General features: G+C 36.9%; 210 protein-coding genes, 4 tRNA genes and 1 riboswitch (1 of these 215 cut by a window edge). Of the genes, 173 read left to right on the forward strand and 41 right to left on the reverse strand.

Features of this window, described 5'->3' with window-relative positions; translation table 11 throughout:
- Positions 1-319: 319 nt before the first annotated feature.
- The 12 genes from dnaA (at position 320) to CLO1100_RS00060 (ending at position 10,389) form a co-directional block, all read left to right on the forward strand.
- Complete coding sequence (gene dnaA / locus CLO1100_RS00005; protein ID WP_014311705.1) at positions 320-1,642, forward strand: chromosomal replication initiator protein DnaA; 1,323 nt, start codon at positions 320-322, stop codon at positions 1,640-1,642.
- 247 nt (positions 1,643-1,889) lie between these two features.
- Entirely contained in the window at positions 1,890-2,990 is a 1,101-nt protein-coding gene (gene dnaN, locus CLO1100_RS00010) for a DNA polymerase III subunit beta (protein WP_014311706.1), read from the forward strand.
- 26 nt (positions 2,991-3,016) lie between these two features.
- On the forward strand, positions 3,017-3,232 hold the full coding sequence (locus tag CLO1100_RS00015) for an RNA-binding S4 domain-containing protein (protein WP_014311707.1): 216 nt from the start codon (positions 3,017-3,019) through the stop codon (positions 3,230-3,232).
- A gap of 13 nt (positions 3,233-3,245) precedes the next feature.
- A complete protein-coding gene (recF, locus tag CLO1100_RS00020; protein ID WP_014311708.1) occupies positions 3,246-4,364 on the forward strand; it encodes a DNA replication/repair protein RecF in 1,119 nt (372 codons plus the stop codon).
- Between the two features lie 67 nt (positions 4,365-4,431).
- On the forward strand, positions 4,432-4,701 hold the full coding sequence (locus tag CLO1100_RS00025; protein ID WP_004619018.1) for an extracellular matrix/biofilm biosynthesis regulator RemA family protein: 270 nt from the start codon (positions 4,432-4,434) through the stop codon (positions 4,699-4,701).
- Between the two features lie 31 nt (positions 4,702-4,732).
- On the forward strand, positions 4,733-6,661 hold the full coding sequence (gene gyrB, locus CLO1100_RS00030; protein ID WP_014311709.1) for a DNA topoisomerase (ATP-hydrolyzing) subunit B: 1,929 nt from the start codon (positions 4,733-4,735) through the stop codon (positions 6,659-6,661).
- A gap of 267 nt (positions 6,662-6,928) precedes the next feature.
- Positions 6,929-7,702, forward strand: coding sequence for an AAA family ATPase (locus tag CLO1100_RS00035; RefSeq protein WP_014311710.1), 774 nt, complete (start codon positions 6,929-6,931; stop codon positions 7,700-7,702).
- A 5-nt stretch (positions 7,703-7,707) separates the two neighbouring features.
- Positions 7,708-8,553, forward strand: coding sequence for a ParB/RepB/Spo0J family partition protein (locus tag CLO1100_RS00040; RefSeq protein ID WP_014311711.1), 846 nt, complete (start codon positions 7,708-7,710; stop codon positions 8,551-8,553).
- Between the two features lie 163 nt (positions 8,554-8,716).
- Positions 8,717-9,247: a DUF4446 family protein gene (locus CLO1100_RS00045; protein ID WP_014311712.1), complete on the forward strand. Its 531-nt coding sequence runs from the start codon at positions 8,717-8,719 to the stop codon at positions 9,245-9,247.
- A 44-nt stretch (positions 9,248-9,291) separates the two neighbouring features.
- Positions 9,292-10,053, forward strand: a complete 762-nt coding sequence (locus CLO1100_RS00050; protein WP_014311713.1) for a hypothetical protein — start codon at positions 9,292-9,294, stop codon at positions 10,051-10,053.
- 113 nt (positions 10,054-10,166) lie between these two features.
- Positions 10,167-10,257, forward strand: a tRNA-Ser gene (locus CLO1100_RS00055).
- Between the two features lie 40 nt (positions 10,258-10,297).
- A tRNA-Ser gene (locus tag CLO1100_RS00060) sits at positions 10,298-10,389 on the forward strand.
- Positions 10,390-10,712: 323 nt separating this feature from the next.
- Here CLO1100_RS00060 and pssA read toward each other — a convergent pair.
- Positions 10,713-11,252, reverse strand: a complete 540-nt coding sequence (pssA, locus tag CLO1100_RS00065; RefSeq protein ID WP_014311714.1) for a CDP-diacylglycerol--serine O-phosphatidyltransferase — start codon at positions 11,250-11,252, stop codon at positions 10,713-10,715.
- Between the two features lie 229 nt (positions 11,253-11,481).
- Here pssA and CLO1100_RS00070 point away from each other — a divergent pair, with 229 nt between their 5' ends.
- The 7 genes from CLO1100_RS00070 (at position 11,482) to CLO1100_RS00100 (ending at position 19,665) form a co-directional block, all read left to right on the forward strand.
- Positions 11,482-12,120, forward strand: a complete 639-nt coding sequence (locus tag CLO1100_RS00070) for an HAD-IA family hydrolase (protein WP_014311715.1) — start codon at positions 11,482-11,484, stop codon at positions 12,118-12,120.
- 56 nt (positions 12,121-12,176) lie between these two features.
- Positions 12,177-12,722, forward strand: a complete 546-nt coding sequence (locus CLO1100_RS00075) for a hypothetical protein (RefSeq protein WP_242836643.1) — start codon at positions 12,177-12,179, stop codon at positions 12,720-12,722.
- A 79-nt stretch (positions 12,723-12,801) separates the two neighbouring features.
- Positions 12,802-13,056 carry a DUF2508 family protein gene (locus CLO1100_RS00080; protein WP_014311717.1) on the forward strand — a complete coding sequence of 85 codons (255 nt, stop codon included), beginning with the start codon at positions 12,802-12,804 and terminating at the stop codon, positions 13,054-13,056.
- 128 nt (positions 13,057-13,184) lie between these two features.
- Positions 13,185-13,376 (forward strand): pro-sigmaK processing inhibitor BofA family protein, encoded by a 192-nt coding sequence (locus tag CLO1100_RS00085; RefSeq protein ID WP_014311718.1) that lies wholly within the window; start codon positions 13,185-13,187, stop codon positions 13,374-13,376.
- A 275-nt stretch (positions 13,377-13,651) separates the two neighbouring features.
- Positions 13,652-17,203, forward strand: a complete 3,552-nt coding sequence (gene nifJ / locus CLO1100_RS00090) for a pyruvate:ferredoxin (flavodoxin) oxidoreductase (protein WP_014311719.1) — start codon at positions 13,652-13,654, stop codon at positions 17,201-17,203.
- 125 nt (positions 17,204-17,328) lie between these two features.
- Positions 17,329-18,537, forward strand: a complete 1,209-nt coding sequence (locus CLO1100_RS00095) for a glycosyltransferase family 39 protein (RefSeq protein WP_014311720.1) — start codon at positions 17,329-17,331, stop codon at positions 18,535-18,537.
- A gap of 144 nt (positions 18,538-18,681) precedes the next feature.
- On the forward strand, positions 18,682-19,665 hold the full coding sequence (locus tag CLO1100_RS00100; protein WP_014311721.1) for a CotS family spore coat protein: 984 nt from the start codon (positions 18,682-18,684) through the stop codon (positions 19,663-19,665).
- A gap of 612 nt (positions 19,666-20,277) precedes the next feature.
- Here the strand turns inward: CLO1100_RS00100 and CLO1100_RS00105 are convergent.
- Positions 20,278-21,948 carry a formate--tetrahydrofolate ligase gene (locus CLO1100_RS00105; protein WP_014311722.1) on the reverse strand — a complete coding sequence of 557 codons (1,671 nt, stop codon included), beginning with the start codon at positions 21,946-21,948 and terminating at the stop codon, positions 20,278-20,280.
- A 266-nt stretch (positions 21,949-22,214) separates the two neighbouring features.
- Between CLO1100_RS00105 and CLO1100_RS00110 the strand changes: the two genes are divergently transcribed.
- From CLO1100_RS00110 to CLO1100_RS00180, 15 genes are all read left to right on the forward strand, one after another.
- On the forward strand, positions 22,215-22,460 hold the full coding sequence (locus CLO1100_RS00110) for a sporulation peptidase YabG (protein WP_014311723.1): 246 nt from the start codon (positions 22,215-22,217) through the stop codon (positions 22,458-22,460).
- Between the two features lie 118 nt (positions 22,461-22,578).
- Positions 22,579-22,845 (forward strand): Veg family protein, encoded by a 267-nt coding sequence (locus CLO1100_RS00115; RefSeq protein ID WP_014311724.1) that lies wholly within the window; start codon positions 22,579-22,581, stop codon positions 22,843-22,845.
- Between the two features lie 267 nt (positions 22,846-23,112).
- The gene (locus CLO1100_RS00120) at positions 23,113-24,681 is read left to right on the forward strand and encodes an SPOCS domain-containing protein (RefSeq protein ID WP_014311725.1); all 1,569 of its coding nucleotides are present in this window, start codon (positions 23,113-23,115) and stop codon (positions 24,679-24,681) included.
- Positions 24,682-24,884: 203 nt separating this feature from the next.
- On the forward strand, positions 24,885-25,736 hold the full coding sequence (gene ispE, locus CLO1100_RS00125; RefSeq protein WP_014311726.1) for a 4-(cytidine 5'-diphospho)-2-C-methyl-D-erythritol kinase: 852 nt from the start codon (positions 24,885-24,887) through the stop codon (positions 25,734-25,736).
- Between the two features lie 17 nt (positions 25,737-25,753).
- Positions 25,754-26,440, forward strand: a complete 687-nt coding sequence (locus tag CLO1100_RS00130) for a GntR family transcriptional regulator (protein WP_014311727.1) — start codon at positions 25,754-25,756, stop codon at positions 26,438-26,440.
- An 88-nt stretch (positions 26,441-26,528) separates the two neighbouring features.
- A complete protein-coding gene (locus CLO1100_RS00135) occupies positions 26,529-28,130 on the forward strand; it encodes an ATP-binding protein (RefSeq protein ID WP_014311728.1) in 1,602 nt (533 codons plus the stop codon).
- Between the two features lie 147 nt (positions 28,131-28,277).
- Positions 28,278-29,009: a PspA/IM30 family protein gene (locus tag CLO1100_RS00140; protein WP_014311729.1), complete on the forward strand. Its 732-nt coding sequence runs from the start codon at positions 28,278-28,280 to the stop codon at positions 29,007-29,009.
- A 23-nt stretch (positions 29,010-29,032) separates the two neighbouring features.
- Positions 29,033-29,527 carry a GNAT family N-acetyltransferase gene (locus tag CLO1100_RS00145; RefSeq protein WP_014311730.1) on the forward strand — a complete coding sequence of 165 codons (495 nt, stop codon included), beginning with the start codon at positions 29,033-29,035 and terminating at the stop codon, positions 29,525-29,527.
- A 30-nt stretch (positions 29,528-29,557) separates the two neighbouring features.
- Complete coding sequence (locus tag CLO1100_RS00150) at positions 29,558-30,385, forward strand: hypothetical protein (protein ID WP_014311731.1); 828 nt, start codon at positions 29,558-29,560, stop codon at positions 30,383-30,385.
- 73 nt (positions 30,386-30,458) lie between these two features.
- A complete protein-coding gene (locus CLO1100_RS00155; RefSeq protein WP_014311732.1) occupies positions 30,459-32,036 on the forward strand; it encodes a FapA family protein in 1,578 nt (525 codons plus the stop codon).
- Between the two features lie 47 nt (positions 32,037-32,083).
- A complete protein-coding gene (locus tag CLO1100_RS00160) occupies positions 32,084-34,009 on the forward strand; it encodes a GAF domain-containing protein (protein ID WP_014311733.1) in 1,926 nt (641 codons plus the stop codon).
- 13 nt (positions 34,010-34,022) lie between these two features.
- The gene (gene acpS / locus CLO1100_RS00165) at positions 34,023-34,427 is read left to right on the forward strand and encodes a holo-ACP synthase (RefSeq protein ID WP_014311734.1); all 405 of its coding nucleotides are present in this window, start codon (positions 34,023-34,025) and stop codon (positions 34,425-34,427) included.
- Positions 34,428-34,456: 29 nt separating this feature from the next.
- Positions 34,457-35,596 carry a DNA repair exonuclease gene (locus tag CLO1100_RS00170; protein WP_014311735.1) on the forward strand — a complete coding sequence of 380 codons (1,140 nt, stop codon included), beginning with the start codon at positions 34,457-34,459 and terminating at the stop codon, positions 35,594-35,596.
- Between the two features lie 21 nt (positions 35,597-35,617).
- On the forward strand, positions 35,618-37,612 hold the full coding sequence (locus tag CLO1100_RS00175; RefSeq protein ID WP_014311736.1) for an AAA family ATPase: 1,995 nt from the start codon (positions 35,618-35,620) through the stop codon (positions 37,610-37,612).
- Positions 37,613-37,662: 50 nt separating this feature from the next.
- Positions 37,663-38,589: an SH3 domain-containing C40 family peptidase gene (locus tag CLO1100_RS00180; protein ID WP_014311737.1), complete on the forward strand. Its 927-nt coding sequence runs from the start codon at positions 37,663-37,665 to the stop codon at positions 38,587-38,589.
- A 5-nt stretch (positions 38,590-38,594) separates the two neighbouring features.
- Here the strand turns inward: CLO1100_RS00180 and CLO1100_RS00185 are convergent, their stop codons facing one another.
- Positions 38,595-39,707 carry a glycosyltransferase gene (locus CLO1100_RS00185; RefSeq protein WP_014311738.1) on the reverse strand — a complete coding sequence of 371 codons (1,113 nt, stop codon included), beginning with the start codon at positions 39,705-39,707 and terminating at the stop codon, positions 38,595-38,597.
- 187 nt (positions 39,708-39,894) lie between these two features.
- Here CLO1100_RS00185 and sleB point away from each other — a divergent pair, with 187 nt between their 5' ends.
- From sleB to CLO1100_RS00225, 9 genes are all read left to right on the forward strand, one after another.
- Positions 39,895-40,590: a spore cortex-lytic enzyme gene (sleB, locus tag CLO1100_RS00190; protein ID WP_014311739.1), complete on the forward strand. Its 696-nt coding sequence runs from the start codon at positions 39,895-39,897 to the stop codon at positions 40,588-40,590.
- Positions 40,591-40,605: 15 nt separating this feature from the next.
- Positions 40,606-41,997, forward strand: a complete 1,392-nt coding sequence (gene ypeB, locus CLO1100_RS00195; RefSeq protein ID WP_014311740.1) for a germination protein YpeB — start codon at positions 40,606-40,608, stop codon at positions 41,995-41,997.
- A gap of 180 nt (positions 41,998-42,177) precedes the next feature.
- A complete protein-coding gene (locus CLO1100_RS00200) occupies positions 42,178-42,600 on the forward strand; it encodes a MarR family transcriptional regulator (protein ID WP_242836645.1) in 423 nt (140 codons plus the stop codon).
- An 88-nt stretch (positions 42,601-42,688) separates the two neighbouring features.
- The gene (locus tag CLO1100_RS00205) at positions 42,689-43,222 is read left to right on the forward strand and encodes a hypothetical protein (RefSeq protein ID WP_014311742.1); all 534 of its coding nucleotides are present in this window, start codon (positions 42,689-42,691) and stop codon (positions 43,220-43,222) included.
- 67 nt (positions 43,223-43,289) lie between these two features.
- Positions 43,290-43,745: a peptide deformylase gene (gene def / locus CLO1100_RS00210; protein ID WP_014311743.1), complete on the forward strand. Its 456-nt coding sequence runs from the start codon at positions 43,290-43,292 to the stop codon at positions 43,743-43,745.
- 8 nt (positions 43,746-43,753) lie between these two features.
- Entirely contained in the window at positions 43,754-44,422 is a 669-nt protein-coding gene (locus CLO1100_RS00215) for a class I SAM-dependent methyltransferase (protein ID WP_014311744.1), read from the forward strand.
- A gap of 21 nt (positions 44,423-44,443) precedes the next feature.
- On the forward strand, positions 44,444-44,614 hold the full coding sequence (locus tag CLO1100_RS20560) for a hypothetical protein (RefSeq protein ID WP_014311745.1): 171 nt from the start codon (positions 44,444-44,446) through the stop codon (positions 44,612-44,614).
- A gap of 89 nt (positions 44,615-44,703) precedes the next feature.
- Positions 44,704-45,717 carry an S-layer homology domain-containing protein gene (locus tag CLO1100_RS00220; protein WP_014311746.1) on the forward strand — a complete coding sequence of 338 codons (1,014 nt, stop codon included), beginning with the start codon at positions 44,704-44,706 and terminating at the stop codon, positions 45,715-45,717.
- 171 nt (positions 45,718-45,888) lie between these two features.
- A complete protein-coding gene (locus tag CLO1100_RS00225; RefSeq protein WP_014311747.1) occupies positions 45,889-46,905 on the forward strand; it encodes a type II CAAX endopeptidase family protein in 1,017 nt (338 codons plus the stop codon).
- Between the two features lie 35 nt (positions 46,906-46,940).
- Here the strand turns inward: CLO1100_RS00225 and CLO1100_RS00230 are convergent, their stop codons facing one another.
- Positions 46,941-47,951, reverse strand: a complete 1,011-nt coding sequence (locus CLO1100_RS00230) for an ATP-binding protein (RefSeq protein WP_014311748.1) — start codon at positions 47,949-47,951, stop codon at positions 46,941-46,943.
- Positions 47,952-47,984: 33 nt separating this feature from the next.
- Positions 47,985-48,971: a DnaD domain protein gene (locus CLO1100_RS00235; protein WP_014311749.1), complete on the reverse strand. Its 987-nt coding sequence runs from the start codon at positions 48,969-48,971 to the stop codon at positions 47,985-47,987.
- Positions 48,972-49,501: 530 nt separating this feature from the next.
- Between CLO1100_RS00235 and CLO1100_RS00240 the strand changes: the two genes are divergently transcribed.
- Together CLO1100_RS00240 and CLO1100_RS00245 are read left to right on the forward strand one after the other, a co-directional pair.
- Entirely contained in the window at positions 49,502-51,178 is a 1,677-nt protein-coding gene (locus CLO1100_RS00240) for an ammonium transporter (protein ID WP_014311750.1), read from the forward strand.
- A gap of 237 nt (positions 51,179-51,415) precedes the next feature.
- Positions 51,416-51,931, forward strand: a complete 516-nt coding sequence (locus CLO1100_RS00245; RefSeq protein WP_014311751.1) for a ferritin — start codon at positions 51,416-51,418, stop codon at positions 51,929-51,931.
- Between the two features lie 67 nt (positions 51,932-51,998).
- Here the strand turns inward: CLO1100_RS00245 and CLO1100_RS00250 are convergent, their stop codons facing one another.
- The 7 genes from CLO1100_RS00250 to CLO1100_RS00280 form a co-directional block, all read right to left on the reverse strand.
- Positions 51,999-53,612, reverse strand: coding sequence for a peptide ABC transporter substrate-binding protein (locus tag CLO1100_RS00250; protein ID WP_014311752.1), 1,614 nt, complete (start codon positions 53,610-53,612; stop codon positions 51,999-52,001).
- Positions 53,613-53,806: 194 nt separating this feature from the next.
- Positions 53,807-54,805 (reverse strand): ABC transporter ATP-binding protein, encoded by a 999-nt coding sequence (locus CLO1100_RS00255; protein ID WP_014311753.1) that lies wholly within the window; start codon positions 54,803-54,805, stop codon positions 53,807-53,809.
- Positions 54,795-55,805: an ABC transporter ATP-binding protein gene (locus CLO1100_RS00260; RefSeq protein WP_014311754.1), complete on the reverse strand. Its 1,011-nt coding sequence runs from the start codon at positions 55,803-55,805 to the stop codon at positions 54,795-54,797. Before CLO1100_RS00260 ends, CLO1100_RS00255 begins: the two co-directional genes overlap by 11 nt.
- Positions 55,806-55,923: 118 nt before the next feature.
- Positions 55,924-56,919, reverse strand: a complete 996-nt coding sequence (locus tag CLO1100_RS00265; protein ID WP_014311755.1) for an ABC transporter permease subunit — start codon at positions 56,917-56,919, stop codon at positions 55,924-55,926.
- A 16-nt stretch (positions 56,920-56,935) separates the two neighbouring features.
- The gene (locus tag CLO1100_RS00270; RefSeq protein ID WP_014311756.1) at positions 56,936-57,859 is read right to left on the reverse strand and encodes an ABC transporter permease; all 924 of its coding nucleotides are present in this window, start codon (positions 57,857-57,859) and stop codon (positions 56,936-56,938) included.
- A gap of 566 nt (positions 57,860-58,425) precedes the next feature.
- Complete coding sequence (locus CLO1100_RS00275) at positions 58,426-60,153, reverse strand: methyl-accepting chemotaxis protein (protein ID WP_014311757.1); 1,728 nt, start codon at positions 60,151-60,153, stop codon at positions 58,426-58,428.
- Positions 60,154-60,469: 316 nt separating this feature from the next.
- A tRNA-Arg gene (locus CLO1100_RS00280) sits at positions 60,470-60,546 on the reverse strand.
- A gap of 214 nt (positions 60,547-60,760) precedes the next feature.
- On the opposite strand from CLO1100_RS00280, the gene CLO1100_RS00285 reads away from it, so the two are divergent.
- Genes CLO1100_RS00285 through CLO1100_RS00295 form a run of 3 tightly spaced genes read left to right on the forward strand, consistent with a single transcriptional unit; the run spans position 60,761 to position 66,016 of the window.
- On the forward strand, positions 60,761-61,687 hold the full coding sequence (locus CLO1100_RS00285; protein WP_014311758.1) for a diacylglycerol kinase family protein: 927 nt from the start codon (positions 60,761-60,763) through the stop codon (positions 61,685-61,687).
- A 16-nt stretch (positions 61,688-61,703) separates the two neighbouring features.
- Complete coding sequence (locus CLO1100_RS00290) at positions 61,704-62,870, forward strand: exonuclease SbcCD subunit D (RefSeq protein ID WP_014311759.1); 1,167 nt, start codon at positions 61,704-61,706, stop codon at positions 62,868-62,870.
- Positions 62,867-66,016, forward strand: a complete 3,150-nt coding sequence (locus tag CLO1100_RS00295) for an AAA family ATPase (RefSeq protein WP_014311760.1) — start codon at positions 62,867-62,869, stop codon at positions 66,014-66,016. Before CLO1100_RS00290 ends, CLO1100_RS00295 begins: the two co-directional genes overlap by 4 nt.
- Before the next feature lie 30 nt (positions 66,017-66,046).
- Here CLO1100_RS00295 and glgB read toward each other — a convergent pair whose 3' ends face one another.
- The 5 genes from glgB to CLO1100_RS00320 form a co-directional block, all read right to left on the reverse strand.
- A complete protein-coding gene (gene glgB / locus CLO1100_RS00300; protein ID WP_014311761.1) occupies positions 66,047-68,275 on the reverse strand; it encodes a 1,4-alpha-glucan branching protein GlgB in 2,229 nt (742 codons plus the stop codon).
- Between the two features lie 111 nt (positions 68,276-68,386).
- Positions 68,387-69,445: a substrate-binding domain-containing protein gene (locus CLO1100_RS00305; RefSeq protein WP_014311762.1), complete on the reverse strand. Its 1,059-nt coding sequence runs from the start codon at positions 69,443-69,445 to the stop codon at positions 68,387-68,389.
- Between the two features lie 189 nt (positions 69,446-69,634).
- Positions 69,635-70,189: a DUF3793 family protein gene (locus CLO1100_RS00310; protein WP_014311763.1), complete on the reverse strand. Its 555-nt coding sequence runs from the start codon at positions 70,187-70,189 to the stop codon at positions 69,635-69,637.
- 52 nt (positions 70,190-70,241) lie between these two features.
- Positions 70,242-70,673, reverse strand: a complete 432-nt coding sequence (locus CLO1100_RS00315) for a flavodoxin (protein WP_014311764.1) — start codon at positions 70,671-70,673, stop codon at positions 70,242-70,244.
- A gap of 35 nt (positions 70,674-70,708) precedes the next feature.
- The gene (locus CLO1100_RS00320; RefSeq protein WP_014311765.1) at positions 70,709-71,017 is read right to left on the reverse strand and encodes a DUF2325 domain-containing protein; all 309 of its coding nucleotides are present in this window, start codon (positions 71,015-71,017) and stop codon (positions 70,709-70,711) included.
- A 251-nt stretch (positions 71,018-71,268) separates the two neighbouring features.
- On the opposite strand from CLO1100_RS00320, the gene rpsF reads away from it, so the two are divergent.
- The 3 genes from rpsF (at position 71,269) to rpsR (ending at position 72,374) form a co-directional block, all read left to right on the forward strand.
- A complete protein-coding gene (gene rpsF, locus CLO1100_RS00325; protein ID WP_014311766.1) occupies positions 71,269-71,553 on the forward strand; it encodes a 30S ribosomal protein S6 in 285 nt (94 codons plus the stop codon).
- An 11-nt stretch (positions 71,554-71,564) separates the two neighbouring features.
- On the forward strand, positions 71,565-71,993 hold the full coding sequence (locus CLO1100_RS00330; RefSeq protein WP_014311767.1) for a single-stranded DNA-binding protein: 429 nt from the start codon (positions 71,565-71,567) through the stop codon (positions 71,991-71,993).
- An 87-nt stretch (positions 71,994-72,080) separates the two neighbouring features.
- Entirely contained in the window at positions 72,081-72,374 is a 294-nt protein-coding gene (gene rpsR / locus CLO1100_RS00335) for a 30S ribosomal protein S18 (RefSeq protein ID WP_004619077.1), read from the forward strand.
- A 96-nt stretch (positions 72,375-72,470) separates the two neighbouring features.
- Here rpsR and CLO1100_RS00340 read toward each other — a convergent pair whose 3' ends face one another.
- Entirely contained in the window at positions 72,471-73,157 is a 687-nt protein-coding gene (locus tag CLO1100_RS00340; protein ID WP_014311768.1) for a response regulator transcription factor, read from the reverse strand.
- Between the two features lie 165 nt (positions 73,158-73,322).
- Here CLO1100_RS00340 and CLO1100_RS00345 point away from each other — a divergent pair, with 165 nt between their 5' ends.
- The gene (locus CLO1100_RS00345; protein ID WP_014311769.1) at positions 73,323-74,837 is read left to right on the forward strand and encodes a carbohydrate-binding domain-containing protein; all 1,515 of its coding nucleotides are present in this window, start codon (positions 73,323-73,325) and stop codon (positions 74,835-74,837) included.
- Positions 74,838-74,934: 97 nt separating this feature from the next.
- On the opposite strand, the gene CLO1100_RS00350 is transcribed toward CLO1100_RS00345, so the two are convergent.
- Positions 74,935-75,612, reverse strand: a complete 678-nt coding sequence (locus tag CLO1100_RS00350) for a DUF2461 domain-containing protein (RefSeq protein WP_014311770.1) — start codon at positions 75,610-75,612, stop codon at positions 74,935-74,937.
- 201 nt (positions 75,613-75,813) lie between these two features.
- Between CLO1100_RS00350 and CLO1100_RS00355 the strand changes: the two genes are divergently transcribed.
- The 30 genes from CLO1100_RS00355 to CLO1100_RS00500 all read left to right on the forward strand — a co-directional run bounded on the left by CLO1100_RS00355 (position 75,814) and on the right by CLO1100_RS00500 (position 106,553).
- Positions 75,814-76,134, forward strand: coding sequence for a DUF2007 domain-containing protein (locus CLO1100_RS00355; RefSeq protein ID WP_014311771.1), 321 nt, complete (start codon positions 75,814-75,816; stop codon positions 76,132-76,134).
- A 108-nt stretch (positions 76,135-76,242) separates the two neighbouring features.
- A complete protein-coding gene (gene pheA / locus CLO1100_RS00360; protein WP_014311772.1) occupies positions 76,243-77,079 on the forward strand; it encodes a prephenate dehydratase in 837 nt (278 codons plus the stop codon).
- 99 nt (positions 77,080-77,178) lie between these two features.
- A complete protein-coding gene (locus tag CLO1100_RS00365) occupies positions 77,179-77,523 on the forward strand; it encodes a MazG-like family protein (protein WP_014311773.1) in 345 nt (114 codons plus the stop codon).
- Between the two features lie 15 nt (positions 77,524-77,538).
- The gene (locus CLO1100_RS00370; RefSeq protein WP_014311774.1) at positions 77,539-79,542 is read left to right on the forward strand and encodes a DHH family phosphoesterase; all 2,004 of its coding nucleotides are present in this window, start codon (positions 77,539-77,541) and stop codon (positions 79,540-79,542) included.
- 27 nt (positions 79,543-79,569) lie between these two features.
- Positions 79,570-80,016, forward strand: coding sequence for a 50S ribosomal protein L9 (gene rplI, locus CLO1100_RS00375; RefSeq protein ID WP_014311775.1), 447 nt, complete (start codon positions 79,570-79,572; stop codon positions 80,014-80,016).
- Between the two features lie 42 nt (positions 80,017-80,058).
- Positions 80,059-81,399 (forward strand): replicative DNA helicase, encoded by a 1,341-nt coding sequence (gene dnaB / locus CLO1100_RS00380; protein ID WP_014311776.1) that lies wholly within the window; start codon positions 80,059-80,061, stop codon positions 81,397-81,399.
- Positions 81,400-81,420: 21 nt separating this feature from the next.
- On the forward strand, positions 81,421-82,842 hold the full coding sequence (gene tilS / locus CLO1100_RS00385; RefSeq protein WP_014311777.1) for a tRNA lysidine(34) synthetase TilS: 1,422 nt from the start codon (positions 81,421-81,423) through the stop codon (positions 82,840-82,842).
- A 36-nt stretch (positions 82,843-82,878) separates the two neighbouring features.
- Complete coding sequence (gene hpt, locus CLO1100_RS00390; protein WP_014311778.1) at positions 82,879-83,418, forward strand: hypoxanthine phosphoribosyltransferase; 540 nt, start codon at positions 82,879-82,881, stop codon at positions 83,416-83,418.
- 243 nt (positions 83,419-83,661) lie between these two features.
- Complete coding sequence (gene ftsH, locus CLO1100_RS00395) at positions 83,662-85,521, forward strand: ATP-dependent zinc metalloprotease FtsH (protein ID WP_014311779.1); 1,860 nt, start codon at positions 83,662-83,664, stop codon at positions 85,519-85,521.
- Positions 85,522-85,607: 86 nt separating this feature from the next.
- Positions 85,608-86,000, forward strand: coding sequence for a thioesterase family protein (locus CLO1100_RS00400; protein WP_014311781.1), 393 nt, complete (start codon positions 85,608-85,610; stop codon positions 85,998-86,000).
- A 67-nt stretch (positions 86,001-86,067) separates the two neighbouring features.
- Positions 86,068-86,169, forward strand: a riboswitch (SAM riboswitch).
- Positions 86,170-86,272: 103 nt separating this feature from the next.
- Positions 86,273-87,463 carry a methionine adenosyltransferase gene (gene metK / locus CLO1100_RS00405; protein ID WP_014311782.1) on the forward strand — a complete coding sequence of 397 codons (1,191 nt, stop codon included), beginning with the start codon at positions 86,273-86,275 and terminating at the stop codon, positions 87,461-87,463.
- Positions 87,464-87,616: 153 nt separating this feature from the next.
- Complete coding sequence (locus tag CLO1100_RS00410; RefSeq protein ID WP_014311783.1) at positions 87,617-87,955, forward strand: hypothetical protein; 339 nt, start codon at positions 87,617-87,619, stop codon at positions 87,953-87,955.
- 117 nt (positions 87,956-88,072) lie between these two features.
- The gene (locus tag CLO1100_RS00415; RefSeq protein ID WP_014311784.1) at positions 88,073-90,472 is read left to right on the forward strand and encodes an AAA family ATPase; all 2,400 of its coding nucleotides are present in this window, start codon (positions 88,073-88,075) and stop codon (positions 90,470-90,472) included.
- A 172-nt stretch (positions 90,473-90,644) separates the two neighbouring features.
- Positions 90,645-91,247 (forward strand): ComF family protein, encoded by a 603-nt coding sequence (locus CLO1100_RS00420; RefSeq protein ID WP_242836648.1) that lies wholly within the window; start codon positions 90,645-90,647, stop codon positions 91,245-91,247.
- Positions 91,248-91,298: 51 nt separating this feature from the next.
- Complete coding sequence (locus CLO1100_RS00425) at positions 91,299-91,712, forward strand: MerR family transcriptional regulator (RefSeq protein WP_014311786.1); 414 nt, start codon at positions 91,299-91,301, stop codon at positions 91,710-91,712.
- A 185-nt stretch (positions 91,713-91,897) separates the two neighbouring features.
- Positions 91,898-92,185: a flagellar biosynthesis anti-sigma factor FlgM gene (locus tag CLO1100_RS00430; protein WP_014311787.1), complete on the forward strand. Its 288-nt coding sequence runs from the start codon at positions 91,898-91,900 to the stop codon at positions 92,183-92,185.
- A gap of 45 nt (positions 92,186-92,230) precedes the next feature.
- The gene (locus CLO1100_RS00435; RefSeq protein ID WP_014311788.1) at positions 92,231-92,731 is read left to right on the forward strand and encodes a flagellar protein FlgN; all 501 of its coding nucleotides are present in this window, start codon (positions 92,231-92,233) and stop codon (positions 92,729-92,731) included.
- Between the two features lie 33 nt (positions 92,732-92,764).
- On the forward strand, positions 92,765-94,888 hold the full coding sequence (flgK, locus tag CLO1100_RS00440; RefSeq protein WP_014311789.1) for a flagellar hook-associated protein FlgK: 2,124 nt from the start codon (positions 92,765-92,767) through the stop codon (positions 94,886-94,888).
- A 31-nt stretch (positions 94,889-94,919) separates the two neighbouring features.
- Positions 94,920-96,554 carry a flagellar hook-associated protein FlgK gene (flgK, locus tag CLO1100_RS00445; RefSeq protein ID WP_014311790.1) on the forward strand — a complete coding sequence of 545 codons (1,635 nt, stop codon included), beginning with the start codon at positions 94,920-94,922 and terminating at the stop codon, positions 96,552-96,554.
- A gap of 3 nt (positions 96,555-96,557) precedes the next feature.
- Positions 96,558-97,487 carry a flagellar hook-associated protein FlgL gene (flgL, locus tag CLO1100_RS00450; protein WP_014311791.1) on the forward strand — a complete coding sequence of 310 codons (930 nt, stop codon included), beginning with the start codon at positions 96,558-96,560 and terminating at the stop codon, positions 97,485-97,487.
- Positions 97,488-97,520: 33 nt separating this feature from the next.
- Positions 97,521-98,102, forward strand: a complete 582-nt coding sequence (locus CLO1100_RS00455; protein WP_014311792.1) for a DUF6470 family protein — start codon at positions 97,521-97,523, stop codon at positions 98,100-98,102.
- Positions 98,103-98,185: 83 nt separating this feature from the next.
- Entirely contained in the window at positions 98,186-98,632 is a 447-nt protein-coding gene (gene fliW, locus CLO1100_RS00460) for a flagellar assembly protein FliW (protein WP_014311793.1), read from the forward strand.
- A 1-nt stretch (position 98,633) separates the two neighbouring features.
- Positions 98,634-98,852, forward strand: coding sequence for a carbon storage regulator CsrA (gene csrA / locus CLO1100_RS00465; RefSeq protein WP_014311794.1), 219 nt, complete (start codon positions 98,634-98,636; stop codon positions 98,850-98,852).
- Between the two features lie 182 nt (positions 98,853-99,034).
- Positions 99,035-99,859: a flagellin gene (locus CLO1100_RS00470; protein ID WP_014311795.1), complete on the forward strand. Its 825-nt coding sequence runs from the start codon at positions 99,035-99,037 to the stop codon at positions 99,857-99,859.
- A 97-nt stretch (positions 99,860-99,956) separates the two neighbouring features.
- Positions 99,957-101,201, forward strand: coding sequence for a flagellin lysine-N-methylase (gene fliB, locus CLO1100_RS00475; protein WP_014311796.1), 1,245 nt, complete (start codon positions 99,957-99,959; stop codon positions 101,199-101,201).
- Between the two features lie 96 nt (positions 101,202-101,297).
- Complete coding sequence (locus CLO1100_RS00480) at positions 101,298-101,687, forward strand: flagellar protein FlaG (protein WP_014311797.1); 390 nt, start codon at positions 101,298-101,300, stop codon at positions 101,685-101,687.
- Positions 101,688-101,691: 4 nt separating this feature from the next.
- Entirely contained in the window at positions 101,692-104,040 is a 2,349-nt protein-coding gene (fliD, locus tag CLO1100_RS00485; RefSeq protein ID WP_014311798.1) for a flagellar filament capping protein FliD, read from the forward strand.
- Positions 104,041-104,071: 31 nt separating this feature from the next.
- Positions 104,072-104,476, forward strand: coding sequence for a flagellar export chaperone FliS (gene fliS / locus CLO1100_RS00490; protein WP_014311799.1), 405 nt, complete (start codon positions 104,072-104,074; stop codon positions 104,474-104,476).
- 87 nt (positions 104,477-104,563) lie between these two features.
- Positions 104,564-105,046 (forward strand): flagellar protein FlgN, encoded by a 483-nt coding sequence (locus tag CLO1100_RS00495; protein WP_014311800.1) that lies wholly within the window; start codon positions 104,564-104,566, stop codon positions 105,044-105,046.
- A 172-nt stretch (positions 105,047-105,218) separates the two neighbouring features.
- Positions 105,219-106,553 carry a kelch repeat-containing protein gene (locus CLO1100_RS00500; RefSeq protein WP_014311801.1) on the forward strand — a complete coding sequence of 445 codons (1,335 nt, stop codon included), beginning with the start codon at positions 105,219-105,221 and terminating at the stop codon, positions 106,551-106,553.
- Positions 106,554-106,645: 92 nt separating this feature from the next.
- Here the strand turns inward: CLO1100_RS00500 and CLO1100_RS00505 are convergent, their stop codons facing one another.
- On the reverse strand, positions 106,646-107,623 hold the full coding sequence (locus CLO1100_RS00505) for an alpha/beta fold hydrolase (RefSeq protein WP_014311802.1): 978 nt from the start codon (positions 107,621-107,623) through the stop codon (positions 106,646-106,648).
- Between the two features lie 174 nt (positions 107,624-107,797).
- Here CLO1100_RS00505 and CLO1100_RS00510 point away from each other — a divergent pair, with 174 nt between their 5' ends.
- The 12 genes from CLO1100_RS00510 to CLO1100_RS00550 all read left to right on the forward strand — a co-directional run bounded on the left by CLO1100_RS00510 (position 107,798) and on the right by CLO1100_RS00550 (position 117,181).
- Positions 107,798-108,688 carry a radical SAM protein gene (locus CLO1100_RS00510; RefSeq protein WP_014311803.1) on the forward strand — a complete coding sequence of 297 codons (891 nt, stop codon included), beginning with the start codon at positions 107,798-107,800 and terminating at the stop codon, positions 108,686-108,688.
- A gap of 131 nt (positions 108,689-108,819) precedes the next feature.
- Positions 108,820-110,379, forward strand: coding sequence for a serine/threonine-protein kinase (locus CLO1100_RS19920; protein ID WP_148265054.1), 1,560 nt, complete (start codon positions 108,820-108,822; stop codon positions 110,377-110,379).
- A 5-nt stretch (positions 110,380-110,384) separates the two neighbouring features.
- Positions 110,385-111,041, forward strand: coding sequence for an SAF domain-containing protein (locus CLO1100_RS00520; protein ID WP_014311805.1), 657 nt, complete (start codon positions 110,385-110,387; stop codon positions 111,039-111,041).
- A complete protein-coding gene (locus CLO1100_RS00525) occupies positions 111,041-111,847 on the forward strand; it encodes a hypothetical protein (RefSeq protein ID WP_014311806.1) in 807 nt (268 codons plus the stop codon). The genes CLO1100_RS00520 and CLO1100_RS00525 overlap by 1 nt, the downstream gene beginning before the upstream one ends.
- A gap of 34 nt (positions 111,848-111,881) precedes the next feature.
- A complete protein-coding gene (locus CLO1100_RS00530) occupies positions 111,882-113,429 on the forward strand; it encodes an ATPase, T2SS/T4P/T4SS family (protein WP_014311807.1) in 1,548 nt (515 codons plus the stop codon).
- A complete protein-coding gene (locus CLO1100_RS00535; protein ID WP_014311808.1) occupies positions 113,426-114,385 on the forward strand; it encodes a hypothetical protein in 960 nt (319 codons plus the stop codon). The genes CLO1100_RS00530 and CLO1100_RS00535 overlap by 4 nt, the downstream gene beginning before the upstream one ends.
- A 26-nt stretch (positions 114,386-114,411) precedes the next feature.
- Positions 114,412-115,527 (forward strand): hypothetical protein, encoded by a 1,116-nt coding sequence (locus CLO1100_RS00540; RefSeq protein WP_014311809.1) that lies wholly within the window; start codon positions 114,412-114,414, stop codon positions 115,525-115,527.
- Between the two features lie 11 nt (positions 115,528-115,538).
- Positions 115,539-115,697: a hypothetical protein gene (locus CLO1100_RS20565; protein WP_014311810.1), complete on the forward strand. Its 159-nt coding sequence runs from the start codon at positions 115,539-115,541 to the stop codon at positions 115,695-115,697.
- Between the two features lie 23 nt (positions 115,698-115,720).
- Positions 115,721-115,888, forward strand: a complete 168-nt coding sequence (locus CLO1100_RS20570) for a hypothetical protein (protein ID WP_014311811.1) — start codon at positions 115,721-115,723, stop codon at positions 115,886-115,888.
- Between the two features lie 12 nt (positions 115,889-115,900).
- Positions 115,901-116,053, forward strand: coding sequence for a hypothetical protein (locus tag CLO1100_RS20575; protein ID WP_014311812.1), 153 nt, complete (start codon positions 115,901-115,903; stop codon positions 116,051-116,053).
- 23 nt (positions 116,054-116,076) lie between these two features.
- Positions 116,077-116,523, forward strand: a complete 447-nt coding sequence (locus CLO1100_RS00545; protein WP_014311813.1) for a hypothetical protein — start codon at positions 116,077-116,079, stop codon at positions 116,521-116,523.
- Positions 116,453-117,181, forward strand: a complete 729-nt coding sequence (locus CLO1100_RS00550; RefSeq protein ID WP_242836650.1) for a hypothetical protein — start codon at positions 116,453-116,455, stop codon at positions 117,179-117,181. Before CLO1100_RS00545 ends, CLO1100_RS00550 begins: the two co-directional genes overlap by 71 nt.
- A 5-nt stretch (positions 117,182-117,186) precedes the next feature.
- On the opposite strand, the gene CLO1100_RS00555 is transcribed toward CLO1100_RS00550, so the two are convergent.
- Both CLO1100_RS00555 and CLO1100_RS00560 read right to left on the reverse strand, forming a co-directional pair.
- Complete coding sequence (locus tag CLO1100_RS00555) at positions 117,187-117,615, reverse strand: MarR family transcriptional regulator (protein WP_014311815.1); 429 nt, start codon at positions 117,613-117,615, stop codon at positions 117,187-117,189.
- Positions 117,616-117,720: 105 nt separating this feature from the next.
- Entirely contained in the window at positions 117,721-118,260 is a 540-nt protein-coding gene (locus CLO1100_RS00560) for a glutathione peroxidase (RefSeq protein ID WP_014311816.1), read from the reverse strand.
- 165 nt (positions 118,261-118,425) lie between these two features.
- Here CLO1100_RS00560 and CLO1100_RS00565 point away from each other — a divergent pair, with 165 nt between their 5' ends.
- From CLO1100_RS00565 to leuB, 7 genes are all read left to right on the forward strand, one after another.
- Positions 118,426-119,295, forward strand: a complete 870-nt coding sequence (locus tag CLO1100_RS00565) for a radical SAM/SPASM domain-containing protein (protein WP_014311817.1) — start codon at positions 118,426-118,428, stop codon at positions 119,293-119,295.
- A gap of 95 nt (positions 119,296-119,390) precedes the next feature.
- A complete protein-coding gene (locus CLO1100_RS00570; RefSeq protein ID WP_014311818.1) occupies positions 119,391-121,322 on the forward strand; it encodes an ABC-F family ATP-binding cassette domain-containing protein in 1,932 nt (643 codons plus the stop codon).
- Between the two features lie 25 nt (positions 121,323-121,347).
- Positions 121,348-122,661 carry a DEAD/DEAH box helicase gene (locus CLO1100_RS00575; RefSeq protein ID WP_014311819.1) on the forward strand — a complete coding sequence of 438 codons (1,314 nt, stop codon included), beginning with the start codon at positions 121,348-121,350 and terminating at the stop codon, positions 122,659-122,661.
- 54 nt (positions 122,662-122,715) lie between these two features.
- The gene (locus tag CLO1100_RS00580) at positions 122,716-123,618 is read left to right on the forward strand and encodes an AraC family transcriptional regulator (RefSeq protein ID WP_014311820.1); all 903 of its coding nucleotides are present in this window, start codon (positions 122,716-122,718) and stop codon (positions 123,616-123,618) included.
- A gap of 143 nt (positions 123,619-123,761) precedes the next feature.
- Positions 123,762-125,021 (forward strand): 3-isopropylmalate dehydratase large subunit, encoded by a 1,260-nt coding sequence (gene leuC, locus CLO1100_RS00585; protein WP_014311821.1) that lies wholly within the window; start codon positions 123,762-123,764, stop codon positions 125,019-125,021.
- A gap of 77 nt (positions 125,022-125,098) precedes the next feature.
- Positions 125,099-125,587, forward strand: a complete 489-nt coding sequence (gene leuD / locus CLO1100_RS00590) for a 3-isopropylmalate dehydratase small subunit (RefSeq protein ID WP_014311822.1) — start codon at positions 125,099-125,101, stop codon at positions 125,585-125,587.
- A 27-nt stretch (positions 125,588-125,614) separates the two neighbouring features.
- Complete coding sequence (leuB, locus tag CLO1100_RS00595; protein WP_014311823.1) at positions 125,615-126,685, forward strand: 3-isopropylmalate dehydrogenase; 1,071 nt, start codon at positions 125,615-125,617, stop codon at positions 126,683-126,685.
- Between the two features lie 74 nt (positions 126,686-126,759).
- On the opposite strand, the gene CLO1100_RS00600 is transcribed toward leuB, so the two are convergent.
- Positions 126,760-127,305, reverse strand: coding sequence for a cysteine hydrolase family protein (locus CLO1100_RS00600; RefSeq protein ID WP_014311824.1), 546 nt, complete (start codon positions 127,303-127,305; stop codon positions 126,760-126,762).
- 156 nt (positions 127,306-127,461) lie between these two features.
- Here CLO1100_RS00600 and CLO1100_RS20580 point away from each other — a divergent pair, with 156 nt between their 5' ends.
- Positions 127,462-127,614: a hypothetical protein gene (locus CLO1100_RS20580; RefSeq protein ID WP_187288901.1), complete on the forward strand. Its 153-nt coding sequence runs from the start codon at positions 127,462-127,464 to the stop codon at positions 127,612-127,614.
- A 216-nt stretch (positions 127,615-127,830) separates the two neighbouring features.
- Here the strand turns inward: CLO1100_RS20580 and CLO1100_RS00610 are convergent, their stop codons facing one another.
- A complete protein-coding gene (locus CLO1100_RS00610; protein ID WP_014311825.1) occupies positions 127,831-128,829 on the reverse strand; it encodes a M15 family metallopeptidase in 999 nt (332 codons plus the stop codon).
- Positions 128,830-128,999: 170 nt separating this feature from the next.
- On the opposite strand from CLO1100_RS00610, the gene CLO1100_RS00615 reads away from it, so the two are divergent.
- The 14 genes from CLO1100_RS00615 to CLO1100_RS00680 all read left to right on the forward strand — a co-directional run bounded on the left by CLO1100_RS00615 (position 129,000) and on the right by CLO1100_RS00680 (position 146,493).
- Positions 129,000-129,266 carry a hypothetical protein gene (locus tag CLO1100_RS00615; RefSeq protein WP_014311826.1) on the forward strand — a complete coding sequence of 89 codons (267 nt, stop codon included), beginning with the start codon at positions 129,000-129,002 and terminating at the stop codon, positions 129,264-129,266.
- Positions 129,267-129,306: 40 nt separating this feature from the next.
- Complete coding sequence (locus tag CLO1100_RS00620) at positions 129,307-130,131, forward strand: cyanophycinase (protein ID WP_014311827.1); 825 nt, start codon at positions 129,307-129,309, stop codon at positions 130,129-130,131.
- 36 nt (positions 130,132-130,167) lie between these two features.
- Complete coding sequence (gene cphA, locus CLO1100_RS00625; RefSeq protein ID WP_014311828.1) at positions 130,168-132,849, forward strand: cyanophycin synthetase; 2,682 nt, start codon at positions 130,168-130,170, stop codon at positions 132,847-132,849.
- Between the two features lie 173 nt (positions 132,850-133,022).
- Positions 133,023-133,649: a hypothetical protein gene (locus CLO1100_RS00630; protein ID WP_014311829.1), complete on the forward strand. Its 627-nt coding sequence runs from the start codon at positions 133,023-133,025 to the stop codon at positions 133,647-133,649.
- 13 nt (positions 133,650-133,662) lie between these two features.
- Positions 133,663-134,643 (forward strand): biotin--[acetyl-CoA-carboxylase] ligase, encoded by a 981-nt coding sequence (locus tag CLO1100_RS00635; RefSeq protein WP_014311830.1) that lies wholly within the window; start codon positions 133,663-133,665, stop codon positions 134,641-134,643.
- 33 nt (positions 134,644-134,676) lie between these two features.
- The gene (locus CLO1100_RS00640; protein ID WP_014311831.1) at positions 134,677-135,168 is read left to right on the forward strand and encodes a hypothetical protein; all 492 of its coding nucleotides are present in this window, start codon (positions 134,677-134,679) and stop codon (positions 135,166-135,168) included.
- Positions 135,169-135,189: 21 nt separating this feature from the next.
- Entirely contained in the window at positions 135,190-135,957 is a 768-nt protein-coding gene (locus CLO1100_RS00645; protein WP_014311832.1) for a type III pantothenate kinase, read from the forward strand.
- A gap of 232 nt (positions 135,958-136,189) precedes the next feature.
- Complete coding sequence (locus CLO1100_RS00650; protein ID WP_014311833.1) at positions 136,190-137,122, forward strand: L-lactate dehydrogenase; 933 nt, start codon at positions 136,190-136,192, stop codon at positions 137,120-137,122.
- Positions 137,123-137,311: 189 nt separating this feature from the next.
- The gene (locus CLO1100_RS00655) at positions 137,312-138,487 is read left to right on the forward strand and encodes a malic enzyme-like NAD(P)-binding protein (RefSeq protein ID WP_014311834.1); all 1,176 of its coding nucleotides are present in this window, start codon (positions 137,312-137,314) and stop codon (positions 138,485-138,487) included.
- 348 nt (positions 138,488-138,835) lie between these two features.
- Positions 138,836-140,449, forward strand: a complete 1,614-nt coding sequence (locus CLO1100_RS00660; RefSeq protein WP_014311835.1) for a mannitol dehydrogenase family protein — start codon at positions 138,836-138,838, stop codon at positions 140,447-140,449.
- 26 nt (positions 140,450-140,475) lie between these two features.
- Positions 140,476-141,558 carry a mannonate dehydratase gene (gene uxuA / locus CLO1100_RS00665; protein ID WP_014311836.1) on the forward strand — a complete coding sequence of 361 codons (1,083 nt, stop codon included), beginning with the start codon at positions 140,476-140,478 and terminating at the stop codon, positions 141,556-141,558.
- Position 141,559: 1 nt separating this feature from the next.
- Positions 141,560-143,650 (forward strand): alpha-glucuronidase family glycosyl hydrolase, encoded by a 2,091-nt coding sequence (locus CLO1100_RS00670; RefSeq protein ID WP_014311837.1) that lies wholly within the window; start codon positions 141,560-141,562, stop codon positions 143,648-143,650.
- A 261-nt stretch (positions 143,651-143,911) separates the two neighbouring features.
- A complete protein-coding gene (locus CLO1100_RS00675) occupies positions 143,912-145,249 on the forward strand; it encodes a TldD/PmbA family protein (protein ID WP_014311838.1) in 1,338 nt (445 codons plus the stop codon).
- A 14-nt stretch (positions 145,250-145,263) separates the two neighbouring features.
- Entirely contained in the window at positions 145,264-146,493 is a 1,230-nt protein-coding gene (locus tag CLO1100_RS00680) for a metallopeptidase TldD-related protein (protein WP_014311839.1), read from the forward strand.
- A gap of 125 nt (positions 146,494-146,618) precedes the next feature.
- On the opposite strand, the gene CLO1100_RS00685 is transcribed toward CLO1100_RS00680, so the two are convergent.
- Positions 146,619-148,904 (reverse strand): helix-turn-helix domain-containing protein, encoded by a 2,286-nt coding sequence (locus tag CLO1100_RS00685; protein WP_014311840.1) that lies wholly within the window; start codon positions 148,902-148,904, stop codon positions 146,619-146,621.
- A 410-nt stretch (positions 148,905-149,314) separates the two neighbouring features.
- On the opposite strand from CLO1100_RS00685, the gene CLO1100_RS00690 reads away from it, so the two are divergent.
- The 26 genes from CLO1100_RS00690 (at position 149,315) to rsmI (ending at position 180,927) form a co-directional block, all read left to right on the forward strand.
- Entirely contained in the window at positions 149,315-150,271 is a 957-nt protein-coding gene (locus tag CLO1100_RS00690) for an ABC transporter permease subunit (protein WP_014311841.1), read from the forward strand.
- 19 nt (positions 150,272-150,290) lie between these two features.
- The gene (locus CLO1100_RS00695; protein WP_014311842.1) at positions 150,291-151,163 is read left to right on the forward strand and encodes a carbohydrate ABC transporter permease; all 873 of its coding nucleotides are present in this window, start codon (positions 150,291-150,293) and stop codon (positions 151,161-151,163) included.
- 62 nt (positions 151,164-151,225) lie between these two features.
- Complete coding sequence (locus tag CLO1100_RS00700) at positions 151,226-152,818, forward strand: extracellular solute-binding protein (RefSeq protein WP_014311843.1); 1,593 nt, start codon at positions 151,226-151,228, stop codon at positions 152,816-152,818.
- 147 nt (positions 152,819-152,965) lie between these two features.
- Complete coding sequence (locus tag CLO1100_RS00705) at positions 152,966-154,756, forward strand: histidine kinase (RefSeq protein ID WP_014311844.1); 1,791 nt, start codon at positions 152,966-152,968, stop codon at positions 154,754-154,756.
- Entirely contained in the window at positions 154,743-156,347 is a 1,605-nt protein-coding gene (locus CLO1100_RS00710) for a response regulator (RefSeq protein WP_014311845.1), read from the forward strand. The genes CLO1100_RS00705 and CLO1100_RS00710 overlap by 14 nt, the downstream gene beginning before the upstream one ends.
- Before the next feature lie 110 nt (positions 156,348-156,457).
- Positions 156,458-157,780 carry an extracellular solute-binding protein gene (locus CLO1100_RS00715; RefSeq protein ID WP_014311846.1) on the forward strand — a complete coding sequence of 441 codons (1,323 nt, stop codon included), beginning with the start codon at positions 156,458-156,460 and terminating at the stop codon, positions 157,778-157,780.
- A gap of 90 nt (positions 157,781-157,870) precedes the next feature.
- A complete protein-coding gene (locus CLO1100_RS00720) occupies positions 157,871-158,755 on the forward strand; it encodes a sugar ABC transporter permease (protein ID WP_014311847.1) in 885 nt (294 codons plus the stop codon).
- 14 nt (positions 158,756-158,769) lie between these two features.
- Positions 158,770-159,624, forward strand: coding sequence for a carbohydrate ABC transporter permease (locus CLO1100_RS00725; protein ID WP_014311848.1), 855 nt, complete (start codon positions 158,770-158,772; stop codon positions 159,622-159,624).
- A gap of 83 nt (positions 159,625-159,707) precedes the next feature.
- Complete coding sequence (locus CLO1100_RS00730) at positions 159,708-160,508, forward strand: polysaccharide deacetylase family protein (protein WP_014311849.1); 801 nt, start codon at positions 159,708-159,710, stop codon at positions 160,506-160,508.
- A 69-nt stretch (positions 160,509-160,577) separates the two neighbouring features.
- Positions 160,578-162,155 (forward strand): response regulator, encoded by a 1,578-nt coding sequence (locus tag CLO1100_RS00735; protein ID WP_014311850.1) that lies wholly within the window; start codon positions 160,578-160,580, stop codon positions 162,153-162,155.
- Positions 162,156-162,173: 18 nt separating this feature from the next.
- Positions 162,174-163,955 carry a histidine kinase gene (locus CLO1100_RS00740; RefSeq protein ID WP_014311851.1) on the forward strand — a complete coding sequence of 594 codons (1,782 nt, stop codon included), beginning with the start codon at positions 162,174-162,176 and terminating at the stop codon, positions 163,953-163,955.
- A 70-nt stretch (positions 163,956-164,025) separates the two neighbouring features.
- A complete protein-coding gene (locus CLO1100_RS00745; protein WP_014311852.1) occupies positions 164,026-165,603 on the forward strand; it encodes a response regulator in 1,578 nt (525 codons plus the stop codon).
- Between the two features lie 126 nt (positions 165,604-165,729).
- Positions 165,730-167,436 (forward strand): ABC transporter substrate-binding protein, encoded by a 1,707-nt coding sequence (locus tag CLO1100_RS00750; RefSeq protein WP_014311853.1) that lies wholly within the window; start codon positions 165,730-165,732, stop codon positions 167,434-167,436.
- A gap of 86 nt (positions 167,437-167,522) precedes the next feature.
- A complete protein-coding gene (locus tag CLO1100_RS00755) occupies positions 167,523-168,494 on the forward strand; it encodes an ABC transporter permease subunit (protein ID WP_014311854.1) in 972 nt (323 codons plus the stop codon).
- A gap of 9 nt (positions 168,495-168,503) precedes the next feature.
- Positions 168,504-169,418, forward strand: a complete 915-nt coding sequence (locus CLO1100_RS00760) for a carbohydrate ABC transporter permease (protein ID WP_014311855.1) — start codon at positions 168,504-168,506, stop codon at positions 169,416-169,418.
- Positions 169,419-169,445: 27 nt separating this feature from the next.
- The gene (locus CLO1100_RS00765; protein ID WP_014311856.1) at positions 169,446-170,684 is read left to right on the forward strand and encodes an endo-1,4-beta-xylanase; all 1,239 of its coding nucleotides are present in this window, start codon (positions 169,446-169,448) and stop codon (positions 170,682-170,684) included.
- A gap of 235 nt (positions 170,685-170,919) precedes the next feature.
- Positions 170,920-173,976, forward strand: a complete 3,057-nt coding sequence (locus CLO1100_RS00770) for a glycoside hydrolase family 2 TIM barrel-domain containing protein (protein WP_014311857.1) — start codon at positions 170,920-170,922, stop codon at positions 173,974-173,976.
- 122 nt (positions 173,977-174,098) lie between these two features.
- Complete coding sequence (locus CLO1100_RS00775) at positions 174,099-175,556, forward strand: aminotransferase class I/II-fold pyridoxal phosphate-dependent enzyme (protein WP_014311858.1); 1,458 nt, start codon at positions 174,099-174,101, stop codon at positions 175,554-175,556.
- Positions 175,557-175,608: 52 nt separating this feature from the next.
- Complete coding sequence (gene tmk, locus CLO1100_RS00780; RefSeq protein WP_014311859.1) at positions 175,609-176,229, forward strand: dTMP kinase; 621 nt, start codon at positions 175,609-175,611, stop codon at positions 176,227-176,229.
- Between the two features lie 31 nt (positions 176,230-176,260).
- The gene (locus CLO1100_RS00785) at positions 176,261-176,590 is read left to right on the forward strand and encodes a cyclic-di-AMP receptor (protein ID WP_014311860.1); all 330 of its coding nucleotides are present in this window, start codon (positions 176,261-176,263) and stop codon (positions 176,588-176,590) included.
- A gap of 16 nt (positions 176,591-176,606) precedes the next feature.
- Positions 176,607-177,074, forward strand: coding sequence for a YaaR family protein (locus tag CLO1100_RS00790; protein WP_014311861.1), 468 nt, complete (start codon positions 176,607-176,609; stop codon positions 177,072-177,074).
- A gap of 15 nt (positions 177,075-177,089) precedes the next feature.
- Entirely contained in the window at positions 177,090-178,058 is a 969-nt protein-coding gene (gene holB, locus CLO1100_RS00795) for a DNA polymerase III subunit delta' (protein ID WP_014311862.1), read from the forward strand.
- 33 nt (positions 178,059-178,091) lie between these two features.
- Complete coding sequence (locus CLO1100_RS00800; protein WP_014311863.1) at positions 178,092-178,967, forward strand: stage 0 sporulation family protein; 876 nt, start codon at positions 178,092-178,094, stop codon at positions 178,965-178,967.
- Positions 178,968-179,075: 108 nt separating this feature from the next.
- Positions 179,076-179,246, forward strand: a complete 171-nt coding sequence (locus tag CLO1100_RS00805; RefSeq protein ID WP_014311864.1) for a 4Fe-4S binding protein — start codon at positions 179,076-179,078, stop codon at positions 179,244-179,246.
- Positions 179,247-179,330: 84 nt separating this feature from the next.
- On the forward strand, positions 179,331-180,095 hold the full coding sequence (locus CLO1100_RS00810; RefSeq protein WP_014311865.1) for a tRNA1(Val) (adenine(37)-N6)-methyltransferase: 765 nt from the start codon (positions 179,331-179,333) through the stop codon (positions 180,093-180,095).
- Entirely contained in the window at positions 180,079-180,927 is an 849-nt protein-coding gene (gene rsmI, locus CLO1100_RS00815; RefSeq protein WP_014311866.1) for a 16S rRNA (cytidine(1402)-2'-O)-methyltransferase, read from the forward strand. Before CLO1100_RS00810 ends, rsmI begins: the two co-directional genes overlap by 17 nt.
- Before the next feature lie 62 nt (positions 180,928-180,989).
- On the opposite strand, the gene CLO1100_RS00820 is transcribed toward rsmI, so the two are convergent.
- Positions 180,990-181,235, reverse strand: coding sequence for an AbrB/MazE/SpoVT family DNA-binding domain-containing protein (locus tag CLO1100_RS00820; protein WP_276187207.1), 246 nt, complete (start codon positions 181,233-181,235; stop codon positions 180,990-180,992).
- A gap of 364 nt (positions 181,236-181,599) precedes the next feature.
- Here CLO1100_RS00820 and CLO1100_RS00825 point away from each other — a divergent pair, with 364 nt between their 5' ends.
- Complete coding sequence (locus tag CLO1100_RS00825) at positions 181,600-182,187, forward strand: nucleoside recognition domain-containing protein (protein WP_014311867.1); 588 nt, start codon at positions 181,600-181,602, stop codon at positions 182,185-182,187.
- A 16-nt stretch (positions 182,188-182,203) separates the two neighbouring features.
- Positions 182,204-182,734, forward strand: a complete 531-nt coding sequence (locus CLO1100_RS00830) for a spore maturation protein (protein ID WP_014311868.1) — start codon at positions 182,204-182,206, stop codon at positions 182,732-182,734.
- On the opposite strand, the gene CLO1100_RS00835 is transcribed toward CLO1100_RS00830, so the two are convergent.
- Complete coding sequence (locus CLO1100_RS00835; protein ID WP_014311869.1) at positions 182,731-183,789, reverse strand: DUF2600 family protein; 1,059 nt, start codon at positions 183,787-183,789, stop codon at positions 182,731-182,733. The genes CLO1100_RS00830 and CLO1100_RS00835 overlap by 4 nt on opposite strands.
- Positions 183,790-184,019: 230 nt before the next feature.
- Between CLO1100_RS00835 and CLO1100_RS00840 the strand changes: the two genes are divergently transcribed.
- The 14 genes from CLO1100_RS00840 to CLO1100_RS00905 all read left to right on the forward strand — a co-directional run bounded on the left by CLO1100_RS00840 (position 184,020) and on the right by CLO1100_RS00905 (position 198,474).
- Positions 184,020-184,787, forward strand: coding sequence for a TatD family hydrolase (locus tag CLO1100_RS00840; protein WP_014311870.1), 768 nt, complete (start codon positions 184,020-184,022; stop codon positions 184,785-184,787).
- Positions 184,788-184,840: 53 nt separating this feature from the next.
- Positions 184,841-185,536, forward strand: a complete 696-nt coding sequence (locus CLO1100_RS00845; RefSeq protein ID WP_014311871.1) for a hypothetical protein — start codon at positions 184,841-184,843, stop codon at positions 185,534-185,536.
- A 239-nt stretch (positions 185,537-185,775) separates the two neighbouring features.
- The gene (locus CLO1100_RS00850) at positions 185,776-186,846 is read left to right on the forward strand and encodes a 3D domain-containing protein (RefSeq protein WP_014311872.1); all 1,071 of its coding nucleotides are present in this window, start codon (positions 185,776-185,778) and stop codon (positions 186,844-186,846) included.
- A gap of 194 nt (positions 186,847-187,040) precedes the next feature.
- Positions 187,041-187,898, forward strand: a complete 858-nt coding sequence (gene rsmA / locus CLO1100_RS00855) for a 16S rRNA (adenine(1518)-N(6)/adenine(1519)-N(6))-dimethyltransferase RsmA (protein ID WP_014311873.1) — start codon at positions 187,041-187,043, stop codon at positions 187,896-187,898.
- A gap of 107 nt (positions 187,899-188,005) precedes the next feature.
- Positions 188,006-189,367, forward strand: coding sequence for a hypothetical protein (locus CLO1100_RS00860; RefSeq protein ID WP_014311874.1), 1,362 nt, complete (start codon positions 188,006-188,008; stop codon positions 189,365-189,367).
- Between the two features lie 74 nt (positions 189,368-189,441).
- Positions 189,442-189,840, forward strand: coding sequence for a bacteriohemerythrin (locus tag CLO1100_RS00865; RefSeq protein WP_014311875.1), 399 nt, complete (start codon positions 189,442-189,444; stop codon positions 189,838-189,840).
- 133 nt (positions 189,841-189,973) lie between these two features.
- A complete protein-coding gene (gene zapA, locus CLO1100_RS00870; RefSeq protein ID WP_014311876.1) occupies positions 189,974-190,411 on the forward strand; it encodes a cell division protein ZapA in 438 nt (145 codons plus the stop codon).
- 142 nt (positions 190,412-190,553) lie between these two features.
- Complete coding sequence (locus CLO1100_RS00875; protein WP_014311877.1) at positions 190,554-191,432, forward strand: peptidase; 879 nt, start codon at positions 190,554-190,556, stop codon at positions 191,430-191,432.
- Positions 191,433-191,469: 37 nt separating this feature from the next.
- Complete coding sequence (locus tag CLO1100_RS00880) at positions 191,470-193,977, forward strand: U32 family peptidase (RefSeq protein WP_014311878.1); 2,508 nt, start codon at positions 191,470-191,472, stop codon at positions 193,975-193,977.
- Between the two features lie 59 nt (positions 193,978-194,036).
- Positions 194,037-194,540 (forward strand): dUTP diphosphatase, encoded by a 504-nt coding sequence (dut, locus tag CLO1100_RS00885; protein ID WP_014311879.1) that lies wholly within the window; start codon positions 194,037-194,039, stop codon positions 194,538-194,540.
- A gap of 31 nt (positions 194,541-194,571) precedes the next feature.
- Complete coding sequence (gene hflX / locus CLO1100_RS00890; RefSeq protein ID WP_041700339.1) at positions 194,572-196,362, forward strand: GTPase HflX; 1,791 nt, start codon at positions 194,572-194,574, stop codon at positions 196,360-196,362.
- A gap of 76 nt (positions 196,363-196,438) precedes the next feature.
- A complete protein-coding gene (locus tag CLO1100_RS00895) occupies positions 196,439-196,852 on the forward strand; it encodes an NUDIX hydrolase (RefSeq protein ID WP_014311881.1) in 414 nt (137 codons plus the stop codon).
- A gap of 138 nt (positions 196,853-196,990) precedes the next feature.
- Complete coding sequence (locus tag CLO1100_RS00900) at positions 196,991-197,641, forward strand: YigZ family protein (RefSeq protein ID WP_014311882.1); 651 nt, start codon at positions 196,991-196,993, stop codon at positions 197,639-197,641.
- 92 nt (positions 197,642-197,733) lie between these two features.
- Positions 197,734-198,474 (forward strand): YebC/PmpR family DNA-binding transcriptional regulator, encoded by a 741-nt coding sequence (locus CLO1100_RS00905; RefSeq protein WP_014311883.1) that lies wholly within the window; start codon positions 197,734-197,736, stop codon positions 198,472-198,474.
- Between the two features lie 63 nt (positions 198,475-198,537).
- Here the strand turns inward: CLO1100_RS00905 and CLO1100_RS00910 are convergent, their stop codons facing one another.
- On the reverse strand, positions 198,538-199,434 hold the full coding sequence (locus CLO1100_RS00910) for a DUF4846 domain-containing protein (protein ID WP_014311884.1): 897 nt from the start codon (positions 199,432-199,434) through the stop codon (positions 198,538-198,540).
- 142 nt (positions 199,435-199,576) lie between these two features.
- Between CLO1100_RS00910 and CLO1100_RS00915 the strand changes: the two genes are divergently transcribed.
- On the forward strand, positions 199,577-200,926 hold the full coding sequence (locus CLO1100_RS00915) for an effector binding domain-containing protein (RefSeq protein ID WP_014311885.1): 1,350 nt from the start codon (positions 199,577-199,579) through the stop codon (positions 200,924-200,926).
- 117 nt (positions 200,927-201,043) lie between these two features.
- Positions 201,044-201,916, forward strand: a complete 873-nt coding sequence (locus tag CLO1100_RS00920; protein WP_014311886.1) for a GyrI-like domain-containing protein — start codon at positions 201,044-201,046, stop codon at positions 201,914-201,916.
- A gap of 13 nt (positions 201,917-201,929) precedes the next feature.
- Here the strand turns inward: CLO1100_RS00920 and CLO1100_RS00925 are convergent, their stop codons facing one another.
- Complete coding sequence (locus tag CLO1100_RS00925) at positions 201,930-202,226, reverse strand: hypothetical protein (protein WP_014311887.1); 297 nt, start codon at positions 202,224-202,226, stop codon at positions 201,930-201,932.
- Between the two features lie 261 nt (positions 202,227-202,487).
- Positions 202,488-203,351, reverse strand: a complete 864-nt coding sequence (locus CLO1100_RS00930; RefSeq protein WP_014311888.1) for an AraC family transcriptional regulator — start codon at positions 203,349-203,351, stop codon at positions 202,488-202,490.
- Positions 203,352-203,474: 123 nt separating this feature from the next.
- Between CLO1100_RS00930 and CLO1100_RS00935 the strand changes: the two genes are divergently transcribed.
- Genes CLO1100_RS00935 through CLO1100_RS00950 form a run of 4 tightly spaced genes read left to right on the forward strand, consistent with a single transcriptional unit; the run spans position 203,475 to position 205,838 of the window.
- Complete coding sequence (locus CLO1100_RS00935; RefSeq protein ID WP_014311889.1) at positions 203,475-204,785, forward strand: alpha-galactosidase; 1,311 nt, start codon at positions 203,475-203,477, stop codon at positions 204,783-204,785.
- Between the two features lie 12 nt (positions 204,786-204,797).
- Positions 204,798-205,211, forward strand: a complete 414-nt coding sequence (locus tag CLO1100_RS00940; RefSeq protein ID WP_014311890.1) for a hypothetical protein — start codon at positions 204,798-204,800, stop codon at positions 205,209-205,211.
- A gap of 12 nt (positions 205,212-205,223) precedes the next feature.
- Positions 205,224-205,592, forward strand: coding sequence for a hypothetical protein (locus CLO1100_RS00945; protein WP_014311891.1), 369 nt, complete (start codon positions 205,224-205,226; stop codon positions 205,590-205,592).
- Between the two features lie 3 nt (positions 205,593-205,595).
- Positions 205,596-205,838: a DUF3788 family protein gene (locus CLO1100_RS00950; RefSeq protein ID WP_041700134.1), complete on the forward strand. Its 243-nt coding sequence runs from the start codon at positions 205,596-205,598 to the stop codon at positions 205,836-205,838.
- A gap of 45 nt (positions 205,839-205,883) precedes the next feature.
- On the opposite strand, the gene CLO1100_RS00955 is transcribed toward CLO1100_RS00950, so the two are convergent.
- The 6 genes from CLO1100_RS00955 to CLO1100_RS00980 all read right to left on the reverse strand — a co-directional run bounded on the left by CLO1100_RS00955 (position 205,884) and on the right by CLO1100_RS00980 (position 212,495).
- The gene (locus CLO1100_RS00955) at positions 205,884-206,072 is read right to left on the reverse strand and encodes a hypothetical protein (protein ID WP_041700135.1); all 189 of its coding nucleotides are present in this window, start codon (positions 206,070-206,072) and stop codon (positions 205,884-205,886) included.
- Between the two features lie 116 nt (positions 206,073-206,188).
- Complete coding sequence (locus tag CLO1100_RS00960) at positions 206,189-206,479, reverse strand: CXXX repeat peptide modification system protein (protein ID WP_014311893.1); 291 nt, start codon at positions 206,477-206,479, stop codon at positions 206,189-206,191.
- A gap of 19 nt (positions 206,480-206,498) precedes the next feature.
- The gene (locus CLO1100_RS00965) at positions 206,499-208,625 is read right to left on the reverse strand and encodes a radical SAM peptide maturase, CXXX-repeat target family (RefSeq protein WP_014311894.1); all 2,127 of its coding nucleotides are present in this window, start codon (positions 208,623-208,625) and stop codon (positions 206,499-206,501) included.
- Positions 208,626-208,629: 4 nt separating this feature from the next.
- Positions 208,630-209,325 (reverse strand): S8 family serine peptidase, encoded by a 696-nt coding sequence (locus CLO1100_RS00970; RefSeq protein ID WP_014311895.1) that lies wholly within the window; start codon positions 209,323-209,325, stop codon positions 208,630-208,632.
- A 10-nt stretch (positions 209,326-209,335) separates the two neighbouring features.
- Positions 209,336-211,111: an ABC transporter ATP-binding protein gene (locus CLO1100_RS00975; protein WP_014311896.1), complete on the reverse strand. Its 1,776-nt coding sequence runs from the start codon at positions 211,109-211,111 to the stop codon at positions 209,336-209,338.
- Positions 211,112-211,505: 394 nt separating this feature from the next.
- Complete coding sequence (locus tag CLO1100_RS00980) at positions 211,506-212,495, reverse strand: hypothetical protein (RefSeq protein WP_014311897.1); 990 nt, start codon at positions 212,493-212,495, stop codon at positions 211,506-211,508.
- 312 nt (positions 212,496-212,807) lie between these two features.
- Here CLO1100_RS00980 and CLO1100_RS00985 point away from each other — a divergent pair, with 312 nt between their 5' ends.
- Positions 212,808-213,320, forward strand: a complete 513-nt coding sequence (locus CLO1100_RS00985; RefSeq protein WP_014311898.1) for a hypothetical protein — start codon at positions 212,808-212,810, stop codon at positions 213,318-213,320.
- A 66-nt stretch (positions 213,321-213,386) separates the two neighbouring features.
- Here CLO1100_RS00985 and CLO1100_RS00990 read toward each other — a convergent pair whose 3' ends face one another.
- The 3 genes from CLO1100_RS00990 to CLO1100_RS01000 form a co-directional block, all read right to left on the reverse strand.
- Positions 213,387-215,072 (reverse strand): methyl-accepting chemotaxis protein, encoded by a 1,686-nt coding sequence (locus CLO1100_RS00990; protein WP_014311899.1) that lies wholly within the window; start codon positions 215,070-215,072, stop codon positions 213,387-213,389.
- A 725-nt stretch (positions 215,073-215,797) separates the two neighbouring features.
- Positions 215,798-215,888: transfer RNA gene (locus CLO1100_RS00995), tRNA-Ser, on the reverse strand.
- A gap of 187 nt (positions 215,889-216,075) precedes the next feature.
- On the reverse strand, positions 216,076-217,362 hold the full coding sequence (locus tag CLO1100_RS01000) for an HD domain-containing phosphohydrolase (RefSeq protein WP_014311900.1): 1,287 nt from the start codon (positions 217,360-217,362) through the stop codon (positions 216,076-216,078).
- Between the two features lie 206 nt (positions 217,363-217,568).
- Here CLO1100_RS01000 and CLO1100_RS01005 point away from each other — a divergent pair, with 206 nt between their 5' ends.
- The 3 genes from CLO1100_RS01005 (at position 217,569) to CLO1100_RS01015 (ending at position 220,773) form a co-directional block, all read left to right on the forward strand.
- Positions 217,569-218,282, forward strand: coding sequence for an ABC transporter ATP-binding protein (locus CLO1100_RS01005; RefSeq protein WP_014311901.1), 714 nt, complete (start codon positions 217,569-217,571; stop codon positions 218,280-218,282).
- Positions 218,275-219,873, forward strand: a complete 1,599-nt coding sequence (locus CLO1100_RS01010; RefSeq protein WP_014311902.1) for an ABC transporter permease — start codon at positions 218,275-218,277, stop codon at positions 219,871-219,873. Before CLO1100_RS01005 ends, CLO1100_RS01010 begins: the two co-directional genes overlap by 8 nt.
- Before the next feature lie 84 nt (positions 219,874-219,957).
- Positions 219,958-220,773 carry a putative ABC transporter permease gene (locus CLO1100_RS01015; RefSeq protein ID WP_014311903.1) on the forward strand — a complete coding sequence of 272 codons (816 nt, stop codon included), beginning with the start codon at positions 219,958-219,960 and terminating at the stop codon, positions 220,771-220,773.
- Positions 220,774-220,784: 11 nt separating this feature from the next.
- Here the strand turns inward: CLO1100_RS01015 and CLO1100_RS01020 are convergent, their stop codons facing one another.
- Complete coding sequence (locus CLO1100_RS01020; protein ID WP_014311904.1) at positions 220,785-222,389, reverse strand: response regulator; 1,605 nt, start codon at positions 222,387-222,389, stop codon at positions 220,785-220,787.
- A complete protein-coding gene (locus CLO1100_RS01025) occupies positions 222,382-224,151 on the reverse strand; it encodes a sensor histidine kinase (RefSeq protein WP_014311905.1) in 1,770 nt (589 codons plus the stop codon). The genes CLO1100_RS01020 and CLO1100_RS01025 overlap by 8 nt, the downstream gene beginning before the upstream one ends.
- 250 nt (positions 224,152-224,401) lie before the next feature.
- On the opposite strand from CLO1100_RS01025, the gene CLO1100_RS01030 reads away from it, so the two are divergent.
- The 5 genes from CLO1100_RS01030 to loaP all read left to right on the forward strand — a co-directional run.
- Positions 224,402-225,721: an extracellular solute-binding protein gene (locus CLO1100_RS01030; protein ID WP_014311906.1), complete on the forward strand. Its 1,320-nt coding sequence runs from the start codon at positions 224,402-224,404 to the stop codon at positions 225,719-225,721.
- A 122-nt stretch (positions 225,722-225,843) separates the two neighbouring features.
- Positions 225,844-226,728, forward strand: coding sequence for a sugar ABC transporter permease (locus tag CLO1100_RS01035; protein WP_014311907.1), 885 nt, complete (start codon positions 225,844-225,846; stop codon positions 226,726-226,728).
- Positions 226,725-227,579: a carbohydrate ABC transporter permease gene (locus tag CLO1100_RS01040; RefSeq protein WP_014311908.1), complete on the forward strand. Its 855-nt coding sequence runs from the start codon at positions 226,725-226,727 to the stop codon at positions 227,577-227,579. The genes CLO1100_RS01035 and CLO1100_RS01040 overlap by 4 nt, the downstream gene beginning before the upstream one ends.
- A 95-nt stretch (positions 227,580-227,674) precedes the next feature.
- Positions 227,675-229,813, forward strand: a complete 2,139-nt coding sequence (locus CLO1100_RS01045) for a glycoside hydrolase family 3 C-terminal domain-containing protein (RefSeq protein WP_014311909.1) — start codon at positions 227,675-227,677, stop codon at positions 229,811-229,813.
- Positions 229,814-230,188: 375 nt separating this feature from the next.
- On the forward strand, positions 230,189-230,686 hold the 5' portion of the coding sequence (gene loaP / locus CLO1100_RS01050; RefSeq protein WP_014311910.1) for an antiterminator LoaP. It continues 27 nt past the right edge of the window; 498 of the gene's 525 nt are visible here — the first part of the coding sequence; its start codon is at positions 230,189-230,191; the stop codon falls past the right edge of the window.

The raw sequence follows: 230,686 nt of genomic DNA on the forward strand, positions 1-230,686 counted from the left end.
TATTTGCACATAAACCTGTGGATATATATCATCTTGAAATATATTTTTGTGGATATCTCTCGTTTTTCTTATTGAATTTTCCACAAAACTCTGATATATTTATTAATACTTGTTGATAACCTGTGTGTTTTTAATCTGCATGGTTGTTAATAACTTTTTACTTTAATGTAACAAACTATTTTTTGTATTTCTCACTCATGAAAAAACTTGTACAAGCTTTTTAACTCGTAGCGTTTTTAGCAAATAACGTGCTTATTTATATTCGATATCATGCACATTTTTTATTATTAATATGTATAACCAAGGTGGGCGAAGGGACATGAACGTGCAACTTAATGAAATATGGAACCGTACATTGGAATTATTAAAAGGTGAAATGACCGAAATCAGTTTTAATACCTGGATTTTAACAATAGAACCAATATCTATTGATTCTAATACAGTTACTTTAGGAGTACCTGCTGATTTTAATAAAGGTATTCTTGAATCAAGATACTCATATCTAATAAAAAATGCATTAAGGCAAATAAGTCACAGAGAATATAATATTTATTTTGCTATACCTTCACAAGCACCTGTAAAGCCCGCAGCTCAGGAATATAACGAAGACTCTAATATGTCTTTTTTAAATCCTAAATATACATTTGATACATTTGTAATCGGAAATGGAAACAGATTTGCTCATGCAGCATCGTTAGCCGTTGCGGAAGCACCAGCAAAAGCATATAACCCTCTTTTTCTTTATGGAGGAGTTGGTCTTGGAAAAACACATTTAATGCACGCAATAGGTCATTTTGTTTTAGGGCAAAATCCTGCACTAAAAGTTTTATATGTTTCTTCAGAGAAATTTACAAATGAACTGATAAATGCAATCAGAGATGATAAGAATGAAGAATTCAGGTATAAGTACAGAAATATAGATGTTTTACTTATTGACGATATTCAGTTTATAGGTGGAAAAGAAAGAACAGAAGAAGAATTTTTCCATACTTTTAATGCTCTCTATGAAGCCAATAAACAAATAATCATATCCAGTGATAAGCCTCCAAAGGAAATTCCTACTCTCGAAGACAGACTTAGATCCAGATTTGAGTGGGGATTAATAGCTGATATCGCTCCGCCTGATCTGGAAACCAGAATCGCTATACTCAGAAAAAAAGCCCAACTGGAAAATTTGGATGTACCTGATGACGTTATGGTTTTTATTGCGGATAAGGTAGGTTCCAATATACGTGAACTTGAAGGTGCTTTAAATCGAGTTATTGCATACTCAACTCTAACCGAGAATATCATAAATGTTGATATGGCGGTGGAAGCTCTTAAAGATATGCTTAATAACAGTAAAGCAGTCATTATAAATTCTAAAACTATACAAGAAGCGGTCTCCAGATACTTTCACCTTAAAACGGATGAACTTAAATCAAAAAAGAGATCCAGAGACGTTTCTTTTCCTCGTCAAATTGCAATGCACCTCTGTCGTGAAATGACAGATATGTCTCTACCCAAAATTGGAGATGAATTCGGTGGCCGTGATCATACGACTGTTATACACGCATGTGAAAAGATTAATCACGATCTTGAAAATAGTGCGGAATTAAGAAGAACAGTAGAGGATATAAAGAAAAATATAACTGGGGGTTAAATCTAAAATTTCATGAAAGTTATGCACAGTTTATGTTGATTTGGTGATCAAAATCTGTGTATAACTTAGTGTTTTGGATAAACTTAATGTTTTGTTGAAAAAAAGTCTCGATTGGTCAACATTTTATTAACACCATCAAGCTATTGGTATAACTAAATCAGACAAGTTATACACAGATTTAACACCCCCTACTACTATTATTACTGTTTTTATATTTTAATTATATTTAAAAAACGGAGGCACCTAGATGAAAGTTATATGTTCTAAAGAAAATTTACTCAATGGGATTAATATAGTTCAAAAAGCCGTATCAACCAAAACTACTTTACCAATACTTGAAGGAATTCTTCTGAATGCTGAGGATAAGTTCAAGTTAACCGGTAATGATCTAGAAATCGGTATTGAATGCTATGTTGAAGCTGATATAAGAAGTACCGGGTCTATTGTTATAAATTCTAAAATATTTGGGGATATTGTAAGAAGATTACCTGATTCAGAAGTTCTTATTGAAGTTACAGTAAATAATCTAGTAGTTGTTGAATGTGAAAATTCACATTTTGAGATAAAAGGAATAAATCCATCGGGTTATCCTTCACTACCTGTTGTGGAAAAAGAGAATGTTCTATCATTGACACAAGGTGATTTAAAGGATATGATCAGACAAACCGTATTTGCTGTCGGATCTGATGAAAACAGACCTGTGTTGACCGGATCATTGATCGAAGTAAAAGATAAAGAATTAGTTATTGTATCAATAGACGGTTTCAGACTTGCTTTGAGAAGAAAAATTTTAGAAAGCGACATTAATGATTTTAGTGTTATTGTACCCGGAAAAACTTTAAACGAAATTTCTAAAATTCTTCAGGCAACTGATGATGATGTAGCTGTTTACAGTTCGAATAGTCAGGTGGTATTTGATGCAAAGTCATGGAGAATTGTTTCTCGGCTTATTGAAGGTAAATTTTTAAATTATAATAGCTTGCTTAACAAAGATTTTGAAACAAAAGTTGTTATTAATATAAAAGAATTTCAGTCAAGCCTTGAAAGAGCTTCACTTATTTCGATGAATGATAAAAATAGCCCTGTAAAGCTTTTTATAGGCAATGATAAAATTGTAATTACATCAAATGCGGATCTTGGAAATGTCCGTGAAGAAGTTAAAGCCGAGATAGAAGGAAATACTCTGGAAATAGGATATAATCCTGCTTTTTTAATTGATGCATTAAAGGCAATTGATGAAGAGAGAGCATCTGTATATTTTATTACTACAAATGCACCTTGTACTTTAAGACCGCTTATTGAAAGCAATAATGATTTTGCTTATCTGATACAAGCTGTAAGAATTTAAATATACGACGGAATATTGGAGGCTTTATGGAAGACGTAGGAATAAATACTGAGTTTATTAAGCTTGATCAATTTTTAAAATGGGTTGGTGCTTGCGATAACGGTGCCATGGCTAAGGGCTTTATAATCGACGGCTTTGTCAAGGTTAATGGTAATGTTGAATTTCAACGTGGAAAAAAGCTCAGAAATGGTGATATTGTAGAATTCGATCAAAAACAATACAAAATAATTCAAAATAGCTAAATGAGGTAATGCATTGATTGTCAAAAGCTTGGTTTTAGAGAATTATAGAAACCATACAAATACAAGACTTGTATTTTCTGATCGTTTTAATATTATTTATGGTGATAATGGCCAAGGGAAAACAAATATCCTTGAAGCCATTTATTTATGTGCTTCCGGGCGTTCACACAGAACATCGAAAGATTCCGAATTAATAAAATTCGGATGTGATAAATTCAGTATTAATGCTCATATTTTCAATGCCGGAAGTTTAGAAAAAGATATTGAAATTGAATATTATGAAAACCAAAAAAAACAAATAAAAATAAACGAAATTCCAATTAAAAAAATCGGTGCACTTATGGGAAATCTTTATGCTGTATTGTTTTCCCCAGAAGATTTATTTATAGTAAAACAGGGACCTACTGAAAGAAGAAGGTTTGTTGATATCACACTCAGTCAAATCAAACCTTCATATTTTTATAATTTGCAACAACTGACAAAGATTCTAAAACAACGAAATACACTTCTTAAGAATATCAACAGTAACCCTAAATTAATGGATACTGTTGATATCTGGAACATCAGGCTTGCCGAGGTTGCAGCATCAATTATTACTGCGAGAAGGACTTTTTCAAAATTACTTTCGAGTTTGGCAGAAAGTCAACATAATTTTCTTACTGATAAAAGTGAAAAAATTTCATTTGATTATAAATGCAGCTTTCAGATTACTGAAAATGATGATAAAAAACAGATTCAAAATCTATACATAAAAAACCTGGAAAAGAGTATTTCACGAGATATAATACTAGGTTATACCACTGTAGGCCCACATAGAGATGATTACGATATTATGGTTAACGATAAAAGTCTTAAATTATATGGGTCCCAGGGACAGCAAAGATCAGCAGTCCTATCATTGAAAATTGCCGAGATTGAATTGGTAAAGAAAGAAACAAATCAGTATCCAGTTTTACTTTTGGATGATGTTATGTCTGAATTAGATAACAATAGGCAAAAATATCTTATGGAAAGCATAAAGGAAGTACAAACTTTTGTTACATGTACAAGTACAGAGCATTTTGAAAATTTATTGTCCGGCGAAAGTAATTTTTTAAAAATTGTCGGAGGAAATATTCAGAGTAGTTTATAAACGATAATTTGCAATAAATAAGTTAATAATGTAAAATTGGGTTTAGAGATTATGGAGGATTTAAAGTATGTTTTTGCATATAGGCGGAGATGTTGTTATTCCTATAAAAAATGTAATAGCTATTATGGATATAGACACGACTACTATTTCTAAAGATACAAGAGAATTTCTTAAAGTTGCGGAAGAAGAAGGTTTTGTAATAAGTATATCGGAGGATTTACCAAAATCATTTATTATTACTGAGACTGATAAAAAAAGTAAGATATATTTATCTCCGATATCATCAGTAACATTGCAAAAGAGATCAAAATATATAACTGAAATATCAAATATTTAATTGATTGTTGAAAGGAAGTATACAAGATACTATGAATGATTTTAACAATGCTTCATCTTATGATGAGAGTCAGATTCAGGTGCTGGAAGGCTTGGAGGCTGTACGTAAGAGACCTGGAATGTATATAGGAAGTACCTCAAGCAGAGGATTGCATCATTTAGTTTATGAAATAGTTGCGAATAGTGTTGATGAAGCACTTGCCGGAAGATGTGATACAATTCAAGTAATTGTTCACAAGGATAATTCTATTACTGTAACTGACAATGGAAGTGGTATTCCTGTTGGTATACATCCTAAAATGGGTATTCCAACTCTTGAAGTAGTACATACAATACTTCATGCCGGGGGAAAGTTCGGAAGTGGTGCATATAGTGTTTCAGGCGGACTTCATGGTGTTGGAGCCTCTGTTGTTAATGCATTATCTGAAAGTATGGAGGTTGAAGTAAAAAGGGAAGGGCATATTTACAAACAGAAATATTCTCGAGGAAAACCTGTTACTTCTGTTGAAATAGTGGGCGAAACTGAAGAAAGCGGAACAATTACTACCTTTAAGCCGGACCCGGAAATTTTTGAAGATATTGTTTTTGACTTTGATGCAATGATAACCAGATATAGAGAAATGGCATTTTTAAATAGAGGCATAAAGATTAAGCTTATTGACGAGCGTCCTGATGAGATAATTGAAAAAAATCTGCATTACGAAGGTGGAATTATCTCTTTTGTTGAGTATCTTAATAAAACAAAAGAACCTTTACATGATAAAGTAATTTATTTTGAAGGCACCAGAGATGCAAATATAGTTGAAGTTGCAATGCAATATAATGACAATTACAATGAGACCGTTTTTAGTTATGCTAATAACATTGCAACAACAGAAGGCGGAACACATTTAACCGGATTTAGAACTGCTATTACTAAGGTTTTAAATGATTATGCCAGAAAATTCAATATTATTAAAGAAAACGACAAGAACTTATCAGGAGAAGACGTACGAGAAGGTCTTACAGCGGTAATAAGTGTAAAACTTCCCGAGCCCCAGTTTGAAGGACAAACAAAAACAAAGCTTGGTAATAGTGAAATAAGGACACTTGTTGAAAACGTTGTAAGTGATAAATTGAACATATTTTTAGAAGAAAATCCTTCAATTGCAAAAATTATTCTTGATAAAAGCCTTACTGCGGCCAGAGCAAGAGAAGCAGCCAGAAAAGCGAGGGAATTAACCAGGAGAAAGAGTGCTATGGATTCCAGTACCCTTCCAGGTAAACTAGCTGACTGTTCCGAAAAGGACCCAACAAAGACAGAAATATTTATTGTTGAGGGTGATTCTGCAGGTGGTTCTGCAAAACAGGGAAGAGATAGAAGAATACAGGCTATACTTCCTCTGTGGGGTAAAATGCTTAATGTTGAAAAGTCAAGACTGGATAAGGTGTTTGATAATGAAAAATTGGCTCCTGTTATTATTGCTCTTGGAGCAGGTATAGGAGATGACTTTGATACATCAAAATTAAGGTATGACAAGATTATAATTATGGCTGATGCAGATGTTGATGGTTCTCATATCAGAATGTTACTTTTAACATTTTTCTTCAGATATATGAGACCGCTAGTTGAACAGGGTCATGTCTACATTGCAATGCCTCCTTTGTTCAAGGTTTATAAGGGAAAAGAAGAATTTTATGCGTATGATGACAGACAGGTAACTAAGATTTACGAAGAGCGTGGATGGAGAAAAGATGACCCCAATGTTAACATACAAAGATTCAAAGGTCTTGGAGAAATGAATCCTGATCAATTGTGGGAGACTACAATGGATCCTGAAACACGTACCATTATAAAGGTTGATGTTCAGGATGCAATTACAGCTGATGAAGTGTTCAGTATGTTTATGGGAGAGAAGGTTGAACCGAGAAAAGAATATATCCATATGCATGCAAAGGATGTAACATATTTAGATATTTAATAGCCGTAATATATAAAAAAAAGGAGTTTTTACTCCTTTTTTTGTTTTTAGGATTTAATTATAAGTCGAAATGTTTCACGTGAAACAAAAATCTGTATATAAGAAAATTTGTAAAATGTTTCACGTGAAACATATTACAAATAAATTATATTCTTTGTAATATCATATGTCATATGATATAATTTTCAATTAGAGAGCAAAAGGACACCTATTAAGGTGTTTTGTTAATTATATGGTAAATAAGGCTCAATAAGGAGTGAGGTATTTTTGGCAAAAATAATAGCCATTGCTAACCAAAAGGGTGGAGTAGGGAAAACAACAACGGCGGTAAATTTAAGTTCATGTCTGGCATACAAGGGTAAAAAGGTTTTAGTTATTGATATAGACCCCCAAGGAAATACAACAAGTGGACTTGGAGTGGACAAAAAAAACATAACACATTCGGTATATGATGTTATTATTAATGATGAACCAATTGAAAATACGCTATTACAGACATGTATCGATAGCCTAATGATATGTCCGTCAAATATACAGCTTGCCGGAGCAGAAGTTGAACTTGTATCAATGATTTCAAGAGAAAATAGGCTTAAATCAGCATTATATTACATACGCAAGGAATTTGATTTTATTATAATTGATTGTCCTCCTTCCCTGGGACTGCTTACTTTAAATTCCCTCACTGCTTCTGATACAATTTTAGTGCCTATACAATGTGAATATTATGCATTGGAAGGATTAAGTCAACTAATGAATACTGTAAAACTTGTTCAAAGACACTTAAATCCTCAGTTGGAGGTTGAAGGTGTTGTTTTGACAATGTTTGATGCACGTACTAATCTGTCAATACAAGTTGTAGAAGAGGTCAAAAAGTATTTCAGCAATAAGGTGTATAGGACAATAATTCCAAGAAACGTTAGATTAAGTGAGGCACCGAGTTTTGGTCTTCCTATTATTTTATATGATGCAAAGTCAAAGGGTGCTGAATGTTATATCGATTTGGCTGAAGAAGTTATTGAGTATGCTGAAGAGGTGGTATAGAACTTATGATAAAAAAAGGTCTGGGCAAGGGACTTGGAGCATTAATCTCGAATGAATCATTAGGTGAAGAATCAGGTATTCTACAACTAAGAATAAATGAATTGGAGCCTAATATTGGACAACCACGTAAAAATTTTGATGACGAAAAATTGATACAGCTTGCTGAATCTATTAAACAACATGGAATCATTCAACCTATTATTGTAAAAAAAGAGGATAACACATATACAATTATTGCAGGTGAAAGAAGATGGAGAGCTGCAAAATTAGCAGGTTTGGCCGATGTACCGGTAATTGTAAAGGATTTTTCTAACAAACAGACTATGGAAGTTGCCCTTATTGAAAATCTTCAAAGAGAGGATTTAAATCCAATTGAAGAAGCCGAAGCTTTTCTTCATTTAATGGATGAGTATAATTTGACTCAGGAGCAAATTGCTGCGACCATTGGAAAGAGCAGGCCGTCTATAGCAAATTCTTTGAGATTGCTGGGATTGACAAACGAGGTCAGAAAATTTATTATTAGCGGTGAGTTAACCAGCGGACATGCAAGAACATTAGTTATTATTCAGGACAAAGAGTTACAGCAAAAAGCTGCTGAATTTATAATCGAAAATAAATTAAGTGTAAGAGAAACCGAAAATTATGTAAAGAAGCTCTGTAAAGGAGATAATAAAGATAGAAAAAAAACAGAAGTAAACAACCCTGAATTGATCGATGTGGAAAACAAACTCAAAAATATTTTGGGTACCAGGGTTAAATTACAATCAAAAAACAATAAAGGTAAAATTACAATTGAATACTATTCTAATGATGAATTGGAAAGGTTATTGGATTTTTTTTATAAGACTTAAAAAAAGTGAGCTTTTAAAATCGATTTTAAGCCATTTTTTTAAGTGATGGAATGATATTATATTCCTACAAAAAGAAATGCGTTAAAATGAAAATAAAGCTTTATAACGTAATTTTAAAGATAATTAACTACATGGAGTGAATCTACAAGGGGAGCAGGTTAAGATGAGTGACTTTTTAACAAATATATTGAATATGCAGTTTGAGATATTAGTGCTTTTTGGAATTTGTTTTATTTTAATAATAATTAATTGTTTTATGCTCATAGCAAATATAAAGAAGACCAATAAGCTTAAAATTAAATACAGAAAGTTTATGAATGGGTTAAGTGACAGAAATATTGAAGAACTTTTGGAGACATGTTTGAATAATACAAATTCTGTAAGTACAAAAAACAGAGAAATTGAGCTGCAGATTAATAATATAGAAAGAAGACTGCTTCAATGTATACAAAAGGTCGGAATAGTTAGATTTAATGCGTTTGATAACGTTGGCAGTGATTTAAGTTTTGCTATTGCTCTTTTAGATAATAACGATTCAGGTGTAGTTATAAGCGGAATATATTCAAGAGAAAGTTCTTCAACTTATTCCAAACCGGTTGTATCCGGAAAATCAAAATATACTTTATCGGCAGAAGAGATACAAGCTATTGATATAGCAAAGAAAACAAACATCGAAAGAAGTTATGTAGATTAACTAATTACAATAATGTTTCCGGTAGTAAAATGGAGGCCTTTAACATGAATATTCATTTTCATAGCAATAAAGATAATAAAAATGAAAAAAAACAAATATGGATGTATGCTGTAATTTTATTTACAGGCGCATTTATTATACTTTTATTAACAGCATACAGTCAGGTAAAATTTCAGAATAATATAAGTGACTATCAGAATAAACTTTCTTCACAGGAAAAAGCAAAGCTTACTGCTGTAACAGATTTAAAATCCGCTTTAAAGGAAAATGAAAGACTAAATAAGGAATTGGAATCACTAAGGAATAAACTAGTTGAATCTGAGCAGGAAATTGCTACTCAGAGCTCAAAAACAACTGATATGGAGTCAAAATATAATAGTACAGTAAGTGCAACAGATGCGCTTGTTAAGGCAATGGAATACTTTAATCAGAAAGATTATGTAAATTCGGCCGTTACGCTTAAATATGATGTTAAGATTGAATATTTAAGTCCGCAGGGTTTAAATACCTATAATGATTTAATTGGGAAAAGCTATGGAAAAGCTTCATTAAAGCTGTATAGAGATGGATACAAGAATTATAAAAATAAAAACTATGCAGGGGCGATAATAAATTTAAACCGTGCAATTGATTTCTCAAATAAGAATGAATATTACATTGATGATGCATACTATTATTTAGCCACATCATATTATAAGAGCTCAAATTATAATGATGCAAAAAGGATAATAAATGACTTTCAAATTAATTGTCCTGCAAGTGAATTTGCTAGAAATATGAGAAATCTCTTGGAAAAGATGATGTAAAATAGATAGTGGAATAAATTACTTTTAAAAGTTATGGTTTATTATAAAGTAAGGTGTTGACAAAAGTAAAAAATCATTGTAAAATTAAACACGTCGCTTGACAAAACCAACATGGAGAGATGGTCGAGTTGGTTTAAGGCACCGGTCTTGAAAACCGGCGTAGGTGTGAGCCTACCGTGAGTTCGAATCTCACTCTCTCCGCCACAAAAATATGAGCTGGCTTAAAAGCCAGCTCAAGTTTAATGGAGAAGTACCCAAGTAGGTCGAAGGGGACGGTTTGCTAAACCGTTAGTCTGGGCAACTGGAGCAAGGGTTCGAATCCCTTCTTCTCCGCCAAATTTGAAAAGCCTGATTGTATCAGGCTTTTCAGCGTTTTATGAGTAAAAAAGGACACTATTTTGAAGTAAAATTTTTAAATTAGTGTCTTTTTTTTATTTTTAGAGAAAAGCTATGAAATGCCTGCCTACATTGATTCAATTTACTTCTTAACCACTTCCATATTTATTGCGAATTTGAATATAATTCACAGATTTGATTTTTTTTAAAGGTTATTAACATTGATATAATAATTTGTGGATAAAACAAATTACTTTTCATATAAAATGTGAATAAAAAAGAACCATGATTTTAAACAAAAATCGTGGTTCTTTAAAAATAATTTACCTTTTTTTAATCTGGATTTTACTAACCATAAGGTAGGAAAGTAAAACAATAATTATCGCAGTTACTATAGTGTTAATATTACTATAGTTATGGTGTTCAATTGAATAACTGTTGTACAAATTAACTATGGATAAAAATGCACCTGCAATAGTTATCGGAACCCCTGAAAATACATTGTTAAATGTAGTTACATTGTAACGTGCCAGTCTGTACGCACCTGCAATAGGAAACAACACTGCAAGTAAATACCCAAGTACCGTTAAATCAAAGAAACTTATCTTCCAGGCAATTATTATTGGTGCTACACCAAAGGAGATTAAGTCTGAAAGCGAATCCAATTCTTTACCAAGTTCACTTGTACTATCCAACATTCTTGCCACCTTACCGTCAAATCTGTCTGTTAATGCAGCAACCATAACTAATAGGGATGCCTGTATCATGTCATTTTTTATTGCAAATAGTAATGCAATAATTCCAAGCGAGAGATTTATAAATGTCAGGAGGTTAGGCAAAGAATGCTTTATTGTGTTTTTCAAATGATCCACCCTCTACTTTAAATAATTATTATGCTATACCGGCTAATTTCTATTTCGTAAAATATATAAACTAAAGTATATATGATTTACATATATTATAGATTATAATTAATATCATAAAAATTAACAAGCTAATTAATTATGCATAATCTATTATACGATTTAAAGTTTGATAAGTATGATTAACATTAGTCTATTAATATTAAAAGAGGATGGATGATATATTACAATGAATAATTTTAAGTATATTTTTTTTGATCTTGACGGAACACTTATTGATACTGTCCCTTTAATTCTGGATTCCTTTAATTACACGTTTATTCATCATTTTGGCGAAACACGTCCGGAGGAAGAAACTATAAGTTATATAGGGATGCCATTAATTAATCACTTGAGAGATTTATATCCGGGGCATGAGGAGGAGCTTGCAAAAACCTATCGGGATTATAACGATAGAAGACATGACAGCTGTATTGGAGTTTTTATTGGGATTTTTGAGACAATAAAAATCCTTTATGATAAAGGGATAGTTATGGGAGTTGTAACTTCAAAAAGACGGGAATTGGCTCTCAGAGGATTAAAACTATTTAATCTTAATCAATTTTTTAAATTTGTTAACGGATCGGAGGATTCAAAAAAACACAAACCCGATGGCGATCCATTGATTGTTGCAATGAGTAAAGCCGGCGTTACAAACAAGGATGAAGTTTTATACGTAGGAGACAGTCCGTTAGATATACTGTGTGCAAAAAATGCAGGAGTCAGAAGCGCTGCCGTGGCATGGACCTACAGTCAAAGAACGGATCTTGAAAAGGTTGAGCCGGATTTATTTATAGAATGTCCGGCCGATCTATTAAAATATGTATAAATCTGTATAAACAAGAGCAGTTTGAGTAAAATATAAAACTACTTAATTATACAGGAGTGGTTTTATTGGCTAAAACAGTAGTAGCTATATTTGAAGCTTATGAAAATGCTGAAAAAGCAGCGTATGAAATTCGTGAAAAGGGGCTTAGAACTGATAATATATCTATAATGACTAAAACAGGAAGTAATATAAACAGGTATAAGCCGACAGATGGTGGAAGTATAGAAACAAGCAAAAAAAATAGCAATCCTTTTGTAAGGCCCGGCAGTTTAAGTGTAAGAATCTCTGATGGTATAGTTACCGGAGGCATTATTGGAGGCATCTTAGGTATACTTATAGGAGGAGTAAGTATGTTTATTCAAGGTTTAGGTTTTGTTGCAGCTGCAGGGCCTATAGGTGGCCTATTTATCGGTTTGCTTGCAGGAGGAGTAATAGGAGGATTCATTGATTTCCAAGTTCCCAAAAATAAAAAAAAGGAATTTGAAAAATTGATTTCAAACGGGAATGCTCTTTTTAGTATGATGACAGATGATGACCGTTCTGAGGATATTCTGGAAATATTAAAAAAGAATGGTGCCTTAATGGTTGAAAAATATCAGTAGCGAATATTTCCCAATTTGCATAAATAGTATTATAATGGGTCAATCATTATAATACTATAATGTATTAAGGAGTTTAATTATGGAAATATCGCTTAATAAAGCATTAAACAATGTTGTAAAAACATCAGAAGCGAAAGCATTGGCCAGTGAGAGGGTTATTCTCCTAAAGGAAATAGAAAAGGTAAAAGGAGAATTGCAAAAGGCCTACAAAAATTTTGACTATGTAAATGATTCATTAATGGTTGACTACTATACATACCAGATAAAAGCGTATGAGACAATGTTTGAATTTTTGATAAAGAAGGCAAAAACCATGGGCATTAATGAATTGTAATGAGACCTGATAAGGACCTTATTCCTCAGTGAATAAAGTCCTTTTTTATTTTTGAAAGAATATTTAACTCAAATAGTTAATATATTTCTTATAGCAGGGACAAACCTTTTATAGAAAGGGGAAGTACTATGAATATAGGAAAAGGGGTTAAAAAACTTTTCATTAATATAATTCTTGGTGTAATTTTATTAATAATTATTAATTTTATAGGTTCATATTTTGATTTCAGAATAGCATTAAATGTGTACTCTGCTTTAATAGTTGGGGTTCTTGGAGTACCCGGGTTAATACTTCTTGTTTTTTTACAGTTTATGGTGTAGAACACTAAAGTACAAAATTTTTGGTATATTGTTATAATCAATAATTTTTAGTAGGATAATCAATTATACTGTATACATTATATAAAATGCCTACTCCATGATAATTGTAAAATACAAATAAAATATTACGATTTATATGCAATTTCTAAGGGATTCTAGGCTAAATGTTGTATACAAAGAACAAAACTAAGGCTGTACAACCTTTACAAATGGGCAAAAAAATGATAGAATATGTCGTTGAATAGTGTTTTTAGTTATTAAGGAGGTAAGTTAAAATGTCAAGACATAAACAATCGATGGATGGAAATACAGCTGCCGCACACGTTTCCTATGCGTTTACTGATGTTGCTGCTATTTACCCAATCACACCTTCAAGCCCAATGGCCGATTCTGTTGACCAATGGTCTGCTGCTGGTAGGGAAAATATTTTTGGTAGTCAGGTTAAAGTTGTTGAACTTCAGTCTGAAGCAGGGGCTGCGGGAACTGTTCACGGCTCTTTGGCTGCAGGTGCTCTTACAACAACATTCACAGCTTCACAAGGTCTTCTTTTGATGATTCCTAACATGTACAAAATCGCAGGCGAATTACTTCCTAGTGTATTCCACGTTTCTGCTCGTACAGTTTCTACACATGCATTGAACATCTTTGGTGATCATAGTGACGTATATGCTTGCCGTCAAACAGGTTTTGCAATGTTAGCTGAATCAAATCCACAGGAAGTAATGGATTTAAGTGCAGTTGCACATCTTGCAACAATTGAAGGAAAAGTTCCTTTTATAAACTTCTTTGATGGTTTCCGTACATCCCACGAAGTTCAGAAAATTGAAACATGGGATTATGCAGACTTAAAAGAAATGTGTGATATGGATTCCATAAAGGCTTTCCGTGAGCATGCATTAAACCCTGAAAAGCCATCAATGCGTGGTTCACATGAAAATGGAGATATATTCTTCCAGCACCGTGAAGCATGTAATACTACATATGATAAATTACCTGCTGTTGTTGAAAAATACATGGCTAAGGTAAACGCTAAACTCGGTACAAATTATGATTTATTCAACTATTACGGAGCACCAGATGCTGAACGTGTTATAGTAGCTATGGGTTCATTCTGTGATGTAGCTGAAGAAGTAATAGATTACTTAACTGCTGCAGGTGAGAAAGTTGGTCTTATCAAGGTTCGTTTATATCGTCCTTGGGTTTCCAGCAGTTTGCTAAAGGTTCTTCCAAAGACCGTAAAGAAAATAGCTGTTCTTGACCGTACAAAGGAACCGGGATCATTGGGTGAACCATTGTATCTTGATGTTGCTACAACACTCCGTGAAGCAGGACTTAATGATATAGTTGTAACTAATGGCCGTTATGGTTTAGGTTCAAAGGATACTCCTCCATCTTCAGTATTTGCAGTATTTACTGAACTGAAAAAGGATGCTCCTAAGTCACGCTTTACTTTAGGTATCGTAGATGATGTTACATATTTAAGCTTACCTGAAATTAAGCCAGCTCCTATAACTGCAGCAGCAGGTACTGTTGAATGTAAGTTCTGGGGTCTGGGCGGAGACGGAACTGTTGGTGCTAACAAGAATTCAACTAAAATTCTCGGTGACCACACTGATAAATATATTCAGGCATATTTCCAATATGACTCAAAGAAAACAGGTGGTGTAACTATTTCTCACCTTAGATTCGGTGATAAGCCAATCAAGAGTCCATATTACATAAATCAGGCTGACTTTGTTGCATGTCACAACCCATCATACGTTGTTAAGGGATTCAAGATGGTTCAGGATGTTAAGCCGGGCGGAATCTTCATGATCAACTGTCAGTGGTCTGATGAAGAATTAGATACTAAATTGAATGCTGCTGCAAAGAAATATATTGCAGACAACAATATTCAGTTATATACAATCAACGCTATAGATAAGGCAATGGAAATTGGTATGGGCAAACGTACCAATACTATCCTTCAATCAGCATTCTTCAAGCTGGCAAATGTTATGCCAATTGACGAAGCTATTAAATTCATGAAAGAAGCTGCTAAGAAATCTTACGGCAAGAAGGGCGACGCTATTGTAGAAATGAACTACAAAGCTATTGATGCAGGTGTAAGTGCACTTCATAAAGTTGAAGTTCCTGCTTCATGGTCAAATCCTGAAGCTGATCTTGCAGCACCTGAACTCATAGGCAGCCCTGAATTAGTTGATATGGTTAAGAATCTGCTTAACCCGATTGCATTAATGGATGGTGACAGTCTTCCAGTATCTGCTTTTGCTGATATTGCTGATGGACAGTTCGAACAGGGTGCTTCTGCGTATGAAAAACGTGGTACTGCCGTATTAGTTCCTGAATGGGATGCAAACTTATGCTTACAATGTAACAGTTGTGCATTTGTATGTTCACATGCAACTATTCGTCCATTCATGTTGAGTGAAGATGAAATAAAGGCAGCACCTGCTAATATTAAATTAGCTGATACTAAGCCAAAAGCTAGTGAATACAAGTTTACTATGAGCGTATCTCCTTTGGATTGTATGGGTTGTGGTGAATGTATCACAGTATGTCCTGTTAAGGAAAAGGCAATCAAGATGGTACCTCAGGAATCACAAGCTGAAGAACAGCCAGTATTTGATTACCTGGTTGCAAACGTTGGAAAGAAACCTGGAATGCCTGCAGACACTACTGTTAAGGGCTCACAGTTCAATCAGCCGCTTCTCGAATTCTCAGGAAGCTGTGCAGGATGTGCTGAAACATCATATGCTCGTTTGATAACTCAGTTGTTCGGTGAACAAATGTATATTTCAAATGCTACAGGATGTTCTTCAATATGGGGAGGTCCTGCTGCTACAAGCCCATATACAGTTAATAAAGATTCAAAAATGGGTCCTGCTTGGGCAAACTCATTGTTTGAAGATAATGCTGAGCATGGTTACGGTATGCAACTTGGACAGAAAGTTATCCGTGATCAGGCGATAGCTCAGATTGAAAAGCTTGCTGCATCTGATAAAGCTTCTGATGAATTAAAGGCTACTATTGCTAAATTCATTGAGACAAAGGATATGACAAGAGAAAATGCACCTGCTACTAAGGCATTGATAGTAGAACTTGAAAAAGCTGCTGCTGCAGGATGTGATATTTCAAAGGAAATACTTGAAAAGAAACAGTACCTCGCTAAGAAATCTATATGGATTCTCGGTGGTGACGGATGGGCATATGATATCGGATTCGGTGGACTTGACCATGTACTCGCTTCAGGGGAAAATGTAAACGTTATGGTATTCGATACAGAAATGTACTCAAATACAGGCGGACAGTTATCAAAGGCTTCAAACATCGGCGAAGTTTGCCAGTTTGCTGCAGCTGGTAAGGACATAGGCAAGAAGAGCCTTGCTGAAATCGCTATGAGCTATGGTTACGTTTATGTAGCACAGATTGCTCTTGGTGCTAATCCAAATCAGACAATCAAGGTTATTGCTGAAGCAGAAGCATATAACGGACCATCATTGATTATTGGTTATGCTCCTTGTGAACTCCACGGAGTTAAGGGCGGAATGAACCATTGTCAGGATGAAATGAAGAAGGCTGTTGCTTCCGGTTACTGGAATCTCTTCTCATTCAACCCTGCTTTAAAGGCAGAAGGAAAGAATCCGTTTACTTTGACATCCAAGCCAGGTGACGGAACATATCAAGAGTTCCTTAATAACGAAACACGTTATACTCGCTTACAGCGTGCATTCCCTGACCGTGCGGATAAACTCTTCCAAGAATCAGAGAAAGCTGCTAAGGAACGTTATGACCATTTATTAAAGTTGGTAGAACTTTATAAATAATATATTTTAAGACTAAAACCCGTCGGATAATGAGTCCGACGGGTTTTTTTCATCTTTTAAGGATTTTTAGCTGTATGAATACTATGGAATAAGATAACACTTTTACAATGGGGTGAAAGGGTTATATGAAAAACAAATATTCAGTATCTGTTTTAGCCTTGATTCTGATAACAACAATAATTAAACTTGTACTGATTTTTATCTATCCAGAGATACTGTCGGTTCACAGCGATGATATAAATTATTATATGAGCTCACTTTACTTTTTAAAGAGAGGAGTTCTCACATACAGAACTTTTAATGAAGCTACGGTTTTTATAATGCCTTTGTACCCACTTTTTGTTAGTGGGGTATTAAAGATATTCGGAATAGGTTTTTGGGGACTACAAGCAGTCAGAATAATTCAAACAGGGCTTTCTGCATTGAGTATTCTGTTTGTGTACTTAACAACCAAAAAACTATTTAATAAAAAGGCAGGATTGATATCAGCTGTAATATTTTCCTTTTACCCTCCCAATCTTGTAACACCAGGATATATACTTACGGAGTGTCTTTTTACTTTTATTCTGTTGGCTTTAATATATTTTTCTTTCAAATTTGCCGATAATCTTAGCATTTCCAAGGCTGCAATTCTAAGTTTAATATGGATAATTGCAGTTTTTTGCAGACCAACGGTGTTATTCTACCCGTGCTTCTATCTGCTTTATATTTTTATTAATAAATATTATAGGCTGTCCCAATGTATAAAATATGGTATTACAATGGCACTAATATTTATTTTATCGGCTCTTCCGTGGTGGGTAAGGAACTATAATGAATATCAGACGTTTATTCCTTTAACGGCGTCAAGTGGTAATCCACTTTTGCAGGGCACATATATTAACTACATACAAACTCCTGAAAACACAACAAACTATGAGGTTGGAAAAACAGCTTTGGAGACAGACAATATAGAAAGTAATGTAGCATTCAAAAGAATCCGGGAAGGGTTTAAAAATCATTTCTTAAAGTATTTATGCTGGTATACACTAGGAAAGACGTTTTATTTTTGGACAATTCCTTTTTATTGGACGGATGTAATTGGCATCAGTTTTGGATTGGCGGTAGTTTACCACTTCTTTATTATCATTACCGCTATTTATGTCGTTTTCAAGGGTGTAAGAGAAAGGCTGTTTATGAAAATCAGTCTTATTGTCTTTATTGCATTATACTTCAATTTTGTACACTGTGTATATATGTCCTTTGACCGGTATGCATACCCTATTATAGGAGTTATGTGTATTTATTGCGGAGCTGCATTTGTAAGCAGTAAAAATATAAAAAATAAGTTTTAATTCTACAAATCCTATACTTTTCATATAATCTAGTATCACATTTTGCTTAATAGTCATTTTATGCTGCAAAGATATTGTTATTAAATAAAATGTACACGCTGTTAAAGTTTGCATTACGGGCAAAAACAGCTCTTGGAGGGCAATATGAATGAATTTGAAAAGGAATTGCAATTAAATTACAACCTAAAAATTAAAAATTTAAATAACTTTAGGGATATGTTTCTGGCTGATACGGATACGGGTAGGAAACTTGTAAAAATATCATCGGTTAAACAGGAAAGAATTAATTTCATAGGGGAAGTAAAAGAACATTTGTTTAATAACGGTTTTATACATATTGATAGAAATATTCCTACTGCTAAAGGTGACTATAGCATTCAGTTTAACAATCAGACAGTTTATATAACTGACTATATAGAAGGAAGGGAATGCAATCTTGACAATAAAGAGGAAACAATAGGATGTGCAGGGTTGCTTGCTAAAATGCATAGAGCTTCCTATGGTTTTACGTGCTCTGAAAACAGCTATGGCAGAAGTGAGCTGGGGAGGATGCCGGGGAGCTACAGAAAACGTTTGGATGAAATCAAGAAACTTAAAAAGAATGCACAAAAGGGCAGAATGAAATTTGATAATCTGGTGACTAAGAATATTGATTATTTTTATGAGGTTGGTGAAAAGGCGCTAAGCCTGCTTCTTGCATCTGATTATTACGAGCTTGTGGAAGAAGCACAGCAAAACAGAACTATTTCTCACCATGATTTTAATCACCATAATATATACCTACAGAATGATGAAATGTTTCTGATTAATTTTGAATACTGCTGTTATGATTTAAAAGTCTATGACCTGGTTAATCTTCTACGAAGGAAAATGCGTAAGTGTAACTGGGATATAAGAGAGGCTGCCGTTATTTTAAATGAATATAGTCGGTATGAAACATTAAGCGACAATGATATGAATCTGATGAAAATCATGCTAATGTTTCCACAAAAGTTCTGGAGGGTGATAAATAAGTATTATAATAGCAGGAAAAGCTGGTCTGAGCAAAGTTATTTACTTAGAATGCAGGAAGTTATTGATGAGGCTCAGTGCCACCGGATATTTCTGGAGAAATTTAATGCATTGTAAAAATCCCAACTGGTAAATAAAAGATAGCCGACCATCAGGCCGGCTATAAATATACATTTTAAGGATAATATTAATCCAACTACTATTTTTGTGTAGCCATAAAATCTTTTGCAAACTCTATAGCCTTTTCCTTTGAGAGAGGCTCTTCGGTAATTTGTATAAAAAATTGATATTCAATTCTGTTTACTTCCCAGTAAAGCTTGTACATATCTTGTAGGTTTTGAAGTCATATCTGTAGAGCACATATAATTATTATCACGTTTAAAAGGATACAATGGTATTGTAGATTTTATCCACTTACCTTTAAAATCTTCTACAGTTACTACAGTACATTTATCCGAGTAGATTTTAAAATATTTTGCTGGGTAACATTAGATATTTACGTTTGTATTATCTTTAACATAGGTTGCCACTGCTGCTCTAAAAACCTTGCATTCTGACAATTTTAATAAAGCATCATTGCTTTGGGCAGCTTTCAACATCTTACGTTTTGTGTTAACACATAATATAAGAGGCTGGATAAATAGAATAAGTTCATCTTTTGAATAAAAAAATGAAAAAATTAGACTGGCTCCTTAAAGGGCCGGTCTTGAGCTTTTATATTTTACTTTATTAGAATAGTCCTGTGATAACACCTGTCTCATCTATGTCAATTCTCTCTGCTGCCGGTACTTTAGGTAATCCAGGCATTGTCATTATATCTCCGGTAAGTACTACTATAAACCCGGCTCCTGCAGAAATACGAACCTCTTTTACTGTAACATCAAAATCCTGGGGTCTACCAAGAAGTTGAGGATTGTCAGACAATGAATATTGGGTCTTTGCCATACAGATTGGAAGTCTGTCCAGACCCATTTCTTCTATTTTAGCAATAGATTTTTCTGCAGCAGCATTATAAATAACATTCCTGCCACCGTAAATCTTTGAAACTATCTGCTGCACCTTTTCCTTTATAGGGAGCTTTTCATCATAAATAGGTGCAAAATTGGAAACCGAAGAATCAGTAAGAGCCACAAGTTTTTCTGCCAGCTCTATTCCGCCTTCACCGCCCTTTAAAAATACATCTGAAAATGCAACCTCAACACCCATAGAGCTGCACTTTTCTTGAACCAGCTTGATTTCAGCTTGGGTATCGGTATCAAAATGATTAATGGCAACCATAACAGGGACACCAAACTGTTTGAGATTTTCGATATGCTTTTCCGCATTTGCAAAGCCTTTGGATAACGCTTCCACATTTTCTTCTTTAAGATCTTCTTTTTTTACACCACCGTTATATTTAAGTGCCCTTATTGTGGCCACAAGGACAACCGCGTCAGGTTTAAAGCCTGCAAATCTGCATTTGATATCAAAGAATTTCTCTGCACCAAGGTCTGCACCGAAACCGGCTTCGGTAATAACGTAGTCAGCCATTTTCAGTGCAAGTTTTGTAGCCGAAATACTATTACATCCGTGAGCAATATTTGCAAAAGGTCCACCGTGCATTAAAGCAGGAGTTCCTTCAAGGGTCTGAACCAGATTAGGCTTTATTGCATCTTTTAACAAAAGGGTCATTGCACCGTCAACCTTTAGGTCATGTGCAGTAACTGGCTTTCCTTCGTAATTGTAGCCAATGATTATACGTCCAAGTCTTTTCTTTAGGTCTGTAATATCCAGAGCAAGGCAGAGTATTGCCATTATTTCCGAGGCAACAGTGATGTTAAAGCCATCTTCTCTTGGAACACCGTTGATTCTTCCGCCAAGTCCTACAATTACATTTCTAAGTGCCCTGTCATTCATATCCATGCAACGCTTCCAGACAATTTGGCGGGGATCTATACTAAGAGTATTTCCCTGCTGAAGATGGTTGTCTATTGCAGCTGAAAGAAGATTATTTGCTGCAGTTATTGCATGCATGTCGCCCGTAAAGTGAAGGTTAATGTCTTCCATAGGAACAACCTGAGCATAACCACCTCCGGCAGCCCCTCCCTTAATACCCATTACAGGACCCAAAGAAGGCTCTCTTAAAGCTATAACCGCATTTTTACCTATCTTGGCCATAGCCTGTCCAAGACCTACAGTAGTGGTTGTTTTTCCTTCCCCTGCCGGAGTAGGGTTTATAGCAGTAACAAGAACAAGCTTACCGTCCTTTTTATCCTTTAACTTATCCCACAGCTTATCTGATAACTTGGCTTTGTATTTACCATAGAACTCAAGATCTTCGGTATCAATACCAAGATTTTTTGCTATATCTGCAATATGCTGCATCTTACATCCCTGAGCAATTTGTATATCAGTTTGCAATATAATTTCCCCTTCCGAATACATTTATTATTTAAAAAACACATTATTTCCATATATATAACAGGATTAGAATAATTAACTTAAATACGAAAATATTATATAACTTAAATAGACTTCACACAATAGTTCACAAAACAAGGCTCAAAAATCATAGTATAGAATATAAAGACTATTTAAATGTATAATGGCTGAATTACTAAATTTATTATAGATTTAATAATTATTTATATATTTGGCATACTATAACTTGAAGGGGAAGAATAATTATGAAGGAGATTGAATTAGGAAGCTTGGTTTACAGAAAATCTTATGAGAAAGATGTTCTTTTCAGGGTAGAAGACATCAAAGACTGTGATGGCAGAAAAATAATTATTCTTAAAGGTGTAGAGGTTCGGTTAATTGCTGATGCAGAAGAGGATGATCTTGATATTTTAGATGAAAACAATGAGGAACAAAACAGTGAAGAACATGATGAAAAAGTAATTGATAACGATTTTCAAAGCACCCCTTAGGGTAGGCGTATATACAAAAAATGCTTGACATAAGGGCAATACGCTTGTATAATATATTATTTTTGACAAGCGTCTGAATTTATGCTATAATAAATTAAACTGATGATGAGGTGATACCATGATAGACAAAGGAGAGCTTTTTCAGATAAAAAGAGATATCGAAGGCTGTATTGGTGAAAAGGTACAGCTCAGAGCAAATAAAGGACGTAAAAAATCTTTCATACGTGAAGGCGTTCTGGAAAATACTTATCCAAGTATTTTTGTAGTTAAGTTTGAAAACGAGTATGATAATACCAGAAGAGTTTCATATAGCTATACAGATATATTGACAAAAGCTGTTGAATTAGTTGTATGTAAGGATAACAAAAAAATTCAGGTATGTTAATCTTGTTTAAGATTTTTATTAATCCTTAGGATTTATGTTATAAGCTTTCTGAGAAACTTAATAATATAACAAAACAAAAAGGGGACACAAATATTTGTGTCTCTTTTTTGTTTTGTAGGTTATTGTAGACGAATAAAATATAATTAAAAGTATTTTTGAGGAATAATACCATTACATGGAAAATATATATTACATAGTACATAGTTGTTTGTTTTCATATTTTAGATTGTGATATGCAATATTTAAGGATAAGGGGAGGTTGGAAAAATGTCTCTGGAGTTGTTAAAACAGGCATTTAAAGTAAACAATTTATTAGGCGAGGATACAATAGATAATGTTATTGAAAATGATATAATTGTTCCGGATGTTAAACCGGATATTGCCAAGATACTTCTTCTGGATGGGGATGTATTCGTTACCGGGTGTGACACAGGAACCGACAGAGCTGTGGTTTCAGGCTGCCTGCTTGTTAAGATTCTGTATATTTCGGCAGATGAAAATAGAAGTGTTAAAAGTATTACAACGAATATCCCATTTTCTTATACTATGGATATACCCGGAGTAAGAAGCGGTGTTAAAAGCAGAGCAAAGGGCACAATTGAGCATATAGATTACACCCTACTTAATGAAAGAAAAGTAAATATAAAAGCTATCTTATCAATAAATTGCAGGGTATTTGATGAAATCGATAGAGAGATAGCCTCAGGGATAACAGGTATAGAGGATATTCAGGTATTGAAAGATGATATCGATATAAATACTTACCTGGGCAGTAATAAGGTAAACTTTATTATAAAGGAAGATATGGAGCTTCCTTCTACAAAGCCAACTATTGCCGAAATTCTTAGAAATGATTTAAAGATTTCGGGCAAAGATTTTAAAATATCTGACGGTAATGTAGTGGTAAAAGGAGACATAAATATTGCTACCTTGTACATAGCGGATGATGAAACCAGGAGTATGCAATATATGGAAAACGAGCTGTCATTTACACAGTTTATTGAGCTCGAAGGTGTCAGAGAGGATACTGACGTAAATTTGGATTTCGATTTGGTTGATTACAAAGTTGAACCTTTTGAGGACAGTGATGGAGAAAAGAGGAATCTTAGGGCTGAAGCGACAATTAATATCTATGTAACCGGCTTGTACAAAAATTCATTTGAGGTGCTGGCAGATGCCTACAGTCCAAAAACAAGAATTATTCTTGAAAAACAGCAGTTCTCTATAGACGAGACTGTTTCAGACAACAAAAGTCAGCTTATAGTCAAGGATACATTAAATTTTGAAGACTTTAATCCTGAAGTCCGTGAAATATTTAATGTACTGAGCAGGTGTAATGTTTCTGACACACAGATAGAGGATGAAAAACTAACTGTGGAAGGGTCAGTGCTAAATAATGTGATTTACCTGTCCAATGATGAGGAACAGCCTGTATTCTGTTACAGTAAGGAGATTCCTTTTAAACACATTGTTGAAATTAGGGGTTTGGCAAGTGATATGAAGGTAGATACAAGTGTTGAAATGGAGCATTGCAATTATAGTATGCTGTCAACAGACCAGGTAGAGGTTCGCTGTGCGATAGGTGTAAATGCCAGAGTTGAAACCACTAAGGTTATTCCTGTTATAAACAAGGCAACGGAAGGAGTTATTGATGAGAAAAAAATTCTTTCTATGCCCAGTGTAATAATATATATTGTGCAACCCGGTGATAGTTTGTGGAAAATTGCAAAGAAATACTCTACAACTGTGGATAATCTTCTTATGGTTAATAACTTAAATGAAAAGGATGTCTTAATGCCGGGACAGCAGCTGCTTATTCTAAAAAGGGCCATTTAAATATAAGTATATACATAGATATAAAAAAAGGTTTTTGAGAGTTACCTCAAGAACCTTTTTATTTTACACTGTTATAATAAATGTATTTATTTTTAATAATTTGATACACAAAAATTGCCGAAGGCTTGTTGTGATTGAATTTATTGATATAAGGATGTATTTTGTATATAATGTACTTAAATAAAAAGCAAAGGATATGTATAATGATCACATTAAATGCACATGCAAAGATAAATTTATCTCTGGATGTACTCAATAAGAGGGACGACGGTTATCATAACCTTAAAATGATTATGCAGACCCTACAATTGCATGATATCATAACTATTCAGGAAATAAAATCGGGTATTGAGATAGAATGTGATGCTCCGTATGTACCGAATAACAATTCAAATATTGCCTATAAAGCCGCTGAGAAGCTAATTGGAAAATATGGGCTTGATACAGGTGTGCGAATAAAGATAGAAAAAATGATTCCTGTGGCTGCCGGACTGGCGGGAGGAAGCTCCGATGCTGCAGCAGTTTTAAAGGGGATGAATAAACTTTTTGGGTTTGGACTGGATCAACAGGGGCTAATGGATATAGGAAAGACAATAGGTGCTGATGTTCCGTACTGTATAGTTGGAGGGACTGCTCTGGCAGAAGGGATAGGAGAGATAATCACACCTTTGCCGGAAATGGAAGCTATCCCAGTTATACTAGTAAAACCGAGGTTTGGGGTTTCAACAGCATCCGTATTCAAAGGTCTCCAAATGGATAAAATCACCGACAGGCCTAAAACTGATTTGCTTATAGAAGCACTTAGAAATAAAGATACAAATTTTATAGGCAAAAACCTATGTAATGTTCTTGAAAGTGTGACTGTGGAGAGATATCCTCTGATAGATAAAATCAAGAAGGATTTAATGTCCAAAGAGTCAATCGGAAGCATTATGAGCGGAAGCGGTCCTACTGTTTTCGGTTTATTTGCAGATGATGGTATAGCCAAAAAGGCTTACAGTAAAATAAATAAAAATAGAGTTGACTGTATTTTGACATATATTACGAATGATTAAAGGGAGGATCATAAATAATGGCTAGCAAATTATCGAAAATTAATTTGAATGATTATAAACCATTGAGAGAAGTTATTTTTAATTCATTAAGAGAGGCTATTATAATAGGTGAATTACGTCCGGGAGAGAGACTTATGGAAGTTCAGCTGGCAGAAAAAATGGGTGTCAGCAGAACACCTGTCAGAGAAGCCATAAGAAAGCTTGAACTTGAAGGGCTGGTGGATATGATTCCGAGAAAGGGTGCCCATGTTGCGGAGCTTTCAATCAAGGATATAATGGATGTTCTTGAGGTAAGAGCATCACTGGACGGTTTGGCTACTTCACTGGCGGCAGAGAGAATTACAGACGACGAGTTGAAGGAATTAAAGCATATAAACGGACAATTTGCTTCCTACATTGAAAAAGAAAATCTCAACGGTTCCATAAAAAAAGATGTAGAGTTTCATGACATTATTTACAAAGCATCCCGAAACGATAAGCTGATTTCAATTATAAACAATTTAAGAGAGCAGGTTCAGAGGTTCAGGGTTATATACCTTAAAGAGTATAACAATTCCAAAAACCTTATAAAAGAACATAATGACATATATGAGGCTGTCAGTTCCAGATCAATGGAAAATGCCAGAAATATAGCCAAAACTCACATAATGAATCAGGAATCCACAATTCTTTCTTCTTTGAAGATGCAAAAAGGTAATAGTTAATTATTAGTTATTGAGGTTACCAGACATTTTAATATTTTTTGTATATAATAAGAGTAGGGATGATTAATTTACAAAGAGGAAAAAAAACATGTGGTTCAATGAATTTTTATCGAAATACAAATCAGGTATATCCCATGAGTTTCTGTTTTACTTCAATGTAAAGGACACCATGGACAATACAAGGAATTTTTTTAGATATATAGATGATGAATTTATTAAGCAGAGGAATTTCGGAATTGTAGCTTTTTACGATATTTCCAGAGGCCTTACTTTTTTGGCTCCTGAAATGGAAAGGGAATTTAACAAAATAACCGACAATGGGGCAACGAAATTATTTTTTTCAACGCCCTCCAGAATTTTTCCATTTATAGATATTGCATTAAAAAGTACAAAGATGGCTCTGTTTATAGACCATGCCGAAAAAATAGTACCTTCCGGTGATATCGGTAGTATGACTTTAGAAGAAAGAATGGCTCTCATATGGATGTCGGAATGGTCGGTTAATTCTAAAATTTCATCAGTTGGAAGTACTATATTTATGCTGGCGGACAACCTTGTTGATATAAGCCGTGAATTTTTAAAATCCTCCTATAGGATAGAGCCCATTCTTGTGGAGCTTCCCGGAGAAGAGGAAAGAAAAAGCTATATCGAATTTCTACTTAATGACAAAACTACTACATCTGAAATCTCCATCGACGAGTTTTCAAAGCTTTCATCGGGTCTGAACAGGAAAAGTATAAAAGATATAAAGTTAAAGGCTGAGGCAGAGGGCGTACCTATTAGTTTTGATTTTATAAAAGAGAAAAAGCATGAGGTTTTAAAAAAGGAATACGGGGACGTTCTTGATTTTATATATCCAGAGATAGCTTTTGAAGACATCGGTGGAATGGAAGCTGCTAAAAGTTATCTTACAAAAAATATTATTGAGCCTGTCAGAAGAGGTGATTCCAGAAGAGTTCCAATGGGAATTCTTCTATGCGGCCCGTCCGGAACCGGGAAAACCTTGTTGGTTGAAGCATTGGCAAAGTCAAGTGGGTTTAATTGTGTAAAGATTGATATGTCAAGGATTTTGGGCCAGTATGTCGGAGAGAGTGAAAAGAATTTTAAAAAGTGTCTGCTTGGGGCTAAATCACAGGAACCTGTTATAGTTTTTGTGGATGAAATTGATACTGCTTTCAGAAGAGGAGAGTCCGGCGATAGTGGAGTAAGCAGGAATATTTTCAGTGAATTTTTACAATTCACCAGTAATACAAATAATAGGGGAAGAATTATTTTTATAGCTGCAACAAACAGACCTGACCTTCTTGATGCTGCTTTAAAAAGAGCCGGAAGGTTTGATAAAAAGATACCTGTACTATTGCCTGAAAAAGAGGAACGTGCTGAGATTTTCAGGATAATAATTAAAAAATATGGATTTAATACCGATATTCAGGATTTTATTCCATATTCTGAATTGGCAGAAAGTTATACGGGAGCCGAAATAGATACGGTTGTGAGGAAAGCATATGAACTTGCTTGCAACAAGACAGAGGATCATCCTGTAATTACAGATGATATACTTAAAGAGGCTCTAAAAAAATGCAGGCCAAGTACTCAGGAGATAGAATTTATGACTGAGCTTGCTATTGCTGAATGCGATGATATTGATCTGCTGCCAGAAAAATATTGGGCCAGGTTTGATAAATCCTAAGCCAATAATATATGGTATTTTTAGAAATAATTATTTACATTACTGTGTTTTTATTATAAATTTAAAGTATCTTATATATGGTTCATAAATTTTATTTATAATATTGTAAAAAATAGTGTTTATATACTTTTAAGGAGGAATAAGATAATGGGTTTATTTAGTAGACTGGGACAAATGTTTAGAGGATTTTTCGGCTTATTTGTTGGAAATCTGGAGGAAAGAAATCCTGATGCATTGTTCGAAGATATAAAGAACCAGATAGATAAGGCAAGGCGTGAAGCTGAGCAACAAATTATTGAAATTCAAACAAGTGCTGAAATGATCAAAATAGAGATGAAAACAGCCGAGAAAAATCTTAATGCCATAAAAGCAAGAGTTGAGTCTGCACAGAGGGTTGGAGATAAGGAGCTTTTAGTTGAACTTCTTGTTCAGGAAGAAGAATATCAGACTGTATATGAGACTCACAAAGCAACTTATGATAATGCCATGATACAGGTTCAAAAGATACGCGAAGACTACAAGATTTTTGAGTCTGAGATGAATGCGAAACTTAATGAGCTGAAAACTCTTAAATCACAGGCCAAAATGGCTAATCTGCGCGAAAATATTAACTCTGTTAATGCACAATATACATCAAAGAATAGCAGGGTAGGAAGTGTTAACGACAGCCTTGACAGGGCACGTGATATAGTTAACAAAAAGACTGCCAGAGCCAATGCTGTGGAATCACTTAATCAGGATAATATTGATATGAAACTTAAAAAGCTGGATATGAATTCTGCAAGAGACAGGGCAAAAGCCAGAGCAGAAGCACTTCTTGGAGGAGATAACGGTGGATTTGAGGTAAAAGAGAAAACGGACAACAAGGTATCAAATTAATTCATGAATAAGGATAGTACAAAATGGATACACATATTAGAGAAGCAATTGAAGCAGATTTACCCAAAATAACGGATATTTACAATTGGGCGGTTAAAAATACAACTGCCTCATTTGATATAAACCCGCAAACCATAGAGCAACGAGCTGTATGGTTTTCCCATTATAAGGGCAATCGTTTTCCTTTAATTGTCTATGTAGAAGAAGGAGAGGTTGCAGGTTATGCAAGTCTATCTGAGTTCAGGGCAAAAGAAGGTTATAAAAAAACTTGCGAGCTGTCTGTGTATGTTCACCCTGATTTTCAGAAGAGGGGCATAGGAAATAAGCTTATGGATTACATTATACGGCTTGGGAAAGAAGCAGGGTACCATGTTATTATTTCATGTATTACTACGGATAATAAAGTAAGTATTAAAATGCATGAGAAAACAGGGTTCAAACTTTGCGGTGAAATGAAGGAGGTCGGGTACAAATTTGGAAGATACCTTGACTGCCTTTTTTATCAGCTTTTTCTATAGGATTGAATTTTTATGTAAGCAGAGGGAATTATGAATTCTAATTTATTTGTAAGTGCACTTTTAAGATTCAGAAATTTTTCAACTTTGATTATATGGACGGCTTTAATCAATTTGATAAGCAATAATAGCCAGGTCCAAAATATGATTACGTCACAGACTGCCGATTACTCTTTGGTTTTGACAGGAGCTTACGGGGCGGGTGTTGTGGTATACCTTGCTATGGTTATACAAAGTATGTTTAGTAACAACTACAAGGAAGAAGTTAAAAGGAAGGAAAAGAAAAAGGAAATCAATGATTTGAATCGGCAGTGCAACAGGCTTTCTTCACAAGCAAGAAACTTGGGAAACCCAATTCAGAAACAAAAATTGAGGAAGATAATGCAGGATAAGAACGATATTTTTAATTCGCAAAAACGAGGCGAAGAATACAGTTATCTTAAAGAAAAAATTGTTGAACAGAGTTTAAAACTTGTTATTTCCTATACAAAGCTTATGACAAACTATTCAATCAGAAGTAAGGAAATATCTGAGATTAATATAAGTGATTTGATGAATAAAATCAATGCAAACCGAAGAAAGATAAGCTTTATGAAAGATGACAGAATGCTTGACGATATTAAGAACATCATTGAAATGGATGAAAAGGCTATTGAAAGAGTCAAGGAGGAGAGGAACGAATTAGAAAGAATACATGCAAGACTTGATTATATAGAGAGCATGTTGAATATGTTCAAACACCAGATAATATCTAGTATAGAATCTGAAGAAATGGTTGAAAAATTAGAGACAGCTGTGAACGAGGCAACGGCGCTGGACAGCGTGTTACAAGAAAGAAGAAGGAATCAGATAAGATTGTAATACAGACTGAGAGTGAGATAATTTGGACAACCGGCATTTGTAGCGTTTTATATGAAACCAAGGGGGATTTCAAATGTCAGCAAATATCACTATCTATTCTTCTCCGTACATTACTATAACAAAAAGGGATGATGGGTATTACATACAATCCTTAAAAAAAGGATTGAGTATAGATGAATTTCAAAAAATTCTAAATTCACATCCCGAAATCAAAGTAACAAACTTTGCAGTAATTAAAAATGCACTTGTATTGGCACCACAAGACCCCAAAAAATTTGCCAGTGCAAAAGAGAGAGTAAGTATAGAAGTATCAGGAGACGAATTAAGGGCTTACGTAACCGTAAATGTGGGACAACAAGAAATTTTAGGGACTGAAATAATCAAAGAGGTAGTTCTTGAATTAAACCGTAGAGGCGTTGTTTATGGGATTAAAAAGGACGTGCTTTTAAATTTGATTGTCGGCAAAACGGTACTTATAGCTGAAGGAGAACTTCCTCAGAACGGGAAGGATTCTCAAAACAGGTTATATCAAATAAAAGAGGCTAAACCTGAAATTAAAGAAGACGGTACTGCAGATCACTATGACCTTAACCTGATAAACATGGTGTCTGAAGGCGAATGGCTCGGCGAAAAAATTCATGCAGGTTCGGGAAAAGAAGGGAAAACAGTATATGGTAATCCTATAAAACCCATGCCCGGAAAAGACTATCCGATTTTTTTTGATCGCAAAACAGTAAGAGCCGTAGAAGAAGAAGGTAAAACAACTCTATACGCCATGAGGAAGGGTGCTGTTTATTTCGCAGGCGACAGTATAGGCGTATCCAATCATTTGGAAATAGGCGATAATGTAGGGGTTAAAACCGGAAACGTTGATTTTGACGGCTACTTAACCGTCAAGGGTACAATTGAGGACAACTACACAGTCACTACTACAAAGGATATAGAAGTACTTGGTGAATATGGTGTTGGTAGTTGTAAAGAAATTAACAGCAGCGAAGGAAGCATTTACATAAGAGGCGGTATAGCAGGTAAGGGTAAGACTGTTATAAAATGTAAAAAAAATCTATACCTCAAGTTTGTTGCTGATGCGGAAATAATCTGTGATGGAAGTGTACATGTAGGATTTTACTGCCTGAACAGCAATATTATTGCTAAGGAAGTAATACTGGAATCACTAAAAGGTCAGATTATCGGAGGAAATATAACTGCAGATATTAGAGTACTTGCAGCTACATATGGTACTCCTAGTGAGAAGAGAACCAATATATGTGTAAAAGGATTTGACAGGGTTTCACTTAAAGATTCCCTTGATAATCTCACACAGGAAATAGAGCAGCTTAAAACCTCAATGAACCAGTATAAGCAGCAAATATCTATTTTTAACATATCTGATGCAGGAAAATCAAGAAAAAATGAGTTTGAGAAGCTTAATGAAATTTACAACAATATAAGAGCGGAGTTGCAGGCAAAGGAGGAAGCCAGAAAGAATATCGCAGGGTATCTGAAAGTCAAAGGAGAAGGAGAAATCACAATTCTTAAAAAGGCATTTCCGAACACCTTTTTTGAAATAAAGCGTATCCAGAAGGAAATTCAAAAACCGGTACTTAGAACAAGCTTTTACTATAGCGAAGGTACAATAAAAGAACTATAAAAAGTAATCAATGCAGCAAAGTTTAATTGTTGGGGAGGGTAAGGTATATGAAATACCAGTCAATACTACAAAGGCTTGAAGATGAGAAGAAAAATGAAATATTATCAGCAAAACTATATAGATATACCGGGCTAATGCAAGCAATAGAATACTTTTCACAAAAACTTGTGTTTGATCAGATAATTGAAGCTGCTTTTGATTTTATAAATGAATTATTACTTGTAAACAATTCTATAGTATATGTTCTTGAAGACAGCAGATACACTGCAAAGAAGGTTAAGGGCTTTAAGGATTATGTAAGAGAAATAGAGAATACAAGTAAACTTGAAAACCTTGCTACTTTTTATGGAAACATCCTTTATGAAAAAGATAAAATAGTCAGGTTTTTTGACTTGGAAATGGTCTCGGACATGGGTATAAACGCCATAGTTCCGTTAATTATAGAAGGAAAGCTTTATGGATTTATAATGATTAACGGTAAAGATTTTGCAGACGATGACTATATAATATCAGAATCTCTGATGCGTCTTATAAATACTGCTCTTGAAAACTACAGCAGGTATGAGGATTTGGCTAAAGTAAATAAGGAGCTTGACGAAAAGATATTCAACCTTTTCGCAATAAACCAATCGTCCAAGGTACTGTTAAGCGAATTACGTATTAATGCACTGTATGACTTATCAGTTGAATTATTCTCCGAATTAACAAGGAGTACTGTGACAGGCTTTGTTTTATATGATGAAAGAAGCGGAAGATATGTCTTAAAGGGATTTAAAGATGTATTTTACAACATTAAGGATGCTTTTGTGAGTCTTTGCCTTAATAAAAATTATAAAATTGACTCCAACAAGGTTATTATAGATTTACAAAACCCGGATGACAGCAAGTATTTTTCCAATCTGTTTGAAGGTTCTGACAATCAGGTGAAAAGGCTTGAGGCCAAGTATATTGTTATAATTATAAAAGAAAGTCAGATTCTTGGCTTTGTAACATTAAGTGATACCGTTACAGGTGACGAATATAGCAGCGGTATATTCGAACTTATAGAAAGCCTTGCATCCTCAATGTATATTGCACTAAGCAATGCTAACTTATTTAAGCAGGTAAACGAACAGAAACAAATTATCCAAAGAAAATTGGATAAACTTATATCTTTGAATAAACTAATAAAAAATATCAGCAGTTCATTAAAGATAGACACTCTTATGGAGGTTGCAGCCAAGACACTTGAGATTTCTTTTAATTTGCAAAAGGGGTTGCTTTGTCTGTATGATAAGGAATCCAATGAGTTTAGTATCTCAGAATCAATTGGGTTAGAAGAAAATTTAGACAAAAGCATAATCCCAAATGACAATTGGAGGCGTGTTTTTGAGGGCGACTGTGTTTATGAAATCGGGCAGGATAAAGTATCCGGATATATAGGATTTGAGGCAGCTCAAAAGGTTGGAGAGGCTCAGGGAATACTAATCGTACCTATATATATTGATATTTTGGAAGTTGAGCTTTCAGGAGCCATAATTATTTTCAAGTATGATGGTTTGCGATTGGATAATGAAGAAAACCTGATAACTCTTGAAACAATTGCGGGACATATTGCACCGGTATTAAATAATTTATCGGTAATTCAGCTGCAGCAGAGGTTTATGCTACCAAATTATGTGGAGATTTTCAAGAAGGAATTAAAGGATGAAGTCAAGGCTGCCATGGATTATAATATAAACTTATCTGTTATACAGGTTGAGGATAAAAGAGATTTTATTTTCAAGGGTACCAGTATTATTGACAGCATAAAGGAGAACTTCAGAAAGGTATATCCTTTCTCATACAATAATGTGTTTATTATTGAGAATGAAGATGAAAATATTGAAGACCGTATAAGAAAATGTACGGGATTTTCTGATTTAAAGATAAGAAAAATGGTTCTGGGTAAGGATTTTAAGAATTTTGCAAGCTTCTTTGACCTTTTCAGATAAGGTGGTGCCGGTTGTGGAATTGCTTTTAGGGACGGATATTATAGAGGTTGACAGGGTAAAGAAAGCAATTGAGAACGGAGGCGTAAAGTTTTCGGAAAAAGTATTTACCCGGGATGAAATCGAATACTGCGAGAGTAGAAAGGCTGCAAAATTTCAAAGCTATGCTGCCAGATTTGCAGCAAAAGAGGCTGTTTCAAAGGCTTTTGGAACAGGTATTGGTAAGATTGCAGCCTTTAATGAAATTGAAATTATAAAAGATTCTCTTGGAAAACCTAACGTAAGGCTTACTGGCAAGGCAAAGGCTTTTTATGATTCCTTGGGTGCTGTAGGAATATCAATAAGTCTGTCACATTGCAGGGAATATGCTGTAGCGTATGTTACAATTCCGCTTATTAGCAACGGGAACAATGGCATTTAAACGTAAATAATGACATATGGAGGTTTTGTGTGAAACAGGTCTCGTTTATACATACTGCGGATATACATCTTGATACGCCTTTTTCATCACTGGGAGATAAGGAAAAAGCGGATATCAGGAGACGGGAATTGGAAAGCTGTCTTGAAAACATAATTGATAGAGTTAGAATTCAAAATATAAATTTACTAATAATCAGTGGTGACTTTTTTGAGGAAAGCTGTGTACGTGGTTCTACGATAATCGGGGTAAGAAACCTTTTTTCAGAGCTTTACGGAACAGAGGTTGTAATTATCCCGGGGAATCATGACCCATTGAAAGAAAACTCTTATTACAACACAATAAGTTGGAGTGAAAATGTACATATTCTTACGGATTCAGATCAGGTATTGTTCTTAGAAAAGTTCAATACCTGTATTTATAACATGGGGGCAGTTGGTCGGGTAGCAGAGGACTATTCAAGGATCAAGGAAAATAATATTTCAACAGACACATTTAATATATTGGTTTTTCATGGTACCGTTGATATGCCTTTTGAGGAAAGCAACTATAATGCCATAGGATCTAAGGATATTTTTAGTTTGGGCATGGATTATGTTGCCCTCGGACACATGCACAATTATATAAGGTATCAGAACGGGACAAGCATAATTATAAATCCGGGAAGTCCGGAACCAATGGGGTTTGACGAAGAGGGAGTTCACGGCTTTGTTCAGGGAAAGATTATGTTTACCAATGATAATAGCAAATTTGTTGAAGCAGCTTTTGTGCCGTATTCCAGTAGGAATTACTATAACATAGAACTGGATGTTACCGGGTGTAAGAGCAACGAAGAGATTATTCAAAAATTATCAATGGACGATAACATAGATTTTCGTAATAAGGATTTATATAGTCTTACTCTAAAGGGATTTATTCCAAAGAATTTTACACCTGATATAAAGTATCTAATGGAGCTTATAAAAAATAAATGTTTTTATGTAAGGATAAAGAACGAAACTTCTATTCAGTTTGATTATGAACAGTATCTTGAAGACCCCGGCATAAAGGGTGAGTTTGTCAGGATGCTTATGGATATGCAGGAAAACGAAGATTCACAAGATAGGAAAGAGATTTTGTACATGGCTATACAGATGGGGTTGCAGGCTATGGAAAACAGCAGGGTAGACTGACAGGGGGATATTTAACCGAATATGAAAATCGATCGACTCCATGTAAGGGGATTTGGCAAACTTCAGGATTTTAGTTGTGACTTTTCAGATGGTTTGAATGTTATTTATGGGGATAATGAGAGCGGTAAATCAACTCTTATGGCATATATAAAAGCCATGATGTATGGAGTAAAGGGTGGTAGAGCCGGGAAAAACGGAATGTTGCCTGAAAGTAAAAGGTATATGCCATGGAACAACAACCAGTACGGTGGGTACATGAACATTAAACTGGATAATGGTGAATTTTACCGCATTGACAGAGACTTTCTTGCTAACAAGATAAATTTGTATGATTCTTCTTTTAATGACATCTCAGCTAATTTTATTGACATAAGGGATATAAATAGCATTGGTGAAAAGCTGGTAGGACTTAATGAGAACCTTTTTGAAAGAACGGTGTTTATTAAGCAGATGGGAACAAGGATTGATACTTCAACGTCAAAAGACCTTGTTGACAGAATCTCAAATATCCAGCAGAGTGGGTTTGAGGATATATCGTACATAAAGGCACAAAATGCTCTTAAAGAGGCATTGAAGCGCCAGGTTGGAACTGATAGAAGTTATACAAGGCCTCTGGATATTATAAATCAACGTATAGCTGAATTACAGGAGAAAAAGGTTAACCTACTGAATGAAGAAAAAAGGCTTGAGGAATTAAGGGAAAAACAGCAGGATATATCTTTGAAAATTAATAAATTAAAGTTTAAGTATAGACTTCTGAGCCGAATAATTGATTATTGTAAACTTAAAGAAAAACTAAAATTCTTAAATGAAAAAAAAGAAGAAATACGCTTTCTTGAAGAATCCGTTCGCCAGGCCCAAGAAAACATTACTAAGCTTGAGGAGGATAAAAAGTCAGCAATACTCCATTTGAATGATAATCAGGTGGCCGGAGGCAAAAAGCTAAGAGGAACAGATGTATTTTTGACGATATGTGTTATCGCTACGTTGGCGGTCGGTTTAGCAGCATTTGTTTTTAACATTTTAAGTCCTTTATTTACTTTGATACCTTTTTTATCAACCTTTATCCTTTTTATTCTTAGAACAAGGACTATAAATAGGGAAGCGAAAGTGCTGCAAAAGGACAGAACAGATGAATTAAATCGTCAGCTTTCACATTTTGATGATAGAATAGCTCAAAATAAGACTCAGTATCAAAAGCTTACGGGCAGAATTGAAGGTCTTAAGGCTAACAATGGAGCGGAGAAGCCTGAAAATGTTGAAAGTGAGATATCAAGGTTATATATAGAGATTACAAAAGATATGCAAAAAATAGAGGACAACCTCACACACCATGAGAGCGAACTTATCGAGGACATTTCAAAGGATTCTTTTGAAAATCTGTTGGTAAAGGCCTTTGGTATTAATAAGAATGTTTTTTCAGAACTCCAAAGGTGGGAGACTGAATATAATACAGTTGCTCAGTCTGTTAAAAATACCAGTACAGACAGCATTTCTGATATTGAAAATGAAATTAGCCGGTTGAGCCGCCAGAAGAAAAGTCTGGACTCCAAGGGAGAGGCTCTGAATATTGCCATAAATACATTGGAGTCCGCAGCTGAGCAGGTTAGAAAAAAATATGTACCTTTAATGAATAAAGTATTGAATAACACTTTTTCTGGCCTTACATCACAAAAATATAACGATGTAAGAACAGGAGACAATCTCAAAATTATGCTGGATAACCCGGAGACAGAGACACTGGTTCCTGTTTCAATGCTCAGTGATGGGACAATTGATCAGATATATCTTGCACTGAGGGTTGCTATTTCAGAGACAGTACTTAAAAACCATGAGTGCATGCCCTTTATAATGGATGAGCCGTTTGCACAGTATGATGATGAAAGAACACTTAACGCACTTAAATATATTGGGGATATAAGCAAAAAACAACAGGTAATCATATTTACTTGTAAAAAGAGGGAAGTAGAACTTATCGGCAGTGAATTCCCTTGTAAAATCTGCTCATTGACATAGAGCCCATAAAAAAATATAGTATTTCTATAAGAATTGATTAAGAGGCAGTTATGAGGAAACATTTACTTATTTATTTATTTGCTATTACAGCAACATTTATATTAATCTTATCAGGATGTGGAAACAGGGAAATTCCTGTTACAAAAAATGAACAGTATCTAAGCGGTATAACCTCAGAAAATGCTGCTGTTATTAATGATGCTGTTGTTGATGTATTCACCCAGAATGACATTTTGAGTACAAGACTGACACAGGCTCTTTTTAACCAGATAGTAAAGGTCGTTTCTCAGGAAGGCTCATGGACTAAGATTATGATGCTGGATGGAACGACAGGGTGGGTCAAGAGTAAGTACGTCAGCAGGGATACCAGTTGTGTTACAGACGGTCGTATTAATAATAAAATAGTGGTAACAGCAAAAACGGTGTATGTTTACACAGGAACAGGAAATGACATAAAATATAAGCAGGTAGTTTTGGGAACGGAACTTTATTCAGTAAGTAAAACAAAAACTGGCTATGATGTGCTTTTGCCGGATAATAAAAAAGGTTGGGTTGAGGATGGCGGAGTAATAGCAGTACCTTCTACACAGAACAGCATACCGAAAACTTCAGCTGAAGGGTTTATTCAAACTGTCAGAAAATTTGAAGGGACCATATACATTATTGGCGGTGTCAGCAGATGGGGTATTGACTCGCCGGGCCTATGCTATGTCAGCAGCAGAATTAACGGAGTGGATATACCCCGTAATGTCAAGGAGATAGCAAAGACGGGAACAAGTATTACATTAGATGAAATAAAACCCGGAGACCTTCTGATGTTTAGTACAGACAATGTAAAAAAGGATGTCTCTGATGTAGGTGTTTATACAGGAAACAACGAATTTATACATTCAAGTCCTTCCAGAGGAGTTGTAACCGACTCCTTGGAGGACAGTTACTACAAAAACCGAATAGTTGGTATCAGAAGGATTTTTTAATAGATTCAGCCCGTTACAAGTTTGCCTAGTAAAGCAGCTATGTCATGGGCTGAATGTGGTTTTCCCAGTTCTTTTGAGTTTTCCCTCATTATTTTAAGTGTAGAAGGATCATTAGTTACTTGAGACAAAATATTTACAAGGTTATTAAAATTATCGATTTTATTGGCTACCCCGCTTCTTATTAAAAAGCTTGCATTACCCTCTTCCTGTCCGGGTATAGGTGATATTATAAAAATAGGTAATCCTTTTACCAAAGCTTCGGACACAGTCATTCCACCCGGCTTTGTTATTAAAAGGTCAGAAATATCCATGAGCTCATTAACCTTATCTGTATAGCTAAAAACCAGTACCTTTTTACTGCTTTGTGAAGCGTATTCTTCAAGCTGGAATTTAAGCTTCTGATTGGTACCCGTAACTGCAATTATTTGAATATCAACATCACAGTTTAACAATGAGGCCATAGTTTTTTCGATATTTCCGAATCCCATTCCACCGCCCATTACCAGAACCGTAAATTTATCTTCCAAGCCATATTTTACAAGCAGACCATTCTTATCCGTGGGAGTCAAAAATTTAGGAGAAACAGGAATACCATAAGGAAAAATAATATTATCCGGTATTCCTCTGCTTATCATCTCGGATTTCATATTATCATTAGCCACAATAAATGCATCCATGCCGCTATCCAGCCATAATGAATGAACCACATAGTCTGTGAGTATTGCCATTGTAGGTATATTCAGTTTGTTTTTTCTTTTTAAAGATGACAGCATTTGCATGGGAAAAGGATGAGTACATACTATAGCAGACGGCTTATACTCATTTATAAGGGATCTTAGCTTATATGACAGAAGCTTGTTTACCGCTTTACTCATATCATATATACCTGTTCCTGTCCCAGAGGCAGTATAAATCATGCTGTATAACTTGGGACTTCGTTTAAGAGCTCCTAAGTAACTGCTTACAACAATTTTATCTACTACCGGATTAATATATTTCAATGCATCAAGAACATCAACTTTCCAGTCGGGAGACTGTCTCTCAATTGACTCCTTCAGCGCCTCGGCGGCCTTCATATGACCAGTTCCTACGGAGACATACAGTATCAATACCCTCATAAAACACTCCAGTTCATTTATCTGTTTCATTTATCAGAATCAATTACATTTTTGACAGGTTGCAGGTTATTAATACATGTTTTTTATAAAGAAATAACATATTTGAGCAGACAACGAATATTTTTGAGAAATTAACCAAAAATAACTTTGTATGAAATTTGCGAGATAATCGGAAGGAGGTACAAGTTTGAGAAAATATAAAATAATTGCTTTATTTTTACTAATAGTATTCAGTCTTACAATTGTTGATGAAGGGAAAATGTATTTAACAAGCTCTGCACCCTCCCTGAAAATTGGGGATAATGGTGAAAAAGTTAAGGATATGCAACAGGAGCTAAAGAACTGGGGCTACTTTGACGGACAAGTTAACGGAAGATTCGGGTATGATACATTGAGATCTGTTCTCAACTACCAGAGGCAGTATGGCCTGAAGGCCAATGGGATAGCGGACAGAGCCACTCTCCTTACAATGGGTCTTGCAGAGCTTATTGAGTCAGGTACTGTAAATGCTGCTGCAAAATCGAACATATCAACCGAACAGCTCCTTGCCAGAGCAATAAACGGTGAAGCCAGAGGTGAGCCTTTTGAAGGACAGGTAGCGGTCGGAGCTGTAATTTTAAACAGAGTTAACAACTCAAAATTTCCAAAAACAGTAGCGGGTGTAATATACCAACCCGGTGCATTTACAGCAGTATCAGACGGGCAGATTAATGTTCCTATTAACCCAAAATCTACTGTTGTAAAGGCGGCAAGGGATGCTTTAGCAGGTTGGGATCCTACTGACGGGTGCCTATACTATTGGAATCCGGCTACAGCCACCAGTAAATGGATTTGGTCGAGAAAAGTAAGATATAAGGTCGGTAAGCATTGGTTCGGCATATAATACGGAGGTGATAATATGGCTGATAATGGCTTTCATTTAAATGATAGAAGAAGATCATGGGCAGTACCCCTTGCGGTTATAGCGATACTGGCTCTAGTAGGGGTATCAATGTGGGGATACTATCAGAACAGGCAGTTAAAAAGATTACAGGTTTTAATGACAAACCAGTATAACAGGGCTTTTGTTGATTTATCTGATTATGTTGATAATGTTGAGGCCCTAATGGCAAAATCTTTGGTTACTTCAACACCCGTAAGTACATCAAAAATGTTGGAAGAGGTGTGGAGGCAGTCAAATCTCGCGCAAACGAATATGGGGCAGCTTCCGGTAGCACCCCCAATACTTGAAAAGACATCCAACTTTTTAACACAAGCGGGTGATATGGCATATTCCCTTAATAACAAAACTATGAATGGTATTCCTTTGAATGACAAAGAGTATGATGCCCTGAAAAAGCTTCACGGGTATGCGGTTTCTCTCCAAAAGAACCTGCAGGGAATCGAGACTCAGGTTATTCAGGGGAAAATGTCATGGGGTAATTATGCTAAAAAAGGTAATTTTTTGATGGCTTCTAAGTCAAAAGATCCTCAGGCAAGTCAGTTTGAGAATATTGACAAAACCTTTCAGGAGTATCCCACTCTTATATACGATGGTCCCTACTCAGACCATATGCTTAAATCAAAGCCTCAGGGATTAGGCAATAAAAAAGTTACGGTATCAGAGGCTAAAAATATTGCTGTAAACTTTATAGGCAAAGATAGGGTCAGCGGTGTAAAGCAGCTTGAAAATAATGACCTTGGTAACATTAAAACATACAGGTTTAAAGTTTCATACAAAAATGAAAAGGACAGCGAGTCCGCAGAGGTTGAAGTTACTCAGCAAGGTGGACAGGTTTACCTTATGTTGAGGAACAGGGATATCGGCAAAGACACTGTAAATATGGAAAAAGCAAAGAAATTGGCTAAAGACTACTTGTCCACAAAGGGATATAAGAATATGGTGGACACCTATTACCAAAAGGTTGATGGTACAGCTGTTATCAGTTATGCATACAAGCAGGGTGGGGTAATTGTTTACCCTGATCTTATCAAGGTCAAAATTGCGCTGGATAATGGAGAAATAATAGGTGTTGAGGCAAAGGGTTATCTATATAACCATAAAGTAAGAAGTATTCCTAAAACAACTCTTACGTTAGAGCAAGCTCGTTCAAAGGTTAATAACAGGATTAAAATAGACAGGCAGGGAGAAGCGATCATACCAACTAATTTTAAGACTGAAAAATATTGTTATGAGTTTATGGGCAAGGTGGATGGACGTAATTTTATTATATACATCAACGCTTTGACCGGAGCAGAAGAGGATGTACTAATGCTTGTATCAACACCTGAAGGTACTCTTACTATGTAAATCAGATAGACATATATTGCTAAAAAAGATTTGATAGGTGCGAAAGTGCCTCTTCAAGTCTTTTTTTGTATGTAGAAGTTTTAAATGGTTGCTAATGAGCAAAAATTATATTAGAATTCAAATTATTAGAAGCCTAATTTATGATGAAAGGAATTGATTATAAAAATGGAGCCAAAGGAGTTGAACTTGCTTCTTATAAAGGTTGGGGCAATACACAGAAGAAGATCAGCGAACGAATTTATGAAAGAAGAGCTTTCATCCGGCCAACCAAGAATGTTAAACTATTTATTTCAAAATAATGGGTGTATACAGAGAGAGATAGCCGTTGACTTTAATATGGAACCTGCATCCATAACAAGTGTTTTAAACAGCATGGAAAAAGCGGGACTTATAGTCAGGAAGCCTGTCAGCGGAGATAAACGTGCACTTGAAGTGTGGCTTACTGACAAGGGATATGAAAAGAAGAAGGTTGTAGATGATATATTCATAAAGATGGAAGGCATATGCTTTCAAGGATTTAATGAGAGGGAAAAAAATGAGGCAAAGGACTATCTGATAAAGATTTACAATAATATGTTAAACTGGGAGAGGGAAAATAAATAGAAATAAAAAATGTATATTAATTTCATTGCTAATGCATATGGTAAAATATATAATTTATGTTAAAGAATACAATTTGATGGAGGCCAAAATGGATAGGAAATTTAAGCAATGCATCTTTAACATAGTAGGATTTTTCATACTTGCAGTAGGAATAGTTGATATTATAAATGCATCTTGTGGGGCAAAAATAAGTTCTATTGTGTGGACCAGAGCAGTTCCGGGTATTATATTATTAATCATTGGATTTATATTTATTAAATACGGTAAAAAAGTAGCGAATGAAGTGCATGATGATAATCAGAGTATAGAACAGACACAAATAAAGAGTTGTGAATACTTAGGTATAGGACTTCTTTATATAATTTATTTTTTCAGGTGTCTTTTCATTCTTGCTATCTCTCAGACAACGTACATACTGGAGGCATTGCATAATACACCTGTAGAATTTAAGAAAAAAGTTATGGAAACGCATATTCAGGTCATGCTTTTAAATATTCCAATAACAATAGTATATGTATTGTGTATTGTTTTAGGCATATATCTTATGGTGAGGGGTAAAAAGGGACTTTATTCGGACCATGCGGTACTCGCTACAGAGAAGAGACAGGAAGATAATATTTGATATAAAATAATGATTATGGCATACTCAAAGCAGAAATTAAAATTGGGATTATGGAGGAATTATTTTTATGGCATTAAGGAATATTCGCACTGTGGAGGATGAAGTTTTACGTAAAAAATGCAGGCCGGTGGAGGAAGTTAATGATAAGATACGAGAGCTGTTAAAGGATATGGCGGATACCATGTACAATACAGGCAATGGAGCAGGACTGGCAGCACCTCAGGTAGGTATTCTTAAGAGGGCTATTGTAATAGATATGGGTGACGGCCTGATAAATTTAGTGAATCCCGAAATTTTAGAGCAAAAAGGATCTCAGGAGGTAATTGAGGGATGTCTGAGTATCCCCGGCAAGTGGGGAAAGGTCATAAGACCTGCTGAAGTCAAAGTTAGAGCATTAAATGAAAAAGGTGAAGAGGTTGTAATAACCGGTAAAAAGGAAATGGCAAAATGCTTATGTCATGAGATAGACCATCTTGACGGTATTCTTTTTACGGACAAAGTAACAGAATACATTGAGGAATAGGGACTTATATGGAAAACTATGATATAGTCAAAAAGGATTTTAATGAAATATCAGATATAGTTGAAGAAAGATGGAATCATAATAACTGCTACTTCAAAAACCTTATGAAATATCTCAGTGAGGATAATGAGCTTATTCTTGAAATTGGCTGCGGTAAAGGTGAGCTTTCAAATCTGTTGGCTAAAAGAAGCGAGCACGTTATTGCAGTTGATTTGGCAGACAAGATGATAGAAAAGGCTATTTCTCAATATGGATATAAAAATATAGATTTTATCAGTAAAAACATACTTGATATGGAGTTTGAGGAAAATAGCCTGGATGCTATAATTACTACTGCTACAGCACATCATTTACCCTACGAGTGGTTGATTTTGTTTGCCCTGAAAACCTTGAAACCCGGAGGTAAGCTTATAGTACTTGACCTTTATAAGGTAAAGACCTTTACGGATATGTTTTTTAATTTACTGGCAGTTATACCCAATATGTTTATGAACATAGTGTATAACAATAAAATTAAAACCGGTGATGTACATAGCAGAGAAGTATGGAAAAGACATGGAGAACATGATACATATATGACATTAAAAGACATGAGAATGCTTACCCAAAAGCATTTGCCCGGTGCTGTGATCAGAAGGAAGCTGTTCTGGAGATATCTTATGGTTTGGGAAAAATAGCATCAAGGAGGCTGTAAATAAATGGCCCTTTATGTAGCGGTAATATCTGCTCTTATTACATATATTAGTACTGCAGTTGTTATTAAGAAAATTAAAACAGGTGAAGATGAGTTTACGGCAGTTGCCTTAGGAGGCATATCTTTTGCGGTACTTATAGGTTGTATTATGTTGGAGGTAAGTGGAAGAGTATAAAAAATTTGTGGAACATTTTTCATATAGCTTAGTCTAATACTATATAGCCGGCAAATAATACTAAAAATTACGTATAGGAGATGATTTATATGAAAAGAACTGTTTCTGCATTAATACTGACGGGTGCTGTTGCTTTATCAAGTACATTTACATTTGCCCAGTCAGCCGACAATAAAGATAATAAATTTAATGATATATCAGGACACTGGTGTAATTCAGCGGTTCAAATGCTTATGGAGAAGAATGTTATGCCATTTACAGGTGAGAAGTTCAGTCCCGCCAAAGCAATAACCAGAGGCGAATTTGTATCCTTGCTGCATGATGCGTTAGGAATACAGATAGAATACTTTGCAGCGCCCCAGATAAAGGATTATTTTGATGATGTGGATCAGAATGCAGCTTACGCTTTGGATTTGATTGATCTTGTAACTGCGAATATTATAGAAAAGGGAGGGAAATTCAATCCCGGTGCTTCTATTTCCAGAGAGGAAATGATTCATTATGTAATGAATGCCTACAAGTATCAGATGGGTGACAAATACGCTCTCATAAATATAAAGCCTCCTTTCTTTAGTGATGACAGCGAGGTAACTCCAGAGTTCGGAGGGGATGTTGGTAGAGCTGCACATTACAAACTCATATCAGGCTCAAAGGGAATGTTTCATCCTAAGGCTAACACAACAAGGGGTGAAGCAGCTGTAGTAGTAAGTAAGCTAGTTAGCCTTCTTGAAAAACAGAACCCTGTTGTGACAGTTACACCTGAGGCGGAAATTAAAGATGATTCTATAGTTATGAAAGTAACTCTCAAAAATAACTCAAAAAAGGCAGTCAGCTTCAATCATTCGTCTGGACAAAAATATGATTTTAAACTTCTGGATTCAGATAAGAAAATACTTTACACATGGTCTGCCGACAAATTATTTACAATGGCATTAATGTACTCAAAGATAGAAGCGGGTGAATCGGTTGTTTATACTGAAACTCTAAGCGGAGATCAATATAAAGCAATAAAGGATAAAATAGCTTCAATGAAAGCTTATGTTCTTGGTAGTTCAGATGAATTTACTTTAGATACTCAAGGATACGAGGTTGTACTTAAATAGAATAATACATGAAAACATGAATTGGTAAATTATTAAGGGAGACGTAAAACGTCTCCCTTTGTCATATACTAGATTAAGACATATCAGAAAAAAATTGAAATACAATTAGGATAATAGTAATATTATATTGAATGTATAATATTACATATATAGATCAACGGGAGGAACCAAGTGGAAAATAACATTGATGAACAGTTTTCTTCAATTACAACGGACGAAAATAAAAAAAGACTGCCAGGGCCTGTAGCCTCCGGAATTCTTTTTTCAATAGTAACCATTTTACTCACCTTTGGAGGGCCTATCCTGAATTTTAAAAACAGTTATCTAAAAAGTGGAATGGGAGAATTGATTTTTATTCTACTGCCGGTAGTGGTTTTTTTAATTATAGGAAGATATGATATAAAAAGAACGTTAAATTTAAGAGGAACCAGACCTTTGAATTATCTGCTTGTAGTGCTCTTGACATTGTTTGGAATGCCTGTGGTAGGCGTTCTCAATGCAATAACCTATGGATTGATAAGAGAAATTTTTGGACGAAACCTGCCTGTACCAAAAGTAATTGTAAACGATGTACCTACGCTTTTTATAGCTCTACTGGTTATAGGGGTTTCGGCAGCAGTTTGCGAGGAAGTTATGTTCCGTGGTCTTATACAGAACGGTTACCGCAAATATGGTATCGCTGTTTCTCTTGGAATAACATCTGTATTGTTCGGCCTTCTGCACCGTGATATTCAAAAGGCTGTAAGCACTATTCTTCTCGGTGCATTAATAGGTTTTATTGTATATAGAACAGGAAGCATTTTTACAGGAATGATCGCCCATTTTACCAATAATGCTTCGGCTGTAATTTTGGCTTTCATGGCATCTAAAATGACGGGGTATTTAAATGGAGAGGATATCCAGCAAGCACAAAGTTTTGATTTTTCATATTTGCCTACAGCTTCCATAGTAATTGCTTTCTTATTCTATACTATTATTTATATGGCTTTAGTTTCAGGCTTTGTAGCCTTGTTGTATGCATTTTACAGAAGTACAAAGCAGGATGTAAAGATAATGGAGGAAGAAGCAGGCCAATACGAATTGACACATGAAAAACTCGGGCTTCCTGCAATTCTAAGTATGCTGCCGGGACTTGTAATTATTTTATTTACATTCTTGTATCAGATAATGAAATTAAAATGGGGTTAAAATCAAAAAAATTGGGCCATAGCCCAATTTTTTTATCAAAGAAGTCTTATATCCTTACCCGCTAAAACCAATCTGTCAAAGTAGCCTACAATCCTTGAAGCAATACGCTCTGTATATAGCTCATAAAGTTTTTTAGGGCCTATATTTGTAGAAATAATAGTTTTACAGGTACGAACTGTGTTTTGAGATTGTCGGCTGTTTAGTATATTTAATAACTCTGCATATCTTGCATCACTTAACGGTTCGGTACCAAGGTCGTCTATTATTAGCAGTTCCACAGAAAAAATGCTCTGATATTTATCATCGGCATATTCATCTTCCTTGTAGTTCCTCATTTTATGTTCTGTGATAATATCAAACAGAGCAGGAGCTGTAAGATATAACACTGTTCTACCCTGATTTATGAGTTCTCTTGCAATACAAAAAGATAGAAAAGTTTTTCCCACCCCGGTTCGGCCGTTGAAAAAAAGGTTCTTCTGGTTTGGATCATCTATATTTTTAATGAACTCAATACAACTTTTCATTATATTATTTATATTTTCCCTTGGTGATATCCCAATACCATACTTAGCTTCATTTACTTCATCAGGATAAAGCATTTCGTTAAAGTTATCAAAACATTCCTTGCCATTAACATTTACGTTTGACTGAGCAAATAAATGGCTTATAATTTGCTGCCTGTAACAGGAACATCGCTGTGAACCTGCGGTGCCAGTTATATATCCCGTATCCTTGCACTTTTCACACTGGTATGGAGGCATTATGCAATCTAAACTTATATTATGTTCTGCCAGCAATTCGTTTCTGGTAGCCGAAAGTTCCGCTATTTTTTCAGTAAGTTCGTTTAAAATAACTGACCTGTCTCCGCTTATTGATAATATAAGCCTATTGTATTTTATTCCCAGCCGGTTAATCATACTTTCAATTTCACGTAGCTGGGGTATCTTCTCATATATCTGTAGTTTTCTCTGTTCCACAATATCTGCGGCAAGCTTTTGGCGTCTTTCGTACTCTCTCGCAATAATATTATGTATATCCCTATTCATAAACTACCTCTTTCATCCTTTTATGTGGTTTACCTATTTTGAGGTGTTTGTAAAAAAGTTTTCAAAGTAATCATCATCGTATTCCCTTTGCTCAAAGTTATCCCTTTGAGACTGTTTAGGCTTAGTTTTCTGTGTGCCCTGGACTGATTGTGGCTGGGTCTTAATACTGTTTTCATATCCAAGTATTTCTTCAACAGTTACCAGTCCCAAGTCATGCCAGCGGGTTAATACACTGTTAAGGAACTTAAAGTCAGGATTTGTCTTTCCAACGGTTTTTTTCAAGGCTAGTTCAATAACATCAAACCCGTACTTATAATCAATAACCCATCTTTCTACGTACTCACTTTCGTATTCTGTCAGGGCCCTTCTAAGACGAAGCTTCTTGATAATGGTACCTTTAATACCCCGGACCTGAGACATATCCTCAAAGTATTTTTCAAGGTCAAAAAAATTCTGGATACCCCTTCTATGCCAGTTTGTTGCAACAGCCTCTATATAACTTTTGTGAAAGGTATTATTGTCATGGCAGTATTTAAAAAGGGTGTACATGACATCCTCGTCAAATTTGTATATGGTAAACCAGTTATCTATAGTCAGATACCAGTTTGGAGCCATAAGCCCCTGAAAAAACTTTGAATTGATTGCGGCGAGGGTATTGTTCCTACTTTTATTCTTCTCAAAGTTTTCATTAGCCTGCTCAGGAGATGATATTGACTTTAACCGATACATTCTCTTTATTTCAGCTTCTTTTAAGTCACTGAGCTGTATTTTGTCTTCTACCCAGTTGATAACTTCCAAATTATCAAGACTGGTCAAGGCGGACTTAACCTCATCCAGAGAAAGGTTAAGAGTCTTTGCAAGTTCGTCTGAGGTTACCTTCTTATTATGTTTGCAAAGGAACAGCATATAAATATATACCTTTACGCATGTGCTGTCCATGGAAGGCATATACTGGCTGATAAAAATATCTGACACCAATGTGTCAGAGTAAAGTAATGACTTGAAATCCTCAAAATACATTTTGACTCCCGTAAACGTTATTTATTATAATTACTAAAATAATAATATTATTATAATTATAGCATATAAAGGACTGATAATTTATTAGTAATAATTATAAAATATTAAATACAGTATAATTCAGTGATAGAATGTTTTATACTATTCAATACTTACTGATAAATGAAGGATACATATTTCTTATATTCATTTTTAACAGAAGACATTGTCAAATTTCATATTATATTATCAAATTAGAGAAAAAGTGAATTATATATAATTTAAAACTTCAAAAATGTATTGACTAATAGGTTGTCTTAGTGTTAACATACTAATTAATAAAGGCAAAGGCGCTGCAGATATTTTTCTGTAGTGCTTTTATTTTTATCTTTATTTATGAAATTTTAAATTAATAGTGGCTATTGTATGGACGGATAAATTTATGTTTATTTTGTACATATAGATGTGCTATCCACGATGACGTGTTTTTGCAAATATAATTTGTAATAATGCGTTTTTTTATTTTCAATTTAAGATAAGGAGTTGATTTTATGTTTAATTCAGTGGATGTAATTTGGACATTGATAGCAGCAGCACTGGTATTTTTTATGCAGGCAGGATTTGCAATGGTGGAAACAGGGTTTACCCGAGCAAAAAACGCAGGAAACATAATTATGAAAAATCTTATGGATTTTGCATTGGGCTCACTGGTTTTCTGGTTTATAGGCTTTGGCATTATGTTTGGAACCAGTAAGTTTGGGATTTTTGGATTACCGAGTCTCTTTGCCACTGGGGATGGAGTTAATCAAGCATTACCGGGTTCCGTGTTCCTTATATTTCAGACAGTGTTTTGTGCAACTGCGGCAACAATTGTCTCGGGTGCCATGGCTGAACGAACAAAGTTTATATCATACTGTATCTACAGTGTAGCAATAAGTGTGATTGTTTATCCTGTATCGGGTCACTGGATATGGGGCGGCGGGTGGTTAGCAGACTTAGGATTCCACGATTTTGCAGGGTCTACAGCGGTTCATATGGTAGGCGGAATTGCTGCTCTGATTGGTGCTAAAATTCTTGGACCCCGTATAGGAAAGTTTGATAAAAACGGAAAACCGAAGGCTATCCCGGGACATAGCCTTACATTAGGGGCTCTTGGTGTCTTTATATTATGGTTTGGATGGTTCGGCTTCAACCCCGGCTCAACAGTTTCAGCTACCGGGGATGGTACTCTTATATCAATGGGAAATATATTTATTACTACAAACTTGGCAGCGGCCGCAGCGGCAACAGTTGCAATGATTATTACATGGGTCAGATATAAAAAACCTGATGTATCCATGACTTTAAATGCTGCATTAGGAGGTCTTGTAGCAATAACTGCAGGCTGTGATGCAGTAAGTGCCAAAGGGGCTGTTGCAATTGGTATTATAGCGGCATTTGTGGTTGTATTCGGAATAGAATTTATTGACAAGGTTGCTAAGATTGATGACCCGGTTGGAGCAATTGGAGTACACGGCTTATGTGGTGCAACAGGAACTCTTATGGTTGGTGTATTTGCTACAGACGGAGGTATTTTGTATGGGGGCGGATTTCATTATTTTGGAGTACAGCTCCTTGGAATAGTTTCAGTCGCAGCATGGGTTGTTGTATCTATGGCTATTATTTTCACAATTATTAATAAGACTGTGGGGTTGAGGGTTTCACGTGAAGAGGAAATCGCCGGTCTTGATATTGAAGAACATGGCCTTGTCAGTTCGTATGCAGATTTTATGCCGATACTTGATATATCTGAGAGTGCCGGTGAAGCAGCAGTAGCCATTGATGATGCAGTACCAATTATTCATAAAAAATCAGATTCACCGGTTGGGTCCGATGCAAAAATGACTAAAATAGAAATAGTGACCAAGCAAATTAAATTTGAAGCTTTAAAGGAAGCTATGAATAATATCGGGGTAACAGGAATGACAGTATCAAACGTTCTTGGATGCGGTATGCAGAAAGGAAGTACCGAATACTACCGGGGGGTTGAAATGGAGATAAAACTTCTGCCCAAAATAAGAGTAGAAATTGTTATATGCAAAATTCCTGTTTCAACTGTAATAAATGCAGCAAAAAAAGTACTTTATACAGGCAATATAGGTGATGGAAAAATCTTTGTTTATGATGTCGAGAATGTGGTAAAAGTACGTACGGGTGAAGAAGGATATGATGCATTGCAGGACGATTAATTATTATTGATAAGTAGTTTCCCCATATTTCAAGCCAAACCTTTGAGATTGACTTTCTTTAAACGGTTTGGTTTGTTTTTTTGACAGAGGATTAAACATAGACAAAAGGACCTTTTTAATTAAAACACTGTTAATGTTTAGCAATACAGACCATGGGTATAATAAAAGTATCATAATTAAACCGAATGCACAAAAACATTATGACTGCATTATGGTATTAATAGGAGGGCAAAAAATATGATTAGTGAAAAGATGAATGATTTATTAAACAGACAGGTTCAGAAAGAATTTTACTCTGCTTACTTATATCTTGGTTTTGAAGCATATTTTCAACACCAGAATCTTGATGGGTTTGCAAATTTCTTCCATGTACAGGTACAAGAAGAACGCGACCATGCAATGAAGTTTTTCAACTATATTACTCAGGCAGGAGGAAAGGTCAAACTATATCAGGTAGATGAGCCCGAAGATAAATTCAATAATCCCGAGGAAATATTTGATCATACATTGAAGCATGAGCAGGAGGTTACAAAATCCATATACAATCTGGTAGATAATGCACTGGCTGAAAGGGATCACGGAACAAATTCTTTTCTCCAGTGGTTTGTAACTGAGCAGGTTGAAGAAGAAGCAACCGTTGACAAGGTTCTGAGAAAACTTCAGTTAATAAAGAACGACCCCCATGCTTTGCTCATGCTGGATGCAGAACTTGCTACCAGAGTGTACACGGCTCCTGTAGCAGAAACAGTTTAATATTTTATTTTAATAAAAAACCGCCCGGTTCAACATGAACCGAGCGGTTTTTTCATAGATCTTAGTTTTATTTGAATGATGCCCAGTTTAAATATACAAATCCGAGCTTGGTTACTACATAGTTTTGTAAATTCTTGTCTATAACGATTGGATCGGTATAGAAGAATATAGGCGCTACTCCGGCTTCATCCATGAGAAGCTTTTCTGCGTCATGATACAATTGCATACGCTTTGCAGGATCTGTTTCTTTCTTTGCATCAGCTATTGCCTTGTCATATGCAGGGTTCTTATATTTTGAGTCATTCTGAGGGTTATTTGAAGTTATCAGATCCATAAATGTTGAAGGATCCATATAGTCTCCAACCCAACCGTCACGAGCGATATCAAACAAACCATTCTTTCTGGACTCCTGGAATACGTTCCATTCCTGAGCCTGAATTTCAACTTCGATTCCCAGATTTGTCTTTAACTGCTGTTGAATTGCTTCAGCAACGGCTTCGTGACCTGCACCTGTGCTTAAACCATAGGTTACTTTAGGGAAACCTTTTCCGTCAGGATAACCTGCTTCAGCTAAAAGCTTCTTTGCTTCAGCAACATTCTTCTGGTAATCTTCAGGTTTTACTGAATAGAAATCTCCGCCTTTTGTACGGAAGTCAGGTGATTGGCTAACATCAGCTATACCATAAGGTACAAAGCCTGATGCAGGAGTTTCGCCTGATTTTCTAACCTTTTCAGTAATGTAGTTACGATCAATTGCAAGAGATACTGCTTTTCTAACCTTTGGGTTATCAAATGGTGCTTTAGTATTAAGCAGAGCCAGGTAGTAAGTTCCAAGCTGTGGTAAAATCTGAAGATTTCCGGCAGCTTTCTCTGCAGGCATTTCATCATGTGGTATATTTCTTGCAAAAGATATCTGTTTGTTCTTGAATGCACCAAGAATAGCATTTGTATCATTCATCAACAACCATTCAATCTTTGGTGCAACTATAGTGTCTTTATCCCAGTAGTTTTCGTTCTTCTCAAAGACCAGCTTTGAAGAGTGTTTCCAACTTGTCAAAACATATGGACCATTTCCAATATAAGTTTTTGGATCAAGAGTCCATTTGTCCGGATTCTTTGATACAACATCTTCTCTCAAAGGAACAAGAGTTGGGAAGGCTACGATTTCAGTAAAGAATGGGCAAACATTCTCCAGCGTTACTTCAAGAGTGCTATCATTAATAGCTTTAACTCCTAATGTATTGATATCAGCGCCATTAGTGTTGATAGCTTCACCATTCTTAATAAAATACAGGTAATAAGCATAGTCGGAAGCTGTTTTAGGGTCAATTGCTCTTTTCCAAGAGTAAACAAAATCATTTGCAGTTACAGCTTTACCGTCCGACCATTTGGCATCCTTACGGATATGGAATGTATAAACTTTGTTATCTGCACTTACGTCCCATTTTTCAGCAGTTCCAGGAACGATTTTACCTTCTTTGTCATAAGTAGTTAGACCTTCAAAAGCACAGTTAATATAAGTACCGCCATCCAGAGACTTATTAAGTGAAGGATCTATAGATGCTGGCTCTGAAGCGATACTTGCACTAATGCCTTTAGTATCGCTGGAAGAACTTCCACAGCCGGCAAATACGGTTAGTATAGTAGCCAGTGAAAGTACAAGAGCTAATATTCTTTTCATTTTTGCATACCCCCTATTATTTTTTATTAAATAGATATTTATAGTTTAAAAATCCATTTTTGCAACACGAATATTTTCTCGTGAATAAAAAGGTTTTATTCAGCACTTTTTATTTTATGATCCCAATGTCGACCTCACCGGAACATACGAGTTTTTATATATTACTTCCTTGCAATATGGAAAAATTTAATCGGTTATAACTTTCCTGCAAAATGGCATGATACATAATGGCCATTGCCACAGTCTGATAATTCAGGTACTTTTTGAGAACAGATATCTTTTGCATATGGACATCTTGTCCTGAATTTGCAGCCTGACGGCGGATTAACAGGAGAAGGTATTTCTCCTTTAAGGATAATACGGTTACGCTTCTTTGCAGTATCAGGATTAGGCTCTGGAATAGCTGTCAATAATGCCCTGGTATAAGGGTGCAGAGGATTTTTGTACAATTCCTCAGACTCAACCAACTCAACTATATGGCCAAGATACATAACACCAACCCTGTCGCAGGTATGTCTAACTACACCCAGATCATGGGAGATAAACAGATATGTGAGGTTCAGCCTGTCCTGCATTTCTTCAAGTGTATTAATTATCTGTGCTCTGATAGATACATCCAGAGCTGATACAGGTTCGTCACAAACTATAAAGTCCGGCTGTACTGCGATTGCTCTAGCAATACCTATTCTTTGACGCTGACCGCCCGAAAATTCATGCGGATAACGAGATGCATGTTCTGTATTAAGGCCTACAAGTGTTAAAAGCTCTCTTATCTTATCTGCTCTGTCACTTTTAGAGCCTGCCAGACCATGTATATCCAATGCTTCTCCGACAATATCTGATACTGTCATACGCGGGTCCAGTGATGCGTACGGATCTTGGAAAATATATTGCATTTTCTTTCTGTATGGGAGTAACTTTTTTCCCTGAAATTTAGTAATGTCAATACCATCTATTTTTACAGTACCGCTTGTGGGATTATATATTCTCAGCATTGAACGTCCCAGAGTGGTTTTTCCTGAACCTGATTCACCAACCAAGCCTAGTGTTTCACCTTTGAAAATATCAAAGGTAACATCGTCAACAGCCTTTACGTATCCTTTTTTGCCTACACTGTTTTTTATAGTGAAATATTGTTTCAGGTTTCTGATTTCAACTAGAGTTGATTTATTTCCATTTGAGTTATTTTCCATTTTTCTGCACCTCCACACTTTCTTTTGCCCTCTCATCCATCAGCCAGCAAGAAGTAGTATGACCATCAGCTTCCTTGTAGGCTTTAGGTATGTTGCCAATGCAAACTTTCAGACATTCCTCGCATCTTGGGGCAAAAGCACATCCGGAAGGAAGGTGAAGCAAATCAATTGGATTTCCCTTAATGGGAATAAGCTTCGAGCCCTTAACGTTCAAGTCTGGTAATGAACGTAGAAGTCCTTTTGTATAAGGATGACGGGGGTTCTTAAATATACTGTAAACTGTTCCCTGTTCAACTATTTTTCCGCCATACATAACTATAATATCATCCGCCATATCAGCCACAATTCCCAAGTCATGAGTAATCAGCACAATGGCCATTCCGGTTTTCTTCTGTATATCCTTCAGAAGTTCAAGAATCTGTGCCTGTATAGTAACATCTAACGCTGTCGTAGGTTCATCGGCAATAAGGAGCTTAGGTGCACCTGCAAGGGCCATAGCGATCATAGCTCTTTGTCTCATACCGCCTGAGAATTCATGTGGATATTGTGAAAGCCTTTTTTCAGGCTCATTTATACCTACAAGGGATAGAAGTTCTACTGACCTTTTCTTAACTTCTTCCTTGGATATTTTCCCATACTTGTGATATAGGGACTCCGCAATCTGGTTGCCTATAGTAAAGACAGGATTAAGGCAAGTCATAGGGTCCTGAAATATCATTGCTACTTCATTTCCGGCAACCTGAAGCCTTTCCTGCTTAGTCATTTTGGAAACATCCTTACCGTCAAATGTAATGCTTCCGCCTACAATCTTTCCGGGCTTATCAATTAGTCCAATAACAGAATAAGACGAAACACTCTTTCCTGAACCTGACTCTCCTACGATTCCCAGAACTTTACCGGGTTCAAGTGAATAGCTTATTCCATTGACGGCTTTAACTTCACCTGCCGGGGTAAAAAATGAGACTTTTAAATCATTTATTTCTAGTAGTTTATTATTCATAGCAATTACCTCACCTGCCCCTTAAAAGGCATCCAATAATTATCTAAAGTGTATATCCTGTAATCATTTAAGATATACCCGTATCTTTCAAAGCTAACATTCCAATTATTACAAAGTATTACTTTTTCATCCTAGGATCTAAAGCATCTCTCAGTCCGTCACCGAAAAGGTTGAAGGACAGTATAATAACACTGATAGCTGCAGCGGGGAAGATAAGCATATAAGGATATGAATATATTCCCTTTAAAGCTGTTTGAGAAAGAGAACCCAGAGAAGCCATAGGTGATGATACACCAAGACCTATAAAGCTTAGGAAGGATTCTGTAAATATCGCTTCCGGTATTTTGAGAGTAGTTACAACTATTATCTGACCAATACAGTTAGGAATCAGATGTTTGAATATAATTGACCTGTTGCTTGCACCAAGTACTTTCGCAGCCAGAACATATTCCTGCTCTTTAAGTGCCAGAATCTGGCCACGTACTATTCTGGCCATATCTACCCAATATAAAAGAGCCATAACCAGAAATATACTTATAAGACCAACACCCATACTGTTGAGAAAAGCAGGCGCATGACCTGACTTAATGTAACTGTCAATAGGTTTCTTTAATACGACTTGCAAAAGAATTACTATAAGAATTGTTGGAACTGAATATACAATGTCAACAATTCTCATCATAATATTATCAATCCAGCCTCCAAAAAATCCGGAGATTGCACCGTAGATAATACCGATAATTGATATCATTATTGCCGCAACTACACCAACTGCAAGAGAAATTCTTGCGCCTATCATTGTTCTGGTGAACAGGTCTCTTCCGAGACTGTCAGTACCGAATATATGTTGCATGCTTGGTTTTAGATTTTCTTGACCCTCAATAATCTGCTCATAGGAGTATGGAGAAATTATTGGTCCGATAATAGCAGCCAGAATTATCAAAATAATTACAACGAGAGCTCCGGTAGCCACTTTATTAGCTCTTAATCTGTTCCATGCGTCCCTCCAATAACTAACAGATGGACGCATAATCTCAGCTGTTGCCTTTTCCTCATCAGTGGCAGGCAAAAATAAATTCTTTTCCAAAACTTTTGTATCATTCATAGTGTTCATTAATGTCACCCGCCCCTTAATTGATAATGTTGATTCTAGGATCAACGAATCTGTATACTACATCAACGATGAAATTCATTAATATAAGAATTGCTCCGAAGAAAATCGTTACTCCCATTACAGTAGTGTAATCTCTTCCAGTGATGCTGGTAACAAAAGTACTTCCCAGACCCGGAATGGAAAATATGGATTCAATTACAAATGAACCTGTAAGAACAGATGCAACCATTGGTCCGGCATAAGTTACTACAGGAAGAATACCGTTTCTTAAGGCATGTTTAAATATAACAACTTTGTCTGAAAGGCCCTTTGCCCGAGCTGTCCTGATATAATCCTGATTTATAACATCCAGCATAGATGAACGCATGAGCCTCGTTATAAAGCTCAGAGGGAAGAATGATAGTGCAAAGCCAGGCAAAATGTAACTGGAAACAGTGCTTAAATCACTAATTGTAGGCAGTATTTGTAACTGTACACCAAAAATTATCATACTAAGAGTAGCAACAACAAAACTTGGAACTGCAATCCCGAAGGTGACAATCAACATAATGAGCCTGTCTACAGCAGTATTCTTTTTGAGTGCACTCAAGACACCAAGAACAGTTCCAATAGCCATTGCCAACGCACTGGCGAAAATACCAAGCCTGAGTGAATAAGGGAACTTTTGAGCTATTATGTCTTTTACATCCTGACCAATCAATTGTATTGACTGTCCGAAATCACCATGAAGCACGTTCTTTGCGTAATTAAGATACTGAACCCCTAAAGGCTTGTCCAAGCCATATTTTGCATTTAGGTTGGCTAACATTTCAGCTGTCATCTTCTTTTCACCTATGAATGGATTACCCGGTACAAAATGCATCAAAAAGAATGTAAGTGTGAACATAATCCATAAAGTCAAAAGTGAGACCAATAGCCTTTTGATTATATATTTTGCCATAAAAGACCTCCTAACCGCGATTATGTAATGCGGCTTTTTTAAGTATATATTAATAAAGTTAATACCAATAACAATCGTTACTGGACATAATTACAGACCTATTTTGGACACAAAAAAAACAATCAATCTGAATATAGCTTAATGACGACGTTGTCATTCGGGAAAACAAATTGATGTGGAACTTGCATAAGATATCAAAAAATGTCTTTATAATGCCGAATTATACACCAAAATGAAGGAAAGTTCAATAATTTATTCACATATTAACTCTTGTAAAATATTGTATTTAAGCGGGTTTCAAGGTTTTGTTAATTCTAGCCAATACAAAAGATTAATTTTTGGTAAAAATACCCATTAATTCATTAATCTAATAATACATTAACATAATAAAGCATTAATTAAATAAATCTACCAAGAAAATTAGTAGTGCAGAGTGGTAATACATTAACATAATAAAGTAAAATTGATAACGACAGGTAACAGGATTTAATTATAACTATAGATTAGGATTTATTGAAAAAAATAGTAGCCGGTTGATTTAGCCGGCTACTATTTTTGTAAGGAATTTATAGTCTGAATTTATTGATTTCATTATCCAATTGTTGAGCCATACCGGACAAATCACTTGAAGCCTTTGCTATTATCTCCATTGCAGAAAGCTGCTGTTGACTTGAAGCTGAAATTTCTTCGGAACTGGCTGCGGACTCTTCCGCTAAAGTTGCCAGGTCATGTGTATGGCTTGAAATTTCCCTGGATGCTTTATCAATTGTAGTTAACATTTCAGATACCTCTTTAGTTTTATCTGCAATAGCTTCTACAGATATTCTTATTTTATCAAAAGCATTTTTTGTAGTGTCAACAGCAAAGGACTGCTCAGCTTCCAGTTCTTTTGCCCTTTCCATGTTATGTGCTGTCATAGCATTATTAGCAATTATTGCCTGAATTATGGCATTAATCTCTTTAGCAGCCGAGGAGGATTCTTCAGCCAGTTTGCGTACTTCATCTGCGACCACTGCAAAGCCCTTACCGGCTGCTCCTGCCCTGGCAGCTTCTATAGCGGCATTTAATGCCAAAAGGTTTGTTTGAGCCGCTAGGGAGTTTATTACATCGGTTATACTACCTACCTTAATAATAGATTTGCTTAAGTCTGACAATGACCTATTTACCTCTTCAGAAACAGATATATTCTCCTGTACCTTTTCAGACGTTAAAACTACGGCATCATAGCCTTCTGAGACAGCTTCCAATGAAAGTATTACCGCCTTCTCATTTTCCGTTGTGGCATAATTGGCTTTTGATATGTGTCCTGCAATTTCAGTAATATGTTCACTGGTTTTGCTTACGACCTCTGACTGGTTGGCATTCCCTTTTGCGATTTCATCAAGTGATGCGGTTACCTGAGTAATACTTTTTGTACTTTCCGCAGTAGAAGTAGTCAATTCTTCAGAATTTGCAGCCATGGTACCTGAAATATTATGTAGTTTGGTAATAGTATCGTGCAAGGAGTGTCTCATATCTGATATGGAATTAATTATTATCCCGATTTCATCCTTACGCTTAATCATTGAATTGTATGATTCATCAAAAACCAAATCAAAACCGGCTGTTTTTCTTATAATAGCTACAATAGTTGATATGGGCCCTGTTATTGACCTGGCAATTACAACTCCTATCATTATACAGACTAGCGAAACAGCGATTATCAAAATAATCAGAAAAAGGGATGCTTGTCTCGCAGATTTAAGACTTTGCCCATAAACATCCGAGGCTTCTTTTATGTTGGCATTTATAAGACTGGTTACATTGGCTTCAAGTTTGCGAAATACAGTATCACCTTTATCGCTGTAAATGGCAGATGCCTCTGGGGTTTTACCTGATGTGGATAATTCAATAATTTTATTCTTGATTTCTTTCCATGCTGTTAAGTTGTCTTTTATGGATGTATATATCTTATCCTCGTCAGAACCTAGATTTGTTGTAGAAATTTTTTTAATGCTATTATCAAGATTTTTCTCTTTTTCTATAATATCACTTAGAACAGCCATTTGATAACTCGTATTATCAGACGCAATAAGCCTTAAGATATTCGTAAAATCGGTCATTAGATCAGTTCCAGCGCTACTTAGACTTGCAACCTGAGTAAGATTATTATTATACATGGTGTCAAGAGATCTTTGTGCCTTTTGGGTTTGCAACCAGCCCATACTCCCTACAAGAACCATTCCAATAATCATAGCGAATATTAATAGCACAAGTTTTACCCTTATTTTGGCATTATCCATTAGTTTAAACATGGTACATATCTCCCTTATAATTTTATTAAAATTAACCTTTAGGAAAGTACATAAAACTAAAATGCCAAAAGTAAAACTTTAGAATAACTTAAGTTGATCGAACCATTCGTTTACTCAATGGCCATTAACACTTAAATTACAAACAAAATTAAATACTAACTCACGTAAATAGTATACTATTTGATATGGAAATATGTCAAATATTTGACATAATAATTATATTTTACAAATAAAGTGTTAAAATATGACAATTGGCGACGGCAATTGAAAGAATAAAATAAAAAGCCTCTGAAAATATTTTCAGAGGCTTTTTATTTGGCGCGCCCGGCAGAGATCGAATCCACAACCTTCTGGTCCGTAGCCAGACGCTCTATCCAATTGAGCTACGGGCGCATTTACTTTGCGTCTAAAACATGACGCACATAATATGATAATACATATCAATGCAAAAAGCAACCATTTAATAAAAATAATTTTTACCAATTGGTGCATAGTCCACACTGGAAACTTCTATATTTTAATAAGCCCCTTAAATTATGTTAAAATATAATTACTAAAAAAATGCGAACTTTTATCCTGATAATAACCCCATACAGGAGGTAGAAATGTGAAACACGTCTTTATAATAAATCCCGCTGCCGGGAAGGGAAGGGCTTTAGAGCTTATACCGGTAATCCGGGACTATTTCAAGGAGAAACCCGATAAGTATGTAATAAAGATAACTGAGTATCCGGGACATGCAACAAAAATAGCCCGTGAATACGCAGTGAATGAAACATGCAGGATATACTCCATTGGCGGGGATGGGACTGTAAATGAGATAGTAAACGGGATAGCAGGAACTAAAGCCTCTCTTGGAGTTATACCAGCAGGTTCGGGTAATGATTTTATAAGAAGCCTACATGGGGAATATCAGGGCAAGGAAATAGTATCTGATACCATACGAGGACAGGAAAGAAGTATAGATTTAGCAAGGGCAAACGGAAAGTACTTTATAAATATTTCATCCATAGGGTTTGATGCCGATGTTGTTTATAATGCTCAGAAATTTAAAAGGCTACCGTATATACCAGGAAGTATGGCATACCTCTTTTCATTAATATATACAATTTTTAAAAACAAAATAAGTGAGGTAAAAGTCACTATAGACGATGAGGAAATTAGTTTAAAAATACTTCTTGCCGCAATTGCCAACGGTAGGTTTTATGGTGGCGGGATGCTGCCTGCCCCCGATGCAGCTTTGGATGACGGATTGTTGGATATATGTCTGGTGCGAGAGGTCAACAGACTCAAAATATTGACGTTGTTTCCAAAGTATATGAAAGGTGAACACGGAGAAATTGAATATGTTAGCTTTAAAAGAGCAAAGAAAATAAAAATTGAGAGTAAAGACAGTATTGCACTTAATATAGACGGAGAAATTCTTACAGGGAAGGAAATTGAGTTTGAAATACTAAAAGGTGCCATTAATGTTATTTATCCTGTAGGTATGACAACTGAAAGCGCAGCAAAGGAATGTGTAGTTAATATTTAACCGGGGGAGGGACAAAATGAAAATAATTCACACAGGAGACTGGCATATTGGGAAAATTGTAAATGAGTTCAGTATGCTGGAGGATCAGGAGTATATACTCAATCAACTTATATCCGTTATATCAAATGAAAAACCCGATGCTTTGGTAATTGCAGGAGATATATTTGACAGGAGCATACCGCCCGTAGATGCAATTGAACTGGTGGACAGGATTTTCAATACAGTCCTCCTTGATTTAAGGGTTCCTATTCTTGCCATTGCCGGAAACCATGACAGTGCTGAGCGTTTATCTTTTGCCAGCAGAATACTAACAAATAACGGACTGCATATTGTTGGTAGCTTTGAGGGTAATGTGCGCAAAGTGGTTTTGGAGGATGCTTTTGGGCCGGTCAGCTTCTACCTTTTACCTTATTCAGACCCCCGTAACATAAAGCACATATTGCAGGATAGCGAAATATCTACCCATGACGATGCCATGAAAAAGCTTGTTGAAAAAGTTGGACAAGCAATGTATGAAAATGAAAGAAGTGTAATGATTACACATGGCTACATAACTTATCTTGGAGGACAAGCAGAAATTACAAGTGAATCGGAGAGACCACTTAGCATCGGGGGGACGGATATAGTTAATTCGTATCACTTTAACTCATTTAGCTACACTGCTCTTGGACATCTCCATGCGCCTCAACGGGCAGGTGCAGATAATATAAGGTATTCCGGCTCTTTATTGAAATACTCCTTTTCGGAGGTTAACCAGAAGAAGGGTATAAATATAGTTGAAATTGATGGTGACGGTAATTCCCATGTAAGGTTAATAGAACTTAAACCTAAAAGGGATATGCGCATTATAAAAGGCCCCATTGGCGAGCTTTTGAAACCTGAGGTGTACGCAACCGCAAATACTGATGACTATATATATGCAATATTAACAGACAAGGGCGAGCTTATTGACCCGATATCAAAGCTAAGAAGCGTTTATCCTAACGTAATGGGACTTACCAAGGAAAGTGTAATGAACCGGGATGATAACAAAACTTCTGCATCCGAGGGCTATAAATCCAAAGCTAAAATAGAGCTGTTTCAGGAATTCTATAGCTCTATACAGGGAGAACCTTTGACTCTGGAGGAACTAAAAATAGTGGAGAAGGTAATAGGAGAGGTAGAAACAGGAGGGTGTAAATGAAACCGTTAAAACTTACAATTAGTGCCTTTGGGCCGTATGCAAAAAAACAGTTTATCGATTTTACTACCCTTAATGAACAGATATTCGTAATATCAGGTCCAACAGGGGCTGGAAAGACTACCGTTTTTGACGCTATCAGTTTTGCTCTTTTCGGTGAAGCTTCAGGAAGCAGCAGAGACAGGGATAGCCTAAGAAGTGACTTTGCAGAACCGGGAACGGAAACGTATGTTGAACTGGAGTTTGAACTCAAAGGTAAAATATACAGAATAAGGAGATCGCCACAGCAGGAACAGAAGAAGCTAAGGGGAGAGGGCTATACTTTAAGAAATGCCGATGCGGAGCTTCTTCTGCCGGACGGTACGTTGATTACCAAAATAATAAATGTAGACGAGCGTGTAAATCAGCTTCTTGGTATTAATAAATCACAATTTAAGCAAATTGTAATGCTTCCTCAGGGAGAATTCAGAAAACTTCTGGAATCCGACAGTAGTGATCGGGAAATTATATTTAGGAAAATATTTGGAACCGAGGATTTTGCAGAAATTCAAAAAAGACTTGATGAAGACAGATACGGTCTGGAGAAATCCGTTCACGACTTAAAAACACAGATAGCTACCCATATAAATCATCTTGATGTGAGTGAAGATCAAACACTGGTTGAAATTAGAAATGCTCAAAATGTTAATATAGCTCAATTCATTACTTGTATTGAACAGCTGATGCAAAAGGACAGGTCTATAATAGATGAAATCAAGGCTGAATTAAATAAAACGGTAAAAGAACAGGCCATACTCCAGAAAGAGATTACAAGATGCACAGAAGTAAACAAAAAGCTCTCAGACAGGGAACAAACAAAACAACAATACGAGGTTCTTAAGTCGAGAGAGAACGAGTTCTGTGAAAAGGAGAAGATTCTTGAATATGCAAGAAAAACTTTACCAATAAGTGAAGTTGATGAGCAGTGCAGAAAAGTTGAAAAGGCACTGGAAATAAAGGTCGGGGAATTGGAGCTGGCAAAGCAGGAGCTTGCGAAAAGGAAGTCGGAGTTCAGAAATACAGAGGAGAGCTTAAATACTCAAATAGGTTTGGAGCCTGAAATTAAGAAACATGAGACGGAGCTTTCATTACTGGAAAAAATGCTTCCAAAGGTTATCCAATATGATAAGGGACTAAAGCATTTGGAGGCTGTCAGAGAAGAATACACTAAACTGACCGGAGAACTTGAAAAGGCCCGGAAGGACCTCGAGACTAACAAAGAAAAAGAAGGCAAGCAGGCTGAAAATCTGAAACTGCTTTATACAACCGAGGCTGAATGTATAAGCCTTGAAAAACAAATATCAGAAGACACAAAGCTTCTTAAGGAGCTTGATGGTATCAGAAAACTTATAGGGGTGTGTCAAGAAGAAATAAGTAGCCTCGAAAATAAGAGGGCTGAGTTTGTATGCTTTGAAAAGGCTTTTTATGAATTTAGAAGCAGATTGGAATTGATGGAGGACAATTATATACGAGGGCAGGCAGGGATTCTCGCTAAATCGTTGAAGGAAAAAGATCCTTGTCCTGTTTGTGGTTCTCTTGACCATCCAAAGCCTGCTGAAATGCCATCTTGTATTCCCGCGGAAGAGCAGATTAGGAATAAAAAATCGGAATTTTCCAAGTTAACAGAGCTTAGGACAGAAAAGTCTAAGGGGATTTCCGAATTAAATGGAAGTGTAGAGAGTAAACGTCAAGAGATACTCAGTAGACTTAATGCTCTTGATGATAGCGTAATAATGTACGATAATATCGCATTGGTGGAAAACGGACGATTTGAAACAGTGTTGGAGCATATAAATACTACGGGAATCGGACGGAAAGAAAAAACTGTTGAATTAAAAGCCCGGTATAAATCAAAAAGGGAATTTGCAGATAAAAAAAGCACATTAGAAAAGGAACATACTGAAATTCGGGATAGGCTGAAAGTATTGGAAGAGTCTGTTCAGAACCTGACTACACGAAAATCCGGTATAATTGAAGAGATTACAAGGCTGCAAACTGAAGCACAAGCTATTGAGAAAGAGATTTCGGAAGATATACGCTCGGCATCAAAGCTGAAAGCCAGAATAGAAGAACAAAGGTCTAAAATAAATAAATACAGGGAACAATACGAGCAGCTTAAAAAGCTCCACGAAATCTCCAGAGAAGCAGTAAACAAAGCCGAACAGGAAGTAGCTGTGAAGGTATCCTCCATAGAGGAAGGCCGGAAAGAATTTGTCGCTATGGAAAAGCTTTTAAAGGAAAAGCTGGAGTCCTCTAATTTTTCTGATTATGAGCAATTTTTGAATATGAAAAAAACCCAGGAGGAAATTGACATACTTCAGCAGGAAATAAATACGTACTATCAAAACTTAAAATCGATAAATGATTTGTATAGGCGTCTTGAGGAGGAAACAAAAGGACTTGAAGCACAGGATATTGTAATTCTAAATGAACACCATGCAGAGCTGGAACAAAAGCAGCAGGTGCTTCAGGAACGGCAAAACATAGTATTTTCCAGATTCGACAACAACTCAAAAACAATAAAACAGCTAACTGCTACCTTGGAAAAATTAAAACAGCTTGAGGAAAAATATGCAATAATCGGGAAGCTTGCTAAAATTGCAAAGGGCGATAATCCTCAAAGGATAACATTTGAGAGGTATGTGTTGGCAGCATACTTTGACGAGATTATAATTGCTGCAAACCATAGACTGGTCAGGATGACCGGTTCAAGATACTATTTAAAGAGAAAGGAAGAAAAAGGAAAGGGTCGGGCTCAGCAGGGTTTGGAACTTGAGGTTTTTGATAACTATACCGGAAAGGCACGTCATGTTAAGACTCTTTCGGGAGGAGAGGGTTTTAAAGCTTCACTTGCACTTGCTCTTGGCTTAGCAGACGTGGTACAGTCGTATTCCGGGGGGATTAGCCTTGATACCCTGTTTGTTGATGAGGGCTTTGGCTCACTTGACCCTGAATCCCTGGACAGTGCCATAGAATGCCTCACTGAGATTCAAAAAACAGGCCGTTTGGTAGGTGTAATTTCACATGTAACGGAAATAAAAGAGAGAATACAATCAGTGCTGGAAGTAATTCCAAACAAAGAAGGAAGCTTTGTTAATTTCAATATATAACATTATAAAAAAGACTCCTGAGCAAAAAACTCAGGAGTCTTTGAATATAGGTCTCAAAACAAGTACGCCGAATGGGGGTATTGTAAGACAAAGCTTAAAGGGCCTTCCATGCAAAGATTCGTTAATCACCGTATATATTTTATTTGAATCATTCGGTTCATACCCGCCATACTTTTCATAGTTACTGTTCATAACAAGCTCATATTCAAGTTCAAAAGGTACACCGATGCAATAATTATAATTAACTGCGGGTGTAAAATTGCAAACAAATATCAGCATATCGTGGTAGTCCCGGCCCTTTCTTATAAAGGAAACAACACTGTGGTCGTTATCATTGCAGTCTATCCACTCAAACCCGTCATAGCTTAAATCCACTTCATATAAAGCCTTGCTTTCTCTATACAAAGTATTCAAATCCCTGACATAGGTTTGCAGCTTTTTATGCATATCATAATCCAGAAGGTGCCAATCTAAACCTTTTTTGTCGTTCCACTCGATGAATTGCCCGTATTCGCCCCCCATAAACAGAAGCTTTTTTCCCGGGTGACCATAGGTGTAACCATAGGTGGCCCGGAGCCCTGCAAACTTTTGCCAGTAATCTCCCGGCTGTTTGCTTAGCATGGAGCATTTGCCGTGTACAACTTCGTCGTGAGACAGAACAAGAATATAATTTTCACTGAAAGCGTACATCAATGAAAAAGTTATAAGATTGTGGTGGTATTTTCTGTATATGGGGTCCATTTTTATATACTTCAGGAAATCATTCATCCAGCCCATATTCCACTTAAAGGTAAATCCCAGACCGCCCATATAAGGAGGTTTGGTAATCATAGGCCATGAGGAGGATTCCTCAGCTACCATTATTATACCTTTAAAATAACCGAACACAGTGGTATTAAGCTGTTTAAGAAAATCAGCAGCCTCAAGATTGAGATTTCCACCGTATTTGTTTGGAATCCACTGTCCGGGTTTTTTAGCATAGTCCAGGTAAATCATAGATGCAACGGCATCTACTCTTAAACCGTCTATATGGTATTTTTCAAACCAGAATACAGCATTTGATATCAGGAAATTTCGTACCTCATTCCGTCCATGGTTAAAAACAAGAGTACCCCATTCAGGATGTTCTCCCTGACGTGGGTCTGAATGCTCGTATAAGGCTGTTCCGTCAAACCGGGCCAACCCATGGGCATCTTTAGGGAAATGAGCTGGAACCCAGTCCAAAAAGACTCCTATATCATTCTGATGGCACATGTCAACAAAATACATGAAATCTTCAGGTTTTCCATAACGGCTTGTGACAGCATAATAGCCCGTAACCTGATATCCCCAGGAACCGTCAAAGGGATGTTCGGCAACAGGCAATAGTTCAATGTGCGTATATCCCATAAATTTTATATACGGGATCAGTCTATCGGCAATAATTCTGTAATTGACGTATATGTCCCCGTTTTCATCAGGTTCTGCGGCAGTTGACCATGTTCCCAGATGAAGTTCATATATTGACATTGGACCATTGAATACATCTTTTTCTTCTCTGGCACTCATCCATTGGTCATCATACCAAGTGTAGTTATCTATGTCCATAACAATTGAGGCTGTATCAGGCCTCTTTTCAGCGTAATAAGCAAAAGGATCGGCTTTAAAAATCAGATTGTCTTCAGGGGTCTTAATCTCATATTTATACAAATCTCCGGTTGATACAAGAGGAATAAATAACTCCCAGACACCTGATGAACCCAGTTCACGCATTTGGTGTCTGCGCCCATCCCACTGATTGAAATCTCCCACAACACTCACACGCTTGGCACAAGGAGCCCATACTGCAAAAAGGGTTCCTTTTACCTTATTATGAGTCATCACATGTGCACCTAGCTTCTCATAAATCCTGTGGTGATTGCCTTGATTAAAGAGATGTGTGTCAAATTCGGATATAACAGGCCAGAAACAATAGGGATCATGTGTTGAGAAGCTATTTCCCGAAAGGTCTGTTATTTTGAGCTGATATTCAAAAATATCACTCCTGTCCGGAAATGTTATTTCATATATTCCATTACTGCAAAGTTTTTTCATTGGAAACGAGTTGCCTGCGGAAACATCCAAAAGCTCAACCATTTTAGCGGTAGGCTGATAAACTCTGACAACGGTTTGAAGATTCTTACCTTCTACACCCAAAAGGTGCATCCCAAGGTATGAATGAGGATCTTTACATTCACCATTTATAATATTTGTAGCTGCTTGAACCAAATTTTTTCTCATGTAACACCTCTGAATTTAAAACATAGGGGCAAAGTTCTATTACCAATATTATAACATAATAAGGAAATTAACAATGCCGATAAGTTTACGTTAAATAGTATTACATGAGTACTATTTTTGGCTGGGCCATTGGTTTTTGGGGACATGCCTGTATACATCTTCAAGCTTATGAAATCCTGCACGTATAACAGTATCAATAAGTGAATCCTTTGTGACTACCACAGGTTCTACCATTTCATAGGGAATATCATATTCACCGTCATTAATAACTTTATTACTGGCATAGTAATCATTTTTTAAAAGACCCATTGCAACATCAATAGCCTTTTCAGCTAATTGGTCTATAGGCTTGTAAACAGTCAATAGCTGAGTACCTTCGGCTACTCTCTGGCAGCCGGATATGTCGGCGTCGTGTCCGACCACAAAAACCTTTCCATCCATGTGTTTTTTAGAAAGGGCTTCTATTGCAGAGCCTGCAAGACCGTCATTAGCCGCAATAACTGCATCAATCTTTTTACCGGCACGAAGGGCCTTATTCACACACTTAAAGGCATCTTCAGGATTCCAGTCGTCTGCCCAGACTTCATCGACGATTTTTATAGTGCCTTCGTAAAGATATTTATCCAATATATTTTTAAAACCTTTATTATACATAAAGCTATTATTATCGGTTTTACCTCCGTTTATTATTATGTAATTCCCTTTGGGTACTTTGGATACCATGAGGGAGGCCATATATTCTCCAACTTTTATATTGTCAAAAGAGACATAAAAATCAGTGTTTCCATTTTTAATCAGCCTGTCATAGCAAATTACCCTTATTCCTTTATTTCTGGCAAGTTGCACAGCCTGCTGTGATTTTTCGTAGTCTTGGGCAACAATTATAAGAATGTCTATACCCTTTGACAGCAGATTTTTAACCTGTGAAATCTGATTGTCTATGTTATTGTTTGCATTACGGAAAAGAATCTCGGCTCCTTTAGCTTGGGCTTTTTCCCTGAGAGCATCTACGTCTCTTTGCCAACGTTCCTCGTGAAGGGTAGCCATGGAGAGGCCAATGGTTATTTTGTCAGGGTTTTCGGCTGGGTTTTTATAAGAGCAACCGGATGAAAAAACTATAATAATCAGACTTGTAAGTGAAAGGAGTATTATTAGTTGCTTAATCCTCATTTAAACTAAACACCGCCTTTGTTAAAGTATGAAAGTTTACTCTATATAAGTGGGAAGCTGTCATAGTATTATCTATATATGTTTTTCCGATTTAAAAGCGTTAATTTTATTGGTTCAGATTATAAATACTATATAAGACTATCAAAAAAAACCAAAAAAGACAATATTTATTTGTGAAAATTAACCAATTCAATTATAAGAGATAAGTAAACTTTTTACACATTCTCTGGCTTTGTCATAGCTATCAAAAAGGAGGCGTGCATTTTCAGGGTTATGATAAACCTTCCAGTACTTGCAAAGTATACTGTTTTCACCGTTGTTGCTGATAAAACCTATTACGTCTTCAACTGGAATACCTAAAAAAATTCCTATTTCATGTGGACAAATGTATTCAAACCTACTCTTTAGTTTTTCTATACATTCATCCAAGGTTGTTTCAGAATGATATCCCACGGAATTCAAAAAATCTCTGCATTCCTTCTTAAAAAGACATTCTTCCATGAGTTCTCTTTTATAAAATAAAACCCTGACACTGTTTTGTCTTTCCCTGAGTTGTGCATATTCCATACCCAGCTTGTTGCATATATATGCTTTGTGAGTTTTCCATAAATCATATAAGTTTCTTTTATCTTTAGTAAAGGTTACAAGTGTAGATGGTTTATTTCCCGTTATGGTTGGTGCTGCTGAAAAATAAATCATTGAAAGTAGGTAGTCCCGGTCGGGAAGAGTATTTATTTTTTTCATAAAGTCGACTGTATTTATCTTGATTGGAACTACCTCCTTTCATTTGACATAACTATGCTTCAAGTAATTTTTTGCCTAATTCCTTGCATTTTAGAATACCATCATCATCGGGTTCAGTATGTATTATTAGTCCTTCCGTAACTAAAGCGGCACCAAGACCTGCCATTCTCTCAGACCAGTCTTCCATCCATTGTCCGGTACCCCAGTCATATGAACCGAAAAGGACCATATTTTTGCCGTTAAGGTTGACTTTTTCCAATGACTCTATAAACGGCTCCATTTCTGTTTCTTCAAGGACTTCATAGCCCATTGAGGGACAACCTAATGCTACAACATCTGCATTTATCACATCATTAACAGTTGCATCCGAAACTTGTTTGACTATTACCTCTGTGTCATTGCAACTTGCACCTTCTGCTATAGCCATAGCCATCTTTTGAGTATTGCCGGTGCCACTCCAGAATATAACAATAATATTTTTCATAATAGATACTCCTATCTTTATATTTTCCTCTATTATTAAGAGGGACAGACAGTACCATTAGTAGTACCTTCCATTTTTGTTAAAAGCTCTTCAAGTGAGTTAGCACTACTTGTGTGGCTTCTAAAAACACTGATTTTCTTTTTCTTTGCCTCTCTGAGGGCAGTAAGAATCATTTTATGGGAAACTGTACCTGTAAATAGAACTATTCCGTCAGGGTTTCCGATAACCTTATCAAATCTTGCAGGCATTTGAGTATAAATCTTTACACGGTGCCCCCGTTTACAACATATTTGTTTATATTCATCCTGCATTCTGTCATGACCACCTACTAATACTATGCTCATAAATAATTCCTCCAAATCATTTATGATAATGATAATCATTATCAGTTATTGATATAATATCAAATTTTTACAAATCAGTCAATAATAAAGTTAGTAGTTTTTGAAATATAAAACAGACCAAAAATAAACCTTGCTTATTCCAACACACTGTGATAAAATACAAAATTGTATGTTACAAATAAATTAAGATAACATCCTTGCTCTGTACTCATGATACAGGGCCGCTAAAGTCCGAGGGGAGGTGACCAATAATGTTGAAGAAGTATGAAACTATCTTTATTATCAATTCAGAAGTTGGCGAGGAAGCTACAAAGGCTCTCGTAGAAAAGTTCAAAACTATGCTCGAAACTTCAGCTCAGCTGGAAAGCATCGATGAATGGGGAAAGAGAAAGATGGCTTACGAAATCGATGATAAGACCGACGGTTATTATGTACTTGCGAACTTTTCATCAAGCCCAGATTTTCCTGCTGAATTAGAAAGAATCTACAAAATCACTGAAGGAATTCTCAAGTATATCATAATAAAGAAGGATTAGTAGGTGGGAGTATGAACAAAGTTGTATTAATGGGTAGACTTACAAAAGATCCAGACCTAAGATACACCAGTGGAAACAATACGGCAGTTGCGAGTTTCACACTTGCCGTAAACAGACGTTTTGCCAGAGAAGGACAGCCCCAGGCTGATTTCATCAATGTTGTTGCATGGGACAAGAGCGCAGAGTTTTGTGGAAAGTATTTCACAAAAGGATTGCAGGTTGTTGTTGTTGGTAGGATTCAGACCAGAACATGGGACGATAATGAGGGGAAGCGTCATTACGTTACAGAAGTTGTCGCAGAGGAAACATACTTTGCAGACAGTAAACGTAATGGTGAAACTGGTAACGGTGGTTCCACGCAGAAAACTTATTCTGAAACACCTGCCGCATCCGGTGATGGATTCTATCCAATGGATGAGGATGACGAACTGCCTTTTTAACGTGGTATTATGAAAACCGAAATTTAGCAGAATTTTTTATAAATCAAAATAAGTACCGCTAAGGGTGCTTGAAAGGAGGAGTTAGACATGCCAGGACCAAAGAGAGATAACAGAAGAAACGATAGAGATTCTTATGATAAGGGCGAAGGTAAAGGCGGCATGAGAATGAGAAGAGTTAAGAAAAAGGTTTGCTCATTCTGTGTTGATAAAGCTACTGATATAGATTACAAGGATGTTGCTAAAATCAGAAAGTATGTTTCTGAAAGAGGTAAGATTCTTCCTAGAAGAATATCAGGAAACTGCGCTAAGCACCAACGTCAGTTAACAGTTGCGGTTAAGAGAGCAAGACATATTGCTTTACTTCCATACACTGCTGAATAAAGATAAAAAAGAGAAAAATATAAATTTAATCCAAAAAAGCACTGTAGACCTTTGTCTATAGTGCTTTTTAGCTTAATAAGAAAAATTAAAATAAGCCTACTGTTGCTTCGACTTTATATCGAGTTTGTAGCCTAATCTGCGAATAGTATTTATAAGGACTTTTGAATTTAAAGATTTCAATTTTTTTCTTATAAAAGATATGTACACTTCAACGTGATTTCCGTGTGCATCAGAGTCAAATCCCCAGATTTTTTCTATTATCATGTCTTTTGAAGTAATCACACATTTCCGTATGATTAAAAACTCTAAAATATTACACTCCTGGCAGGTCAATTTAGTTTCTGCACTTTTTGTGGATATTTTTAAACTGTAGGTATCCAGCGTGATATCACCATAGCATAAAGTATTGTTTAAAAGTATTGAGTTTTTTCGCCTGCCTAAAGCCCTAACTCGTGCTAATAGTTCTTCTGTGGAAAATGGTTTGACCAGATAATCATCTGCACCACTGTCAAGTGCTATTACTTTACAGGTTACATCGCTTTGAGCAGAAAGTAGAAATATGGGCAATGTCAAGCCTAGGTTCCTAATGTCTTTAACCAAAACAACTCCGTCTGCCGTATGCTCCAAAGTATCCAAAATGATAATATCATATACACCAGTCGCAGCGAGATATAAGCCGTCCCGGATACTATCTGTATAGAAAACGGTGTGATGGTTTTTCTTAAAAGTATGTACAAGTGAATCAGCGGAAGGAATTCTGTCTTCAAAAAGCAGAATATTCATAACAAATCCTCATTCTTATAACTTATATATATAATGTTATATATTGAAAAAAATGTCAACAAATAAGCTCAAGTAGTTGCATTTTTTAAGGTTAGTTTAAGTTTAAAATTGTAAAATGGTACCACATCTGGTAACTAAATTAAATGAAAGAAAGGAAGGTATTTTATGAAAAAGAAGTTAGTTTTGGTACTTACGCTGGCAGGTACTCTTGCTTGTAGTAGTATGTTAACAAAAGCAGCTGTTACGGGAGATTTAAATTCTGATGGGGGAGTAAATGCACTGGATATTGCCGCCATGAAGAGCAGTCTTTTAGGTGTTTCTACAATTAGTGATACTAAAGCTGCTGACTTAAATGGTGATAGTTCGGTGGATGCCATTGACTTTGCATTACTGAAAAGTTATCTACTGGGAAACATAACCACGTTCCCTGTTGATACTGTTACTCCCGTAGATCCTGAAGATGCATGGAAAGCAAATGTCGGTAAAATCAACCTAGGCAGTACAATAACTTGTACTGGAACAGGTGTGGCAGTAAGTGGCTCAACTGTTAATATTACTGCCGGAGGTGATTTCGAGGTGGCAGGTACTTTGTCAAATGGTATGATTTACGTTAATACTACAGAGAAAGTTAAGTTGCGTCTAAATGGTTGTAATATAACCAATTCAAGTGGACCGGCAATTTATTTTCAAAACGTGGACAAGGGATTTATTACAATTGTAGAGGGGTCAACAAACAACTTAACGGATGCAAAAACGTACTCTACGGCTAATTCTGAAGCTAAAGCTGTTATATCCAGCAATGACGATTTAGAAATAAAGGGTGCCGGAACTTTAAATATTACCGGTAATTACAAACACGGTATTGCAGGTGATGACGATATCAAAATTGAAAATGGGAATATTAACATTAAATCTGCCCCTACAGACGGAATACATTGCAACAATACAATAGAAATTACCGGAGGAACACTAAATATCACCGCAACTTCAGATTGTATTGACACAGATGGTGATATAATAATTGAGAATGGTACCTTGGCTCTAAGTGCAGGTGACGACGGGATTCATTCTGAATTGGATTTAACATTTAACGGCGGTACAACTACAGTTTTAAAATCCTATGAAGGTATTGAGGGCAAAACTGTAACAACTGTTAATAATGGTACTATTAATATTACAGCAACTGAAGATGGCTTGTGTGCCGGTAACCAATTAGTTATCAACGGTGGAAATATTGCAATAATGTCTGGAAAAGACCCTTATGACTCAAACGGAACCATAACTATGACCGGGGGAAATGCAGTTATTTATGGGGGCGGTCAACCTGATGGCTGTGCTGATTGTGATACTAACAATTTCACTATAACCGGAGGAACTCTTGCGGCAGTGGGTGGATGCACATCTTCTCCTACTGCAAGTACATCTAAACAATGTTCAGCTATATTAACCGGGCCTTCATTAAATGCTGTTGTGAGCATAAAAAATGCTTCCGGAACTGAAATCTATAACTTTACAGCAAAAAAAGCCGGTTCAACATTGCTGTTTACTTCTCCGTCTTTATTATCAGGTCAAACTTATAACCTGTACATTAACGGTACACTATCAAAGACATTTACAACCAGTACTATGGTAACCACTGCAGGTGGCTCTATCTTTGGTGGAGGCGGTATCCGTTGGTAATTAAATAGTATAAATTGTGTAAAAAAGATGACAGGGTTATAAAGTTAAGAGAACCATCCGGATACTTGAAATATCTGAATGGTTCTTTATTTATCTTCTAGCCACCATAAGCTTCAATCATGCATAGGAAATCATATATTGGCTTTAGCTGAAGGAAACCTTGCTTTAATACTTCAGGCAATTCTTTTGAAAATGCAAGTTTGAAGTTGTTCTGTACACTTTCAAAGAAAACATTTTTTCTATCCAGCCATAATTTTAGATTTTCGGATTGGTCAGGGAATTTGCTTCGCTTATACATATCGCCGCCAATAACAAACTGATTTTGGGATTCATAGCAAGCAAGGGCATCCAGAAACAGAGGGTGTCTGTTAATTATCATTTCCCGCATATTAGCCATTGACTTCGTTTCTGCACCGTAGAATCCTACTCCATAGCTTGACCCCTTTTGAGTTAGTTCAAACCAGAAACATGGGGAGGTTGACATAATGCTTTTATCCCTAAGAAAAACAATCCATACATTATCTCTGTAAAGTGTTTTATCTTTGGTAAACCTTGTATCCCTACGAACTCTGGAAATCAATTTTGACGGTATAGTTATAATTTGGTTATCTATTTCCATTATGGTAGGTATCAACTCTTCAATTAATTCTAAAAAAGGATTATACACATATTTTTTATAATCGGGTTTATGACTATCGTACCATTCCTTACTGTTGTTCATTCTATTCTCAAAAAGAAATCTAAGGGCTTCGCCGGTAAATCCATTAAAACTCATTGTAATGTCAACTCCTATTAAATATTTGTTTTTTTAATTCTGACAGATAGAAGGAGTAAAATCAACGGAAGCTTATAGGAAATTTATCATATGTATGGTTGTAAAACTGTTAACAATATTATATTAATAGTATAATATATAAAAAGGTGGAACGGGAAAACATATATGGGAATATTATGATAAGATAATTGGAGGGTATATATGGATAACCAACAAGATCAAATTAATTGGAAGTATCTTAAAACAGCGGATAATGAGTTTGAGTTTAACATAATTAAAGGAAAACTCGAGGAAAATGGAATAGTATGTGTAGGGAAAGGAAAAGATCTGGGCCTCATTGACAGTACCTTGTTAAATGTTATACTAGGGCCTTGTGTTCCTATAGATGTAAAAGTACCGGAGGACAGGTACCAAGAGGCACTTGAGATAATTAATACAAAGGTAAGTGATGAAGAACTGGAAAAGCAGGCACTGGATTTCGGTAAAACCGATAACGATAGCGAAAACGAAAATGATAAATAGCCGATGTTCTACCCTTTTTGTATTATTCGGTTGGAAATATGGGTAATAAATGATATTATATATTATTGTCGGAAAAGAATTTATATATGAAACGGGTAGGGAATATTGATGGTAAAAAGTATTGGTTATCTTGGTCCATGCGGAACATTTTCACATGAAGCGGCCGGACTATATGCGGAGGGAAAGTCGTGCACCCTAATGGAGTTTGTGTCTATTCAGGATGTTCTTTATGCAGTTAAAGACAACATTATAAGTGAGGCAATAGTTCCTATTGAGAACTCCCTTGAAGGTGCCGTTAATGTTACGCTGGACGTATTAGCTAAAGAAGAAGGCTTGTATATTAAAGGAGAACTTATACTGCCCGTTAGTTTAAATCTGGTAGTCAAGAAGGGAACTTTACCTGGGGATATCACTACAATTATGTCACATCCTCAGCCCTTAGGACAGGCAAGAGAATTCCTGAATAGATGTTATCCTAAGGCTGTTCAGGTTGAGGAAAACAGTACCTCCCAAGCTGCTCAAAGGGTTTCCGAAGGGGACGGTACCTATGCGGCAATTACAAGCCGTACAGCTGCTAAAATAAACGGGCTTGAAGTATTGTCAGCAGATATACAGGATGTTGCAAATAATCATACAAGGTTTGTTATAATTTCAAAAGAATACCAGAAAAGGACGGGCTGTGATAAGACTTCCATTGTATTTTCAACGGATAACAAGCCCGGAAGCCTGTACAGAGTATTGGATATATTCAGCCTGTGGGATATCAATATGACAAGGATTGAGTCAAGACCATCCAAAAATGCACTTGGGCAATATATATTTTTTATTGATATTGACGGTCATATAGAGGATCAGGATATTTATGATGCTTTGACAATGATAAAAAGAAAAACATCATTTTACAGGTTTATCGGTTCGTATCCCATGATTAAGGGAAAAATATAGAATATACACCGAAAATAACGGGAAATGAAAGGCTATAGCCCCATAATAGTGGTATAATTTAGATTACAAAAAATGGTAGACTATGTGTGGGGGGAAGTTATGACACAGTTTGACAATCAAATTGATATAACAAGAAATGTTAAGATTATTGAATGGCTTAAAAGCGAACTGCTTACTGATGTAGCAAATTTGTTTAAAGCGCTGGTGAACGGTTTTCGGGAAGAGGTTTCGGAAACACTTGCAGACACGCTTGCAAATATTATTTTAATTTGTTATCTTCTTGGAAAGCGGTTCGGTATTAATTATAAAACTATAGAAATGAAAATAGATAGTAAGATTAGGCTCGGCCTTGTGGAGGATCATGATGTTGAGAAATATTACGGGGATTTGTCAGAGTTGGCAAAACACCTTAATGTATCAAGATCCGGAAGGCAGGGGACTTAATTCGGGAGAATTCAGATGGATAGCAGAAAACTATCACGGATATTTATTCCAAAGGCTGGTTTTTACCTTTGGGTAATTTTCTTTCTCATAATAGTAATAACGGCTTTAAACCCTTTGGTTTCTATACCGGGGTATGTTTTGCTTGTGTTTCTGGTGATTTATAACTATAAGTCCACCCATATCAGAAACCGGGAAATAACCAAGTACATAGAGACACTTACCTTTAATATAGATTGTGCTACAAAGGACACCCTATTAAACTTTCCTATGCCTTTGGTACTTGCAGAATTAGATGGGACAACCGTATGGTATAATTCCTCCTTCAAGGGCATATTCCAGAATGACACTTTTCAGGAGGAAACAGTAGCCGGACTTGTTTCTGACTTAAAACCCCAGATGATGGAAGGGGACAGCATAAACATATCTTCGGAAATCACTATAAATAACAGACATTATTCAGTTCTTGGCAATTTAGTAAAGCTTGACGACAGTAATAACGAGGAAAGCGTTATTGTTATGCTCTATCTTGTCGATAACACTGAATTAATAGACGAAAAAAAGAAGTTTGAGGAAAATAAAAACACCGTAGGACTTATAGTAATTGACAATTATGATGACCTGATGCAAAGTATGGAAGACGCTGTAAGACAGCAATTACTGGCGGAAATAGATAAAAAGGTTACCAGTTGGATAAGTCACACGGGAGGAGTTCTGAAGAAATTTGAAAGGGACAAATATCTTTGTATATTTGCATTCAAGTATCTGCATGAACTTGAAGAAAAAAGGTTTGAAATACTGGAAACAGTTAAGGAAATAAATCTCGGGAACAAGATTCCTGTTACACTCAGCATAGGGTTGGGGATAAATGCTCCCACAATTGTTGAAAACCTGCAAAATGCAAATGCATGTATTGACATAGCACTTGGTAGGGGCGGCGACCACGTGGTAATAAAAGACGGCGACAATTTCCGGTTCTTTGGTGGTCGTACCAGAGAGCTTGAAAAAAGGACAAGAGTCAAAGCCAGGGTTATTGCTTATGCTTTAAGAGGTTTGATAGATCAGGCGCCGTCCGTGCTTATAATGGGTCATGAGAATGCTGACATAGACTGTCTTGGAGCAGGACTTGGCATTTACCGTATTGTAAAGAACAGGGATAAAAGAGTAAATATTGTACTGAATCATTCCAATGCAAATATAGATGCAATACTGAACAAGATGGCAAAGGAACCCGAATATACTAACGTTTTTGTTGGTACAAATGAGGCTCTGGACCTTATAACCAAGAAAACACTTCTTATAGTAGTTGATACACACAAACCGGGATTTACGGAGGCTCCGGAACTGTTGAAAATGACAGAACAGGTAGTAATCATAGACCACCACAGGAGAGGGGCTGACTTTATTCAGGATGCCGTACTCTCCTATCAGGAGACCTATGCATCCTCAACTTGTGAGTTGGTAACAGAGCTTCTGCAATACGTAGAAGACAGAATAAGGCTTACCAATATTGAAACGGAAGCTTTATATGCAGGAATCGTTGTAGATACAAAAAACTTTATATTTAAAACGGGTGTAAGAACCTTTGAGGCAGCGTCATACCTGAGAAGACAGGGTGCAGATACGGTATCTGTTAAACAGTTATTCCAAAATGATTTAAAAACTTACATTACTATTTCCAATATAGTAAAAGATGCAGAAGTAGTGTATGATAATATTGCAATATCCATTTGCCCCAACAATATCAAGGGTGCGCAGCTTATAGCAGCTCAGGCTGCAGATCAGATGTTGAGTCTTTCAGGACTTGTAGCGGCATTCGTTTTGAGTTACCATAATGGAGAGGTTGTAATCAGTGGAAGATCTCTTGGGGATATAAATGTACAGATGATTTTGGAAAAGCTTGGCGGGGGCGGACATCTGACGGTAGCAGGTGCTCAGATTGAGGATGTATCCATACAGGATGCAAAGAAAATGCTTAAAAATGCTATTTACGAATATATAGACAGCCTTGCAAAGGAATAATTAAACCGCAAACAGGAGGGTCAATCTATGAAGGTTATATTAAAACAAGATGTTAAAGGTTTGGGAAAAAAAGAACAGATGGTTGAAGCCAGTGACGGGTATGCAAGAAATTTCCTTCTTCCAAGAGGACTTGCAGTAGAGGCTACTTCATCAAATGTAAACATAATGAAAACCAAAAAAGAAGCAGAAGCTCAGAAGAAAGACCGTGAAATATCACAGGCAAAGGAACTGGCAAAGAAGATAAAGGATATAACAGTTACATTAAAGGTAAAAGCAGGTGAGAACGGAAAGCTTTTCGGGTCTATAACAAGCAAGGATGTTGCGGAAGCACTAAAATCCCAGCAGAAGCTTGACATAGACAAAAAGAAACTGGTTATGCCAGATTCACTCAAAGCTGTGGGTACTTTTGAAGTTGAAGTTAAACTGTACCCCGAAATCAACTCAAAGTTTACAGTAAAGATAGAAAGTCTGTAAGATTTATAGGAACAACAACTAAAAACAAGGTGGAATATTATAATGGATATAGGAACTCTTGGCCGAATTCCTCCTCAAAGCCTGGAAGCGGAACAATCTGTTCTTGGATCTATGCTCATAGACAAGGAAGTTGTTCCTGTTGTTATGGAGATATTAAAATCAGAGGATTTCTACAGGCCGGATCATAAAGAAATATATGACGTAATTATTGAACTATTTGACAGAGCCCAGCCCATCGACTTGATTACTGTATCCGAACGCTTAAAACTTCACGGCAAGCTTGATCTTGTGGGTGGACTTGAATATTTGACTAATATTGCAACTGAGGTACCTACAACGGCAAATGTAAAGCATTATGCAAAAATAGTTGAAGAGAAGGCACTTTTGAGAAAGTTAATAAAGGCTTCATCAGATATAGTTGATCTGGGATACAACGCATCGGAGGAAGTATCCTATATACTGGACAAGGCAGAGCAAAATATATTTGATATACTTCAGAAGCGTAGTTCACAAGGCTTTGTGCCAATAAAAGATGTTCTGGTAGATACATTTAACAAATTAGAAGAATTATATAATAATAGTGGAAACATAACCGGAATCCCTACTGGATTTGCTGATCTTGATTTTAAAACATCAGGCTTGCATAATTCAGACCTTATTTTGATAGCTGCCCGTCCTGCAATGGGGAAAACTGCTTTTGCGCTAAATCTTGCACAAAATGCAGCCGTACACAGCAATGTCCCCGTTGCAGTATTTAGTCTGGAAATGTCCAGAGAGCAGCTTGTAAACAGAATGCTTTGCAGTGAAGCAATGGTTGACAGTAATAGAATGAAAACTGGAAAGCTTGAAGACAACGACTGGCAAAAGGTTGCCAAGGCATTAGGACCGCTTTCGGAGGCGCCCATATTTATAGATGATACACCGGGTGTATCAATTACTGAAATAAGGGCAAAATGCAGAAGGCTAAAGCTTGAACATAATCTCGGACTTGTAATTATAGATTACCTGCAGTTAATGCAGGGGAGCAGGTCAAAAAGTGAAAACAGACAACAGGAAATCTCTGAAATATCCCGTTCTCTCAAGATTCTTGCAAAGGAAATAAATGTTCCGGTAATTACATTGTCACAGCTTAGCCGTGCTCCGGAAGCAAGAACCGATCACAGACCGATACTGAGTGACCTGAGAGAATCTGGAGCAATAGAGCAGGATGCTGATATTGTAATGTTTCTTTACAGAGATGATTATTATAATCCTGAAACAGAAAAGAAGAATATAGCAGAGGTAATACTAGCAAAACACAGAAATGGTTCTACGGGAACAGTAGAGCTTGTGTGGTTGGGACAGTACACAAAATTTGCGAATCTCGAAAAGTTCAGGCAATAAAAACGGGTAAAGGGAATTATCATGCTCAAACAATTGGTTTTTGAAACCATTAAAAATAAGGGGCTTATTAATTATGGAGAAGGCGTAATTGTTGGCATATCCGGAGGGTATGACTCAGTGTGCCTGCTCCATGTCTTGTATTCTATTTCAAAAGAATTGGGAATAAAAATATATCCTGTACACGTAAACCATATGTTAAGGGGTGAAGAAGCCCTCAGGGATGAGAATTTTGTAAGGAGCTTATGCTCTTCTTTAGGACTTGAGGTTTACGTAAAACGTGTTGATGTTGCAAAAAAAGCAAAGATCGAAAAAACATCTCTGGAGGAAGCCGGCAGAAATGCCAGATACGAAATATTTAGCCTTGTTGCGGACGAGCAAGGTGCTTCAAAAATCGCTGTTGCCCATTCAAGAAATGATCAGGCAGAAACCATTTTAATGAGAATTTGCAGAGGTACAGGTTTGGATGGACTCAGGGGAATGGAGTATAAAAGAGATAACATTATACGCCCCCTGTTAGATGCTGACAGATCCCAAATAGAGGAGTATGTAAACGGAATTGGATTAGAGGCTGTTACTGACAGCTCCAATCTTCATACCGATTATTTCAGAAATAGAATAAGGCTTAGTGTGATTCCGGCAATTAATGAGGCATCCGGGTCGGATATTACTGAAAATTTACTAAGATTATCTAAAATAGTTGTAGCAGAGGATGATTATTTAAGATATAATTCTGAATTATACTATCAAAAATCAGTTCTTTCTGAAAAGAGAATGTATACAGAACTGGATTTGAAGGTATTAGCAGAAGTGCATCAAGCTATCAGATTACGTGTCTTGAGGATAGCTGTAGGAAAAACCTGCGGAACACTTAATGGGTTTGAGTACATTCATATGGATAAGCTCAACAACCTTATTGAAAACGGAAGAACTGGTGCTCAGATTGATTTACCTCATTCTATGGCAGCTGTAAGGACTTATAACTCGTTGATTTTAAAAGAACAGGGAAAAATACTTCGGGAACAGTTTGAAAAAGTTCTTCAAATTCCTGGAGAGACTGAAATACAAAATAAAGGTATTATTGTTAAAACTGAAATTTTCAAAATAGAATCAATTAAAAGCTGCCGGGAATTTATAAATTGTAACGAAAAAGCTCATACTAAATTTATTGATTTAGATAAATTGACTTCATCCGGGGAAAATGTCCTGTTGAGAAACAGAAGAGACGGAGATGTTTTCAAACCATTAAAGTCAAATGGTACTAAAAAACTAAAGGAATACTTTATAGATAATAAGGTTCCTAGAGAGATTAGGGATATGATTCCGCTTTTAGCATTGGATAAAGAAATAGTATGGGTAGTAGGAAATAAAATAAGTGATAATTATAAAGTAACTGACAATACTAGAACTGTATTGAAGATTTCTTGTATTCCAGAGAAAAAATAAAAAAGATTTGCTTATATCAAGGGGGATTAGCATTAAATGGACGTTGTAGAGAGAGTATTGATTTCAAAGGAACAGTTGGACAAACAGGTCGAAGAACTTGGTGCTAGAATTTCAAAAGACTACGAAGGACAGGAGTTAGTTATTATTGGGGTTCTTAAAGGAGGATTTATTTTTCTTGCAGACTTAGCCAGAAAAATAACAATTCCCGTTGACCTGGATTTTATGTCAGTATCAAGTTACGGTAATTCCTCAAAATCATCAGGAGTTGTAAAAATAATAAAGGATGTTGATACAAATATTACCGGAAAGCATGTATTGATAGTTGAGGATATTATAGATACAGGTCTTACACTCAACCACTTGGTAGAACTACTCAAAACAAGGGGGCCCCTGAGTGTAAAGGTGTGTGCTGCACTTGATAAGCCATCAAGAAGAAAGGTTGACCTCAAGGTTGACTATAAAGGAATTGAAATACCAGATGAGTTTGTAATTGGTTACGGACTTGATTATGCGGGTAAATACAGAAATATAGCTGAAGTATGCGTATTGAAAAGGGAAGTGTACACAAAAAAATAAAATTTATTACTGATTATGGTGTTTATTGTGTTTTATATGTGTATATGCTAATATAATATATACTGTACAAATTGGAATAATAAGCTAATAGAATAGTGTTGTTTATGCAATATATCCAGGAATGGCAGCCGCATTTTTTCGGGTGTTTGGATTAAAATTTAAATAATAACTCAGTGTGCGAAATGAAGCAAAAAGGCCTTTGAGTTATATTTGATACCTGGGTCTAATTAAGGAGGGAGATATTTGAAATATTTTAAGGGTATCAGTTTTTATATAATTATTTTTATACTTATTTTGGTTATAATAACCTTCTTTACTGCTACTGATAATCCACCTAAAATGAGTTATTCTCAATTATTAACGGAAATGAAGGCCGGGAATGTAAAGAGTATAGGTTTACAAACAGACACGGCTACAATTGAATTGAAGAAGCCAAAGGAAAATAATAAGACCAAATTTGTGGTTATTGTCCCTCCGGATGTTACATCTGCATCTGATAGATTTACAGCTGCATTGGATAGTAACCTTATTGAAGATTTTCATGTAACACAGCCTCCTCAACCGCCATGGTGGGTGTCGATGCTGCCGACTGTAGGTCTTGTAATAATATTAATTCTCATATGGTTCTTTTTCATCCAGCAGTCTCAAGGCGGAGGCGGGGGCAACAGGGTTATGTCCTTTGGAAAAAGCCGTGCAAAAATGACTGTTGACGATAAGAAAAAGGTTACATTCGAGAATGTAGCCGGTGCAGATGAAGAAAAAGAGGAACTGGCAGAAATAGTTGAGTTCTTAAAAGCACCAAAGAAGTTTGTTGAACTGGGTGCCAGAATACCAAAGGGTGTACTCCTTGTGGGACCTCCCGGAACAGGTAAAACACTCTTGGCTAAAGCTGTATCAGGTGAAGCCGGGGTACCGTTCTTCAGCATCAGTGGTTCCGACTTTGTTGAAATGTTTGTCGGTGTTGGCGCATCACGTGTACGTGATCTTTTTGAACAGGCAAAAAAGAATGCACCATGTATTGTATTCATAGATGAAATAGATGCCGTAGGACGTCACAGAGGCGCCGGATTAGGCGGAGGCCATGACGAAAGAGAACAGACCCTTAACCAACTTCTTGTTGAAATGGATGGTTTTGGTATAAATGAGGGAGTAATCATACTTGCGGCAACAAACAGACCTGATATATTAGACCCTGCTTTACTAAGACCGGGTCGTTTTGACAGACGTGTTGTTGTTGGTTTGCCAGATATAAAGGGTAGAGAGCAGATATTAAAGGTTCATTCAAGAGGAAAGCCATTAGCAGATGATGTAAAGCTGGACGATCTTGCGAGAATAACTCCGGGCTTTACGGGAGCAGATATTGAAAACCTTTTGAACGAAGCTGCTTTGCTAACTGCCAGAGCAAATAAGAAAAAAATAGGTAACGAAGAGATAAAAGAAGCTGCATTCAAAGTAATGATGGGACCTGAAAAGAAGAGCCGTGTTATGAGCGAGCATGACAAGAAGGTTACCGCATTTCACGAAGCGGGTCATGCAATTGCAATAAAGCTTGTATCCTCAAGCCAGAAGGTAGACAGGGTGTCAATCATACCAGCAGGTATGGCAGGCGGATATACCGCAAGCAGACCTCAGGAGGATAAGAGCTATCATACCAAGTCTCAACTGATTGAAGAAATAATTATTGCACTTGGCGGAAGAGCTGCCGAGGACATTATTATGGATGAAGTCAGTACCGGAGCATCAAGCGACCTTAAAAAGGTTAATCAGATTGCAAGAAACATGGTTACAAAGTATGGTATGAGTGACAAACTTGGCAATATGATTTTCGGAAATGAAAATGATGAAGTTTTCATTGGAAGGGATCTTGCTCAGGCCAGAAACTACAGTGATGAGGTTGCAGCAATAATTGACAATGAAGTTAAAAGTATCATTGACAGTGCATATGAAAGAACCGTGTTCCTGTTAAAAGAAAATATCGGAAGACTTAATAAACTTGCCGAAGTACTTCTTGAGAAGGAAAAAGTCGAAGGTGCAGAGTTTGAAGAGATTTTTGAAAGTGTGGCACTGGAGGGTTCTTCACAAACACCTCAGTTGGAAGGTTAACTAGATTTTAAATATTTAGGGGGTTGCTTTTACAATGGGCAAGCCCCTTAATTATACTTATTTTCACATGGGAGGATATTATTCACATGGAACTAAAGGTTGGGATAACAGGAAGCACAGAGGTACTTGTTTCGGAGGCTAATACTGCAAAAACTATGGGAAGCGGCAGTCTTGATGTTTTTGCAACGCCTGCCATGATTGCATTAATGGAAAAGGCGGCTTCAATGGCTGTACAGAATTATATTGATGAAGATAGCTCAACTGTAGGGACTATGATAAATATAAAACATATTGCTGCAACCCCTATAGGAATGAATGTAACTGCAAGGGCAGAGCTTGTTGAAATTGATGGGAAAAGGCTGGTATTTACAGTGGAAGCTTTTGACGGAAAGGATAAAATAGGAGAGGGACAGCATGAGAGATTTATTATAAAAGCTGCAAAGTTTATATTAAAGGCAAACAGTAAATTAAATGAATAATAGTAATTAACTTCTATTGACTAATAGACCAATTTATGGTTAAATAAACATAAAAGTTAATATTTAATCCTTATCAAGAGAGGTGGAGGGAATGGGCCCGATGAAACCCGGCAACCAGCATAGTTTTGCATGGTGCCAATTCCTCCGGGTTTTGCCTGGAAGATGAGGGGTGTTATTGATATAAAACATGACAAACCTCGGAAGAGGTTTTTTTATTTTATAAAAAAATCTCTAATTAATAATTTTTATTTAAATAGGGGAGGTAGTATTGTATGACAAAAAGGCTTTTTACTTCTGAATCAGTAACAGAGGGGCATCCCGACAAAATCTGTGATCAGATATCTGATGCAGTATTGGATGCAATTTATGAAAAGGATCCTCAAGCAAGAGTTGCATGTGAAACAGCAGTTACAACCGGTATGGTAATGGTAATGGGAGAAATCACAACCAACTGTTATGTTGATATCCCCAAGGTAGTAAGAAATACTATCAGGGAAATAGGATATGACAGAGCAAAATATGGATTTGACTGTGATACTTGTGCTGTAATGACTTCTATAGATGAACAGTCATCGGATATTGCTATGGGTGTTGATAAGGCACTTGAAGCAAAAGTAGGTGAAATGAGCGAAGAGCAGATTCAGGCTATAGGAGCAGGAGACCAGGGAATGATGTTTGGTTTCGCATGTGATGAAACACCTGAGTTGATGCCTATGCCTATAATGTTGGCTCACAAGCTTACTTTGAAGCTAAGCGAAGTAAGAAAGAATGGATTGGTAAAGTATTTAAGACCTGACGGTAAATCACAGGTTACTATCGAGTACGATGGGGACAAGCCTGTTAGGGTTGATACTGTAGTTATATCCACTCAGCACGGAGCAGACGTCAGCCATGACACTATAGAAAAGGATATTATGGAGCATGTAATCATTCCTGTAATTCCTAAAGAGTTGCTGGATGAGGGTACAAAGTACTTCATTAATCCTACAGGCAGGTTCGTAGTCGGAGGACCTCAAGGAGATTCCGGACTTACAGGCAGAAAAATCATAGTTGATACTTATGGTGGATACGCTAGACACGGGGGCGGTGCTTTTTCAGGAAAAGACCCTACAAAGGTTGACCGTTCCGCTGCATATGCTGCAAGATATGTAGCTAAAAACATCGTAGCAGCTGGCATAGCTCGCAAATGTGAAGTTCAACTGGCATATGCCATTGGTGTTGCAAAACCTGTATCAGTACTTGTTGATACCTTTGGAACAGCTGTTATAGCTGAGGACAAGATTTCAGAATTAGTAAACAAACACTTTGACTTAAGGCCGGCTGCTATCATAAGTAAACTGAATTTAAGAAGGCCAATTTACAGAAAAACAGCAGCATATGGTCATTTCGGAAGAGAAGATGCAGAATTTTCATGGGAAAAGACCGATGTAGCTGATGCATTAAGAAAAGAAGCAGGATTATAAGATTTTTATTTTTAAAGAACATAAAAGGGGTACAATTTCACGGCAGTAGTTAAGCTGCTGAGAAATTGTACCCCTTTTTAAACTGCCTCTTTGTAACAAAACATACCAATGATTCATAAAATATGGTACGAGGAATGTTAAAGGAGGAATTTTATGACAGATTTAAGCTACATAATTTTAGGACTATTCTCCATTTACGGTATTATAAGTTTGTTTAAAAGTATTTTCAGATTGTTGGAAAACAAAAAGTATTATGTTGAAAAGGCAAACCTTGTTCTCTTGGTAAATGATCAGGAGGAAAATATTGAAAGAATAGTTCGTGAAGCCATGATGAGTAAATTTGTAAGAAATATAGCCATAAACGGAAGCTTTATAGTTATTGATATGAAATCAAAGGATCAAACTTATAAAATACTTAAAAAGCTTGAAAAACAGTACCCCCTGGTTGAGGTGTGCAGCTTTGATGAGAGGGAAAGTATCTTTTATAAATGAATAGAGAAATACAGCCAAGGTATCCTTCTTGTAGCAGTATACAAAATAGGTTAAGATATATATGTTACAAATAAAATTAATAGGGACAAGCACTTATTTTACAGTTTGGAGGTTACCGTGGCAACAGGACAATTTCAACAGCAAAGATGGTCATTTGACAGTTACCCTGTGGGGGCAACGCTAAGCATTATTGGCCGGTTTGACTATAAAATATATGAAAATGCAGACAATGGCTATAAAATCTATACTTTTGATATAGAAAGAATTGTTGATGAGGATGGATTTGAGCATGAAGCCCAGGACCTTATAAGTGTAACAGGATATTATGAGGTGAATGACCATTGTGCGGTTCTACCCTGTAAAATTGTCGGTACCGTAGGAGTATACAAAGGTGAAAAACAGCTTAAGGCTGATATTGTAGAATTTATTGAACCTGCTACGGATGAAGGAATAATAACCTTTCTATCATGTGGAATAATCAAGGGCGTGGGAGAAAAAACCGCAAGAAATATTGTTGTCGGCTACAAAACAGCTTCAGGTTTCATCGAGGGCTTTGGGAGCAACACGTTGGAGATTATAAAGAACGAACCACTTTCTCTTGTGAAAATAAAAGGTATATCTGCTGATAAAGCGAGGCTTATCCACGATTCCTATATGGAAAACATGGAGTATCAGAACGTTATGATTTTCTTTCAAAAATTTGGGGTATCATCAGCTAAGGCAATGAAGATCTACAATACTTTCAAAGGAACCTCCATAACTATTGCCGAGCAGAACCCATATATGTTTACGAATATAAAAGGCTTTGGGTTTAGAACCTGTGATGAAATAGCAAAAAAACTGGGAATAGATTCTCACTCTATATTCAGAATGGAAGCCGCCCTTAAAAGCGTATTGGAAGCAGCTGAAACAGAAGGACATTGCTACTTATACAGACAACAGCTTTTACAGGCAACTTCAAAAGCTTTAAGTGATAATGTTGATAAAATCAGCGAGGATGAACTGGAAGAAGCCTATAAGAGAATGATAAAAACGGGACTTCTTGTGAATATAACATATACAGAAAATGAAGATAGATATGAAGCTGTTTATACAAGGGAAATGCAAAAACTTGAATACGAGACTGCACTTGCCATTAAAAATATAGTGAGGTGTCAGCCTGAAGTTAGCGTGGTACATGTGGACAAGTTGATAGAGGAGTTTGAAGAGCTGAAAGGCTTTGAACTTGAAGCCATGCAAAAGGAATCTGTTAGAGCTGTTTTTGAAACAAACATGCTGATTCTCACCGGTTCTGCCGGAAGTGGAAAAACTACTACTGTAGAATGTATGATATATGTGTTGCAAAGAGTTTTTGAGAACCGTGAGGAAATGAGTTTTATGCTGGCAGCACCAACAGGAAAGGCTGCTAAAAGACTTACAGAAATAACGGGTTTTGAAGCAATGACCATACACCGGCTTCTTCAATTTTCCTACGAAAATAAGGGCTTTTTTTACAGACAAGGCAACGAACTTCCATATGACCTAATTGTAATCGATGAAAGCTCAATGCTTAGTATAGACCTGGCCCATGCATTGTTTACTGCTATTTCACCTGGGACAACCGTAGTTATGATTGGTGATACGCAACAGCTCCCATCGGTAGGTGCGGGAAATGTGCTTGATGATATGATAAAAAGTGGAGTTATACCTACGGTTAAGTTAAATGTTATAAAGCGTCAAGCAGACGGGTCCGGCATTATTTCAAATGCCAACAGAATTATAAATGGCGAAATGCCTGAAATAATCAATCAAAACAAGGATTTCTTTGTAATTGAAGAAGATGACAAATACAGGGTTGTAAAGAAGACTCAGGAAGCATTAAACAGGCTTATGACAGCCTATAACCACACAATAGATGATATTCAAATAATTTGCCCGCAAAAATCTTCTGAAATCGGGACGTATGAATTAAACAAAGCAATACAGGAGATGGTTAATCCTGCAGAAGAAAATAAACAGGAAATAAAAAGAGGAAATAGTGTTTTCAGAGAAGGAGACAAGGTTATTCACCTAAGCAATAATTACGAGACTCCTCATTATCAGAGAGACCCCGAAACCGGAAGATATTTTGCTGAAGAGAACTGTGGCATTTTTAACGGCGATATAGGGAGGATTATTGAAATATCCAATATCAAAGAAATTGAATCAGAGGATGAGGATGCAAGCACACCTGAAAAGAAGGTAGCGGTTCAGTATGATGATTTTATAATAATTTATCATGTAAATGAACTTGAGGAGATAGATCTGGCATATTGCCTGACAGTTCATAAAATGCAGGGGTCCCAATGCGAAGCTGCAATTATACTATGTCATATGAGAAACTATGTTATGCTGAACAGAAATCTTGGATATACAGCTGTTACAAGAGCCAAAAAAATGGCGTGTATTATAGGACAAAAGAAGGCAATAAAATTAATGGTTTCAAATGTTAAAATTAATGAAAGAAATTCAATGCTCTGCGACCTTTTAAAGTTATGATAACCCAGTGCAACATAATAAATTGGTTTGTTGCACAAAAATGAAAAATGATGTAATATTAAGATATACTGTAATTTTCTATTAAAAATAGAGGGAGGAAAGTATTATAGCATTTATCGAATATATCTTTCCTCCGAGGTGTGCACTCTGCAACACTATTTTGAAGGCAGGAGTGCCGATATATATTTGTGAGAAATGTGTCGGGGAGATAGACTATTATAAAAATTCAATCCTATCATTAAATCTTCCCGTAGGAATACAAAATTATTGTGATGGTATACTCTGTGTAGGCAGATATTCAGATTTTCTGAAAGAGGCTGTGAGAAGGTTTAAATTCAGTAATAAGTCATCATATTACCGAACGTTTGGAAAGTTATTAGCTTTGAAAATAGAAAATACACGGCAATTAGTCAGTTTTGACATTATTGTTCCCGTTCCATTACATAAAAGCAGACAGAAGCAGAGAGGCTACAATCAAGCAGAGCTGATGGCAGAGCAGATTGCTAAAACATTAAAGATACCATGTGGGAAAAATCTTTTAATCAAGAGTTCTGCGACAAAGAGCCAAAGTATGCTAAAAAGAACCGAACGGTTATTAAATCTCGAAGATGCATTTATGGCTGTTAATGATGGATTAATAGCCAACAAAAACATATTATTAATTGATGATATTGTGACAACAGGGAGTACTGTTAATCAATGTTGTAAGGCACTAAAGCAGGCTGGTGCCGAAAGGGTTATAGCGGGGGTTATTGCAACTACCAGAAATTATTGATACTGGGTTTTCAGCTTCAATTTGAGTATAATTGTTTGGGGAGGGATAGACATGCCAGATTTAAGAAACTGCAGAAGATGTGGCAGAATGTATAATTATATTGGCGGGGCTCCAATTTGTCAGGACTGTAAGAATGCCGATGAAGAAGTCTTTAAAAAGGTTAAGGATTATTTGTATGATAATCCAGGTGCAACACTATCACAGGTAGCTTTAGAGGTTGATGTGAGTGTTGAAAAGATAAAGTTGTTTTTGAAAGAAGGACGGCTGGAAATTACGGATGATTCCAACATAATTCTTGAGTGCGAAAGATGCGGAAAATCTATAAAGACAGGAAGATTTTGCAGGGAATGTCAGAATGAAGTCAGCGGTGATCTTGAAAAGACAACTAGAACAATTCAGCCGGATACTTCGGAGCAATTGAGGGCGAATGGCATTGGAATGAGATATTTAAACAAAAAAATATAAAAACTAACTTACTGCGAGGGTGTAATAATACCCTCGTTTTTTAATGCCTAAAATTACTTTAGATTTATTTACAATTTAAAATTATATTTACAAATAAAAAGCAATACTAAATAAATTCGATAATCTGTCGATAATATTTATATAGGTTGGATTTTATTGTGCACTTTAGAAAGTAGGTGTTTTAGATGAAGATTTCAGGTGACGTTTACAATGTTTCAAAGGTATACAACACTCAGAACCATGTAGGAGCTGTTAACCAGGTGAACTCTGTCAAACCCAAAAAGGATGTTATATCTATTTCGGATAATGCAAAGGATCATCAGGTTGTATTCAAGGCCCTCAAAGAGGTTCCTGATGTTAGGCAGAACAAGATAGATGAGTTTAAAGAGGTGTACCATTCCGGAACATACAATGTAAGCGGACAGGAAATTGTAGAGAAGCTTGGAAAAGCGATGATAGACAAGAAGGCATAAAGAGAGTCTATCTAATGGGAATGCTAAAGTTCGGAGGTACTGTAAATGGATACAGGATTACTAAAAGAGTTAACGGACATTCTTAACAAGGAAAACGATATCTACGATACATTCTTAAAGCTATCAAACAATAAGACAGATTTAATTGTGAGCGGTAATGTTAGTGAGCTTGAAAATATTGTTAAGATTGAGCAATCACTGATTATTAAGATAGCAAAATTGGAAGACCAAAGAGAAAAGATTGTTGAATCCTTGTCCACAGTCCTTGGTAAAAACCCTGAGGAAATAACAATATCGGAGCTAACCTTGTGTTTAGGACAGAAGGAAGCTGCGGAGCTTAAAGAATGTCAGGAAAAAATACTTAATAGTATAAACGGTTTGAAAGTTAATAATGAGCTTAATTCAAAACTTATAAAAAATTCTCTGGAGTATATTGATTTTTCTATAAATATGATGACAAGCGTAGGGACTGTTACAAACAGTTATGGCAGCTCAGGAAACGCAGACGAGGTAAAAAAGAGAAACTTGTTTGACGTAAAGCTTTAATCAGACAGAACAATGTTTTAGGGGGACAGCAAAATGGCTGTAGGATTTTCCAGTTATGAAATAGCACGATCCGGATTGAAGGTTAGTGAGAGAGGATTGTTTGTTACAGGACACAACCTTTCAAATGTTCACACACCAGGGTTTACTCGGCAACAGGCGATTATCGAGACAAATCCTTATATTACCGAGTATGGTAAGAATGGTAAATTATTTCAATATGGGTTGGGTGCCGATATTCAGGAAACAAGGCAGATCAGGCATACGTTTCTGGATATAGTATACAGACAGGAAAATACAATTCAGGGCTACTGGGACACTAGAAGCAAGGCATTTCAAGATGTAGAAGCTATTCTGAATGACCCTATGGGTGATGGCTTACAGGGAGTTATGAATAAATTCTGGGACTCTTGGCAGGAACTGAGTAAGGAGCCTGAGAGTCTCACTGCCAGAGCGATGGTAAGACAGAGAGGGCAGGAACTGGTATATTATTATAACCATATCGGGAATCAGTTGGATAAACAGCAAACCGATCTTAATTCGGAGATTCAGGTTCGTGTTAATGAGGTTAATAATATCACAAGTCAGATAGCAAAGCTGAACACACAAATAGCTGCACAGGAAATAAACGGCGATAAGGCCAATGACTATAGAGACCAAAGAAACCTTTTACTGGACAGACTCTCAATCCTTTGTGATGCAGAAGTAAATGAGATGCAGGACGGCCAGATGGATGTAACCCTTGGTGGTTACTATCTGGTTACCCGCGGACAGTCAAAGAATCTTTATGTTCACACAAATGCAGAAGACGGCGAGTTTTTCTATCCAAAGCTTGAAGGTACTGATATAAAGGTAAACATAAAGAGCGGAATTTTGAAGGGACTAATGGAAGCCAGAGGAGAGGTTCCCGGCATTAAGGGAAGCACTGAAAATGGGACTCCAAATTATAAGGCTGATATAACCTTTGCAATTGATGTGTCAGCGGGGAACGATTTTGATACCTTAAAAGATTCATTATCAACATATATAAACGAACTAAAACAGTCCGGTCTGGACTATAATATAAGATTTATAACCATGGGGAGCACGTCCAGTGTTTATGCAAAAACCTATGATAACAGCAATATTGATAGTATGCTAACCGATTTGACGGCGGATAATTTATTAGAAGCGGATGGTACAGTCGATGGTAGTTTTAAAGGGCTAATTGATAAATTAGCTGCCTTAAATAATGCTCCAAACGGATTCCGGGAGGATGCAAAGAAATATACTTATGTATTTACAAATAAGAGTATAAACGGGAATAGCGGAGCAGCTGACACATTCATCGGGGACGCTGCAAACTATGTGAACAGCCTGAGAGATATGAATATGAAGGTAAATGTAGTAACAGACCCCGCTTATTATACCAACGGGGTACCTGACGCTGCAAGTAATCCTGAGGCCGGATGGTCAATTATCACATCAGGAACTGGCGGAAGCTTGGTTGATATAAATAGTGATTTGACAGGCTATGAGGGCATGCTTAAAGGCTGGAACGATAATTTGGTTCAGACAGTTAAAGATGCACTTGGAAATATACCTCCATCATTAAATATAGTATCTGATGTAAAAATTAAGTTAAATGCAATGTTGAATAGAATGGTTAACGAAATAAACGCTCTGCAGATGTCAGGTATGACTTTGGATGGTAAACCGGGTGTAGCATTCTTCGGAGTGATAGACAGTAACTATCCAATAGAGATGGGAAACCTTAAGTTAAGTGATGAATTGTTGAGTGATAACGGATTAAACAATATAACAGCGTCAAAGACAACTGCAAAAGGTGATAATACAGTAGCTAGGCAGATTGCTAACCTGAGGGATGTAGATATACTGGTTAATAGTACTGGAAAAGTAAGTATTGACGAATATTACAGAAACCTTATTCTTGAAATTGGAAACGGCGGCATGGAGGCCGACAGGATCGCCACCAGTCAGGCAACGGTTGTAAATGCGGTTGATGCTCAACGTAATGCAATTTCGGGAGTATCTATGGATGAAGAAATGTCAAACATGATGAAGTATAAGTTTGCATATGATGCTTCTTCTAGAGTGCTTAATATAATGGACTCAATGATGGAAACTATTATTACATCAATGGGTAAGGTAGGAAGATAAGTATATTAAACAAAGAAATGGGTGAGATGAAATGCAGCAAAGCTTTTTTGGTTTGAATGTCGCACTAAGCGGACTTTACACAGCACAAAGAAATCTGGATGTTGTAGGGCACAACCTTTCAAATGCAACAACACCTGGATACTCCAGGCAGCAGTCCATACAAAGTGCATCCAATCCTTTGGCAGTTATGGATGGAACAGGTATGGTCGGTACTGGATCACAGGTAACCGGTGTACAGAGAATCCGTGATACTTATCTGGATTTCAAGTATTGGAGCGAAAATGTAGCCAACGGAGAATGGAGCAAGAAGGCTGAGCTTATGGGTGAAATTCAAGTTACTTTTAACGAACCATCCAACAGCGGATTTGTTAAAATAATGGATGGCTTTTTTGATTCATTACAGGAACTGTCAAAAGACCCTTCGAGTGGGGCTGCACGTGCATTAGTTGTTCAAAAGGCTACGACATTGACAAAATATTTTAACAATACAGCCACTCATTTTGAGCAGTTTCAAAATGATATAAATGATCAGGTTAAAACTGACGTTGATCAGATTAATATAATTGCTTCCCAAATTCAGCTTTTAAACAAGCAGATTTATAACTATGAGCTTACAGGCGGTACGGCCAATGACTTAAGGGATTCAAGGACCCTGTTGGTTGACCAGCTTTCAAAGCTTGCAAATATACAGGCCAAAGAAATTTCTTACGGCAAGCTTCCAAATGGAGATGATGATATACATTTCCAGATTACATTGGGAGGCAAAACACTGGTAGATCATTTCAGTGCAACTAAACTTACCGTAATTCAGAGAAATACAAAACTTAATGAAGAAGATATCGGAAATCTTTATGATATAAAATGGGAGGACGGTAACAGCGTAAACATTTCAGGGGGCGAACTTCGTGGATTGCTGGATGTAAGAGACGGTAAGGATGGTATAGACGGTACTCCAATATATAAAGGAGTTCCTTACTACCAGAGAAAACTGAATGAATTTGTCCGTACATTTGCGATAGCCTTTAATGAGGGCTATACAAAAATAGATTCGGGATATGCCCATACCGGTGTAGGGCACATTGACGGGTACGGCTACGATGCCAATTTAACAGATACTACTCCTGCACCTACTGACATAAGATTCTTCTCGATGTTAGGCGTGGGGGATACACCTATAAGTAGTGCGGACTTAATAGCGGGGGTTACTGTGGGCAAAACAGATCCTGATTATATAAATCAAGTTGCCGCACAGTATGACCAAATAACTGCAAAGAACTTTAGCGTCAGCAGTGACATAATAAATAATGCAAATAATATTGCTACATCTGATGCAGATGGTCAAAACGGAAATACCAATATTTTGAAAAAATTAATGGGCATCAGAGCAAACCAAAGTCTTTTCAAGGAAGGTGCTCCCGAAGATTTTATGAAGTCGTTGGTGGCAGGTATGGGTATAGATGCACAACAGGCTGAGACCTTTGCCAAAACTCAGGAGACCTTAGTTAAGCAAGTTGATAACAGAAGAATGTCAGTATCCGGGGTAAACCTAAACGAAGAAATGACAAATATGGTTAAATTCCAGCAGTCATATAATGCAGCAGCCAGAATGATAGTAACTATGGGTGAAATATATGATACACTTATTAATAAGTTAGGAGTGGGCTAAAATATGAGAATAACAAATAACATGCTGATTTCAAATATGCTAACGGCCTTGGGAAATAACGAAAGCCGTATGATAAAGTATCAGAACCAATTGAATACCGGTAAGAAAATTCAGCTCCCATCTGATGACCCTATCGTTGCTGCCAGAGCATTGAAATTGAGAACAGATGTCTCAAAGATTGAGCAGTACCAAAAAAATCTGGGGGATGCACAATCCTGGGTGGACGCTACGGATGCCGCTCTGGCTCAAATCGGAGATGTACTAAAGCGTGCTAAGGAACTTGCTACTCAAGCTGCAAACGGTACAAACTCCTCAACAGAGACCGGAGATATAGGTCAGGAAATGAAACAATTGAAAATACAGCTTGTGCATATTGCTAACACAACCTATAGCGGAAGATATATGTTTTCGGGATTTAAAACAGATCAAAAATTAATTAACGACGATGAAACCAGCCCTGATTTTGGGAAATTTGAAATTGATGTTGATACGGTAACGGAAAAAATTCAGTTTGAGATTGGTGCAGGTGACAATATAAATATAAATGTTGCCGGAGGAGATATTTTTAATAGTGGGGGAGATGCAGTTGACGGGGCTGAACCTGCATTGATGGCGCTTTTCTCTGGTGTTATAGCTGATTTGGAATCAGGAAATAACGCAGGAGTAAGTAGCAAGCTGGATCAGTTTGATGTACAGGTTAATAACCTCTTAAGAGTCAGGGCTGATATCGGTGCAAGACAGAATAGAATTGATTTGTCAGCAGATAGAATGAGCAATGATCTGGTTAATATGACAGATCTGATGAGCAAGAATGAGGATGCTGACCCTGCAGAGACAATTATGAATCTGAAAATGGAGGAAAATGTTTATCAGGCTTCATTGGCTGGAGGAGCAAGAATTATACAACAAACACTGGTGGATTTCCTAAGGTAATTTAAAAGAGTGTGATACAAGGATGTGAGATGTATGGGACTTTCTATCCAAACGACACCCGCAAAAATCTCTATTGAGACAGTTGATTGCAGAATAGAACGTAAAAGTGCGAGGGCAAGGTTAGAGCTAAAACAAAAGCCGCCAGTTGTTAATATTAAGACTGAATTGCCAAGGGTTTTGATTGACCAATATGAATGTTTTGCCGAAGAGGGACTGAAAAATAATTTTGATTTGCTTAAAGAGCAGACAGATTATGCATACCGACATGTTATGGAGTATATTGCCAGGGTATCACAGGACGGAGATGCAATGGCTAAAATCGGGAAAAAGGCAAATATAATGATTGATATTGCCCAAAGAAATTCCGTTACTACCCATGAATTCGGTATGGTTACAATGCCGATGTCAAGGCCTAAAATAGAAGCCGTCGGCGGAACTGTAGAATTTGACCCGGAACCAATTAATGATATTGGAATGAGAAACGGGGTAATAGGAACGTACATTCCAGCTCAAACGGATTTCAATTACACTCCTGGGAAAGTTAATACAAGAGTGGAATCATACGGCTCAATAGAAATTAAATATACAGGCAATAATGTAGATAGTTATATTTAGGCATTATTGCCTTTTTACTTATCCACAAAAGCTCGTCTGAGAGGTATAATAAGCTAAATAGAAAATATTTTGGAGGAGTAAATATGTTTGTAAAAACAACACACTTTGGTGAAATTGAAATAAAAGATGAGGATATAATTGAATTTGGTGAAGGTATTGTTGGATTTGAGGATATATACAGGTATGGGATTATCAAAAATCAGGATTCTGAGTCGCCCTTCAGTTGGATTCAGGCCATAGAAAAACCAGAGCTTGCATTTGCAGTGGTGGATCCTTTTGCCATAAAGAAAGACTATGATTTTATATTGAAGGATGAATATGTTAAGGCATTGGAAATAGAAGACCCTTCACAGGTTATTGTATTTGCAATTGTAGTGGTTCCGGAGGATTTGAAAAAAATGAGTATGAACCTTAAAGCTCCTGTGATTGTGAATAAAGAAAATAGAAAAGCGGCACAGGTAATATTGGATACAGATGAGTATTCGGTCAGACATTATATAATGGATGAACTCCAGAAACAGGAGGTGTAGCATGCTGGTATTATCAAGGAAAAAAGACCAGTCACTAATGATAGGCAATGATATTGAGCTTACAATCATAGAGATACAGGGCGATCAGGTTAAAATCGGTTTGAAGGCACCTAAACACGTATCCATATACCGTAAGGAGTTATACCTTGAAATACAGGAAGAAAACAAAAAGGCCGCCACTGCAGAAATTGTGGAACTTGATTCCATATTTAAAAAGTAGCATTTAGAGCAAAAAAGTTTAAAGTTTTTTGATTTTAACTATAAAGTATTTTTAAAAAAGTACGATATATTAATTAAGCAGGAAGGCCATACGTTGTATACCGGCCGGATACTCCGAGGGCAGACCTGCATACCATTCGGGAAAGGAATCCCGGAAATATATAATCATGGAGGATTTATATTATGAGAATTAATCACAATATTGCTGCAATGAACACTTACCGTCAGTTGACAAATAACACAGGTGCAACTAGTAAGTCATTAGAAAAGTTATCATCAGGCCTTCGTATCAACCGTGCTGGTGATGATGCTGCAGGTTTGGCAATCAGTGAAAAGATGAGAGGTCAAATCAGAGGTTTGGATCAAGCATCAAGAAACTCACAGGACGGTATCTCATTGATACAGACTGGTGAAGGTGCACTGGCTACAGTTAGTAGCATACTTGTTCGTGTTAAGGAGCTTGCTACACAGGCTGCAAACGGAACTTACGATGAAACTAACGACTTAACTAGAATTACAGAAGAAGTAACAGAGCTTGCAAATCAGATAACTGATATAAAAGATAATACAAAGTTCAATGGTATATCCTTATTGAATAATGATACAGGGATAACATTGCAGGTTGGACAGGAATCTGCACAGACGTTGAAAGTTGATACTAGTAAAACTAATCTGACAACTCTTGCTGCTGCAGTTGCAGCTTATCCAGCGGCTTGGACTACTTCAGCTGCTGCAAGTACTGCTATTGATGGCATTGAAACCCAAATTAACAATGTAAGTGCAATGCGTTCTTACTTTGGAGCAAATCAGAACAGATTAGAATACAATATCAACAATCTGGATACTTATTCCGAGAATTTGTCTGCTTCTGAATCACGTATCCGTGACGTAGATATGGCTAAGGAAATGATGGAATTCACAAAGCAGAATATTCTGTCACAGGCAGCTCAGTCAATGCTTGCTCAGGCGAATCAGCAGCCACAGGGTGTTCTTCAATTACTCAGGTAATAATTTTTCTGCAACTGACGAAGAGCCGGGGGATATATGCCTCTGGCTCTTTATTTTTACATTTATTCGGAATTACTTTTTGCCTTTGGAGGTAACTATGACAGAAAAAAAGAAAGTATTTCTCACCCCGCAATATTTTAGAAAATTTAAATGTATCGGCTCTGAATGTGAGGATTCCTGCTGTAAAGGTTGGAGGGTTAATATTGACAAGGAAACTTATAAAAAGTATAGAAGCGTTCAAAATAATGAATTAAGGCCTCTGTTAGATAAGTATGTAAGTCGTGAAAGAAAAAATGGTGGAGACCTTGAGACTTATGCAAAAATTAAGATGCTTGATGAAGAAGCCAGATGTCCTTTTCTCAACGATAAAAAGCTATGCAGGATACAACTTCAATATGGTGAAGGATATCTTTCAAAAGTCTGTACAACTTACCCTAGGTCTGGAAATAAAGTGGACAATACAATTGAAATGGTTACCTCTCTGTCCTGTCCGGCTGCGGCGAGATTGGCCCTCTTGAATCCTGAAATCATGGAGTTTGATGAATACGAAGATGTTTCATATTCATGGATAGTGGGAACCTTTGAATTAAACACACAGGACAAACAGTTGGTTAATAGACCAATAAAATATTTTTGGGATATCAGGATATTTACCATAGATATTTTGCAGAACAGAAAATATCTATTATGGGAAAGGCTCATTATTCTAGGCCTCTTTATAGAAAAGCTAAACCAATGTGTGAATGAAAATAAAATAGATGATATACCCAATATAATACAATCCTATAATAAGATGATAGAAGAAGGAACATTTAAAGGAGTTCTTGATTCTATACCGGTTGATTGTACAGTTCAATTGCAGCTTATTAAGGATATTATTGATATTCGTGTAAACAGGGGAGTTCTTAATAAAATATATTTGGAATGTTATGAAAAATTCCTAAAAGGAATTAATTATACTGAAGAAGCAACTAAGGAAGAAATTAAAGATAACTACCAGAAGGCGTTTGAAGAATATTACAAACCGTATATGGATAATCATGAATATATACTGGAAAATTATCTTGTTAATTATGTATTTGCAAGATTATTTCCGTTTACCGACGGTTCAGTTTTTGATGCATATATCATGTTGGTTTTACATTATGCGATTATAAAGGTTCATTTGATTGGAATGGCAGGATATAATAAGGGTCTTAATGAAGAGATTATAATAAGACTTATATCCACATTTACTAAAATTGTTGATCATAATACCGTTTTTCTCAAAGATATTGCAAAGCAGTTAAGTGAGAAGAATTACAATACTCTGGCATATATGACTATTATAATAAAAAATTAATATTTATATAGAAAAATATAGCTGCCCCCAAAAACTGCTAAATACATACTTGCTTTTTTCCGATAAAATAAGCAGAAGAGTTTTGGAGGTGCAGGTATGAAAATAGATAGCAATGAATTAATGAGTAATAGTATCAGTTCAAAAAGCAGTAACACAGATATTCAAAAAATAATAAGTACAATAGGCAAACCCGATCGGATGTTGACAGCGACAAAGTCGATATCCCAAATAACTGATTATGATAAAGACAACATGCCTGTCTCTGAGAGAGTAGTTATCGAAGCGATACAGAAAGCAAACAAGGCGATTTCCGGCGGGAATAGAAGATTCGAATTTTCTATTCATGAAAAAACAAATGAGATAGTTGTAAAGGTGTTTGACTCAGATACAAATGAACTGATTCGTGAGATTCCTAACGAAAAGGTTTTGGATATGGTAGCAAAAATATGTGAGATGGCTGGCATATTAGTTGACGAAAGAAGGTAGAGATATGAATTTTAACAGTTCCTCAAGCACAAGCGGATTGCAGGGCACTACAAATTACTCAAGACTGACCGGAATGATATCAGGTTTTGATACTGATGCTTTGGTCAAGGCAGCGCTTTCAAAGGATCAGGCGAGAATTGATAAGATAAAGCAAAGCAGAGAGTTGAATATGTGGATGATTGATTCTTATAGAGATGTAACATCATCACTGCAGAGCTTTTATAATCAATTTTTCGATAATGTTACATCAACCACTAGCTTGAAATTGACATCAACATTTTCCAGTTACACTGCTGCTTTGGTTGCAGGTAGTCCTTCTGATGTTATCAGTGTAACGGCAGTAGGGGGAGCTAAAGCTGGAATATACTCATTATCAAATATTGTTGCAGCAACCTATGCTCGTATATCGACGGGGGCAAATGTAACTAATACTGTTGAGACAGGTGTGATTTCTCAGGCAGATTTAGATACAATAAAAAGTTCCAGCTATAATAATATTTTTAGAATAACCCTCAATGGTAAAACAGTAGATACAACACTGGATAATGACTCCGGTCAAATTTCCAGTGTAGATGATTTGGTTTCTCAACTCCAAAGTAAATTAAACAATGCATTTGGAACGGATTCTTTAGGGAATGGTAAAATAAAAGTGGAAAATAATGGTGGTAGACTTAAATTTACTACCCTTAGAAACACGGATACTTTTTCAATAGGTACTGTAAATAATGAAGGAGCAGGTAAATTATTCAGCACAGTACCCTCAGGTACTACCCCTTTTGAATTAAATGGGGGTAATAATCAGTTTGACCTCACTATTGGTACTACTAAAAAAACTATTACCGTACAGCCGTTGGCCGGAAACTCAACTTTTACAACTGCAGATGATTTAAAAGCTGCCATTCAGAATGGAATTGATGCTGCCTTCGGAGCAGGTTCGGGCGTAACGGCAGATATAAATAATGGGAAAGTTGTACTTAAATCTGACGCTGGTGTTAATTTTTATACAGGGTATACACCTAATGGGGCTACTAATGCAATACTTCAGATTGATAGCTCCAATACCTCAAATAAGGTTGATTTAAATGCAAAGCTGTCAAATATAGGTACAGGCTTTACAATTGACCCATTTAAAAATTCCGATGGGACATCAATTAAAAATGCAGATGGTACTTTTTCAAATAATATAGAATTTACAATAACAAGTTCTAAGGGAACCTCCACCTTTTCATTTGACCCTGCGACTACATCAATAAATGATATAATAAGAAAAGTAAATATGGACACTACAGCGAATGCTACCATGACCTATGATATTACGACTAATAGCTTTAAAATACAGGCAAAAGATTCAGGTGCTACCTCCAAGCTTGATATAGTGGATACATCAGGAGGGTTCATGTCATCACTTGGGATTGCCGGTACAGGTGCTGTCGGAAGTGATGCAAGTGTGACAGTGACAGGTGAGGACGGAACCTCCATGACAATAGTAAGGCCCAATAATTCATTTACCTATGCCGGACTTACATTTAATATCTCTAAGGATATGCCAGCAGGTGCAGATCCAATAAAAGTAACCGTTGCAAGTGATACAAGTAAAACCTTTAATACTATTAAAAGTTTTGTAGACCAATATAATGCCTTAATTGATAAGTTAAATTCAAAGATAAGTGAGAAAAAAGATCGTAGTTATATGCCATTAACTGAGAATCAAAAGGCATCAATGACAACTGATCAGATAGAAAAGTGGGAAGCAAAAGCTAAAACAGGATTGCTCCATGGTAATACTGATATACAGAATACATTAGACAGATTAAGATCCGCTTTATATGATTCAGTAGAGGGTGTCGGTATAAGTTTATATTCTATAGGTATAACTACATCGAAAGATTATAAGCAAAAGGGTAAACTTGTATTAGTTGATGATGGAGCGAAATTGAAGGAAGCACTGGCTAATAATCCGGAGGAGGTTACCAATCTGTTTACCGCAGCTTCGGACAAGAGCTATTATGATGCTTCGGGTGACTCTGCAATCAAAAAAGAAAGGTATAAAGAATCAGGTCTTGCAGATAGGTTTTCCGATATTATACAGGATGCTATTAGTACAAGACCTAATGCCAAGGGCAATACGGGTTCCTTAATAATAAAAGCCGGCCAGGTCGGTGATGTATCAGAATACACTAATTCCCTAATAAAGGAGATTACGGGCTTTGATAAAACAATAGCTGATTTAAATGTAAAGCTCACTTCCAAGGAAAATACACTATATGCAAAGTATGCAAACATGGAAAAGATGCTAAGCCAGATGAGTTCACAATCTAACTGGCTTGCATCCCAATTCAGTTCTGGACAATAAATAGAGACTAGAGAACAGCAGGAGGTTGCTAATGATGGTAAACAACGGTTATAATCAATATAAAGAAAATTCAGTATACACGGCTACTCCAGAGGAACTGACTCTGATGTTGTATAATGGTTTGGTTAAATTCATTATGCTGGCACAGAGTGCTATTGACGAGAAGAACATTGAAAGAGCCAATAACTCAATTATTCGTGCACAGGATATAGTCAGGGAATTTCAGGTGACCTTGGATATGAAATACGAAGTATCCAAACATCTAGATAGCATATATGATTACATGTACAGAAGATTGATTCAGGCAAATATAAAAAAAGATAAAGACATTCTGGAAGAAGTACTGGCAATGGCAAAAGATCTCAGAGATACATGGACACAGGCTATGAAGCTTTCAAAACGGAATGTTTCATCCACGGATCAGATTGCAAGGTAAGTATTGAATAGTTAAAAGCACCTCGCACACAATCAGAGATTTAGTGCGAGGTGTATTTATTAATTACTGGGCTTTGGAGGAGAAATAATGACACCTGAACAATATATTCAAAAACTTACTGAACTGTCCTTTAAAAAGTCAGATAATATGAAAAAGATTTTAGATCTTACAAAAAAACAGTCTCAAGTAATAACTGAAGACAGTATAAATGAACTGCAAAGTCTAATTGACATAAAGCAGAAACTTATAGATGAAATTAATGAGTTGGATGACGCATTTGAGGTATATTATTCTAGGCTGAAATCCATCCTTGGAATAGAGAGTATGGAAGAAGTAAGCATATCTAAGTATCATGAAGCTGTCCGACTACAAAAGACTATCAAAACAATATTTGATACAATAAAAGAAATACAAGTTGCTGAAAAAGAAAATAATCTGAGGGCCAGAGGTGTTCTCGACAGTCTGGGAGGACAAATAAGGCAGGTAAAACAAGGTAAGGTAGCAAACAACGGCTATAATATCGGAGGAAAACTGCCTCAACAGTCATATTATTTTGACACAAAAAAATAAAGTTATACTTTAGATTAAGTACACCTATCTCTAATGGGTGTACTTTTTACATATAGAGGAATAAATATTTATTATACTCTTTGTTAACATAAATTACAAGACTGCACATTGTTTGGGCATTGATGTATAATAATACAAAAATATACAAAAGATTGAAAGGATGGTAGTACAAATGAGATTAAAGAACAAGTTAAAGATTTTTAGTGTAATGGTTTTTATGTTAATCATCGTAGTTTCAAGCAGTATGGTATTTGCGGCAGACCCCAACACCTGGACCACAAAAGCACCTCTCAATACTGCAAGATGTTACTCAGAAGCAGTAGTTCTAAACGGCCAGATATACGTTATTGGAGGAACTGCATATTCTACGCTAAGCTCAGTTGAACAGTATGACCCTGTAGCTGATACCTGGACCACAAAAGCACCCATGTCAGTGGCAAGAAATGGTCATCAACTAGCAGTAATAGGCGGTAAAATATACGCAGTAGGAGGCGGGGCCACCGATTTAAAATCAGTTGAAGAATATAATCCTGAAACCAATACCTGGACAACCAAGGCTTCTATGGCATATGGAAGGGATGACCTTGCAACAGTCGTATTAAATGGCAAAATATATGCAATAGGAGGAAGTCAACTTACCTCGGTGGAGGAATATGATCCGGCAAACAATATATGGATAACAAAGGCTCCAATGTCCGTTGGCAGACAACAGTTTAAAGCAGTTGTGATAAACGGGAAAATATATGCAATAGGTGGTTACAACAGTACTGGTAAATATCTCAATTCTGTAGAAGAGTATGATCCTCAAACTAATACATGGACAACAAAGGCATCTATGAACATTGGCAGATCAAATTTGGAAATAGCTGTATTAAATGGGAAAATATATGTAATGGGGGGATCGTCCCTTAATACGACCGATGTTTTTAAATCCATAGAGGAATATGACCCTGAAACTAACATTTGGACAATAAAGACGTCAATGCTGGCTTATGGAGGTAAATCAGCGGTATTTAACGGGAAAATATATATGGTTGGGGCTGATGGCGGCAAAGCAGTTGAAGAATATGACCCTACTTTAAATAAATGGACTCTTGATGCACCTATGCTTAATGGAAGAGGGAGTCACAGTGTAGTGGTGTTAAACGGTAAGATTTATGCTATAGGAGGAACTTATGGAGGTGCTACAGCTTTAAACTCAGTCGAAGAATACACCCCCACCAACACAGGAGACCCCGGTGATGGTGGCAATGAGAATCCACCGGTTATTACAGGAAACAGTGCAATACTTGAATTAACAATGGTTAACGGAGTGATAAAGGAATACGATTTAAATGCTGCTGAACTTGACAGCTTTTTAACTTGGTATGATAACAGCTCAGAAGGCAGTGCACCATCGTATTACATATTTAATAAAAAGTATAATATCAAACCTTTCTTAAGTAGAAAGGAATATATCGCATATAACAAAATAGCAAGCTTCGAAGTTAAGGAATATGCAGAATAATTCATATTCCGGTTAAGTTATTAGATTTTAAATAACAAGTGCAGTTGTTAAATCAACATAAAATGGTTTAACAATTGCACTTATTTTTTACGTTATTTCTTCACTGCTTTCTCAGCTTCCTCAACACATTCAATTGAAAATTCAACTACCTGGTCTATATATTTATTCTGCGAGGACAAATAGCTTTCACCATAAGTGGTTGAGCCTGAATTCCAATAGTGTGCCTGTACTGGACTTTTTCTTTTATACATCTCATAAATCAGCTTTGTATTATCAGAGGTACTGGGAGTGTCCTGTGCCGCATCAATCAAAAGTACCGGAGTTGGAATAATAGAAGATACTTTTGATATTACGTCCAGTGAGCTGTCAACCTTTGAAATCTTTTTAACAGCAAATTTCACAGCCGGTTTAAAGGGGATGTCAGGAAGCCACATGGACGATTCCACTACATAATCAATGTAATCATCAATATTTGAGTAAGGACTGTCTGCAATTACACCTATAATACTATCTCTATATGGGGTCTGTGTCAGTGCGGACAGACATGAAGACGCTCCAGTAGAGAAACCCATTAAAATAATCTGTTCAGTAGTCCGCTGGTTAAGATATTTTACAGCACCTAAAACATCAGCGGTCTCGGTTCTACCGAAGGTTGAGATTGAACCGGATGAGTTGCCGGAACCTCTCAGGTCAAAGGTCATTACGTTGAAACCTTCTCTATTCAGACTTGCAATCAGCGGGAAGGTTTGTTCCTCAAATTGAAGTCTGTTTTTTCCATAGCCGTGAACCATAAGTACAGTTTTTTTGGAACCGCTGTATGGGAAAAACCAGCCGTTTATTTTTTCTTTGGATTCACCTACCGTAAAGCTTATATTATTATAGTCAGGTGCTATATTGGAGGATATCTGAGGAGTAGTAACCTTTATGGGATGGGTAATTCTCCATGCTGAAAAAAAGGAAAGCGCAGCTACAGCGGCTAATAATAAAACCAATATATAGATTACTGCCAAAAAAATATTCTTAGGTAAAACACTTTTACGCTCTGCATAAGCAACAGGAAAAAGCCGCATATAAACTATCCTCCATTATTATATAATTTACCAAATCCCAAGGAATGCTCGTAGACTTACAGAAATACCATATTGACTTATGATTTCCTAAGCTTTATTATATTTTTATTTACAGGGAATGTAAATACAATATCGATAATTGTTAAAACATGTCTAAAGGGAAGGAATTGTGTTATGAGTGAGATTTGCAGCTGCTGTCCGAGACATTGCAGAGTTGACAGAAATAATTATAAGGGTTTTTGCGGGGCGCCTGAACTGCCAAAGGTTGCTAAGGCTTTTTTGCATATGTGGGAAGAACCTTGTATCAGCGGTACCAATGGCTCTGGAACGGTTTTTTTTAGCGGCTGTAATTTAAAGTGTGTATTTTGTCAGAATTATGAAATAAGTCAGGAGGGTTATGGAAAGGTAATAACCATAAGCAGACTGCAGGAGATTTTCATGGATTTGTTTGAAAAAGGTGCACATAATATTAATCTTGTAAATCCATCACATTACACAAAAGCCATTAAAGAAGCGATTCTACCGTTAAAACAGCAGGGTAGGATTAATATTCCCATAGTCTATAATACAAATGGATATGATACACCAGAAACCTTACTGGATATGAAGGGGATAGTAGATGTGTATCTGCCTGATTTTAAGTACTTTTCAGAGAAAACAGCTGTAAAATATGCGGCAGCATCGGATTATCCTCAAGTTTGCAGGAACGCAATTATAGAAATGCATAAGCAGGTGGGTTCGCCAGTATTAGACTCGTTCGGAATTATAAAAAAAGGGCTCATCATCAGACATCTTATTTTGCCGGGACATGTTAAAGAGAGTATAAGTATTCTGGATTGGATATCCGAAAATCTACCCGGAGATGTTTATGTATCCCTTATGAGCCAGTATACCCCTTATTACAATGCCTGTAATTTCCCTGAAATAAACAGGCCTATTACAAGAAACGAATACGATAAGGTGGTTAACCACCTTTACAAACGTGGGCTGGAAGAGGGATATGTTCAGGAAAGGGAATCCTCAGACACACAGTATATTCCGGATTTTAATCTGGATGGGGTTTAAAATTTTGTAAAAAAAGATTGCAATTTAGAAAAATGTGATTTATAATTTTAGTTGTCATTTCTATATTTTTCTATTTTATCTATAAAATATTTCAATCTTAATTTACATTATTGAACATGGGTGTTTTCAAAATGCAGGATAATTATTTTCATTTTAAGTACAAATATATAAGATTGCTGGGACACGGTGGCTGCGGAGAAGTGTACCTAGCCGAAAATACTAAGTTGGGCAATTTCTGGGCTGTAAAGGAAATTCTAAAGGGCAGGAATTCTACCATCAGCGGTTACTTGGAACCTGAGATATTAAAGAGATTAAATCACCCTGCACTTCCGAGAATATGTGATGTTTATGAAGATGAACGATGTATATATATCGTTGAGGACTATATAGAAGGAACCTGCCTTAAACAGATACTTTACGAAAAAGGCAGTGTTGCGGAGAAAAAGGCAGTAGAATGGGGGATACAGCTGTGCAGTGTGCTGGATTATCTCCACAGTCAGAAGCCTGATCCTGTTATATATGGTGATATGAAGCCCCATAACATCATTTTGACAAAGGGAGATACAATCAAACTCATTGATTTTGGAATATCCTCTACGTTAAACGAATCACGGGATAAACCTCCCGGCGTGACAGAAACCGCATTTATAGGCACAAAAGGCTATGCGGCTCCGGAACAATTCATGGGAGGTTGCTTATCCCCGGCAACAGATATTTATTCTCTAGGAATTACTTTGATTCATCTTATCACAGGGGTTGACCCCGTAAAGAATTATTCTTTTTATCAGAATAATAATTTCTCAGAATCCCTTTCATCTGAAATACACGAAATACTTAAAAAATGTATAAATCCAAAGCCTGATATCCGATACGGGACGGCAGAAGAACTTATGAAAGCCCTTAGACATTATCTTTTGGTAAGTTCGGATACTCTCATTTCTAAATCCGTTCATGGAGTATTCCCATCCTACATATTTTCTAAAATAACTGCAATAACCGGAGCTGGTGGGACAGGTGTTTCTACACTTACAGCGGCAGTGGCTGAACAAGCTTCAAAGTCTGGTAATTCCGTGTGCATAGTTGATTTAAGTAAGTCAGGAGATTTAGTAAAAATTTTTGTTCGGGCCGGTGAAAATTCCCCTTCAACCCTTCCACAAAAAATTAAACCTAACATGTACTATCTGAGGCCTTCCATCGAAGTATCGGGTAATTCACTAGAGAATATGACCTTGAACAAGCTGTTGGGACAACTGCAGGAGAAATACAGATACATATTTATTGACGGGACACCGGACATTCTGAGCTCTATAGAAATATATCTTGATAAGATTTTTATTGTCTCTGACATGAATCCTTTTGGTATCTCTAAAATGTTTCAAATTCTTGAAAGGGAAGGTCTGGCGGAGAAAATAGTATCTAGGACTTCTTTTATAATCAATAAATTTTATAAAGGTGAATTAAGTTCAGATATACTTTTAAACGGTGTTTTTAATAACGAACTGTTTGTAAAGACGGAAATTTTTGAGGTTCCCTACAGCGACAAGGTATATCTAAAGTGGATGTACGGGTATTTTGAAGAATTTACAGGATTTAACGGTTTACTATCTGATAATTTCAAAAAAGCTATATCAAATATCATTTTACATAAAGTCATTTTCAATGAAAAGAAAAGTTTATTTAAAAAGGAGTAAAGTCTATGAGTAAAAGGCTTATTATAAAGACGGTACTTATCTGTCTCGGTTTTCTTCTGATTTTGGATTCCGCATTATTTGCATATATCTTTACAAAATATCCGATTAATACGGAAAAGACAATATCTGTTGTTGTAGCAACTGCAGATATAAAAGAAGGGACAGTAATAGAAGAACATTTTCTTAGGAAAAAAGAAATATACGCATCGGCAGTAAGTTCTAATGTTGAAACGGAAGTTGGTAATATTGCAGGGAAAAAGGCCCTTACAAATATACACAAGGATGATTACATAAGATCATACGACCTTCTGGAAAGGAAGGACTGGTATAAGGATGATGAAAGAATTATTATTTTGCCAGTTAGTATGGAGGAAAGACTGGCTAATTTAGTAAGAAAGGGTTCGTATGTTGACATAAGACTGCAAAGGGACACTAGTGAAGTTACAGAGGATGTTTTATACAAAATACAGGTAAAGGATGTACTGGACGATGCAGGTATAGCCTTAGATTCCAAGTCTGCGGTGAACTCTAAAACCGCTTACTTAAAGTTGGTTTTAGGTAAGAAGGATAGGCAAAAGATATATTCTGCATTAAGAAGCGGAAAGCTTATTTATGAGTTGTACTGCGATAGTACACAAAAATCAGGAGGGGAGGTTAATTAATGGGTAAAACGGCAGCGGTGATATCAGAGGTCAAGAACTCCGGCAAGTCAGTTTTTACGTATATTCTGGCGAACCATATCAGGGAAATGGTAACACAGGATACTAAAATACTGGTTTGCTGTCTTAATTCAAAATTCAGCCTTCTTTATAAACTGATGGGTATAAATGAGTCCTCCCCCGGAATTGAGGAATTTATAAATCTACAGGAATCGGGATGTGAAAATAAAGCCCGGGCTTTAGAGGATTTGATTCCAAAGTCAAATGGCATATACTTTCTGGGAAGCTATAAAACCACAAATTCCTATGTTAACCGTAATATTGACGGCTTTTCAACACTTGTTGACAGTCTTGAAAAAACCTTTGATTTAATAATATTTGATACTGTATCCAGCAAAGAAAATACTCTTACTAACATAGTATTTGAAAAATCATCTATGCTTATAAATCTTTTTGTTCAGGATGCAGAAAGCGTAAATAAGCTTAACTTGGTTGGAGATAAGATGATACATAAACGGAAAGAAATGTATCTTATATCAAAGTATAGAGATATTTATCCCAGAGTAAGTGATATAAAGCGAAGATTTTCTCTGGATAAGCTGTATAAGATGGATTACTGCAAAACTTTACAGGAAATGAAAAACAGGGACAGCCTTCATCTTTATTTACAAAGAGATACAGAATGCAACCATTCTGTAAGGCTTATTTCAAAATATATTACCCAAGTATTTAATCTTGATATAAAAGGTAAAAAGCAAGAAGACAAAAGGGTGAATTATTTAAAAAGTATATTTGACATCCTTACGTAAACTTATTTTGTAATTTTTAAAGGGGGTTAAAAGTGTGAGAACGTTACTAAAGTTGTGTTTAAAGGAATTAATGGACTATGTAGAGGAAGAATTGAGACTAAACGGACTCAATGGAATAAAAGAATATAAGGAAGATACGGCAGGTATTATTCTTGAAAATACAAAACAGGCTCAAAAGCTTTTGGCAATGGACGGAAGCCCTAAAGCAAGGGAATTTATACAAAACAGCATATATTTCTTACTCATAGAAAAGTCTGAAATCATTACCCAGGAAAATATTGATGGAATTTTGGGAGAGTATCACATAAATTATTATGAAAATATATATACAGGCGGTGAAGCAAAATTCATATCTAAGCCTATTGACACGGAGCTTGCAGAGCATTTAAGTCGGTATTCTATTAGTATAGACGACGATTTCGATATAAAGCTGCAAAAGCTTACCCAAATCATTTATCAGGAGGTATACGGGTATGGTATCCTTGATGAACTGATTTTCGACCCGGTGCTCAATGAAGTAGCCTGTACAAGGAGCGACTATATATGGATTCAATACAAGGGTATCAAAAGGCATATTCCCAATAAGGCCTTTTGCTTCAGCAGTGAGGATATCTATAGAAAATTAATAGAGAACAGGTTAACCTCAACAGCAAGAGAAGAAATGAACGCAGGAGCACCCCTGGTATATGCAGTCTTAAAAAATGGAGCAAGAGTAACTGCTCTAAGACCTCCCTTATCAAAATATTATGTAGTTAATGTGAGATTGTTTGCTCCTAAAACTCAATTGGTGAATTATAGGGATAACTTTATTGAAAATAGAATTGCCCGTATCATTGAACTTCTTGCGGGAAAAGGAAGAAGAAATGTAGCTATTATAGGGGAACAGGGTTCGGGAAAAACTACTGCAGCTGACGAGCTGATTATAAAGCAACTTGACCCGGATATAAGTATAGGTCTGGCAGAAAACATACATGAGCTGAATATCTCTTCAAACTATCCCGGAAAGAATATAGTTGAACTGCAATACACAAAGGAGTTTAAGCCATCGGATATAACAGAGGTTTTTTTCAGACTTAACAGGGATATTGTAATATACGGTGAGGTCAGGAATTCATACGAAGCCTTTGAAATGATAAAGGCTATGCTAAGACAGGCCAGAGGCAGTTTATTTACCTTTCATTCATCAAGTCCCAGACGTATGATCCATGACCTAAGACAGCTATTAATGCAGACCGGCTATTATACCGACTTCAGGGAAGCCCAGTTTGATGTGGCAGATGCGGTTGACCTGATAATACACATAAAACTGGACAGAGAAACGGGACAACGTTATGTATACAAAGTTGCAGAAGTTTTAGCCTGTGAAGAAAACATGACCTTTCAGATAAACGACCTTTTTGTTTTTGACAGGGAAAAAGGGAAGTACATATCAAACAAGAACGGTCTGTCAAAGCAGCAATTACTATCCTGTCTGGAGTATGAATTTACCCAATCAGATGCAGAAGAATTGAGCAGATTGTTTTGCCAGAGTAATTCAGACAATGATTCTGGCGATGTTTTGCCGGAGGTTGATACAATATGACGGAAATAGAGAGATTATCAACTACAATTATAACTTTAATAAATAACTACCAACCGTACATTATCATGATTCTATCAGGAATGCTGCTGCTTTTAACAGGTATAGGAACTTCTGTATATAAGGGAGTTTTGAAAGAAAGTAAGTACAGAATTAAAAAAGCCAAGCCGGGACGATTTGTTGAGTGTTTGGAAGTAATTACAGAAAAGTATCCATTAAAATATGTTTCAAAGAGACTGGATAAGGCATTAGGATATCTGATTCTGGACAACATTACCCAGAGAAAACTTGTGGCAATATTCTCTATTCTTATACCCATAACCGGCCTTTTAATCTATTATACAATTGAAGCAATTATGAAGCTTTGGTATACAAAGCTGGTTGCGCTTGCCTTATGTTTTATGGTACCGTATTATACCTTTACCTTAACTCTTGATTATCTCAGATACAGTATAAAGCAAAGAATACCCTCCTTTATTGATTCCTTCAGAAGCTCTTTTGTTTCCCATAATAGAATAAAACCTGCATTGCAGGAATGTTGCTCAAATGCTAATAAACATCTGGCAAGGATAATGTTAAGGGTATCGGACAGCTCTGATATCAATGACAGCCTCTGTGTCGTAAGGGACCGGATAAATGATACCTGGTTTAATATATTTGTGACACTTCTTATAAATTACAGAGAGAATGGCGGAGAACTTATAAACCAGCTTTACAAGCTGAATAAGACAATAACCCGCTACAACAACATTGAGAAAAAGAAAAACAGAAGGCTTATCTGGTATGAATTTTTTACACTAGGTGCAAGTATATTCAGCCTGCCTGTAATTATACTCATAAACAAAATGATTCTTGGAGCGAATATGAGGCTGTATTACAACACCGCACAAGCTGCGGGAAAAATAGCAATTTATTCTCTTTCGGCTTTAATAATAGTACGTGTTCTTAGAAGACTGTAAAAGAGAAAGGGAGATGAAAAGAGGATATGTTATTTATTCTGTTGATTATTGTTGGTGTTTTAGTAGTTCTTTGTGGATTAAGTTTGAAGATTATTAAAATATCTAAAGACACTAAAAGAAAAAATATCACAGATGTTATTGGAAGTGTTGAGGAAAATATCTTTGTAAAAAAAGTTCTTTATATTCTTACAAAGAATAAAGGCCATTGGTTGAACAGGTTTGAAGCCCGTGTACTGGAACTTAGCGAAGTTGGAATTAGTTTAAGAAGACTGTATCTGATTAAGATATTATGTTTTTTATTGTGTATTGTTGTTTTTTTGGCTATAAGATATACAAATATGGGTTATGAACAAAGACTTGTCATTGAGAGGACTGAGAAGGAGGATTCACTTTTTTATAGTCCGCAGTCACAGGATAATTGGCAATACCGCTTCTACAGGATAGTTTTATCAAAAGTTGGAGAGGATGTGCTTGAAAGCTCAGATGATACAGAATTGTACCGTCTGGTTGAAGAAAAAGTGGCTGAGGTTCTGAACTCATCAGATAAACAGGAGATTGATGAAAAAACAGGATGGTTTATAAATAAATGGGAGGATACACATAAAATAGGGTTTTTTAAACCTCGATATCTGTGGTTGATATTGATTTCGTTGTTCCTTCCGGACATATTTCTTGTTGTTTGGTGGCTTGTAAAGGGTGCATTATATAAAAAAGAGATAATCAAACTTGAATACATATTTCAACTCCTTGCCAGAATAGACGGAATAAAAACACTTGACATAATCTGTGAACTGGAGAAATCCTCAAAAACGTATGAAGATTGGCTTCGGCAATTTGCGGTAATATTCAGGTATGATAAAAAGAAGGGTTTTGATTACCTGAAAAACAAAAACGTTAAGAGCCTGTCGAAATTCACTGATATTATGGAAATATACAGTCTCCACGACAAGGAGGTTGCATTGCAAATACTGGACAGAGAGGCTATGGAGAGGGACGAGGCAATAATCATGGTAGCAGATGAAACACTGGACTTTATTGATTTAATAGCATTTATCAGCATTGTACCTTTGGTATATGAGCTGGCTAGACTTATGCTGAATCCTATGCTGGATATCGTTTATAAGGCCTTTGAATTCATTTAAAGGAGAGAGGTATGAAACAGGTAATCATAACTATAATAATGATGGCTATAGCACTGGCCCTTGTAATAGGCGCGGTAGTTCCATTAATAAGGCACGGGGCAGAAACGGGAAACCTTGCGGTAACCAAGGGGTACAGTGTACTTCCGCATATTGAAAATATTTTAAATTAAGATAGAAAGGGTAGGAAAAATATATGAAAAAAATAATTATCTCTATAGCAATGTTTGCAATAGCAATGGCACTTCTTGTTGCTGTAATTGTACCTCTTGCCAATCATGGCAGGGAGAACGGCGTTAAGGTTGAAGGGCAGTTGGATACCGTAGATTCGCAGATAAACACACTAAGCGGTACTATACGTTAATCGGGGGCATATATGAAAAATATAATAATTGCGATAATCATGTTTGCACTATGCGTAGCTTTGGTGATAGGAACTGTAGTTCCGACATCAGAGCTGATATCGGATACAGGCGAAAAGGTTTATCAGTCTGTAAAAAAACTTAACGATAACATTAAGGATGATTGATTGCACTAAACTTGGGAGGATGGATGAATAAAATATATGCATTTCTTATTATTATTCCTTTAATTGCAGTTCTCTTTTTTAAAACCCTCACATTTTATGAATATGATACCAAGCAAAGGTATGTAAAAAATACGGTGGATAGTGTTGCTCACAAGGTTATGATTACAGGGGTTATGACTGTTAGCGACCAGGAAGAACTTCTTGAAAAGCTCGGCAAACTGGGGACTTTCCGGGCCAGTAATATTAGTATCAAATGCGGAAACGTACAGTCGGATGGAACAGTTGGCGGCCTTGGCAACTATGTTTTGGGAAGTGTTCTGGACAGGGGAGAAATATTCAGTATATATGTTGAATCGGAGAATGAGAGCATTTTTTCCGAAACGGAGGTTAATTCTGATAATGAAGGCAATGAATTACACTACAGGGCGAAAGCTACATGCAGGGTTGAAAAAAACAGTGGGGAGGATTAAGAGCCGGAAAGGTGGGGGCTTGGGAGTGCTTTTCATAGGTTTGGCTGTAAGCTTTCTTGTATTGCTTGTATTTGTAAGCGTAGCAGACTATGCAGTTTATACCTATAAAAGGAATTCTATTTCCAAGGCAATGGATTATGCCGTAACTGCAGCAGTACAGAATATTAACAAAGATAAAAGCCTTGAAGGACTTTCAGAGGGATTTAATGAAAACACGGGAACAAGGCTTACAGACAGTATTGAAATAGATGTTGACAGGGCTGAAATAACCTTTCTTTCAGTGCTTGAATCAAACTTCAATCAAGAACAAACAGATATAAAAGGAAATTTACTTATTTGTGCTACATCAGTTAGTGGAGAAGATATAAACTATAAGATAAAAACATCATCAGGAGAGGTATTGGTCGGAACTGTTGAGACCCCTTACTTAATTGAAGACAGAATTAATGATGCAGCAAAGGGATGCTGGCCGGATTCGTATGAGGACAGTAGCAGAATATCAATAAACGCCAATCCTAAAACAAATATGGTTGAGAGAGGTACTTATTTATTTGCTTATATAAAGGGTATAAGAATTACCGGGATATTTACTGAAAGAAAATTGGCTCTATCATGCTTTGGGGGGGCAAAGCTTGATAGAGCCAATGTGAAGAACTAAATAAATTAACCCAATTGCTGCAACAGTTTATGGAGATATTTTTGAAGCTGGACTATCTCTTCCATAGGCAAGTCAATACAGCTGCCAATTCTGTTGGGGATATCCAGGGCCTTATCCCGTAAATTTTTTCCCTCTTCGGTTAACCTTATATAAACATTTCTTTCGTCATCAGAGCTTCTTTGCCTGACAACCAGATTCTGCGACTCCATTTTTTTAAATAATGGGGTTAATGTACCGGAATCAAGAAACAACTTTTTGCCAAGATCCTTTACGGTTATATTATCCTCTTCCCAAAGGGCCATAAGAGCTATATATTGAGTATACGTAATCCCTAAGGGGTCAAGATAAGGTTTATATTTTTTTATGATTTCCTTTGAACACGCATACAGGGGAAAGCATAGCTGATTTTCCAATTTCAGTTTATCGTACGGCATATAAATTCTCCTTAAAAAGTCATCTTAAAATTAGAATATCATACAATTCAATTTTATAAAACCATATCGAATAACGGTATTTGAAATCAGCCACAGGCAAAGGAACTAGCTCTCCAAAAGTTCCTGTATTTTCGCTTCCATATTCTCAGGCTTATAAGTTGGAGAATATCTTCCCACAACGTTACCATTACGGTCAATTAAGATCTTTGTAAAGTTCCATTTAATGTTTGAACCTACAATACTCTGGCCTAAATCTTTAAGAACTTTCATAAAGGAAGAAGTTTCCTGGTTCTCCTTATCAGCTGGGGTTGCCTTTTTCAAAAATGTATATAATGGGTCTGCATTACTTCCGTTAACATCAATCTTCGAAAAGGTTTTAAAAGAAACTCCATATTTCAACTGACAAAACTCAACTATTTCTTCTTCAGTTCCGGGAGCCTGATTCAAAAACTGGTTGCAGGGAAAATCAAGAATTTCCAAGCCCTTGTCCTTATATGTTCTATACAGGTTCTCCAAAGCTTCATATTGAGGTGTAAATCCGCAGCCTGTTGCAGTATTAACAATAAGAAGAACCTTACCTCTATAGGAATCCATTGAAATTTCATTCTTTTGAGCATCTTTTACCTTAAAATCATAAATTGTCATGTATATACCTCCTATTGAATAAAATTAAATTGTTTACAATTAGATTATATAAGATTAAATTTATAATGTCAATCTTAAATTTATTGTTATTGTTTACTGTTTACTATATACATATAACATGGTTTTTAGTGTAAAATAGCAATAACAATCTATATGGAGTAATCAATGAAAAAATTTAAGAAGGTATATATAGAGATAACTAATGTATGTAATCTGAAATGCAGCTTTTGTCCTGATTCCGGAAGGCTGCCGGGATTTATGGATATAAAGGGGTTTACGCACATAATACGTCAAGTGAAACCATTTTGTGATTATGTATATTTACATATTATGGGAGAGCCATTATTAAACCCAAATCTGAAAAGTTTTCTGAAAATATGTTATGACAGCTTAATCAAAGTCAACATCACGACGAATGGAACCTTGTTAAACAGATGCGGTGAGTTGCTGCTGAATTCAAAGGCGTTACGGAAGGTAAGCATTTCACTTCACAGTTTTGAGGCCAATGAAGGAAATGGATTATTGGACAGCTATATAAATAACACTGTCAGTTTTATAAAAAAGGCTGTTGAGAAGGGTATCATTTGCGAACTAAGGCTTTGGAATATGGACAATGGCCAATTAAAAGGTATTAACGACTTGAACGACGAGATTATAAAAAAGCTGGAAGAGTCCTTTCAGCCCGGTTTTGATTTATGGCTTGCTGTTAAGAACCAGGTGAATGTAAAACTACAGGACAGGCTATTTATAAGTAGGGCTGAAATCTTTGAATGGCCGGACGTAAGCAAAGATATTATGGATGAGAAAGTGTTCTGTTACGGGTTGAGAGACCAATTTGGAATTCTAGTGGACGGGACGGTTGTTCCATGCTGTCTTGACAGCGATGGGAATATTCCCTTGGGTAATATTTTCTCAGAGTCTCTCAGTGATATTCTATATTCTGAAAGGGCCCGACGAATATATGAAGGGTTTTCAGGAAGAAAGGCCGTAGAAGAGCTTTGTAAAAAATGCGGATATGCAAAGCGTTATAAATGATTAATAAAGGGGTACAAATAAATTACAGCAATTGTACTGCCTAAATGGTATAATAACACATAAGATAAAACGAGTAACAAAGGAGAATCAGGCAGTTGAATATTTTATCCGCTGAAGGTATTTCAAAAAGCTATAGTGAAAAAATATTATTTAATGATATATCGTTGGGTATAGGCGAGGGAGATAAGATAGGGCTTATAGGCGTCAACGGAACAGGCAAAAGCACTCTTTTGAAGGTAATTGCAGGTATTGAGAGTGTTGATACCGGAAATATAATAAAGTCCAACAAAGTACGAGTAGGCTATCTTGAACAAAGTCCCGCTTTTGAGCCGGGAACAACGGTGCTTCAACAGGTATTTAACGGACATTCCCCTGTTATGGTGCTGCTGAGGGAGTATGAAGATATACTTTTAAAAAGCAGTCAGAATCCGGCAGATCAGAAACTTGAAAAAAGACTTCTGGATTTAATGCATCAAATGGATACAATGAACGCCTGGACGTTGGAAAGTGAAGCGAAAACCATACTTACAAGACTGGGAATCGATAGTTTTGAGGCGGATGTGGCAACTTTGTCGGGGGGACAGAGAAAGAGAATCGCAATGGCAGGAGCATTGATTAATCCCACTGAGCTGCTTATACTGGACGAGCCTACTAACCATATTGACAATGATACTGTTGACTGGCTTGAAAAGTACCTGAATACCAGAAAAGGTGCTCTTTTGATGGTTACACATGACAGGTACTTTCTGGACAGAGTTTCAAACAGGATAATAGAACTGGACAACGGGAAGCTTTACAGCTATCAGGCTAACTACAGCCGATTCCTCGAAATGAAAGCCGAACGTGAAGAGTTGGAACAGGCTTCTGAAAGAAAAAGGCAGAACCTTTACAGAAATGAATTGGAATGGATAAGAAGAGGTGCACAGGCACGTTCTACCAAGCAAAAGGCCAGAATAGAAAGGTTTGAAAAGCTGAAGGAGGCAGATGTACCCAAGCAGGATGAAAATATTGAAATTCAGGTGGGAGCTGCAAGACTTGGAAGAAAGATAATTGAACTGGAAAATATAAAAAAATCATATGGAGATAAGACGTTAATTAGCGATTTTAGTTATGTATTGCTAAGAGACGATAGAATAGGAATTATAGGGCCTAACGGAATCGGCAAGTCAACACTATTAAAAGTACTTTCAGGACAGATTGCACCTGATGCGGGAAAGGTTGAAATTGGAGAGACCGTAAAAACAGGATTTTTTACTCAGGAAAATACAGATATGGATCAAAACCTTAGGGTTATTGAATATATCAGAACAGTGGCAGAACATATAGAAACTGCAAACGGAAGCCTGAGTGCCTCGCAGATGCTGGAGAGGTTTCTTTTTCCGCCCAGTGTTCAGTGGACACCTATCTCAAAGCTTTCAGGTGGCGAAAAAAGAAGACTTTATCTTTTGAGCATACTTATGGGTGCTCCAAACATATTGCTACTGGACGAACCTACAAATGATCTGGACATCCAGACACTAACAATTCTGGAAGCTTACTTGGACGAATTCCCTGGAGCGGTTATAACCGTGTCCCATGACAGATACTTTCTGGACAGAACAGCAAACAGGATATTTTCCTTTGAAGGAAATGGAGAAATTACCAAATATGCCGGAAACTACTCGGATTATAGAGAGTATATAGCCGCACGGGAAAAACAGGATGATACAGGAAAGACAGCTGACCCGGATAAAAAGAACGACAGTTCACAAAATAAGACAGAGTGGCAAAAGAATAAGGAAAAACCCCTCAAATTCACTTTTAAGGAACAAAAGGAATTTGATGAAATAGACGATGTTATAGCGGCTCTTGAGTCCGACATAGAAAAGGTAAAAAAGGATATAGACCAATCTGCAACAGATTTTACAAAGCTTCAGGAGCTCCTTCAAAAACAACAGGAGCTTGAAAAGGAACTGGACTTTAAGCTGGAACGTTGGACATATCTTAATGAACTGGCTGAAAAGATAGAAAACAGCAAGAAAAAATAAAATGCGGCGTGAAAAGGAGAATGGCATGGAGCAGTTATTTGAGGGCATGGAGTTGGACAAGTCCCTTGTGGAGGCATTAAAAAAGGAAACAATAACAGTACCTACCGATATACAGCAAAAAGCTATACCCGAGGAATTGAAGAATAGAGATGTAATTCTTCATTCTTCCACGGGAACGGGAAAAACACTGGCATATCTGCTGCCTCTTTTCATGAAACTCTCTGTTGATAAAAAGGAAATGCAGGCACTAATACTGGTGCCGACCCATGAACTGGCAATACAAGTTGAAAGGCAGATAGAACTGCTTTCACAAAATTCTGAAATAAAGGCTACATCCACCCCTATTATCGGTGATGTAAATATTATGAGGCAGATAGACAAACTCAAGCTTAAGCCCCATATAATAGTAGGAACGGCCGGAAGAATACTGGAATTGATTCAGAAAAAGAAGATTTCAGCACATACCATTAAAACAATTATTATAGATGAAGCAGACCGCCTTCTTGACGACTACAATTTAGATACAATAAAGGCGGTAATCAAGACAACTCTCAAGGAGAGGCAGATAGTAATGTGTTCTGCAACTATCTCTAAAAAGACAGTTGAGCGTGCCATGCCTTTAATGAAGGAGCCTCTTGTTATAGAGAGTAAATCGGACATGGGTGTTCCGGAGGCTATTGAACACCTGTATTTTGTCGCCGAGCAAAGAGAAAAAATTGATGTTTTAAGAAAGCTTGTTCGAATGATAAATCCCAAGAAAGCAATTGCATTTTTTGCTAACAGCGAGGATATTTTTGTTTCGGAAGAGAAGCTAAGATACCACAAGCTGAAAGCCGGGGGTATTCATGGTTCACATTTAAAATCCGACAGGAAGCAAACCATGGACGATTTTAAAAATGGAAGGTTGCAGCTTCTTATAGCCTCTGATATTGCGGCAAGGGGTCTTGATATAGAGGATGTGACACATATTTTTAATGTTAATATCCCTGAAAGGTCAATGGACTATCTTCACAGAGCAGGCCGGACAGGTAGAAACGGGAAGCCGGGAGTGGCAATATCCATTGTGACCGAAAAAGAAATAGAGTTGATGAGAAAGTTTGAAAAGGAACTCAAAATAAAGATAATTCCAAAATCCATGTATAATGGAAAGATTGTTGAATATAAAAAGGAAAGAAGTAAGAGGACTTCTGACAGGGCTAAATCCGGAAGCCCAGCAGGTACCGGAAAAAGTAAAGTCAGTAATTTTAAGCAAAGCCTGACCGTTGACAGAAAAAAGGCTTTTGGGGATAAGAAAAAGTCAGGTAATGGAACTAAAGTATTCCGTAGGCCAAAAAAGTAGAAAGCCTTGTCCTAAATGGTGCGGACTATCTAGGGTTGAAGGGAGTTGGGTAATATGGAAACAACGACGCTTCCCAAAGCGTGGGAAGGTGTGCTGGGATCGGCAAGCTTTATTCCGGTTACCAGTGTAAAAGCCATTGAACGATACCATGATGCTGAATGGTCAAAGGGACTAAGTGTACATGAAACCTTTGAAATGGTTTATATAAAATCAGGAAGCGGTGTTTTTGAGATTGGAGAACAGAACGTCTCTGTAGGCTCAAATGATATTGTAATAATTAAGCCAAACCAGAGACATAAGCTAAATGTAAATTCCGAGGGCGGGTGTGACTTTATTGTTCTGTATTTCAAATTTATGGATCAAACGGAGCATACTCTTTCAGAGGTATCCCTTGGGGATTTTATAAACTTCGTCAGCGGCAGGGAATCAGGTTCTTTTATTAAGCTAAAAGTAAGCCAGAAGAATGATATAATCGTTCTTTTAAACAGGATTCTCAAGGAACAGACAAATGACCAGTTGGGCAGCGATTTGCTTAATTATCTCATGCTGATGGAGCTGTTTGTACTTATATCAAGGGCGTTAAAGGCAGAATGGGAAAACAGTATAAAGAACAAAAGCCCAAAGATAAAAGAACTTATGCAGTCTGCAATACAGTTTGTACACAATAATTTTGAGCGTGAGATATCAATAACGGATATTGCAAAATATGTTTTTCTTAGTCCCAGTTATTTCACAAGGGCCTTCAAAGAGAACACAGGACTAAGTCCCATGCAATATCTGTTAAACATAAGAATCAAACGGGCATGTGAACTGCTTCGGGAGACAGACCAGAAGGTTGGCGAAATAGCCCTTAGTGTAGGCTTTTCCAACCAGCAGAGATTTAATGATATGTTTAAGAAACAAACCAACATGACCCCAATGCAATATCGCAATTCGTCAAAAAACATTCATAATTGAAGAAATAACGGTAAATAACAGGAAGAACACTTTTTAAGCTTATTATATAATTGCTTTAACATTAAAAGCTTGAAAAGAGTTCTTTTATTTTACGAAAAAACATTTAAATTTATATATTCATGTGACAAAGGGGGATTTAAAAAATGGGAATGACAATGACACAGAAGATTCTTGCAAACCATGCAGGAGCAGATAAAGTAGTACCCGGGCAATTAATAAAGGCTAAACTTGATATGGTTCTGGGGAATGATATAACATCTCCCGTAGCTATCAAGGAGTTTGATAAAATCGGTCTGGATAAAGTATTCGATAAGAATAAAATAGCTATAGTACCTGACCATTTTACTCCCAATAAGGATATTAAGTCCGCAGAACAGGTAAAGGTTTGCAGGGAGTTTTCAAAAAGAATGGAAATAGTAAACTTCTTTGAAGTCGGACAAATGGGAGTTGAACATGCACTATTGCCTGAAAAAGGACTTGTGGTACCGGGGGATGTGGTTATAGGAGCTGATTCTCACACATGTACTTACGGTGCACTTGGAGCATTCTCGACAGGAATAGGCAGTACCGATATGGCAGCGGGAATGGCAACAGGAGAGGCCTGGTTCAAGGTCCCCGAAGCAATTAAGTTCGTCCTAAAAGGTAAGCCCCAAAAGTGGGTTGGAGGAAAGGATGTTATCCTTCATATTATAGGAATGATCGGTGTTGACGGTGCTCTTTACAAATCAATGGAGTTCACAGGTGACGGAGTAAACGCTCTTTCAATGGACGACAGATTCTCAATGGCAAACATGGCTATAGAGGCCGGTGCAAAAAACGGAATATTTGAGGTAGACGAAAAAACCGTTGAATACGTAAAGGAACATTCTATCAGATCATATAGCATATACAAGGCTGACGAGGATGCTGAATATTCAGAAGTTTATGAAATAGACCTTGCTGAAATAAAGCCAACAGTTGCATTTCCTCATCTTCCTGAAAATGCACGTACCATTGACAAAGTGGGCGATATTAAAATCGACCAGGTTGTAATCGGCTCATGTACAAACGGACGTATAGAAGACATGAGAATAGCGGCAGAAGTTTTAAAAGGAAAAAAGGTCAGCGACAATGTAAGGTGTATTATAATTCCTGCTACTCAAAAGATATGGAAGCAAGCTATGAACGAAGGTCTGTTTGACATATTTATAGATTCAGGAGCTGCTGTAAGCACACCTACCTGCGGCCCATGTCTTGGAGGCCATATGGGGATACTTGCAAAGGGAGAGAGAGCAGTTGCAACTACAAACAGAAACTTTGTTGGACGTATGGGCCATCCCGAAAGCGAGGTTTATCTTGCAAGCCCGGCGGTAGCTGCGGCTTCTGCCATAGCAGGCAGGATAGCCGGACCTGATGAAATTTAAATATAGAGATTGACATAAACAAAAAAAGGCACGGATATTTGATTGTATTTTGTCCGCTGTCGGAAAAGGAGATAGATATGAATGTTAAGGGTAAGGTTATAAAGTACGGAAACAACGTTGATACAGACGTTATAATACCTGCACGATATTTGAACACATCAGATCCTGCTGAACTTGCCAGCCATTGTATGGAGGATCTTGATGATAAATTTACCCAGAGAGTCCAAAAGGGAGATGTAATGGTTGCAGGAAAGAATTTTGGCTGCGGTTCGTCAAGAGAACATGCACCCATTTCAATCAAGGCATCAGGAATATCCTGCGTCATAGCAGAAACTTTTGCAAGAATATTCTATAGAAATTCTATTAATATCGGACTCCCGATTTTAGAGTGTCCAGAAGCCGCAAAAGATATCAAAGATGACGATCAGGTAGAGATAGACTTTGACAAAGGGCTGATTAAAAACCTTACAACAGGCAAAACATATCAGGGTCAGCCGTTCCCTGAATTTATGCAGGAGATTATTTCTTCCGACGGGCTGATACAGTATATTAAGAATTCGCTTTAATAGTACTGCTGGAATGGAGATGAAAATATGAATTATAAAATTACAGTGCTTCCGGGGGACGGAATAGGCCCGGATATAATAGCTGAAGCCTTAAAGGTTTTAGAACTGATAGGTGAAAAATATGGCCACAGCTTTTTATTTACAGAAGCTGATTTAGGCGGTATAGCTATAGACAGGCATGGAGAGCCTCTGCCTCAGGCTACGGTGGATACATGTAAGGGTAGTGATGCAGTACTACTGGGAGCAGTAGGAGGCCCTAAATGGGATACTTTGCCCGGAAACAAGAGGCCTGAAGCGGGATTGTTGGGAATAAGGGCGGCTCTCGGGTTATATGCCAACCTGAGGCCGGCTGTTATATACGGGGCTTTAAAGGATGCATCACCTCTGAAATCAGAAATAATAAGCAACGGTATTGACATTATGGTTATCCGTGAATTAACGGGAGGAATATATTTCGGCAAGAGAGGCAGACTTGATACAGAAGGCGGAGAGGCTGCATTTGACACCGAAATGTATAATGTATCTGAAATAAAGAGAATAGCAGAAGTAGGCTTTGAAACAGCTATGAAAAGGGGCAAAAAGCTTATGTCCGTTGATAAAGCCAATGTACTTGAAAGCTCAAGGCTCTGGAGACAGGTGGTTGAAGAGGTGGCAAAGGAATACCCGGAGGTTGCCTTGAGCCATATGTATGTTGATAATGCGGCAATGCAGCTGGTAAGAAACCCTGCTCAATTTGATGTTATACTTACAAGTAATATATTTGGAGATATCTTGTCGGACGAAGCTTCCATGATAACAGGTTCAATCGGAATGTTACCTTCTGCCAGTCTTGGTTCTACGAAGCTGGGGCTCTACGAGCCAATACATGGGTCTGCCCCTGATATTGCAGGGCAGGATAAAGCAAATCCTATTGCAACAATACTTTCAGTGGCTATGATGCTAAGATATTCACTTGACCTGTCCGGTGAGGCAGATGCCATTGAAAAAGCTGTTGCAGATGTTTTAAATACGGGCTACAGAACTGCTGACATAGCATCTCCGGGAACTAAGGTTGTTGGTACCAAGGAGATGGGAAAGCTAATAAGGGAGCATATGTAGTTACACATATATACAATTCCTAAAGCTGTTGCAGACTATTAAAAAATAGTTTACAACAGCTTTTTTTAAAAATCTCACAGATTTTTGATCCATTCGTCAGAAGAAAGAACTTTACTGAATCTTGCTGCTTGTGTAACCAGAATAGCTTTATGAAGATCTTCAGCTGAAATAGTTCCGGCATTATTTGAAAATTGGAGTGTTCCTGTAGCATCTGAAAGGAATTCAACAGCATAGCCCATATGCATAGCCTGTCTTGCGGTTGTATCACAGCACATTTGAGTCATATACCCTGCTATTGTAACAGTATCAATGTCTAACCCCTTTAACTCGGATTCAAGATTAGTATTTGTAAAGCTGCCGGGTAAATTTTTTTCTACGATTTGATAATATTTCCTAACCAAGAGGTCAGGATGAATATTCCATTCACTACTTCCTTTTTTAAACATGACTGCATTTTCACCGGGAGAGGTATGCTGAATCAGAATAACCGGTATATTTTTTTCATTAGCAGTATCAACAACTTTTAGAATATTGCTGTAGCTGCCTGGTGGATGTGTAACAGGCAATTTTCCTGTAAAATACTCATTCTGAACATCAATTACCAGTAATGCCCGTTTCATAAAAGCTCACTCCTTTTTTGAAATTTTTACCGCATTGTAATTATACACCAGTAAAAAGGATGTACATGATAAATTTTATGAAAAGGGTTTAAACATATAAAGGATATTTGCTATATTAGTATTTATTACAGAAACACAAAAGTGGAGGAACAGGATATGAAAAGTTCACAAATACAAATTAGAGACCCTTACGTACTCCCTGTACATTCAGACAAAACCTACTATCTTTTTGGGACCACTGATAAGAACTGTTGGACAGGTAAAGCAGCCGGGTTTGATGTTTATATCAGCAAGGATTTGGACGACTGAGAAGGACCGTTTCCGGCTTTCCAGCCTTCGGATGATTTTTGGGCAAATAATAATTTTTGGGCACCTGAAGTATATTCCTATAACGGTAAATACTATATGTTTGCAAGTTTTAAGGCGGAGGGGGTCAGCAGAGGTACCCAGATACTTGTTTCGGAAACTCCTATGGGGCCATTTGACCTATTTTTCTTGAACTTTTTGAAGTTTTGGCGGAAAGCTTCAATTACGTTGATATTTAACAGTTAAAAGTAGCAGGTCTTTTTTTACGGGTTCCAGTACAATAGATGTATTTGTACTGCCACTCCAATAGACCTTTTGGCTTCGTTCAACCTTCATAAACAGGCAGTCTTTGCCTTTCATAATATTGCCGGAGCAAATTTTATGGTAAAATTCTTCAAGGCAAAGGCCCTTTGAAAATAGATACGTACTAAGAGGAATTCCTGTGTATCTAAAATGCCACGGCTCATAGGTAGCTCCCGTAACTTCTGTCTTGTTGCTGCCATACCTTAGTATAAAGCCGTACTTATAGGCATTTGAGTCTAGCCATATCTGTTCTTTGGTTCCTTTAAAATCACTTCTATGCCACCCCTTAACACTGAATAAATCCACGGCAAGACCTGTTTGATGTTCGGAAAAGCCGGGCATCGCTACCAGTAAACGAGTCTTTTCAAGGGCTTCCATATAAGTTTTACTGGTTTTTGTAAAAACACTGAGATTGTAGGTAAATATCTCCTTCTGAGTGGCTTCTGACCTGTAGGCACTGTTTAAAACAAAACCTGCAACTCCGTCTCTGCGGGCTGAGGCGAGCATGGAATACAAGGCCTTTGCAGCAGAGGAATCCAGCTTTAGCCCCGGTTTTTCAAGTACTATTTTATTTGAATCAATATCTACAAGGTCAACATTCATATTATTCTTATCCAAGGGATTATCCTTGTTAACCAAAATTTTTGTTTTAGATGACTCAACACCAACTTCACTGTATTTCTTTAAATCAAAGTTTTGGTTTATATCCGTAATATATAAATTATTGTTAAGTGTCATTATTTTTAAATAATTTGAGTTTTTTGAGACATATAAAACTGCTGGTGAAAGCCCTGACCTGGCCTGTCCTGCTTCGGTAGATTCTTTTGCCAAATCCGGCTTTATTTCCGACACAGTAATGGGATTGCAAAAAATCAACACTGGTACAAGTACTATATAAATAAGGAACTTTTTCATTGCGGCCTCCTATTTTTTAACAATTATTATTATATGTTAAAAAAATGCTTTTATTTGCATTTATTAGTTAAATGAATAGTAAAGTGACATTTTGCAAATAATAGGCTATGAATTAACTACTATCACATTATTAACAGCTGCAAAAACGGCTTATGGAGGCAGTGAAGATTATGAGTGTTCACGAAATATCACAACATAATGTAGATTTCAAGAAGGGTCTTATTTTATTAGGAGGTTGGATTTCCGCTATATTATCACTTTTCATTTATCCGTTTGTTTTCGGAATGGTAGGAGTGATTTCGGGTATTCTTGCCGCTAAAGATGAGAAAAGCAGAGTTGGAGTCATGCTTGTTGCAGCCTCGATTATTCTCATGGGTGTAGGACTGGCTTTTAGTAACAGGCTTTTGGCTACTACCATGAGCTATTTTGGATTCTAAATTTAAGTATAATATACCTTTAATATATTTGGAGGAAAACATGGAAGACTTGGTGAACGGAAACCTGTTGATAATAGGAGGAGCTGAAGATAAGTGGGGTCAGAGTAAGGTACTCAAGCATGCCATTGAGATGTGCGGGGGGCCGGAATCAAAAATCATGGTTTTGACAACAGCTACGCAAAAACCGGAGGAAGTTGGCAAGGAATATAGGACTGTTTTTTCAAGACTTGGAGTAAAATCCATAGATGTTTTAAATGTAGACAGCAGAACAGATGCAAACAGCGACTCTGTGGCCCAAAAAATATCAGGTGCTGCAGGGGTTTTTTTTACAGGAGGCGACCAGCTGCGGATTACAAGCATATTAGGCGGTACAAAAACTGCCAAGGTTCTTATGGATATGTATAAAAAGGGTATACCTATTATAGGAACAAGTGCGGGTGCTTCGGTAATGAGCAGTGTTATGATAGTTGACGGTAATGGAAATTCCGCTGCAAGAAAATGCACCCTTGGCATGTCTCCCGGACTTGGATTTATAGATCAGGTTATAATAGATCAGCACTTTGAGCAAAGGGGAAGACTAGGAAGACTTTTGATAGGGGTTGCCCAAAACCCTTCAGTTCTCGGAATCGGTATAGATGAGGATACTTCAATAAAGGTATATTCAAATGCATCCTTTGAGGTAATAGGTACAAATTGTGTTACGGTAATCGATGGAAATACTATTCAGGAGTCAAATGTTTCAGAGTTGAAATCAGAGGAAATTATTGCATTGTCAAATGTAACCATACACATATTACCCGGTGGATACGGATATGATATCAGTCAGAGAAAAATAATAAAGCCTAAAGAAAACAAACATAATTAAATGTTGTAATTTCAACTTATCAGGAGGTTTTTCAAGGTGCAGATTCAAAGCATATATTGCTTTAAAGGAAGGAATATATACAGTCATCAGCCGGTTATCCGAATGGTAGTGGATATAGGAAAGTACGAAGAGGGCCCCACCAAGGATATACCGGGATTCAATAAAAAACTTCTCGAATTTTTCCCTGAAATAGCAGAACACACCTGCGGAGTGGGGTATGTAGGAGGATTCGGTGAAAGGCTTATTGAAGGAACATACATCGGACATGTAGCTGAACATTTGATGATAGCAATACAAAACAGGTTTGGTTACTTTGTAAAATATGGCAAAACAAGACAAATAGGTAATACATCCCAGTATTATATAATTTATGAATACAGCAATGAGGCTTTTGCCGTTGAATGCGGTAGAAAAGCGATAGAAATAGTAGAAGCCTTTGCTGAAGGTACCCCAATAGATTTAGAAAAAATAATGAAAGAATTAAAATATATATCCTCGGATACCGACATGGGCCCCAGTACAAAAGCTATTTATATGGCTGCAAAAAGAAGAGGAATCCCCGTAACAAGAATTGGCGACGGAAGTATTCTTAGATTGGGCTACGGAAAGTACACAAGGGTAATTCAAGCATCACTTACGGATGGATCAAGCTGTATAGCGGTAGATATTGCATCAGATAAACAGATGACAAAAAAACTTTTAATGGATAATAATATACCGGTTCCATACGGAGTTGTTGTAAGAACCGAACAGGAAGCCTTTGAGGCTGTTGAAAAGGTAGGCTATCCTCTGGTAATTAAGCCGATAGATTCCAATCAGGGAAAAGGAGTTACTGTAAACATCTGTTCTGAGGATAAAATCAGGGTGGCTTTTACAGAAGCACGAAAATATTCAAAAAAGGTCATAATTGAGAAATATGTTTGCGGTAAGGATTACCGGGTGCTAGTAGTAGGAGGAAAGGTATGTGCTGTTGCTGAACGCAGACCTCCGAGTGTCACAGGGGATGGAATCAGTACCATAGCACAGCTTGTGGAATATGAGAACGCAAATCCTCTAAGAGGCGAAGATCATGAAAAGCCGTTGACCCTTATCAAACTCGACGACATTTCATTAAATTATATTAAGACTCAAGGGTTTTCACCTGACACCATTTTAAAACAAGGACAGACAGTTAATCTCAGGCAGAACGGAAATCTTAGTACAGGAGGAACAGCCAAAAACTGTACAAGAGAAATCCATCCAAAGAACGCACAGTATGCATTGTCTGCTGCAAAAGCCATGGGCCTTGATATTGCAGGGGTAGATTTTTCTGCGCAGGATATTTCAATACCTATTGATAGCAACCGGGGTGCAATTATAGAAGTAAATGCGGCGCCGGGACTGAGGATGCATCTTCACCCAAGTGAGGGAGAACCGGTAAATGTTGCTGATGCAATACTTGATATGATGTATCCGCCAAATAAACCGGTCAGCATCCCTGTTGCAGCGGTTACAGGTACAAACGGTAAAACCACCACAACAAGACTAATAAGACACACCCTTTCAATTCTGGGACATAATGTAGGTATGACCTCTACAAGCGGCATTTATATAGGCGACGAATGTGTGCAAAAGGGTGACAATACCGGCCCTGTCAGTGCAGAAGTCATATTGGCAAACAAGGAAGTTGACATTGCTGTTCTGGAGACAGCCAGAGGAGGAATAGTCCGCAGAGGATTGGGATATGATCTGGCAGATGTGGGAGTTCTTATTAATATAAGTGACGACCATCTTGGAATAGACGGAATAAATACAATTGAGGATCTTGCAAAAACAAAGGCTCTTGTAGTAGAAGCTGTAAAGCATGACGGATATGCCGTATTAAATGCTGATGACAGTATGACACCTTATATATTGGAAAGGACTCGCAGTAACGTCATAATGTTCAGCAGGGGTATTTCAAACCCTGTATTTAAAAGACATTGCAAAAATCCTAAAAATATAGCTGTATACGTAAGGGATAGCTATATTTGGATTCAAAGAAATAACAGAAAGATTCCTCTTATAAGCTTGGATGATATCCCTATTACTTTCGGAGGAATAGTCGACTGTAATATAGAAAATTCTCTGGCTGCCATATCAGCACTCATCGGGCTCAATGTCCCGTTGGATATAATAGTAAAAGGCATGAGTACGTTCCAGCCCGATACGGAGCTTAATCCCGGTAGATTTAATATCTTTGATATGGGAACATTCAAAGTAATGATAGATTACAGTCACAACATAGCAGGATACTCTGCTGTTGTAAAATTCATGCAAAGGGTAAAGGCCAAGAGACTTGTTGGTATAATAGGTATGCCGGGAGACAGGCAGGATTCAAATTTAAAAGAGGTTGGTGAGCTTTGTGCCAACTCGTTCCACAAGATTTATATAAAGGAAGATATTGATTTAAGAGGGCGAAGACGAGGAGAAGTAGCGGATATATTTGAACAGAGCATAATTAACGCTGGAGCAAAAAGAGAAAATGTAGAAATTATATACAGTGAAACTGAGGCCCTGGAAAAAGCCATGCTCGATGCACAACCCGGGGATTTGATAGCATTGTTCTACGAAGAATTCGATCCGGCCATTCAGGTTATAAACAGGTTTAAACAAGAGCAGGAACATGCAAATAAACTGCTGGAAGGTAGTTTAAATGCATCTATTAAAAATATAGAGCAATTCAGTACAAAGACATAGTTATTTAAAGAGGGGCTGTAGCAAATCAAAACTGGTTTGCGGGGCCCCTCTTTGCTAAAATAATACAGGTATTTTCTTAAACATATCCTTCCCATAACAGAACGTATATGGTAGAATTTAAAAAAATGTAATAATAATGGATTGGTCTTTTCGTTTATTATATGGAGGATAAAATGCCTGAGGTTTATTATTATGTCAGCTCTGATAAAGTATCGGATATACTCGACTGCGGTCTGAAACTGTCTGCTTTCTTTGACAAGGAAGTAATGATTGAGGGTGACGTTCAGCAGTGTTTTGCAGGTCTTATAAACCCAAGGGACGACATGTATTCATATAATTCGGAATCTCTTACCTGTATAAAGATAAATGTTAGAAGTGACAAATGTTATGTGGCAGACAGATTTGTTTACGATACTATAAAAGAAAAGCCTGAGAACCTTGAATTATACAATAAATCAGTAATTCCCCTGGAGAAATATATTTTCGGTACTTACCGTAAACCGGAATGTCTTATTACTTCGACTATACTGGCGGGAGAAGCGGCCAGACTTGACAGGTGCATGGATTTACCTGTTATTTATGAAAATTCTGAAACTCTGTACATAAATAATATAATAAATAATTTCAGAGAACAGTACCATGAATTTGACGACTACCTTTTATACAGTTTTTTCAGCAGGCTTGAAGAAATGGGTAAAGTTAATACGATAAAAAGCAGTGACGGTGGAAAAGCTGTATTTACAACCGGGTCTGGGGAAATCTATTGTATAAGAAAGCCTGAATTAAACAAAATATTTTAGACAGAGGTTTCATGTGAAAAATCAGATTTTAAAAATACTAAAAGAAGAAGATAAATATATATCAGGCGAAGATATCAGTAAAGCTTTGGACGTATCCAGAACTGCAGTTTGGAAACATATAAATGAATTGAGAAAAGACGGTTATACTATAGAGTCATCCTCAAAAAAAGGATATAGATTTCTTAAAGCCCCGGATATACTTGACAAGAGGGAAATTGATATTCCACAGGGACAGATGATTGGAGCGGATATACAGCACTTTGAGGAAGTAGATTCAACAAATAATTATGCAAAAAAAATTGCAAACGAAGGCTGTGCTCATGGAACGGTTGTTGTAGCGGATAGGCAGACAACGGGGCGGGGCAGGATAGGAAGGCAATGGCAGTCTGATACATCGGAAGGAATATGGTTCTCAATAGTCTTAAGGCCGGAACTCGAACCTGAAAATATTCAGGTAATAACACTTGCGGCTTCCGTTGCGGTAGTTGAAGCAATAAAGGAGACCCAAGGAATAGTTTGCGGAATAAAATGGCCTAATGATATAATATTAGATGGCAGAAAACTTGGAGGTATTCTCACCGAGTTAAGTGCCGAGCCGGGTCATGTTAATTATGTTGTTGTTGGTATAGGAATAAATGCAAATCAGGATTCGGAGCATTTTGATTATGAGATACGGCAAAAGGCGATTTCATTAAAAATGTACGAAGGTAAAACCGTATCAAGGTCCAATTTGCTTGGCTGTATTCTGACCAATTTTGAAAAAATATATAAAAGCGTGCTACTTGGAAAAAACCAAGAGATAATAGATAGGTGGACGGAGTATTCGGTCACCATAGGAAAAGAAGTAAAGGTTGCTTACAAAGATGTAGAATATATTGGAACAGCCCAATCCGTTGCATCTGACGGAAGACTTATTGTACAATGTAAAGATGGAGTGACGAGAGAAATATCAGCAGGTGAGATTCAGGTTAGGGGCTTGCTGGGATATACATAGTGCTTAGCAAATATGGCAAGGAGGATTTTATCAGTGGTTAAGAAGAATGAATACCCGAGAAAAAATTATGTAAGGGATGATGGACAGGCCGGGCAGCAGACAACTCAACCTGCACCGCAACAAAAGGTATATCAGAAGGACGGAGAGACACATCACAAGGAAAGTCATGTCAGAAGTACCAGACCTCCCAGAGACCAGCAAAAAGAAGGTTACCAGCCTAGGGAAAACAATACGCAAAAAAGGGACTTTACTCCCAGGGAAAATAACCAAAGAGATAATACAAGCAGAGAAGCATCAGCTTCGAAAGATACTCAGCACAGAGAAAATAACCATCAGAGGAATTACCACCGGGAGAATTTTCAAGGCAGAGAAAATAGAGAGCCATACAAACAGCATTTCCAGAGACCTGCTATCAAACCCCGTGCCGAGGAAACTGTTGAGGACATTGCAAACGATATAATAAGGATACAAAAAGAAATAGATCTTGAGTTAAAAGAAATAAGGAGTATGAGGCTTGGGGTTTAGGCCTTGTTATCTGGAGGTAATATGGTTTTAGTAGTGGATGTAGGGAATACACACATTGTTCTGGGTGTATTTGAAGGGAAAAAGTTGCTTGCAAGTTGGAGACTTGCCACAAATAAAGAACGGACTTCGGATGAACTGGGAATGCTGATACTTGGATTGTTTAACCATGAGAAGCTTTCTGTAGATGAGGTTGAGGCAGTGGTTGTTGCATCCGTTGTACCCCCGATTATGTATACGTTGGAACATGCCATAAAAAAATATATAAATACTCAGCCCATGATTATAGGTCCCGGAACAAAAACGGGAATAAATATCAGGTACCAAAATCCAAAGGAAGTCGGTGCCGACAGGATAGTAAATGCCGTAGCCGGTTTTGAACTGTACGGCGGCCCCCTGATTATTGTCGATATGGGTACTGCTACTACTTTTTGTGCAATATCGGAAAAGGGCGAATATCTGGGCGGTGTCATATGTCCGGGTATGAAGATAAGTGCGGAAGCATTGTATCAAAAGGCTGCAAAGTTACCAAGAATTGATCTGGTAAAACCTGAGGGTGTTATCGGAAAGAATACGGTTTCAAGTATGCAGTCAGGAGTTTTTTATGGATACGTAGGTCAGGTTGATTATATTGTAAATAGAATCAAAAAAGAAATGCGGGAGGATAACATACGGGTTATTGCAACAGGAGGGCTTTCAAGACTTATAGCTGAGGAATCAATGACCATAAATGACGTAAATCCTACTCTTACATTAGAGGGCCTTAGATTAATATACGAAAGAAATATATAAAAAACAAAAAAAGACATTTTAGGATGTCTTTTTTTTGTTAAAATCATTATTTTGTATACAAATAGAGTAATAAGGTTTAAAAATACTTGATTTGGCCACAATAAATGATGTATTCTTAAAAATTCGTGATTAATTGGAATAGAAATCTAAAAAAAAAGGGAAAATTATGTTTGTATATTAAAACATATTGTGTTACGCTAATAGCAATTGTGAAAAATATGGAGGGATTTTAATGGGTTTTAAAGTTGCGATCATAGGAGCAGGATTTGTTGGAGCATCAGCTGCGTATGCGATGTCTATAAACAACTTGGTTTCTGAATTGGTATTAATTGATGTAAATAAAGAGAAGGCTTATGGCGAAGCTCTTGATATCAGCCATGGTTTATCATTTGCAGGAAATATGACAGTTTATTCCGGTGACTATTCAGATGTTAAGGATTGCGATGTTATAGTTGTAACTGCAGGTGCAGCAAGAAAGCCAGGCGAAACACGTTTGGATCTTGCAAAGAAGAATACTATGATAATGAAGAGCATAGTTACTGAACTTATGAAGCACTATAATAAAGGTGTAATAGTAAGTGTATCAAATCCTGTTGACGTATTAGCGTACATGACTCAAAAGTGGTCAGGATTACCAGCAAATAAAGTTATAGGATCAGGTACAGTTCTTGACAGTGCTAGATTAAGAACTCACATCAGCCAAGCATTGGATGTAGACATTGCCAACGTTCACGGTTATATAGTTGGTGAACATGGTGATTCTCAGTTACCATTATGGAGTGCAACTCATATTGCAGGCATACCGTTTGATGAATATGTTAAAATTAACGGCTTAAACATTGATAAGGACGCTCTTTTCAGTGAAGTTAAGGTAGCAGGAGCAACTATTATAAAGAATAAGGGAGCAACTTACTATGGTATAGCTCTTTCAATCAACAGAATAGTTGAATCCATTTTGAAGGACTTCAATACTATCATGCCTGTTGGTACTGTTCTTGACGGACAATACGGAATAAAGGATGTTTTAGTGAACGTTCCTACAATAGTTGGCGGTAACGGAGCTGAAAAAGTTCTTGAATTGAACATTTCAGATGCAGAATTACAACTTCTGAAACATTCAGCTGAACAGGTTAGAGCAGTTATCGACGAAGTTAAAGATATATAAGTTTTTTAAAACAAGATAAGTATCTTTAATAAAAAGAATTAAAAATAGGTTGTGAAAGATTTCACAATAGTGTAAAATTAAAAGGAACAAATAAACATACTTAATTCTTTCGATAGAAGTATCGTTTATTTGTTTCTTGCATTAAGAAAAAACCGACATATTTACTATTAAACGTTTGGAGGATATCAAATGGGTACTATTTATGAGGATTCACTTAAAGCCCACGAAGAGTGGCAGGGAAAAATAGAAGTTGTATGTAAGGCTCCTTTAAAGGATAAAAGAGATCTTTCATTAGCTTATTCACCGGGAGTAGCTCAACCATGTCTCGAGATTCAGAAAGACGTTGAGAACTCATACAAATATACTAGAAGACACAATCTTGTAGCAGTTATCACTGACGGTACAGCGGTACTTGGTTTAGGAGATATCGGGCCTGAAGCAGGTATGCCTGTTATGGAAGGTAAATGCTGTTTGTTCAAAACTTTTGGTGACGTTGATGCGTTCCCTCTTTGTATAAAGTCAAAAGACGTTGACACTATAGTTGAAACTGTTAAATTGCTTTCAGGAAGCTTCGGCGGCGTAAATCTTGAAGATATAGCTGCTCCAAGATGCTTTGAAATAGAAGAAAGATTAAAGAAGGAAACAGATATTCCTATATTCCACGATGACCAGCATGGAACTGCTATTGTTACTGCTGCAGGTCTTATCAATGCATTAAAAGTTGTTGGTAAGAAAATGGAAGATATCTCAATAGTTGTAAACGGAGCAGGTGCTGCGGCTATAGCTATTACAAAGCTTCTCTTCTCAATGGGCTTAAGAAAAGTTGTTCTCTGTGATACAAAGGGTGTTATATATGAAGGCAGAGAGAACCTCAACCCAATTAAAGCTGAAATGGCTAAAATCACTAACCTCGAAGGTAAGAGAGGTTTATTGAAGGATGTTATGGTTGGAGCAGACGTATTTATCGGAGTTTCAGCTGCTAACCAGGTTACAAAAGAAATGGTTAAGTCAATGGCTAAAGATCCAATTATATTTGCTCAAGCAAACCCAACTCCTGAAATTATGCCTGAAGACGCTCTCGAAGCAGGTGCTGCTGTTGTTGGAACAGGCCGTTCAGACTATCCAAATCAGGTTAATAACGTTCTTGCATTCCCTGGTATCTTCAGAGGTACTTTTGATGTAGGAGCTCGTGAAATAAATGATGAAATGAAGATAGCTGCTGCATATGCAATCGCTGGACTTGTTGGCGATGAAGAAAGAAATGCAGAGTATGTAATTCCAGCTCCATTTGATCCAAGAGTAGCAAAAGAAGTTGCAGCAGCAGTTGCAGAAGCAGCTAGAAAATCTGGTGTAGCTAGAAAGTAATTTTGTACATGAAGATAAAAGACTGCCTTTTTAATAAGGCAGTCTTTTTTATATAACGGTGGGAAATACAATGCTTCCCGCTATTTGTTTTACTTATTTAATTAAAAATTATATGGTCTGATTAAAAGTGAATATTGATTGAAAAAGGTATATTACCTATAATGATGACGAAGATGTTGATAGCATTTTTAAATATGGCAATAACCTAAAGTTAAATATTATCCCTGACGAATTTTTAGCCAAAGTTCTGTTTGGGATATTTTATTAATGTTTTGCCTGCTTATCAACTGCTTAAATGCGCCGGAAATATTAAATAACTTTTATACTTTGCGGGGGTGGAAATACAATATGAAATTAAATAGAAATGGAATAAAGGATTACAGTGCATGGAAAGCAAACCAAGTAGAAGTACCTAAATTTGATTATGACGAAATGCTGAGAAAAACCACAGAAGAGCCTAGATGGATTCATTTTGGTGCCGGTAATATATTTAGAGGATTTATAGCAGCATTACAGCAAAATCTTCTAAATGAGGGAAAAGCGGATTCGGGAATAATTGTTGCGGAAACCTTTGATTATGAAATTATTGATAAAGTATACAAACCTTATGATAATCTCAGTTTATTGGTTCACCTTAATCCCGATGGAAGTCTTGAAAAGAAAATTATTGGGAGTGTTTCCGAAAGTTTGGTGGGAGATACAGCCAGAACAGCGGATTGGAAGAGGCTAAAGGAAATTTTCCGTAAGCCGTCGTTACAGATAGTCAGCTTTACAATTACAGAAAAGGGATATTCACTGACAGGAATGTCAAATGAGTTTCTGCCTGATGTAGTACACGATATGGAGAATGGATTCAAGGAGCCTAAGAGTCTCATTGCAAAGACGGCATCCTTGCTGTACGGCAGATTCTTGGCAGGAGCATTTCCGGTTGCAATGGTCAGTATGGATAATTGTTCACATAACGGAGATCTTCTTAAAAAGTCTATCCAGACACTTATACAAAAATGGGTTGATAATGGAATAGTAGAAAAGGAATTTTTAGAATACATAAATAATCCTTCAAAGGTTTCATTCCCATGTTCAATGATTGATAAAATTACTCCAAGGCCTTCTGAAACAGTAAACAAGGCTTTAGTAGAGATGGGACTTGAGGATACAGAGATAATTCGCACCAATAGAAATACTTATATTTCACAATTTGTAAATGCTGAGAAACCCCAGTACTTGGTAATTGAAGACCAATTCCCCAATGGTAGGATGCCTCTTGAGGATGCTGGCGTGTATTTCACAGACAAAAGTACAGTTGAAAATGTAGAGAGAATGAAGGTTACAACATGCTTAAATCCTCTGCATACTGCACTTGCCGTATTCGGATGCCTTTTGGGTTATACACTCATAGCCGATGAAATGAAGAACCCACAGTTGAGAAAGCTGGTAGAAAATATAGGTTATAAAGAAAGAATGCCTGTAGTTATTAACCCCGGAATCATAGAGCCGCAGGCTTTCATAGACGAAGTAATAAATCAGCGTTTCCCAAATCCCTATATTCCGGATACACCACAAAGAATCGCTTGTGATACATCACAAAAAATACCGGTTCGTTTTGGTGAAACAATAAAAACATATGTCAGCCATCCTACTTATGATGTAAAAAGCTTAACATATATACCTCTTGTAATTGCAGGCTGGTGCAGATATCTCATGGGTATAGACGATAATGGAAATGCCATGGAGCTGAGTCCTGACCCGATGCTAGACAAATTAAAAACATATCTTGAAGGCATTGAGCTGGGAAAGGCAGAAAAAGTTGGAGAGCATTTAAAGCCATTGTTATCGAATGATAAGATTTTCGGTGTGAATCTGTATGATGTAGGGCTGGGTGAAAAAATTGAAGGGTATTTCAAGGAATTTATTGCAGGTAAAGATGCAGTTAAAAACGTATTAGGAAAATATGTAAAATAAAACGATGTATTAAGGAGATGATACTTATGAAAATGACCTTTCGATGGTTTGGTGAAAAGGACGACAGCATAGGTTTGGAGCAAATAAGACAAATACCCGGCGTTACGGGAGTTGTAGGAGCTTTGTATGACGTGCCTGTTGGCGAGGTTTGGCCAATGGATAAAATTATCGCACTCAAGGACTCGGTTGAAAAAGCTGGCTTAAAGCTTGAGGTTATCGAGAGTGTAAATGTACATGAAGATATCAAACTGGGGTTGCCAAGCAGGGATAAGTATATTGAAAACTACAGACAGTCTATAATTAACTTGGGAAAAGTAGGGGTAAAGGTTATTTGTTATAACTTCATGCCTGTATTTGACTGGCTGAGAAATGACCTTGCATATCCATTACTGGATGGGTCCAACGCACTCTGCTATGACCATGATATAGTAAAGGACATAGACCCGGTTAAATTGGTTGAAGACACTGCAAAAAGCTCTAACGGTTTTGCTCTGCCGGGTTGGGAGCCTGAAAGATTAAGTGAACTGAAAGATACATTTGAAAAATACAAGAACGTAGATGAGGATAAATTATTTGACAACCTTAAATATTTTCTTGAAAATATCATGTCTGCATGTGAGGAGGCCGATGTAAAAATGGCCATACACCCGGATGATCCACCGTGGCCTCTTTTTGGTTTGCCAAGAATTGTTACATGCAAAGAGAATCTTGAAAGGCTTGTAAAGCTTGTTGACAGTCCATATAACGGATTAACTCTTTGCAGCGGTTCTTTAGGTGCAAATCCCGAGAACAACATACCTGAATTGATAAGATACTTCGGTAAAATGGGAAGGATACATTTTGGCCATGTAAGGAATCTGAAGTTCTTCGGAGAAAGAAAATTCCATGAGTCTTCACACCTTTCATCAGACGGTTCCTTCGATATGTTTGAAATCATGAAGGCTTACTATGATATAGGCTTTACAGGATATATACGCCCTGATCACGGCAGAATGATATGGGGAGAAAAGGCGAGGCCGGGCTATGGTCTTTATGACAGAGCATTAGGTATAGCCTATCTTAACGGATTGTGGGAAGCTATAGATAAGATGACTATCGGGGGTAAATAGAGTGCCTAATACAACCATAAACACTGAAATATATGATTCGAAAGGATATAATTGCTGGCTTGGATACCATTTACTTGAAAACAGTCAGTTAAAGGGAACATATTCCAAGTGGGCTTCCAATATAGTTGTTTCACAAGGATCAGATGATACCGGAATTGCATTAGATGAGCTTAAAAGGGGCATTAAAGGAATATTGGGAGTAGATGCTGCTGTAGCAGTTGAGTCGGAACAAAGCTCTTTTATAGTTCTGGGGGTACTTGGAAGAGGAGACGAAATAGACTCGTATGTAAAGTATGATGAGGTAGTTCAAATCGGGAGTGAAGGCTTTATAATCAAAGGAACTAAAACTAGCAATGGTGAAGCAATAGTTGTTGCCGGTACTACCATAAAAGGTTTGCTTTATGGAGTATTTGGCCTGTTAAGACTATTGCAGACTGAGACAGTGATTGAAGGGATTTTAAAGATTGAAAACCCTGTAAATCAGCTTCGTATTATAAACCATTGGGACAATATAGATGGAAGTATCGAAAGAGGCTATGCAGGTAAATCTATTTTCTTTACAGATAATAAAATAACAGATGACCTGGGTAGAATCAGAGACTACGCAAGACTTCTGTGTTCAGTGGGGATAAACAGTATTGTTATAAATAATGTTAACGTCCACAAGTATGAGAGCATGCTTATTACAGACAGATATCTTAAAGAAGTTGCAAATCTGGCAAAAATATTTGGGGATTATGGGATAAAACTTTATCTTAGCGCCAATTTTGCAAGTACTATTGAAATAGGAGGACTTTCCACTGCCGATCCTTTAGACCCTCAGGTATCAAAATGGTGGAAGGAAAAGGTTAATGAGATATACTCGCTGATACCTGACTTTGGAGGTTTTTTGATTAAAGCTGATTCGGAATTCAGGCCCGGGCCTTTTACCTACGGACGAACCCATGCAGACGGTGCCAATATGCTTGCTGAAGCCTTGGAACCACATGGGGGTCTGGTTATATGGAGATGCTTTGTATACAATTGTATGCAGGATTGGCGTGACCTCACAACTGACAGGGCAAGGGCTGCCTATGACAACTTTATGCCTCTGGATGGCTTGTTTAAGGAAAATGTATTACTCCAGATTAAAAACGGGCCTATGGATTTTCAGGTGCGTGAGCCGGTATCGACCTTATTCGGGGGACTGCAAAAAACAAACCAGCTGTTGGAGCTTCAGATAACTCAGGAGTACACAGGACAGCAGAAGCATTTATGCTATCTGGTGCCAATGTGGAAGGAGATACTGGATTTTGATACAATGGCACAAGGTAAGGACACAAGTGTTAAAAAAATTATTACAGGTTCAGTGTTTAATAATAAGTTCGGCGGAATGGCAGCTGTAACGAATATTGGAAATGACCTGAATTGGACGGGGCATCAGATGGCCCAATCAAACACTTACGGTTATGCACGACTGTGCTGGAATCCGGATTTGTCAACAGAACAAATTACTGATGAATGGGTTCGAATGACTTATTCAAACAACGAAAAGGTTGTAAATACAGTAAAAGAAATGCTGATGGGTTCATGGAGAACGTATGAAAATTATACTTCACCTCTGGGAATTGGATGGATGGTTAATCCTAATCATCATTACGGGCCTAACGTTGACGGATATGAATATGACAAGTGGGGAACATATCACAGGGCAGACCATAAGGGAATAGGTGTTGACAGGACAGTCAGGAACGGAACGGGATATGCAGGACAGTATCATAAGGATGTTGCCGAGATCTATGAAAATGTGGAGATGTGTCCGGAAGAACTGCTGCTGTTTTTCCACCATGTATCATATGATTACAGACTAAAATCAGGTGAAACATTAATTCAATATATTTACAACACCCATTTTAAAGGTGTTGAAGAGGTAGAAGAATTAATTAACAAGTGGAAGAGTCTTAAAGGGTTGGTCAGTGAAGAAATATTCCGGCATGTATCGGAAAGACTAGGTGGACAGCTGGAACATTCCATAGAGTGGAGAGATGTAATAAACACATATTTCTATCGTAAAACAGGAATACCTGATGAATTAGGGAGAAGGATATATTAGTAATGTAAAGAGGCGGCTGCAGATGACCAATTATGGTTGGTTTTGCAGCCGCTCTTGATTTCGTCCCTGAAATAGGCAAATACAGGTTCATTGGATGGAAAAGTTACTAAGCCGAATATTGGCCGGATTTAATTTTATACAAAGGGCTAAGAGCTTAAATTTGAACCAATAAAAATTGTTATATGGTTGAATAAAATGTAAAGAATATAGTACACTTTAATAAGTGGCAGAATGTGGAAAATTAATGCGGGGAGTGATTGAATGTATAAATTTCACGGGGGTTTATATACTGATGTCAGAATTGAAGACGTTTTTGAAACAATTATAACCTTTACAAACGGTGAAATGACCGAATACAAAGTCAGGAATTATAAGGCAGCGTTTGTAAGAGTTTACGACGGCGGAAGATGGTATTATTCATCTAATTCTCAGCCGGAGCTGATTCAGGATGAAATCGATAAGCTCAGTGCAATGGCTAAGCCTGATACACACATAAATGATAATCCGGTTGTTAAAAAATTTGAGGTTAATAAAGGCAAATTTTTAAATTTTACTCAGAATGATGTTTTTAAAGTGTCTGAGGATGAAAAAATAAATCTTCTAAAAAGTATGTTCTCTACTGTTGAGGAAAACAAATTTATTAAAAACTGGGCTGCCAGTTACATTGATTGCAAGAAAGTCAAGGAGTTCTATTCCAGTAAAGGGGCGGAGATTAAATTTGATACCCAGAGGTGTGGCTTTAGGATAAGTTTTGCCATGTCAGAGGGAGAGAGGAAGTTTAGAGAAGCCTTTCAAAAGGGATCAGATAAATTTGATGAGTTATTGAGTCAGGAGCAGGGTCTTAAAGGATTTATAGACAAATGTGAAGATTTCCTGCTTAACGCAAAACCTGTAGAAAAGGGAATTTATACGGTTGTATTGTCACCGATTGCAGCGGGAGTATTTGCGCATGAAAGCTTCGGGCATAAAAGTGAGTCGGACTTTATGGTTGCAGATGAGACCATGAAGAAAGAGTGGACTTTAGGAACTAAAGTGGGTTCTGACATACTGACAATAATTGATGACGGGAATGAACCTGGCAGTGGCTTTTGTGCTTTTGACGATGAAGGTACAAGGGCCAGGAAAACGTATCTCATAAAGAATGGTATCCTGGCAGGAAGACTTCACAACTGTTCAACTGCAGCTATTCTGGAAGAGAACCTCACGGGAAATGCCCGATCAATAAATTTTGAGTACGAGCCGATTGTAAGAATGACTACTACATATATTGAGGGCGGATGCGAATCAAAAGAAGAATTGTTCAGTAAAGTAAAAAACGGTATTTATATAGAGAATATAAGTCATGGTTCCGGTATGTCAACCTTCACCATAGCTCCGACTCTTGCTTATATGATCAGAGATGGAAAAATTTCTGAACCGGTAAACATTTCTGTTATTACCGGGAACGTATTTAAAACATTATCAGAAGTAGATGGTGTTTCAAATGACGTAGAGCTTTTATCATTTGTTACGGGAGGATGTGGAAAGATGGAACAATATCCGCTTCCCGTGGGATTTGGCGGGCCATATGTCAGGGTTAACAACATTAACGTACAGTAGGGGGGAGGTTTTTTATGAAAGAATTATATTCAATTCGAACCATACAAACGTCAATAAATGTTTCGGGAAGCAGAATCAAATCAGTTAGAGGGAAGGATATAACAAAAACAGGGCTTCGCATATATGATGGGGGTTTTATAGGAGTATCCGGTGCCATAGGCAACTATAGACTGGAGGACCTTGAAAAGAATGCCCGGTCTGCATTGAAAGCAAAAATTGAGTATCCGTACGAATTAAACTCAAATAAAATAATGGAAATTGATGTTGCAAAGGAAATTATTAAAGATGAAGACTTTGTTTATGAAATAGAGGAGGCAATTGAGCAACTGGGGAAAAATCATAACGGCTTCATTTTTTCAAATAAAATCAATATGGATAATATCTCTGTTTCCCTTTGCAATGACAAGGGCCTGGATTTAAGGTTCAAGGACAGGGCGATTGATGTGGAGCTCGTTTTTAAAGAGAAATCCTCTGCCAGCATAATGGATGGTTTTATCGGCTTCAAAGACAGGCGGTATGATAGAAATGACTTTTTGAGTATGTCTGATGAGATACTCAGTGCATATAAAAACAGGGTTGATTTTACAGAAGGAAATTATCCCGTTGTATTCTTAACTGTGGATGAAACTCCTCTTTTGAAGTTTATATCCGATTTGAACGGAAGGTCATTTGGGACAGATACCTCACTCTTTTCAGGAAAATTGGAGAAAAAGTTATTTAGTAAAGAGTTTACACTATATAATTCCTTGAATCCTGAAGATACAAGTTTAATGTCTTTTTTTGATTCGGAAGGGACATTTAATGAAAGCTACAGGTATCCTTTAATAGAAGATGGTATTCTTAAGGCTGCCAATACTGACAAGAAAAATGCCGCATTGTACAAACTGCCATATACAGGAAGTGCCGTAAGTGCATTTGATGGTACTCCTCAGCCGGGCTTCCCAAACCCAAAGGTCAAAGAAAGCGATAAAACGGCAAAAGAGCTCCTCGGCGGAGACAAAGGTATTATGGTACTGATGGCATCAGGTGGTGATTTCACACCCCAAGGCGATTTTGCAACACCTGTTCAGCTGGCATATCTTTTTGACGGGGAAAAATTACTAGGGAGGCTTCCAGAGATTCAAGTGTCTTCCAATGTGTTTGAAATGTATGGAAGCAATTATAGAGGTGTATCCAAAAATGTTGTTTGGCCATTGGGAGGAATTAAATCAATGATTATGGATATGAAGGTTAATAAAATATAGGTTTCCACTGACAAAAAATGGCAAGTAAGACATACACCGCTTACTTGCCATTTTTCAAGCACTTTGTGATTTATTCTGGTCTTTAACTTGCTGCACCTGCCAATATCCTACCAAAGGGAGCAGGGTCAATTGGCCTTTATACTTCTGTATTCTCCGGGGTTAATACCTACATATTTCTTAAAGAACCTGTTGAAGCTCTGTTTATTGTTATATCCTAGACTAAGTGCTATATCATTAATATTCATGTTTGTTTGACGCAGGAGTCGCTGTGCTTCTTCAATTCTCATGTTGTTTATATAGTTAACAATGTTCTCACCGGTCTCGTCATTAAATATCTTTCTTACGTGGGAATAGCTAAGTCCCACATGTTCTGCAAGAGTATTAATTGCAATATCCTTTTTGTAATTTTTATGAATGTAATCCAAAATTTTGACTATATGGGATGTCCCTTCAACCTTGAACTTTTCATTGTACTCAATAATCTGCAAATAAATATTTGACAGGAACAAACCTGCCTCGTCAAGAGTTTCAATCTCTGCAAGCTTACTGTATATGTTAAAGTCATTTCCAAAAACCTTGCTGACGCTGATGTTTAAATCCAGCAAATACTTAATGGTGTTTCCAAGTAACTGGTTCAGTATGAGCATAACATTGTCATAGCTGAGGTTCTTATTTTGCTTAATTTCATCAAAAAAACAGCTTAGGGAAATTAAAAGTGCATCTTTTGAACCGATATCAATATTGTTGAATAGCTGTTTTTCTATATTAAAGGGGTAAAAATACTTGTTGGTGTCAGATGACTCTTCCTTTTGACTTATAAAAGCCTCGTGTCCCATCATAAATCTTTGTTTTATGAGATTCTGCGCCTCATTATACGAATTCCTTATATTCAGAATGTCATCGTAAATACCTCCGAGACAAACAGATATGGTTGTTTCTATAACTTTTGCCGCTTCCCTCTGAACAATAGAGAAAGCATTTTTCAATACGGAAGTAACACTTACAGCATCCTCAGCGGAAATATTTACGATAAGAACCATCTTATCCCCATCTAAAACAACACCTGAACATTTATAAGATTCACCTACCTTTTCTTCAGACAGGTTCAATATTACTGATTTAAGATAATACTGATGCTCGTATGAGAAGTTTGATACGAAATCATTGTACTTATCTATGTATATTACACAGCACAGGGTGTTCTTCAACGGGAAAAGATTCATTTCATCTTCGACGATTGAAGGCTTTCCTCTTAAAAGGCTCAGTAAATAGTTTTCACGGAGATTTTTATGATCCTTTTCAATGGTACGGAATAACTGATCCTCTTGCTTTATCATAGCATCAAAGGTTTTGGACAGAAGGGTGAACTCATTTCCATTTCCTATAATGTCAATACCTTTTCTGGATTTTATTTCCTGTACCAGTTTTTTTACGGGGTTGAACAATCTACGTGAAATTACATATGACAGCAGTACAAAAAGTACTAATAAGAATATTGAAATATAAATTATGGACATTTTCAGTGAGTTTACCTTGGTAGTCAGGGTATTCAGAGAAAAGACACCTACATATGTCCAATTTTCGGCTCCAGTTTTCAGATATGTAATAAGAAACCTTTTACCGTTAATGCTTTCTATAAAATGTCCTCTTTCTATACTACTGCCCAGAATCTTGGATATATAGGATATATTTGACAAGTTCTTATTTAGGATGCTCTTATCAACAGAAGATATTACTTCACCCTTGGAATTTATAATACTTATAAAGTCGCTGATATCGTAGTTATTGCTGTTTATTAATGTGCTAAGTCTGCTTTCATATACATTTATGGTAATAGACCCTTTAAGATTTGTGGTATAGGTTAAAGGGAATATATATGAAATAACGGAGCTGTTTCCGTTGGTATCGCTTGGTCTGGGATTTGTCCATGATAACGGCTCTCCCAACTCTTTGCTTTTTATATAGGATTTAAGCCAGGTATCATCGGGAAAGTTATCCTTGGGATACACGCCATTGCTTGTTGCTACATAATTTGAATTGTCTAAGTACAAGTACACGGAGGAATAGGCATTGTTAGTTTTAACTATGTCTGATAGCTTGGATACAAACTGATACAGCATTAAATTGTTATCGCTGTCCTTAATGGCTTGATGTATATCATCCATGCCATATAATTTGTTAAGAGTTTCATCCAAAGAAAGATGAAGGCTCTCATTACTAATAGTCTGAGCCAAAAGATCAGTAACGCTTTTTGCAGAATCAAGCTTACCAAGACCGGAACGACCTATTTCATCTTCTGAGTACTTCATTATCCCATAATTGAAAATAAAAGTAATAGTAATAATAGGTATTATTATAAAAAGAGAAAGGACAATCATTAATTTCACAATTATCGAATAATTTTTCATCATTACTGCACCCCATTGTGTTTTGTGTCTAAAATATCATAATCACTATTATATATTAATATTTAATTCATTACCTATAAATTAATATAAAAATTTTTTGGAAAAATCAAGTTAAAACAGTTATATTCCGAGAAAAAAATTAAAAATAATCCTTTGCAATCAATCCGGTAAAGGGTTAATATTTAATATTAATTATATGAATCAAAATTGATTATTGTACAACCAATTTACGTTTTTTGTACTCCTTTTGCCCCTAAACACAGACAAAATGATTAAAATTGAAATACTTAAAAAATTGTCATTCTTGAACTGAAATTTTCTAGTGATAAAATAATGCCATCAGCAGATCGAACCAAAGCTTTTATCTATTACAATAGATTCCAAAAAATTAAACCAGGGGGGTTGCTGTTTGCATGGGGAAAACTAATACTGCTGTTTCAAAAGCGTTACCAAATAAACTTCCTAAAAAGGGGTTTGGCCATTACTTAAAAAGAGATATTTATCTTTATTTATTGTTGGTGCTTCCGGTTGCATACTTTATATTATTTAAATATGTACCGATGTATGGCATCGTTATAGCATTCAAAGAATACAACATATTTGAGGGTGTATTTGCCAGTCCTTGGATAGGTTGGGATGCCTTCAGGGAAGTTTTCAAATCCGATGATTTTTACAGAGCACTTAAAAATACATTCCTGCTTAACGGATTTGATATGTTATTCGGATTCCCGGCTCCAATTATTTTAGCAATTATTATTAATGAAGTAAAATCCGTAAGATATAAAAGAATTTCTCAGACAATGCTTTATCTTCCGCACTTCTTGTCATGGGTTATTATCGGAGGTATAGCACTTCAGATATTTGCACCGAATTTTGGTATGATTGATACAATTATCAAATCAATGGGATTTAAAACAATTCCTTTCTTAACTGAAAAGTGGCATTGGTTAGCTACTTATACCGGCATCGGTATATGGCAGAGTGCAGGTTGGGGTATGATCATATATCTCGCAGCTATAACCGGAATACCTGCAGAATTATATGAAGCTGCAGATGTAGACGGTGCGGGAAGACTTAGAAAAATATGGAGCATAACATTGCCGGCAATTAAGCCTACAATAATTATCCTGTTTATATTGAATATAGGTAAGATTTCAATGATAGGATTTGACCGTCCTTATATTCTCGGAAACCAGCAGGTTAAAGACTTTTCGGACGTTATTAGTACTTATGTATACAGGGTCGGACTGCAGTCCTCCAGGTATAACATAGCAACTGCTGTAGGATTGTTCCAGTCAATTGTCGGATTAGTATTCCTGTCAGTAACTAACTGGATAGCAAATAAGAGCGGCGAGCAAGGTATTTGGTAGAAGAAAGGTGGTATAGAAAATGGTTTATAAAACCAGTGATAAGGTTTTTAATATATTTATAAATATAATTACGTTAATTAGTGTTATACTCTGCTTGTTCCCGGTATTAAATGTTGTGGCTGTTTCATTAAGCTCTAATTCGGCTATACTGGCATCAAAGGTTTTTGTTTGGCCTGTAAACTTTAATGTTGAATCATATAAGGCTATCCTTAAAGATTCAACAATGATTTGGTCGCTCGTGTATACGGTCATTATTACTCTTGCGTACACTATAATCGGTATGTTCCTGACAATTTGCGCAGCATACCCTCTCACTAAGCAGAGGCTTAAAGGAAGAAATGTAATAATGCTGATGATTATATTTACAATGTATTTCAGCGGTGGACTTATACCAGATTATATGTTGGTTAAAAACCTGCATATGCTGGATAGTTCATGGAGTTTGATATTACCCGGAGTTTTAAGTGCATTTAATCTGATAGTTTTGAAATCATTCTTTACATCTTTACCTGAGAGTCTTGAAGAATCAGCAATCCTTGACGGATGTAATGATATAGGTGTTCTTTTCAGGATTGTACTCCCTTTGTCAAAGCCTGTACTTGCTACACTGAGTCTGTTCTATGCAGTTGGAAAGTGGAACAGCTTCATGGACGCTCTCTTTTATATTTCTGATTCAAAACTATATCCATTGCAGTTAAAGCTATACCAGATAATTGTTAACAGCCAGACCGTAGATGCATCCATAGGAGACGGAAATATGTCACAGAACCTTCTGCCGGAAAGTCTTAAAGCTGCCTGTGTAGTATTTGCTACATTACCGATAGTTCTTGTATATCCAAAGCTTCAGAAACACTTCGTAAGCGGCATAATGATTGGTGCTGTTAAAGGTTGATATAAGGTCTTCGGATAATCTGAAGATTTATATATAAAAATAAAGTAATGGAGGAGATATTAATGAAAAAACTAAGTACCAGAATTGCAAGCTTGGCACTGTTGACATCTATGAGCATTACTCTATTTGCAGGCTGCGGTTCAAACGGCGGAACAGATGCAGATAGTTCAAAGAGTGCTTCATCATCCAATGCGGCAAAATCAGGCCCTGCAGTAGAATTAACCGTAGAAGTTTTCGACAGAGCTACACCCGGGTATAAGGCAGATGATAATTTCCAGACAAAATGGATACAAGAGAACTTCGGTAAGCCGAACAACATTAATGTAAAGTTCGTTCCTGTTTTAAGACAACAGGAAGTAGAAAAGCTGAACGTTCTTATGGCATCAAACCAAGCACCGGATATCAGCTTCACTTACAATGACGGTATTATATACAACTATGTTAAGAGCGGTGGACTTACTGATTTAGGAGACCTTTTAACAAAGAATGCTCCAAATCTTACAAAATATCTTGGTCAAACTTTACTTGATTACGGTAAATTTGATGGAAAACAGCTTGCAGTTCCTGCAAAGAGAGTTATTGAAGGTTGCTTCTCAGCTTATATCCGTAAGGACTGGCTGGATGCAGTTGGAATGTCAGTTCCTACTACTACTGATGAATGGTATCAGGTAATGAAGGCATTTAAGGAAAAGGATCCGGGAAAACTTGGCGACAAGAACTATCCTTTCAGCACATTTGTTGATCCAAACAACATTAACTGGACTACTTCAATGTTGTTAGAATCCTTTAAGAAACCTATTTCAGAAGAACAAAGAATGACATTGCCAAACTGGGTAATTCCAGGATTTAAGGATGGTATGAAATTCTTGAACAAGTTGTACAACGAAGGTATATTGAATCCTCAGTTTGCACTTGATAAAGATGGCAAACAGTATGAAAAAGACGTATCACAAGGAAGAATCGGATTCATGATACATAATTATGATTATCCGATAAGAGTTACTCCCGGTTTGATAACTGAGCTCAAAAAGCAGGTTCCTGGAGCAGATATGATTCCATGTGATCCATTCACAAACTCAGAAGGTAAACATCCAAAAATGAAATATAATCCTAATGGATTGTATATTATAGTTCCAAAAGCTAGTGAACATGCAGAAGAAGCAATTAAGTACCTTGAATGGCAGTCAAAACCTGAAGTAATCAAGTTCCTCCAAAACGGTAATAAGGGCGAACAGTACACAGACGAAGTCGATGGTATTCCAGCTAACTTCATTCAGAATGATCAGCTTGCTGATGACAAGAAAGCTAACTACACTGACTTGTCATTGATTGTTAACGGTAAAGAATTCGGAGATCCAGCAAAGAACATTCAAGCTGCTTCCTTCGGATATCCCGGATTTGAAGATACATTCAAAAAGGCATATGAAATTTCACTTGCAGATGCCGGTTATATTCCACACTTTGATACTGTTATAGAATCACAGGCAAAATACCAGAAGGCTCTTACTGATAAGGAATCAGAAATATTTGTTAAGAGTATCACATGTAAGCCTGCTGATTTCGACAAGACTTATGACAAACTCGTAAATGAGTACATGAAGTCAGGCGGACAGGAAATTGTTGATGAGAAATTAGCTGCATTAAAAAAGAAGTAAAAATTAATAGCTATATGAGCTTAACAAAACCCACTTGGACTTGCTCCAAGTGGGTTTTGTGTATTCTATATTACGACAAATTAAGATAAAATATGCTATAATGCAGATGTTGGATATTCAATATACAAAGGGGGCACTTGCATAAGAATGAAAAAGCTAAAAAGTCTATGCAAGCTTATTTATTCCAATTTAAATATATCTGCAAAGATGACTATATTGTATCTGGCATTCCTTATCCTATCAGTAATGTTAACGTCAGTTGTATACTACAGGCTTAATTACCATCTGGCGCTCCAAAAGAACAGGGATTTATCCATGCAAACGTTGTATTCACTAAAATCAAACATATACAGTATGCTTGACAACGTTAGCTTTAATTCTCGTACCATAATGGCAAACCTTGACATACAGGACTTGCTGACAGACGTGAATATGACAAATACACCGGAAGCACAGAGGAAAATTTCCAGCTATCTTGTAACACTTATGGATTCAACTCCCCACATAAAATCTGTTTACATATTTGATAATTACGATAATCGTTACGGTTCAGATAAAAAATATCTTAAAAAACTAAATATAGGTAATATAAAGAATGCATGGTGGTATGATGATGTAGTTAAACAGCAGGGATATTACATTGTAAGACTCAATGCTGACCGGGTATTTAATATAACTACAGGTGAAAAGACCATGTCGCTGCTTCGTATAATAAACAACACTACTACTCAAAATCCCATCGGATTATTGATGGTAAATATATCTGAAGATGGATTTAAAAATTGCTATAGTGAAATAGTCCAGAAATACGGGACACGCATAATTATACTTGATGAAAACAATCAGATAATTTCTACAAACGATGACCTTGGGCAGGAAGAATATCAGAACATACTTGCTGAACAGGCAAACAAGGCTTATAAATCCTCAGTTCTTGATCACAACAATAAGCCTTATTTGTATTCAACAATGTTTTTGGACAAGTACAGTTGGAAAATGATAATAGGTATACCGCTGGAACAATTAGAAGCAGAAGGTTCTTTATATAAGATGGTAAGTTTACTTATTATAATACTTAACGGTATATTTCTCTGCATAGGAATAGTATTTGTTTCAAGGCTCATAACATCACCTATACATAAGCTTTTAAAATCTATGAAAGCAGTTGAACAAGGTGAATTTAACGTTGTACAAATGGAAACTGTCAATGATGAAATAGGTCAGCTGAAAAACGGCTACAACCTGATGGTGGTTGAGATACAGAATCTTATAAAAAAAATAGTAAATGAGCAAAGGACAAAGCGTAAAGCAGAGCTTAATATTTTGCAAGAGCAGATAAAACCCCACTTTTTGTATAATACACTGGATGCAATGGGATATTTGGCACTGGCAGGCAAAAATGAAGAAGTATATGAGGCAATAGAGGCCATGGGGGGTTACTATAGAAAAAGCCTAAGCAAGGGAAGTGAGATAATTTCTGTTGCAGATGAAATTGAAATCGTAAAAGATTATGTATATCTACAGCTTCTCCGGTATGGCGACATTTTTACTGTACACTATGATTTAGATGAAGACACTTTTAAATATAAAACTGTAAAGCTTGTTCTGCAGCCCCTTGTCGAAAACTCAATTTACCACGGTATAAAGCCCAAGGGCGAATATGGGGACATATATATTTCCTCCAAAATTGAAAATGAACATGTTGTGTTTATTGTAGAGGACAATGGCCTTGGCATGAACAAAGAAGACCTGAAGCTTCTGGAAGACCACCGACTTGACGGTAATTTAAACAGTTTTGGTTTAAGAGGGACAATACAAAGAATTAAAATATACTATGACCGAGAAAATTTATATAGCATTGAAAGTACTTATAAAAAGGGTACAAAAATTACCTTGAGAGTACCTATACATCAGGAGGTAAGTAATGAGACAAGATAAATTAAAAGTTATGTTAGTTGATGATGAAGAGAATACAAGGAACCTTCTCCGTCTGGTATTGGATTGGGAGGCAATGGGATTTGAAATAGCAGGTGAAGCCTCCAGTGGTCAGGAGGGCTTAAATCTTGTGGACGAATTGCTGCCGGATCTGATTGTAACAGATATAAAGATGCCTTTCATGGATGGCTTGGAATTTGCACGGCTGGTGGCAGAAAACTACCCCACAATAAAGGTTATTGTGCTGACTGCATATGAAGAGTTTGAGTATGCAAAGCAGGGAATAAAGATGGGTATTTCCGATTTTCTGCTAAAACCAATAAAAAGAAGTGAAATAAAGGAATCTATTGAGAATATCCGAAAAAAAATATTGAATGAACGAATAGATAGGGAAGAATATAATAAGGTTAGGGAGAAACTCAAGGAAAGCCTTCCTATATTAATCGAAAAACTTCTCAATGACCTGGTTATGTCAAACAATTTGCCTCAAGATATAAATGAAAAACTTGAGTACTATAATCTATCTATACTGAAGAAGTATTTTCAAATAGCAGTAGTTTCCGTAGGAGAAGTACCAAGTATAAAGGACCAGGAAAATACTATTGTTCACCAGATTTTATATATTGACATAATAAAGCAATACTTCAAAGCTGATAAAAATATTATAGTATTTGATAATAATAGAGGAAATACTGTAATAATAAATTCAGATAAGCAGGTAAATTTACCGGAATGCTGTGAACAAATCAAGACAATGATAATAAATAAATTAAAATGTGATATAAGTATTGGACTTAGTAATATTTATACCCAGCTGGATAAACTGCATCAGGGGTATAAAGAGGCTCTTGAAGCACTGAACTACAAGGCGATCTATGGAAGTAACATTGTAATTCAATACAGGGATATATGCATAGACAGACAAAAGCCGTCTTCTATAAACATAGTTGATATCGGCATGGAAGAGGTTACCTTTTATATAAGAGCCGGAATTGCAGACAAGGCTAAGGAACTGCTGCGTGAAAGATTTTTCAGAATAAGAGATATCAGTTTATCAAGCAGCAACGAACTAAGGGTTATGGGGATCAGCATGATAACAGCGGTACTTGATTCCATAAGCGAAATGGACCTTAATCTGAATGAGATTTTTGGCTCGGTATCATCTTTGTACTCGGATGTGCTTGAATTTAATAATGTATCAGAAATAGAAGCTTACATAATAGATGTTACGGAAAAACTCACAAAAGCTATAAACCTCCTACGTGAAAAAAAGAAAAAAAGTATCATGGATAATATAATATCCTATCTCAAAGACAATATATCGAATTCTGAACTTACATTAACGGCACTTGCATCGCATTTTTTTATTAACCCAAGTTATTTGAGCAGGACATTCAAGCAGCACACTGGCTATACTTTTGTAGAATATTTAACACGTCTCAGAATACAGAAAGCCATAGAACTATTTAACAGCTGCGATGCAATGGCATATGAGGTGGCTGAAAAGGTGGGAATACCGGATCCTAACTATTTCGGAAAATGCTTTAAAAAGTATACGGGATTTTCTATAAACGACTATAAAAAGCAAAGGTAAAAAATTTACTTGTAATCGTAAAAATCTTATGTTCACTCCTTACTGCATAAAAACTATAATTTACCTATAAAAGATCTACGGGTCTGAAAGAGAAAGGGAGGAATCATTAAATGCATAAGTTTACAAAAAGAATATGTGCTGCATTAATGGCAATAGCAATATTAGCAACCTCAGCAGCATGTGGAAACTCTACTTCAACGGACAATAGTTCAGGTGCAAGTCAAAGTGCGGGCAGTAGTACAGCAGCAAGTAAAGAACCTGTGTCACTGTCATTGTGGCATATTTGGGCAGCGGATTCAGAATCCAGTAAGGCTCCTTTTGAGAAGGTACTGACAGATTTCCAAAATGCAAATCCTGATATCAAATTACAAGTAGATGCTACTGAAAACGAAACCTACAAAACAAAAATCAGAGCAGCGGTTGCAGCAAATGAAGCACCTGACATATTCTTCTACTGGGGCGGCGGATACATGAAGTCCTTTGTTGATGCGGGAAAGATTCTACCATTGAACGAGTATATCGACAACGATACAAAGGGTAAAATTTTACCCGGAACATTAGATAATATGACCTTTAACGATAAGATTTACGGCTTGCCTCACTCAATGTCAATAGGCACATTCTTTATCAACAAAGAATTATTCCAACAGAACAGTGTAAAAGTTCCTGAAACATGGGACGACCTTGTTGCAGCGGTTAAAGCATTCCGTGCAAAAGGAATTACTCCAATGGCAGTAGGTGCAAAGGATACATGGACTCTTGATATGTACCTTGATATATTGGAAACAAGACAAGCCGGATACGACACCTGCTACAAGGCACTAAGCAAACAGGGTTCATTTGAAGACCCCGGACTTATTGAAGGTGCTAAAAAGCTTCAGGAACTTGTTGACATGAAAGCATTTACGGACGGTGCAATGGGTGTAACAAGAGACGAATCAGAGGTTCCTTTCTATGAAGGGAAAATACCAATGTACTTTAACGGAAGCTGGACAATCGGAAATATTATGAAAAGTGACAGCAAGATTAAAGACAAAATTGATATCATCAAGTTCCCTTCATTGAGAGAAAAGAGTGATGTAAATGACTTTACAGGCGGAGTTTCAGAAATATTTGTTGTAAATGCGAATACTGAACACAAGGATGAGTCTGTTAAGACATTAAAATACATAGCTGAGAATTTCTCGAAGGAAATATATCTTTCAGGTGCAGGACTACCAACTTGGAATGTATCGGTTGATGAATCAAAAATTGACCCTTTAACTCTTAAATTGGTTAATCTCACAAAGGACGCAAAGACATATACCCTTTGGTGGAACACTTTCTTAGAAGGTGACAATTCCCAATTGTATATGAATAAGTCTTCTGAATTGTTTGCTAAAAAGATAACTCCTGAACAATTCTGTAAAGACCTTCAAACAATGAACAAATAGTAAAAGAGTTATTCATATAAAAATGATGACAATAAGAAGGAGTTGGGATTTGTATTCCAGCTCCTTTTTATAAGAAATGGAGATTATATTATGGATAAAGTATTCTCAGATAAAAAAGCAATTCTAATATTCATGTTTCCGGCGTTCCTGTTTTTTATCGCTATAATTGCGGCTCCTGTAATTATGTCTGCATATTATAGTACCTTGGATTGGGATGGAATTGGAAAGGCTGTATTTATAGGGTTTGATAACTTTAAGAAACTATTTATAAACAATGTCGACGGATTTCCCCTAACGGTGCGAAACTCATTTGTATTCCTTCTGGTATCGGTATTTATACAACTTCCCGTATCACTTATCTTTGCATTAATCCTTGCAAAAGGCATAAAAGGCGAAGGCTTTTTCAGGGGAGCATATTTTGTTCCCGTTATAATATCTACTGTAGTAATAGGACAACTATGGATGAAGATTTACAATCCCGATTACGGTCTTTTGAATGTAGTATTGAGGAACATTGGGCTGGACAACTTGGCACAAAATTGGCTGGGTGACTCGAAAACCGCACTTGGAGCTACTTTCGTCCCGATATTATGGCAGTACGTCGGGTACCACATGCTACTGATGTATGCAGCAATCAAGTCAATATCACCGGATATATTTGAAGCAGCTTTAATAGACGGCTCATCAGGAATATCTACAGCTTTCAGAATAACAATTCCGTTAATAACACCTATGTTAAAGGTCAGTGTCACTTTCTCGGTAATAGGTTCCTTGAAGATATTCGATCTTATATACGTCTTAACAAACGGAGGGCCTGCCGGCGCTACTGAAGTTCCAAGTACTCTGATGGTAAAAACGATATTTATGAGCTACAAATACGGATATGGAAGTGCGATGGCAGTATTTATTATTCTTGAATGTTTCCTGTTTACAGCATTAATTAACAGACTATTTAAAAAAGTCTCAATTGACTGATTGGAGGAATAGAAATGAAAATATCAACTGAAAAAACTACTCCCCTGAATTACATAAAAAAAGGAATAATATACGTAATTCTTGGGGTATGGACAATAACTTCTCTTTTCCCTATATATTGGCTGATTTGCTTTTCCTTGAAAGACAATTCTGAAATATTTGGAGGGAATGTTGCTGGTATTCCTAAGCATTTCATCTGGAAAAACTATTCGAAGGCGTTTTCGGGTGGCAAGGTAGGGACATACCTGTTTAACAGTACATTTGTAACAGCAGTAACTATACTTTTAACTATAGTAGTTGCAACAATGTATACGTATGCTATGATAAGAATGAAATGGAAGTTTCAGAAGGTGTCCATGTCACTTATGCTTCTAGGACTGATGATACCGATACATGCTGCTTTGCTTCCTGTATTCTATATGATGAAAACTTTCCACATAATTAACACCCTATGGTCACTGATAATTCCATATACTGCATTTGCAATACCTATGGCAATCATGATTATATCAGGATTCCTTGACTCTATACCAAGAGAGTTGGAGGAGGCCGCATGTATTGACGGCTGTAGCATATACAGAACATTTATAAGTATTATTCTTCCGCTGCTGCGTCCTGCCATTGCAACGGTGTCTATATTTACTTTTTTGCAGGCTTGGAATGAATTGATGTTTGCAGTAGTATTTATAAATAAGGATTCTGCAAAAACCCTGACTGTCGGAATACAGTCCATGTCGGGACAGTACCAGACATCCTGGGGGCCTATAGGAGCGGCATTGGTAGTTGCTACTATTCCGACATTGCTTATATATCTGCTTTTAAATAAACAAGTTCAAAAGAGTCTGGTAGCGGGAGCCGTAAAGGGTTAATTGTATAAAACATTTTGTCGAATAAAACCAATTGGCTTTTTGCTTATTGTGTTGTAAAATGAAAGAAAAGGACGATTAATGACATGAGATATGAATTTTATTATCCTCAAGGCAAAAAAAAGGCGTTAACATTTAGCTACGATGATGGTCAGATACACGACCGACGGCTTGTAGAAATATTCAACAAGTACAATATGAAAGGGACTTTTCATATAAATTCAGGAACCTTAGGAACCGATGGATTTATTACAAAAGAAGAGATTGGAAGCCTGTATAAGGGGCACGAAGTATCCTGTCACAGTGTAACTCATCCTTATCTTACAAAGTTACCCAAAGAACAGCTTGTGGAAGAGGTAAGAGAAGACAAACGGTGGCTGGAAAAAGAAGTAGGTTACCCTGTAAGAGGGATGTCATATCCATTTGGAGAATATGATTCCAATGTAGTGAATGCCCTGGACGTATTAGGTATTGAATACTCACGTACGGTTAATTCAACCGGCGGTTTTTTCATGCCATCAAATTTTTTAGAATGGCACCCTACATGTCATCATAATAGTGATATAAAGGATAAGCTTTTGGACTTTAAAAATCCATCACCTTGGCTAAAACTGCCGTTGTTCTATATATGGGGGCACAGCTTTGAGTTCTACAGGGAAAATAACTGGGAGGTTATTGAGGATTTCTGTAAGGAGGCTGCTGATGACCCGGTAGTATGGTATGCTACCAATATAGAAATAAAAGATTATATATGTGCTCTAAAGGGATTGGTATTCAGTGTTGACCAAACAATAGTATATAATCCGAGTGCTGTTTCGGTATGGCTTTCAAGAGACGGCGAGAGTGCAGTTGAATTGAAAGCAGGACAAAGCCTTACATTTTGCTAAAATATTTGAGAGGATAGTGAATTTGCCATTTAAATTGCATAAATAATTATATAAGGAAGGTTGCATTAAATGTTGAAAGTACTTCTTGTAGATGATGAACCATATGTTCTTGAAGGGCTGAAAGTTATGCTGGATTGGGAAGCACATGGCTTTAGAATTTGCGGTGAAGCATCAAATGGTGAGGATGCACTGGAAATTGTGAGAGTATGCAACCCCGATCTTATAATTACTGACATAAGCATGCCCGGTATAGATGGTCTGGAATTAATAAGACTGTCCACTCAAAAACTCAAATCCACTGCAAAGTTTGTTATACTCAGCGGCTATGATGATTTTTCATATGCAAAACGGGCTATGCTGTACAATGCAAGCAACTACTTGCTCAAACCCTTGGATGATGTCGAACTGGATAGTGTTGTTACAAAACTGGCAGAACAGATCAGACAGGAACGGAAAAAAACCGAGAATATAAATAAACAGCTTTCATTCATTGCAAATCAGAGCATTATGAGATTGATAAACGGAGACAATAAACCGTCGCTCATAGGCAGAGTAGGTATGCTTCTGAATATTGCAGAGGATGAGGAGGTTCGGTGTATTCTTTTTGAGATTGATTCAGCTGACAGCTGGGCTCAGGGAGAAGAAAAAATCGGACTGAATATGAATAGAATACAAGCCGGAAGGGTCATAGAAGATGCTCTTGGTCCGGCTTTTCAGTTGCATATTTTTGAAGATGGAAAAGGAAGAATAGGCATAATCGCCAGTGAAAAAATGCCGTTCTTCAATTCCCTTGATGAGTTGGCCCAAAGCTTGCTTCTACAATTAAATCAAATTTTTGGAGACGTGGTTTACGCCTCGATAAGTGATTCCGAAAAGGGCCTATCATTGATAAGCAAGGCATATAGACAGGCTCTTTTTGCTATTGGCTTTAAATTTTATTCGCCTGATAAAAGCTTCATAAATTATGAAAATGTTAAGGGGTTAAATATTAATTTTGAAATGTGCACCGAAGATTATAATACATTGTTAGAGCTAATAAGATCAAACCGTGCTGAGGAGATCGAACCGATCGTATGCAGACTTTTCGAGAATTTTTCAGAAAACTACAGTGCACCTCAGATAATCATTTCATATCTTATGAGCTTCCAGATGGAGCTGGTAAAGGTTATAATGGAAATAAGCGGGGACTTGAAGGAGTTTTTAACTCTTGCATTGGAGTTTCAGAAAACGGCAGAACACATGAATATGTTGGAGCTTCGGGGTGAATTCCTGAAGCAGTGCTTGAGTGCGGCTTCGCATATAAACGGATTTAAACAGGGAAACCCTCAGTACATTGTATGTGAGGTAAAAAACTATATTAAACAGAATTATTGCAAGGATATTAAACTTAAAGAGGTAGCACGGCATTTTTACATGAACTCTGTGTATCTGGGGCAGCTATTTAAAAAGTTCTCCGGTATGCAGTTCAATGATTACCTGAATACTGTACGTATAGAAGAAGCCAAAAAACTTCTTCAGAGAACGGATATGAAGGTGAGCGAGATTTCAAATGCTGTGGGGTACAATGATCCTAAATATTTTTTAAGTAAATTTAAAGCCATTACCAATCTGCCTCCATCAGCATTTAAAACTGGGAAAACTACTTAATTCGGAGATGAATCTACTATGAAACCTAAACCGAGAATTTTAAGCAGAGTTAACGATATTCCGTTAAATATCAAATTTCTTATAATATACGTAGTTTGTATATTAACACCAATAATAATAATTAATGCGGCATTTCTCGATAAGTTTTATACGGTAGTAACTCAGAGAGAAGAAAATAACTATCGAATATCAATGGAAAGGGCAAAAAACGATATCAATACCTTGATAGAGGGAGGTATTGCCGTTAGCCATTCCATATCTACCGATGCAATCATATATGATTTAATGGACACCGGATACGATGCGGGGGAGTATTATGATATTTATAACAGTACCCTAAGAAACAGACTGTCAATTTACACTGTAGCATATAACTATATTACAAACATAGGCTTATATGTAGATAACCCCAGCATCAGAGCCGGCGGAACATATTACCATATAGACCATAGCGTTAAAAATACTCCGTGGTATAGGGACCTGTCCGAATCAAATGAACAGGTTCTTATCAGAACATACCTGGGAAGTACAAACAGTGCTCCTGTAAGGCAAATACAGTATTTAAGTATACTGAGAAGCTCTAAAAACAACCCTTCTTTAGGCAGCCGTGAAAAAATACTAAAAGTTGATATAAGTCTGGACAAGGTATTTACAATTTTCAACCGTGAAAGGGATTATCTGAGTTTATACTTGGTTGATCCTCAAAATACCATAGTGTGTTCAACTACAGGTGGATACGGAAAGAGTAATATTGACAGGCTTGAAAAGCTTAACGGTAGGTCACTTGGTCATGAAAACATGATTCTTGAAGCGTATCTTGGGAATTCATCATATTTTAAAGGCTGGAAGCTTATAGGGGTCACCAACAGAGAGCGTATATCCAACTCTGTAGGGGATACCCTCAGTTTCGTATTGATTTTTGCTTTTATAAGTATTCTCATTTCATCACTTCTCATGTTCATTATTGTACGGTCATATAACTACAGATTGAAAAAACTTTCTAAGCACATGCTTAAATTCAGAGACGGAAAGTTTGATCTGATTGAAATAAACGAAGGGGAAGATGAAATCGGTGGAGTTATCAGAAACTTCAACCTAATGGCAGCAAGAATAAATACACTTATAAACGATGTCTATAAGTTGGAACTACAAAAAAAGAGTCTGGAACTGGAACGGGTCAGGGCAGAAATAAACTTTCTTCAGAGCCAGATGAATCCCCATTTTCTATTTAATACTCTAAATGCCATATTGGTAGTTAGCGTAAAAAATAATTATACCGAAATCGTAGATGTTATAAAATACCTGTCAAAGACATTGAGACGTCTATTAAGCTGGAAGGACGATCTGGTAACAATCGAAGAAGAACTGTCATTTACAGAAATGTATCTGAAAATTGAAAAATTCCGTTTCTGTGACAAATTTCATTATGAAATAAATGTAGATGAAACCCTGCTTGACTACAAAATACCCAAAATGAGTCTTCAGCCTTTAGTTGAGAATGCCTGTAAGCACGGTATCCAGGCAATAAAAGAGGTAGGAATTATAAATATAAATATTGAAATGTGCGAATCAGGTCTCCTGGTAAGAGTGAAGGATAACGGTTCGGGAATGGATCAGTACACCTTGACAGAGATACTTGAAAACATTAAAAGCGAAGTGGAGCTCAGTACAAGTATAGGCATCAGAAATGTGTACAGGCGCCTAAGACTTTATTATGGAGAACATGTATCTTTCAAGATTGAAAGCCGTATCAATGCCGGGACAACAATTTATTTTACAATACCTTTTGAAAAACTATAGACCCTAGAACACAATATTTAGTATATATTTATAGAGATTATTATGCAATTTTCATGGAGGAGGCTTTTTAATGTTTAAGGTTTTACTTGTAGATGATGAGCCTATGGCACTGGAAGCATTAAAGATTGTTGCAGATTGGGAAGAGCTAGGGTTTACTATCTGCGGGGAATGTGGAAATGGAGATGAAGCATTAAATAGAATTAAAGATATTAAGCCTGATTTAGTGGTAACGGACTTAAAAATGCCCGGAATGGATGGTCTGGAATTAATAAGAAATGTTATGGAATATGTAAATCCTGATATAATATTTATAATTGTAAGCGGTTATGATGAATTTGAATATGCAAAAAAAGCCATGCAGTATGGAGTCCGCTATTATGTTTTAAAACCTGTCTTCAAGGATGAATTTTCGGAAGTACTTGTAGAAATAGTAGACAAACTAGAGGAAAAATATCAACTCGGAAAAATGACCATCAATAACATAAGTGCTGATATAGGGAGTCTACTTGGAAAATTCCTTCTAGGAAATTTGGATGAAGACGAACTTAAGAGCAGAATACCGGAAGATATATTGAATAGTAATGCGAACTGGTTTTATGTTTGTTTAGGTACGCCACAGGTTTGGGAAACAGTAAACTTAAAAAATGATGACACCAGCGAAGACACCCTGGGCATACTGAAAGAGATAATGAATACAGGCCTTGAGGGTATATATATCTATCCTATATTAACAAATACGGTGCTGGAAGGCATTGTAGTCTGCACCATATGTGGAATGCAAACTGAGAAGGTAATAGAAACATTAAAATCAAATGTATCCACAATTTTTGGGGAAGGCTTTTACTTAGGAGTAGGAAACACGGTAACTGCACTTTCTGAACTTTCCGAGTCTATGTCTCAGGCTCATAAGGCAGTAGACTATAGATTTTTCAGCCCCCCGGGCAGTACAATTTACTATCAAAACATAAAGGATTTTACACTAAACTATAGCTTTGAGGGAATTTACAAAATTGAGGATATGTATAATGCCCTTGACAGTCTGAATGAAATGGGAATTAAAAAAGCAATTGAAGCAGTTTTTTCGGATTTCCGTCGTGAATTTACAGCCCCGGAAATAATAAAAATGTATGTGGTTAACATTATATATAAAAGTATAGCTATAGTATCCAGCTTAGGCGGTAATACAGATCAGATACCGCTGCTTGATTCAATTACTGGAATACTGGCAAGAAGCTTGATAATAGATGAAATGGAGAACATGGCATATGAGTACTGTACCAAATTCGTTATATATGCTAAAAGCTTAAAAAATAATACTAAAAATTCAGATATGAAACTTGTGGAGGAGTATATAAAGAATAACTACACAAGAAACCTGACAATCAGGGAGATTTCCAAGAAACTTTATATACACCCCAATTATCTCGGACACCAAATAAACAAGTGGTTTGGATGCAGTTTCAATGAGTATCTCCATGGTCTCAGAATGGAAGAAGCCAAAAACCTGCTAGAGAATACCAATCTAAAAGTTCACGAAATAGCTGAAAGAGTAGGATATAGTTCATACAGCAATTTCCTGGATCAGTTTGTCAAAAAGTTCTCCATAAAGCCCAGTGATTATAAGATTATGTTAAATAACAAGAACTAAAATTTTTAGGTAGTAAATCTTTATTTTTGCAAATTGAAATATACAGCTTAAAAACTGATAATAAATGTGTAGTATCACTACTTTTTATGTGATTCTGCTTATAAAAATATATAAGGAGGAGAAAAAATGATGTTAAAAAAGAGAAATTGGCTAGTAGCACTATTAACAGGTTTATTGTCAGTTAGCTTTGTATTAACAGGTTGTGGCGGTTCCGATAGCAGCAGCTCTTCTACTTCAACTTCTGGATCAGCAACAGCTACAGGTTCAGCATCAGCTGAAAAGCTCGATCCAATAGAGATAAGCTTCTTTATCTCTGACCCAGGTCAGGCACCAACACCTGATAACAAGATTTACAAGAAAATTAAAGAAGAACTCGGCGTTACTTGTAATTTTGAGTTCTTAGTAGGTGACAAAAACCAGAAGATAGGAGTTATGATTGCCGGCGGAGAATATCCTGACGTAATAACTCTTGGCTCAGATACAGTTAGTAAGTTTACAGGAGCTGGTGCTTTAGTTCCTTTAGAGGAAATAATCGAAAAGGATGCTCCAAACCTTAAGAAGCATTTTGATCCATACAAGAATAAGGTAAAGGATGTTTCAGACGGGCATTTTTATGTAATGCCTGGCTACGGTGTTTATTATAATGATTTTAGTATAAATGTTAATGAAGGACCTGCTTTCTTTATGCAAAAAGCAGTATTGAAGGATGCTGGTTACCCAAAAGTTAAAACTCTTGACCAGTACTTCGATCTTATAGAAAAGTATAAAGCAAAGAATCCTACAATCGACGGACAACCAACAATTGGATTTGAAGTTCTTTCAGAAGGCTGGAGAGATTTCTGCCTAAAGAATCCACCTCAACATTTGATTGGTCATCCAAACGATGGCGGTGTTGTAGTTGATAATAAGACTAATACTGCAGAATTCTTCTGGGATAAGGATTATTCAAAGAGATATTACAAGAAACTTAATGAAATAAATGCTAAGGGCTTACTTGACCCGGAAACATTTACTATGAACTATGACCAATATATAGCTAAGCTTTCAAGCGGTAGAGTTCTTGGTATGTTCGACCAGCACTGGAATTTCAGCAATGCTGAATTAACATTAAAGACTCAGAAGAAGTTTGAAAGAACATATGCTCCATTGCCTGTAGTATTCGATGAAGGAACACAGGATTACTACATGGATAGACCTGTTCTTAATGTTAACACAGGTTATGCAATCACAAAGAGCGCTAAAGACCCTGCAAGAATAGTTAAATTCTTCGATGCTTTACTGGAAGAAAAATGGCAGAAGATCCTCGGTTGGGGAATCGAAGGTGAAGATTACAAGGTTGACGATAAGGGTTCATTCTTCATGACTCCTGAACAACGTGTAAACTACAATGACCAGACTTGGAGACTTGGAAACATGGCTCATACTCTCTGGTACTATGCTCCTAAGATGGAAGGTACATTCAGTGATGGAAATGCTACAGGCCCAGGCGGACAGCCAAAAGAATACTATGATGCACTTGACCAGTACGACAAAGATTTCTTAAAGGCATACGGATATGATCAACAGTCTGATTTCTTCAGCCCAGCTCCTGAAAACAGAATCTCATACCCAGCATGGCAGATAGATCTTGTTGACGGTTCACCTGCAAGCATGGCAAACACAAAAGTTGGAGATATTGCAACTAAGTTCTTACCAAAGGCAATACTTGCTAAACCAGATAAGTTTGACAGTGTATGGGATGAATATGTAAATCAACTCCACAAAGAAGATATTCAAGCATATGTTGATAGAATCAATGATCAACTCAAGTGGAGAGCTGACAACTGGAAGTAATAGATAGTTAAAGTCCATTGGAGCATATTAATTATGCTCCAATGGATATTTAAAAAATCCAATGACTTGATTTACTGGGAGGCAGTATGGCTAATAATGTAACAGCTTTAGCTGATAATAAACTACAAGGCAAGAAAATGACGGGACATAAAATAACCTGGAACACGCTTGTAAAGCAAAAGCAGCTTATATTCATGTCCGTACCGATGCTCATTTATATTTTAATTTTTTCATATGTACCGATTTGGGGCTGGCTCATGGCTTTCCAGAATTATAAACCGGCAAAAGGCTTTTTTGAACAAAAGTGGGTTGGTCTCCAAAATTTCAAATATCTATTTAAAGATGATAATTTCATAAGAGATTTCAGAAATACAATTAGCATGAGTTTTATAAACCTGATACTAAGTTATGTTACAGCAATAGTACTTGCACTACTTCTAAACGAAATTAAGAATGTGTTCTTCAAGAGAACTGTTCAGACAATATCTTATTTACCGCACTTTTTATCTTGGGTAATTGTAACAGGTATTGTGGCTACTTGCCTTTCTACTGAGGGAGGTATTGTAAACATAGTACTGGTGAAATTAGGTATAATTAATTCTCCAATTAATTGGCTAAGTGAAGGAAAATATTTCTGGGGGATTGTAGGTGCCACTAACGTATGGAAAGAACTTGGGTGGAATACTATAATTTACCTTGGGGCAATAACTGCCATCGACCCTGCTCTATATGAGGCAGCAGGCTTAGATGGAGCCGGAAGATTTAGAAAAATGTGGCATGTTACACTTCCGGGAATTAAAGCTACCTTTGTAGTCCTTCTGATAATGTCTATAGGTCATGTTATGGAAGCAGGTTTTGAAATTCAGTACCTGTTAGGAAAGGGGCCTGTTTTAGACTGGTCTGAAACTATAGATATTTATGTTATCAAGTATGGTATTAACCAGTTCAATTATTCGCTTGCAACAGCAGCTGGTATATTTAAGAGTGTAATTGCAATTATTATGCTATTCCTTGCCAATAATGTTGCTAAGAGATTAGGCGAAGAAAGGCTTATCTAAGGAGGTACTATGATTAATCTACGAAAACCCGTAAGGATAGGAGACGTAGTTTTTAACACATTTAATTTTGTCTTCATGGCTACACTTATGATTGTAACTCTCTATCCATTTTTAAATACACTTGCAATATCTTTTAACAATGGGGTTGACACTTTAAGAGGCGGAATATACCTTTGGCCTAGAGAATTTTCATTTCAGAATTATAAGGCTATATTCATAGGAGGCAACGTATTTCATGCATTCTTGGTATCAGTAGAAAGAACAGTACTTTCTACAGTGATGAATTTATTCCTTACTACTATGCTTTCCTTTACGTTAAGCAGAAAGGAATACGTATTCAGAAAGCCTATAACAATAATATTTGTATTAACAATGTACTTTAATGCAGGTATAATACCGAACTACTTCCTGATAAAGAATTTGCATTTGTTGAACAGCTTCTGGGTATATGTTCTGCCGTCAATGATAGCAGCGTTTAACATGATCGTTATCAGAACCTTTATTATAGGTATACCTGAAAGCTTTGTTGAATCAGCAAGAATCGATGGAGCAGGAGATTTCAGAATATTTATACAGGTAATCTTTCCTTTGTGTAAACCCGTACTGGCTACAATTGCACTCTTCGTTGCAGTTGGTGCATGGAATACATGGTTTGATACCTTCCTGTATTGTTCGTCAAAACAGAACCTTAGTACACTGCAATATGAGTTGATGAAGCTGCTGAGCTCGACACAGAACTTCAATTCAAATCCTGCCTTGGCAGCAGGTGTGGGTGCTAATTCGCAAACTGCAGATACTATGGTTACGTCCTTATCTATAAGGGCAGCTATAACAATAGTAGCAGCTGTTCCGATAATTATTGTATATCCATTCCTGCAAAGATACTTCGTTGTAGGTTTGAATGTTGGTGGAGTTAAAGAATAATCCCATTTCCGTGAAGGAGAAGGAATAATGAGTATAGTTAGTAACAGCAAGTATAGCCATCGAGTAGCAACAAAGACTATTAAACTTTCCGGACCAGACGGCAGTGTTTTAAGAAATACAGAAGTTGTTGTTAAACAAACCAAGCATAAATTTCTATTCGGTTGTGCACAATTTGATGCTATTCCGTATGTAAATGATATATTTAAGGGTAAAGAAAAGGAACTTGCAGGACAACGATTTGAGAAGTTTTTTGATTTGTTCAATTACGCAACTGTACCTTTTTATTGGGGAAGATTTGAACCTGTAAAGGGCCAACCCATGATAAAGGAAACGAAGAAGGCAGCCCAATGGCTAGCTTCAAATGGACTTTTGTTAAAGGGGCATCCATTGTGCTGGCACACTGTTACAGCACCTTGGCTGCTAGATATGACAAATGAAGAAATACTTGCGGCTCAGATGAATCGTATTAACCGTGATGTTTCAGAGTTTAAAGGCTTGATAGATATTTGGGATGCAATAAATGAAGTTGTTATCATGCCTGTTTTTGATAAATATGATAACGGGATCACAAGGATTTGCAAAGAGCTTGGACGTATAAAGCTGGTTAGCAAGGTGTTCAATGAGGCGAAAAAAGCAAATCCGGGTGCGACACTATTGATTAACGACTTCAACACTTCCGAATCTTATGCGATTCTGCTGGAAGGACTTATTGAGGCCGGAGTACCTATTGATGCAATCGGAATACAATCTCATATGCATCAAGGCTATTGGGGCGTGGAAAAGACTTTGGAAGTACTCGAAAGGTTCTCCAGATTTGGCATTCCGCTTCATTTTACAGAAAATACTTTGGTTTCAGGACAGTTGATACCGCCTGAAATTGAAGACCTGAATGATTATCAAGTAAAAGAATGGCCTTCAACAGCTGAGGGTGAGGACAGACAGGCCAGAGAAGTTGTATCGCATTATAAGACACTTTTGGAGAATCCAAAGGTTGAATCCATTACTTGGTGGGATTTTGCAGATGGAGCTTGGCTGGGTGCACCATCAGGATTTATTACTGTTGATAACAGGGTTAAGCCTGCATATGATGAATTACACAAACTTGTAAAAGGTGAATGGTGGCTGAAGCCGACTAAGTACATGACTGATGAAAACGGAGAAATTAAGGTTTCGGGATTCTTTGGTGATTATGAAGTTTCGTGCCATGAGATAAAGATTGGTTTTACTCTTGATAGCTCAAATGAGACTGTCAAACTAAAAATTTAAGAGTAGTAGTGTAGTGTTATATAATATTACCGGACGATTGACCTTCTCAAACTTCGATTTTGTCCGGTAATATTTTTTTTATTCTTTTTTTCATTGGGGTTCAATAATTAAATCTTTGCACATACTAATTTAGTAAAGTTGATTAGACCGGTTACAGTTAATTTTTGAGTTATAATTTAATAGAGATACTCCGAGGCGCAGGCTGTAAACCAAACCGTAAAGGATTGTGAAGAGAATGATAATAAAAAATTATTTTGAAAACCCTAAAAAACTTCATGTAGGGACAATGGAAAAAAGGGCTTATTATATACCTTACCCACCGAGGGATGTCAATAAAAGCAATGACAGAACAAAGTCACAAAGATTTCATTTATTAAATGGAGAGTGGGACTTCCTTTATTTCAAAAGCATCTATAATATAACGGATGAATTTTATTTACCCGGATATGACCGAGCAGGATTTGATAAAATACCTGTTCCTTCTGTATGGCAAAATCATGGTTACGACAGGCATCAATATACAAATATAAAGTATCCTTTTCCATATGACCCTCCGTATGTTCCCGTAGATAACCCATGTGGTGCATATGTCAGAGAGTTTAATGTAGATAGCAGTTGGATGGGAATGAACAAATATATTAATTTTGAGGGAGTCGATTCATGCTTCTATCTATGGATTAATGGTAATTTTATAGGTTACAGTCAGGTTTCCCATTCTACCAGTGAATTTGATATAACTAACCATGTACATGAAGGAACTAACACTATAGCGGTCCTTGTACTTAAATGGTGTGATGGCAGTTACTTTGAAGATCAGGATAAATTCAGGACATCAGGTATATTCAGAGATGTTTATATTATTCTTAGACCGGAGAATCATATAAGGGATTTCTTTGTAAAAACTTCGCTCACCGAGAACTATAAAAGTGCTGAAATAAGAGTAGACATGGATTTCACAGGAAGTGTTCCCGGCATAGAATATAAGCTTGAGGATAGTAGAAATGGGAATATTGAAGCCCAGGGAAAGGCACAGGGAAATAGCCTGAGTATTAAAATAGATGATCCAAAGTTGTGGAGTGCAGAAATCCCACATCTTTATAATTTAGTACTGGAATCAGAATTTGAGACTATTTCAGTGCCGATAGGCATCCGCGAAATAAAAGTTGAGAAAGGTATTGTTTACCTGAATGGTCAAAAAATAAAATTCAAGGGTGTAAATCGACATGACTCGGATTCTGTAAAAGGACCGGCGGTAGCTATTGAAGATATGCTAAGGGATTTAATGCTGATGAAGCAGCATAATATAAATGCTATTCGTACAAGCCATTATCCAAATTCTCCTCTGTTTACCGAACTCTGCGATAAATATGGATTCTATATCATTGCAGAAGCAGATATTGAAGCCCATGGTACAACTGCAGTTTTCGGGGGCGGGCAGGACGGAAAGGCATTTCCCATGCTGGCGCATGACCCTGAATTTGAAGAGGCTATTACAGACCGGGTAAAAAGTTGTGTTATAAGGGATAAAAATCACCCTTGTATTGTTATATGGTCACTTGGAAATGAATCTGGATATGGCAAAAATTTTGAGAGTGCGTTGAAGTGGCTTAAGGGTTACGATAACAGCAGACTTACCCATTATGAAAGTGCTTTGTATCCGCCGGAGGGCTATGATGCTGATTTCAGTGGTTTGGATCTGTACAGTCGTATGTATGCCTCCTGTGAGGATATAATTGAATATTTTCAGGAGAATGTTACCAAACCTCTTATTTTATGCGAGTACTCCCATGCTATGGGCAACGGCCCGGGTGATCTTGAGGAATACCATGAACAGATAGAAAAATACGATGGTTTATGTGGGGGATTTGTTTGGGAATGGTGCGACCATGCTGTCTATATGGGAAGAACTGAAGATGGCAGGAAGAAGTATTTTTATGGCGGAGATTTCGGTGAATTTCCCCATGACGGAAACTTTTGTATGGATGGTTTGGTTTATCCTGACAGAAGAATTCATACAGGGTTGCTGGAATATAAAAATGTTCTTAGACCGCTAAGACTTGTAGATGAGAATTCCAAAGATGGACAATTTGCCTTCAGGAATATGCTTGATTTTATTAATGCAAAAGACTGCTTGTATATTTCCTACGAAGTAACTAAAAACGGTGAGGTTATATCAGAAGGTATCATAGATGATCCCAATCTACTGGACATACAACCCCATGAGAAAAAAGTCATAAGTCTTAGCCTTCCTGATGTGGAAGAAGGCGACTGCTATATAAAATTTGATTATATACAAAAGACTGATACACCGTTTGTTAACAGCGGATATCAACTTGGTTTTGACCAGGTTAAGGTGGATGGTGACAAGGTTGGACTACAGGAGGACAAGATAACCAATATTTTGGGAGAATCGAATTCAGGGGGCGGAGAACTATCCTTGGTAGAATCCGACAGGAACGTCGTAATAATAGGGAAAAACTTTCGGTACACCTTTAATAAAATGACAGGCGTGTTTGATAAAATGGTATACGACAATAATGTAATTCTTGAAAAGCCAATGAACTACAATATATGGAGGGCACCTACGGACAATGATAGAAATGTACGGCATAAATGGGAAGAGGCAGGCTATGACAGAACTTTGTCCCGATCATATAATACTCAGGTATTCAAGGAAAGCGGTAATATAAGGATAATCACAGAACTATCTCTTTTGGCGGTTCACATACAGAGAATACTGAGTATCAGTACAGAATGGAATATAGCAGAGAATGGACTTATATCAGTTAACATGCAGGTGGAAAGGAATATGGAAATGCCGTTTCTGCCCCGCTTCGGCCTGAGATTATTCCTACCGGAGTACATCAGCAATGTTGATTACTTTGGATATGGTCCATATGAAAGCTATGCAGATAAAAGAAGGTCTTCATATATGGGACACTTTAAATCTAAAGTCGGAAGCATGCATGAGGACTACTTGAAACCCCAGGAAAACGGAAGCCACTGGGGGTGCCATTATGTAAAGCTGGTATCAAATTGTGGTCTTGGGTTACTGATAACCGGAGATGAGACTTTTAGTTTTAATGCATCCTACTATACTCAGGAGGAACTGACAAGTAAGCCTCACAATTTTGAACTGGAAAAGTGCGGAAACACTGTTCTTTGCATAGATTATGCCCAAAGCGGAGTAGGCTCAAACAGCTGTGGGCCTGAGCTTATGGAGAAGTATCGTTTTAATGCACAGAGATTCCATTATACTATGTTCATAAAGCCCTTTACAGAGGGGACTTAGGACTGCATATTGTAAAGAAAGCCTTTAATAAGTAAAATAGATATATGAACCGGGTTATGCAGGCCGGGTGTTGGCGGAAGCAAAGCCATACCCGGCTTGAAATACGTAAACAGAGGATTAACATGGAAAAGGGTGCAAAAGTGTATAACTTGCCAATATATAATTATTTAAGAAAATATGAAAAAGAAAATATAAATATATTTCATATGCCTGGCCACAAGTTGTCAAAAGGAATTCCACAGGAACTTACCACGGACGTTCTCAAACTCGACGTAACTGAGGTTGATGGAACAGACAATCTTCATTATCCAGAGGGAATAATAAAAGAGGCTCAGGAGCATGCAGCAAGGGCATTTGGAGCTGATAATACTTTTTTTCTTGTAAATGGCTCAACCTGCGGGATTCAGGCTGCGATTATGAGTGTTTGCACAAGAGGCCAAAAAATATTAATAGGAAGAGATTCACACAAATCTGTAGTGTCAGGGCTGATAATGTCCGGGGCAGAACCGGTATTTATATATCCCGAATACAACAGCAAGTTTGGAATAAATGAAGGCATAACAGCACAAAGTATTGAAAAGGCTCTTTGTATGAACCCTGAAGCAGCAGCCGTACTCATAACAAGGCCTAATTATTACGGTATATGCAGCGATATTGACGCTATAGTAAAAATAGTTCATTCACACGGAAAACCTTTGATAGTGGATGAGGCTCACGGAGCGCACTTGGTATTCAGCCCTCTGCTGCCTCCTTCAGCAAACCAATACAAAGCAGACATTGTAATACAAAGTGCTCACAAAACACTTCCGGCTGTAACACAGGGTGCGTATATGCATATAAACGGCTCCCTTATTGACATTGAAAAAATCAGATTTAACTTAGCCATGCTCCAAACTTCAAGTCCTTCATATATTATAATGACGTATCTGGATATTGCAAGAGAGCTCATGGAAACGGAAGGAAAAGAAAGACTCTTTTATTTGATTGAAGAAATCAATGCTTTTAAAAACAGGATTGCTGAAATACATGGTTATGAGGTTTTAGAAGGCAAGTATCTGGGTATTAATACAATACAGGATCCCACAAGGCTGGTTTTAAATACATCAGGGCTTGGTATAAGCGGATATGAGGCAGAAGCAGTGCTGAGAGCAGAGTTGTCTGTCCAGGTAGAAATGGCTGATTATGAAAACTTTGTTTTAATTACAACAACAGCTGATAATAAGAGGACTTTTGATAGGCTTTATGAAAGTTTAACAAAGCTGGCTAAAGTGTCTTTTAATGATGAGTGGGGAAGGCAAGCAGAAAAAATACGAAGTTTGGTAGCTCAGAAACCATTTGAAGCTTTAACGGCATTAAGTCCGTATGAAGCCTATGCTACACAAAAGGAACATAAGGAATTAAAATCCTGTTTAGGAAGGATATGTGCGGGAGTAGTCACTCCATATCCTCCGGGTATTCCTGTTCTTTACCCCGGAGAACTGATAGATAGTTGGAAGATACGTTACATAGAATCCATTATTGAATTGGGCGGGAAGGTTAATGGTGTTGGTAATAATAATAGTGTCCAAGTTGTAAAATAATGTGTTATAATTTTTGTATCAGACAAATGATAAAACAGCTGGAGGTAAAATAATGCGTAAAGGTTTGTTTATAACTGTTGAGGGAACTGACGGGTCTGGAAAGACAACTCAGATTAAGTTGATGGAAGAATTTCTAAAGGCTGCTGGCATTAACGTAGTACTGTCCAGAGAGCCCGGAGGTACCGAAATCAGCGAGATGATCAGGAATTTGATACTTGATCCCAGGAATATAGATATTTCCCCTTTAACAGAATTGATGCTTTACGCAGCAGCCAGAGCCCAGCATGTTTTTCAGGTCATAAGGCCAGCTTTAGAAAGCGGTAAATATGTTATATGCGACAGGTTTGTAGATTCAAGCTATGCATATCAGGGATGTGGCAGAGGGGTTGACCTTAAAACTGTGGCAGATGTCAATAGAGCCGCAGTTGACGGTGTAGTACCCGATATTACATTTTTTCTCGACATTGACCCGCGTTTGGCAATAGAAAGAAGGATAAAATCCACGGGTGCGGACAGGATAGAACAGGAAAAAATGGACTTTCATATCAGGGTATATGAGGGTTACAGGAAAATGTCATTATTATATCCCGACAGGATTAAGACAATAGATGCTTCAAAATCAATAGAAGAAATATCTTCACAAATAAAGATATACCTGAAGGAAATACTTTAAAGACTATGACTATATTTAAGGAGGGATTATGATGAAACTGGTGTTTGCTATTGTACATGATGAAGACGGTCACAGGGTAATGGAGGAACTTAACAAGAACGGCTTTAGTGTTACTAAAATGTGTTCATCCGGAGGTTTCCTAAAGGCTGGAAATACCACTTTACTTGTAGGTGTAGATGAAGAAAAGCTGGATGAAGTAATTGCCATTATTGAAAAGAAATCAAAAAGCAGGAGACAGGTTATAAATACGCCGGCCTCATCCGGAGGTATAAACGGAATGTTTATGCCATATCCCGTTGAAGTAACGGTAGGCGGAGCTACAATTTTTGTAGTTGACGTAGAAAAATTCCACAAGGTTTAAAATAAGCTATAAGAAGGTGATTCCGATTCCCATCAAGATACAGGATTCGTCCGATAACCGTACAAATATTTCAGCTTTGTCCGGCAGAGATGAAAGAACCATAAGAAATGAAAAAGATGCAACTTTTTCATATCAGCTAAGAAAACTTGAAACCAAGAATTATGAAGAGAGGGTTAAAGTACTTGCTGATAAAATAGAGAGTCAGGGCAAAAAACTTGGAAAAAAGACTGACATCAGGGAATTGAAGGTTTACAAGCAGCTAATTTCCGAATTTCTTGATGAGGCGGTTTCACATTCACATAATTTTATGAAGAAAAACTTCCTGGATAGAAGAGGTAGGCACAGGGTTTATGCAATTATAAAGAAAATAAATGAAGAACTTATTGAACTGACAAATGAAGTACTTAAATCACAACAAGACAACATTAGCATACTTAAAAAACTTGATGATATCAGGGGATTGATACTTGACTTGTTTTTATGACATTACGGAGGCAAAATGTTAGGGCACCAAAGAATACTATCCGCATTAAGAGCTGCAGTACAAAAAGATAATGTAAGTCATGCATATATATTTGAAGGCCCGGATGGAGTTGGAAAAAGAGATACTGCACTGAAATTTGCCTCAATGCTAATGTGCAGTGAGGACCAATTCCCGTGCGGGGGATGTAAATCATGTCAGTTATACAAGGAAGCCTCAAATCCGGATTTTCACGAAATAATTCAAAAAGATAAAAGCATCAGCGTCGAGGAGATAAGAAATATATTAAAAGGACTTGTTATAAGGCCTCTTTATTCCAAATACAAGGTAATTGTCATAAACGATGCTGATGCTATGACTATTCAGGCCCAAAATGCACTATTAAAATCTCTGGAAGAGCCGCCTCCATATGTAGTATTTATATTAACAGTCCAATCTTCGGCGGCAGTAGCACAAACTATACGTTCCAGATGTCAGAGAATACTATTTAACAGATTATCCCATGAAGACGTTATGGAAATTCTTGAGTCAAGCTATGGGCTTAGAAAACCTGACTGGGAATTTATCGTTTCATATGCTGACGGTGTGGCAGGTACGGCATTGGAGCTTGCAGAATCGCCCCATTACCTTGAATTAAGGGAAGAAGTACTGGAGTTTACTTCAAAGCTTGTATCAGCGGAAGACGCTGACTTGTTTAAGTTTTATGAAACGTTTGAAAGAAATAATGACAGGGTAGACTATGTACTGCATGTAATATTATTGTATTTCAGGGATTTACTAATTTACAAGGAGACTGGTGATACAAGTCTATTGATAAATTCAGATAAAAAAGATATGATTATTAGGAATGTGGGACTATCTTTTTCACATGTTTTAAAATGCATACAGGCGGTCTGGGATGCCCGTAGGGGCTTGGACAGTAATGCCAATTTCCAGCTTGCCATAGAAGTTATGCTTATGAAAATTAAACAGGCAAATAATACGTAAACTTTTTATGTATTATAGAAAGGAACTTTATAGATGGTAAAGGTTGTAGGAGTTAGGTTTAAAAAAGCAGGCAAGATATACTATTTTGATCCCGGCGAATTAGTGATAGATCTGAACCAGAATGTCATAGTTGAAACTGCAAGGGGAATAGAATTCGGATTGGTTGTTGTTCCGAACAGAGAAGTGGACGAGTCTGAGATAGTTGCTCCGCTGAAAAAGGTTATCAGAATAGCAACCGAAGAAGATGTTGCCCATGCTCAGGAAAATGATAGAAAAGAAAAAGATGCATTTAACATATGCCTGCAAAAAATTAACGACCACAAATTGGAAATGAAGCTTATAGATGTAGAATATACATTCGACAACAACAAGGTCTTGTTTTATTTTACAGCAGATGGAAGAGTTGATTTCCGAGAGCTTGTAAAGGATTTGGCATCAGTTTTTAAAACCAGAATAGAGCTTCGCCAGATTGGTGTAAGAGACGAGTCGAAGATGATGGGTGGAATAGGAATATGCGGAAGAGTACTATGCTGTAATTCATTTTTAGGAGAATTCCAGCCTGTTTCAATAAAAATGGCAAAGGAACAGTCCTTGTCCCTGAATCCAACCAAAATTTCAGGCACTTGCGGAAGACTTATGTGCTGTCTCAAATATGAACAGGAGGCATATGAGGATCTTCTTGCCAGAGTTCCTAAAGTTGGTGCTATAGTTGAAACTCCTGAAGGACAGGGAACTGTTGTGGAAGTAATATTATTAAAGGAAATTCTTAAAGTCAAACTGGACATTGGTAATGAATCCGATTTGAGAGTATATAATTTCAAGGATGGAGAAATCAAAGTAATAAAAGACGCAACAACCAGCGACGACAATGATATAGACCTTGAAGCCCTTAAACAACTGGAAGATTAAAAGAGATGGCAAAATAGTTTGTCAATCAGTATAATAGATGGTAAAATAGTAGCGAAAAGCAAATAGTAAGATATTTGTTTTCCTTAATATTTAGGAGGTGTTAAAAAAATGGCATATTCAATAAGTGATGCTTGTATTAGCTGTGGGGCATGTGAATCAGAGTGTCCAGTATCATGCATAACTGCTGGAGATAGTATTTATGTAATTGATGAGGATACTTGTATAGAATGTGGCGCATGTGCAAACGTATGTCCTGTTGATGCTCCTCAACAGAAATAAGTTTTGGGTAATAAGGGTCAGATAAAGGGTCATCCTTTATTTGGCCCTTTTTTCGGGGATAAAACTATCATAAGGGGTGTACTTTTGGTTACTATTAAGGAAAAAGAACGTATTGACGACCTACAGCTCAACGGGCTCAAGCTTATACAAAATACAGAAAAATTCTGTTTTGGAGTGGATGCGGTACTGCTGTCTGATTTTGCTGATGTTAAGAGAAACAACAAAGTTCTTGATATAGGAACGGGAACAGGGATAATACCGGTACTTCTGGCGGGGAAAACAAAGGCAGCCAAGATTGTTGGCCTTGAGATTCAGGAAGAAATGGCTGAGATGGCCTCCAGAAGTGTACTCATGAATCAACTTTCGGATAGGCTTGAGATAGTACAGGGTGATATAAAACTTTACCGGGAGTATTTTGGAAGATCCAGTTTTGATGTTGTAGTTTCCAATCCTCCTTACACCAATAAGGGCTGCGGACTGGTAAATCCCCTAGACAGCAAGGCAATTTCCCGGCATGAGATTTTATGCAGTCTGGAGGATGTTGTAAGTGCGGCTGCGGCATTACTGGTGCCGGGCGGACAACTTGCAATGGTACACAGGCCCGAAAGACTGGCGGATATAATATGCTGTATGAGGAATAAAGGGATTGAGCCAAAATATTTAAGAATGGTACACCCAAAACCCGGCAAGAAACCAAACATGCTGCTTATTAAGGGAAACAGAGGGGGCAACCCTGAACTTAAGGTAATGGAACCGTTATATGTATATAACTCGGACGGAACATACTCGGATGAGATAAATAAAATATATGGAAGAGAAGAGGAAAGACAAATTGAGCGAAAAGGGTAAACTTTATCTGGTAGCAACACCTATTGGTAACCTGCAGGATATAACTTTCAGAGCAATAAACACCCTAAAAGAAGTTGACTTTATAGCAGCAGAGGATACCAGACAGACAATCAAGCTTTTAAATCATTTTGAGATAAAAAAACCTCTTGTTAGCTATTATGAGCATAACAAGGTAGTAAAGGGCAACTATCTGATAGAACAGCTGCTTCTTGGCAAAAACATTGCTCTGGTATCTGATGCGGGAAGCCCGGGAATATCGGACCCCGGAGAGGATTTAGTTAAGCTTGCAATAGAAAACAAAGTTGAAGTCACAATGATTCCCGGGCCGGTTGCAGCGGTTACAGGGCTGGTTATATCCGGGCTGCCTGCCGGAAGATTTGTATTTGAAGGCTTTCTTCCCATGAATAAGCGGTCTAGACAGGAAAGACTTCAACAGTTGAAAAATGAAACAAGGACAATTATATTTTATGAAGCTCCTCATAAACTGCCATATACATTAAAAGATATGTATAATGCTTGGGGGGACAGAAGGATAGCCCTTGCAAGAGAGCTTACCAAAAGATTTGAAGAGGTCATAAGATGCAGCTTATTGGAAGCAATGGAACGGTTTCAGGAAGAAGCTCCAAAAGGTGAGTTTGTTGTCATAATTGAGGGACAGGATGAAGAGTTGCTTGCTGAGCAGGAACGTGACAAATACTCTGAAATCAGTATAGAAGACCATGTAAACAGATACATTGAAGAGGGACTTACAAAAAAGGATGCCATAAAAAAAGCCGCTGAGGACAGGGGCTTAAATAAAAGAGACGTATATAATGCCGTAATGAAAAAATAAAAAGAACCTGTGAAAACTTTCACGGGTTCTTTCTACTTTTGTTTTTTTGTAATAATAAGTTATTACTTCTTTAGTTCTTTCATACACTCAGGGCAGATATTCTTACCCTTGTATACGATTACATCCTTGGCATTACCACAGAAGATACATGCAGGCTCATATTTCTTCAATATAATGGTTGCCTCATCAACGTAGATTTCTAAAGCATCCTTTTCTGCGATGTCCAATGTTCTGCGGAGCTCGATTGGAAGAACAACTCTTCCCAGCTCATCAACTTTTCTTACAATACCAGTAGATTTCATCAAAATTGACCTCCTCATATGCACTACATATTTCGACAAACTTCGAATTTATAATACCATAAATTCCAATAAACGTCAACTCATAAATTTTCAAGTATTTTGTTATTTTTGTTATTTAAATACTTTAAAAGCCAGTTATTCCAAGGCTTTTAACAAAAATGGATAAAATACTTAAAATGTTACGAAATTGTTAAAATTTTAGTTTGTTTTAATTTTTACAGAGATTGAAAAATAATACTGGAAAATTATTTATCGGTTCGGGAGATATTCGACAAAAAAAACTATTATTCTGTTTCATAAAAGAATGTGTCCAAGCATATATAACTAGGAGTAATGTTGTTTCCATTTAGCGGCCAGAAAAGAGGGATTTATGCTTAATTATATTTGGATTGGGCTGTTAATGATAGGGTTTGCATTCGGGATAGTAAATGGCAGACTTGATGATGTAACAAAGGCTGCAATGGATTCTGCCCAGACTGCTATCACTGTATGTGTAGGCTTGTTGGGGGTTATGTGCCTTTGGACGGGGTTGATGAAAATAGCCGAAAAAAGCGGACTTATCAGAATAATAGGACGTGCAGTAAGGCCGGTTTTAAGGTTCCTTTTTCCCGAAATACCAAAAGATCATCCGGCTTTAGGAGCTATAGTAATGAATCTTGTTGCAAATTTTCTTGGTTTGGGAAATGCTGCTACACCATTAGGGCTAAAGGCTATGAAGGAGTTGCAGAGTATAAATAAGGATAAAAAAACAGCTACCAATGCCATGTGTATGTTTCTGGTCCTAAATACGGCAGCAATTCAACTGGTACCTGCAAATATAATTGCACTCAGAACCTCTGAGGGCTCGAAAAAACCTGCTGAAATAATCATTTGCATATGGATTGCGTCTGTCTGTGCAACTATCATGGGTATTATAGCGGCAAAGATGCTGTCAGCAGTATGGAAAAAAGACAATTAGAGAAAAGCGGTGGAATATGGGTTTAATTAGGCACTTGTCCGACTACGCTGTTCCGGCAATATTTGTAGTAATACTTGGGGTGGCAGTATTAAGAAAAGTAAAAGCTTATGATGTATTTGTAGAAGGTGCAAAGGACGGAATAGACACAATAATAAAAATAATTCCCTCACTGGTAGGACTTTTGGTTGCAGTAGGAGTTTTCAAGGCGTCCGGAGCTATGGATAGTCTGATACTTCTGCTGAGGCCTGTAACAGATTTACTGGGGATGCCTCCACAGGTTGCACCGCTGGCATTACTACGTCCCATATCAGGAAGTGCGTCCTTTGCCTTTGTAACGGAGATTATCAAATCCTTTGGGCCGGACTCATATGCCGGAAGGGTTGCAGCTACAATGATGGGGTCAACAGAAACAATTTTTTATACTCTGGCGGTTTATTACGGTTCGGTAGGAATAAAAAATATCAGGTATACCCTTATCGCTGCCATAATGGCTGATATTATAAGTGTTATTGCATCTGTGTGGGCCTGCCAATTTATATTCGGCTAGAACTTATTTAGAAATCTTAGGATTTTAGCGGATAGGGCATATAGCCACATACCTTTTCCACCTGATTTATACAATCCTTTGCTTGTAATTTTGTTCATACCTTCGCTTGCTTTGGGGTCAGTGATAAACAAGCTCAAAAGAATTTTGAGCACCGATTTTATATTGCTTCTGTACCCGGTTCTGACAGACAGAGCTTTGTCGGTAAAGAATTTAATTCTATCCTCGTATTCTTTGAGACTCCCGTAATAAAAAACATAGTTTAGGCTACCGGAAGAAAGATCGTCATTATATTTGAGGTAGCATTCCAAAATCTTATGTATACAGCTTATCCATGGGAAGAATGCGGTGTTAATGTTTTCGGCATCCTCCTCACACAAATTGGGATTCGTTGCAAGGGACAGAAGAAGCAGTATATCAAGTCCAGAATCTATACACATACAGAATTCCCAGTTGGTCAGGTCGGGATATTTCTGACCGTGTGCCGTACTCCATCTAATCAGGTTTACTTCCTTTTCATTGTCGTTGGAGGAGTATTTTGTTACCTGAAGGTCTATGTACAATGCAAGATATGCAGATATAGAGTCTCTGACAACATCATATGAAGGCAGAAGCTGAATTTTTTGACGGCACTTTTCAACAAGAATACTTAGATAGCCATTATCATCCTTTGAAGGGAAAAAGGTAAAATATTTCTCAAAGGATTCATTACGTATATTTGCAGCATCTTTTAATGAAGAAAACACTACTCTGATAAAAGCCTCAGTTACAACAGATGAATTTTCACAGATTTTATTCAGGTAGCGTACAACAGCCATAAACGAAAAAATAACCTCTGAAGCAAGATTGACATTAACACCCGGCCAAAAAGTGCAAACCGATGAAACAGCCATATCAAGACTACTTTGTTTCAAGGCTTCCACAGCATTTTTTTTGATATTGTATTTTACTATACGCCCGGTATAATTGTAATACTCTTCGGACTTTTTCTCGACGATGGGATTTATTCTTTTAACGTATCTGTTTATGAAACGCATAGAGCCTATGATGTTTCTCATAATTTATCCCCTAAATAAAATATTCCAGACTAGATTTTTACCATATGCCTTATTGTTTAAACAGTTGTATTCTAATCATGGTGCTTGAAAAATTTTATACAAATATGTATAGTAGTATCAGTAGCAATATACAATTTTCGTCTTAAATGCACCGGGTAAATTATACCATGTTTGCAGGAAAAGATTCAAATTGACAGCAATCTTAATAAAAATTAGAGCAGGTGATAGTTTTGATATTTGATACACATGCACATTATGATGATGATAAATTTGATGAGGACAGGGACAGTCTTCTTCAGGAACTTCACAGCAATGGGATAGCATATATCCTCAATGCTTCGGCCGATATTAATTCTCTTGATGCTTCTATAGAGCTTTCCGGCAAATATGACTTTGTATATGCTGCTTTGGGTATACATCCTCACTATGCGGAAGAGATGAATGAGGAAGTAATTGAAAAGATAAAAAAATTAGCCCAAAACAGTAAAGTTGTCGCAATCGGAGAGATTGGACTTGATTATTATTACGATAATTCACCAAGAGATATCCAAAGGTATTGGTTTGAGAGACAGATTGAGCTGGCAAAGGAACTTCAACTGCCTATAATAATTCATGACAGGGATGCACACGAAGACACTGTGAACATTATCAAAAAAACAGATGCACAGCAGGTGGGAGGCATATTCCATTGCTTTTCCGGAAGCAGGGAAATGGCGTTGGATATGCTAAAACACAATTTATATATTGCGGTTGGAGGAGCGGTAACCTTTAAGAATTCCAGAAGAATAAAAGAGGTTGTTGAAGCTGTCCCGCTGGACAAACTTGTTGTTGAAACAGACTGTCCATACCTTACACCGGAACCTTACAGGGGCAAACGCAATAATTCCGGATATTTGGTTCACATAGTAGAAAAAATCGCTGAAATTAAAGGTGTAGGCATGGATGAAGTAGCTGAAACTACACTCATTAATGCGAAAAAGGTTTTCAAAATAATATAGAATAATAGAATAAAAGCCCTTAATGTTAATTTAATATTTAAGGAGAAAAAATTATGAAAAGATTTATTATTATTATTGTATTTCTATTTCTCATAGCTTTACTTATATCGTTTAATTATCTGCTTTGGGATAGAGAGAAGCAGCTTGAAAACTTTCAGGATTTAAGAGAGGCTAAAAACTTTACAATAGATACTCTCGGAGAAAAAAACAATACTCTTGATAAAAAGAACAAGGAATTGACAGAAAAAGTTGAATCTCTGAATTCTGTTGTTTCAGACCTCAGGGAGGAATTTAATCGTGTTTCCCTTGAAAATACAGATATAAAGGCTCAAATAAGCAATTACGCCGATTTAATTATTCAATTCAAGAAAAATATGAATACTGCGCCCATAAATGAGCTTGTAAAAAATTGGTTTGAGACAATTAACACAAAGAACTACAAAGTAGCAAGTGCATTGGTAAGCAAGAATTCACAGGATGAGGTTATAAAAAATCCTGCTAATTTCAGCAAAACATATCAGGAGGAAATTAAGTCTATTCACCTTAAATCATTACAGATTTTTACCGGATTGACTGATCAGGAGCATCTGGGAAAACTTCAATTCAGGGTAATTGCAGAGGTAGAAAAGCCTGAACCGCTCCAGGCTCAAAAGCTTTATAAAAGCGGTGATAATGAAAAGTATATAACGGTAGAATTCAATACACAATCTAAAGAATGGCTTATACTGGAGGTATCAGATAAGCCGTAGTCCTGTAAATATTTCCTTTTTAAAACCCTCTTTAATAGCGGTCTTCAGCAATTTGGTTGTTAAAAGTGAACATAAATCTCCTTACTGAATAGTATACTAACATCTAGTTAATAATTTATTACAAGGGATGAATTTGCTCAGATCTATTTCCATAAATAGGTAATAAATTTGACAAAAAAATGGGTATGGAATAAAATATTCACAGTCCCTTTGAATATTTCTAACAGGAGGTTGGATTTATGATACCGATTGCGAAGAATATTAAAAGGTATTTTTCTAAACTAAAAATCAGATCATTGGATGTTGCAATAATATGTATTGTCGTTGTTATATCCGTTACAGCGGGGTTCGCAGTTTTTAACGGACTCAATAGGCACGTTGTAATCAACGATAATGGGCATACCACTGCAATAAAGACAATGAAAGTAACAGTGAAAGAGGTATTGGAGCAGACAGGCATCAAAGTTGACAAAGCAGATTACGTTAGTATGCCGTTTGACGCGAAGCTCACAAAGATTCATCAGAATGTCATAAATATAAAAAGAGCGGTACCTGTTTCAATTAAGGTTGATGGGAAAGAGCTGGACGTAAAAACATATAAGGATACGGTTAGTGAAGTTTTAAAAGATAATAATATCAGTGTAGATTCGGATGACAGATTTGTAGGGTCTCAATTAGGAGACAAAATCGTATCAAATATGAATATATCAATTGTCCGTGTAGAGGAGAAAACAATCACGGAGACATCGTCTATTCCATTTAAAACCATTACAAAAGATAGCAACCGATTAGATAAGGGAGTACGAAATACAGTCAGACAAGGAAAAGAAGGCGTCAGAGAAAAGTTATACAAGGTAGTTTTTGAGGATGGAAAGCAGACCGCTAAACAGCTTGTAAAGGATTTTATATCTAAAAATCCTTTAAATTGCATTGTTGAAGTTGGTACGGTTTTAAACTACGAGACATCTAGAGGCGAAACAATAAGATTTTCAAAGGTGATGAATATGAGGGCAACCTCGTATACCGCTTCTTTTACAGACACAGGTAAAAGGCCCGGAGAACCCGGGTTTGGTATTACAGCTACAGGTGCTAGAGTAAAAAGGGGTATAATAGCAGTAGACCCCAGTGTAATACCCTTGGGAACAAGAGTATATATAGAGGTTCCCGGGAAGGCAGCCGATTATGGATATGCGGTTGCGGCAGATACAGGAGGAGCAATAAAAGGCAACAAAATTGATGTTTATCTTGAATCAGGCAGTCAAGTTGATGCCTGGGGTGTAAAGAAAGTAAAAGTTTATATACTGAAATAGGGCATTTTACTTTAAAGTATGTAAACAAAATAAAAAGTATTAAAGGGACTGTTAGAGCTGATCCAAGTTTATTGGATTGGCTCTTTTTCTATGAATCTCGTAATAATTTCTCTTTGAAAAGTCGAATATATTATTTGATGCTATTGTGTTATAATATTTGACAATGTGTTAATTTAAAAGGTTAAGGAGTACCTATGATTAAAAACAATACGTCTGAGATAATAAAAAAACACGGGTTAAAGCTTACAAAGGCCTTGGGCCAGAACTTTCTTACTGACTTCAGTGTGGTGCAAAGAATAGTTGATGCATCTGATATGGATAAAGATACACTTGCAATAGAAATAGGGCCGGGTGTGGGAAGCATGACCCGTGAGCTGGCAGCAAGGTCTGCCGGGGTAGCTGCAATAGAGATAGACAAAAGGCTCATTCCTGCCTTAAATGATAACTTAAGCGATTATTCAAACGTCAGCATAATCAACCAAGATATAATGAAAGCGGATATTGATGCAATTATAAAGGAGTACAGAGAATTATACAATGCAAAAAGCGTAAAGGTTGTTGCAAACCTGCCATATTACATTACTACACCAATAATTATGCGTTTTCTGGAAGAAGTAAAAGGCGTTGATAAGATGGTTTTCATGGTACAGAAGGAAGTTGCCGAAAGAATGGTTTCAGGCCCCGGTACCAAGGATTACGGAGCTCTTTCGGTAGCAGTCCAGTTTTACTCAAACCCTAAAATAATATTCGATGTTCCTCCACACTGTTTTATTCCCCAACCGGAGGTACATTCAACAATAATAGGACTGGATATATTAAGTGAGCCTCCTGTAGAAGTTGCTGACCGCAACCTTTATTTCAAAATAGTAAAGGCCTCCTTCGGGCAAAGAAGGAAGACCCTTGTGAATGCATTAGCCAATTCGGGATTTTTTAATAAAAGCAAGGAGCAGATTAAACAAATACTTGAACAAATGGGACTAAATGAAAATATCAGAGGAGAAGTTTTAACGGTCGCACAGTTTGCACAGCTTTCAAACCTGATTCTAAAATAATAAAAGACGGATTAATAAGGCTATCAAAAAAGATAGTCTTATTTTTTTATTTATATCATATATTTTTACTGTTAGGAGTAATTTGCTTAAAAAAGGAGAAATCTGCAATGGGAAATGCATATGAAAGACAGTTTCATATATTTAAGGCAATGGATAATAATTGGGAAAACCCCGGCGGATTTATAAAAGTTGAAATCAACGGTGATAATACCCGTTTTCAGCTTTCTCTGAATAATTTATCCGATAATAAAGATTCACTATATAATTTATACGGTATACATAAAGACGTTGAAATGCTGACCTATACTGATATATGCCGGATACAGCCTACTAACGGAAGAATTGATATGAAAACAAATTTCCCTTCGGAAGAGATAGGTTCAAATAAGCTTAATGTGCAGGATATAAATATATTTGCAGTAATATGCCGTAGTACTGATAATAAAGCCTCAGGGACCGTTAAGTGCCCTTTAGTGGCATATACAAAAGGGGAGCAGGTGTGGAAAGAGCAATTTGAAAAATTGCTGGAACAGCCTTTTGAGACAAAACCCGATAAAACACCTGAGCCCATTGCAGAGGATACAGCTATACATCAGGCAATACCCGAAGAACCTGAAACTGAGATTGCCCTGACAGAACAAGATGAGGTAACGGATGAAACAGAGGTAATGAATATACAGCCGTGGACCGTTATTGAGGAAGAGGGAAGTGAAAACTACCCTGAAACACCTGAATCCGAAAGTGCGGAGCAGGAAAGGGAGGACTTTGAAACAAATAAAGAAGCAGAGGAAAACAATCTGTCCGAAAAGGATTCTTCTATACCTGACCTGTCAAGTAAATTCCGGGGGAGCTTGTCAAGCGTATATCAAAATTCTTACGAAGAAGAAGCGAGGGAAACAGAGGAACCCAAGGAACCCGAATCAGAAGAATCGGAGGAATTAAAGGAATCAGAGGAAGCTCAGAATGTATGGAAAAGGATTCAGGAGGATTTTAACGATATTTCATCTATTAAGATAGAAGAATCCGAGGAAGGAGAACTGCAGGGAGAAGACAGGGAACGTTCATTCAATATGCAGCTTTTGAAACAGGAGCTTGATAATAGCTTTGAGGAATATAACCCTTTCAGAACAAGGAATAGGAGCTTTAGATGGTGGAAAATCAACAGCCCCGGCTTTCTTAACAATATTCTTTTCAGGAATAACATTAAGACATATCTTTTGTTTAATCCCAAGGTAATGCTTGCACATTATAAGTACAGGTATATTATCCTAGGAATTAAGAATAACAGACAGCCTGGCAGGGAAAAGCTTATATGCGGCATTCCCGGCGTTTATAATATAGATGATAATCCTTTTAATAGTGTTGGCAGTTGGGTACAAATAGAAGGCTTCAGACCCAAATACGGAGCCTTTGGATACTGGATTGTAATGCTTGATCCCAGAACCGGTAAAATATCAAAAATGAAATAATTATAATTGTTTTAAACCATTTTAGCAGGGTATATATTAGACATATAAATTTTGAAAATATTGGAGGCAGGAAAATGGCTATAAAATGGAGAGACAGCCTTGCTATAGGAATAACTGAAATAGATGACCAGCACAAAAAACTTTTTGAAGCTATTGATAAGCTTTTTACAGCATGTATACAGGGAAAAGGAAAAGAGGAAGTTGTCAACACCATTAAGTTTCTTGAGGACTATACAATAGTTCATTTTACTGATGAGCAGGAAATGCACAAAAAGTACAACTATCCTGAAAGAGATGCCCACAGAAAAATACATGATAATTTTCTTAAAAATTTTGAAAAACTAAAGGAGCAGTTTGAACAGGAAGGTGCCAGTCCACTTTTTATTTCGACAATAAACAAGCAGGTGGTTGATTGGCTTATACAACATATTGGTAAAGCTGATAAGGCATTTGCGGCATTTGTAAAGGGTTAAATAAAAAAATAATGGAAATTTAATACATATATTCAACAATGTTTCAACTTTCCATAAGAATTTATTTGCCGAATTATGGTGCTATATAGTATAATTAGGGGTGTGGTTAGCAATTTGAAGGAGCTGATATACCTTGACTGCAAAAAACAAAGTTGTTATACGTATAGCCGGCAAGGATTATACTCTGGTTGGAAGTGAACCTGACGAATACATACACAAGGTTGGCCTTTATATTGATAAGAAGATGAACGAGATAATGCTGCGAAACAGCAGCTTTAGCACGTCTTTGGCTGCGGTGCTTACGGCAATTAACGTAGGTGACGATTATTTCAAATCTAAGGCTAGGGAGCTTTCCCTTGAAAAAGAGAAAGACGAGCTTGTCAGTGAAATGGAAAAACTTAAGAGTGAAGTTGAACAACTGAGAGAGCAAAATGAAGAGTTGGCCGCCAAAAACACATCTTTGCAGGTTGAATTGGCAAAGAGAGAGGCTGAACTTGGAGAGGTAAGAAACTCTATAAGCAGGGATAACCGGGTAATCGCTCAGAAAAGCCTTGCAGGATATGACATGTAAAAAAATTTTAACTAATTGCAGGCCGGAGGAAATATTAATTTCTCTGGCTATTTTAATGTTAAAATCCCTTTTGAGCAGGAAGGGTAATGTGTTACAAAGAATTATATAATATATATGAAAATAATTCTTTAAGGAGAATGACATGAAAGTAATTTTTACATTTTTAGACGGAGTGGGAATAGGTGAAAAAGATAGGACGGCAAATCCTGTGTATGCTACTGAACAACAGGTACTTGCCAGACTTATAGATAATGCCAGATTTCAGGCTGATGCTTCAATGGGTGTGGAAGGTCTTCCCCAAAGTGCCACGGGTCAGACAACCATATTTACCGGAGTAAATGCCCCTAAGGTACTTAACAGGCATTTAAGCGGACAACCCACCATTTCTCTTAAAAAGGTTATATATAAATCAAATATATTCAGCGAGCTTATAAAAAGGGGCTATAAAGTCACCAGTTCAAATGTTTACAGGGATGAGTATCTGGAAAACATGCTGAACGTAAAGGACAGGAAACACAGACCTTCGGTAACATCTGTCATGAGCATGGCAGCCGGAATTGAGTTCAGGACAGTAAATGAATTCATAAGTGAAAACGGAGTATACCATGATATTACAGGAGATATACTAAAGGAGTCCGGATACAGGGTTAATACCATCACTCCACAAAGGGCAGCACAGAACCTATACAGACTTAGCCAAAATTATGATTTTACATTGTACGAGCATTTTTTAACTGATATACAAGGCCATAAAGCGGATTTTGATGAAGCGGTAAAATTAATAGAAAGACTGGACAGTTTTTTTGACGAATTGATAAAACAGATGGATTTTGAAGAGGATGTGCTTATTATAACCAGCGACCATGGAAATATTGAGGATATGAGTGTTCATACCCATACCATGAACAAGGTACCTGTGGTAGTACTGGGAAAAAAAGCAGAAAACGTAAAGACAGAGGTTCATTCACTGACAGACATTATGCCCTTTGTGCTTGAATTGTTTTCAAAAAATGGACAGTGAAATGCAGTAACTTATATGGATATTTGGAGGTAGCAGTTTGGCTAAAAAAATAGAACTATTGGCACCGGCAGGGACATATGATGCCTTTTTGGCTGCAATAGAAAATGGGGCGGATGCAGTTTACCTTGGAGGAAAACTGCTTAATGCCAGACAATTTGCGGGAAATTTTGATGAGGAACAGTTGGAGAGGGCATTGGACTACGCTCATACCAGAGATGCCGGCATTTTTTTAACTATGAATACTTTGGTTTTGGATTCGGAAATGCAGGAGGCTGTAGAATATGCCGCAAAGGCATACGAAATGGGTGTAGATGCCTTTATAGTACAAGATATGGGTCTTGCAGTCAATTTGAAAAAACTGATACCAGGAATTACATTACATGCCAGTACACAGATGACAATATACAGCATGGAAGGCATAAAAGCCCTTGAAACACTTGGATTTGACAGAATAGTACTTGCAAGGGAGCTGAATCTTGAAGAAATAAAAAAGATTTGCGGACAAACTCCTCTTGAAATTGAGGCTTTTGTCCACGGCGCTTTGTGCATATGTGTTTCAGGACAATGCTATATGAGCAGTATGATAGGAGGAAGAAGCGGAAACAGGGGGAAATGCGCCCAACCATGCAGAATGCCATATTCCATAAAGAGGGATGGCAGTGACATTGGCAGTGGATATCTTATCAGCCCAAAAGATATATGTTATATAGATCATTTATCTGAACTTATTGATGCGGGGGTAACCTCACTAAAGATAGAGGGGCGAATGAAAAGCCCTGAATATGTGGCCTCTGTAGTTGCTACCTACAGGAAATATATTGACTTGATTTATGAGGCAAAAGGTATTACTCACAGTAAAACGAGTAGACATAAAGTATCGCAGGAGGATAGACACAAACTGCTCCAAAGCTTTAATCGGGGTGGGTTTTCTAAAGGTTACCTTTTAGGTAAAACAGGGCCGGAAATGATGGCGTATGAGAAACCAAAAAACTGGGGAACCCCTTTAGGAAATGTGGTTTCACAGGATAAAAGCACAAATTCTGTTCTCATAAAGCTTGAAAATACTCTGGGAATGGGTGACGGAATTGAGATATGGTCCGGCAGTAAGTTTCAGGAAAGTCCGGGGGGGATAATAACAAAAATAGTAAAGGACAAGAGATTGGTCAGGAAAGCCCAAAAAGGTGATGCTGTGTGGGTTTCAGTCATAAAGGGAAATGTTCAGAAAGGAAGCAGGGTCTACAAGACTTCAGACAAGGAAATGCTGGAGCAGGCTGCAGCAACCTATTCAAAGGGGAGCAGAAAGTCCTCCATAAAAGCAAACTTCACCATGAAATACGGACAAGTACCGGTATTAACTTTGCAGGATGCTTATGGAAACAGTGTTTCGGCAGTAGGTGAGCAATTTCCTCAAAAGGCTATAAATAAGCCTTTGACAAAGGAACGAATCATTGAACAATTGAAAAAGATGGGTTCAACACCTTTTGATATAGTTGACATTAACCTTGACATCGATGAGGATGCAGTCATCCCAATAAGTGAGCTTAACAACATAAGAAGAAGTGCTGGTGAACAACTGGAACAGAAACGAATATTATCCTTTAAAAAGGAATCAGCTAACTTAGATAAAAGAACATTTAATTCAATTTCATATTTCCCGGGAAATGTTCAAATGATAAATAAAGATAAAAAAATATCTGCAATGTTTTATGATTACCCTGGCGGAATGGACTTTAAAGACTTGGACGTTGACAGAGTGTATCTGCCATTTACGGAAATAATGGGAAATGAGGGTCTGGTACGTGCAAAAAGTATTCATGAGACAGGTAAGGAAGTATATGCGTATATCCCCGCCGTTATAAGGGGGAATTACACGGAAATATTGAAAAAAAGCCTACAAAAGGTTTCTAATGACGTAGACGGATTTTTGGCCGGAAGCCCCGCTGTTTATGATATAATACGGGGAAAGTTGGGTAATAATGTGCCAATAGTCGGTGACTATACGATTAATATAATAAACAGTTATTCTTTGAATAAGTTAAAGGAGCTGGGATTCACCGGAGGGACTCTCTCCTGTGAACTTAATCTGTCTCAGATAACTGAAATGAAATATCCTTCGGATTTTGATACTGAACTTGTGGTATACGGAAAAATCCCGGTTATGACCAGCGAATATTGTCCTGTAGGCGGAAGCGTGGGAAAATGTGAACCTCAGAAGTGCGGCAAGCTTTGTAAAAACGGTGTTTATAAGCTTAGTGACAGAAAGGGTGCTGAATTCCTTGTTAAAAGCGATTGTGTTGACTGCCGCAGTACAATATTTAATTCCAACGTACTTTTTGCACCTGAGCTTTCAGAGCAGATAAGCAAAACCGGGATTGAACATATAAGGTTGAGTTTTGTTGATGAAACTGAAAAGGACATACACGATATATGTTGCTTATATAGAAGTTTGCTTGGACATGATAAAATAACATCTAATATGGAAAAATTGATTGAGAGGATTAAAGCATCAGGCTTTACAAGAGGGCATTTCCAAAAGGGAGTATAAGTATTGGAAACATGGTTTACATAAAACAAATGAGAAATAACTAATGGGGAGGAAATAGAATGTCTGTTGAGATATTTATAGAATTGTGCAGGAAAGATGCAGTTTTGCCCAAATATGCCAATCCGGGGGATGCCGGGATGGATGTCTATGCAGCGGAAAGTGCCATAATTGCACCCGGAGAAACAGTTGTTGTACCCACGGGGTTAAAACTGGCAATACCCGAGGGCTATGAAATTCAAGTCAGACCCCGCAGCGGAATATCCTTCAAAACACCTTTAAGAGTCCCAAATTCACCGGGTACAATTGATAGCGGATATCGGGATGAGTTGGGAATAATAATTTCCAACAGCTCGGATATGGATGTTCCCGACAACAGTGAGTCACCTTTTACGTTGGATGAAAAAGAAAACCGCAAGGGAACATATATTATAAGAAAAGGTGATAGGATTGCGCAGATAGTTTTACAGGTTGTACCAAAAATGGAATTTACCATTGTTAATTCCGTCAGAGAAATAGGCAGTGACAGAGGCGGAGGATTCGGCTCAACAGGAATTACAAAGTAGACTTTTATATTCTATAAAGGAGGCTGATTTTATTAAAGTTAATGGTAATATACAATCAATAAAGGACAAAGTTCTTCATGAGTTAGAGGATTTATACGATAAAAAGTACGGTTCAAGGGACTTGGTTCCTGAGGAACTTGCCGTGACTATTTCCAGAATATCAGCAGATATAAACCGAGAAATTTCCGTACTTATTAACAGAAGAGGTATTGTAGCAGACATCAGCATTGGTGACAGTGGAACAGTTACTTTGCCACAGGTAGACGGCAGACGGGGAACAGCAAGACTGTCTGCAATAAGGTGTATTCATACTCACCCCAGCGGAGGGGGAATGTTGTCTCAGGTAGACGTAAGCACACTCCAGAAGCTGAGACTGGATACCATGATAGCCATAGGTGTTGTGGACGGACAGCCTTCTGAGATTTATACAGGCTGCATTAACCATGAGGAAGGCGTTGACATTTATGGGCCATTTAGCATGGGGGATACTCGTCTCAACTATATCTACAGAATAATAGAAGAATTGGATGCCTCGGCAAAGAGCGAAATTTATGAAAACGAAGAAGAGGCAGAGACTGCAATACTTGTAGGCTTGGAAACTTCACAAAGCAGACTGGAAAATATAACCTCAAAGGATGCTCGGGAATCCCTGGAGGAACTTGAGGAGCTGGCAAAAACAGCAGGGGCGGTAGTTGTAGACAAGGTATTGCAGAAGAAGCAAACTGAGGACTCTGCTTATTACATCGGCAAGGGAAAAATAGAAGAGCTTTCTTTAATGTGTCAGGCAAGGGATGTTCAGCTGCTGATATTTGATGATGAACTTTCAGGGGCCCAGATAAGAAATATCGAGGAAATGATAAAGGTAAGGGTAATTGACAGAACAACCCTTATACTTGATATATTTGCACAAAGAGCTGTTTCAAAAGAAGGTAAGCTTCAGGTAGAACTGGCACAGCTTAAATACAAACTTCCGAGGCTTATGGGTATGGGAACCCAGCTTTCAAGGCTTGGAGGAGGTATAGGAACCCGAGGCCCCGGTGAAAAAAAGCTGGAGGTTGACAGAAGGCATATACGCAGGAGAATCACAGGTTTGGAGCAGGAATTGAAACAGCTGGAGAAGAGAAGAGAGTTTTTACGTAGCAACAGAACCAGCAATAATACTCCTGTAATAGCAATTGTGGGGTACACCAACGCCGGAAAATCAACGTTAATGAACAGGATGTGCGGTTCTTCGGTACTTGTTGAAGACAAGCTTTTTGCAACCCTTGATCCATCTGCCAGACAGCTTACAATGAGCGACGGAAGGGAAGCAATACTCATTGATACGGTTGGGTTTATCAGAAAACTTCCCCATGACTTGATTGAGGCCTTTAAATCAACTCTGGAAGAGGCAGTTCACGCAGATATGCTTTTGCACGTGGTAGATGCCTCAAATGAGAACGTCTCAATGCAAATATCCGTTGTAGAAAAGCTTCTTGAAGAACTGGGTGCTTCAACTAAAAACACCATACTGGTACTTAACAAGCAAGACTTGATAAAAGACGGCAGGAGAATCAGTACTGTGGGCTATTCGGCAGTTTGTGAAATATCGGCTGCTACCGGAGATGGCATAGAACAGCTGTTGGAAAAAATAACAGAAGGCTTTATGCATCAGCTGAAGGAGGTAAACCTTCTAGTGCCGTATAATGACGGATGGGTTATGCCGTATATATACAAAAACGGACAGATAATTGATCAGGAATATGAGGAAGGCGGGATAAAGGTAAAGGCTCTGGTTAAGGTGGAAAAAGTTAGCAGGCTTGCGGATTTTATGGTTGTATAAATTCACCAGTTAGAGTATTATAATATTAACAGACAACTAAATAAAAACTAAATTCTATCAGGAAGGGGTTTTGATTATGCTTGTTAGAAACTGTGCAGGTGGAGTGGTCTTTTCTGGAGAGAAAGTGTTTCTTTTAAAAAACGAGAAGGATGAATGGGTACTTCCAAAGGGGGTCATCAGAAATGGAGATTATCCCGATGAGGTAGCCAAAAATAGGGTAAAGGAAGAAACGGGAATTGATGCCGAAATTATTTTAGCAGCAGGCAATACCAACTATGAATTTTTCTCTGTAACACGTCAGCGTCCGGTTTGTAACAAGATTACCTGGTATGTAATGAAATCCCTTAATGATAATTTTGAAGTTAATAAAGAAGATAATTTCAGTGAAGGCGGATACTTTTCCATTGAAGAGGCTTTGGAGAAGATTACTTACAGTCAGGACAGAGCACTTATAAATTTGTCTTTTGCGAAATATAAAGAGCTGGCTTAGCAGTTAGTTTAGAGTATTATAATGCAGTAAGTATCAGCACTCCCGGTTTTTGGGGGTGCTGTTTTTAGATATAGGATAGAATATACTAAGAATAAGTTTACATAACATTGGATGTTAATAGCTACTTGGGAGGTTAATTTGTTACCTGAATACAAAACAATTTTAAATAACGCTGAAGCGGAGTTTGAAGAAAAAAAGTCCAGATTTATTGCTAATGTTCGTCCTGTAACATGTGAAGAAGAAGCACTGGAGTTTATCGAGGCAATCAGGTCAAAGTACTGGAATGCAACTCATAATGTATATGCCTACAGTATAAACAACGAAACCTTGATCCAGAGATACAGCGACGACGGTGAGCCTTCGGGGACAGCCGGTGTACCGACGCTGGAAGTAATAAAACGTATGGGCTTGCAGGACGCTGTGGTGGTAGTGACCCGCTATTTCGGTGGAACATTGCTTGGGGCCTCCGGGCTTATACGAGCATACAGCAAGAGTGCCTCCTTGGGTCTTGAGGCAGCTGAAATAGTTACCCGTAAGCTGTGTTATAACCTGAATATTATAATAGAATACACTATTTTCGGACGGCTTCAGAATATGCTTATTTCAAATAATAATATTATAAAAGACATCAGATATGAGCAGGATGTTGAACTTTGTGTTCTTATAGAGGTTGGAAATGAAGAAAAACTCATGAAGGATATTGTAGAGGTTTCCAATGGAAGAGCTATCCTTGACCTTGGTGAAAAAACTTACATTACATTAGGCAGTGATGGAAGGTTGATTATTTAACAAATAACTATTATAATTTATAATGGATTTTAATTGTAAAATAAAGCTTTAGCTTTTAAAAGAATATAAATAGGATTTATTAGGAGGTAAACATGTCAGGGCATTCAAAATGGGCGAATATTAAACGCCAAAAAGGTGCAGCAGATGCTGTCAGAGCCAAGATTTTTACTAAGCTGGGAAGAGAAATCCAGATAGCTGTAAGAATGGGAGGAGCTGACCCAAATGCAAATTCTAAATTAAAGGATATTATCGCTAAATGTAAAGCAAATAATATGCCTAATGATAATATTCAAAGAAGTATTAAAAAGGCATCGGGTGAAGCCGATGGTTCCAACTATGAAGAAATAACCTACGAAGGCTACGGCCCGGGCGGAGTTGCTGTTATATGCGAATGTACAACAGACAACAGAAACAGAACAGCCGGCGACCTGAGGCATTATTTTGATAAATTCGGCGGAAACCTTGGACAAAGTGGCTGCGTTTCCTTCATGTTTAACAAAAAAGGTGTTATAGTTATTGAAAAGGATGACAAGGTTAACGAAGAAACCTTGATGATGGAAGCATTGGATGCCGGAGCAGAAGATTTTGATTCAGATGATAACTGCTACGAAATAGTAACTGATCCTGCTGATTTTTCAGCTGTTCGTGAGGCACTTGAAGCAAAGGGCTACGAATTTATTGAAGCAGAGGTTTCAATGATACCAACTACTACTACAAAGCTTACAGAACCTGAACAGATTAAGTTTATGGACAAGCTGATAGAAGCATTGGAAGACCTTGACGACGTGTCAAATGTTTACCACAGTTGGGAACAGGAAGACGAGGAAGAATAAAATATTAAAAGTATTGCCAATTTTTTTCAGGATTTCAAATAAGCCTGATTAGAATTGGCAATTTTAATTTTGAAACCTCATGAGCTGGTTTTGGTCAAAATCCCATTCGGGTGTCTTCAACGTATCACCAAAATTAGTTGAGTACCAAGGACTTAGAGCTTCATTTTCAGGGTTTCTTAGAATATGAATGCTTTGTGCAGGCATGTAACTCTGTGCTGTCAAAAATATCTTTTCTCCTGTTTTTTTGTTTTCTGCCATATCCAGTACGATAACAGCGTGACCGGGAGTAGCACCTTTTAAAAATACGTCTCCTATTTGCATGTTTTCTACAGATTCATATTTCATCTCTTTTGAAAGAGATAAGGTTCCTGCGTATGCAAAAACTACATCCAGATACTTTCTGAAACTACTGTATTCTTTTGAATAATTTGTATTTTTAACCCAGAAGATGTTATTACCCTTAACTACAATTCTGTTTCCATTCATCCATTTCCAGTAATCAGCGTTAAATCCATTTGTAAAATTGAAGTGTATTCTTTTGTAAAGTCCCTGATTGTACAAATATTCAGCTCTTAATCTGATAACTGCATCAGCACATTGTTGTAAATCTCTATTGCCCACATCAATATCAAGAACTGCAACATGAACATTTTTTTCCGTTACCTCGCCGTTGTAAAGCTTTATCTTCGTACCATCGGGCTTTACGGATAAATCTCTAAGGTATTGACCAAAGGAGTTCTTTTCTACATTTATTCTTTCAAAGCCTTTAGGAACCCTGATTCTTTGCTGAACCGTTTGTCCGTTGGAATTAATAAGATTCTCAGGTTTTTCGATTGTATGAGAAGGTATGCCGGATGCCTGTGTTGGTACTGAGACAGTGCTTTTAGTGGTTTGAGCAGGATTTGTATTTGAACATGCAGTAAGTAGGACTAGCATAATCGTAATTAATAATTTTTTCATAGATCATCCTCCTGAACTCATTGTACCAAATTTCCAAATTAATGCATATGTAAGGCGATATTTTTGGAAAAAAAGTCGGACAGCTGCAATTCCGGTATGCTATTATATTCTCATCTTAAGAGACTAAAGGAGCGCTTCTTTGATGAACTACTATGAAAGAATTCAGAAATCCATTGATTACATTGAAGACAATCTTGAAAACAAGATTAACCTGGACTTTGCAGCACAAAAAGCATATATGTCTATGTCAAACTTTTATAGAATGTTTTTTGCACTAACCGGCTATTCGGTAAAAGAATATATCAGGCTTCGCAGGATTAGCCTGGCGGCTTTTGAGCTACAAAGTAGCAATACTTGTTTAATTGATATTGCAATAAAGTTTGATTTTGAAAGCGGAGACAGCTTTTCAAGAGCTTTCAAACGTGTAACGGGATTTCTGCCAAGTGATTATAGGAAACAGAAAAACTTGTACAACTTTGAGAGGATTGATATTATGGAAAAGTATTTTGATATTCAGGACAAAGAACTTATTGAGAATTATCCTGACATAAAGGTTTTGAAAGAACTGAAGCCAACTCGTGTAGCATATTTTTGCTATTATGGAAAACAACCTGAGCACCATGCTTTTGCTGTAATGGCAGAATGGCTTAATAAGAATAGTCTGAATGTAAATGAACAGAATTTACGTATTTTCGGATACAATAACCCGAATCCGTCATCTCCCGATGAAGTAGAATACGGGTACGAAGTGTGCGTCACTGTTGCAGATAATATAGTTATAAAGGATGACCTTGTAAAGGAAAAAGTTCTAGACGGAGGACTTTACGCTGTTACAAACGTTAAGCGAGGACAGGATGGTAATATAGGGGATGAAATCGTCAAGGCGTGGAACCGCTTTAAAAACTGGCTTTCGGACAGCAAATATGTTTATGGCGGACACCAGTGGTTGGAAGAGCACTTGGGCTTTGATGATAATGCCACCCATATCGGTGGAATAGACTTATATATGCCTATAGCTGTGAAATCCAGTGAGTATGACATAACCAAAACATTTGATTACATAGAACCTATGTTGACGGCTACATATACTGCAACCGGAAAAGATGCAGCTGAAAAAGCACGTGCTTTCTTTTTTAAATGGGCAGATTCCCAAGGCTTCTTTAATGACAGCAAGACACACAGGTTTTTTGCTTACTACAACCATGAGAGAATAGGTCATAAAGATTTTTTCTATAAAATCCATGTTACAGTCGATAAAGAATTTAGAGCTGATAATCCGGATATTAAGCTGGAAGAGTTTAAAGGCGGTTACTATGCCATAATGAAAGCAAAATACAGTTATAACGGTTGGACATGGGGCGAGTTTCTTAAATGGTTATCCAAAAGTACGGAATTTGACTTGGGAGACTATTGGTTTTTTGAAGAATATAAGCTTAATAAACCTGAACTTGAAATGGATACAGAAGTAGTTTTACATATGCCGGTAAAATAAAAAGTGTAAGTAGCGTAGGGGAGTTAGGGGGAGGGATACCCTGCAATATAGTGCATGAATTGACGGGATATATAATTCTGTCCATGTTAGACTGATTATTGAAGGGAGGTTATGCGTATGAACTGGCTTGATAAGATGAATGAAGCAATTTGCTATGTAGAAGATAACTTAACGGGAGAGATTGATTTTGACGAAGCTGCAATAAAGGCATGTTGTTCAACCTATCATTTTCAACGTATGTTTTCGTTCATTACAGATGTACCGTTGTCTGAATACATCAGACGCAGACGGCTAACTCTCGCAGCGTTTGAACTTCAGAACAGAGGTGTAAAGGTAATCGACCTTGCGTTCAAATACGGATATGAGTCCCCCGACGCATTTACCCGTGCATTTCAAAATCTACATGGTGTTACGCCCACATCAGCGCGTGATATGGGCATACAGCTAAAAGCCTATCCACGCATATCCTTCCATATTTCGATTAAAGGAGATATGGAGATGAATTACAGAATTGAAGAGAAGGAAAGTTTTTCAGTATTTGGTGTTGATACAATTGTAAGTAAGGTAGATGGGAAATGTTATGAGAAAATACCTTCATTCTGGCTTAAATCAATTAAAGACGGGACTATGGAACGTATTTTAAAAGCTGCTGACTGCAGGAATCCTGATATGTTGCTGAATGCTGCAATGTACGGGCATCAGGATGATGGGACGTATCATTATATGTTATGTCAAAAAACTCCGCAAAAAGGTATTCCTGAAGGCTTTGTAGAACTGGACATACCAAAGCTGACTTGGGCCATTTTCCCGACAGAAGAGCATACCGAGGACAAAACTTCAGAAAAGGTACAGGCAATATGGGAACGCATATACCCGGAATGGTTTCCCTCATCAGGTTATCAACATGCAGATGCCCCTGAATTTGAAATGTACTATAAAGTGGGCGATAATAAATTTATAGTAGAAATCTGGATACCGGTTTATAAATAGAATTTAGCTTCTTTTATTTATTCAAAAACTTAGAAACCGTCCGGCAATCAAAGAATCCTTGCTTATAGAAGAAAGCTTGATTGTCGGAAGAAAGTTTCCCATTTATGCTATCAAGCTCCAGAACCAGTGCAAAGGTTTCAGAAGGCAATAAATTTGCCAGCTTCTTTAAGATGTCTTGATACTTATTATAAATCTCCAAACAATCAGCGGAATTGCTGAACTCGTCGCTCAACTCATCAATTCTCCTATCCATACAAGATAAAATGAAACTTTCCCTGCTCTTAAAAATATCGTTATTTTTATTAAACATATATTTTCCCTCCAAAGAAAAAATGGAGGGAAAATTAAAAAGTGCGGATAGGTGTGACCCTACACGCACTTGTTTGATTGCAAAAAGAAACAAAACCAAGTATAATAAAAACTGGTTGCTGTGGTGGACTTTCGTCCATACGTGTGGGTGCTCGTAACACCTGCATGAGTTACTAAGTGTTTGCACCACTTAGTAATCACGGCAACTATTTAATTTTCCCTAAAAAGATTATATCCATTATGTGAGAATTTTGCAAGAAATTTATATCCCGGTAAGCTTATGTTGATTCCGGTATTCAACAGGTGTTATATGAATTGCTTTTTTATATACCTTAGTAAAATAATTGGCACAAGAGAAGCCACATTCCTCTGCAATTTTCTGAATAGACAGATTGGTATTCAAAAGGAGCTGCATCCCGTGTTCCAGGCGAATTTTGGTTAAATATTGTACAGGAGAAATTCCTTGTTCTTTACAGAATTGTCTTGTGAGATGGGAATAGGTAACACCAATCTCCGGGCACATTTCCTCAAGATTTATTTGCTTTGAGTAGTTTCTATTTATCCATTCTATTGCGGCAGCTACGTGGGGGCTTGATTTTCCGGTAGGTGGAAATTCTACGTTTCGCAGTAAAGCAATTAGAAAACGATAGAGCCATTCACTACCCATATAGTGGCCTACCGGTCTTTGACTTTGAAGGTTATTATATAATTCAAAAAAGTAACTGATGGGTAAACTGTCTATTTCTAATTCCAGTACGGAACCGGTTAGTTCACGGATACGATTAAAAAACGGTGCCACGGCAGGACCCGAAAAGTGTATATAAAAGAATGTCCAACTATATTCAGGATCATCCTCTGCTTGAGAAAGATAGTATTTGCTTTCCTCCGGAAAGGATATTAAAAAAGCCTTACCCTTTGTCAGTTTGTACCGGGTATTCCGGTTTTCATATATCCCATACCCGTCTAAGGTGTATTGAAAAAGGTAGCCATGGTAGTCTCTTATTGAATTATCATAAATATAGTTTTCTTTTTGTCTTGATTCCAATCCTAAATCTTTTATACTTAATGATTGTTCGCCAATAATGTCTGAACCAAAAAAACCAAAATTGCCTAATTTCCATGACATCAAAAAATTACCCCTCTCTGCAGATAACTACTCTTGTTGGTGAAAAAGCCTAATTATATAATACTTTATATAGAGATTAAATCAAAGAATACATATCAAAATTTTACTTATGGAGAATAAATTGTGAATAAAAATAAGTTTGCTGTTACGCCACCCATGGGTTGGAACAGTTATGATTACTATGATACTACAGTCAATGAGGAACAGGTTAAGCAAAATGCGGATTTTATGGCTGCAAACCTAAAGGAATTCGGATGGGAATATATAGTTGTTGATATATCCTGGTATAGCCATGAGGCAGGTTTGAAAAGAGACGAATTTCAATATGTACCCTTCGGTAGAGTGGAAATTGATGAATACTCCAGACTTCTTCCATGTCCGGAGCGTTTTCCGTCCTCTGTTAACGGTAGGGGTTTTAAGCCTCTGGCTGACTATGTTCATAGCCTTGGGCTAAAGTTTGGGATTCACATTATGCGAGGTATTCCCAGAATAGCAGCCCACAATCACATGAGGGTTTTCGGAACTGATAGAACAGCGAATGAGATTTCTGACCCATATTCCATTTGTATGTGGAATCCTGATATGTATGGATTAGAGGTTAATAAACAAGGAGCTCAGGAGTATTACAACTCCATATTTAATTTATATGCCCAATGGGGAGTAGACTTTATAAAGTGTGATGATATATGCAGACTTGACATGAAATCTGCTGAAAAAGAAATTGAGATGCTTTATAATGCTATACAAAATTGCGGACGTCCAATAGTTTTAAGCTTGTCGCCGGGGCCAGCTCTTATAAATAAAGCATGGCACTATGAAAAATATGCGAACATGTGGAGAATTACAGATGACTTCTGGGATAGTTGGCCGCTGTTAAAGAATATGTTTGAGAGATGTGAAAATTGGCAAAATCATGTTTCAGAAGGTTGCTACCCTGATTGTGACATGCTTCCTCTGGGGTATATCGGTAAAGGCTTCGGGGAAGAACGATTAACAAACTTTACTAGAGAAGAACAGATTACTATGATGACCCTCTGGTGTATATTCCGTTCTCCCCTTATGGTTGGGGCAGAACTAACCAAGTTGGATAATTGGACACTGGAACTTATGACTAATAGGAAAGTATTACGTCTTCTGACCCACTCAACAGGTGCTAAACAGATTTCAAGGGATGATAAGCAAGCGATATGGTTTTCAAGGGATACAGAACAGGAGTTTTGCTATCTTGCCGTATTCAACCTCAGTGACCGAGTAAGAAATGTTCAAATAACTCCTGATGAGCTAGGATTTGACTGTTTTAAAGGGTGTGTTTTTGAAGAATTGTGGCGTAATGATACCATAAACAATATTGATGAGAAATTGGAGGTAACTATTGCACCTCACGGGGCAAAACTGTTTGAAGTTTCCATAAATATCCTTTATACTGATATTTAAAGGGATTAAATTATGATTAAAAAATTAGTGGTTATACCTATACTTTTTATTCTTATTTCTCTTGCAGGTATTAAATATTTGATACCTTTGGACAAGTCCGTTCATAAAGAGATAAGGAAAGAGGATGTCCTAAGAATAGAGAGTTGGGGAGCTAAGGTAATTGGCCATACAGAAATAAAAGACCCTGTCTTATTTGATAATATAATTAAGTGGTTTAATAACTCATATGATATAAGAGAAAATCCGGAGTTTGCTGGTACGACTCCGGAGGCTGGTATTATTATAATATTAAAATCCGGTAAGGGAATAAGTATTTTAGAGGGAGCCAGAGATTTTGAGGTGCAGAGAAATGATATAAGAGATAAAAATATATCTTACTTTGCAAAACAAAAAGATATCGGCAAATATCTTGACGATTTACGTTAAGGAGGGGAATAGATGAATGAAAAGAGGCCCATTTTAATAACGGTAATTGCCGATTTATTTATTTTGGCTGCAATGTTTTCAATAGGAGCAACTATTTTCCCCGGATATTTTAATAAACTGGGATTCCACATGAATCCTCTGCCGATTTATTCAAACAGTGTTATGAATATATTACTTTCATTAGTTCTTATAACTGCGGCAGTTGGATTATTGTTCCTTAAAAAATGGGGTTATCGGCTAATGATTATTTATTATATTTTCTTTATGCTGGTAAATGTTATTTGGTGTTTACAAAATGGAAAAGTACCTCTTACTTCGGGTATCATTTTTTCGTTTTTAATAATATCTAATATCATACATTACAGAGAGCGCTTTGTTTAAGGCATGGGGAAGTACGAAGCCGGAAGAGGTGAATACATATTTACGGTGTTCTTTCAGATTGGCAAGAATGAACTGGCAAAAATGCTTGATAAGATGGACGGATTCTTGCCAAGGACAAAAGAAATATGGGAAAGCCGTTATCCATGTGGTGACGGAGGCTGGCTTTATTATAGGGTTCTCAATGCGGAAGAAATCAATGATATTAAAGAGCTTATGAAAATCAAGAAGAAACCTGTGAGGTCTTGATTTTTTAATATATATCTGCAGATAGACTTTTACTTTTTAATCTTGTTACAATTTTTTCGTTATGTAGGTCCTTGGGCAATTAATGACTATTGATAGATTAACCTCAAAGTCGTCCAAGCAGATTACTACAAGTACCATCACAACCTGAACAACCATACTGACAACTACCACTACAACTATAACTGCAAGCACTAATACAAATAGCTGAACAAAAAGCATTGCAAGAATAACCATTTACATCTTTCTTTGACTTACCGATTTTTTTATTAGAAAATAAACGATCCATAACAACACCTCCCTTAAATTGGTCTCTTAGTGTCTATCTGCAGATAAAAGATAAACTAATCTTACTATTTAGTTAAAAATATTTCACAGGTTTGAAAATCTATATTCCAGCGATATCCCTCAATGCTTTTCCAGTTATACTTTTTATACATTTTATCCCACCATATCTGCATATTTTGTTTGACCTTGCCCAATTCCGATATCATTTTATCCTGCATAATTTCTTTTTTATCAGTAGAGAGTAAATCATTTTCCAGAGTAGCTGAAAGCTCCTCAATTCCAATTTTTCTTTCGAAAAGTATTAGTAATTCATTTCTTTCTTCTTTGGTGACGGTGCCAACTAATTCTCTAGTCATAATAAGCTCCTTCCTTCCCTTATGTTTTTAGTAGCTTTTCCAATGGGTCGCTATAGTCAATTTCTCTTAGTGTATTTTCGAATTTATAGGAGTTATTTTCTTTGAGTAGTCTTTGAAGCTTCCTAGAATGTTCTCTTTCTATATGGCTTATTACACACTGGATTTTTGAAGGTGTATTTATCTCATTTGTCATTTTTTTGTTTAGGTATTTACATCTGTTGCAGTTGTAAACATCACAGGCGGAGCATATAGGTGCATTTTCCAACTGGAACAGTTGGGGATTTTTTATATCAATACCGTCCGAAATAGTGCCTATGTGACAATCAGGGTCATCAAAGTAAAATGCCGGACATATATAAATTCTTCCGTTTGGCGCAAGTGCAAAAGTATTGGTACCTGCGTCACAGTTTTTCATAGCATTCAAATTCCATATATCGGTCAATACGTTTATTTCAATTTCTTCGTCTTGGTCGTATTTTTTTGCAACAAATTCAACTATTCTAGCTAACTGAATTTTGTACTGCTGAATATCTTGGTCATTCCATTCATTAATATCTTCAATCTCAAGATTTATCCTATAGACCACACTGAAAAGTTTCTCTATTAATTCATATAAGTTATGTATATTATGCCTGTTAAGAAGTAAAATGCCGGGAGCTTCTCCATCCTGGTTGTCTGCACTATTGTCATATACTGAAATGGCATTCCCGGCTTGTCCTGCCTTATCAATAGTAAGGTATTCCTGATGTTTTTCTTCATTTACTCCCTGTGGGACCCCTAAAAAAACAGGTGTATACCCCTTTGCCTCGCAAAATGCGATACCTTTTTCTAAAACTTCGGGAGTCATGATATTGTTAGTTGACTTTGTGTTTCTATAGGAACAATGGGGTATGATGTTATCTGAAGTTATAAATTGTAAGTAGCTCTTGTTTTGCTGTTTTCTGTCCAGTGCAGCTTTTTTTCTTTGAGAAGGCAAGCCGGATACACTTTCAAACTTGTCCCAGAAGTATTGATTTGCTCTAACAGTCGCTTTATGTATCTTGCATATATGTATAGCCCTTTGGTAAATAGTATCAGTGTCCGCCAGGTCGTAATTGCAGCCCTGACACCAAGCACAGCCGCTGGCCACTTCACACTTAACACATTCCGGCCGACTTTGACTTTTGAGACTTAAAGCTTGAAAGGGTCTTAGCTTGTCCTGATTAATCCCACTATCAGAGTTTCCAACACATATTGCTTTCCGGTTATTTAGACTGATACTATAAAACCTTACGCATGGATAAAAGTTGCCGTCACAGTCAATTGCCAACATTTTTCCTGCACCGCAGTAATTTTGATTTATGTCTTCTTCTGTAAGCGGGTTACCTATGCTGGGATCGAAGAATCTTACAGAGTATTCTTCCCATAGCTTGTTCTCAAGAACGTAATCAGCAAGCTCCCTGAGCTGCTGTTCCATAATTATGTCGTCGCCGTCCTTCCATACATCCTCAAACACTACATTTGCGGCTACAATTTTTATACCGATATCCCAAAGGCTGATAATACTATCTTTAAGATAAGGAATATCATCATGGGCAAAGGTAGCCTTTGAAGAGGAGTCCGGAAATTGGCTTAGCCAGAGAGGTACATTTTTAATTACATCGTCATAGGAGCCGCTGCCATCCGGCTTTATTCTTTGCAAGTCATGTTTCACTTTATTTCCATCTACACTTAAACCGATAGAGAGGTGTGCCTTATTCTTTTTAATATATTTTTGAACCGCCGGTGTGCTGTAAAGAAGACCATTACTTGAGAAGGATAATCTGTAGCTGTTGAACCAAGGATGGTCAAGGAGGAAGGTTTGCTGCTTGATGTAGTCTGTTATTCTATCCACCAGCTCAATTTCTACAAAAGCCTCTCCGCCTATGAATTCCCATATTACTGATTTTTCATTAAAAGTCTCTCTTTCAGAAAGTAAATAGTCCACAACCTTTTTAGCTGTTTCAAAGGTCATCTTTTTAAAACTGTTTTTACCTGTCATATAGCAGTATTTACAGGCAAGGTTACAGTCTTCTGTTACGCAGAAGGTTATATTCTTTGGCCTTCCATCCAGACCTTCCCACGAAGGGGCTAAACTTCCCATTTTGATATTTGTACTATTTCCCACTTTATCACTCCTTTTTTAAAAGTCCCTTTTGTAGAGCTTCTTTAGCTTCCTTATAGGAAAGATTATTCTTATCTTTTAACATCCGAGCCAAATGCCCTGATATATACGCTGCCGATAGGCTTGTACCTCTTACGTTTTGAATGTCGGGTATTTCTTGCAAGAACTCTATACCGTCAATTCCTGCGGGAGCATGGAAAAACCCCTGTTTATAGGAATACTTCATACAATCATCAAACCAGCCTGCCTTTACGCCAATAACCCCTTTTAGATAAGCTGGGTAGGAGACCCTTTGTAGATTTTCAGCGGCAGCTACTATCGTTATATTGAGTCTTTTTGCCTCTTTTACTATTTTTCGAAGTGGAAATATGTATCTTTTTTTTACAGTACCCAGACTCATATGTATGATGTCAGGCTTGTAGTCAAATACCTGACTTAGGGAATATGCAAGTATTCTTCCGTCTGACGAAAGGTTCTCGTCAAGGATATTTATACTTATAAGCTCAACATCACTGCAAATATGGTGTATTATCGCAGCTACTATGGTACCGTGAAGGTTTCTCGCAGGCAGGGTTTTGTTCTCTTCTATATATCCTTCACTATTAACACCAAAACCTGTTGAGTGTATTACACACTTATTCAAATTGCACATTTGCGTGTTTATACCACTATCAATTACGGCAATCTTGATTTTCTTGCCCAATTCCTCTATATCAAATCACATCCCTGCTATTGTCATTTATAAGCTCTACTTCTGCTTGGTACAGATTTTTGTATACTTTATTGGTATGAATTAATGAATGGTGATTGCCTCGGCCAACTACTTTTCCTTTATCCATTACATATATAACATCGGCTTCTATTATTGTAGAAAGTCTGTGAGCTATCAGTACTACGGTACAATCTTCAGCTAAGGTATCAATGGCTTTTTTTATGTAAAATTGAGATTCATTATCCAGAGAAGAGGTGGCCTCGTCAAAAAGAATTATCTTTGACTTTTTTAATAAGGCTCTGGCTATAGCTATTCTTTGCCGTTGACCGCCAGAAAGATTTACACCGTTTTCTCCAATCACAGAATTATATTTATCAGGCAAGGATTCAATATAATCATGAATATAAGCCCTTTTGCAGGCACTTTCTATTTCCTGCTGAGAGGCATCCGGGTTTGCAAGCAACAGATTTTCTTTTATAGATACTGTAAATAGAACAGGCTCTTGTCGTACTACTGAAATATGCCTGCGTAAATCTTCTTCCTTGATTTCATTTACTTCTGTGTGGTCAATGAATATATGCCCGTTACAGGGCTGGTAAAGTCGTAGCAATAAATTGAAGACGGTTGTTTTGCCGCTTCCGCTGCTTCCTACAATGGCTGTCCTGCTTTTAGCCGGAATGTTTATAGTTACGTTATCCAGTACATTTATTTGGCTTTCATAACTAAAGGAGACATTTTCAAATTTAATTTCTCCAGTACTATTATCTATACTTTTTTCACCAAACTTCTCAGGGGAATAAGTAAGTCCGTCTATCAAGTGAAATATTCTTTCAAGGGAATTCATAACCTGTTGTAAATTCATGTTAAATTTGCTTATGCTTAAAAGTGACCCTGAAAATTGACCGGAGTATGAATTGAAGGCAATAAAATATTTAATGTCTAATGAGCCGTTTACAACGAACATTCCTCCCACTAAAACGACTGCGATATAAGTTATATGGTTCACAATATCTGAAAGAGCCTGAGACTTTGCACCAAGCAATATTACAGTTATAATCATTTCCTTTAATTTGCTTGCAATCTGTGTAAATGATTCAAACTTGTCTTTTTTAATTCCTAAGCTTTTTACTTCTCTTATACCCCAGATGGTTTGGCCTGAGTCGCTAAAGTATTTATCATTCAATTTGGATAATTGTTTATTGCCGGCCCTGATTTTTTTTCCATATGTATTAAAGATGTAAAAAGATATGGGAAAAGTAATTATAACTATCAAAGCCAGTTTAATGCTTATGGTAAATACGGTTATTCCTACGGCTATAAGACGTATGATATCAACAACAGTATTTATTAGCGTGTTGGTAATAGCATTTGCAACCTCACCTGCATCTCCATGTAATCTGGACATTAATTCTCCATTATTTATTTCATCATAAGCTTTTACAGGAAGATCCAGAATGGCTTTGTACATATCCCTTTTTAAGTCGAATATTATATTTTGGTTTAATGAAGAAAAGATGTAAGATTGTAAATATGAAATAATGCTTGCAAGGATACCAAGTAACAGACTGTATACTATATTGGGTATGGCACCAGCCATGCTTTTTTGAAAAAAGCTGTCTAATATTCCACCCCAAAACAGAGGCTGAGCTATTCCTATCCCTATTCCTCCGATTATACATACAAAAGCCAGTACGAATTTAGTCTTATATGAGAATACATATTTTAGAGCTCTTTTAAGCAAGGTTATATCTTCTTGCTTTAAAAATTTTATCTTCATGATTCAGTCCCCACATTTACCTGTTTAATTGTTTCTATCTTTAAAAAATAAGTGTAAACCAGACTGACTACAAAAAGGCGTGTATTAGAGAATATCCATTAGGACGCATCTATTGCATAAAATAGAAAAATAGAATTTTGTATGATATCTGTACTTTATAAATAATTTACCATGTAAGGGGTTAATTGTCAATTTGTATGATTGAATTACAGGATAGGATTGATAGTGTTCTTACTGATAAGTGACAAGTTTTTGCAGTCAAGCATTTTGAGAGTTTCAATAATAATGAATATGAGGAAGAGTGCATAGTATCGGAATATAACGATAATGAAATGGAGATTCTCACCCAAGATAAAATTACACTGAGTAAGGTAAATTCCGCTTACAAGCTATGCTAGATTATAATTCCAAAAAAATCAATTAGTTCTTCTGTCAACAGACGTTCTGCTTTAGCTAAGAACAGTATTTTATCCTTTAGATTTTCCGTTAGTGCTAAATTATTCGATAAAACAGCTTTTACATATGTAAGCTGAATGATATTCCAACGATTTATTATATCCAGAATTCTATCCTGAAAATATTTAGCAGCTTCACTTTTTACCTGTTTCAGGGTTCTAAAGCAAAATTCCAATAATACGGAAAAATCCTGCCGCCTTTCATATATATTAATGAGAACATACTTTAGGTTATCGCTTCGAATATCTATCAGAGAGGAATTATGCAGCTCAAACTGGTGATTCATAAGGTCATCGATATCATGTGCAAAATCCTCTATCATGTGGAATGAGTTTTTACCGCCCACAAGTTCAAATCTCTTTTTTATAGTATCAATGAGTGCTTCAGCTGCATTTAAATTTGGGGATGTAATACATTCTGCTATGGAAATCCCTTGAATCCATTCAATTGCTTCATCCAGTACTCCAAAAGATACGTTTGCCTGATCATAATAAGGGTCGGTAACTATTAGTTTTTTTGAAACCGGATCAATTCTGACAGCTATGGCATAGTGCGGGCCGTGCTCTTTTTTATATGAGAGGTCCCATGGGATGTAATATGCATCAATTTTCAATATGATAAATAGATTTTTTTGCAGCATGTTCATTAATAAAGAACGGTTATCCTTTTCTTCATAAAAGAATTGTATTATAATCCCATGATGTTTTTTTAAGTCATTTAAATAATCGGGGGACAATAAAAGGTTCTGACTAATATCCTTATTGGGATCGTTAATATATTTAAACTCCCAGGAACTGAGAAAGCATAACTCAAAATCGCGGCCTACTATTCCTGCATATGTAGCAATACAATCATAAAAACAATATCTGCTTGGGATACTATCTCCTCGAGGCCTGTAAACTTTTGTGTAATTCTTATTATTCAACATGGCATGTTTCTCCTCTATGATATATTAGAGGGAGTTATGATGAACGATGAGATGTACTTTGGCACTTGATATGGTGTGTATATTCCTGAATCTATAAAGACATGCTTCCCTAATAATATATAATACTAAATTTATTAAAATTATAAGTTATCCTGCAAAAAATTACAACAAATGCTATTGGGGTTTGGTAGTTTGCTAAAAGGTTGGATTGGATGATTTAGAAATTTGTTAGAAATAATAATTTCCAGACTAATACCAAATTTACAAATTAATGTTATAATATTGTTAATTTAATTCTAAAGGAGGAAAAGTATGTTTAGGTTGAAACGTTTGTTATTAGTTATCATTTCAACGTTAATTTTCACAATGGCATTTTCGACAATGGCGTTTGCAATTGAAGTGAATGCAGATTCCCAAAGCCAGAATTCCGGGGATTCAGTTATTTTACCTGTGTATTGGTATCATCAGATATTTTCTGATAAACCGCTCTATATTCATGATGCAGATACCGATACATGGTATGACAGTGTAAAAGGTACTGTTGAAATCAAGTGGTCAAATTACGTGTCCATGGCTAAATCCTTGACTGCTGATTTACAGGTTCCTGACGGTACATACCAATTTAATCTGGTTACAACTGATAGTTGTTCTTCAGATTCTATTGAGGGTACTTTTAACATTATCAAAAACGGGGTAGTAGTTGCATCAAACATCAAGGGTCAGGTTTATGGGCTAAGTTTGGCAGAGGGTAACTATTTCAAATTTTATTCCAATGACACTAAATGGCATTTTAGTGCATATATAACCAAAAGAATTGATGGGTAAAATAATAATACAAAGAGTCACCGGATTAAATTTAATCCGGTGACTCTTCTACGTTATGTATACAAGTTAAATTCTAAAAATTGATATTGAGGACTGCAACTCATCAGCAAGTTCTGCTAATGATTGTGCGGAAGAAGTTATTTCTTCCATTGTTGCAACCTGTTCCTCATTTGCAGCAGAATTATCCTGGCTTAATATTGCCCCTTCTTCTGCCGCTTTTTTAATTGTTTCAGAAATTGAGACAATTGCTTGGCTCTGGGATGAAACAAGCTCTATAGATGCCATTACATCCTTTACTTTACTATTCACATTTGTTACATCAGCTTTAATAGCTTGGAATGTTTCAGCAACATGCTGCGTTTTTGCAAAACCATCTTTAACCTTCTCATTCCCTTTATTAATTGATATAACAGCATTTTCTGTTTCACTTTGAATTTCCTTGACAAATTGAGCTATTTGTGTGGCTGATACTTTAGATTGTTCAGCAAGTTTGCGAATCTCCTCTGCAACAACAGCAAACCCCTTACCTTGCTCACCTGCACGGGCTGCTTCGATTGCTGCATTTAGCGCAAGAAGATTTGTCTGTTCTGTAATGCCTGTAATAATTTCAACAATGTTTCCAATTTCTTTTGAATGTTCTCCTAACTTTCTGATTACAGTTTCAGAATCACTAACGGTTGATGTTATATCATTCATTTGTGCCACAACGTCATTTACCGTAATAATTCCATGTTCGGAAGCTGAAAAAGCCTTATCTGACAAAGTGTACATCTCTTTACTATTTTCAGAAATTTGCTGTATATTCGTAGACATTTCCTTTATTGTATCGGTTGAATGTTGAATGCTTCCTAACTGTTCTTCCGCCCCTGAAGCACTTTTTTGAGTAGCTTCAGCAATCTGCTCATTTGCTTTTGTACATTGTTCGGCACTGGCGGTTAATTCTTCTGAAGAAGCAGCAACTTGTGTCGATACGTCACTTACTTTTGCCAGTATATCTCTCATATTAGCAACCATTTTATTTAAAGAAGTTACCAATACACCGATTTCATCCTTGCTTTTAATATTTAAAGCATCAACCGTCAAGTCTCCATCGGATATCCGGTGCAGTGTGTCTGTGACTTTTTTTACAGGTGTTGATATGCTCCTGATCAATAGGTACGATGTTATTATAGTAACAAGAACTGCAATTATGCTGATTATTGCAATAAGTATGTTGCTCTTGTCTTGCACATCTATAACATCGTTCCAAGCATCATTTGTTAACTTGTCTATATCCTTTTTGATTTTATCATGAGATTCACGAAAGCTGTCAAATAGCTGTTTGCCATCCCCGGCTTTTGCACGTGCCTCTTCCAAATTCCCCTGCTTGACAAGGGAAATCTGTGAATCAAAATATTTCTCAATAGCGTCAATCTTCGGTTTAGCTTCTGCTATAAGCTGTGCCATAATCGGGTGCTTGTCTAGCCTAGACTCAATTTCTTTTAATTTTACTCTAATATCACTTTTCCCGAAATTGTATGGATCAAGAAACTTTTCATCTCCTGATACAAGATACCCACGTACTCCAGTTTCCTCATTAACTAACGCCGTTAATAATCCATCTGCCGCATAACCTATTGGAATAGCATCTGTTATAAGGTTTTCTGCCTGGATTTTCAAGGAGCGAGTTGCATAAATGCTTGTTCCAACGATACCTGCCATTAATACTAATACTAATACATAACTTGTGATGAGTTTTTTTGCTACTGACATTGGCGTTCCTCCATAGGGCATATTTTTTTTCTGTGAAGATAAAGCTTCAGTGTAAATATCGGCAAATACATGCATTATGTTAACCGATTACTGCTATAATTTTGTGAGGAGGAAATATTACCAGGTAATACAAAAAGAGCTACACAGAGCCGCTCCGATTCACATTGACACTAAAAGTATGCAATGGTATTATATGGGTTATATCCCTATATAACTTACTGCTTTTTATTACGTGAAAAATGCCATATATGCGTATCTAATTCCATACGTATAAACAAGGACGCGTTTATTCTTAATTAGACTTAACAATCAACTGTTTATCAATGTATTTTGTATCAATCCTTAACAATTTTATGTTGGATTTAATGCGTGTGAAGCCTTAAAAGATAGCACACGATTCGTGAAAATTCTTTCAAAAATCGTATGTACTGATTTCATGAAATCAAAAAATCAAACATCTCTAAAGTCACATTTTTGTCACAGAAATGAACAAGGGCTGTCAGAATAAAATTCTGAAAGCCCTTGTTTTGGCGTAGACATTCCATCATACTTATTCAGTCCAACGATGTCACCCACCGCTTACTCCCTTACGAATTTCAATCTCTTTCAATAAACCCCGCCGGGAGGCCAGAGGGGCATACGGGGAGACTGGTCTCTCCCGTAAGGCGCTTCGCATTTTTTTGTAAAAAAAACGCCTGTGTTTTCCGCAGAAAACACAGGCGCCGTGGCGGAGAGAGAGGGATTCGAACCCTCGGTGAGTGTTACCCCACACACGATTTCCAGTCGTGCGCCTTAGACCAGCTCAGCCATCTCTCCATAAAAATATTCAATTCAGCTTTTAAGCTGCCTTTTTATTTTACATTAGGTCATGCTGAATGTCAACAAAAAAGTGTACCGTATTATTTGTAATATGTTAACAAGATTATTCCAAAAAAAATGGACTTGCTTTAAACAAGTCCGAAGGAGTATGTATGTTAATTTTAAATTGCTTACAGTTATAAAATTACAATGCGTGAAGATTAAGTTCTTCATCAAACTCCGGAAAGATTTCATTACAGCTCTGGAAAACAATCTCCTGAGAAGTACGTCTTATCTCGTTTATTTCCTCAATATTTTGGTTGAGGCAATACTTGACATCATAATCAAGAGTATTTACTTCATTAATAAGCTTAACCGTGTCTTTAAGGGACATGGCATGTCTGTAAGGTCTTTCTTCCGTAAGAGCTGTAAACATGTCGCTTACAGCAAGTATCCTGGAACCCAGATCAAGACTTCTTGAGTCCAATCCAAAGGGATAACCCGTACCATCAAGCTTTTCATGGTGGAATGCGGCCCAGTCACGTACTTTTCCCAAACCGGGAATTGAATCCAGTATCCGGTAGGTATGATATGTATGTGCTTTCATAAGATTGAATTCATAGTGGTCTAAGGGACCGGGTTTTTCTAAAATACTTTCCGGGATACACAGTTTTCCCAAATCATGCATTAGCCCCGCAGAGTGCATCAGTCTGCTGTCGCAAACAGAAAATCCCAGTTTAGAGGCCAAAGTACTTGCACTAGCAGCCACACCTATTGAGTGGGTAGCTGTAAATTTACTTCTGAAATCAATAATTCTGTGTGCGATATTTGCATATTGAATTAAAAGCTCACTATTAATATAAACCTTGTATGGCGACATTATTTTGCGTATCAGATCCTCAACATAAGTTCCTGTAATATCGAACCAAAAATAAGGTTTTGAGGCAATGTTCTCAAACGCATCAACTGCTGCGGGCATAAACATTGTATCTTTGCCGTTGCGAATCATTTTGCTTATATATTTTTTCTGCTGCAAGATTTCCTGATTAGGATTTATCAGTATATCAATTCTGTCTGCTAAATGGAGGATATGACTGAATTTTGGTATCTTGCAGGATTGAAACCGCTTGTGAGATATTTCTTTCCAAAATACATGGTGATATTTTATTATATCGGCAGCTGAACGTAATTCCTCTGCGTCCCGAAGAATAAACCATCCTTTATACCCATGGTTATGCCTGTTGGAATAGGAATTCCCAAATTCAAACTCGAAAATGGAACTCCTTTCAAACAAATTAACTGCGCCGCAATCATGAAGCAAGCCGGCCAGTACTAAATCCTTAATCTCATTCTCCGAATAACCCATTTCTTTAGCGATACAATAAGAGATATATGCAACTCTCTTGTGATGATTTGAAATATTAGGGTTTATCAAATCTATAGCACTCGATAGGGCTATAACAATATCTATAATCGGTATGTATTGATCCATTTTATACCTCAAAATATGTAGAAAAATGATACAATTTGCCGTTCTAAACATATTTTACTACAAAATATGACAAAAGAAAACAAAAATATCTACAAATTTCAATATATTTCTTCAAGTAGAAATAATTAAATAATATATGGTTAATAATTTAGGTAAAATATAGTATAATTCTTATAACATTAAAAACTTATGTGAAAGGTGAAATTATGCTTACAATAAGTAATTTATCCAAAACTTATAAAGGTGGTAAAAAGGCAGTAGACAATTTGACATTGGAAATTCAAAAAGGTGATATCTACGGATTTATAGGACATAATGGTGCAGGAAAGACAACTACAATAAAGTGTGTTACGGGTATTCTTGAATTCTCCGAGGGAGATATTCGTATAGGAGGCAAATCCATAAAAACAGACCCACTGGAATGTAAAAGGATGATTGCGTATATACCTGATAATCCCGACCTTTATGAAAATATGACAGGAATTCAATATCTGAATTTTATTACAGATGTTTTCTCCATTCCGGCAAAAGAGAGAGAAAAATCTATCAAAGAGTACGCAGACATGATGGAACTCACGGGAAGCCTGGGAGATTTGATTTCGTCTTACTCTCATGGAATGAAGCAAAAGCTTGCCATTATTTCAGCACTTGTTCATAACCCAAGCCTGTATATAATGGATGAACCTTTTGTTGGACTTGACCCAAAGGCAGCACATACTCTGAAAGAGATTATGAAAGAAAAATGCAGACAAGGGAGTGCTATTTTCTTTTCAACCCATGTTTTAGAGGTTGCGGAAAAGCTCTGTAACAAGATAGCTATTATAAAGGATGGCAAGCTTATTACCAGTGGTGAAACTGACACAGTAAGAGGAAACAGCTCACTTGAGCAATTATTTTTGGAGTTGATAGATAATGAATAGTGTATTTTTTTTAATTAAAGCAAACATAATTAATTCCTGGGGAATAAACAAGGCACTAAAATCAAAATCTGGTGCTGAAAAGGTAAAGACGGCATTGCTGGGTTTACTTATAGTGTACGCTTTTTGTATGCTGACTTTCACCATGTTTATGTTATACTACCCTCTGGGTAAGGTTCTTGCGGAGTTGAATTCACTGGAACTGCTTATAGGAAGCTCTATTTTGTCAACTACTCTGTTCTCACTTTTTATGAGTATTTACAAAATACCGGGATACCTGTTTTCTTTCAGGGATTTTGATTTACTAATGTCTCTGCCTGTAAAACCATCGGCAGTACTGGCAAGTAAGATGATTTTTGTTTATCTTTCGAACCTTGCCATAAGTATACTTGCTGGAATTCCTTCATTGGTCATTTACGGAATAAACACTCATAGTGGGCCAATATACTATGTTTTTGCTGCCGTAGCAACATTGTTTGTTCCCCTTATTCCAATATCTATAGGTGCTGTTTTAGCTTATATACTGGGACGTATATCCTCCAAGTTCAGATCTACTAATGTTTTAATGTTGATAGGAACTTTTGTTATTATTATTGCATTTATGGTTCTGCCCAACATGATTACCGGAATTAATCAAGAGCAGGTTCAGAGTGCTATTCCGGCAATATCCGGTGTGACAAAGGTTCTTTTCTGGACTAACCTGTATATTAAAGCTTTAAGCAACACAAATATTCTGTATCTTGCAGCCTTTTTACTGGTTAGTGCGGCGATTTTTGGAATGTTTATTTTTATATTCTCCAGAGGCTTTAAAACCATAAATTCCAGAATGTCCGAAAAATACAAGGCATCCAATTACAAGGTCACAACGCTAAAGGCCTCAGGGGTTATGAAAGCGCTGTATATCAAGGAATTGAGATTCTATCTGTCTTCATATATATATGTAACCAATACCGCAGTAGGTGTAATAATGATGCTGATTTTTTCCTTGGCAGTTGCTGTTTTTGGTAAGGATAAGGTTGCAATGATGTTGGAACTCCCAATGGCCGGTTCGTATATAGCACCGGTGGTTGCTTTGGTTTTTGCATTCTGTATAAGTTTTACATTTGTTACCGCAGCATCAATATCTCTTGAGGGAAAAGGCCTTTGGATAATAAAATCTCTTCCTTTAAAAGTAGAAAATATACTTTGGAGTAAAATACTCCTCAATATGACTCTTACTATTCCGGCACTCATTATAAATATAGTAATTGTGGCATTTGCCTTTAAAATGAGTGCTGAAACGGTTATTGTTCTGCTTTTATTGTCGTTGCTCTTGTGTATAGTTTCTCCTGTTATTGGTATTTTGGTAAACCTGTACTTCCCAAAACTTGAGTGGACTTCACAGGTTTCAGTAGTAAAGCAAAGCGCAAGTATTTTCGTGACCATGATTATCAACGTTATAATCATGGGAGTTCCGGTAGTTTTGTTTATTCTTTTAAAGCCTTCCAACACCAATCTGTTTATGGAATTGATTTGTGTTGTTTTGGCCGTATTGGCATTTGTACTTATAAAAGCATTAAGAACGATAGGTGTTAAAAAGTTCAAGGAATTATAAGGGACTGTATATTAGCTGAGAATAAAATATTGAGTAAGAGGATTTATAGAAATATGTCCTGTAATATGGATTGGGGGAGTCAGGATGAGCAGTTTTTATGAATTCATTATCTATCTTACTATATACAGCTTCATAGGATGGGTCTGCGAGGTCATGTACTGCTCCATATTATCTAAACGGGTAGTAAACAGAGGTTTTCTTGCAGGCCCTGTTTGTCCTGTATACGGCTTTGGTGCTATGCTGGTAATCTATTTGCTGGAACCTGCTCAATCCAGTATACCCGTAATTTTTTTGGCAGGACTTGCACTTACCAGTATACTGGAGTACATAACGGGCTGGCTACTGCAGGTGTTCTTCGGTACAAAATGGTGGGACTATTCAAACAAAAGATTTAATCTCAACGGACGGGTATGCCTGAGAAATTCGGTTTTGTTCGGAATAATGTGCGTTGTACTGGTCAAGGTTCTGCATCCTGCAATAACCCATGTTGTTTTACTAATCCCTGAAATATGGGTAAGGGTATACGGGATAGCACTCATTGCAGCATATGCAATTGATATGCTATTTACTGTGAATACTCTGGTGAATCTCAATGAACGGCTTAAAAAGCTGTATGAATTTACTGAGGACTTGAAAAAGCATGGAGATATACTGGAATGGTTTAATGAGAGGGAACTATTTAAAAGCTTTGAAAAACTTCGGCTTTTAGCTGAGGAAGGCAAAAACGAGCTGAATGTAATGTTCAGAGAGAAGTTTGAGGCTCTTAGTCAGAAAAGAGGCAGCGGACACCGTTTAATTAAAGCCTTCCCTAATATGAAAAGTGTAAAATACGAGGAACAGCTTAACCACCTCAAAGATATGTTAAGGCAACTAAGGGAAAAGGCCGGAGGAAAGCATTAATCCTATGCTTCCTAGGCCTTTTGAAGCTTATATTCGGCAAATGATATCCCTGCAACTTTTTTAAAGCACTTTACAAAGTAGTTCGGGTCAGGGATTCCAATCATTTGTGCCAGTTGATATGCCTTTAAATCCTGTTCTTTTAGTATTGATTTGGCATTATCTATCCTTATCTTTGTCAGGTACTCTGAGAAGGTAATGCCGGTACTTTTTTTAAAAATACGGCTTAAGTAGCTTGAATTAATATAAAATTTATCTGCAACAACCTTCAATGTAAGGTTATTATCGTTATAGTTTTCATCTATATAATTTTTTATTTCGTCTACAATAGACTTGCTCTTGTTGTTCAGGGCTTCCGATATAAGGGACGTAGCTTTTTCTATTATACCTAGAATAGTTAATTCTATATCTGTATACTTTTCAAGTTTGAAAATATCCAGCAAAAAGTCACCCGATAGTGAAAATGTTCCTGCAAAAGGAATCTTCATTTCTGAAAGAAGCTCTTTTATATAGTTACACATATTTATTGAAAATATCTTTACTGCGTCAAGATTATTTATATTTTCCCTTGTATAATTGTATAAAACCTTTCTGGTAATTTCCAGAGCCTTAGATGTTGCCCCGGACTTTATTGCAAGCTTCATGTTATCAGTCAGAGAACTTTGATCAAATGCCGTAGCGTTGTCAAAATCACTCATCTGGGAATCAGCATAAATTATTTCTTCTCCGGTAATATAACCAAGGTTTAGCGCATTAAGTGCTTGGCGGTAGGACTTATACACATTGTCAAGGGAATGTACCTCAAGGCCTATACCACAGGATACAAAGGCTGAAAAATGCTCTCTGAAATAAAGAGAGGCATGCTCGGAAACATCGCTTAATGAAATTGACTTATCATTATTCAGTAACACTATATTACTTTGAATGTCTGTAAAGACATAGGCAAGGCTACTTTTGAAATATAAGTCCCTAATATAGCTGCGACAGTTTTCCAGAAGCATCTGTCTTTCTAGATTGGTATATTTGTTTTTGTCTATTCCTACATTAATTAATGAAACCTGATACAAATTATAATCAGTATCAAACCTTATATCCATCATCTTAAGTTCATCAGGCTGGAAGGTAAAATTTCTGTTTAAAACAAGGTCATTAAGAACCTTGTTCTGAAAAACCATGATATTGCTTTGCATATATTGGTGAGACAGTTCCAATCTTCCCAGACGTTCTCTGGTTGCTCTTATACTGCTTCCCACCTTGGAAAGAACTTCGTATATGGTATCTTTATTAATCGGCTTTAGTATAAAGTCGGATACTCCTATGGAAACCGCATTCTGTGCATAAGAAAACTCATCGTGTGCCGTGAGAATAATAATAGAAATATCCGGATGCCTTTCCTTTATATTTTTACTAAGGGTTAATCCGTCCATATAGGGCATCTGAATATCAGTAATTACAATGTCAGGGGTTAGCTCATCCAGCATGTCAAGGGCTTCAAGTCCGCTGGTGGCATCACCGACAGCTTCCATCCCCAGCTCATTCCAGTTAATGGACATTTTTAAAAGATCCCTTGTATTGCTTTCATCATCAACTATCATAACTTTCAAAGGTTTATCAATCATCTTTACCCTCCTCTAAAGGAATTTTCAGTGTTATTTTAGTACCTGAATACTTACTGCTTTCTACCATATATATATCATCGGTGCCATAATGTATCTTTAGACGCTGTATTGTCCCTCTGAGCCCAAAACTGGCTTGATTTCCTGCAAGATTTTCATCTGAAATACTGTTGATTTCCTGTTCATCCATTCCAATACCATTATCTTCAACGGACAATATGAGACAACTTCCATTAATATGTGCTGATGTTTTTATAAACCCGGGTTCACCGCTGGGCCTGATACCGTGATATATACTGTTTTCGACTAATGGCTGAAGTATATTCTTGAGTATTTTTATTTGGTTTGTATCCGGGGAAATATCGTACTCGTCACTAATCATCTCACCATACCGGAGCTTTTGAAGCAACAGATAGTTTTGTATCTGACGCACTTCATTTTCTAGGCTGATAACTTCTGAGCCCTTGCTGAGGCTGATCCTGCAAAAGCTTCCCAGAGCATTGACTGCTTCATATACTGTTTGGTTGTTGCCGGATAATGCCAGGTAAGCAATATTATCAAGAGTATTATATAAAAAGTGGGGCTTGATTTGTTCATTCAGAACATCCAGTTCAAATTTACGCTTTTTCTTTTCTTCATCTAAGAGCTTAATTATTAGATTGTTTATTTCCATAATCATCAGATTGTAATTGTTTTTAAGTTCACCTATTTCATCGTTTCCGGTATTATAGCTTACCCTTTTGAAAACCCCATTTGCCACACCCTGCATTGAGTTGATGAGCTTCTTAATGGGCGAGGTTATAAGGTTTGCGGTAAAAAGTGAAGCTACTATAAATAAAAAGATAGTAATTCCAATAAACAACACATACAGCACGTTCAGTGTCCGAATTGCAGGAGACTTGGAAGAGAGACTGGTACAGCTTATTATTTTCCAGCCTGTATCAGGCATATCAGACTTGAATACCAGTAATCTTTTGTTGTTAATGGTTATTATATCCTCGTTCGCCAGTATTCTCCCAAGATATGGATTATACATCTCATAGGCACCATCGTTTTTAATAACCGGATTATTATTTGCATCCAGGATTATAAAGGACGAACCTCCATTTTCACTGGTTTCATTAATAACGTCTGAGATACTGTCCTGTGATATGTTCAATACCAGTACTCCAATTGGCTTGAGACTGTCAAGGTCATTTAAAACTCTCATTACGGAAACAAGGTTTTTACCCGAATATGTTTTTAGGGTGTTTTCAGCATTTATAGCTATTTTATACCCGCCGTTGAGCTTTACAAGCTCATCAAACCACGGTGCCTTTTTAACATCTTCTACACTTGAAACAGTAAGGTATTTATTGGTTCTCAGTCCTGAACCATGTAAATCGTAAAGATAAATTGAATCAATATTCGGAAAGGTTATGTGAATGTTAAACATAACCTCGTTGGCACTTTTAGACAAGCTGCGAGAAGGTTTATCCGACTCAAGGTATGACCTAATAAGTGAGCTTGTAGTCATCATTTTGGAAACGTTATTTGCGTTATCAATCATTGTGTTAATATTTGTACGTATAAGCTCCGTTGTCTCACGGGAACGCTGACGTACCTGACTTAGAGTTTCGTTTTTTATTACATTGACATAAATAACCGCACTGATTATTACATAAAAAAGCATAAATACCATAAAGATAATAAGCACTTTGCTTCTTATAGAGGTGTTTAAAAACATGCTTTTAACTGTTTCCATAAAATGCTTTAAATATTTCATATATAACTCCGTAAAAATGCAAATAATAGTTTCAAATGAGCGTATCAAGTTATTATACCATACGCAAATTAGAGATTGACATAACGTTATTATGCGTATTGTGCAAATATTTCGGAAATAGGATTGGAGGCGGTTTAAAGCAATTCTATGAGTAAAAATAATGCACAATTATAGGTAACCATTTTACGTTTACTTTATGCAACATTACCTATATTATTACCATATCACATTATTTCAAGGAGGAATAAGGATGAACAAAATGTCAGTGGCAAAAAGAGGAGCAGCATTTATACTGGCGGGAGCATTAACAGTCGGAATAGTGGCATGCGGCAAAAATACAACAGGTAACAATGCCACAGGAACAACTAATAATGCAGGTGGAAATAATGCTAAAAATGTTGAACTGAAATTCAGCCATATTTGGGGATCAGCAGCAGACCCGTTTACACCCGCGGCTAAGAAAGTTATCGATGACTATCAGACTGCAAACCCAAATGTAAAGATCAAGGTTGATACTAATGAAAATGAAGCATATAAAACAAAGATCAAAGCAATGGCGGCAGCAAATGAGCTTCCTGATATTTTTTCTACATGGGGCGGCGGTTTCTCAGAGCCATTTGTTAAGTCAAATTCAGTAGTAGCCCTTGATGTGACCGAAGATATGAAAAATAAGCTTGTTAACGGTGCATTAACCAATGTGACTTATGATGGAAAGGTTTACGGATTACCATTCTTCCTGTCTTGTGGAGCATTGTTTATAAATACAGAGCTTTTTGACAAAAATGGTGTCAAGGCTCCTACTACCTGGGAAGAACTTCTTACAGCTGTAAAGACCTTCAAGTCCAAAGGAATAACTCCTATGGCTGTGTCAGGTAAGGACAAATGGACAATAGCAATGTACTTTGATGTAATGGCATTAAGAGCTGCAGGGCCTGAAAAGGTAACAAAAACTCTCACAAAGCAAGGCTCATTCAAGGATCCCGAATTCCTGAATGCAGCTAACAGATTTAAAGAGTTAATTGATGCAGGAGCATTCTCAAAGGGTGCTGCCGGAGTATCAAATGATGAAGCTGAAGTTCCATTCTTTGAAGGAAAGATACCAATGATGTTTAAAGGTAGCTGGACTGCAGGAAAAGCGGGCTCAAAAGATTCAAAAGTTGCAGGAAAAATCAAGGCTATATCCTTCCCGTCAATACCGGGCGGTCTTGGAAATCCAAAGCAGTTTACAGGTGGAGCTGTTGACGCTGTAATGGTAAGTGCAAATTCAAAGAACAAAGAAGAAGCACTTAAGTTCCAGAAGTACTTTGCTGAAAATATGTCAAAAGAATCATATCTTTCAGGAGCTTCAATGCCAGCATGGAAAACAGATGTTGACACAAGCAAGCTGAATCCTTCACTTGTTGATGTCGTTAATCTTACCAAAGATGCTGAATCATTTACAATCTGGTGGGATACACTCCTTGCCGGTAAAGATACAGAAACCTACCTGAATTCTTTACAGGAATTGTTTATGGGTTCAAAAACTCCTCAACAGTTTGTTGACAGTTTACAAACAATTTATGGTAAATAATCAAAGATAATAAAAGATAATAATAGGCGTCCATTTGTTTGCTTAAGTCAACAACACGTGGCAGAAAAATGGACGCCAAACTATATGAACATATTAAATATATTTTATAGAAGGAAGTGAGTTTGGTGGATAGAGTTTTAGGCAATAAGAAGGCAATAGTATTTTTCCTGTTTCCGGCTCTGGTTGTATTTATCGGATTAATAATAATACCTATCGTAATGTCAACGTACTACAGCTTGCAGGAATGGTCGGGATTTGGCAAAGGTACTTTTATAGGTCTGCAAAACTATAAAGGACTTCTTTCTGATCCAATATTCGTCAAAGCAGCAGTAAATTCATTAATTTTGGCAGTTGCATCAGTATTTATTCAGCTTCCGATTTCGTTGCTTTTAGCTCTGACACTTGCAAAAGGTGTTAAGTTTGAAAAGAGCTTAGTAACTATCTACTTTATACCGGTTATTATTTCTACAGTTGTTATCGGACAGCTATGGATGAAAATATATAACCCTGATTATGGAATTCTTAACTTAGTATTAAAGGCAATAGGTTTGGGGTCTTTTGCATCAGAATGGCTGGGTGATCCCAAAAGGGCGTTGGCTGCTACATTTATTCCTATAATATGGCAGTATATCGGATATCATATGCTCTTAATGTATGCAGGTATAAAATCTATTTCCACCGATGTTTTCGAAGCGGCAGTAATTGACGGATCTTCTTGGTGGAATACATCTATGAAAATAACAATACCGATGTTGAAGCCTGTATTGAATGTGTCAGTTATATTTGCTGTTACAGGCGCACTGAAAGTATTTGATCTTGTATATGTTTTGACAGGCGGAGGGCCTGCACACGCAAGTGAAGTAATAGGCACATATATGGTAAGTACAATATTTAAAGGTAACCAGTACGGATATGGTAGTGCAATGGCTGTATTTGTAATCCTTGAATGTTTTGCCTTATCCATTCTTGTAAGTCTATTGTTCAGAGAAAAGGAGGAAGCAAAATGAGTGACATAGTTCAGGATAGAAGTTCCGGATTTTCCATATCGAAAATCCTTATGTACGCTGCACTTTTCATAGTAGCGGTCATTCAGCTGTTTCCTCTATATTGGATGTTCTCTTTCTCATTAAAAGATAATTCTGAAATTTTCGGGGGAAACCCAATAGGACTTCCGGCAAAATGGCTGTGGTCAAACTACAGCAATGCTTTATTGCAAGGGAATGTAGGAAGATATTTCATGAACAGTGTAGTTGTAACGGCAGCAACAATTATACTTACAAGTATAATTGCGGTCATGGCTTCATATGCATTGACCAGAATGGTATTTAAGCTGAGAAAACCCTTAAATTCATTCTTTGTACTTGGATTGACAGTTCCTCTTCATTCGGCACTTCTTCCTATATTTATAATGCTGAGAAACTTAAAGATGGTTAACTCCTACTGGGCACTGATAGTTCCGTATACTGCATTTGCAATACCGATGGCATTACTGATTTTCTCAGGATTTATGAGTTCTATTCCTAGAGAAATGGAAGAGGCTGCATGTATTGACGGCTGTAGCATTTATAAAATATTTTTCTCAATCATACTTCCGCTTATGAGGCCGGCAATTGCAACAGTTACAATCTTTACATTCCTTCAGGCATGGAATGAGCTGATGTATGCGGTAGTGTTTATTAGCGATGCAAAATACAAGACACTAACTGTCGGTATCCAGTCTCTGGCGGGACAATATACAACGGAGTGGGGACCGATAGGTGCAGGTTTGATGGTCGCCACTATCCCAACTCTTATTATATATGCGATAATGAGTAAAAAAGTTCAGGATAGTCTTGTTGTTGGAGCAGTAAAAGGCTAAAAAGACTTTATAATGTCGCTTAGTATCCTGTATAATGGGATATTAAGGGATGTTATATTATTAATCGCATAAATGCGGATTGTGGAGGTTAGAAAATGGAAAAGCCAAAATATTTGGACAAAAGCCTTTCATTTAAAGAAAGAGCTGCCGATCTAGTTTCAAGAATGACTTTGGAAGAAAAAGCTTCACAACTTAGGTACGACGCACAACCTGTAGAAAGACTGGGAATTCCCAGATATAACTGGTGGAACGAAGCTTTACACGGAGTTGCAAGAGCAGGTGTTGCAACAGTATTTCCGCAAGCAATAGGAATGGCTGCAATATTTGATGATGAATTTCTAGAGAAAATTGCAGATGTTATTGCAACAGAAGGAAGAGCTAAATACAATGAGAACGCAAAAAAAGGTGACAGGGATATATACAAAGGTATAACCTTCTGGTCGCCTAATGTCAATATATTCAGGGACCCAAGGTGGGGACGTGGACATGAAACCTACGGAGAAGATCCATATCTGACTTCCAGACTGGGAGTTGCATTTGTAAAAGGCTTACAGGGTGATGGAAAGTACCTTAAAACAGCCGCTTGTGCAAAGCACTTTGCCGTTCACAGCGGACCGGAGGATGACAGACATCACTTTGATGCGGTTGTTTCACAAAAGGATCTGTACGAAACATACTTACCTGCTTTTGAAGCACTTGTAAAAGAAGCAAAAGTAGAATCAGTAATGGGAGCCTACAACAGAACCAACGGAGAACCCTGCAACGGAAGCAAAACCCTCTTGAAGGACATTTTAAGAGATGGATGGGGCTTCGACGGACACGTTGTTTCAGATTGCTGGGCAATAAAGGATTTCCATGAAGGACACGGAGTTACCAAAACACCAACTGAATCTGTGGCACTTGCATTAAAGAGTGGTTGTGACCTTAACTGCGGAAATATGTATCTTCTTATTCTCCTTGCACTTAAAGAAGGCAGAATTACTGAGGAGGATATTGACCGTGCAGCTATCAGACTTATGACAACCAGAATGAGGCTGGGTATGTTTGATGATGACTGTGAGTTCGATAAGATACCTTATGAATTAAATGACTCTGTAGAACACAACAAACTTTCACTTGAAGCTGCAAAAAAATCAATGGTATTACTTAAAAATGACGGGTTATTGCCATTGGACAGCAAAAAGATTAAAAATATAGCTGTTATCGGGCCAAACGCAGACAGTAGTTTAGCACTAAGGGCCAACTACAGCGGAACTCCATCTCAAAATATCACTATCCTTGACGGTATCCGCAAAAGGGTTTCCGAGGATACAAGAGTATGGTATTCGGTGGGCAGTCACCTTTTCATGAACAGAGAAGAGGATCTTGCACAGCCTGATGACAGACTGAAAGAGGCTGTTTCTGTGGCAGAGAGAAGTGATGTAGTTGTTTTGTGTCTTGGACTTGACGCTTCAGTAGAAGGGGAACAGAACGACCAGGGTACCGTAATACTGGATGCAGGAGGCGACAAGGCTGATCTAAATCTGCCTGAATCCCAGAGAAACCTGCTTAATGCGGTTCTTGCAACAGGCAAGCCTACAATTGTAGCATTGCTCTCAGGAAGTGCATTGTCAATCGGAGACGCAGCCGACAAGGCAGCAGCCATAGTTCAGTGCTGGTATCCGGGTTCAAGAGGCGGTCTTGCATTTGCGGAAATGATATTCGGAGATTACTCTCCTGCCGGAAGACTTCCTGTTACCTTCTATAAATCAACAGAAGAGCTCCCTCCATTTGCAGACTACTCAATGGAAAACAGAACATACAAGTTCATGAAGGGCGAAGCATTGTATCCTTTCGGATTCGGCTTATCCTATACAAATTTTGAATACTCCAATATAGTGTGTCCTCAGAATGTAAATAATGGAGAGAACCTGTCTGTATCAGTGGATGTTCAGAATGCAGGAAGTGTTGATTCAGATGAAGTTGTACAGGTATATATAAAGGATATGGACGCATCAGTAAGAGTTCCTAAGTACAGTCTTTGCGGCTTTAAACGAATACACTTGAAGAGCGGTGAAAAAAAGACCGTGACTTTTGAAATAGATTCAAATGCAATGACCATAGTTGACGAAGCAGGAAAACGTTATATTGAGAATGGTGAATTCACATTATATGTCGGCGGATCACAACCTGACAAAACAAGTGAAATATTATCAGGCAAGAAGCCATTGGAGGTATCATTCAACGTTAAGTAGTATTTAATACAAGTTTATAAACATATAAAGACCGTGAAAATTCTTTTTCACGGTCTTTATTTTTCCCCTTACATACCATTTTAAAAGAATAATAGTTATAAAATATAATGGATTACATAACAAAGGTGATTTTTATATTTTGCATAAAGTTTTTGGTATATTTTTCTTTAATTTAGATAATTTATCTACAACGGGAAAAAGTATATAATTGGTTTTAATAATCCAAAAGTAGGTAATTAATGAAGCAAATCCATAGAGGGTTTAATCGTTGCCGGGTCACGTTAAATACTTATTGGCAGTATAATCTGATTACAGTGTAGCTTTCCGGTATGTCAAGTGATAGGGCGAGGCTGTGTAAAAGGACGGTAAATTGGGATGTACTGGTATATACTTTTTGTTAAATCTGGTAAAGAACATCGAGTGCAGCAATACATGAATAAAATTGCTGATATTGAAATGGCTAATCCATTTATTCCATTGCATGAATTTCTTTTTAAAATTTCAGGTGTGGTAAAGAGAGAATTAAAACCTTTATTCCCTGGGTATGTTTTTGTTGAGTCGGGGATGCCCGGGGATGAGTTCCTTAAAAAGCTGAACAATAGAATACATTCATCAAGTGACATAGTTAGAATATTAAAATATTCCGATACTGAAATAGAAGTCAGGGAATCTGAAAAACAAATGCTGCTTGACTTATGCAATAACCAACATTGCATCGAATCATCAAGGGGAATTATAAAGGGAGATAGAATACATGTAATAAATGGGCCTCTTAAGGGGAAGGAAAGTATAATAAAAAAAATTAACAGACATAAAAAGCAAGCTTTGATAGAGATGGAATTTATGGGAGACAAAAGAATTGTAAACGTAGCA

The sequence above is a fragment of the Clostridium sp. BNL1100 genome, assembly GCF_000244875.1.
Lineage (GTDB): Bacteria > Bacillota > Clostridia > Acetivibrionales > DSM-1351 > Ruminiclostridium.

Bases quoted from the DNA above. Each gene is read 5' to 3' on its own strand.
- CLO1100_RS00270 (WP_014311756.1), bottom strand. From the start codon at position 57,859: ATGGCAAAATATATAATCAAAAGGCTATTGGTCTCACTTTTGACTTTA.
- CLO1100_RS00520 (WP_014311805.1), top strand. From the start codon at position 110,385: ATGAGTAAAAGGCTTATTATAAAGACGGTACTTATCTGTCTCGGTTTT.
- CLO1100_RS00565 (WP_014311817.1), top strand. From the start codon at position 118,426: ATGAAAAAATTTAAGAAGGTATATATAGAGATAACTAATGTATGTAAT.
- CLO1100_RS00655 (WP_014311834.1), top strand. From the start codon at position 137,312: ATGGGTACTATTTATGAGGATTCACTTAAAGCCCACGAAGAGTGGCAG.
- CLO1100_RS01030 (WP_014311906.1), top strand. From the start codon at position 224,402: ATGAACAAAATGTCAGTGGCAAAAAGAGGAGCAGCATTTATACTGGCG.
- leuC (WP_014311821.1), top strand. From the start codon at position 123,762: ATGGGAATGACAATGACACAGAAGATTCTTGCAAACCATGCAGGAGCA.
- CLO1100_RS00140 (WP_014311729.1), top strand. From the start codon at position 28,278: ATGGGTTTATTTAGTAGACTGGGACAAATGTTTAGAGGATTTTTCGGC.
- CLO1100_RS00015 (WP_014311707.1), top strand. From the start codon at position 3,017: ATGGAAGACGTAGGAATAAATACTGAGTTTATTAAGCTTGATCAATTT.
- CLO1100_RS00610 (WP_014311825.1), bottom strand. From the start codon at position 128,829: ATGAAAAAGTTCCTTATTTATATAGTACTTGTACCAGTGTTGATTTTT.
- CLO1100_RS00235 (WP_014311749.1), bottom strand. From the start codon at position 48,971: ATGTATTTTGAGGATTTCAAGTCATTACTTTACTCTGACACATTGGTG.
- CLO1100_RS00915 (WP_014311885.1), top strand. From the start codon at position 199,577: ATGAACTACTATGAAAGAATTCAGAAATCCATTGATTACATTGAAGAC.
- uxuA (WP_014311836.1), top strand. From the start codon at position 140,476: ATGAAAATGACCTTTCGATGGTTTGGTGAAAAGGACGACAGCATAGGT.
- ispE (WP_014311726.1), top strand. From the start codon at position 24,885: ATGATCACATTAAATGCACATGCAAAGATAAATTTATCTCTGGATGTA.
- CLO1100_RS00400 (WP_014311781.1), top strand. From the start codon at position 85,608: ATGGAACTAAAGGTTGGGATAACAGGAAGCACAGAGGTACTTGTTTCG.
- CLO1100_RS00180 (WP_014311737.1), top strand. From the start codon at position 37,663: ATGAGGAAACATTTACTTATTTATTTATTTGCTATTACAGCAACATTT.
- CLO1100_RS00540 (WP_014311809.1), top strand. From the start codon at position 114,412: ATGTTATTTATTCTGTTGATTATTGTTGGTGTTTTAGTAGTTCTTTGT.
- CLO1100_RS00700 (WP_014311843.1), top strand. From the start codon at position 151,226: ATGAAAAAACTAAGTACCAGAATTGCAAGCTTGGCACTGTTGACATCT.
- CLO1100_RS01000 (WP_014311900.1), bottom strand. From the start codon at position 217,362: ATGGATCAATACATACCGATTATAGATATTGTTATAGCCCTATCGAGT.
- CLO1100_RS01020 (WP_014311904.1), bottom strand. From the start codon at position 222,389: ATGATTGATAAACCTTTGAAAGTTATGATAGTTGATGATGAAAGCAAT.
- CLO1100_RS00910 (WP_014311884.1), bottom strand. From the start codon at position 199,434: ATGAAAAAATTATTAATTACGATTATGCTAGTCCTACTTACTGCATGT.
- CLO1100_RS00340 (WP_014311768.1), bottom strand. From the start codon at position 73,157: ATGAATATTCTGCTTTTTGAAGACAGAATTCCTTCCGCTGATTCACTT.
- CLO1100_RS00330 (WP_014311767.1), top strand. From the start codon at position 71,565: ATGAACAAAGTTGTATTAATGGGTAGACTTACAAAAGATCCAGACCTA.
- CLO1100_RS00455 (WP_014311792.1), top strand. From the start codon at position 97,521: ATGGGACTTTCTATCCAAACGACACCCGCAAAAATCTCTATTGAGACA.
- dnaA (WP_014311705.1), top strand. From the start codon at position 320: ATGAACGTGCAACTTAATGAAATATGGAACCGTACATTGGAATTATTA.
- CLO1100_RS00365 (WP_014311773.1), top strand. From the start codon at position 77,179: ATGACACAGTTTGACAATCAAATTGATATAACAAGAAATGTTAAGATT.
- CLO1100_RS00805 (WP_014311864.1), top strand. From the start codon at position 179,076: ATGGCATATTCAATAAGTGATGCTTGTATTAGCTGTGGGGCATGTGAA.
- csrA (WP_014311794.1), top strand. From the start codon at position 98,634: ATGCTGGTATTATCAAGGAAAAAAGACCAGTCACTAATGATAGGCAAT.
- CLO1100_RS00245 (WP_014311751.1), top strand. From the start codon at position 51,416: ATGATTAGTGAAAAGATGAATGATTTATTAAACAGACAGGTTCAGAAA.
- hpt (WP_014311778.1), top strand. From the start codon at position 82,879: ATGGACGTTGTAGAGAGAGTATTGATTTCAAAGGAACAGTTGGACAAA.
- CLO1100_RS00615 (WP_014311826.1), top strand. From the start codon at position 129,000: ATGAGTGTTCACGAAATATCACAACATAATGTAGATTTCAAGAAGGGT.
- CLO1100_RS00750 (WP_014311853.1), top strand. From the start codon at position 165,730: ATGATGTTAAAAAAGAGAAATTGGCTAGTAGCACTATTAACAGGTTTA.
- CLO1100_RS00435 (WP_014311788.1), top strand. From the start codon at position 92,231: ATGGATACAGGATTACTAAAAGAGTTAACGGACATTCTTAACAAGGAA.
- rpsR (WP_004619077.1), top strand. From the start codon at position 72,081: ATGCCAGGACCAAAGAGAGATAACAGAAGAAACGATAGAGATTCTTAT.
- CLO1100_RS00825 (WP_014311867.1), top strand. From the start codon at position 181,600: ATGCTTAATTATATTTGGATTGGGCTGTTAATGATAGGGTTTGCATTC.
- CLO1100_RS01025 (WP_014311905.1), bottom strand. From the start codon at position 224,151: ATGAAATATTTAAAGCATTTTATGGAAACAGTTAAAAGCATGTTTTTA.
- CLO1100_RS00025 (WP_004619018.1), top strand. From the start codon at position 4,432: ATGTTTTTGCATATAGGCGGAGATGTTGTTATTCCTATAAAAAATGTA.
- CLO1100_RS00770 (WP_014311857.1), top strand. From the start codon at position 170,920: ATGATAATAAAAAATTATTTTGAAAACCCTAAAAAACTTCATGTAGGG.
- CLO1100_RS00960 (WP_014311893.1), bottom strand. From the start codon at position 206,479: ATGACTAGAGAATTAGTTGGCACCGTCACCAAAGAAGAAAGAAATGAA.
- pheA (WP_014311772.1), top strand. From the start codon at position 76,243: ATGGTAAAAAGTATTGGTTATCTTGGTCCATGCGGAACATTTTCACAT.
- CLO1100_RS00695 (WP_014311842.1), top strand. From the start codon at position 150,291: ATGGTTTATAAAACCAGTGATAAGGTTTTTAATATATTTATAAATATA.
- CLO1100_RS19920 (WP_148265054.1), top strand. From the start codon at position 108,820: ATGCAGGATAATTATTTTCATTTTAAGTACAAATATATAAGATTGCTG.
- CLO1100_RS00800 (WP_014311863.1), top strand. From the start codon at position 178,092: ATGGTAAAGGTTGTAGGAGTTAGGTTTAAAAAAGCAGGCAAGATATAC.
- CLO1100_RS00205 (WP_014311742.1), top strand. From the start codon at position 42,689: ATGGATAGGAAATTTAAGCAATGCATCTTTAACATAGTAGGATTTTTC.
- CLO1100_RS00305 (WP_014311762.1), bottom strand. From the start codon at position 69,445: ATGAGGATTAAGCAACTAATAATACTCCTTTCACTTACAAGTCTGATT.
- dnaN (WP_014311706.1), top strand. From the start codon at position 1,890: ATGAAAGTTATATGTTCTAAAGAAAATTTACTCAATGGGATTAATATA.
- CLO1100_RS00150 (WP_014311731.1), top strand. From the start codon at position 29,558: ATGAATTCTAATTTATTTGTAAGTGCACTTTTAAGATTCAGAAATTTT.
- rplI (WP_014311775.1), top strand. From the start codon at position 79,570: ATGAAGGTTATATTAAAACAAGATGTTAAAGGTTTGGGAAAAAAAGAA.
- tilS (WP_014311777.1), top strand. From the start codon at position 81,421: ATGCTCAAACAATTGGTTTTTGAAACCATTAAAAATAAGGGGCTTATT.
- CLO1100_RS00660 (WP_014311835.1), top strand. From the start codon at position 138,836: ATGAAATTAAATAGAAATGGAATAAAGGATTACAGTGCATGGAAAGCA.
- CLO1100_RS00760 (WP_014311855.1), top strand. From the start codon at position 168,504: ATGATTAATCTACGAAAACCCGTAAGGATAGGAGACGTAGTTTTTAAC.
- CLO1100_RS00955 (WP_041700135.1), bottom strand. From the start codon at position 206,072: ATGGTTATTCTTGCAATGCTTTTTGTTCAGCTATTTGTATTAGTGCTT.
- CLO1100_RS00560 (WP_014311816.1), bottom strand. From the start codon at position 118,260: ATGACAATTTATGATTTTAAGGTAAAAGATGCTCAAAAGAATGAAATT.
- CLO1100_RS00115 (WP_014311724.1), top strand. From the start codon at position 22,579: ATGATAGACAAAGGAGAGCTTTTTCAGATAAAAAGAGATATCGAAGGC.
- CLO1100_RS00950 (WP_041700134.1), top strand. From the start codon at position 205,596: ATGGGGAAGTACGAAGCCGGAAGAGGTGAATACATATTTACGGTGTTC.
- CLO1100_RS20580 (WP_187288901.1), top strand. From the start codon at position 127,462: ATGAAAAGTTCACAAATACAAATTAGAGACCCTTACGTACTCCCTGTA.
- CLO1100_RS20570 (WP_014311811.1), top strand. From the start codon at position 115,721: ATGAAAAAAATAATTATCTCTATAGCAATGTTTGCAATAGCAATGGCA.
- holB (WP_014311862.1), top strand. From the start codon at position 177,090: ATGTTAGGGCACCAAAGAATACTATCCGCATTAAGAGCTGCAGTACAA.
- CLO1100_RS00145 (WP_014311730.1), top strand. From the start codon at position 29,033: ATGGATACACATATTAGAGAAGCAATTGAAGCAGATTTACCCAAAATA.
- CLO1100_RS00220 (WP_014311746.1), top strand. From the start codon at position 44,704: ATGAAAAGAACTGTTTCTGCATTAATACTGACGGGTGCTGTTGCTTTA.
- CLO1100_RS00555 (WP_014311815.1), bottom strand. From the start codon at position 117,615: ATGCCGTACGATAAACTGAAATTGGAAAATCAGCTATGCTTTCCCCTG.
- CLO1100_RS00500 (WP_014311801.1), top strand. From the start codon at position 105,219: ATGAGATTAAAGAACAAGTTAAAGATTTTTAGTGTAATGGTTTTTATG.
- flgL (WP_014311791.1), top strand. From the start codon at position 96,558: ATGAGAATAACAAATAACATGCTGATTTCAAATATGCTAACGGCCTTG.
- CLO1100_RS00835 (WP_014311869.1), bottom strand. From the start codon at position 183,789: ATGAGAAACATCATAGGCTCTATGCGTTTCATAAACAGATACGTTAAA.
- CLO1100_RS00545 (WP_014311813.1), top strand. From the start codon at position 116,077: ATGAATAAAATATATGCATTTCTTATTATTATTCCTTTAATTGCAGTT.
- CLO1100_RS00785 (WP_014311860.1), top strand. From the start codon at position 176,261: ATGAAACTGGTGTTTGCTATTGTACATGATGAAGACGGTCACAGGGTA.
- CLO1100_RS00425 (WP_014311786.1), top strand. From the start codon at position 91,299: ATGCCAGATTTAAGAAACTGCAGAAGATGTGGCAGAATGTATAATTAT.
- CLO1100_RS00095 (WP_014311720.1), top strand. From the start codon at position 17,329: ATGAAAAACAAATATTCAGTATCTGTTTTAGCCTTGATTCTGATAACA.
- CLO1100_RS00240 (WP_014311750.1), top strand. From the start codon at position 49,502: ATGTTTAATTCAGTGGATGTAATTTGGACATTGATAGCAGCAGCACTG.
- CLO1100_RS00755 (WP_014311854.1), top strand. From the start codon at position 167,523: ATGGCTAATAATGTAACAGCTTTAGCTGATAATAAACTACAAGGCAAG.
- CLO1100_RS00715 (WP_014311846.1), top strand. From the start codon at position 156,458: ATGCATAAGTTTACAAAAAGAATATGTGCTGCATTAATGGCAATAGCA.
- gyrB (WP_014311709.1), top strand. From the start codon at position 4,733: ATGAATGATTTTAACAATGCTTCATCTTATGATGAGAGTCAGATTCAG.
- CLO1100_RS00310 (WP_014311763.1), bottom strand. From the start codon at position 70,189: ATGAAAAAAATAAATACTCTTCCCGACCGGGACTACCTACTTTCAATG.
- CLO1100_RS00980 (WP_014311897.1), bottom strand. From the start codon at position 212,495: ATGTTGAATAATAAGAATTACACAAAAGTTTACAGGCCTCGAGGAGAT.
- CLO1100_RS00410 (WP_014311783.1), top strand. From the start codon at position 87,617: ATGACAGATTTAAGCTACATAATTTTAGGACTATTCTCCATTTACGGT.
- CLO1100_RS00975 (WP_014311896.1), bottom strand. From the start codon at position 211,111: ATGAAGATAAAATTTTTAAAGCAAGAAGATATAACCTTGCTTAAAAGA.
- glgB (WP_014311761.1), bottom strand. From the start codon at position 68,275: ATGAGAAAAAATTTGGTTCAAGCAGCTACAAATATTATAAATGGTGAA.
- CLO1100_RS00850 (WP_014311872.1), top strand. From the start codon at position 185,776: ATGATACCGATTGCGAAGAATATTAAAAGGTATTTTTCTAAACTAAAA.
- CLO1100_RS00745 (WP_014311852.1), top strand. From the start codon at position 164,026: ATGTTTAAGGTTTTACTTGTAGATGATGAGCCTATGGCACTGGAAGCA.
- leuD (WP_014311822.1), top strand. From the start codon at position 125,099: ATGAATGTTAAGGGTAAGGTTATAAAGTACGGAAACAACGTTGATACA.
- fliW (WP_014311793.1), top strand. From the start codon at position 98,186: ATGTTTGTAAAAACAACACACTTTGGTGAAATTGAAATAAAAGATGAG.
- CLO1100_RS00945 (WP_014311891.1), top strand. From the start codon at position 205,224: ATGAATGAAAAGAGGCCCATTTTAATAACGGTAATTGCCGATTTATTT.
- CLO1100_RS00470 (WP_014311795.1), top strand. From the start codon at position 99,035: ATGAGAATTAATCACAATATTGCTGCAATGAACACTTACCGTCAGTTG.
- CLO1100_RS00110 (WP_014311723.1), top strand. From the start codon at position 22,215: ATGAAGGAGATTGAATTAGGAAGCTTGGTTTACAGAAAATCTTATGAG.
- CLO1100_RS00630 (WP_014311829.1), top strand. From the start codon at position 133,023: ATGCCTGAGGTTTATTATTATGTCAGCTCTGATAAAGTATCGGATATA.
- CLO1100_RS00895 (WP_014311881.1), top strand. From the start codon at position 196,439: ATGCTTGTTAGAAACTGTGCAGGTGGAGTGGTCTTTTCTGGAGAGAAA.
- rpsF (WP_014311766.1), top strand. From the start codon at position 71,269: ATGTTGAAGAAGTATGAAACTATCTTTATTATCAATTCAGAAGTTGGC.
- CLO1100_RS00575 (WP_014311819.1), top strand. From the start codon at position 121,348: ATGGAGCAGTTATTTGAGGGCATGGAGTTGGACAAGTCCCTTGTGGAG.
- CLO1100_RS00320 (WP_014311765.1), bottom strand. From the start codon at position 71,017: ATGAGCATAGTATTAGTAGGTGGTCATGACAGAATGCAGGATGAATAT.
- CLO1100_RS00255 (WP_014311753.1), bottom strand. From the start codon at position 54,805: ATGGAAAATAACTCAAATGGAAATAAATCAACTCTAGTTGAAATCAGA.
- CLO1100_RS00510 (WP_014311803.1), top strand. From the start codon at position 107,798: ATGAGTGAGATTTGCAGCTGCTGTCCGAGACATTGCAGAGTTGACAGA.
- CLO1100_RS00045 (WP_014311712.1), top strand. From the start codon at position 8,717: ATGAGTGACTTTTTAACAAATATATTGAATATGCAGTTTGAGATATTA.
- CLO1100_RS00940 (WP_014311890.1), top strand. From the start codon at position 204,798: ATGATTAAAAAATTAGTGGTTATACCTATACTTTTTATTCTTATTTCT.
- CLO1100_RS01015 (WP_014311903.1), top strand. From the start codon at position 219,958: ATGAGCAGTTTTTATGAATTCATTATCTATCTTACTATATACAGCTTC.
- CLO1100_RS00070 (WP_014311715.1), top strand. From the start codon at position 11,482: ATGAATAATTTTAAGTATATTTTTTTTGATCTTGACGGAACACTTATT.
- CLO1100_RS00085 (WP_014311718.1), top strand. From the start codon at position 13,185: ATGAATATAGGAAAAGGGGTTAAAAAACTTTTCATTAATATAATTCTT.
- CLO1100_RS00215 (WP_014311744.1), top strand. From the start codon at position 43,754: ATGGAAAACTATGATATAGTCAAAAAGGATTTTAATGAAATATCAGAT.
- CLO1100_RS00650 (WP_014311833.1), top strand. From the start codon at position 136,190: ATGGGTTTTAAAGTTGCGATCATAGGAGCAGGATTTGTTGGAGCATCA.
- CLO1100_RS00260 (WP_014311754.1), bottom strand. From the start codon at position 55,805: ATGAATAATAAACTACTAGAAATAAATGATTTAAAAGTCTCATTTTTT.
- CLO1100_RS00735 (WP_014311850.1), top strand. From the start codon at position 160,578: ATGTTGAAAGTACTTCTTGTAGATGATGAACCATATGTTCTTGAAGGG.
- CLO1100_RS00725 (WP_014311848.1), top strand. From the start codon at position 158,770: ATGAAAATATCAACTGAAAAAACTACTCCCCTGAATTACATAAAAAAA.
- CLO1100_RS00040 (WP_014311711.1), top strand. From the start codon at position 7,708: ATGATAAAAAAAGGTCTGGGCAAGGGACTTGGAGCATTAATCTCGAAT.
- CLO1100_RS00080 (WP_014311717.1), top strand. From the start codon at position 12,802: ATGGAAATATCGCTTAATAAAGCATTAAACAATGTTGTAAAAACATCA.
- CLO1100_RS00550 (WP_242836650.1), top strand. From the start codon at position 116,453: ATGAAGGCAATGAATTACACTACAGGGCGAAAGCTACATGCAGGGTTG.
- CLO1100_RS00495 (WP_014311800.1), top strand. From the start codon at position 104,564: ATGACACCTGAACAATATATTCAAAAACTTACTGAACTGTCCTTTAAA.
- CLO1100_RS00580 (WP_014311820.1), top strand. From the start codon at position 122,716: ATGGAAACAACGACGCTTCCCAAAGCGTGGGAAGGTGTGCTGGGATCG.
- fliD (WP_014311798.1), top strand. From the start codon at position 101,692: ATGAATTTTAACAGTTCCTCAAGCACAAGCGGATTGCAGGGCACTACA.
- CLO1100_RS00295 (WP_014311760.1), top strand. From the start codon at position 62,867: ATGAAACCGTTAAAACTTACAATTAGTGCCTTTGGGCCGTATGCAAAA.
- CLO1100_RS00345 (WP_014311769.1), top strand. From the start codon at position 73,323: ATGAAAAAGAAGTTAGTTTTGGTACTTACGCTGGCAGGTACTCTTGCT.
- CLO1100_RS00930 (WP_014311888.1), bottom strand. From the start codon at position 203,351: ATGTCATGGAAATTAGGCAATTTTGGTTTTTTTGGTTCAGACATTATT.
- CLO1100_RS00265 (WP_014311755.1), bottom strand. From the start codon at position 56,919: ATGAACACTATGAATGATACAAAAGTTTTGGAAAAGAATTTATTTTTG.
- CLO1100_RS01040 (WP_014311908.1), top strand. From the start codon at position 226,725: ATGAGTGACATAGTTCAGGATAGAAGTTCCGGATTTTCCATATCGAAA.
- CLO1100_RS00155 (WP_014311732.1), top strand. From the start codon at position 30,459: ATGTCAGCAAATATCACTATCTATTCTTCTCCGTACATTACTATAACA.
- CLO1100_RS00705 (WP_014311844.1), top strand. From the start codon at position 152,966: ATGAAAAAGCTAAAAAGTCTATGCAAGCTTATTTATTCCAATTTAAAT.
- CLO1100_RS20565 (WP_014311810.1), top strand. From the start codon at position 115,539: ATGAAACAGGTAATCATAACTATAATAATGATGGCTATAGCACTGGCC.
- CLO1100_RS00720 (WP_014311847.1), top strand. From the start codon at position 157,871: ATGGATAAAGTATTCTCAGATAAAAAAGCAATTCTAATATTCATGTTT.
- CLO1100_RS00675 (WP_014311838.1), top strand. From the start codon at position 143,912: ATGTATAAATTTCACGGGGGTTTATATACTGATGTCAGAATTGAAGAC.
- CLO1100_RS00920 (WP_014311886.1), top strand. From the start codon at position 201,044: ATGAACTGGCTTGATAAGATGAATGAAGCAATTTGCTATGTAGAAGAT.
- CLO1100_RS00230 (WP_014311748.1), bottom strand. From the start codon at position 47,951: ATGAATAGGGATATACATAATATTATTGCGAGAGAGTACGAAAGACGC.
- CLO1100_RS00875 (WP_014311877.1), top strand. From the start codon at position 190,554: ATGAAAGTAATTTTTACATTTTTAGACGGAGTGGGAATAGGTGAAAAA.
- ypeB (WP_014311740.1), top strand. From the start codon at position 40,606: ATGGCTGATAATGGCTTTCATTTAAATGATAGAAGAAGATCATGGGCA.
- CLO1100_RS00765 (WP_014311856.1), top strand. From the start codon at position 169,446: ATGAGTATAGTTAGTAACAGCAAGTATAGCCATCGAGTAGCAACAAAG.
- CLO1100_RS00535 (WP_014311808.1), top strand. From the start codon at position 113,426: ATGACGGAAATAGAGAGATTATCAACTACAATTATAACTTTAATAAAT.
- flgK (WP_014311789.1), top strand. From the start codon at position 92,765: ATGGCTGTAGGATTTTCCAGTTATGAAATAGCACGATCCGGATTGAAG.
- CLO1100_RS00275 (WP_014311757.1), bottom strand. From the start codon at position 60,153: ATGTTTAAACTAATGGATAATGCCAAAATAAGGGTAAAACTTGTGCTA.
- CLO1100_RS00290 (WP_014311759.1), top strand. From the start codon at position 61,704: ATGAAAATAATTCACACAGGAGACTGGCATATTGGGAAAATTGTAAAT.
- CLO1100_RS20560 (WP_014311745.1), top strand. From the start codon at position 44,444: ATGGCCCTTTATGTAGCGGTAATATCTGCTCTTATTACATATATTAGT.
- CLO1100_RS00905 (WP_014311883.1), top strand. From the start codon at position 197,734: ATGTCAGGGCATTCAAAATGGGCGAATATTAAACGCCAAAAAGGTGCA.
- CLO1100_RS00480 (WP_014311797.1), top strand. From the start codon at position 101,298: ATGAAAATAGATAGCAATGAATTAATGAGTAATAGTATCAGTTCAAAA.
- CLO1100_RS00600 (WP_014311824.1), bottom strand. From the start codon at position 127,305: ATGAAACGGGCATTACTGGTAATTGATGTTCAGAATGAGTATTTTACA.
- CLO1100_RS20575 (WP_014311812.1), top strand. From the start codon at position 115,901: ATGAAAAATATAATAATTGCGATAATCATGTTTGCACTATGCGTAGCT.
- CLO1100_RS00730 (WP_014311849.1), top strand. From the start codon at position 159,708: ATGAGATATGAATTTTATTATCCTCAAGGCAAAAAAAAGGCGTTAACA.
- def (WP_014311743.1), top strand. From the start codon at position 43,290: ATGGCATTAAGGAATATTCGCACTGTGGAGGATGAAGTTTTACGTAAA.
- CLO1100_RS00160 (WP_014311733.1), top strand. From the start codon at position 32,084: ATGAAATACCAGTCAATACTACAAAGGCTTGAAGATGAGAAGAAAAAT.
- CLO1100_RS00370 (WP_014311774.1), top strand. From the start codon at position 77,539: ATGGATAGCAGAAAACTATCACGGATATTTATTCCAAAGGCTGGTTTT.
- CLO1100_RS00865 (WP_014311875.1), top strand. From the start codon at position 189,442: ATGGCTATAAAATGGAGAGACAGCCTTGCTATAGGAATAACTGAAATA.
- CLO1100_RS00250 (WP_014311752.1), bottom strand. From the start codon at position 53,612: ATGAAAAGAATATTAGCTCTTGTACTTTCACTGGCTACTATACTAACC.
- CLO1100_RS00430 (WP_014311787.1), top strand. From the start codon at position 91,898: ATGAAGATTTCAGGTGACGTTTACAATGTTTCAAAGGTATACAACACT.
- metK (WP_014311782.1), top strand. From the start codon at position 86,273: ATGACAAAAAGGCTTTTTACTTCTGAATCAGTAACAGAGGGGCATCCC.
- CLO1100_RS00990 (WP_014311899.1), bottom strand. From the start codon at position 215,072: ATGTCAGTAGCAAAAAAACTCATCACAAGTTATGTATTAGTATTAGTA.
- tmk (WP_014311859.1), top strand. From the start codon at position 175,609: ATGCGTAAAGGTTTGTTTATAACTGTTGAGGGAACTGACGGGTCTGGA.
- fliS (WP_014311799.1), top strand. From the start codon at position 104,072: ATGATGGTAAACAACGGTTATAATCAATATAAAGAAAATTCAGTATAC.
- CLO1100_RS01005 (WP_014311901.1), top strand. From the start codon at position 217,569: ATGCTTACAATAAGTAATTTATCCAAAACTTATAAAGGTGGTAAAAAG.
- CLO1100_RS00355 (WP_014311771.1), top strand. From the start codon at position 75,814: ATGGATAACCAACAAGATCAAATTAATTGGAAGTATCTTAAAACAGCG.
- CLO1100_RS00690 (WP_014311841.1), top strand. From the start codon at position 149,315: ATGGGGAAAACTAATACTGCTGTTTCAAAAGCGTTACCAAATAAACTT.
- CLO1100_RS00050 (WP_014311713.1), top strand. From the start codon at position 9,292: ATGAATATTCATTTTCATAGCAATAAAGATAATAAAAATGAAAAAAAA.
- CLO1100_RS00175 (WP_014311736.1), top strand. From the start codon at position 35,618: ATGAAAATCGATCGACTCCATGTAAGGGGATTTGGCAAACTTCAGGAT.
- CLO1100_RS00120 (WP_014311725.1), top strand. From the start codon at position 23,113: ATGTCTCTGGAGTTGTTAAAACAGGCATTTAAAGTAAACAATTTATTA.
- CLO1100_RS00925 (WP_014311887.1), bottom strand. From the start codon at position 202,226: ATGTTTAATAAAAATAACGATATTTTTAAGAGCAGGGAAAGTTTCATT.
- CLO1100_RS00860 (WP_014311874.1), top strand. From the start codon at position 188,006: ATGGGAAATGCATATGAAAGACAGTTTCATATATTTAAGGCAATGGAT.
- CLO1100_RS00775 (WP_014311858.1), top strand. From the start codon at position 174,099: ATGGAAAAGGGTGCAAAAGTGTATAACTTGCCAATATATAATTATTTA.
- CLO1100_RS00505 (WP_014311802.1), bottom strand. From the start codon at position 107,623: ATGCGGCTTTTTCCTGTTGCTTATGCAGAGCGTAAAAGTGTTTTACCT.
- rsmA (WP_014311873.1), top strand. From the start codon at position 187,041: ATGATTAAAAACAATACGTCTGAGATAATAAAAAAACACGGGTTAAAG.
- CLO1100_RS00985 (WP_014311898.1), top strand. From the start codon at position 212,808: ATGTTTAGGTTGAAACGTTTGTTATTAGTTATCATTTCAACGTTAATT.
- flgK (WP_014311790.1), top strand. From the start codon at position 94,920: ATGCAGCAAAGCTTTTTTGGTTTGAATGTCGCACTAAGCGGACTTTAC.
- CLO1100_RS00135 (WP_014311728.1), top strand. From the start codon at position 26,529: ATGTGGTTCAATGAATTTTTATCGAAATACAAATCAGGTATATCCCAT.
- CLO1100_RS00185 (WP_014311738.1), bottom strand. From the start codon at position 39,707: ATGAGGGTATTGATACTGTATGTCTCCGTAGGAACTGGTCATATGAAG.
- CLO1100_RS00740 (WP_014311851.1), top strand. From the start codon at position 162,174: ATGAAACCTAAACCGAGAATTTTAAGCAGAGTTAACGATATTCCGTTA.
- CLO1100_RS00685 (WP_014311840.1), bottom strand. From the start codon at position 148,904: ATGATGAAAAATTATTCGATAATTGTGAAATTAATGATTGTCCTTTCT.
- CLO1100_RS01010 (WP_014311902.1), top strand. From the start codon at position 218,275: ATGAATAGTGTATTTTTTTTAATTAAAGCAAACATAATTAATTCCTGG.
- leuB (WP_014311823.1), top strand. From the start codon at position 125,615: ATGAATTATAAAATTACAGTGCTTCCGGGGGACGGAATAGGCCCGGAT.
- nifJ (WP_014311719.1), top strand. From the start codon at position 13,652: ATGTCAAGACATAAACAATCGATGGATGGAAATACAGCTGCCGCACAC.
- CLO1100_RS00645 (WP_014311832.1), top strand. From the start codon at position 135,190: ATGGTTTTAGTAGTGGATGTAGGGAATACACACATTGTTCTGGGTGTA.
- CLO1100_RS00130 (WP_014311727.1), top strand. From the start codon at position 25,754: ATGGCTAGCAAATTATCGAAAATTAATTTGAATGATTATAAACCATTG.
- CLO1100_RS00680 (WP_014311839.1), top strand. From the start codon at position 145,264: ATGAAAGAATTATATTCAATTCGAACCATACAAACGTCAATAAATGTT.
- fliB (WP_014311796.1), top strand. From the start codon at position 99,957: ATGACAGAAAAAAAGAAAGTATTTCTCACCCCGCAATATTTTAGAAAA.
- dnaB (WP_014311776.1), top strand. From the start codon at position 80,059: ATGGATATAGGAACTCTTGGCCGAATTCCTCCTCAAAGCCTGGAAGCG.
- CLO1100_RS00525 (WP_014311806.1), top strand. From the start codon at position 111,041: ATGGGTAAAACGGCAGCGGTGATATCAGAGGTCAAGAACTCCGGCAAG.
- CLO1100_RS01045 (WP_014311909.1), top strand. From the start codon at position 227,675: ATGGAAAAGCCAAAATATTTGGACAAAAGCCTTTCATTTAAAGAAAGA.
- CLO1100_RS00710 (WP_014311845.1), top strand. From the start codon at position 154,743: ATGAGACAAGATAAATTAAAAGTTATGTTAGTTGATGATGAAGAGAAT.
- dut (WP_014311879.1), top strand. From the start codon at position 194,037: ATGTCTGTTGAGATATTTATAGAATTGTGCAGGAAAGATGCAGTTTTG.
- CLO1100_RS00845 (WP_014311871.1), top strand. From the start codon at position 184,841: ATGAAAAGATTTATTATTATTATTGTATTTCTATTTCTCATAGCTTTA.
- CLO1100_RS00100 (WP_014311721.1), top strand. From the start codon at position 18,682: ATGAATGAATTTGAAAAGGAATTGCAATTAAATTACAACCTAAAAATT.
- CLO1100_RS00830 (WP_014311868.1), top strand. From the start codon at position 182,204: ATGGGTTTAATTAGGCACTTGTCCGACTACGCTGTTCCGGCAATATTT.
- CLO1100_RS00350 (WP_014311770.1), bottom strand. From the start codon at position 75,612: ATGAGTTTTAATGGATTTACCGGCGAAGCCCTTAGATTTCTTTTTGAG.
- CLO1100_RS00315 (WP_014311764.1), bottom strand. From the start codon at position 70,673: ATGAAAAATATTATTGTTATATTCTGGAGTGGCACCGGCAATACTCAA.
- CLO1100_RS00620 (WP_014311827.1), top strand. From the start codon at position 129,307: ATGGAAGACTTGGTGAACGGAAACCTGTTGATAATAGGAGGAGCTGAA.